Origin of the sequence: Streptomyces sp. NBC_01635, assembly GCF_045209715.1 — a bacterium.
Taxonomy (GTDB): Bacteria; Actinomycetota; Actinomycetes; order Streptomycetales; family Streptomycetaceae; genus Streptomyces; species Streptomyces hirsutus.
Window position 1 is genome coordinate 5464717 of sequence record NZ_CP109277.1, and the last position, 230686, is coordinate 5695402.

Genomic DNA, 230686 nt, shown 5'->3' on the forward strand with positions numbered 1-230686 from the left:
CTTCGCCAAGGCCCGGGCGAAGGCCCTCAAGGACATCACGGACCGTCTGCCGCTCGGGCGGCGGGCGGGTCTGCCGAAGCATAAAAGGAAGCGTGTGTCGCGGCCGACGCTGAACTACACGCGGCGTGGTTTCCGGCTCAAGGGCGGGCGCCTGCACCTCGCGGGCGGCATCGTGGTGGGGGTGGTGTGGTCGCGTGCGCTGCCGGACGAGCCGTCGAGCGTGCGGGTCCATCGCGACAGCCTCGGCCACTGGTACGCCTCCTTCGTCGTCCCCGCCGCGGTGCAGCCGCTCCCTTCGGCCGGTGCGGTGATCGGGATCGACTGGGGCGTCACGGAGACGGCGACCACCACCAGCGACGCCCACGATCTCCCGCACGCCCGGCACGGCCACAACGCCAAGGAGAAGCTGACCCATTACGACCGGATGATGGCCCGCCGTGAACCCGCCAGGGGGCAGGCCGCCTCGCGGGGCTACCGGGAGGCGAAGCGGCTGCGGGCGAAGGCGTACACGAGGATCGCCCGGCAGCGGCAGGACGCCGCCCGCAAGTGGGCCAAGAGGGTTGTGCGCGAGCATGACGTGATCGCGGTGGAGGACTTCCGCCCGAAGTTTCTCGCCCGCACATCCATGGCCCGCAAGGCCGCGGACGCGGCGATCGGCGCCACCAAGCGGGCCCTGCTCGAGATGGGCCGCAAGCACGGGCGCGACGTGCGCCTGGTGCATCCCGCGCACACCACCATGGACTGCGCCCGGTGCGGAGCGAGAGCCAAGCACGCACTGCCGCTGTCGGAACGTACTTACACCTGCACCGCGTGCGGAGCCGTCTCCCCCCGGGACAAGAACTCCGCCCGCGTGATGCTTCTCCGGGCAGGTCTGGACCCGGCTGGTGTTGATCGCGTAAGACTCGATCGCTCGCCGAGCGAACAAGCAGCGTGAGCCAGGAATCTCCCTCGTTCACGAGGGAGAGCATTCAAGTTGTAGCAGTTCTCGACGGACGCGCGGGCTTCGACAGCTTTCGACCGGCTTCCGGGCTGCGGGACGGCCTCCGGCGAGCGGCGGTCGGGCCGTTCCGTGCGGGACACTCGGACGTATGCGGACTGCGTACGGCGTGGAGACGGTCAGGGCGGCGGAGCGGGACCTGATGGCGCGGCTGCCGGAGGGGGCGCTGATGCAGCGCGCCGCCGCCGGGCTCGCCGCGGCCTGTGCGGACCTGCTCGGGCGGGGCGACGGCCGGAGCCGCGGCCGGGTCTACGGCAGCAGGGTCGTCCTGCTGGTCGGCAGCGGGGACAACGGCGGCGACGCCCTCTACGCTGGCGCCCGGCTGGCCCGGCGCGGCGCGGGCGTCACGGCGGTGCTGCTCGCGCCGGAGCGCGCCCATGCCGCCGGGCTCGCGGCACTGCGCCGGGCGGGCGGCCGGACCGTGGAGATCACCGGTGCCGACGCCGACGCCGATGCCGGCACGGGGACCGCTGCCGTCGCGGCGGTCCGGCGGGCCGATCTCGTTGTGGACGGCATCGTCGGAATCGGCGGCACGGGCGGACTGCGCCCGGAGGCGGTCCCGCTCGCCGAGGCCGCCGAACGCTCCGGTGCCACGGTCGTCGCCGTCGACCTGCCGAGCGGCGTCGACGCGGACACCGGCGAGGTGCGCGGCACCGCGCTGCGGGCCGACCTCACGGTGACCTTCGGGACGCACAAGCCGGGGCTGCTCGTCGACCCGGCGCGGGAGTACGCGGGGTCGGTGCGGCTCGTCGGCATCGGTCTCGACCTGCCCGCCGAGCCGGAACTCGAGGCGCTCCAGCACGCCGACGTGGCCCGGCTGCTGCCGGTGCCGGGCGCGGAGAGCGACAAGTACCGGCGCGGTGTCGTCGGGGTCGCCGCGGGGTCGGCCCGCTACCCCGGAGCCGCCGTGCTCGCGGTCGCCGGTGCGCTGCGGGGTGGTGCCGGGGCCGTACGGTACGCCGGTCCCGCCGCGCGGGACGTGATCGCCCGCTTCCCCGAGACGCTGGTGTCCGACCGGGGGCCGAAGCACGCCGGGCGGGTGCAGGCGTGGGTCGTCGGGCCGGGGGCCGGGGACGACGCAGGCCCGGTGGCGGAGGTGCTGGCGGCGGACGTCCCGGTGCTGATCGACGCGGACGGCCTGCGGCTGGCCGACGCCTCGGCCGTACGGGCCCGCTCCGCACCGACGCTGCTGACCCCGCACGCCGGAGAGGCCGCCGCGCTGCTCGGCGTGGAGCGCGAGGAGGTCGAGGCCGGCCGGCTGGCCGCGGCGCGTGAACTGGCCGCACGGTACGGGGCGACCGTGCTGCTCAAGGGCTCCACGACGCTGGTCGCCGACCCGGGGAACGGGAGCGCGGACGGAAAAGGTACCGCGGTACGGGTGAACCCGACCGGGACGTCCTGGCTGGCCACGGCCGGGAGCGGGGACGTCCTGTCCGGCCTGGCGGGCTCGCTGCTGGCGGCGGGCCTGCCGGCCCGGGACGCCGGCAGCGCGGCGGCCTACCTGCACGGGCTCGCGGGACGTCGCGCGGCGGACGGCGCGCCGGTGGGGGCGCACGACGTGGCGGAGGCGATCCCGGGGGCGTGGCGGGACGTCACGCGCGGGTGAGACCGCCGGATTCCGCACCCGGGCAGCGCGTGGGGTCCGGGCCGGGCGCCGGCCGCGGGCGGCGTCGTATCATCCGACCGCGGCGGTCCTGGTCGTACCACTCCCGGTGAGGCGTCGTACCGCTTTGAGAGACTGAGGCACCATGAACGAGAACGATGCTGCGCGCAAGGCGACCCTCAGGGCCCGTGCCGAGATCGATCTGGGCGCGCTGCGCGCCAATGTGCGGAGCCTGCGCGCCCACGCGTCCGGGGCCGCCCTCATGACCGTGGTCAAGGCGGACGCCTACGGGCACGGCGCCCTCGCCTGCGCGCGGGCGGCCGTCGAGGCCGGGGCGTCCTGGCTCGGCACGGCCACCCCGCAGGAGGCGCTGGCGCTGCGCGCGCCCGGCGCCGGGATCCCCGCCGACGTGCGCGTCATGTGCTGGCTGTGGACGCCCGGCGGGCCGTGGCGGGAGGCGATCGAGGCCGACCTCGACGTCGGCGTCAGCGGCATGTGGGCGCTGGAGGAGGTCACCGCGGCCGCGCGTGACGCCGGACGGCCCGCACGGGTCCACCTCAAGGCCGACACCGGCCTCGGGCGGGGCGGCTGCGTGCCCGGGGACTGGGCCGAGCTGATCGCCGGGGCGCTGCGCGCCGAGGCCGACGGGCTGCTGCGCGTCGTCGGCCTGTGGTCGCACCTCGCCGCCGCCGACGAGCCGGGGCACCCCTCCGTCGACGCCCAGCTCACCCGGTTCCGGGAGATGGTGGCGCAGGCCGAGGCGCAGGGCGTCGACCCCGAGGTCCGGCACATCGCCAACTCGGCCGCCACCCTCACCCTCCCCGAGAGCCACTTCGACCTCGTCCGGTGCGGCATCGCGCTCTACGGCGTCTCGCCCAGCCCCGAGATCGGCACCCCCGCCGACTTCGGACTGCGCCAGGTGATGACCCTGACCGCCTCCCTCGCCCTGGTGAAGCACGTCCCGGGGGGAGAGGGCGTCGGGTACGGCCACCACTACGTCACCCCGGGCGCCACCACCCTCGGCCTGGTCCCGCTCGGCTACGCGGACGGCATCCCGCGGCACGCCTCCTCCGCCGGACCGGTGCTGATCGAGGGCAAGTGGCGCACGGTCGCGGGGCGGATCGCGATGGACCAGTTCACCGTCGACCTGGGCGGGGACGAACCCGGGGAGGGCGCCGAAGTGGTCCTCTTCGGCCCCGGCGACCGCGGCGAGCCCACCGTCGAGGACTGGGCGCAGGCTGCGGGCACCATCGGGTACGAGATCGTCACCCGGATCGGAACCCGCGTCCCGCGCGTTTATGTGAACGACGTGAACGACGTGAACGGCGTGAGATACGTGAGTGCGTGACGGCACGGCGATGCGATGGCGCGACGGCACGGCGACATGACGAAGCGGTACGCCGGAACGTTCGTACGTCCGTACGCTCGTCCGACCGCACCCGCATGAGGAACGGCAGAGGAGCCAGTACGTGAGCGAGAGCAGAGTGGAGGCCGTCAACACCGCCGTCACGACGGCTGCCGCCTCCGTCGCCGAAGCGTCCAACGGCTGGCGCCGGGCGACCGGCATCGCCGGCGTCGCGATAGGCGTGCTCGCCACGGGTGCCGCCGCCGGGGTCGCCATGGAGCGGATGACCGTCGGCCGGGGCATACGCAAGAAGGCCAGGCTCGCCCTCGACTCCACCGGACCGTACGGCTCGCTGCGCGGCACCCCCGGCAAGGCGTACGCCGAGGACGGCACCGAGCTGTACTACGAGGTCGACGACCCGGACCCGGACGCCGAACCCGCGCGCCGCCGCCGGCTGTTCGGCCGCAAGCCGCCCGCCCCCGTCACCGTCGTCTTCAGCCACGGTTACTGCCTCGGCCAGGACTCCTGGCACTTCCAGCGGGCCGCGCTCAGGGGCGTCGTACGGGCCGTGTACTGGGACCAGCGCAGCCACGGCCGTTCCGGGCGGGGCGCGGCCCAGGCCGAGCGGGGCGAGCCGGTCACCATCGGCCAGCTGGGGCAGGACCTCAAGGCCGTCATCGACGCCGCCGCGCCCGAGGGGCCGATCGTGCTGGTCGGGCACTCCATGGGCGGGATGACGGTGATGGCCCTCGCCGACCGGTACCCCGAGCTGATCCGCGAACGGGTCGTCGGCGTCGCCCTCGTCGGTACGTCGCCGGGACGGCTGGGCGAGGTCAATTTCGGGCTGCCCGTGGCCGGGGTCAACGCGGTGCGGCGGGTGCTGCCGGGGGTGCTGAAGGCGCTGGGGCAGCGGGCCGAGCTGGTGGAGAAGGGGCGCCGGGCCACTGCGGACCTGTTCGCCGGGATCATCAAGCGGTACTCGTTCGCGGCCCGGGACGTCGACCCGGCCGTCGCCCGGTTCGCCGAGCGGATGATCGAGTCCACCCCGATCGACGTCGTCGCCGAGTACTACCCGGCGTTCAACGAGCACGACAAGACCGAGGCCCTCGCCCACTTCGCCGGTCTCCCGGTGCTCGTGCTGGCCGGGGTGAAGGACCTGATCACGCCCAGCGAGCACAGCGAGGCCATCGCCGGGCTGCTGCCGGACGCCGAACTGGTGCTGGTGCCGGACGCCGGGCACCTGGTCATCCTGGAGCATCCGGAGGTGGTCACCGACCGTCTCGCCGATCTGCTCGCCCGCACCGGGGCGGTGCCCGCCACGACTACCGTGGGTGGCTGTGACCCCGCCTCCTCCTGACGGAGACGGATGCCGGCCCTTCTCGGCCGGGGTCCCGCCCGAACCGCCCCCTCGCGGGGTGCGGCCCATGTACTACTGCGAGTGAGTGATGATGGAAGAAGTCGCAGCGTCCCTCCCGTCCGTCCGGCTGGTCGTCGGTTCCCCCGACCGGATGCGGGACCTGGGCCGTGCCCTCGCCAAGCTGCTGCGCGCCGGCGACCTCGTGATGCTCACCGGCGAGCTGGGGGCGGGCAAGACCACGCTGACCCGTGGGCTCGGCGAGGGGCTCGGGGTGCGGGGCGCCGTCACCTCCCCGACCTTCGTGATCGCCCGTGTGCACCCGTCCCTGGGGGACGGGCCGCCGCTGGTCCACGTCGACGCGTACCGGCTGTCGGGCGGACTGGACGAGATGGAGGACCTCGATCTCGACGTCTCGCTGCCCGAGTCGGTGATCGTCGTGGAGTGGGGCGAGGGCAGGCTCGAGGAGCTGACCGACGACCGGCTCCAGATCGTCATCCACCGCGCGGTCGGCGACACCACGGACGAGGTCCGGCACGTGACGCTGACCGGTCTGGGCGACCGCTGGGCGGGCACGGACCTGAGCGCACTGTCGGCCTGAGCGCGTCGTCCCGGCCTGAGCGGGGTGGGCGGCGCCCTGGGCCCGTGGTGTCCGTTCTCCCTGCGTTCCGACAAGGTGTCGGTAAAATCTTGCATTTGGTGTCCCGGGCGTGGTCACATGGTATCCAGCTCGTAGTTAGGTCTACCTAACTACGTCCGCCCCCGGCCCCAGGAGGCGTCCATGCCGCCCACCGAGAGCTCTCGCAGGACCGAGGCGCGGCCGCAGTCGTTCGCCGGGGTGTCGATGCGCGACCTGCTGGCGGCCGGCGCGGCCGCCGCCGCGATCTCCACCCCGCCCCGCGCTCCCGAACCGCGCCCGCGGCCCCGGCTCGCCGAGCCGAGCAACGGCCATCGCGAGGCCGCCTGATCCGGGCCCGCCGCCGTGGTCGTGCGTCATGCGCCCATGGGCCGTGGAGCGGGGGCGCGGCCGCGGTCGGCAGGTCGCGGGCGACGTCGCGGCTACCGTACGACGACGACCTTGCGGCCGATGGTGGCGAACCTCCACATGGCCTCGCCGTCCGCCCGGGTTTCGCGGATGCCGCCGGTGTGGAGCTCCGGGTCCGGTGCCGGTGTCAGGGCCGATCCGTCGACCGCCGCGCTGAAACCGATCGCCGTGCCGTCGTTGATCGCGAAGCGGACGACGTTTTCGACGGGGATGCCGTCCGATCCCATGATGTTCTTCGAGCGGGAGGTGACCCGGTAGGTGCCCGGTTCCGGGTTTACCGTGCTGGGGTCGACCGAGAAGGTGCGACGGACCTTGCCGTCCTTCTCGACCAGCCACACCCGGTCGACGCCCAGGGCGTAGACGACCCGGGAGCCCTGGCCGGAGCCCTCGGGCGGAGCGCCGGGGGAGTCCTTGTCCCGGTCCGCCTGCAGGGCGGTCCGCGCGGTGTCCGTGCGGGCGGTGTGCGCAGCGGCCGGTGCCTTCGCCGACGCCTGGTAGCCGAGGACGCCGACCGTCAGGAGGGCCGCCGCGGTCAGTCCCGCCACGATCGCCGAGCTGTTGCCCGCCACCGCTGTCACCCCTCTGTCCCGTCCCGGCCCGCCGTGTCCCGTCGCACCCGCTCCCGCGTCGTCACCGCCGTCACCGCCGTCGCCACCGCCCCGGTGGCGATCGTTCGGGATCGTCCGGAATCGTCCGGAGTGTGCACGCGTCGACGTGACGGTAGCAGTACGTGAGCGTTCGACCGGGCCGTCCGACACGGGGTGCGGGGAGCCGTAGGCTGTTTGTGTGCTCCTGCTCGCTCTGGATACCGCCACCCCTGCCGTCACCGTCGCGCTGCACGACGGCGACGACGTCGTCGCCTCGTCGAGCCAGGTGGACGCCCGCCGCCACGGCGAGTTGCTGCTCCCGGCGATCGACCGGGTGCTCGCCGAGGCCGGTCTGAAGGTGGACGCCCTTACCGGGATCGTCGTCGGCATCGGCCCCGGACCGTACACCGGGCTGAGGGTCGGCCTGATGACCGCGGACGCCTTCGGGCTCGCGCTCGGCGTCCCCGTGCACGGGGTGTGCACGCTGGACGGCCTCGCGTACGCCGCCGATCTGGAGGGCCCCTTCGTCGTGGCGACCGACGCCCGCCGCAAGGAGGTCTACTGGGCGCGGTACGCCGACTCCCGTACCCGCCTCACCGACCCCGCCGTCGACCGGCCCGCCGACATCGCCGGTCGGGTCGCGGGGCTGCCCGCCGTCGGCGCCGGTGCGCTGCTGTACCCCGAGACCTTCCCCCGGGCCCACGAGCCCGAGTACGTGACCGCCGCCGCCCTCGCCCGGCTGGCCGCCGAGCGGCTGGCGGCCGGCGTGGAACTGCCCGCGCCCCGGCCGCTGTACCTGCGCCGGCCCGATGCCCAGGTCCCCAAGAACTACAAGGTGGTCACCCCCAAGTGACACAAGTGACAGGGTCCGAGAAGGTCACGCTGCGCGAGATGCGCTGGTGGGATATCGAACGAGTGTTCCAGCTCGAGCGTGAGCTGTTCCCCGAGGACGCCTGGTCACGGGGGATGTTCTGGTCCGAGCTGGCCCATGCGCGCGGTCCCGCGGCGACCCGCCGTTACGTGGTCGCCGAGGAGGACGGCCGTCTCGTCGGATACGCGGGCCTCACCTCCGCCGGTACGGCGGCCGACGGCGAGGAGGGAACGGGCGAGGCGACCGGAGTGGCCGACGTCCAGACGATCGCCGTCAGCCGGGGCCACTGGGGCACCGGCCTCGGCTCGCGGCTGCTGACGGAGCTGCTGCGGGCGGCGACCGCGTTCGAGTGCGCCGAGGTGCTGCTGGAGTGCCGGATCGACAACGTCCGGGCCCAGAGGCTGTACGAGCGCTTCGGCTTCGAGACCATCGGCGTCAGGAAGGGCTACTACCAGCCGGGGAACGTGGACGCCCTGGTGATGCGGCTGACCGACCCGTCCACCTCCGTCGATCCGGCGATCCGGCGAACCCCGGAGACCCCGTGAACCCCGGAAGCCCCGTGAACCCCGCGATCCCAGTGAACGGCGTAGAAGGAACCGAGACCCATGGCTGACGAACCCCTGGTACTGGGGATCGAGACCTCCTGCGACGAGACCGGTGTCGGCGTCGTCCGGGGGACCACCCTGCTGGCGGACGCCGTCGCCTCCAGCGTCGACGAGCACGCCCGCTTCGGCGGTGTCGTCCCCGAGGTCGCCTCGCGCGCCCACCTGGAGGCGATGGTCCCCACCATCGGCCGCGCGCTGAAGGAGGCGGGGGTGAGCGCCCGGGACCTGGACGGCATCGCCGTCACCGCCGGTCCGGGTCTCGCCGGTGCGCTGCTGGTCGGCGTCTCGGCGGCGAAGGCGTACGCCTACGCCCTCGGTAAGCCCCTGTACGGCGTCAACCACCTCGCCTCGCACATCTGCGTCGACCAGCTGGAGCACGGGCCGCTCCCCGAGCCGACGATGGCGCTGCTGGTCTCCGGCGGCCACTCCTCGCTGCTGCTCTCCTCGGACATCACCTCCGACGTCCGTCCGATGGGCGCCACCATCGACGACGCGGCCGGCGAGGCCTTCGACAAGATCGCGCGCGTGCTGAACCTCGGTTTCCCCGGCGGTCCGGTCATCGACCGGTACGCGCGCGAGGGCGACCCGTCCGCGATCGCGTTCCCGCGCGGACTGACCGGGCCGCGCGACCCCGCGTACGACTTCTCCTTCTCCGGTCTGAAGACGGCTGTGGCCCGCTGGATCGAGGCCAAGCGGGCGGCGGGGGAGGAGGTCCCGGTGCGTGACGTGTCGGCCTCCTTCCAGGAGGCGGTCGTGGACGTGCTCACCCGCAAGGCCGTACGTGCCTGCAAGGACGAGGGCGTCGACCATCTGATGATCGGCGGCGGAGTGGCCGCCAACACGCGGCTGCGGGCGCTGGCCCGGGAACGCTGCGAGGCGGCGGGCATCCGGCTGCGCGTGCCGCGCCCCAAGCTGTGCACGGACAACGGTGCGATGGTGGCCGCCCTGGGCGCCGAGATGGTCGCCCGCAACCGGGCGGCTTCCGACTGGGACCTGTCCGCGGACTCGTCCCTCCCGGTGACGGAACCGCACGTGCCGGGCCACTCGCACGCCCACACCCATGACCACGATCACGTGCACGAGGTCAGCAAGGAGAACCTGTACTCGTGACCGTCGCGTTGATGTGGGAGGCGCGGGCCGTGTCCGGCCGGGGCGAGGAGCTGCTCGCCTGGGCCGGGGAGCAGGTGCGGGGACTGCCCGCCGATCCCGCCCCCGTGCGCCGGGAGACCTTCCGCGCCCCGCAGGACCGGGTCCTCGTCATCACCTGGTGGGACGCTCCGTACGACGCCGACCTGCCCGAACTCCCCGAGCCGGACGGGGATCTGGTCACTCGCGCGGTGCATCGGTGGCGCTTCGAGTCGGTGGCGACGGGCTGACGGTCCCTCGCCGCCCCTGCCCCTGTCCGTCGCCACCCGTCACAGCTCCTCCGGCACCTCCGACATCTCCGTCCCGCACACCAGCCGCCGGTCGGGACCGAGTTCGCGGAGGGGCCGGTGAGGGTGAGGCGGGCCGTGTGGCGTACGTCCGTGGTGGAGGCCGCCAACCGCAGTTCCAGGGCGCCGGGTTCGACCACGCGCCGGCCCGAGCGGTCGGTGAACGCCGAGAGGTCCGGGTGGAAGCGGAAGGTCACCCGGGCCGCCGCACCCGGCGTCAGCTCCACGCGCCGCGATCCGGCGCTGGGCGCGGGCCGGCGCCTGCGTGCCGAGACCCGGGTCGACGGGGCCGTGCCGAAGGGGCGGGTGAGCCGGCCGAGGCCGAGGGCGATCAGCTCGTCCCAGTCTTAGTCGGAGGTCATGTCGTGCTGGTGGAGGGAGGGGGGCGAAGCCCTCGCCGTCCGTGTCCGCGCCCACCCGTACCCCGTACAGCTGGGCGGTCTTCTCCTCCAGGGTCGTCCGGGCGAGCAGGTCGTCGACACGGGCTGCGGCGGGCAGGGCGGGGTCACGCCAGGGCGCGGTGACCATGAAGCTCCTGTCGGGTGGACGGCGGGCCCTCTCGCAAAGGTTCTCGACGCGGTGACGGAAGTGAGGCCGGGTCTGCGGCCGGGAGTTCCGAATGTTTCGGAATATATATCGAATGTTCCGGGAACTTGTGGCGCAAGGAATACTTCGTCAAGGGGTCCCGCAGGGATACGATCGCGGCCATGACTTCCTCGCAGCCCGCCGAAACCCGGACGCGAGGGCGCAGCGCGCAGACTGCGACCCTTGCCGAGATCGCCCGCGAGGCCGGTGTCTCGGCACCGACTGTTTCGAAGGTCCTCAACGGCCGTGCCGATGTCGCCCCCGCCACCCGCAGCCGGGTCGAGGACCTGCTGCGGGCCCACGGTTACCGGCGACGGCGCGCCGAGGCCACCCGTTCCCCCCTGATCGACCTGGTCTTCCACGAACTCGAGAGCGCCTGGGCGATGGAGGTCATCCGGGGCGTGGAGAACGTGGCGAGGGACGCGGGGCTGAGCGTGGTGCTCTCCGAGAGCGCGGGGCGGCTCACCCCGGGGCGGACCTGGGCCGACCAGGTCGCCGCCCGCCGCCCGCACGGGGTGATCCTCGTCCTGTCCGGCCTCGACGAGTCCGGGCGGGCGCTGCTCACCAGTCGCTCCATCCCGTTCGTGGTGATGGACCCGGCCGGTGACCCCGGTACCGACGTGCCCTCCATCGGTGCGACCAACTGGCAGGGCGGACTCGCCGCCACCCGGCATCTGGTCGAGCTGGGGCACACCAGGATCGGGGCGATCAGCGGGCCCTCGCAGATGATGTGCAGCCGCGCCCGCATCGGCGGTTACCGGGCCGCGCTGGAGACCGGCGGGCTTCCGGTGGACCCCGGACTGATCATGACCGGCGACTTCCACCACGAGACCGGTTACCGCCAGGGCCTCGCCCTGCTGCGCCGTCCCGACCGGCCCACCGCGGTCTTCACCGGCAACGACCTCCAGGCGCTCGGGCTCTACGAGGCCGCGCGTGAGCTGGGTCTGCGGATTCCCGAGGACCTGAGCGTGGTCGGATTCGACGACCTGCCGGTGGCCCGTTGGGTGGGGCCGCCGCTGACGACCGTACGGCAGCCGCTGACGGAGATGGCGGAGGCGGCGGCCAGGCTGGTGCTCGACCTCGGCAAGGGGGAGAACGCCGCGGCGGTCGCGTCCCGGGTGGAACTGGCGACGAGCCTGGTGGTGCGCAGCAGCACGGCGCCGCCGCCGGCCGGAGGCTGACGGTTCGCGGGCTTCCGGGCGCCGGTCGGGCCGTGCCCGAAGGGAGTCGCCGAAGGTTCGAAAGTTTTGACCCGGTGCTGCTTGCGCGGTGCCCGCTGCCTGGCCGTCGATTCGGCGGTTCTCGGGGTGAGTCCGGGCTGTGAAGTCTGAGAACTTCACGAGAAAACGGTCTGGGAGGAGCCAGTTGTCATAATTCGGACTTACGTTCCTGTCTGTGACGGGACACAAGGGCCGAGACGCAGGCCATGGTGAAGGGCACGACGGGGCCGGACGCGACGCGTCTTCGGACTCGTCCGAAGACGCGGACATACGGCCGGAGACGGAACCGGAGACGGAACCGGAGACAGAGCCGGAGACAGAGCCGGATACAGAACCGGACGCAGAACCTGGCACGCGGCCGACCCCGGAGACCGGCGTGTCGGCGAGGTGGCGGCGCCCGGACCGCCGGGCGCGGGCGCTGAAGATCGCCGGCCTCGCTCTGGCGGGCGCGCTGGTACTGGGCGCCGGGGCGGCCGGCTGGGCGTACTGGCAGCTCGGCGACAACATCACGAGCGTCGACATCGACAGCGCCCTGGGCGACGACCGTCCGGCCAGGGGAACCGCCTTTGACCAGGGTGCTTCGGCGTCCGCCTCGGCCTCGCCCCTGCCGACGGGGTCCCTCAACATCCTGGTGCTGGGTTCGGACTCGCGCAGTGGCGGGGAGAACCGGGCACTCGGCGGGGGCGACAGCGGCGGGGCCCGTTCCGACACGGCCATGGTCGTCCACCTCGACGCCGGCCGGACCGCCGCGACCGTGGTCAGCATCCCGCGCGACACCCTGGTCGACCGTCCGGCCTGCCCGCTGCCGGACGGCGGGTCGACGCGACCGGCGTCCCACGCGATGTTCAACAGCGCGTACGAGGTGGGCGGGCCGGTGTGCGCGGTGAAGACGGCCGAGCTGCTCACGGACGTCCGCATGGACCACTACGTCGAGATCGACTTCACCGGCTTCGCCCGTCTGGTCGACGCGCTCGGCGGCGTCACCGTCACCACGGACGAGGACATCGACGACGACCGGAGCCGGCTGAACCTCGAAGCGGGCACCCACCACCTGGACGGCACCGAGGCCCTCGCGCTGGCCCGCACGAGGTACGGCATCGGGGACAGCAGCGACCTCGGCCGCATAGGACTCCAGCACACGCTGGTGAAGGCGCTGCTGGATCGGATCGGGAAGCAGAGCCTGCTGACCGACCCCGTGAAGCTGTACGAGGTCGCCGACGCGCTCACCAGCAGCCTCACGACCGACACCGGCCTGGACTCGCTGACCGAGCTGACTCGCTTCGCCCAGAGCCTGCAGGGCCTGTCGTCGTCCGCGGTCACCACCCTCACGATGCCGGTGCTCCCGGCTCCCTGGGACTCCAACCGGGTGGTGGCGGACCAGCCGGAGGCGGAGGAGTTGTGGGCGTCGCTGCGGTGACCCGCCGGCGGGTCACCGCCGTGCGCCGGAAGAAAGTCCGGGGAAATCCGGGGAGCGTGTCGATTCCGGCGTCGCCCGTTCGACGCAGGGGTGAGAGGCCGGGAAGGACCCGGCCCGTACGGCGAACGCCGCAACGCACCACGCCACGAGGAGTCACCATGCCGCGCTTTCTCTCCCTGATCCGGATCGACGAGTCCAACGCGCCCGCGGAGGGGCCCAGCCCCGAACTGATGCAGCGGATGGGCGAGCTGATCGAGGAGATGACGAAGGCCGGGGTCCTGCTGGACACCGCCGGGCTGACCCCGACGGCCCAGGGCACCCGCGTGCACTATGAGGGCGGACGGCTGTCGACGACCGACGGGCCGTTCACCGAGTCCAAGGAGGTCATCGGGGGCTACGCGCTGATGCAGGCCAAGGACTCGGCCGAGGCGATCGAGTGGGCCGAGCGGTTCCTGAAGGTGCACGAGGAGCACTGGACGGTGACCTGCGAGGTGCGCGAGATCGCGGAGGGCTGACCGGCGACGGAGCGAACCGGCGGCCGGGCCGCTGCTTGGCACCGGTGCCGCACGGGTGTCTGATGGTGGGCTGTGACATCGCAGCCCACCCCCGCCCGGACGCACCGGTCCGTCGAGACCGTCTTCCGCCTGGAGTACCCGCGGGTGATCGCCGGCGTGGCCCGCCTCGTCCGGGACGTCGGTATCGCGGAGGAGCTGGCGCAGGACGCCCTCGTCGCCGCGCTGGAGCAGTGGCCGAGGGACGGCGTGCCCGACAACCCGGGCGCCTGGCTCATGACCACCGCCAGGAACCGTGCCGTCGACCTGATCCGGCGCCGCGAGAACTACGCCCGCAAGCTCGCCGAGATCGGCCGGGACCCCTCGGCCGTCGCCCCGCCGGAGGATCCCGCGGACCTCGCCGACCCCGACGGCATCGACGACGACCTGCTCCGGCTCGTCTTCACCGCCTGCCACCCGGCCCTGTCCGCCGAGGCCCGTATCGCCCTCACCCTGCGCCTGCTCGGCGGTCTGACCACGGCCGAGATCGCCCGCGCGTTCCTGGTCCCGGAACCGACGGTGGCCCAGCGCATCGTGCGCGCGAAGCGGACCCTCGCGACGAGGAACGTCGCCTTCGAGGTGCCCTACGGCCCCGACCGCGAGGCCCGCCTCGGCTCGGTCCTCGACGTCATCTACCTGATCTTCAACGAGGGGTACGCGGCCACCGCGGGCGACGACTGGCTGCGCCCCGGCCTGTGCGAGGACGCCCTGCGCCTGGCCCGCGTGCTGTCCGGGCTGATGCCCGAGGAACCCGAGGTCCACGGCCTCACCGCACTGCTGGAGTTCCAGACGTCCCGGGCCGCCGCCCGCACCGGCCCGGCCGGCGAAGCGGTGCTGCTCAAGGACCAGAACCGGGCCCGCTGGAACCGCCTGCTCATCGCCCGCGGCATCACCGCCCTCACCCGCGCCGACGCGGCGTCGAGCGGCGCCCCGGGCCCGTACACCCTTCAGGCCGCCATCGCCGCCTGTCACGCACACGCGTACCGCTACGAGGACACCGACTGGCGCCGCATCGCCGCCCTCTACGGTCTCCTCGCCGCCCGCGCCCCGTCCCCGGTCGTCGAACTCAACCGCGCGGTCGCCGTCTCCATGGCCGACGGCCCCGCCGCCGCCCTCCCCCTCGTCGACGCCCTGACCGGCGTACCGGCACTCCGGGACTACCACCTCCTGCCGAGCGTCCGAGGAGACCTGCTGGCCCGCCTCGGCCGCACCGAGGAGGCCTGCGCCGAGTTCACCCGGGCGGCGTCCCTGACCGGGAACGAGCGGGAACGGGAGATGCTGCTGCGACGGGCGGGGGCCCCGGGAGCCTGAGGGGCTCTCCGCGGGAGGCGCCTTCCGGTCCGAAGGTCAGCGCACCGGATGGCCCAGCAGCATCGTCGGGGCGCCGGCGACGCGGGTGAGGAAGACGGTGACGGATGCGGGGCCGTTCGGTTTGGGGAGGGCCTTGCGGCGGAGTTCCTCCGGTTCCACCGCCGAGCCGCGCTTCTTGACGGTCAGGATGCCGACCTGACGCTCACGCAGCAGCGCCTTCAGCTTCTTGACGTTGAAGGGGAGCCGGTCGGTGATCTCGTAGGCGGTGGCGTAGGGCGTCCGGCGGTGCTCGTCGGCGGTGATGTACGCGATGGTCGCGTCGATCAGCCCCCCGTCGAGGTCCTGCGCGACCTCGGCGACGAGATGCGCGCGGATGACGGCGCCGTCGGGCTCGTACAGGTACCGGCCGGGCGGACGCACCGCCGGGTCGGGCAGGCCGCGGGAGAGCAGTGTGCGGGGGCCGGGCAGCAGGGTCGCGCGTACCGCGCCGGGGCCCGGTTCAGGACCCGGTTCGGGGCTCGACCGCGCGGGGGCGGCCGCGCGCCGGGCGCCGAACCACAGCACCGCCTCCTTCACGTCCCCGCCGTCCGAGATCCACTCGGCCTCCGCGTCATCGGGGACGGCCTCGTGCGGGATGCCCGGCGCGACCTTCAGGGCAGCGGCGAGGGGCGCCCCGCGGGCCGCCTCGATCGCCCAGGACAACGGGGGCGAGTAGGCCTCGGGGTCGAAGATGCGGCCCCGGCCGCCGCGCCGGGCCGGGTCGACGAAGACGGCGTCGTAACCGGTCGTGTCCACCTTCGTGACATCGGCCTCCCGTACCTCGATCAGCGCGGCCAGGCCCAGCGCGTCCGCGTTCGCACGGGCCGCCGCCGCGGTCAGCGGGTCCCGGTCCACCGCGAGCACCCGGATTCCGGCGCGGGCCAGCGCGATCGCGTCCCCGCCGATCCCGCAGCACAGGTCGGCCACCGAGGTCACCCCCAGCTCCTTCAGCCGCTCCGCCCGGTACTCTGCCACGCTCGCCCGGGTCGACTGCTCGACCCCGTTCGGTGTGAAGAACATCCGCCCGGCGTCCTCGGCCCCGAACTTCGCCGCCGCCCGCTGCCGCAGCCGGGCCTGGCCGAGCGCCGCGGACACCAGCTCCGCCGGATGCTCACGGCGCAGCCGGGTGGCGACGGCGAGTTCCCGGGCCGGGTCGGTGTCGCGCACCTCGTCGAGGAGGGCGCGGCCCTCGGGGGTGAGGAGCAGGGCGAGGGGCGAGGCGTCGAAGGGCTGCGAGGAGGGCTGGGCGGGGGGCGCGGTGCGGTCGTTCACCGGCTCATTGTGGGCCAGGCGCGGGTCCGGTGTCGGCCAGTCGGTGGACGGTGTGCCGCCGACCGCGGTGTCGGGCCGGGACCGGGGCGGAGGACTGCCATGATCCGACCCCATGCGAGTAGTAGGACAAAACGATAAAAGGTGGTCGCTGGGTGGCGTGCGGGCCGGTGTCGCCGTACTCGCCCTCGCGACCCTCGCCCCTCTCGCCGCGGGCTGCGGCCAGGAGGGGAAGGGCGGCCCCAACGCCGTCCCGCCCGCGGGCGGGCAGCAGCCCTTCCAGTCGACCTCGGCCCGCGCACTCGACTCCCACACCCCCGAACTGCGCGCCGCGCACGCCGCGCGCGCGGCCGTCGCGAAGCGCTGGGGGCTCAAGCAGGTACCCCTGACCGCCCCGCCCGCGCCGGAGAAGAAACCCGGGATCACCACCCGTAAGGGCTTCGAGGTCGACGGCCACCGGAGACTGGGCCTCCCCCCGGTCTTCACCACCGTCCCCACCGAGGAGAAGGTCGTCTTCCTCACCATCGACGACGGTGCCGAGAAGGACCCCGCCTTCCTGCGCATGATGGACGAGCTGAAGATCCCGTACACCGCGTTCCTCAGCGACTACGTCATCAAGGACGACTACGGCTACTTCGGGGAGATGCAGGACCGGGGCGTCGGCCTGAACAACCACACCCTGAGCCACCCGTACCTGCCGGGCCTGTCCTACGCCGGCCAGAAGCGCGAGATCTGCGGCATGCAGGACGTCATCGAGGAGCGGTACGGCGAGCGCCCCGTCCTCTTCCGCCCGCCGTTCGGCAACTACAACAAGGACACCCTGCGCGCGGCGAAGGCCTGCGGCATCGAGTACGCCCTGCTGTGGAACGAAGAGGTCTTCGTCGACCGCTGGGAGTACCGCGAGTGGGACAGGAAGTTGCGCCCCGGCGACATCGTCCTCTCCCACTTCCGGGGCCGCGGCGCATGGGAGGGCACCATGCCCGACATGATCCGCCGCTTCCTGGACAAGGTCACGGCCGAGGGATACGCGGTGGGGCGCCTGGAGGACTACTTGTGATCCGGTGGGTCCGGTGGGTCCGGTGGGTCCGGCGGGTCCGGCGGGGGGCGGCCACGGCGGTTCTCCTGGTGGCGGGTCTCGCCCTTCCGGCGGCGCTGGCCGGCTGCGGACCGTCGGGCGGGCGGCCGGTCGCGGGCCCGACGGCTCAAGAGGCCGAGGCGGGGGAGAGGGAGGGGGAGGGTGCTGGGGACGGCACCGGCCGGTCGCCCGGCCGCCCGGATCAGGGCGGCTCTGATCAGAGCCGCCGTGGCCCCGGCGGTCCGCCCGTCGTCGACCGCGTCCCGACCCGGGACAAGGTCGTCTTCCTGACCTACGACGACGGCGCCGAACGCGACCCCCGCCTCATCGACCTCGTACGCCGGCGCCGCCTCCCCGTCAGCATGTTCCTCACGGACAGCGTGGTGGGACCCGGCTACGGCCACTTCGCCCGGCTGCGCTCGGTCGGCGCGAGCCTGCAGAACCACACCCTCGACCACCCCGCCCTGCGCGGCCTGCCCTACGCCGGTCAACGCGCCGAGATCTGCGGCCAGCAGCGCAAGCTCACGTCCCGCTTCGGCATCCGCCCCCACCTGTTCCGCCCGCCCTACGGCGCGTACGACGCCACGACCCTCCGGGCCGCCGCCGACTGCGGCATCGCGGCGGTCGTGCTCTGGCGGGTCACCCTGGAGGGCGACGGCACCCTCACGTATGTCCGCGGCGCCCACCGCCTGGCTCCCGGTGACATCATCTCCGTCCCCGCGGGCGAGACCCCGCCGCTGACCCTTGCGGAACGGACGACGCGTTTGCTGCGCGAACTGGAGGAGCAGGGGCTGAGGGTCGGGAGGCTGGAGGACTACGTCCGGTGAACGGACCCGTCACCACGTCCGGCGAACGGGCCCGTCCGGGGGTGCCCCTGCGCGTGGAGCTCGGGGAGATCGAGGGCGAGACCGTTCGGGCCGGAAGGGGGGTCCGGGGACGGCGACTCCCAGGGGACGAGCACTCGAACACAGGCCGACTTCTCGGACTGGCGTACCCGGAAACCTCGGCGACGCCACGCAGTGAATTGGCACTCCGCTTGACCGAGTGCTAATCGCGGTCATAGTCTCGGTTCTGGCACTCCCCCCTGGAGAGTGCCAACACAGCGACGGGCAGGTCCGGCACCCGCGACGACGGATCCACCTGGTCGCCACCTCAGACAGTTAACCCCGTGAGATCTCCGAAGGGGGAGGTCGGATCGTGACGACCGCCAGCTCCAAGGTTGCCATCAAGCCGCTCGAGGACCGCATTGTGGTCCAGCCGCTCGACGCCGAGCAGACCACGGCTTCGGGCCTGGTCATTCCGGACACGGCCAAGGAGAAGCCCCAGGAGGGCGTTGTCCTGGCCACCGGTCCCGGCCGGATCGAGGACGGCAAGCGCGTCGAACTCGACGTGAACGTCGGCGACATCGTGCTGTACAGCAAGTACGGCGGCACCGAGGTGAAGTACAACGGCGAGGAGTACCTCGTCCTCTCGGCTCGCGACGTTCTCGCGATCATCGAGAAGTAAGTCACCTCGTAGCAGATTTGCTCCGAACTGCGCCCCTGGTCCCGACACGCTTACTGAGCCGGGCGCCCGGGGCGCAGTGTTTTCTCACCCCAGATTTCCGAGAGGGCTCCCGCAGCCATGGCGAAGATCCTGAAGTTCGACGAGGACGCCCGTCGCGCCCTTGAGCGCGGCGTCAACAAGCTTGCCGACACGGTGAAGGTGACGATCGGCCCCCGGGGCCGCAACGTCGTCATCGACAAGAAGTTCGGCGCCCCCACCATCACCAACGACGGTGTCACGATCGCCCGCGAGGTCGAGGTCGAGGACCCGTTCGAGAACCTCGGTGCCCAGCTGGTCAAGGAGGTGGCGACCAAGACCAACGACATCGCGGGTGACGGTACGACCACCGCGACCGTGCTGGCCCAGGCCCTGGTCCGCGAGGGCCTGCGCAACGTCGCCGCCGGCGCCTCCCCGGCCGCCCTCAAGAAGGGCATCGACGCCGCCGTCGCCGCCGTCTCCGAGGACCTGCTCGCCTCGGCCCGGCCGATCGACGAGAAGTCCGACATCGCCGCCGTCGCCGGGCTGTCCGCCCAGGACCAGCAGGTCGGCGAGCTCATCGCCGAGGCGATGGACAAGGTCGGCAAGGACGGTGTCATCACCGTCGAGGAGTCCAACACCTTCGGTCTGGAGCTGGACTTCACCGAGGGCATGGCCTTCGACAAGGGCTACCTGTCGCCGTACTTCGTGACGGACCAGGAGCGCATGGAAGCCGTCCTGGACGACCCGTACATCCTCATCACGCAGGGCAAGGTCGGCTCCATCGCCGAGCTGCTGCCGCTGCTGGAGAAGGTCATCCAGGCCAACTCCTCCAAGCCGCTGCTGATCATCGCCGAGGACGTCGAGGGCGAGGCCCTGTCGACCCTGGTCGTCAACAAGATCCGCGGCACGTTCAACGCCGTCGCGGTCAAGGCCCCCGGCTTCGGTGACCGCCGCAAGGCGATGCTGCAGGACATGGCCGCCCTCACCGGCGCCACGGTCGTCTCCGAGGAGGTCGGCCTCAAGCTCGACCAGGTCGGCCTGGACGTGCTGGGCTCCGCCCGCCGCGTCACCGTCACCAAGGACGACACCACGATCGTCGACGGCGGCGGCAAGAAGGAGGACGTGACCGGTCGCATCGGCCAGATCAAGGCCGAGATCGAGTCCACGGACTCCGACTGGGACCGCGAGAAGCTCCAGGAGCGCCTCGCGAAGCTCGCCGGCGGCGTGTGCGTCATCAAGGTCGGCGCCGCCACCGAGGTGGAGCTGAAGGAGAAGAAGCACCGTCTGGAGGACGCCATCTCCGCGACCCGCGCCGCGGTCGAGGAGGGCATCGTCTCCGGTGGTGGCTCCGCGCTCGTCCACGCCGTCAAGGTCCTCGAGGGCAACCTCGGCAAGACCGGCGACGAGGCCACCGGTGTCGCGGTCGTCCGCCGCGCCGCCGTCGAGCCGCTGCGCTGGATCGCCGAGAACGCCGGCCTCGAGGGCTACGTCATCGTCTCCAAGGTCGCCGAGCTCGAGAAGGGCAACGGCTACAACGCCGCCACCGGCGAGTACGGCGACCTGGTCAAGTCCGGCGTCATCGACCCGGTCAAGGTCACCCGCTCCGCCCTGGAGAACGCCGCCTCCATCGCCTCCCTCCTCCTGACGACCGAGACCCTGGTCGTCGAGAAGAAGGAAGAGGAGGAGCCGGCCGCCGGTGGGCACGGTCACGCCCACTGAGTGACCCGCTCGTAGGGAACCCGAAGGGTCCGGCACCGTACGGTGCCGGACCCTTCGCCGTCGTCCGGCCCGTCAGCCGCTCCGCCGCAGCAGGAACCGGACCCGCTCCGCCGGACCTCGCACGCCCTCCTCTGCCGACCGGGCCGCGAGGACGGCGGCTGACGCACCCGGGCCCCCGCCTCGGCCGGCGGGGGCCCGGACGCGGGGTGCGCGAGCGCGGGTCAGGCGCGGGTCAGGCGGACCGCCGTCGTCTCCGTGACCGTCACCGGCTTGTCGTAGTCCGGGTCCGTGCCCGTCGCCCGCGCCTCGACCTCCACGTTGCCGCTCTGGAACGGTACGGATCCGGTGGGCGTGGCCGTCGCGGTCCAGGCGACCGGTGCGCCCGGAACGCAGGACACCGACGTGGAGTACGAGCCGCGGATGAGGTTCTGCCTCTTCACCTGGGTGACGTCCCCGGCCACGTTCACCTGGACGGGCTTGTTGCAGCTCACCGTGCCGTGGAGGGTGGCTTTGCCGTTGAGGGTGCTCGCGGTGCCGTTCAGCGCGACGGCGAGACCGAGGCCGAGCTCGGCCGGCGGGGGCGGGTTGTCGATGTGCACCTCACCGCGGGCGGCGGTGGAGCCTCCCTCGCAGTGTTGTACGAAGGTGGCGTCGAGCTTCTTCACGTATCCCTGCGGACCGAACTCCACTGCGTCGACGGTGAATTCGCCGGTGAGGGTGTTGCAGCCGCGGCCGTTGCCGCTGAGGGAGAGGCCGGGTTCGGTCGGCTCGTTGAAGGGGTGGCGGGTGGCTCCGGTGTACGTGCCCGGCGCGAGGGCCGTGCCGGAGGGGGCGGCGAGGTTGAGGTACCACCAGTCGCCGTTGGCTCCGTCCACGGAGAGGGAGACGGTGTTGTTCGCGGTGTCGGCGGAAACGTTCAGGCGGTCCTGGGACGAGGTCGAGTAGGCGTAGGACCGGCCGCCACTGACCCAGTCGTCCTCGTCGCCGCTGAAGCCGAAGGAGCCCTCGGCGGCCGGCTGCGCGTGCGCCTCGGTCCCGGGCAGCAGGCCGGTGGAGCCGGTGGCGAGGCCCAGGGCCAGTGCGAGGACGGCGGTGGCACGGCCGAGGACGCGTCTGGGCGCGGTGAGTTTCATGAATGTACCCCCTGCAGAGACGGAGTTCCCCTGTGCCGACATGATCCGCTCGTCGGCGGGGCGAGTCTGTCAAGCACCCGGGAGAGCCACAACTGGGTTTCCTCAGGCTTCAGTTGGTGTTCAGGCCGCACTTGGACGGGGGAGCCGGCGGTGTCGGGCGGGTGCCTCGGGTGCTGTCAGTCGTCCTGCCGGAGCAGGAACCGGATCCGCTCCGCCAGCACCGCACGCGCGCTCTTCTCGTCCGCCAGCCGGGTCGCGAGGGTGGCCTCGGCCAGCCGCGCGGGCAGCGCCTCCGCGAACTTCAGCCCGCGCACGGCGTGCGGGTCCACCTCGGGCAGGGTCAGACCCGTCCCGGCGTCCTCCACCGCCGCCCGCCACGACTGCGGGGTCACGTCCTCGCGCAGCCGGACGAAGCGGTCGTCGACCATCCGGTGCCGCAGGACGACGGAGGGAAGCGAGGCGGCCAGGGTGGCGTTCGCCCGGTGCCCGGCCCAGGTCCACCAGCGCACATCACTGGCACCCCGGCGGGTGATGACCGTGCCCGCGGGATGCACCACGTCCAGGTACGTCTCCCGGGCCGCCGCGAGTTTCGCCTCCGCCCGACGGGTCAGCAGCACGGGCGGACTGCCCCCGAGCAGCACGTCACGTACGGCACGGGCCAGGGTGAACGACCGGACGCGATGCGCCCCGAAGCCGCTCCACTTGGCGCGCCCGCCCTCGTCCACGGGCTCCACGAAGCAGCGCCTGCGCCGCCAGTCGATGTACGTCACCAGCCAGCTGCGGCCCGCCAGGAGCAGCTTGCGCGGGCCGTCGGTCTCCTCGGTGAGCAGGTCCGGGTCCGTACGGCCGATCTCCGTCCGCCCGCTGAGCACGGTGAACTCGGGCGGTGCGGTGAACGAGGCCGTCAGGTTCATGAAGTGCCGGTGTCCGAAGCGGCGTTCTGCCTCGGGCCCGATGAACAGGGTGCCCGAGTCCCGTTCCAGATAGCCCTGTTCCACGAGGTGTCGTACGACGGGTTCGGCGGCGGCACCGAACACACCGAGACCGCCCCACCATTCCGGCCACAGGTTCTCCCCGACCCGGTGCTCCTGGAGGCACAGCGCGAGCAGTTGCTGGGCCACGAGGTGTCGCGGCTCGGGAGGTGGGATCACCGGCTCCACCCAGCCGCGCGACCAGGCCAGCAGCAGGGCCGCGGCGGCCAGGAAACCCTCGTCGTCCAGGGCGAGGAAGAGGCAGTTGCGGTGGGTGCCGGGGCGGCGTCCGGTACGGCCGAGGCGTTGCAGGAACGAGGCGACCGTGGTGGGTGCGTCGAGCTGGACGACCCGGTCCAGGTCGCCGACGTCGATGCCGAGTTCCAGGGTGCTGGTCGAGACGATCACACAGTCGCGGGCCTCGGCGAACGCCTCCTCCGCGCGGTGATCCGTTCGGGGTGGCGGGCCGTGGCCTCGTACACATCGCGTACCTTGCGGTCCAGCTGTCCGAGGGAGGCCAGCTCGAAGCCGGTCAGGCGCAGTTGGACGGCGCGCGGGGAGTCGAAGCGCGGGTCGGTCGTGAAGTCGGTCGCCAGCCGCTGGGCGAGCGGTGCGAGGCGCTGCACGCCCTGCTGCCCGTCGTAGAAGGCGGGGTGCCGGTGATGACGAGGAACAGGCCGGGGAAGCGGCCCGCGTCGATCTCGTCGAGGAGCTGGCGCAGCGCGTTCAGCGCCTTCTCCCGTACGTCGCCGCGCGCCCGCTGGAGGGTCTTCACCTCGTCGAGGACCAGGAGGAGGCCGGGGTGTCCGCAGTCCCGCAGCACGGTCAGCAGGCCCTGGAGGAAGCCGAGCGCGGCGAAGTGGTCGAGGCCGCCGCGCACTCCGGCGGCGCGCTTGGCGGCGGCGACGGACTTCTGCCCGCCGAGCCAGGCGATCAGCGCCTCGGCCCGCGCGCTGGACGAGCTGGCCGAACTCCTCTGAGCAGGGGAAGGGGAACCCTCCATGCGAGCCGAATCTTGGCTGATATACCCTGCGCCTAAATTATTCGAACAGTTCGGCGAATCCGTGTCACCGGATACGCCCTGCCCGGGGGGGCATTCCATCACTTCACAGTTCCGTGCGGTGCTCGGCATCGCGCTCACTCCCGTCCTCACCCTGGCGGCCGTTGCTCCGGCCGCCGCCGCCCAGACCACCGCCACAGCCGCGGCCACCGGCACCACCACGACCAAGACCACCGTCGAGAAGCGTGCGCCGGGCGCGTGGGGCACCCGCACCGCGCACGCACCGGGTAGCTTGAGGGCCCTGGTGTCGGCCCGGAACGGCACCCTCGTCTCCTTCGCCGATGGCACCCGGATCCGGCCCGCCGGCAGCACCCGCTGGCTCGCCCCGCAGGCCTGGCCGGACGCCGGCGGGTACAACACCGAGCTGGTCTCGCTCAGCGACGGCTCGGTGCGCCTGGTCTGGCGGGCCGCCGACGAACACAACGACTACTGGCTGAAGATGGCCACCCTCGCGCCCGGCGCGACCGCCTTCTCCGAGCCCGAGGACATCGCCGAGGTCCCCAGGAGTGGCTACCACCACCTGGCGGCGACCCCCGACGGCCGGGTGACCGTCGCGTGGGCGGACGGGGGCGTCGTGATGACCGCCGAGAAGGCCGGCCCGAAGGCCGCGTGGACCGCTCCGGTCGGCCTCAACGCGCAGCCGCCGACCGGCAGCCGGAACATCTCCGGCATGGAGCTGGCGGTCGCCGAGGACGGCACCGCCCTGCTGGTGTGGCAGGGGTCGACGACCAAGGTCGTCACCGCCATGGAGAAGGCCCCCGGCGCGTCCGGCTGGACCACGGTCAAGAACTTCCCGCTCCCGAGTGTGGACCGGGCGCAGCCGAAGGTGTTCGCCAATCCGCAGGGCGGCTTCGAGCTGTTCTACAACGACGCCGGGCACGTCATGCACACGCGCCGGTCCGCCGGCGCCACGAAGTGGAGCACCCCGCGGTCCTCTTCGGCCTCCGGCAGCACCAGCGGGATGACGGCGCCCGTCTACCTGCCCAACGGCGACCTCTTCGTCGCCGGCGGGGGGCCCGGCTCGACCAGCTCCTGGTACGCGGTGCGCTCGGCGGCCACCGGCGCCTGGCTGCCGTACAAGCAGCCGTTCTCCACGACCCGGGCGCAGGCGGTCGGCGCGGTCGCCACCTCGGGCGGCACGGTCACGGTGACGTGGCGGGCGGGCTCCTCGGGTCATGAGTACGTGATGGCCGCCGTCTTCAAGGGCGGCACCTGGTCCGCGGCGCGGCGGCTGAGCGCGGCGAGCGCCACGGCCACCGGCGCGCCCCGGGCGGCCTCCGACGCGCTCGGGCGCCCCGTGGTGCTGTGGGACGAGTACACGGTGGCCCAGTCCGCCTATATTCTGGGCGGGACCTACCAGACCACCACCGCCGGCCGGGCGCTGCCCAAGTGGCGGGACTACACGGACGACGGCAAGGCCGACCTCTTCGGCCGGAGCAGCAGCGGGCTGAAGGTGTACGCGGGCGGCGCGACGAAGCTGTCCGCCCAGAAGCGCGCGAGCAGCTGGCCGACGGGCACGCTGGTGCTGCCGTTCGGCGACCTCGACGGCGACCGCTGCAACGACGTGTTCGTCCGCTACCCGAAGGGCGAGGCCCGCATCTACAAGCCGGTCTGCGGCGGGCTGCCGGACCAGCAGACGTCCTCCGTGAAGGTCTCCTCCAACTGGAGCGGGTACAACGCGGTCCTCTCGCCCGGCGATGTGACCGGCGACGGCCGGGCCGACCTGCTGGCCCGGTCCGCCTCGACCGGGAAGCTGTACCTGTACGCGAACAGCGGCAAGGGCGGCTTCAAGGCCCGGAAGCTCGCCGGGTCCGGCTTCGGCGGCTACAAGAAGCTGATCGCCGCCGGCGACCTCAACCGCGACGGCAAGAACGACCTGCTGGCCCTCGACAAGTCGGACCGGCTGTGGCGGTTCAACGGGACCGGCAAGGGCACCTTCAAGCCCCGGGCGCTGGTCTTCAAGAACTGGGGCACGTCCTACAAGGACGTGGTCGGCGGGCTCGACCTGTCCGGGGACGGTCGGGCCGACCTGATCTCGCTCGACAAGAACGGCCGCGCCTGGCTGAACCGGGGCGACGGCCACGGCGGCTTCGGCAAGCGGTCGCAGGTCGGCAAGGCCACGAACTGGTCGGGCATCCGCATCTCCTGACGGCGCGGGCCCGGGACCCCTCGGAGACACGGGGGGTCCCATCCGGCGCCGACCGCCCCCGCCCGCACCTGCTGTTCGGCACCCGCTACAGCCCGCACGACAACCCAGTCGAGCGCATCTGGGCCGCGCTGAAGGCCCACCTCGCCAACACCACCGTCACCTGGCCGGGCCGCCGGCGCCAGGTCCACGCCTTCTTCCGTCAACGCTCACCCACCCAGATGCTGACCACCGCCGCCCCCTGGTCCTCGCCCTGGCTGCCGAAGGATTACGCGCAGAACTTCAGGCCATCCGCTGAGCAGTCCTGGGCCGGCAGCGGACGTACCCCGTTTTCGTCCGTCACCTCGTACACCTCGATGCGTAGCAGGGCCCGGACATGGGCCGGGACGCGTTCGACGGCGTTCACGGACGAGGACGGCACGACGAGTGCGTACCGTATCCGGGCGTCCTGGCTCGTCATTTGCCGCAACAGCTGCCCGTAGGCGATGTCGGCGTTGATGACCCGGCCTTCGGCCTTCGTTCGACCGTCCTCGCCGCTGGTACTCCTGAAGGTCGATCACTGTCCTCCGACGATGAACCTGGACCGTTTGCCACCGGAGGTGGATCAAAGGCTCAGTGGGGTGTGTGCCCGGTGCGCTCTCCGCTCCGGCAGCCGGCGCCGCCGATGTAGTACGCGTTGAGATAGTTCGGACCTGCGCCCGGCAACTGGGTGGGGCCGGGGCTGACGCAGAGGTGGTAGTCATTCGTGCTGCCGCCCCCTCTGACGTCGACGTGTACCCGCACCGTCGTCTCGCCGCAGTGGTTGTATCCGGCGAACTGGGACTCGCGGACGTTGTACCGGAAGAAGCCGCACGGGGCGAGAGGGCTCGCACCCGTCTGACGCACTTCCGGACCGCGCTCGGGCCCGGCGTGCGCCGGACCCGGGAACGCCATCAGGGCCAGCGCGGCACTTGACGCTGCCGCCAGGACGGTTCGAAGAGGGCGGGGGGAGAGCTTCACGAACACTCCTTGGGGGGTGAGCCATGGCGATGATGACCAGCTGATCGGCTCTGCCTGACACCACGACACCTCTTACGCGTCGCACTGGTACCGAAATCGTAACTCTGTGCACTCTGTCCATGGCTTTATGTCACCGAATTGAGTGATGGGTGAGATGGAAACGGGAATGAGGAAGCGGATCTCAGGAGGCCGACAATGCGGCGTCCCACGGCCGGCGTCAGGACCCGTCGATCAGTTTCCGTATCTCCGGGGGGAGCTTGTCGCCCAAGTGGGCGGCCACGAAGATGACATCGCCGGGAGCGTCCCCGACTGCGACGGCCACCTCGGGAGAGATGCCGTCCACCTTGTAGGCGGTCGTTGTCTCCCCGGCTTGCTTGCCCTCGTTCTGGCCACCGGTGTCGTCACACGGCGGGACGGTGGCGGGACCGAGCTTCTCGCCCGCCCTGAACTCCACGTTCGCGACGTCCCGGTACGTGCGGTCCTGGTAGATGACACGGTAGGCGCAGGATGCCACCCGTTCGCCTCCGTCGCTGCTGCTTTCCGATGTGCAGGCCACAGCCGGCATCACCATGGCTGCCACCAGAAGCGTGTGTGTGATTCGTCCCGACCGGCTCATGGTGTCCTCCTGGGAGATGCTGCGGAGGGCCAGGGCGTGTCCCTGCCCACGTGTCCCGGCCCGAAGCCGCGTTCGGCCTCATGAGTACCGACGGAGCAGAGGCCTTGTTCGTTCGAGCGTCGAGCCGATGTCCCGGTTTTGGCCCGGACGGTGCGACTCACTTCGGCGGTACGGAGCGGGCCGTGCAGTCCCGGCACAGGGCTTCGTCGGTGATCGGCCGGAAGAGGGTGGGCTGGATGTGGTCGCCCGCGCACTCGCGTGCGCCTGCCAGGCGGGGGGACAGGCGGGGTTCGAGGGGCTGCTCGGGGGAGGCTCCTCTGGGAGGTGGGGTTGCTTCCGGCGCGGAACCCGTCCCCGTCGGTACAGGCGGTACGGGTGGTACGTCGCGTAGGAGGTAGCGCAGCAGGCCGCCGGGGCGGTGGACGGTGCTGCCGTCGTCGGGGAGGCCGCGCAGGATGTGCAGGCGGACGGCGGTGGGCGGGTGCCCGGCGGCGAGCCAACGGGCTGTGAGGTCGGCCAGTTCGGCGTGCATGGCGCGGGGGATGTGGCGCAGGGCGGGGGAGAGCCCGGGGAACGTGGAGACGAGGGCACGGGCCTCTTCGAGGAGGGGCGGGGCGGTCGTCGTCTCCGGCTGCGGTTCCGTCTCCGGTGCTGCCGACGCCGACGCCGACGCCGACGCCGTTGCCGTCTCTGTCTCCGACTCCGTTGCCGGGCTGGGGGGTTCGGGGGGTCGGTGGGAGGTGTTCTCCCATGAGTCTTTCTTTGGATGACCGTCGGTGGGCGGGGTGGTCGGCTCACCGACGGCCGGAATCCGGGCACCCGGTGCGAGCTGCGGCGACACCCGCTCGGTGATGGTTCCTCCGGCCGGGCCCACGGGCATCCGCGCGAGGAGCTTGGCGGCCTCGGCCGCGCTCAACGGGGTGCTGGAGACGAGCTGTTGGGTGGCCCAGCGGCCGCCGGGCCCCTGGACACGCCGCTCGTGCACGAAGCCCTCGTCCTTGAGTTGACGCTTGGCCCGGGTGAAGGCGCTCCCGCCGATACGGGCGCGTTCGGCGGTGCGCGACAGGGGCTCGCGCGCTCCCTGCGGAAGGGACAGTTGCCAGGTCAGGAGACGGACGGCGTCGGAGGTCAGACGCGGGTGCCGGATGATCTCGTGAGAGAGCTGGGTGAAGGCGCGCGGGGGCGCGATATGGTGCCGGTAAATCACGGGTGGAGGCTCGATTCCACTGGTGGTTCAGGCCCTCGCGAACGGTTGCACCCGTTGCGGGGGCCGCCTTCGTTCGCGCCCGGTGCGGCACGCGGAAGACGAGTTGTCGAGGCGACGCTACCGCACGCAGCGTGCACGGATGGACGCGTTGAGTGAAGAAATCTTTGGTGAAGGGCGGATCGGCCTGTCAGTGGGCTCCCTTACCTTCGGGCCATGTCGATCACCGCACAACTGCGCGACTCGGTGAGGCTGCCGGGTGGACGCGCGCTGGTCAACGGCTTCGCGCTCGAAAGCCGTAGGGACGGTTCGTGCCGTGCCCTCCTCCGGAACGGGCACGAGTTGGAGGTCTACGACCTCCGCGAGGTGTTCGCGGGAGAGAGCGCGCCGACGGTCGTCTTCCCTCTTCCCTGGCCTCGGTGGGACCACGGCGTTCACTCGATGAGCCCCGACGGCACGTTCGCGGTGTTCTCGGGGCAGCGCGCGGTACGGGCCATGGGCGCGGGCGGAGAGACACTGTGGGAGTACCGGCACGGCTGCTGGGGTCCCGAGCTCGGTCACCCGCACACGGGGGATGAGCAGGAGGTGTGCCGTGGCAGGGAGCACGGCTCCTGCCGGATCTCGGACGACGGCCGGCTCGTGTGGGCGCATGTCGTGGCAGAGTCGGAGCCGGGCGGCTGGGAGGAGCGCTGGGTCGTCCTCGACGCGCGGAACGGACGGGAGTTGGCGTGGTTGCCCCTGGAGAGCGCGGCGGCCGGTTCGAACCACCTCTCCCACCCGGACGGTGTCCACATGGGACTGAGTATCGGCATGGGCCAGGACGGCATCCTGCTGTACTGGGCGCGCTGGGACGGCGAGAAGCTGACGAGCTGGGACGTGAACGAGGGCCTGGACCGCATCCTGGTGGACGTCCACGCGGGGCATCCGGGCTTCCTGACGGTCGAGCACTACGGAGCGGACCTGCGGCTGCACGCCCTGGACGGCGCCGTGATCACCGAGCGGGAGCCGGAGTCGGCCGACGAGGAGGACGAGGGCGAGGGCGAGGCCTACTGGGACTACGGCTGCGGTTTCGTCGACGCCGACACCGTCATCGCCTCGACGGCCGACTCCGACGAGTGTCCGGAGCGGGCCCGCCACTGGCTGCTCGACGCCCGCACCCTGCGGATACACGGGGCGGTCACGTACCCGACGGGTCCCGTGGACAGTGACGTACGCCCACTCGGCGACGGCACCTGGCTCACCTACGACGACAAGAGCGAGACGCTCGACCGCTGGACCCGGTCGGAGCCGGGCACGAGGTGACGAACCGCGTCGGACGCTCGGCCGCTCCGTCGGGTTGTCCCCTCTTGTGTGGCGAGGGGAACAATGAACCGTTGATGCATCCGGGCACAGGGGGCTCCGCGTGGACGCGGGAGAACTTGCGGGCTTAGCCGTAGGAGTGGTGGCCGCGGTGGCGACGGGGGCGGCCACCGGCGTCGGGGAAGGGGCGGGCGCGGCGGTCACCGAGGTGGTTCGCGCCCGCCTTACGTCGACGGAGCGGGGCAGCGGGCCCTGGAAGGCCTCGACGCGGATGCGAACGCCGCGCCGGCCCGGTCCGATGCCGCGGGCGTTCTGCGGGAGGAGGTCGAAGCCGATCCCGAACTCCGGAACCGCCTGGAACACCACCTGTCCGGGATCACGGCGCACTCCTCCGTGGTGATCACGGGCGGCCGGGTCTCCCGCAGTCCGATCGCGGTCGGCCCGCTGACGATCAACAACACCCGTCAGGCACGGGGGTGGTTCGTCGCTGCGGCGGCTCTGCTCGTGGCACTCGTCGTCCTTGCCGTCTACGGCGGAGTCCAGGTGTTCGGAGCCGACGACTCTCCGGGAGCAACGCCACAGGGGCCGGCTCGGAGCGGCCCCCGAGCGGCTGAGGACGGTGAGGGCCCGCCCGACCGGGGCGGTGACACAGCGGGGGACACGAGCGGCTTCCTGTCGGCTGGCGAGACCGCGAAGATCCTGCCCACCCTGCAGGACATGCCGCCGAACTGGACTCAGTACCGACGCGCGCAGGTCGCCTCGGCCTCGGAGTCCGGGGAGTGCCACAAGGGCCGAGTCGAGTACAAATCGACGGAGCCGGACGTCGGGCACCTGGTCGCGGAATTCGACGTCTACGCCTGCCCCAGTGCTGACACAGCCGGTACCGGGTACAAGGAGCTGATCCGCCGTCAGCAGGGGTGCGACGAGACGACCCCGATCTCCATGCCGCGCTTCGGCGACGAGAGCACTGCGCTGGTCTACTACAAGTCCGCCGAGGACAACAGCACCGCGGTCACGGTGGTGCGCACCGGAACCGTTCTCCTCATGCTGAAGTACGCGCACGTGGACGACCAACCCGACTACTCGGCGCACGTGCAGGAGCTGACCGCGATATTCGCCGGCCTGGCCACGGGCTGACGAGCCGTTGGCACCGAATCGCCCCCTGCCGTAGCGGTGTCCGTGGGTTCGGTCGGCGGCCGGTACGCGGTCAGATCTCGGCGTGCTCGCCGTGCTCGCCGTGCTCACTGTGACGGCCAGTGCGGAGGGCGTTCACTCGTGCGACGTAACGTGTGCGGTTTTCGGTGTGTTTTGGGTGGGGGTGTCCTGCGGTGCGAGCACGGGTGACCGGTGGACGGATGTGCTGAGGGGACGAGCGCGATGGAGTCGGGAGCGGATGCGGGCGCGGGTGCGGAGGGCACGGGCACGGACTCGAACGGGGAGTTCCTGCGCTGCTTCGGGCGCCAGATGAAGCTGCTGCGCGAGGTCGCCGGGCTGACGCAGGCGCAGTTGGGGGGCCAGGTCGGTTACGGCGAGGCGCAGATCGCGGCGGTGGAGCAGGGGCGGCGCATTCCCAAACCCGAACTGATCGACGGCGTGGACCGGGCGGTGGGGGCGCGGGGCGTGCTGAGCCGACGCCTGGGCGAGGGCGTCGAGCTCGCTGCCCAGCTTAAGAGGCCATCTCATGTGGCGAGTCTGCGGGAGCAGATGAGGGTACAGGCGGCGATGTGGGGCGCACCCGCTCAGCCGGCCGAAGGGTTCTGTGTCGCCGCGCGTGCTTCGGTGAGGGCTCGCTGCCTGAGGGTGCCGCCGAACAACTGCATCGTGGTGGCGGCCAGGATGTCGTCCCTGCCGATGGTCCGCCGGTCCCCCCTGCGGGTGGACAGGGTCAGGAGGGGGTCCTTGAGGAGCGGGGGTGGGGCCGGTTCGCCCGGCATCACCAGGGTGACCGTACCGAAACGTCTGACCCCGCCCTCGCGGACGACCATGGCCGCGTCCCGGGCGAGGTCCGTCAGGAACACGCTCGCGATTCCGTCCAGGTCGCGGACCATCGCCGGGACGGCCGTCACCCCCTGGCTCCGCAGCAGCCTCTTGACCCCGGCCTCGAACCTGTGGGCGCCGACCACAGCACTCGGCCTGCGCGACCTGCCGCGCTGACGAGAAGGCACGATGACCCCCTCGGCGTCGTACAGGACACCGGTCAGGCCTCGAAACGTCGGACTGTGGTCGTACCACCTGCTCCCCACCTCGAGCTCGACGTTCCGGTCGATCGCCGAGAGAAGGTCCCCGGGAATCAGCTTCCTCCGGGCCTCCGCCGACGCCGCTCTCCTCGCGCCGTCGATGATCTCCGTCAGCACTGTCCGCGTCACCGACGCGGCCGCCCACGCGGCCGACCGAGAGACGTGCATCGGGGTCACGTCCCTGAACACCGCTTTGACGAGAGAAGGCTTGAACGGCGGGACATCCATGACCGAGGCGGTCTCAGGACCGCTGCGCTCAGGGCGTGCGGGCTGTGCGGGCATCGGAAGAAACGCTCCCTGCTGTCGGAGTCATCAGAGGCCCACACTTCACCACGCAGACCCGCTCTCTTCCCCCATCCTCCGTCGAAGCGGCACCCGGTCAAGGGCCCGACGGGCACATCCCGACGGCCGGGCCGATGATCAGCCACCTCCCGCACGCCCTCGTACCGTGGCACCTGCATCCCCCGTCCGGCTGCACCCCGTTCTCCCTGGCCCCTGCCACCGAGGAGGAGCGGCCGGTGAAGCGCACGCAGGACGACAAGTGGGCGGCCAACCTGCGGGGCGGCGAAGGCGTTCCACGCCCGTGGGGGGCAGGCGACGAGGTTGTTCTCGGACACACTCGACGGCTCCCGCCCCGCGCACGAGGGGGGGAGCCGTCCAGAGGCGCCATCAGGGGATCAGGCGTGACGGTGTGAACGCCGGTTGCCGGTGATGAGGCGGTACAGAGCGAGCAGGATGAGGGAGCCGACGATCGCGGCGAGCCAGGTGGAGAGTTCGAAGAACCCGTCGATGGAGTCGACGCCGAAGATCACCTTGCCGAGCCAGCCGCCGAGCAGACCGCCGGCGATGCCGATCAGCATGGTGATGATGATGCCACCGGGGTCCTTGCCCGGCATGATGGCCTTGGCGATGATGCCGGCGAGCAGGCCGATGACGATCCACGCGATGATGCCCATTGTTGTCTCCGTCCTGTCATAAAGACCGTGTCAGTTCCTCGTCTGTACCGTCCGCGCCCGAACAAACCCGTTCTTCGGATCGCATCCCCGACCGCCCCCGAGCCAAGTGAATTGGGGCAGCGTCGAATCGGGCCCGCACCGCGCTGCGGGCCGGCGGTGAACATCCCTCGTGCAAGGAGCAGCATGACCAAGCGGCCCGTCGGCACCGCCCTGACAGTCGTAGGAGCACTGCTGTCCCTGACCGGGGCCGTGCTGTACGTCCTGCCCGGACCCGGCCTCCCCGTCCTCGTCACCGGTCTGGCCGTGCTCACCGCCGGCCTCTTCACGTCCGCCACGACCCGCCGTGACCGACCACGCCCACGTCCCCGACAGGATCCCCGGTACCGATGACTTGGCAATGGATCGGCCTCGCCGTCTTCTCCCTCACCTTGCTGCCGGCGGGCGTCGCCCTGCTCACCGGCCACGTGCCCCAGCGGCTGCGCCCCCGCCTCGCCCCGATGCGCCCCCGCGGCCTTTTCCTCCTCGCCGTTTACACCGTCGCGCCGCTCAACGCCGTTCCCCGCCTGGCCGGTGCCTCGCCTTCGATCATCCTGGCCGCCACCTGCCTGGGAGCGCTGGTGATGCTCGCGGGGTGCATCACGGCGATCGTTACTGCTCAGCGGGCCAGGGAGACGATCCGATGACCGGCCGCGCACGCTGGTGGCGGCATGCCGGGTCGCTCACGGCCTGGTGGCTGCTGCTCACCCTGACGCTGTGGCTTCTCGGGCAGGCTGTCGACCAGACTGCCTCTCTTGCGGCGTGCGCCTCTTCCTCGGCGTTGCTGGTCGGCGTCGGGGAGACCGGTGACTGGGTGCGTCGACGCTGGACGGCACACCGTGGGCAGGCAGGGGCGGACCGATGGCCCCGCCGGCGACTGCCCCGGAACGTACCGGAGGGGAACGGGCCCGATTACCGGCGCGGAAAGCCCAGTTCGCGGACATAGATGTCCCGGTAGGGCGGTGCGACGCCGGCCGGAGGGCCCTTCCGGCCGGCCTTCCTCCACCCCCAGTGCCGGTAGACGCTCTGCGTGGCGAGGGCGGTGGGCTGCACCGAGAGGATTGCGCGCTGCTCCTCGCGGTCGCGCAGGAGTTCCTCCGACAGGCGCCTCCCCGTGCCCCGACCGCGCCGTTCGGGGAGGACCGCGTGAAGCCCGGCGACGGCCCGGCGTGCCGCCGCGCATGTCCGCCGCGGTGGGGGGTACGACCCCTCCCGTACGGGGCAGTCGCGGAAGCGGCCGAAGAGCGAGGGGTGTCGGAAGTGATTCGAAAGCTGCAGGCGGTCGCGTTGGACTGCGCTGATCCGGTACGGCTTGCGGAGTTCTACGCGGAGCTGCTCGGTGGCCGGGTGGTCGCGGACCCGGAGGATCTCGACTGGGTCGAGGTGCACGGGTTCGAGGGAATCCCGCTGGCCTGCCAGCGGGTGGACGGCTACCGACCGCCCGAATGGCCCGGCCAGGAGCGCCCGCAGCAGCTCCACCTGGACTTCGACGTGGACGATCTCGACGGAGAGGAGAAGCGGGCGCTCGCCCTCGGTGCGACCGTGCTGGAGCGGACGGACCAACTCCGCCCGGAGGCCAACTGGCGGATCTACGCGGACCCGGCCGGCCATCCGTTCTGCTTCTGCCTCCACTGAGTCCCATCGGGCCCACTGCCCTGGCCCGATGGCTGTCGCCGCCTGCACAGGCGCCACGAGCGCAAAGCCGAGCGCTTCCTGGCCTTCGTCGGCATCGCCGACTCCCTCATCTGCTACCGCCGCTACCCCAAGTGAGCCGGCCTTCTATTCGTTTGCCTCAGGCCGGCCCGGTCATATAGGAAGCCTGCATGTTAAGGGGCAGCAAGGTCGGGCTGAGGGCCCGGCACGAGGACGACATCCCGATCCTGCGGACTGAACTCTACGACGACGTGGCCAACGCATCGAGGGCCGATGGCCGACCGTGGCGGCCGATCACGCCCGGTGCGGAGGACCCGCGGCTCGTGGTGGACGACGAGGAGCAAGGGCGCGTCCCGTTCTCCGTGGTGGAGCTGGGCGGCGGCACACTGATCGGCACCGCGACGCTTTGGGGCATCGACAACCACAACCGGTCCGCGCACATCGGCCTTGGACTGCTGCCGTCCTCCCGCGGCAAGGGCTACGGCACCGACGTGGTCGCGACCCTGTGCCACTACGGTTTCGTCGTGCGGGGCCTGCAGCGGCTGCAGATCGAGACGCTGTCGGACAACGCCGCGATGCTGCGCTCCGCCGAGCGCAACGGGTTCGTCCGTGAGGGCGTGCTGCGCTCCTCGGCCTGGGTGATGGGCGAGTTCCTGGACGAGGTGCTGCTCGGGCTCCTCGTCCAGGAATGGAAGCCGGACTCGAAGGGCTAGGCCGCCGTCCGACGGTCAAGGGCGGGTGTGGCACGCGGGTCCTCCACCGGCAGCAGCAGCCACAGGCCGGGCGGGACGTCGGCGGGCCACCTGGCCGCCTGCTGGAGAGCGGCCGGCAGCTCGCGGCCGCCCGCCTCCCAGGAGCGGGCGATCGGATCGGCCTCGTGGGAGAGCAGGACCGCCATGACGCCCAGGCTGTGACGGCCCGGGCGGGCATGGCGGTCCGATCGGCCGTGGTGGTCCGCTACTGCGGTCCGTACTTACGGCCCGTCCGCGAGGAGAAGCCGCCCAGAACATTGCGCGGCACCAGCTTCGCCGCTCCCATCAGGGTCTTGTAGCGCGCGTCCGGGATCGACAGCGTCTTGCCGCGGGCCAGGTCCGTGAGAGCCTCCTCGGCCACCTTGTCCGCATCCAGCCACATCCAGTTCGGGATGTTGTCCGTCCTCATCCCCGCCCGCTCGTGGAACTCGGTGCGTACGAAGCCGGGGCACAACGCCATCAGCCGTACGCCGTTGCCCGCCAGGTCCTGCGCCGCGCCCTGGGTGAACTGCACGACCCACGCCTTGGACGCCCCGTAGGTGCCGCGCGGTACGAACGCCGCGGTCGAGGCGACGTTCACGACGCCTCCGCGCCCGCGCTCCCGCATCGCCTCCGCCGCCGCCGTCGTCAGCCGGAGCACCGCCTCGCAGTGCACCTTGAGCATCCTCAGCTCGTCCGCCATGGAGACGTCGAGGTACCGGCCCTTGTTGCCGAAGCCCGCGTTGTTGATCAGCAGGTCGACGGGGTTCTTGCGATCGCCCAGCCGCTCGGCCACCGTCTCGATGCCCTTGTCCTCGGACAGGTCGGCCGTCAGCACCTCTGCCTCGACGCCGTGACGGTCGTGGAGCTCGGTCGCCTGCTCCCGAAGTCTGCCGATGTCGCGGGCCACCAGCACCAGGTCATGCCCGTCGGCCGCCAGCCGCCGCGCGAACGCGGCACCGATCCCGGCCGTCGATCCCGTAATCAGAGCGGTTGTCATGGCGCAAGACTAGTTACCCGGAGTCGGGGCGTCCGGTCGGCATCACCGTCTTGGCCGGTGCACTGAAGCCCGGTCGGATCAGTCGCTCCCGCGCCCGCCCCTCCACCCGCCCCGCCCCTCTATCCGTTTCCGTCTCCGTCCCCATGTCCGGCATGACCCGGCGGGGTACCGGCCGACTGACCTTTCTCGACCACCACGAACTGGCCCATCATCCCCTCGTCCTCGTGGTACAGCAGATGGCAGTGGTACATGTACGGAACGTCCGGGTCGGCCGGACCGGTGAAGCGCAGTGCCAGCTTCATCGTCGTGCCGTGCGGGACGAACACCGTGTCCTTCGGCCCGCGCAGGGCCGCCGGCGGAGCTGACCCGTTGACCTCCAGCACGCGGAACTGCACGTCGTGCACATGGAAGTTGTGCGGCATGCCGTTCGTGTTGCGTACCGTCCACACCTCCGTCGTCCCGCGGGTGACGGTGTCGTCGACGCGCCCCATGTCCATCGACCGGCCGTTTATCCCGGACAGCTTCAGATCGAAGTGCCGACCCCGTACCGCCTCGTCGCCGTCGGGCAGTTCCGGCTCGGCGAGCGCGGTCGGCACCTCCGGGGACGCCCGCAGCTGCCGGGCGGCCCGCAGCTCCAGTACGTCGAAGGAATCGTCGCCGCCGCCGAACCGCTGCTGCCAGAAGCCGCCGTAGTTCTCCTGAGGGAAGCTCCGGAGCATCACCCGTTCACCCGCCTCGACCCGCACGACGATCTCGGCGCGCTCGCCCGGCGACAACTGCACCCGGTCCATCACCGCGGGCCTCTCCAGCAGTCCGCCGTCCGTCCCGATCAGCGAGAAGTCACGGTCGTCCGGGAAACCGAAGGCGTAGGTACGGGCGGTGGACGCGTTGACCAGCCGCAGTCGTATCAGCTCGTCGCGCACCTCCCGATAGGGGTCCAGCGTGCCGTTGACCATGGTCCGGTCACCCAGGAAGCCCGCGTTCTGCAGCATCCCGCGGTCCCCGGCCAGCCGAGCGCCGTCGAAGCGGACGTCCTGCACGACGACCGGCAGATCGTCGACGCCGTACCGCTTCGGCAGGGACAGGCGAGCGGACTTCTCGTCGTCGAGGAGGAACAGGCCGGCGAGACCACGCCGGACGTGCTCCTCGGTCCTGCCGTGCGGGTGAGGGTGGTACCAGAGCGTCGCCGCCGGCTGGTCCACGGTCCAGTGCGGTGTCCAGGTGGCACCCGGAGCGATCATCTGGTGCGGTCCGCCGTCCATGCGCGCCGGCAGATGCATTCCGTGCCAGTGCACGGAGGACGCCTCGTCCAGACGGTTGCCGACCCGCACCCGCACCTTCTCGCCACGCTCCGCCCGTAGCGTCGGGCCGAGGTAGGAGCCGTTGAACCCCCAGGTCGCGGTCCTCTTCCCGTCGCGGAACTCCGTCTCACCCGCCTGCATGCGCAGGTCGAAGACCCGTGTGCCGTCCTTCTCCACGGTCGAATCGGCCAACGGCGGTATCGCCAGGGTGTTGTCGAACGGTGTCCTGCCCACCGTGCTGACCTCGGCGCCGGTCCACAGCCAGGCGAACAGGCCGCCGACGGCCACGGCGAACACGGTGACCAGTGAGCCGAGTACGGCGACAAGGCGCTTCCAGCGGAATGCGCGGCGGGGGGCGCCGGGCGGGCTTCCCCCGTCCGGCGCCGCGCTCTTGGACATGTGACGAGACATGCTTCGAGCGTCCTGGATCACGGCCCGCCGGACATCGGGACCTTCCCGGAGCCATCCCTGACCCAACCCTCTTACGAGATCAGGGATTTACCCCGACGCAGGGGGCTCAGCAGCCTTCCGTCCTCCGCCGTCCGTCCGGCCGTCCCCCGTCCTCCGCCGTCCGTCCCCCGTCCTCCGCCGTCCGGCCGGCCGGACAGGAGCAGGTGCTCGGTGCTCTGCGCTCAGGGGCGGCCCGGCAGTCCATGGCCGGTGAGCGGTGACCGCCGGTCAGGAGCCCTGGACCGTGGCGGACTTCGCTCCGAGGTTCTCCTCGTACTTCTCCTTGTACTTCCGTGCCCTCGCCAGTGCCTCCGGGTGGAGAGCGTCGCCCGCCGCCAGCAGCAGTGGCAGCAGAGTCTGCTCGGTCGTCACCGCCCGGAACTGCAGGGCGACCGTCACCTCATGATCCGGCCGGTGCACGATCCGTATCGCGTCGCCCGCCCGGACCTCACCGAGCCGGACCACCCGCAGATAGGCGCCCGGCGCACCCCGCTGCGTGAACCGCTTCACCCAGCCCTTCTCACCCAGATGGCCCTGGAAGGTGCGGCAAGGAATGCGACCGGAGGTGACCTCCAGCACCACTTCGGATCCGATGGCCCACCGTTCACCGATCCGGGCGCCGGACAGGTCGATCCCCTCCGTGGTGAGGTTCTCCCCGAACGAGCCGTTCGGCAGCGTGCGCCCCAGCACGCCTTCCCACTCGTCGAGGTCCTCGCGGGCCATCGCGTACACCGCCTGGTCGTTTCCCCCGTGGTGCCGCGTCTCGCACACCGCGTCCCCGGCCAGTCCACTCGCGCCGAACCCCTTCGGCCCCGGCGCCGCCACCCGCACCGACCCGTCCACCGGCTGCTTGTCGATGCCGGTCAGGCCCTCGGGTTGGTCCGTGTACGGCACGGCTTTGGGGCGACCCAGGTTCACAGACAGAAGCTTCATGAGGCGCACCGTAAGCGATGCAGAATCAAAGCGGCGAAGCGATATTCAGTGCAGCATCAAAGGGCGGCTTATCCTTGGGGCGTGATCGAGGCCCGTCATCTCCGAGTACTGCGCGCCGTGGCCACCACCGGTTCGTTCTCCGCGGCGGCCAGGGAACTGGGCTGCACCCAGCCTGCCGTCAGTCAGCAGATGAAGGTGCTGGAGGCGTCCGTCGGCACACCCCTGCTCGTCCGCACCGGACGAGAGATGCGCATGACGCAGGCCGGGGACGCGTTGGTGCGCCATGCCGTCGGCATCCTCGCCGGACTGACCGCCGCCGAGGAGGAGGTCGCCGCGATCGCCGGGCTGAGGGCGGGGCGGGTACGGCTCGTGTCCTTTCCCAGCGGCAGCTCGACACTCGTTCCGACAGCCCTCGCCGCGCTCCGCGACGCTCACCCGGGCACCCGTGTCTCCCTGGAGGAGGCCGAGCCGCCCCGGTCCGTCGAGATGCTGCGGGAGGGCGACTGCGATGTGGCCCTCGCCTTCCGCTACGAAGGGGCGGCGGGTGCGGAGGAGTGGGACGACCTCGTCGTGCGGCCGCTCCTCACGGACCGGCTCGTGGGGCTCCTGCCCGAGCGGCACCCGCTGGCGCACGCGGAGTCCCTGGCCATAGGGGAACTCACCGAGGAGCCGTGGATCGCCGGCTGTCCGCGCTGCCGGGGGCAGCTGGTGGAGGTGTGCGAGGCGGCCGGTTTCACCCCCCGCATCGACTTCGCGACCGACGACTATCCCGCTGTGGCCGGCCTGGTCGGCGCGGGGCTCGGGGTGGCCATTCTGCCCCAGCTGGCCATCGATTCCGTACGGCCCAGGGGTGTGCGCACTGTCGCTCTGGAGCCCGCGGTGCGGCGGGAGATCGTCGCCCTGACCCTCCCCGACCTCGCCCAGGTGCCCGCGGTGGGCGCGACACTCGACCAGCTGGCGCGCGCGGGCGGCCGTTAGCCGGGGCCCGCCGGGACCCGGTGCTCAGGAGAGGCCGGCCCTCTCCCGTTCCGTCCTGTTGTGCGTCTTCTCGTGCCCGGTCCGGTCGCCGTCTTCTCCCCGCCGTCGCTCGGGCGGGACGGGGAGGGCCGGGCCTCCCCGCGAAAAGAAAAGGGCACACGTGTGCGCCCGAGATGAAGAAACGTTCCTTCAGTTGTTCGAAGCGGCGTGCTCGCCGATCGACGTCGGCACCGGGTTCACCGACGCCGACACCGCCGATGCCGTCGGTGAATCCGGTGCCGACGTCGTCGATGTTGATGCGGGTGCCGACACCAGCCGGTGACGCGCCCGGCCCATCAGTTCTTCGCGCTCGTCCTCGGTCAGTCCGCCCCACACGCCGTACGGCTCGCGTACGGCCAGGGCGTGGGCGGCGCACTCGGCGCGTACCGGGCACCTCATGCAGACCTCTTTGGCCGAGTTCTCGCGAGCACTTCGTGCCGCCCCGCGCTCGCCCTCGGGGTGGAAGAAGAGCGAGCTGTCCACCCCGCGGCACGCGGCCAGGAGCTGCCAGTCCCACAGGTCCGCGTTCGGTCCTGGAAGGCGGGAGAAATCTGCCATTACGTGACCCCTTGTAGCCGTTCTGGGCGGATCCGGTGTCCACGACCGTACAACTACGATCCAAGGAGATGAAAATATGACTCATTGCGAATCTAGCCGCAGACACCAGTAAATGGGAAGAAAAGGGGCCGAACGGGGCACGGGTTGTGATGAAAGTTCGAGGGTCTCCCGCGCGTGTCTGCACCGTGTTCGTCCCCTCACGTAGAGTGCCGAAGACGGCAGACGGCCCCGTAACTCTTTTGAGTGACCGTCGTTGAGAGTGCGAGGCGGTTGAAGGAACAAGCGCTCGGGCAAGTGTCCGAAGCGGTCGACCGCACGGGTGACGATTTCGTACCAGCCTGGAGGCTCAAGGTGACGCGCATCAGCTGCGGAGGGCGGTCATGACTTCCGTCCTCGTCTGCGACGACTCCCCGCTTGCCCGAGAAGCGCTTCGCCGCGCGGTCGCGACCGTGCCCGGCGTCGAGCGCGTGACGACGGCTGCCAACGGCGAGGAAGTTCTCCGCCGCTGGGGAGCCGACCGCTCGGACCTGATTCTGATGGACGTGCGCATGCCCGGCCTGGGGGGTGTCGAGACCGTCCGGCGGCTGCTGTCCGCAGACCCCGGTGCGCGGATCATCATGCTCACCGTCGCCGAGGACCTCGACGGTGTGGCGCTCGCGGTGGCCGCCGGCGCCCGTGGCTATCTGCACAAGGACGCCTCCCGCGCGGAGCTGCGTGCGACGGTCACCCAGGCTCTCGCCGACCCGACCTGGCGGCTCGCCCCGCGGCGGCTGCGCTCGGCGGAGATGGGCGCCGCGCCCACGCTCACCGCGCGTGAGATCCAGGTCCTCGAAGGCATGAGCCACGGCCGTTCCAACGCCGAGATCGGTCGCGAGCTGTTCCTCTCCGAGGACACCGTCAAGACGCATGCCCGGCGGCTCTTCAAGAAGCTCGGAGCGTCGGACCGGGCCCACGCGGTGGCGCTCGGATTCCGGTGGGGTCTGGTCCGCTAGGGCCTGTCCTCCGGATCGGACCGGTTTCGGTGTGCGGCATCGAGCGGTGGCCGGCGGGTGGGGGTGCGCGGATGAACCCGCCCGGACCGCACCCGCCTCGACCGCACCTGCCCGGCTCCCGCCCTTGCGGGAGCGCGTCGGAGACGGGCGACGTCTCCGACGCGGGCTGCCGTCGCCCTGCCGGACGCAGCCCGTGGTCCGGCAGGGCGCCCGTCCCGCTGGACGGCCTCGGATCGATCCGGACGACAGGACCTGCGGTCGCCCGCGCGCACCTCGTCGGCAGGGATGCGAAATGCCCAGTTCGTCCGGGTGTCGAAAGTGGTGGCCGAGTGCCCTGTGCCTGTTTCGCCGCGGATGGCGCATCCTTGAGGTGTGGAGTTCCTCGGGGACAAGTCGGTCGAGCGGAAGAGGAGGGCGCAGGGGATGAGTTCCGGCGCACCTGCTCATAACGCTTCGGTGCACAACAACGGACGGGGTGCCGCGGAGTCGACGCCCGCAGGGCACCATGGACCGATGCGCGACGACGAGGCGGGCACTGGCCAAGGGGCGATCGGTGCGCTCGTCCACCGCGCCGTCGACGGGGACGAGCAGGCCACCCATGATCTGCTCGCCCATGTTCACCCCCTGGCGCTGCGGTACTGCCGCACCCGGCTGTCCCGGCTCCCGGGCGATGCCCGGCACTTCGTCGAGGACCTCGCCCAGGAGGTCTGCGTGGCGGTGCTCCTCGCACTGCCCCGCTACAAGGACACCGGCCGCCCCTTCGAGGCGTTCGTCTTCGCCATCGCCGCACACAAGGTCGCCGACCTGCAGCGCGCCGCGATGCGTCACCCCGGTCTGACGGCCGTGCCCTCCGACGAGATGCCCGAGCGTCCCGACGACTCCCTCGGTCCGGAGGAGCGCGCCCTGCTCAGCAGCGACGCCGAATGGGCCAAGAAGCTGATGGCCAACCTGCCCGAGAACCAGCGCGAGCTGCTTCTGCTGCGGATCGCCGTGGGCCTCACGGCGGAGGAGACCGGCCAGATGTTGGGAATGTCACCCGGCGCCGTCCGGGTCGCCCAGCACCGCGCCCTGAGCCGGCTGCGCGCCCTGGCGGAGCAGTAGCCGCCGCTGCGGAAACCATCCGCCGCCCTGCCGCCCCTTGGGGGAATGAACGGACGCTCGGCCGATTCCGTACGAACATACGAATACCGGAGCCTTGCGGAACGGTGGAATGAGACACCTCTGCTTCCCGTTAGCATGGACATCCGCACCGATCAAGGCCATTTGGGGAAGGTGTCATGACTGCGAACGTCGACGGAGTGCCCGGTAAATTCGCGACACTCGGGCTGACCTACGACGACGTGCTGCTGTTGCCGGGCCCGTCGGACATGGCACCCGACGAGATCGACACCGCCTCGCACGTCTCCAGGAACGTGCGGGTCAACATCCCGCTGCTGTCCGCCGCCATGGACAAGGTGACCGAATCGCGCATGGCGATCGCGATGGCCCGCCAGGGCGGTGTCGGCGTCCTGCACCGCAACCTGTCCATCGAGGACCAGGCGAACCAGGTCGACCTGGTGAAGCGCTCCGAGTCCGGCATGGTCACCGACCCCATCACCATCCACCCGGACGCCACCCTTGCCGAGGCCGACGCCCTGTGCGCCAAGTTCCGCATCAGCGGCGTCCCGGTCACCGACGGCAACAAGAAGCTCCTCGGCATAGTCACCAACCGTGACATGGCCTTCGAGACCGACCGCTCCCAGCAGGTGCGCGAGGTCATGACGCCGATGCCGCTGGTCACCGGCAAGGTCGGCGTCTCCGGCGCGGACGCCATGCAGCTGCTGCGCCGCCACAAGATCGAGAAGCTTCCGCTGGTCGACGACCACGGCGTCCTCAAGGGCCTGATCACGGTCAAGGACTTCGTCAAGGCCGAGCAGTACCCGAACGCCGCCAAGGACGGCGAGGGCCGACTGCTGGTCGGCGCCGCGGTCGGCGTCGCCGGCGACGCCTTCGAGCGGGCCCAGGCCCTGATCGAGGCGGGCGCCGACTTCATCGTCGTCGACACCGCGCACGGCCACTCCCGCCTCGTCGGCGACATGGTCGCCAAGATCAAATCGAACTCCACCGGTGTCGACGTCATCGGCGGCAACGTCGCCACGCGCGACGGCGCGAAGGCACTGGTCGACGCGGGCTGCGACGGCATCAAGGTCGGCGTCGGCCCCGGCTCCATCTGCACCACGCGCGTCGTCGCCGGTGTGGGAGTGCCGCAGGTCACCGCGATCTACGAAGCCGCGCTCGCCGCCAAGGAAGCCGGCGTCCCGGTCATCGGCGACGGCGGCCTGCAGTACTCCGGCGACATCGCCAAGGCCCTGGTCGCGGGCGCCGACACGGTGATGCTGGGATCGCTGCTCGCGGGCTGCGAGGAGTCTCCGGGCGAGCTGATGTTCATCAACGGCAAGCAGTTCAAGTCGTACCGCGGCATGGGGTCGCTCGGCGCGATGCAGACCCGCGGCGACCGCAAGTCGTTCTCCAAGGACCGTTACTTCCAGGAGGGCGTCGCCTCCGACGAGCAGCTCGTCCCCGAGGGCATCGAGGGCCAGGTGCCCTATCGCGGCCCGCTCTCCTCCGTGGTCCACCAGCTGGTCGGAGGCCTGCGGCAGTCGATGTTCTACGTCGGCGGCCAGACCGTGCCCGACCTGCAGGCGAACGGCCGCTTCGTGCGGATCACCTCCGCGGGACTCAAGGAGAGTCACCCGCACGACATCCAGATGACCGTGGAAGCACCCAACTACAGCAACAAGCGGTGACAGCCTGACAGCCCGCGCCCGCGCGAGACGGCCGTCCGACAGTGACGGCCCACGTGCCTCGCGCGTGCCCCACGCACACACGCGTGCAGACCGTACGACGGGGTGCACGGGCGCGTGACAGTCGTCCGAGGGCGGCCCGGGAGAGGCCCGGGCCGCCCTCGCCGTCCGTCCGGGGCGAGGCGAAGCGGGACTGTCGGGGATACTGGAAAGCGCTGCAACGCATCAGGGAAAGGCCACAGACGTGACTGAGATCGAGATCGGGCGAGGCAAGCGCGGCCGCAGGGCGTACGCCTTCGACGACATCGCCGTCGTCCCCAGCCGCCGTACGCGGGACCCGAAGGAGGTCTCGATCGCCTGGCAGATCGACGCCTACCGCTTTGAGCTGCCCTTCCTGGCCGCCCCCATGGACTCGGTCGTCTCCCCGGCCACGGCGATCCGCATCGGTGAGCTCGGCGGCCTCGGCGTACTGAACCTCGAAGGACTGTGGACGCGGTACGAGGACCCGCAGCCGCTGCTCGACGAGATCGCCGAGCTGGACGCCGAGACGGCCACGCGCCGCTTCCAGGAGATCTACGCCGCTCCCATCAAGGAGGAACTGATCGGGCAGCGCATCAAGGAGGTGCGCGACTCGGGTGTGGTCACCGCGGCCGCGCTCTCCCCGCAGCGCACCGCGCAGTTCTCCAAGGCCGTCGTCGACGCCGGCGTGGACATCTTCGTGATCCGCGGCACGACCGTCTCCGCGGAGCACGTCTCCGGCTCGCACGAGCCGCTCAACCTGAAGCAGTTCATCTACGAACTCGACGTCCCGGTGATCGTCGGCGGCTGCGCCACCTACACCGCGGCCCTGCACCTGATGCGTACCGGTGCGGCCGGTGTCCTGGTGGGCTTCGGCGGCGGCGCCGCGCACACCACCCGCAATGTGCTCGGCATCCAGGTCCCCATGGCCACCGCGGTCGCGGACGTGGCCGCCGCCCGCCGTGACTACATGGACGAGTCCGGCGGCCGGTACGTGCACGTGATCGCCGACGGCGGCGTGGGCTGGTCGGGCGACCTGCCCAAGGCGATCGCCTGCGGCGCCGACGCGGTGATGATGGGCTCCCCGCTCGCGCGCGCCACCGACGGTCCAGGCAAGGGCAACCACTGGGGCATGGAGGCGGTGAACGAGGAGCTGCCGCGCGGCAAGAAGGTCGACCTCGGCACCGTCGGCACCATCGAGGAGATCCTCACCGGCCCGTCGCACACGCCCGACGGCTCGATGAACCTCTTCGGTGCCCTGCGCCGCGCCATGGCCACCACCGGCTACAGCGAGCTGAAGGAGTTCCAGCGCGTCGAGGTGACGGTGGCGGACTCGCAGCACCGGCGATGACGTGACGCCGTGCTCACCCGGAGCACGACGCCCTTGAGGCGATGACGACGACGGGGCCCGGCCATCCGTGTGGATGGCCGGGCCCCGTCGTGTGTCCGTGAGGGCGGTGCGGTGGTGTGGAGGGCGCGCGGGGCGGCGCGGGGCGCGCGGTTGCCTCCGGCCTGAATGCCGGGAGACGGGCCGATTCGGGGCGGTGGCGTCCGTCTTTGGCTGCGGGACGCCGCCCGCCGCCAACCCCTGGAGCGCGGTGAGCCGCGGGCGCTCCCCTCTCACAACCGGTGCGCCGCCCCCGTCGGTGTGGCCCCGCGCGTGTCCAGCAGCAGCTGGGCCTTCACGGACAGGCCCTGGAGGTCGTACGTGCGGTGCTGCTGGAGCAGGATCGTCAGGTCGGCGTCGGCGGCGGCCTCGTACAAGGAGTCCGCGCGGGGGAGGGGGCGGTCGAGCACGCTCCAGGACGGAACGTGCGGGTCGTGGTAACTGACGGAGGCCCCCAGCTCCATCAGCCGCATCGCGATCTCCCGTGCGGGACTGCCCTGCTGGTCGGCGAGGTCGGCCTTGTAGGTGACGCCGAGGAGCAGCACGCGTGCGCCGCGGGCCGACTTGCCGTGCTCGTTGAGGAGCGCGGCGGCGCGCTGGACGACGTAGTGGGGCATACGGCCGTTGACCTGCTGGGCGAGTTCCGCCATCCGCAGGGTGCGGCCCGTGTGGGCGGTCAGGTCCTGGGCGACGGCGTGGCCGCCGACACCGGGGCCGGGACGGAAGGAGTGGAAGCCGAAGGGCTTGGTCTCCGCACAGCGGATGACGTCCCACAGGTCGACGCCCAGGTCGTGGCAGAGCACGGCCATCTCGTTGACGAGGGCGGTGTTGACGTGGCGGAAATTGGTCTCCAGCAACTGCACGGTCTCCGCTTCCCGGGGGCCGCGCGCGCGGACGATCTTGTCGCTGAGCCTCCCGTAGAACGCGGCGGCCGACTCGGTGCAGGCCGGGGTGAGCCCGCCGATGACCTTCGGCGTGTTGGCGGGGGTGAAGTCGCGGTTGCCGGGGTCGACGCGACTGGGGGAGTAGGCGAGGTGGAAGTCACGGCCCGCACGGAGGCCGGATCCGGATTCGAGCAGGGGGCGGAGGAACTCCTCGGTCGTCCCGGGGGGCACCGGGGACTCGAGGATCACCGTGGTGTGCGGGCGCAGCCGCGCGGCCAGGGTATGGGCTGCCGCTTCCACCTGGCCGAGATCCAGCCCGCCTTCCGCGCCGCGCGGAACCGGCGCGCAGATGACCGCGGTGCGTACCCGGCCGAGCTCGGCCGGGCCGGTGAGCGAGCGGAACCCCTGCGCGACCATGCGGCGCAGCTCGGCGGGGCTGAGGGAGGAGGCTTCCGGGCCGGTCCGGTAGCCGATGGTGGGGATGCCGGCGGCGACGGCGGCCTGGGCCAGGGGGAGACCGTACGGGCCGAGTCCGATGACGGCGAGATCTGCGGGCATGGCGTGGGCCGTCCTTCCCAGTAACCGAAGCGGGACAGGTGCGCAAGCCCTGTGGACAGAACGAGCGAGCGCAATGTCAGACTAGGAGTAAATATGACCGATTTGCTGTATTGATCGGCCGAGTTTCGCCGAGTCGAGGCAGGAGTTGTCCACAGGCTGGGGTGCGTGGTGGCTGAAGTTGGACAACGCGGCGAGAATTTGGGCATGAGGGAGGGGCCGGGCTTCGCCCGACGGGTGCGGCCGATGCGACCGATGAGCGGGAGGCAGCGGTGAGGACAGCGACACTGGGACCGGCGGAGCGCGCCGAGTCACTCGCATCCATGGCGGAGCGTGAACTGGACGTGCTGGTGGTGGGCAGCGGCGTGGTCGGCGCGGGCACCGCGCTGGACGCCGTGACACGCGGCCTGTCCACAGGACTGGTCGAGGCACGTGACTGGGCCTCGGGCACGTCCAGTCGATCCAGCAAACTGATACACGGAGGTCTGCGCTACCTGGAGATGCTCGACTTCGCCCTCGTGCGGGAGGCGCTGAAGGAACGCGGTCTGCTGCTGGAGAAGCTCGCCCCGCACCTGGTGAAACCGGTGCCGTTCCTCTACCCGCTGCAGCACAAGGGCTGGGAGCGGCTGTACGCCGGCGCGGGCGTCGCACTCTACGACGCCATGTCGATGGCTCCCGGACACGGACGGGGACTGCCCGTGCACCGGCACCTGAGCCGCCGTCACGCGCTGCGCGTGGCACCGTGCCTGAAGAAGGGCGCCCTGGTCGGGGCGTTGCAGTACTACGACGCTCAAATGGACGACGCGCGGTTCGTGGCGACGCTGGTGCGCACCGCGGCGGCATACGGCGCGAAGGTCGCCAACCGTGCGCGGGTGACCGGATTCCTGCGCGAGGGCGAACGGGTCGTCGGCGCCCGGGTACAGGACGTCGAGAGCGGCGGGGAATACGAAGTCCGCGCCAAACAGATCGTCAACGCCACCGGAGTGTGGACCGACGACACCCAGGCGATGGTGGGCGAGCGGGGCCGGTTCCACGTACGGGCCTCCAAGGGCATCCACCTGGTCGTCCCCAAGGACCGCATCCACTCCACCACCGGGCTCATCCTGCGCACGGAGAAGTCCGTCCTGTTCGTCATCCCGTGGGGCCGGCACTGGATCGTCGGGACCACGGACACCGACTGGGACCTCGACAAGGCGCACCCGGCCGCGTCCAGCGCGGACATCGACTATCTGCTCGAGCACGTGAACTCGGTGCTCGCGGTCCCGCTCACGAGGGACGACGTCCAGGGCGTGTACGCCGGCCTGAGGCCGCTGCTCGCCGGTGAGTCCGACGCGACCAGCAAGCTGTCGCGGGAGCACACCGTGGCGCATCCGGTACCCGGACTCGTGGTGGTCGCGGGCGGCAAGTACACGACGTACCGCGTGATGGCCAAGGACGCGGTGGACGAGGCCGTGCACGGGCTCGATGTACGGGTCGCCGCCTGTGTCACCGAGGACACGCCGCTGGTCGGGGCCGAAGGGTACCGGGCGCTGTGGAATGCGCGGGCGCGGATCGCCGCACGCACCGGACTGCACGTGGTGCGGGTCGAGCACCTGCTGAACCGCTACGGGTCGCTGGCCGAAGAGGTCCTGGAACTCGTCGCCGAAGACCCCTCGCTGGGCCAACCGCTGCAGGCGGCCGACGACTACCTGCGCGCCGAGATCACCTATGCCGCCTCGCACGAGGGAGCGCGGCATCTGGACGACGTGCTGACCCGGCGCACCCGCATCTCGATCGAGACGTTCGACCGGGGGACGCGCAGCGCCCGGGAGGCAGCCGAGCTGATGGCGCCGGTGCTGGGCTGGGACAAGGACCGGATCGAACGCGAGGTGCAGCACTACGAGAAGCGGGTGGAGGCCGAACGGGAGTCGCAGCGGCAGCCGGACGACCTGACGGCGGACGCGGCCCGGCTGGGGGCTCCGGACATCACTCCGTTGTAGGGCGGTGCCGCCGACGTATCGGCGCAGAGGGAATCCAAAGCGGTTTGGGTCGGTTCGGGCAGGTTCGGAGCTGCTCGGGTCGGTCCGGAGCGTACCGGGGTGCCGGGGTGGTCCGGCGGGCGCCGGGGCAGGCCGGGCTGGTCGGGCCTGCCCCGGGGAATCCGCGTTCACGTTCACTCGAACGAGTGTCGTGAACCGGGATCTCCGTTCGGGACCCGGCCGTTCTACGGGGTGCGAGGGCAGAACTCGGCCGCGAGTACCGCGGGTTCGAGACCGGGGTCCGCTATCGCGTCCGTGTTCACCCGGAAGGTGAGGACATGCCGGCCGTCGACGGTGGCTGCGCTGCGCACGTAGCTCCCGGAAATGCGTCCGTTGTGCCCCCACACCGTGGTGCCGCACGGAAGTTTCACGGGGAACAGTCCCATGCCGTACGAGCCGTGTGTGGCAAGGGTGTCGAGCATCTCGCGCAGCCGGCGCGGGGGCAGCAGTTCACCGCCGAGCAGTGCCGCGTAGAAGCGGTCCAGGTCGGCGAGCGTGGTCACCAGCTCACCCGCGGCACCGGCCACCCGCGGGTCGAGTTCGGTGACATCGGTTCCGTCGGTGGCGTAGGCGCGGCCGTGCGGAGAGGGCAGGGAGGAGCGGGCGCCGGGGAAGGAGGTTCCTGTCAGCCGCAGCGGAGCGATGATGCGCCGCTCGGCCTCGGCGGCGTACGAGTGACCGGTGACTTGTGCGACGACCAGGCCGAGCAGGACGTAGTTGGTGTTCGAGTAGGAGAAACGGCCGGGGGCGGCCGGAGAGTGGGTGAGTGCGATACGCAGTGCCTGATGGGGAGTGACGGGGACCGTGCCACGGGTGTCCGTGACGAAGTCGTAGAGGCCGCTGGTGTGGTTGAGCAGAGAACGCAGGGTCAGCGCGCGGCCGTCGTTGCCCTCTCCTCGTACCAGTTTCGGCAGATGTTTTTCCACGGTGTCGGACAGTGACAGGCGGTGCTCGTCCGCCAGTTGCAGTACGAGCGTCGCGATGAACGTCTTCGTGATGCTGCCGGCACGGAAGTGGTCGGCCCGGCTCAGGCCCTCGCCGGCGAGGGCCTGACGCGGGCCGGATTCGTCCACGGCCAGCAGGGCTGCCGCCGGGGCTCCACCCTGTGTGACCAGCAGCGGAAGGAGCGTGTCCGGGGGAGGGGCCGACAGAGCCGAGGAAACCGGCGGCGCCATGGAGAGCAGGACCATGGACGCGGCGATGGTCAAGAGCGTCCTGGGCGGCGGCATCCGGTTCCCCCTCTTGTCGCAGGGACATCATGCAGGGCCGCGGAGCGCTTCCTCCACCCGGGTTTCGGGTGCGCCGGGTATGGGGAACGGCCAGGGGCACCCTGGGCGCTGAGCACTTGTCGGGTGAGGGACAATGAAGGCTCTGTCAGGCCGGGTTGCATGAGGGGACGCATGTCGGAGCCGGAGCGGGCGGGGACAACCCGTCAGGACGAGAGCGCACGTCTGCTCGCCGGGCGGTACCGGCTGGGGGATGTGCTCGGCCGTGGCGGTATGGGGACGGTGTGGCGCGCCGAGGACGAAACCCTGGGACGGACCGTCGCCGTCAAGGAGCTTCGCTTCCCGTCGAGCATCGACGAGGAGGAGAAACGGCGGCTGATCACACGGACGCTGCGCGAGGCCAAAGCGATCGCGCGGATCCGTAACAACAGTGCCGTGACGGTCTTCGACGTGGTCCAGGAGGACGACCGGCCCTGGATCGTGATGGAGCTCGTCGAGGGCAAGTCGCTCGCCGAGGCCATCCGGGAGGACGGCCTGCTGGAGCCCCGGCGGGCTGCCGAGGTCGGGCTCGCGGTGCTCGACGTGCTGCGTTCCGCGCACCGCGAGGGCATCCTGCACCGTGATGTGAAGCCGTCGAACGTGCTGATCGCCGAGGACGGCCGGGTCGTGCTCACCGACTTCGGCATCGCCCAGATCGAGGGCGACCCGTCCGTCACCTCGACCGGCATGCTGGTCGGTGCCCCCTCGTACATCTCCCCGGAGCGGGCCCGCGGGCACAAGCCGGGGCCGGCGGCCGACCTGTGGTCGCTCGGCGGCCTGCTGTACGCGGCGGTGGAGGGCACACCGCCGTACGACAAGGGGTCCGCGATCGCGACGCTCACGGCGGTGATGACCGAGCCGCTCGAGGAGCCCAAGAACGCGGGACCGCTCAGGGACGTCATCTACGGGCTGCTCGCCAAGGACCCGGCCCAGCGGCTCGACGACGCCGGTTCGCGGGCCATGCTGAACGCGGTGATCAACGCGCCCGAGACCAAGGGCGCCGAGTCGGAACCGATGGACGCGACGAAGGTCGTGCCCCTGCCCGAGCAGCCCGGTGGGCGGGGCAGGGGCAGGCGGGGCGGCGAGGAGCCCGGGGAGAAACTGCGCGGCGCGATGCGTTCCGTGCGGAAGGCCGCAGGGGCGGCGGGGGCGGCCGGCTCCGCGGCAGCGACGCGCGCCAAGTCCGGCAGCGGTGCCGCCGGTTCGACGGCAGGCAGGGCCACCTCGGCGACCTCGTCCACCGCGCCGACGACGGCTCGGGCCGGAACGGGAGCCGGAAGCGGGGCACGGTCGGGCGGCCCGGTCACGGCCCGTGGCTCCGGTGCGGTGCCTGGCCCGGCGTCGGGCACCCGGGATGCGGGGTGGCCCGTGATGACGCCGCCGGACCTGCCGGCGCGGCCCGCGCCGAAGGCGTCGCTCACCGATGTGGTACCGCGGCGGACGTTGGTCGTCATCGCGGTGGTCGTGGTGCTCGCGGTACTCGGTACCGTGCTCGCCCTGACACTCGGCGACGACGACGAGGGTGGCGCGGGAGCGAAGGGCGGTGCGGAGCGGGTGGCCTCCGGCCAGGCGCCCAGCGTCGACACCAAGAAGGCCGATGGCTCCGAGGCCGGTGAGGACGACGGCACCCGAACCGACGGTGAGGCGACCGAACCGAAGGGCGACGACACGGAAGCGGGATCCGGCGAGACCGACACCGACGCCGGAGCGGGCGACAGCGGGTCGGACGACTCGGCCGAGACCGACGGGGACGCCCCGGTGGCGGATACGTACGAAGGGAACCAGGGCTACACGATCGGGCTGCCCGAGGGCTGGAAGTACGAATCGACGGGGACGGCAGGAGACCGGTTCACCGGACCCGACGCACAGAAGCTGCTCGTCGCCTGGACGTCCACGCCGAAGGGCGACCCGGTGGCCGACTGGAAGAACCAGGAGCGCTACATGGTGCGTTCGCAGTACGAGAGGGTCCGAATAGAGGCGGTGGACTACCGGGGGTGGAACACCGCCGACTGGGAGTTCACCTACGTGGACGGCGGTACGAAGTACCGGACCATCGACCGGGGATTCGTCGTGGACGGCCGGGTCGGGTATGCGCTGATGTACACGGCGAAGGCCGACGGTTGGGACGGTGAGCAGCGCAAGAAGACCTGGCAGGCGCTGACGCAGTCCTTTGAACCCAAGTCCTGAGCATGAGTGGCCGCTTGATTGGGGAGTGAGATGTGGCATCCCCTCTCTTCGGGTTGCCTCCGGCACGTATCGTGAGTGTTTGCAGACCGTACACAGCCGGAACAGGCGGCTGGGCGAGCGGACCTGACCGACCGTAATGCCGGGGGAGGCGCAGTGGACGAATACGCGGGGCGGGTTCTCGCTGACCGCTACCGCCTGCCGTTGCCGCCCTCCGACGAGTACGAACTGACCGAGACCCGCGCCTTCGACACCTACAGCGGGCAGGAAGTCCTCGTCAGGCAGATCCCGTTGCCGGAGGTCGTCGAGGCCGAGGTGCTCGACGCGGAAGGGCTGCCCGACGGTTTCACGGCGCGTGACGGAAGCGCCCGCCGGGCCGGCGGGCGTACGGCCGACCGTGCGGGCACGCGGCGGCCCACCGACCCCGTGGTGCGGCGGGCGGTCGAGGCCGCGCAGGCCGCGGCGGCCATTCCCGACCATCCACGGCTGGACCAGGTCTTCGACGTGTTCGCGGAGGGCGGTTCCCTCTGGATCGTCAGCGAGCTGGTGTCCGCCCGGCCGCTGGCGGCGCTGCTGGCCGAGCGGCCGCTGACCCCGTACCGGGCGGCCGAGGTCGCCGCCGACGTTCTCATGGCCGTGCGGGTCCTGCACGGCCACGGCTGGGTGCACCGGAACATCACCCCGCGCACGGTGCTGGTCTGCGACGACGGCCGTGTGATGCTGACCGGTCTCGCGGTCGGCGCGGCGGAAGAGGCGTTGTGCGGGTACGACCCGGTGCCTGCTCCTGACACGTTCCTTCCGGAAGCCGCCTCTCCGGGTGCGGCTGTTCCGGGTACGGCTGTTCCGAATCCGGCGGGGGCGGGCGCGGGTTCGGCGGCCGAAGCCCTGGGACCCGTGGCACCCACGGGAACCGGTATTCCGGCACAGGCGCCGGGGCGCACTCCGTCGTGGCCTCCCGGCTTCACCGCCGACCCCGCGCCCGGCCCCGCACACGGTTCTGGTCCCGCACCCCGTTTCGGTACCGGTCCCGCCCATGGTCCCGGCCCCGAATCGAATCCTGATGCCGTGCGACGGGCCGCCATCGAGGCGCGGGCCGGTCGGCTGCCCGGGGGCGGGGCGGTGGACCCGGGCAGTGGGGCCTCCGCCACGGAGGCCTCGCAGGCCATCGACAGCGCCGGGGACGTAAGGGCCGCCCGCGCGGGGGCGATCGCCGCGTACCGGGCGGGTGCCCGTGCCGCTGCCCGGGTGCAGGAGGCTCAGCGGTTGGGCCGAACCGCCCTGCCCGGTGCCGCTTCCGCCACCGGGGACGGCGGTCCGGCCGCCCTGGTACCGCACACCCGTGGTTCGTCGGGCGCCCCGGGCGGGAGTGGGACCGGTGCGGTCCCACCGGGGCTGATAGCCGACCCGTACGGGGTGGAGGCCACCGGCTGGCACGGCGCCACGCCCCGCAGCGCCCCGGCCGCCGAACCGGTGACCGACAGCCCACAGTTGCCCAGTGGCAGTGGCAGTGGCAGTGGCAGTGGCAGGGAAAGCGGGGACGGGGGCGGCAGCGGCTTCGGCGGGGCCGACGGGCACGGGCGTACCGCCCTGCCGCCCGGTGGGTTGGTACCGGCACCCGCGCTCGGTCCCGCGACCGGCGTGACAGGCCCGGCCGGGGCCGCGCCCCCCGGCGGAGCCGCCCCGGCCGCTCGTTGGGACGAGCCGACGGCCCACGCACCCGCGCGCCGGGGCCCCACCACCGCGTTGGCCGCCGAGCGGGCACGCCAGGCGCGGATGGCCGTCGTCGGCCCCGTGACGGAGCGGTGGGCACCGGAGCAGGCCGGGCCCGTGCACGAGAACTGGCAGCTGGCCGCACCCATCGGCCCCGCGACCGACCTGTGGGCGCTGGGCGCGCTTCTGTTCCGGGCCGTACAGGGACACGCGCCCTACCCGGAGGAGTCGACGGCCGAGCTGGTGCAGATGGTGTGCGCCGAACCCGCCGCGTTCGCCGAGGAGTGCGGGCCGCTCAGGCCGGTCGTGGAGTCGCTCCTGCGCCAGGACCCCACCGAGCGGCTCGACTTCGAGGAGCTGCGCGGCTGGCTGCGTTCGCTGGTGCGGTCGGCGCCCGAGCCGGAAGCCGGCGTGCACGTCATAGCGGCACCGCCGGTCGACACCAGCCGGCTGCCGATCGTGCGCCGCCGGGGCGAGCTGGTGCGCAGGCGCCGCGCCGGACTGCCCGCGCACCACGGACGGCACAAGCGCGCCAAGCAGGAGTCGGGATCCCCGCGTCGGCTGGGCCGCACCCTGCTCCTGCTGGTGCTGCTCGCCATGGCCGCGGCGATCGCGTACGCCGTGATGTTCATGCCGAAGGCCGGTGAGGAGACCGGGGGCGCGGGGGCGGCCCGGGCGACCGGTGAGGCGTCTCCGTCGCAGGAGGCGGGCGGCGCGCCGGGATCCGGTGACTCCTCGGCGGAGCCGCAGGATCCGAAGAGCCCGAAGGGCGGTACCGGGGAGTCCGGTACGGCCGACGAGACGCAGACCACCGGCCCCGACGATCCCGACGTCCCCAAGGGCTTCACCCTGCGCGAGGACCCGGAGGGCTTCCGTGTCGCCGTGGCGAAGGGCTGGCAGCGCACCGGGAAGAACGGAAGCGGTCAGGTCCTCTACTCCAGTGGCGACTTCGAGCTGATCGTCGTACCCGGCCGGGACAGCGCCGCGCAGTACGGAGACGACCCGATGGCTTATCAGCGGGACGACGAGCGCGAACTCCAGCCGTACCGCGACTCCAGCTGGGCCACCTCCACCGGCCTGAAGACCATCGAGGTGGGCGGGCGAACCATGGCGGAGGGCCAGTTCACCTGGACCGGCGACAGCGGCGAGCTGTACATCCGCAACCTCGCGGCGCTGATCGAAGGCCGGTACCACGTGCTGCAGGTGCGCGGCCCTGAGGGGGAACGCGACGAGGTGACCCGGCTGTTCGAGCAGGCCTCGGAGACCTACCGGTTCACCGGCTGACCCGGCTCCGTACGCCTCAGCAGTCGCCGCTGTCGCATCCGTCGCCGCGGGATCCCCGCAGTGGCAACCATCACAGTGCGGTTTCCATGGCCCGCCCGCTGTTCCCAGGCCGGGCCCCGGAAACCTAACCTGGCCTTGTCAAGACCATTGCGGGGCAAGGTGAATCAGATGCAGGGCCTGCTCGTCGCGGGTCGCTACCGGCTGGGTGATGCCATCGGCAGCGGTGGCATGGGCCGGGTGTGGCGCGCGCATGATGAGGTGCTGCACCGGACCGTGGCCGTCAAGGAGTTGACCGCCGCGCTCTACGTCTCCGACGGGGACCAGGCCATGATGCTGGCGCGTACCCGCGCCGAGGCACGCGCGGCGGCACGGATCAACCACTCCGCGGTCGTCACCGTGCACGACGTGCTGGAGCACGACGGCCGGCCGTGGATCGTCATGGAACTGGTCGAAGGCCATTCGCTCGCCGACGCCGTCAAGGAGCGGGAGCGCGTCGAGCCCCGCGAGGCGGCCCGTATCGGCCTGTGGGTGCTGCGCGCGCTGCGCGCCGCGCACGCCGCCGGGGTGGTGCACCGCGACGTCAAGCCGGGCAACGTGCTCCTCGGCGGCGACGGACGCGTGCTGCTCACCGACTTCGGCATCGCGCAGATCGAGGGCGACACGGGGATCACCCGTACCGGAGAGGTCGTCGGCTCGGTCGACTACCTGGCACCCGAGCGGATCCGCGGCCTGGATCCCGGCCCCGCCTCGGACCTCTGGGCGCTCGGCGCGACGCTGTACACGGCGGTGGAGGGCAGATCGCCGTTCCGCCGCACGTCTCCGCTGACCACCATGCAGGCGGTCGTGGAGGAGGAGGCCGACGAGCCGCCGTACGCCGGCCCGCTCGCGCCCGTCATCAGCGCGCTCCTGCGCAAGGATCCGGCCACACGGCCCGACGCGGAGGCGGTCGAGCAGATGCTCGCCGAAGCGGCGGAGGGGCGGCGGCCCGCCTCGGCGCAGAGATACGTGATGACGCAGGCCGACGGCACCCGGATGCCGTCGGCGTCGACGTCGCCGTCGCCATGGCCATCGGGATCGACGGCGTACGGGCCGGGGGCGGGTGCCGGTACGGGTGCCGTGCCGCCGCCGTCTTACTTTCCACCGGCGGCCGGCACAGAGGCCGAACCTGAGCCCGGTGCGTCTGGCGCCCTTCCTGGCGCCCCTGTTACGCCCGGTGCGCCCGGTGCACCCGGTGCGACCTCTGGGCTGTCGGGCGGCGAGGGCTCCGGTGTCACGGCCGTCCAGTCGCCTTCCGGGGGCGTCACCCCCGCCGGGCCGCGGCTCGGGCGAGTGGGTCTGATCGCCCTGGTCGTGGTCCTGGCCGCGCTCGTCGGCGGAGGGACCGCGATGCTGCTCGTACAAAGGGGCGACGGCAGGACACAGGACAGCAGCAGCTCGGCGTCGCCCTTCGACAAGCCGAAGCCGACGCCCACGCCCGCGCCCGCGAAGACCGGTGCGGACGACAGCACGCAGACGGGCGGGCTTCCGGCGGGCTGGGTGCGCCGTGACGACCCGTTCGGCTTCAGCATCGTCCTGCCCGGCGACGACTGGGAGCGGGTCGTCTTCGACGAGGAGACGCGTCAGGTCGACTACACGCCCGACGGAGGCAGGAGCTTCATCCGTATCGCCGCCGACTACTCCCCCGACTTCGACGACCCGTACGAGCACCTGAGCGATCTGGACCAGCAGATAGGGCAGCGGCTGGTCGACTACCGGCAGACGGGTCTGGAGCGCCGCGTCTACCGTGACCGCGAGAGCGCGCGGCTGGAGTACACCTGGACCGCGCTGGCGAAGGACACGGAGTTCCCGGGGCCGTACCGGGCCGTCGACCAGATGTACCTCTCCCGTGACGGAGTCGAGTACGCGATCTACATGGCGTCCCCGGCCGAGGACTGGGCCACCACGAGCAAGCAGTTCGAAACGGTCCTGCAGGGGTGGCGGGAACCCCGCTAGGACAGGCCCCGGTCCCCGGAGGAATCCGGCTGTCCGGTTCCGCGCCGGTTCCGTGGCGGTGGCGCTTGGCCGAATAGGCCTACCGGAGGGATGACATCCGGTGGGGCATGATGAGCCCATGGTGACCGAGGGGGAGCCCGGAAGCGGGCCCGCGCGGCACAATGCCCGTGTCATCGCGGGCCGTTATCGCCTGGAGGCGAGGCTCGGGCGCGGCGGCATGAGTGTGGTGTGGCGGGCGACGGACCAACTGCTCGGGCGTGGCGTCGCGGTCAAGGAACTCGCCTTGGACGAAACGCTTTCCGCGGCGGCGGCACGGCGGCAGCGGGACCGCACCCTGCGGGAGGCGCGGGCGCTCGCCCAGTTGAGTCATCCGCACATCATCGTCGTCCACGACGTCGTCGAGGACGGCGAACGCCCGTACATCGTGCTGGAGCTGATCGACGGCGGTTCGCTCGCCGACCGTATCGCCACTCGGGGACCGGTCGACGCGGTGGAGGCCGCGCGCATCGGCGTCGACCTGCTCGGCGCGCTGCGCGCCGCCCACGCGGCGGGCGTCCTGCACCGCGATCTCAAACCCGCGAACGTGCTGCTCGAGTGCGGCACCGACCGGGTCGTCCTCACCGACTTCGGTATCGCCCAGGTCGCGGGCGCCACCACGCTCACCGAGTCCGGATCCTTCGTCGGCTCGCCCGAGTACACCGCCCCCGAGCGGATGTCCGGGGCCAGGACCGGACCCGAGTCCGATCTGTGGTCGCTGGGCGCGCTGCTGTGCACGGCGCTCAGCGGCGAGTCGCCGTTCCGCCGGGACTCGATCGGCGGGATCGTGCACGCGGTCGTGGTCGACGAGATCCGGCCGCCCTTGCAGGCCGGGCCGATTCTGCCCGTTGTACGCGGCCTGCTGGAGCGGGACCCCGACCGGCGGCTGGACGCGGACCGTGCCGAGGGGATGCTGCGGTTCTTCCTCGAGACGGGCCGCACGCCGGAGTCTCCGCCGCTCGGATACCTGCCGTCCGGATACCCGGCGCGCGGGCGGGGCCGGACGCGTCGGCCGCTCCCGGAGCGGGGAGGGGCGGCCGAGTGGGGGCGCACCCCCGACGGCCTTGCCGTCACCGTGGTGCGCTCGCCGGGGCGGCCCACGAGGAGTGTGCTCGTTGCCGCGCTGGCCGTTGCCGCGCTGGTGGGCGCCGGGGTGTCCGCGACGGTCCTGCTTCTGGAGCGCGACGGTGACGGGAGCGGCGGCGGGGGCGGTACGCCCGCGAGCACCGGGCCGCTGACTCCCGAGCCTCGGCCACCGGAGTCCCGCCCGTCCCGTACCGACGGTACGGACGGTCCGTTCCTCACGGCCGACCCCTCCCGTACGGCGGGTCCGTCCGCCTCTCCCGCCTCTTCCGCCTCTGCGGCTTCTGCGGCTTCTGCGGCTTCTCCGTTTCCTCCGGCTTCCTCCGCCGTGGTGCCGCTTCCGAGGTCTGTGGCGTCCGGCACGACTTCGTCCGGCGTGTAGCCGCATAAAAGGTAGATAAGCCGCGGACGGAGTCACGGGTCTGTGACCGGAGGGCACCCGCTGTGGCTCCGCGAGGGGCCGGCGCGATATGGATGGAGCATGAGCAGCAACGGGGGAGCCCGCCACGGCGCGGCCGACGAGCCAACGAGTTTTGGTCTGCAACCGCCGAACCCGAACCCGAACCCGCCCGCGTCCGTGCCGCATCCGGGCAACCCGTACGCGGCGCCCACCCAGGTGGTTCCGCAGCAGCCGCAGCCGCAGGCGCCGCTCCGGTCGTCGGCGCCTTCGCCGACACCGTCGCAGCCGTCCCGCGATGAGCCGTCGCGGCCCCAGTCGTCGCAGGACGAGCCCGGCGTCGGCCGGCTCATCGCCGGTCGTTACCGACTGCTTTCCAAGCTCGGGCACGGCGGTATGGGCACGGTGTGGCGGGCGGCGGACGAGACGGTGGACCGCGAGGTCGCCGTCAAGGAGCCCCGCGTCCCGGACCACCTTCCCGAACGCGAACGCGCCAACGCGTTCGAGCGCATGCGCCGCGAGGCCCGGGCGGCCGCCCGGCTCGATCACCCCGCGGTGGTCAACGTCCATGACGTCGCGGTCGTGGACGGGCAGCCGTGGATCGTGATGGAACTGGTCCAGGGCCGTTCCCTGGGCGCCGTGCTGCAGGAGGAGGGCACCCTCTCCGCGCGCGAGGCGGCCAGGGTCGGCCTGGAGGTGCTCGGTGCGCTGGAGGCCGCGCACGCGGCCGGCATCCTGCACCGGGACGTGAAACCGGACAACGTACTGCTCGGCCGGTACGACCGGGTCGTCCTCACCGACTTCGGCATCGCCCAGATCGAGGGCGAGACCAACCTGACCGACACCGGCGGCTTCGTGGGCTCGCCCGAGTACATCGCGCCCGAGCGGGTGCTGGGCCAGCGTCCCGGACCCGCCTCCGACCTGTGGTCCCTCGGTGTCGTGCTGTACGCGGCCACGGAGGGCGTCTCGCCGTTCCGGCGCAGCAACACGCCCGCGACACTCCAGTCCGTCCTCAACGCCGTGCCCGCGCCGCCCGCCGTTGCGCAGGGTCCGCTGGCCGAGGTCATCACGGGCCTGCTGCAGAAGGACCCGGCGCACCGTCCGAACGCCGCCCGGGTGCGCGCGCTGCTGGACGCCGTCGCGAACCCGCCCGCGCCCCAGCCCACGCAGATCGTCCACGCCCCGGGCCTCGGCACCGGCACCGGTACCGGTTCCGGTACTGGATCCGGAGGCAAGGGCATCCGGATCGGCTACAAGACGCTGGGCGGACTGGGCGCGGCGGTCGTCGCCGGAGCGGTGGCCGCGTACCTGGTGATCGCGGACCCGTTCGCGGGACCACTGCCGGACGACTGGAAGACCCACAAGGAGAAGGACGTCGCGGCGTCCGTGTCGGTGCCGAAGGACTACCAGCGCACCGTTCCCGACCCGGAGAAGTCCTTGGGCGGCAGCGATGAGCACTGGGTCAGATACACGGACCACAGCGGCAGCATCTGGATCGGTCTGACGCTGTACCGGAAGGCCGAGGACACCAGCAACGAAATCGAGGCCTCCGCCGATGCCGAGATGTACGACGACAACAAGAGCTTCAAGGAGAGCGGCAGTTACGTTCTCGACATGCCGGAGGGACCGGTGACGGAGCCGAAGCCGGACCTCACATACCAGGGGAAGAAGGCGGCGGAGAACACCGTCGTCTACAAGACGAACGACAGCCAGAACCCCCGTCCCCGCGAAATGCGGATCTTCTACTACATGACGTCCGACGAGGACATGTACAAGCTCACCGTCAGCTACCCGGGCAAGGGTGACTTCACGGAGCGCGGGCGCGAAGTGGCGGAGACCGTGATCGCCAACCTGGACGTCGACAAGCTCTGATCCGGGCGGGACGGGCCTGTGCCGCGCCCGGTACGGGCACCGCGTCGACAACGCGGCGCCTCGCACGGTACTGATGGGGGATGAGCAACGACGGTGGCGCGACGGGTGCCCGGGGTCGCCTGGTCGGCGGTCGCTACCGACTGATCGAGCGGATCGGGTCCGGCGGCACGGGCACCGTCTGGCGGGCGCTCGACGAACTCGTCCAGTGTGAAGTCGCCGTGAAGCAGCTGCGGTTACCGGGCCACCCGGGGGACGAGAGGCATCGGCGGGCCGCCCACCGGCTGCACCACGAAGCCCGTGCCGCCGCCCGCGTCGACCATCCCGCCGCGGTCGTCCTCCACGACGTCGTGATGGAGGACGACGGGGTCAAGGAGCCGGAGGGACGGGACGGCACCAACGGACTTCCCTGGATCGTCACGGAGTTGGTCCGCGGCGAGTCGCTGCACGAGCTGCTCGACCGCGGTCCGCTGCCGCCCGCCGAGGCTGCCCGGATCGGCCTCGCCGTCCTTGGTGCGCTGCGAGCCGCCCACGCCGTCGGCATCGTGCACCGCGATGTGAAGCCCGCCAACATCCTGCTCGGACCGCACCGGCGCGTCGTCCTCACGGACTTCGGCATCGCCCACGTCCAGGGCGAGGAATCCCACACGGGCAGCGGGGAGTTCGTCGGATCACCGGAGTTCACCGCCCCCGAGCGGACGTCCGGCAGCATCGCGGGCCCCGCCTCCGACCTGTGGTCCCTCGGCGTTCTGCTGTACGCCGCGGTCGAGGGCCGGTCCCCGTTCCGCCGTACGACGCCGGAGTCCACGCTCGCCGCGATCACCGCCGAGGACACGCCCGAGCCGAAGCAGGCCGGTGCGCTCGGTCCTTTGATCGTACGGTTGTTGGCGAAGGACCCCGAGGAGCGGCCGGACGCCGAAGAGGTCGCAGGGGTACTGGAGGCGGCGACGAAGGGGCGGCCCGCACCCGAACCCGCGGCACCCGCGGACAGGAGTCAGGACACCTCACAGGACACCTCCGGAACACCGGAGCCGACAGCGGCCGCCGGAACGGTGCGGCCGGGCCGCTCCGTCCCCGCGGCCACCCCCGTACCCGTACGCGACGACCGCCCACGCGCACCGAGACCGGAACCGGGACCGAGACCGGCCCCGGAACCGGGATCCGAGCCGATTCACGAGCCCGAGCCCGAGCCGGTTCCGGAGTCCGAGCGTGAGGCGGTTCTGGAGCGCGGGCCCGAAGCGGAGTCCTTCACGCGCCACCTCTTCCGTCCCGCCCCCGTAGTGGCCCTCGGCGCTCTGCTCGCAGGTGGTGTCTGGGCGGCCACCACCCTCGCGTCGGACACCGGATCGGCAGCCGAGCACACCGGCCGTGTCACGGCTTCCACAACCGCCACGACCTCGGCATCCGCCCCCGCCCCTGCCGGTCCCGCCCTGGCCCCCTGGACGGCTCACCGCGAGACCGCCTTGGCCGCCGTCCTCCACCTCCCCCGCGGCTATCGGGAGCTCGCCGGTGAAACCGGCGCGGGCGACCGGCCCGGCACCGTCCTCTACGCGTCCGACGACGACGGATCCCGCGGCCTCGCGCGGGTCCGCCTCACCCGGTGGGACCGCGCTCCCCGGTCCCCGATGGCGCAGGCGCAGCACGAGCACGTGGACTGGGGAACGTACGACAGGGAGGTGCGTACGCGGTACACCCGTACCAGCTTCCAGGGCCACGAAGCCGTCCTCGCCGAGACGACCGGCGGCATGGAGGAGCCTCCCAGCCGGCTCGTGCGGCTGCTGATCCGCACCGATGACGGCCCCCTGTACGAACTCAGTGTCCACATGCCCGAGGGCGGCGTCGGGGAGAAGTACGGGACGGCGGTGTTCGAGGGCGCCCGCGACCGGCTCGAGATCGGGACGGTCCGATCAACAACGCCCTGATCAGCGGGTTTGTTGCCAGCGTTCACTGGCGTGGTGGCTGAGTGGTCCGTGAATCTGTTACTGACGGGTACACAAAGTGTTCGCGCGGGCATACCCTGCGGCTCATGACGGACGCGCAGACCCGGCACACGACCGGTACCAATCCCCTCGCCCCCACCCCGGCGGGCGCCCGGACCGCGGTCGACGTGGTCACGCCCGAACTGGTCGCCCAGCTCACCAAGGGCGTCGTCGGGTCCGGGCGGACCGCCAACCACACGCCGTTCACCGGGCAGAAGCTGGCCGACCTGCCCGAGTCGACCCCCGAGGACGTGCAGCGGGCCTTCGAGGCGGCCCGCGCCGCCCAGGCCGTGTGGGAGCGGACCCCGGTACGTCAGCGGGCCGCTGTGCTGCTCCGCTTCCACGACCTGGTCCTGGAACGTCAGGCCGAGGTGCTCGACCTGATCCAGTTGGAGACCGGCAAGGCCCGCCTGCACGCCCACGAGGAGGTCCAGGGCGTCGCCGTCGCCGCCCGTCACTACGGCCGCCGGGCGGCCGCGTACCTCCGGCCCAAGCGGCACGCGGGCGCCATGCCGGCCCTCACGAAGGTCACCGAACGGCGCCACCCGCGCGGCGTCGTCGGTCAGATCGCCCCCTGGAACTACCCGCTCGAACTCTCCGTCGGCGACGCGCTCCCGGCGTTCGTGGCGGGCAACGCGGTCGTGATGAAACCCGACACGGAGACCTGTCTCACCGCCCTGTGGGCCCGTGACCTGCTGATCGAGGCCGGACTGCCCGCCGACCTCTTCCAGGTCGTCCTCGGAGAGGGGCCGGTCGTCGGTCCGGAGGTCGTCGAGCGCGCCGACTACGTCTCCTTCACCGGCTCCACCCGCACCGGCCGCGAGGTCGCCCGGATCGCCGCCTCCCGGCTCGTCGGCGTCTCCCTCGAGCTGGGAGGAAAGAACGCCATGCTGGTCCTGGAGGACGCCGACCTGGACAAGGCGGCCGCGGGCGCCGTCCGGGCCTGCTTCTCCTCCGCGGGTCAGCTCTGCATCTCCATCGAACGGCTGTACGTCCATGAGGCGGTCGCCGACGCCTTCCTGGAGCGCTTCGCCGCCCGGACCCGGGCGATCCGCCTCGGCACCTCCCTGGCCTACGGCGCCGACATGGGCTCCCTGGTCGGCGAGCGCCAGCTGGACGCGGTCACCCGGCACGTGGACGATGCCGTCGCCAAGGGCGCCAAGGTGATCACGGGCGGCACGGCACGCCCGGACATCGGCCCGTACTTCTACGAGCCGACCATCCTCGACGGCGTCGAGGAGTCCATGGGCGTCTGCGCGGAGGAGACCTTCGGCCCGGTCGTCTCCGTCTACCGCTTCGGCTCCGACGACGAGGCCGTCGAACGCGCCAACGCCACCTCGTACGGCCTGAACTCCGCGGTCTGGACGAAGGACGCCCGGCGCGGCGGTGAGGTGGCCGCCCGGCTGCGTACCGGCACGGTCAACATCAACGAGGGGTATGCGCCCGCCTACGGCAGCGTTCAGTCGCCGATGGGCGGCATGAAGGACTCCGGCCTCGGCCGCCGGCACGGCTCCGAGGGCATCCTCAAGTTCACGGAGGCCCAGACCGTCGCCCACCAGCGGCTGCTGCCGATGGGGCCGGCCCTCGGCATGGACGACGAGCAGTACGCGATGCTCATCAGCCGGAGCCTGCGCCTGATGAAGGCATTCCGCTTCCGTTAGCCGGTTCGGTTCCGCAGACAGCCGCAGACAGCCGCAGACAGCCGCAGACAGCCGCAGACAGCCGCGCACGGTCGGCGGCAGTCGGCAGCGTCCCGCCCGACGGGCAGCCCCGTTCCGCAGCTTTCGACGAGGAGAGCACGTGTCACAGGAGAACTCCGTCCCGGAACAGGACGACGACGGTCACGGCGGCGAGCCCGTCACCGGTCACGACACCGTACCGGCCACCGGTCACGACACCGAGCCCGTGCCCGGCACCGGTGTCGACCCGGCGTACGGCCACGGCCACGACTACGACTATGACGTCCTCGTCGTCGGTTCGGGCTTCGGCGGCTCGGTCACGGCCCTTCGCCTGACCGAGAAGGGGTATCGCGTCGGCGTCCTGGAAGCGGGCCGCCGCTTCACCCGCGCGTCCCTCCCGAGGAACTCCTGGGACCTGAAGAACTACCTGTGGGCTCCCCGGCTCGGTATGTACGGTCTCCAGCGGATCCACCTCCTCGGCAGCGTCATGGTCCTGGCCGGCGCGGGCGTCGGCGGCGGCTCCCTCAACTACGCCAACACCCTCTACGTACCGCCCAAGGCCTTCTTCGACGACCCGCAGTGGCGGGACATCACCGACTGGCGGGAGGAGCTGAAGCCGTATTACGACCAGGCGCAGCGCATGCTGGGCGTACGGCTCAACCCGACGACGACCACGACCGACGTGCACCTGAAGGCGGCGGCCGAGCGGATGGGCGTGGGAGACACCTTCCACATGGCCCCGGTCGGCGTCTTCTTCGGCGACGGCGAGGACGCCGACGGGAAGGCGAAGGCGAAGCCGGGACAGGAGGTGCCCGACCCGTACTTCGGCGGGGCGGGGCCGTCGCGCCGGGCCTGCGCCGAGTGCGGCGAGTGCATGACGGGATGCCGGCACGGTGCGAAGAACACCCTCAACGAGAACTACCTGCACCTCGCGGAGAAGGCGGGCGCGGTCGTCCACCCCATGACGACGGCCGTGTCGGTGACGGAGGACTCGCAGGGCGGCTTCGCCGTCGCCACGCTCCCCACCGACAACCGCCGCAAGGGCAGCGGCAGGACCTTCCGGGCCCGCCGGGTCGTGCTGGCCGCCGGCACCTACGGCACCCAGACACTGCTGCACCGCATGAAGGCGAACGGACAGCTGCCGTACCTCTCGGACAGGCTGGGCGAACTGACCCGCACCAACTCCGAGGCCCTCGTCGGCGCGCAGACCGACAACCGCCACTACCGCAAGGTGTCGGCCTCGCCCAAGGCCGACTTCACCCGTGGCGTGGCCATCACGTCGTCGATCCACCCCGACGAGAACACCCACATCGAGCCGGTCCGTTACGGTCGCGGCTCCAACTCGATGGGCGCCCTCTCGATCCTCCAGGTCCCGTACGCAGGCAGCGAATCGGGCCCGGCCAGGGTCCTGGGCTGGCTGGGCAACGCGGTGAAACACCCCTTGCTGACGGCGCGTTCGCTCTCCAACCGGCGCTGGTCGGAACGGACCATCATCGCCCTGGTGATGCAGTCGCTGGACAACTCCCTGACGACGTACCTGAAGCCGTCCGGTCCGGGCCGCGGGCTGCTCACCGCCCGCCAGGGCCACGGCTCCCCCAACCCCAAGCAGATCAGGGCGGCCACGGAGGGCGCGTCCGCCCTGGCCGCCGAGATCAACGGCTTCGCCGGCTCCAACATCGGCGAGCTGACGGGCATGCCGCTGACGGCCCATTTCCTGGGCGGCTGCGTCATCGGCGCCACCCCGGAGACCGGCGTGATCGACCCGTACCACCGGCTCCACGGCCACCCCGGCATCTCGGTCGTGGACGGAGCGGCGGTCTCCGCGAACCTGGGGGTGAACCCGTCCCTGACGATCACGGCGCAGGCCGAACGGGCGATGTCGTACTGGCCCAACAAGGGCGAGCCCGACCGGCGACCGGAGCAGGGCGCGGCATACGAGCGGCTCCAGCCGGTCGAGCCGAAGTCCCCGGCGGTTCCGGCGGACGCCTTCGGCGCCCTGAAGCTGCCGTTCCTGGGGATGCCGGCGATGCCGCCGAAGAAGTAGCCGCGGCAGCCGGGCGAGCCGGGACGCGGCAGCCGGGCGAGCCGGCAAAGGAAAGGGGACCTGCGCCCCCCTCCGAGCGCAGGTCCCCTTTCCTTGTCTGCGGCGTGCTTACGCCACCGCACCGGCCTTGCGGCGACGCACCACGAACACCGCACCCGCACCGGCCACGACGGCGGCACCGCCGAGGAGTCCGATCATCGGAAGCGCGGAGCCGGCACCGGTCTCGGCGAGGCTGCCCGTGGCCTTGACCGTCTTGACCTGGCTGATCGGCTTCGTACCACCGGTCTGCGGCTTGGCGTCCGGCGTCTCGCCCGGCTCGGCACCGGCGGCCAGGATGTCGAAGAAGTAGATCCAGCCGTTCGGGTCGTTGGCGATCCAGCAGCCGCCCTCGTCCGAGTACTGGGCGAAGCCGCCCGTCACGCCGATCGAGTCGGGCACGTCGCCGCTGACCCGCAGCCGCAGCTCGTACGAGGTCGACTTGTGGGCGCCCAGCGAGAACGAGGTGAACGTGCCGCCCTCACCGGCGGCGCCGGCGACCTCGCGCCAGGTGCCGCTCGACTTGTCGAGGACCTGCATGCTGATCTCGCCGGAGTAGTCCTCCATGTCGTCCCAGCCGACGGCCGCCACGCCGATCAGCGGAGCGATGTCCGCGATGTCACGGTCGCTCGTGTTGGAGACGTTGAACCGGAAGTTGGTCCAGCCGCTGCCCGCGACGATCGTCTCGGGCAGGCCCGACAGACCGCTCGTCAGGTCGTCGCTCAGCTCGACGACCTCGTTGCCGTCCTCGTCGACGCACAGCTGGGCGTCGTCCTCGGGAGCTTCCTCGCCCTCGTCCTCGCTCTCGCTCGGTGAGGCGGCAGGGCTGCTCTCGTCGGTGACCGGGTCGCCCTCCTCGCCGTCCGTCACGGTTTCGTCGGCGGCGGGGCTGCTCTCCTCGGTGTTCCCCGGGGTGGTCTCCTCCGGGGAGGATTCGCTTTGTTCGTCGTCCGTCGCGGTTTCGTCGGCGGCGGGGCTGCTCTCCTCGGTGTTCCCCGGGGCGGTCTCCTCCGGAGAGGAGTCGCTTCCGTCCGTGGAGGGGCTGCTGGTCGAGGTGCTCGGCTGCTCGTCCGTCGCGAACGCGACGGGAGCGGAGAGCAGGGCGAGCGGGGATATGACAGCCGTCGCGGCCGCGGTGATCATGGCACGGCGGAGCTTCATGAAGACCTCGGGAAGTCAGGTGCACCGCCGGTTGCGGTACGTGTCAGAGGGAGAAGCCTCCGCGGTGGGGCGCGGAAGTGTCCGGTGGTTCCAGTGGTTTGATCTACGAACCCTGTGAATGGTTGTCCCGGCCCTGACATATTCTTTATGTGAGGTGGATCACTCCGGGGCGGTGATCCGTTTCGGCGTACGCTCCCCTTCGATTCCCCTTGGCGGGATCCGGTGTCCCCCGACAGGAAGCGCGTCACCCAGGGCCCGAGCAGCCCTCCGAAGAGCCCGCAGGACCGGAGCTCTCCTCCCTGCCCGACGATGTGTGGGACAGATTCGGCGAGGACGGTGAGCGGGGCATCCGCGCCTCCGCTCCGAAGGAGCCGTCCGCGCGGGCACGGATGGTGACCGAGCGGCTGCGTGCCATGGACGAGGCGCAGGCCGGTGCGGACGGCGGCGGGAAACGCCGTCGGGGTCGGAACAGGTACGCCGCCCCGCCCGCCAGGCCCGAGGGATGGCGTACCGGGCCCGCCTGGCAGGACATGAACGGCCGTGCCCCGCGCCGGCGCAGGGGCTGGAGCATCGTCGGCGTGCTGGCGGCCGCGGCCGTGGCCGTGGTCGCCGTCACCCCGTCCGGCGCGCTCTCCTGGCTGCCCGGCGGTCTCGGTGAGGGCTTTGACGCTTCGGACGATGCGAACGCGGCGAGCGCCGACTCCGCCGTCCCGCTGACCCCGAGACCACCCGTCCCGGCGGTGCCCCCTCTGCCGCTCCGGCCGAGGTCCCCACCCGGGAGCGGCCGTTCGCCGGTTCGCCCGCCGCGCGGTGGGCATCGGGAGCGGATGCCGTCCGGCTGCCGAAGGTGGAGGCGAAGGGGGAGGGGAGGACCGTCAACGGTGTCCCCGTCGTTGAGGTCGAGGCGGCGCTGGAAGGGGCGAAGGAGTTCCTGGTCGCCTCGAACCTCGACCGTGCGGTGCTCATGGGGGCCGAGCCGAGGAAGGCCCTGGCCCTCGTTGACCTGCTGGCGGTGGATTACCTCTCCGAGGTGCGCGCCGGACTGCGCAAGCCCACCGAGGAGAACGACCCGGCGTGGACGTTCTCCCGGTTCGATCCCGACGAGGTCGAACTGGTGGGCGATGTGAGGGTCCGCGGCCGCCTGACCTTCGAGCCCGTACGGAGAACCGCCGGGAAGGTCGTGGTCAAGGCCGACTACACCTTCGTGTACGCGGTGGCCCCTGCCGACGGCGACGACGAGGTGACCCGTTCGATCGTGCGCCGGATGCTCGAGGTGGACGTGGCGGATCCCGCCAGGTTCCAGATGACCGACGGCCGCATCTGGCCCCTGGCCGTGGAGAGCGAGATCTTCGACGACGACTGCCGTAACGGCGACGGGGTGATCCGCCCGCAGTTCTTCACCGACCGGCCCGACCGCCCCACGCCGACGGGGGAGGCCCGGGACCCGTACGACCGGAGCCAGGGGGTACGCGGAGCCGATCAGGGCTGCGGCACCGTCTCCCGCACCTGACGCGAACCTCGTGCAGGGCGTCAGGACCCGCCCGTGGAGGACCGGGCCGTGCAGCAGGGCGGGAGGGCGGCCCCCGCCCTGCTGCGGTCGCACCGTTCGTTGCGGTTCGGGCCGGACCGGACATGTCCCGCCGGCCGGCCCCGGGCGTCCCCGGAGCCGACCGTTCTCTTGGGTGACCGGGCTGCTGTCCCCTGCCGTCCGGCCACTCGTCCGGAGCGAGGTCCCACGACGCACGGCACGATCCGCACATCGCATCGCTCCGGCGAGCCACGCGTGGTTCTTTCGGGCCCGCCCCTGGCTGACACGGACACCGGTACCAACGGCGCGATCCCGGTTCCGGTCACGCGCCGTACGGGTGAGAAAAAATGCGTACGTCTGTCCCTGTGACGGGGTCGGTACCGGAGGGATCCGGTACCGGAGAAGGGCCGGTACCGGAGGGCGGGTGCACGGGCGGGCCGGTGGGTGGACGTACGGGCCGGCGGGCGGACGGGGTGGTCCGTCGCTCGGATTCAGATCCTGCCGCGGCAGAGCTCCAGCAGGGTCATCGCGAGCGCGGTGCCCGGCTTGCCCAGGGCGTCCCTGTAGTGACCGAGGATCTCCATCTCGCGGGAGAGATTCACGCGTCGGCCGCCGGAAGCGATCCGTTCCTGCTGGATGACGGCCGACACGGCCATCCGTTCCTGGACCAGGCCGATGATCCGATCGTCGAGCGCGTCGATCCGCTCGCGCGCGCCGGTGATCACATCGGCGGCCTCGGCGGTGCGGGCGCCGGTCTTCTCGGTGCTGGTGGCTTCGGCGGTGGTGGTCATGTCGAGGGCTCCTCGTCGGACGGTGCGGAGTGCCCGGGGTGCCATGGTCCGAAAACGCCAGGCGCCCCGGACCTTGTCGGCCCGGGGCGCCTGGGAAGTTGCTTGTCAGTGGCTCAAGCAGCACGACCATGGCAGCCGGTGGGCCGGTTGCCATAGGTAAAGAGGAAGGTCGGGTGCGTGAGCATGGGTCCCAGTATGCCGCGCGGTTCCCGGCCGTCCAACACGGGCCGCATGCTGAGACGAATCCGGTCGCGCGGTGCGGTCGCGCGAGCTTCACACGTGCGGGGGAGGGCAGGCGCGCGCCTCCCGGTAGAATCGGGAGGCACCAGACTCCGCCCCACCGCCGGAAGGCACCTCGTGTCATCAGCGACTTCCGCTGCCCACGCGTCCGACACCGTCCTGGTCGTCGATTTCGGCGCGCAGTACGCCCAGCTCATCGCCCGTCGGGTCCGTGAGGCCCGGGTCTACAGCGAGATCGTGCCGAGCACCATGCCGGTCGCGGAGATCCTCGCCAAGAACCCGGCGGCGATCATCCTCTCCGGCGGCCCCTCGTCCGTGTACGCCGAGGGCGCTCCCACCGTCGACCGCGCACTTTTCGAGGCCGGCGTCCCGGTCTTCGGCATGTGCTACGGCTTCCAGCTCATGGCTCAGAGCCTCGGCGGCCAGGTGGACAACACCGGCTCCCGTGAGTACGGCCGTACCGGACTGCACGTCTCCAAGCCGGCCTCCACCCTCTTCGAAGGCACCCCGGAGGAGCAGGAGGTGTGGATGTCGCACGGCGACGCCTGCTCCGCCGCGCCCGAGGGCTTCGCCGTCACGGCGTCCACGGACATCGTCCCGGTCGCCGCCTTCGAGAACGACGCCAAGAAGCTCTACGGCGTCCAGTACCACCCCGAGGTCATGCACTCCACGTACGGGCAGCAGGTGCTGGAGCACTTCCTGTACCGGGGGGCCGGCCTGAGCCCGGACTGGACCACGGGCAACGTCATCGAGGAGCAGGTCGCCGCCATCCGCGAGCAGGTCGGTGACCGGCGCGCCATCTGCGGTCTCTCCGGCGGGGTGGACTCCGCCGTCGCCGCGGCCCTCGTCCAGAAGGCCATCGGGTCCCAGCTGACCTGCGTGTACGTCGACCACGGTCTGATGCGCAAGGGCGAGACCGAGCAGGTCGAGAAGGACTTCGTGGCCGCGACCGGCGTCCAGCTGAAGGTCGTCGACGCGGCTGAGCGGTTCCAGACGGCGCTCAAGGGCGTCTCGGACCCCGAGGAGAAGCGGAAGATCATCGGCCGCGAGTTCATCCGGGTCTTCGAACAGGCCCAGGCCGAGATCATCGCGGACGCGGGCCCGGCTGTGGAGTTCCTGGTCCAGGGCACCCTCTACCCGGACGTCGTCGAGTCCGGCGGCGGTACCGGCACCGCCAACATCAAGTCGCACCACAACGTCGGCGGGCTCCCCGAGGACCTCGAGTTCCAGCTGATCGAGCCGCTGCGCCAGCTGTTCAAGGACGAGGTCCGGCGGGTCGGCCAGGAGCTCGGCCTGCCCGACGAGATCGTCCAGCGCCAGCCGTTCCCCGGCCCCGGGCTCGGCATCCGCATCGTCGGCGAGGTGACCAAGGAGCGGCTCGACCTGCTGCGCGAGGCCGACGCCATCGCCCGCGAGGAACTGACCGCGGCCGGCCTCGACCGGGACATCTGGCAGTGCCCGGTGGTCCTGCTCGCGGACGTGCGCTCCGTCGGCGTCCAGGGCGACGGCCGGACCTACGGCCACCCGATCGTCCTGCGCCCGGTGTCCTCCGAGGACGCCATGACCGCAGACTGGTCGCGGCTGCCGTACGACGTCCTCGCGAAGATCTCGACCCGCATCACCAACGAGGTGCGGGACGTCAACCGCGTCGTCCTCGACGTGACGTCCAAGCCGCCGGGGACCATCGAGTGGGAGTAGTGCCCGGCGGGGAGCACTCCCCGCCAGGCACTGTCAGCCCTGCCCGTCCTTGTCAGGCCCGCTTGAGCGTGCGCACCGGCTCACCGGGCCTCCAGACCTGGAGGACGAGATACGTCTCGTCCTCCACGTAGGTTCGTACGACCTCCGTCAACTCGGTGCGGAAGAGGTGGAACGGCTCCGGCGGTTCCACCTCTTCGGTGTATCTGCGCCGGGTCTCCTCGTCCTCGACCTCGATCGCCCGCCCACTGATCCGGACGTCCCCGCCGCCCATGCCCGTGCCCGGGCCGGGGTTCGCCTGGAGCGCGAAGCGCGGGTCGCGGCGCAGGTCGAGCGCCTTGAGCGAGTCCGGCATCATGCCGAGCCACAGCTCGCCGTCCAGGAAACGCACCTCCAGGCCGGTGGTGCGCGGCGACCCGTCCTTGCGCAGGGTGGCGAGGACGTGGTGGGTGTACGTGGCGAAGCGCTCCTCCACGGTCTTCGCGAGTTCGGGTTCGGCGGTGGTGAAGGCCCCCCAGTTCGTGTTCATGGGCCGAGTGTGGCGCGCATACCGGACGTCTTGTGTCGGGTATCCGCCGACTCCACCGGACGGGGTACTCCGGAAGGCGGTTTCCGGAAAGCGGCTCCGAAAGCCTCGGGAAAGGGGCCTTCGGCCGGTACGGCGGGCACCGTACGGAGCAGGGGTGTCGCCTTTGTCACGTCACACCGGATCTTTACGGAATCGATCTGTCGTCCATGGCTGCACGACGGTAACTTCCGCACCATGCGACCCCCCTTGCAGGAGGACTTATGCCCGGGCAGACCCCGCCCCCGTTTCTGCCGTTGCCCACCGACCGGCTGCGGTTCGCCATGCCGCCCATGCACGAGTCGGTCGAGGACGAGCGCCGGCACCGCAAGGAGCGGCTCGCGGGCGCGCTGCGGCTGTTCGGGCGGCTCGGTTTCGAGGACGGGGTCTCCGGGCACATCACCGCACGCGATCCCGAGTTCTCGGACTGTTTCTGGGTCAATCCGTTCGGGATGCCCTTCCGGCACGTCACCGTGAGCGACCTGGTGCTGGCCAACCGGGAGGGGCGGGTCGTCCAGGGCGGCCACCACGTCAACCAGGCGGCGTTCACCGTGCACGCGCAGGTGCACACGGCGCGGCCCGACGTCGTCGCGGTCGCCCACTGCCACTCGGTCCACGGGCGAGCGCTCGCCGCCCTCGGCGACCTGCTCGACCCGATCACCCAGGAGAGCTGCGCGTTCTACGAGGACCACGCCCTCTACGACACCTACAGCGGTGTCACCGTCGACGCGGACGAGGGCAGGCGCATCGCGGCCGCGCTCGGCTCCCGCAAGGCGTTGGTGCTGCGCAATCACGGGCTGCTCACCGTGGGCGACTCGGTGGACGCGGCGGCCTGGTGGTTCGTGTCCATGGAGCGCTCCTGCCAGGTGCAGCTCAGCGCGAAGGCGGCGGGCCGGCCCGTTCTGATCGACCACCGGCAGGCGGCGGCGACACGGGAGCAACTGGGCGGGGACCTGGTGGCGTGGATCAACTACCAGCCGATGTGGCAGGACATCAGCCGAAGCGAGCCCGACCTGCTGAGCTGACCGGAGCGACCAGGGCCGGGCTTGGGGAAACCCGCCCCGCTGGACGATATCGGCCATAAGGTAATTCTTGCCGCCGGGTCAACACGGTGCCTGGGGCGTCACCCCCGCTGACCGGACCTGCCGGGTGGAGAGGGGTGGACGTAGGGCACAATTCGCTTTCATTGCAGGGGAGTTGCGTGCACCGGCGCGGGTGGCCGGGAACGTGGCCGGGATCGTGAACGTGAACGTGGATGAGGGAAAGGCGGGCTTCGGGCGTGGCGGTGCAGGAGGCGAGACAGGGCGGCGCGGACGGGGGCGCCCACGAGGGCGGCTGCGCCTGCGGGGACTGTCCGCACGGAGTGCGTGAGGGGCATCGGCGCGCGGTCGCCGCGTTCCTGCTGAAACGCGAGGAGTTCGCGGCCGGGCACGGGCTGCCCGCGGCGGTGGCCCACTCGGCCTCCGCCTCCCGCCAGTGGGTCTCGGAGGAACTGGCGCAGGCCGCCGAACTCGTCGCCCGGCGCGGCCGGGCCGAGGGTGCGGCCTGGCTGGTACGCCTGTGGCGCCGGACGGCGGTGGTGGTGTGGTCGGCGGTCGTCCTGCTGCTCCTGGGCCAGGCGCTCACGGCGATCGGCCCGGGGTGGAGCGCCGCCCGCACGGCCGGGCTGCTGGCCGCGCTGGTGGTCGCCGGTTCGCTGACCGCGGCCTCGTGGTTCCATCGGGCGCGCGGCGGGATCCTGGCCCCGGTGATCGGGGAGGACAACCGCCTCTCCACGTCCCGCGCGGTGGCGGCCGCCTGGGTGCTCTTCCTCGCCTACGCGGTCCTGGTTCTGGTCGGACAACTGGCTGTCGCCTCCGATCACCGGGAGCGTGACGCGCTGATCGCGGGGCTGGAACTCGCCCGCGGCGCGGGGGTGGTGACGGTCCTCGCCGTGGTGTGCGGAATCGCCGTGGTGGTACGGCGGGTGGTCGGCCTCCGGGTGCAGGGACAGCGGCTGCAGAAGGTCCGTGCGGACCGGCCCCGGGCAGCCGACCTGCTGACCGACGACGCGGGCCGGGGAGGCTTCGCCGACATCCAGTACGTCGTGATCAGCGGCGTCGCGCTGGCGTTCGCGGCGGTGCGGCTGGCGCGGCGGCCGGACCAACTGCCGGACCTGCCCTGGGGGCTGGCCGTGGTGGTGCTGGTGTCGGCGGCGACCTATCTCGCCGGGAAGTACGCGGAGGGCGGCCGGCCGGTGATCCTTTCGGTGGTGCGGGCGCGGGAGGCCGGCGACCTGGACGCGCCGATCCGGACCGGCGACGACATCGAGATCCGCGGGGCCGGCTTCGTCCCGCTGGGCGCCCAGGGGGCCGATCGGCTGGCCCGGATGGTCGTCCGGGTGGGAGCCGTGCACGTCCACGTGCCGCTGGTGCCGGTGGCCGGCGGCTTCGACAACCCTACGGACGCCCTGCTGACGGTTCCGGTCCCGGCGGACGTGGAACCGGGACGGGTCGAGGTGCAGGTCGTCACGGCAGCCGGGGTGGAGACGAACCGGTACGCGATCGACGTGACGGACTAGAGGCATCCTTCCGCCGCTGTCCGGTGAACGTCCGAAAAAATCCGAGCGGTCTTGGATTGATCCGGTGCTGATTGTCGTACGTATGGACTGTTGAGGGGGGTCTCGATACGGCGGCGAGAGGCGACAGACGGCGATGGCTCACGGTGTGCGAACAGATGCGTACAGTCCTCACCTCGATGGCGACAGAGACTGGCGGGACACCGCCACTCGGTACGCCCTCCTTCCTCTGCGGATCTTTCTGGGCGTCACCTTCATCTATGCGGGAATCGACAAACTCACCGACAGCGCGTTCATGAAGGACGCCGGGGCCGGGTCGATCGGCGACATGATGCGGGCCGTCCGCGATTCCTCGGCCATTCCCGCACTGGTCGACATGTCCCTGGAGAATCCCGTCGCCTTCGGTTACGCCATTGCCTTCGGTGAGTTGGCCGTCGGGATCGGAATCCTGATCGGTCTGCTCACCCGGGTGGCCGCCCTCGGCGGTGCGCTGATCTCCCTCAGCCTGTGGCTGACCGTGAGCTGGGCCGCCGAGCCCTACTACTACGGCAACGATCTCCCCTACCTCATGGCCTGGACTCCGCTGCTGCTCGCAGGCGCCCCCCTCCTCTCCGCGGACGCCGCCCTACGGTCGCGACGGCGCCGGCGGGTGGGGGACTACCGGTAGGGACCCGCTCCTCGAACGAGCGGATCCGCCTCTTCACCCCGCCGGGCCCACGGCCCGGACCCGGTGCCTCCGCCCGCCCGCCCCGACGGGGCGGGCCACCCGCTTCGGGCCCGGCCCGCCTTCCCGCCCGCCCCACCGGCCAGGTCGCCTCGCCGGCCGGCCTCGCCAGGTCACCCCATCAGCCACCCCGCCAAGTCGGGTTCTCAGGTCGACGACTCGGTTCGGGGCTCCCGAGCGGCGGAGCGTTTATGCCGCCGTATCAGCCCCGTCACCGCGGACACCGATCCGGCCAGGCACAGCCCGCCCGTGACGACGGGGATCATGACGAACCACGGTGTCTCCCAGGCACCGCCCGCGTCGCCCGCGTAGAGCACGGCGGCGAGGCTCAGGAAGAGACCGGCGATCAGCCTGCCGGGCTGGAACTCATGACGTAGCACGACTCACCTCCGCCTGCCCCGCACCGACGTGGATGTCCAGGTCGAGCGTCCCCGACTTCCGGGCGCCCGCGGCAGGCCGCAGGGTCACCTCCTTGTGCTTGCCCGGTGCCACGTCCACGTCCTTCTGCTTGTCGCCGGGCAGCTGGATGTCTCCCACTCCCACGTCGATGCTGAGCTTCACGGTCACACCCTCGGGCACGATCACGTGGACGCGGCCCATGCCGACCTCCGCCCGGGTCGACACGGTCTTTCCCTCGGGTATCCGTACCTCGGACAGATCCAGGGTGCCGGTCCCGGAACCCAAGTCGTAGACCGGGCGTATCTGGGCGACCGAGGCGGGCTCCCAGGTGGTGCGCATCCACTCGGTGCCGATGTCCTTGGGCACGGCCGAGGAGGCGGCGAGCAGCCCCGCGGTGATGACCGCCAGGAGGATCGACCCCGCTCCGGTGCGGCCCAGGAAAGCACTGACCGCCAGGCCGATGCCGAAAACGGCGAGCGCACACGCGAGACCGGTCTGCAGGCTGGTGCCGAGCGGCTGCTCCTGCCAGGTCAGGCCTGTACCCAGGCCGGCCGCGAGCAGGGCGAGCAGGAAGATCCAGCCGCCGATCCAGTGGGGACCGCGCGGCTTCACCGCCCGGTGCCGGGTGGACGAGTCGTCGCGGGCGGAGAAGTGGGGGTCGAGTCTGACGTTGATCCTGGAGGCGATGTCCGGATCCCGGGGGTCCCGGGGTCCCCACAGATAGCCCGTGCCGCCGATGTGCGTACCGTCCTTGACGATGGGGTCGCGCCACCAGGAGGAGAAGGCGGCGGGAACGGGCGGGGCCTGGGGCTCCGGCGGGGCGTCGGCGACGGCCTGGGCGGCGAGGGGGTCGGGGCTGGGGGTACCGCGCTGCCGCGACCAGTACCCGGCACCGGCGAGCAGCAGGGAGAGCATCACGGCGAAGCTCAGCACCCCGCCGTTGTTCAGCATGGTGAGGAAGACACCGCAGCCGACCAGCGCGAAGAGTATGGCTGCCAGCGTGTGGCCGTCGACCCGGCCGGTGAGCAGCCTGCGGATCTCGTTCTCCTCCTCGTCCTCGTACGGGACGAGGAGCCAGGCGAAGCCGTAGAAGATGAGGCCGACGCCACCGGTGGCGGAGAGCACCGCCAGCGTGATGCGGAAGATCACCGGGTCCATGTCGCACTGCCGGCCGAGCCCGGAGCACACTCCGCCGAGCATCTGGTGCCGGCGGTCGCGCCGGAAACGGTGCGGCGGCTCGGGCACGGGTGCCTCGCCGGGAGGACGCGGAGCTCCGGCGGCTGTCTCCCCGGCCGCCGTACCGCCTGCCGCGCCCGTGGCAGACGCGGCATCCCGCGGCCCGGCGCCCTCGGGAGGGAGCGGGCCGGAGCCGGGTCCCGGACCCGTCGCGGCGTGCTGGTGATCTGTCATGAGTCCATGGTGACGGGCGAGCCGCCGCGACGGCAGTCGGGACGACCCTGGCCGGACCCTGATATCGGCCCTGAGGGGTGGCCGGGGAGCGTTCGGGGGGGAGGGGGGCCGGACCCCCGGAGATCAGGGGAGTCTCCGGGACCAACCCTGATGCCGCGGAACCAGGGAGCGTGTGACCATCATTGGCATGTCGGAAGCCGCAGCAGCGCCACTCGCAGAGCCGCGGCCGCCGCGCAAGCTCTACCGCAGCAGTGACGGACGCTGGCTCGGTGGTGTGGCGCGGGGGCTCGCCGGACACCTCGGGCTGCCCGTGATCTGGGTACGGCTCGTCTTCGTCGGCCTGTTCATGGCCGACGGCCTGGGCGCACTGCTGTACGCCGCCTTCTGGTTCTTCGTACCGCTCGGGGTCGGCGGAGTGGACGCGCAGAAGCCGCCCACACTGGTCGCGACCGAGAGTGCGCCGGACGGCCGGCGCAGACTCGTCACCCGCAGACCGGACAAGGGTCAGATCGTCGCCCTGCTCCTCATGGTCGTGGTGGCCATGGTCTTCGTCGGCAATGTGAACCTGTCCAACGGCGCCAGGGCCTACCTCTGGCCGACCGTGCTCGTCGGCGCGGGCGTCGCCCTGGTCTGGAGGCAGGCGGACAACGCGCGCCGGGCCCGCTGGGTCGAGGTCGGCAGCCGGCGCCGCACGGTCACCCTGCTGCGGGCCGGCGCCGGCGTACTGCTGGTCACGGCCGGTGTGTCGGGCATCTTCGTCCTCCGGGGCTCCGGCGCCCACCTCGCGTCGGTGCTCCAGGCGGCTCTCGCGGTCCTCGTCGGGATCACGCTCCTCGCCGGTCCTTACCTCGTGCGCATGACCCAGGACCTCTCCGAGGAACGGCTGATGCGCATCCGTGCCCAGGAGCGCGCCGAGGTCGCCGCCCACGTCCACGACTCGGTGCTGCACACCCTCACCCTGATCCAGCGCAACGCCGACAGTCCGGGCGAGGTGCGCCGGCTCGCCCGCGCCCAGGAGCGGGACCTGCGCACCTGGCTCTACAAGCCCGAGGGCACCGGCAAGGACGAGGCCGACGAGCCCACCACCCTCGCCGACGCCGTACGGCACAATGCCGCGGAGGTGGAGGACAAGCACGGCGTCCCCATCGAGGTGGTCGTCGTCGGCGACTGCCCGCTGGACGAGAAGATCGGCCCGCAGATGCAGGCCGCGCGCGAAGCGATGGTGAACGCGGCCAAGTACGGTGGCGAGGGGGGTGCCGTACAGGTCTACGCCGAAGTCGAGGGAAGGACGGTCTTCGTGTCCGTCCGGGACCGCGGCCCCGGCTTCGACCTCGACTCGATACCCGCCGACCGCATGGGTGTCAGAGAATCGATCATCGGCCGCATGGAGCGCAACGGCGGCACGGCGCGGCTGCGCGCGGTGCCGGACGGCGGCACGGAGGTCGAGCTGGAGATGGAGAGGGCGGAGAACACGTCATGAGCGAGCCGAACGAGCCGACCGACCTGAACGGGACGGCGGGACCGGCGGCCCGGGCCGCAGAGTCCGCGCAGCCCACCGGTGGCGCCGGACGCCATGTGCGTGTCGTCCTCGTCGACGACCACCGCATGTTCCGCACGGGCGTCCAGGCCGAGATCGGACAGACCGAACAGACCGGCGTCGAAGTGGTCGGCGAGGCCGCGGACGTCGACCAGGCGGTCACGGTCATCACCGCGACCCGGCCCGAAGTCGTCCTCCTCGACGTGCACCTGCCCGGCGGCGGCGGCGTGGAAGTGCTCCGGCGCTGCGCCCCGCTGATGGGCGACGCCGAGCAGCCGGTCCGTTTCCTCGCCCTGTCCGTCTCGGACGCGGCGGAGGACGTGATCGGCGTGATCAGGGGCGGCGCCCGCGGATACGTGACCAAGACGATCACCGGGACCGACCTGGTCGACTCGGTGTTCCGGGTCCAGGAGGGCGACGCCGTCTTCTCCCCCCGCCTGGCCGGCTTCGTCCTCGACGCCTTCGCCTCGACCGACGCCCCGCCGGTCGACGAGGACCTCGACCGCCTCACCCAGCGCGAGCGCGAGGTGCTGCGGCTGATCGCCCGGGGATACGCGTACAAGGAGATCGCCAAGCAGCTCTTCATCTCGGTGAAGACGGTCGAGTCCCATGTCTCGGCCGTCCTCAGAAAGCTCCAGCTCTCCAACCGCCACGAACTGACCCGCTGGGCGACGGCGCGTCGTCTGGTATGACGATCTGCTGGGCGCGTACGCGATCACCCCATTAGGGTGGACCCGACGGGAGGAGGGGCTGCATGCTGCTGCGTTTCCGTACGGCGAACGTACGGTCACTGCGCGATGAGCAGGAGTTGTCCTTCGTCGTCCCGCCGGACGAGGAGTCCGACGCGGCGCGGACCGTCCAGCTGTCCGACGGCAAACAGATGGGGATCTACCCGGTCGTCGGGATCTTCGGGCCCAATGCCTCAGGAAAGTCCAATGTCATCACCGCGTTGAAGAAGATGAAAAGCGCGGTCCTGGACTCGTACGGGTTGTGGACGTCCTACACCGGCGTACCCGAGCGTGAGCCCTTCGCCCTGGATGGCGAGTCCGCGGACGAGAGCACTTTCTACGAGGTGGACTTCGTCCTGGACGACGGAGTGCGCTGGACCTACGGGTTCGAACTGGGCGACCGGCGAGTCGAGGCGGAGTGGCTGCACGCCTATCCGAAAGGCCGACGGCAGGTCTGGCTGGACAGGGACGCCTCCCGGGACGTCCCCTTCGATTTTCCGGGAGAACGCATCCAGGACCGGGCCCGGCTGGCCCGATCCACCCGTACCAACGCTCTGCTGCTCAGCCGCGCCGCCAGCGACAACCATCCGCAACTGTTCCGCATCTACGACTGGTTCCGGTCGAATCTGTGGGACATCACTCCCGAGACCGAGCTCCGGGACCGTGAGAGATACACGGCGGAGCAACTTCTCGACGACCGGAACAGAGAACGGGTCCGGGAACTGCTGCGAGTCGCGGACCTGGGTATCCAGGATGCCGAGGTGGACCGAGCACCCGGTGGCAGGGCTCCCACGGTGAGACTGCTGCACGGCAGTGACCGCGACAGCGCGGTGGCGCTCGACTGGGTGAAGGAATCGTTCGGCACCCGATCCTGGTTCGCTCTGATCGGTCCGCTCCTGCTGGCTCTCGACCGTGGCGCCGTCCTTCTTATCGACGAGTTGGACGCGAGTCTGCACCCTCGGTTCGCATCCGAAGTGGTGCGGCTGTTCCAGGCGCCCTGGTCCAACACGACCAACGCCCAACTGCTCTTCACCTCGCACGACGCCTCGCTTTTGAAGAGTCCCAGAGGCGGCAGGCCACTCGAACCGGGTCAGATCTGGCTGACGGAGAAGGACAAGCGAGGAGCCACCGAGCTCTATCCGCTGAGCGACTTCGACCCGACGCCCGAAGAGGACCTCGAGGACTCGTACCTGGCCGGGGCATACGGCGCCGTGCCGAATGTCGACCAGGGCCAGATCGGACGCATGGTGCTCACAGCACTGGCAGGGGAGGCAGAGCGTTCCTGATGGTGAGGGACAGGGGGCGGGACAATCCGGCACGCGCCAAGAAGCGGCAGAAGCTGCGCCGGGAGGTGTATGTCTTCACCGAGGGTGAGGTCACGGAACCGGGCTTCATCACGTTCGTGACGAAGAACGGCACCCGCAAGGAGCCTCGGCACGAGGTCGTCTGCAAGGTGGAGAACCGTAGCGCGCCCAGCAAGCGCCGCAAGCCGCTGCCCCTCGTGGAAGAGGCCATCACCAAGTGGCATGAGGTCCAGCGTGCCGCCAAGAAGGCCGGGATCAAGCCCGACGACTGGAACTGGCCGCAGGTGTGGTGCCTCTTCGACCGGGACCGGCACGAGGACATCCCGACCGCCTTCTCCAGAGCCAAGCGGGAGAAGGTGCACGTCGCCTACTCCCACCCCTGCTTCGAGCTGTGGCGACTGCTGCACTACCAGAACTACACGAGTACGTTCGGCGGCGTCTGTGACAGCGCGGCGGACCGCCTGAAGCAGCAGGACGGCTTTGCCCGGACCTACGGTCCCACCCTCCGCTCCGTTTCTCCCGAACGGGCCAAGCAGGTCATGCCCGGCCAGTTGAGCGGCCGCTACAAGACGGCACAGCGCTACGCGCAAGACCTTGCCCGCCGCCAAGCGAACCGCCCGGACCAGAACGGCTGGGACCCGTACACGGACGTCTGGACGTTCGTGGAGCAGGGCATGGACGTCTCCGACTACTGAGACCGGTGGCCGGATGAGACGGATCATGCGCGGGCTCTTCATGCGTGCGGCCGGACGGCTCCCCGGAAGACCGTAGGCTTCCGGTTGCCGCCGGTGCACCGCAATGACGGCAGCCGAAGTCGCAGAACGTCATCAGGGGAGAGCAGTACGTGGCCAAGCTCACGCTCGCGCAGTTGGAACGCCATCTCTTCGCGGCAGCCGACATCCTGCGCGGCACGATGGACGCCGCGGAGTACCGCGACTTCATCTTCGTGCTGCTGTTCCTCAAGCGGGTCAACGACGAGTTCGAGGTGGCCCGCGAGGCGATCATCAAGGAGCGCCTGGCGGAGGGCGACACCCAGGAGGAGGCCGAGGAAGAAGCCGAGGCCTATCAGTGGTACGACGAGCACGGAGCGATCTTCGTGCCGAAGGCCGCCCGCTGGGACCGACTGGCCGGCGCGGTCGACAACGTCGCCACCGAGTACCTTCAGCCCGCCCTCGACGCCCTCGAGCGACAGTCGGGCAACAGCGAACTGCGCGGCCTGTTCGCACACGTCAACTTCAACCGCATCGGAGGCGGCGGCAGTGCCCGCAAGTCGGCCGCCGAACTGGCGGACAAGCGCCTCTCCGACCTGATCGACCACTTCGGCGGCATCCGGCTGCGCGGCGAGGACTTCGAGTTCCCCGACATGATCGGTGCCGCCTACGAGTACCTGATCAAGGACTTCGCGGACTCGGCCGGGAGCAAGGGCGGAGAGTTCTACACCCCGCGCGCCGTGGTCCGCATGATGGTGGAACTGGCCCGGCCCGACGGCGCCATGAAGGTGTACGACCCGTGTGTGGGATCGGGCGGCATGCTCATCCACGCCATGGAGTACGTCGAGGAGCACGGCGGCGACTCCCGCAACCTGGGTCTGGCCGGTCAGGACGCCAACAGCGGTTCCTGGGTCATGGCCACGATGAACATGCTGTTCCACGGCGCGAAGAAGTTCTCCCTGCGCACCGGCGACACCCTCACCAACCCCCTCCACCCCGAGGGCGGTTACGACCTGGTCCTCAGCAACCCGCCCTTCTCCATGGACTACAACAAGGACGCGGTCCCGCGCCTGAAGGCGCGCATGCCGTACGGGGAGACCTCCGAGCGCGGCAAAGCGGACCTGATGTTCATGCAGCACATGCTGGACATGGTCAAGCTGCGGTCGGGCGCGGTCTTCACCGTCATGCCGCACGGCGTGCTGTTCCGCGGGGGCGAGGAACAGAAGATCCGCGCGAAGCTCCTGATGGAACACGACCTGATCGAGGCCGTCATCGGCCTGGCGCCCAACCTCTTCTACGGCACCGGAATCCCCGCTTGCGTCCTGGTCCTGCGCCCGCCGAGCCGACGCCGCCCCGACCGGCGAGGCCGGGTCCTGTTCATCAACGCCGACCGCGAGTTCCACGCCGAACGAGCCCAGAACATTCTGCTCCCCGAGCACATCGAGAAGATCGTCTCCACGTTCCACTCCTGGCAGGACGACGAGATCTTCGCGGACGTGCCCGGCTTCGCCCGCGCGGTGACCCGCGAGGAACTGGCCGCCAACGCCTTCAACTTCAACATCCGCCGCTACGTCGACAACACCCCGCCGCCGGAACCGCAGGACGTGCGGGCCCATCTGGTGGGTGGCGTGCCGGTGGCGGAGGTCGAGGCGAAGAAGAAACTGCTCGACGCTTACGGCATCCAGCTGACCGACCTCTTCGACGTACGGGCCGACGACCCCGTCTACGTCGACTTCCCCGCCCCGGAGCGCCGCCCGGACGCCGCCCGCCTCGCGGAACTGGCACGCGGCAGGGAACAGGAACTCTGGGACGCCTTCGGGGAGTGGTGGGCCACCGAGGCGGGCCAGATCGCGGAGCTCGAGCCCGTCGACGGCGATGACCGTACCGAGCAGGAGCGCAAGGCCCAGCTGGCGCGGCTGAGGAAGGACCTGATCGGCTCCTTCCGGAACCGGCTGCTGGCCGTCGGCCTCCTGGACCGGTACGCGCTGGCGGGGGCGGTGGCCGGCTGGTGGCACGACGGCAAGAACGAGCTGAAGGCACTGTCCGTGACCGGGTTCGACGGTGTGGTCGACGGCTGGGTCGAATCGGTCAAGACCATGCTCGCCCCCGAACCGGACCCGCGCACGGGCGGCCGGCGGGAGCGTACGGCGGCGGAACGGCGGCAGGCCTACGACCACAAGGTCGTCGCCGCGATCGCGCCCGGGTTCCTGGCGGACCTCGCCTCGGCGGAGCGCACCCACGCCGAACTGGACGCGAAGGCGAAGGCCGCGCAGGAGGCGGAGGCGGCTCTCGCCGAGGCGCAGCAGGCCGCGCTGGACGGCGACGACGGGGCAGAGATCGATCCGGCGCTCGCCGAAGCGGTGCTGAGCAAGACCGAGATGCGGGACCTCATGAAGCAGCGCTCGGATGCGAAGCGGCTGGTCGAGGACCTGGAGGACGGCTTCTGGATGGTGCCGGCGATCCGAAGGAAGCGGGACGCCGAGCGCGAGCGGGCCGAGAAGGCGAAGAAGAAGGCTGCGTCGGCCTCCGGCAAGGGCAAGAGGGCGGTCCCGGCGGAGGAAGCGGCCGGGCAGGGGGCTCTGTTGGAGCTTCCGGTCACTGAGGAGCTGGAGGAGCAGGCACCGCCTGCGCCGTCGCCGGAAGCAGGACTCGCCAAGGCACGCCGGGAGTTGGCGGAGCGGTCCGGGGAACAGGACGTGGTCCTCGACATCCTCCGCGCCGACCTGTCGACCAAGCTCGACGGCCATGTGGTGCGGCGCCGACGGGAGCTGGCGGAGACGTATCGGGTGTGGGAGCAGAAGTACGGGGTCTCGCTGCGAGAGATCGAGGAGCGGCGGGAAGCGGCTGCGGCGGCGCTGGAGGGATTTTTGAAGGAGCTTGGGTATGTCGGCTGACGAGTGGGACGAAGCCCCGCTGGGTTCTCGCTTGCTACGCATCGAGACCGGTCGTAGCCCGAGCCTGAGTGATATTCCCGCTGCGCCTGGCCATTGGGGGGTGCTCAAGGTCAGCGCCATCAACTCTGCGGGCTTCCGTCCAGCGGAGAATAAAGCGGTTGATGATATCTCTCTGATTGACGAGCGATATGAGGTTAGTGCAGGGGATCTGTTGTTTTCGCGCGCTAACACGCCTGAATTGGTGGGGGCGGCCTGTATTGCAACGCCAACTCAAGAGCGTCTGATGATGTCGGACAAGACGCTTCGGCTTGTAGTGGATCGTCGGCTAGCTGAGCCTGAGTTCGTCAGACTCATCCTTTCAAGCCCGGCGGTGCGGAAACAGATCTCTGTTTCGGCATCTGGTAGCAGCCTTAGTATGCAGAACATTTCACAGGCAGCGGTTGAGGCGCTCAGGGTGGCGTGGCCGCGCTTGGATGAGCAGCGTCGCATTGTAGAAGTACTTGCGGCTCTGCGGGAGCAGGAACTTGCCACCGAGGCGGCGATCGCCAAGTTGCGAACCATCCAGCGGGGCACCCTGGTCAAAGCGATCGGTGGCTTGTGTCTTTCCCTTGATGGGCAAGAAAGTGGCTGCCCCACTGTTCGCGATGTAGGGCAGGTCCGCATGGGGAAGCAGCTCTCCCCCAGCAGTCGCGAATTCGGTGAGCAAGTGCCGTACTTGCGTGTTGCCAACGTCTTGGATGGTCGGATTGATTACTCGGACGTCAATACCATGGCTTTCTCTGAGGCTGAGCGGGCGATCTACCGTCTGTCACCCGGAGACATCCTTCTGAACGAGGGGCAGAGCCTGGAGCTCGTCGGGAGGAGTGCGATCTTCCGCGGATACCCTGAAGATATTTACTTCCAAAACACGCTGGTGCGCTTTCGCTCAGGTGAGGGTCTCATTCCTGAGTACGCGCAGTGCGTATTCTCCTACTGGCTAATGGTTGGTGTATTCGCCAGAATCGCGAAGCAGACCACGAGTATCGCTCACTTGGGAGGGGAGCGATTTGCTGGGCTTCCGTTTCCCATGGTTGACGCGGAAGAGCAGCGAAAAATCGTAGAAATCATGCACGCATGGGGCGAGAAGATCTCGGGCGAGCAATCAGCCCTGTTGAAATTGCGGACCCTCAGGGCGGGGTTGGTCGACGATCTACTTGCTGGAAAGGGCATCCGAACGGCTCTGGCATAACAAGTTAGGGGTGGGCGGGTACGGCGAGCTCGAACCAAACCGTTTTGCCGATACCGCACTCTCTTCTCTCCACACCCCAGTCGTCTGCCAGCGCCGCTACCAGTTCCAGGCCCCTCCCTGACTCGTCATCCAGGGATGCCGTCCCTGGTGTCGGCAGTGCGTCGTTCGCGTCGGCTACCGTGATGCGGAGGCGATCGTCTGTGAGTTCGCAGCGGGCCCGGATCTCGCGGCCGGCCGGGGTCTTCGCGTGGCGGTAGGCGTTGGTCATCAGTTCGCTCAGGAGGAGTTCCGCTGTGTCCGTCACGGCCTGGGGCAGTTCCCAGGATGCCGCCTGTGCGCGGACCAGCGCGCGGGCCCTGCCCACGCTTCTCGCGTGACGCGGGAAGTGCCACTCGATGTCCCTCGGGGCGGTCACGGGCAGCGGGAGTCGGGGGGTCTGCATGCGCTGTTCATCCCTTGCGTCGAACTTCTGACGTTTCGTGGGATCACGGTCGCGGCTCGCGCATAGCCTCGCGAGGAGCGACGTGGGTACAGCGTGTGGTTGTCCCCACCGTGGACCCGGCGGAGGTGCGTGTGACGACCGAAGTGAACTCCCAGCCGCCCGTGGCCTGGCGGTACTGTGGCAGCCAGATCAAGATGTGGCGTGCGGAGGCCGGTGTCGGCCGGGACGCGCTGGCCAAGGAGGCCGGCTACGACTACGAGTACGTCAAGTCCATGGAGAACGGACGCCGTCGGCCCACGCTGCGGTTCCTGCAGATCGCGGATCAGGTGTGCGGGGCGGGTGGGAAGTTGGTGGCGGCGCAGGAGTACCTGAAGCCGGAGCCGTTTCCGGTGCGGTCGCAGGAGTTCATGGCCCTTGAGGCCGAGGCAATCGCCGTCTCTTGGTATGAGCCGCTACTCATCCCGGGGCTACTGCAAACCGAGGCCTATGCCCAAGTGCTGATCGGCGCCAGCTCGCCTCCCTTGGACGATGAGACGGTCAATGAGCGTGTGGCGGCTCGCCTTCGGAGGGCTGATGCACTGCGGCGCAGGGTGGGCGTGATGTATGGGTTCGTGATCTACGAAGCTGCTCTGCGTACCCGAGTCGGTGGCAGGCAGGTGATGGGAGAACAGTTCCAGCACCTTTTGGAGGTAAGCCTCCTCCGTAATGTGTCAGTTCAAGTACTTCCCTATGGCCGCTGTAGTGGGGTTGCCTTGAACGGCAGCATCGTGCTTCTTGAGACGCCGGAGCACGATCACTACGGCTACGTCGAAGCGCCGGAGGTCAGCGTCTTGCATGCCAGTCCGGAGAAGGTAAGTGCACTCACACAAACCCATGCGATGATCCGCATGCACTGCCTTAGCGGGAGGAGTCGGCCACGTTCATCAGAAGGGTGTCAGAGGAGCTATGAGTGAACGCCTCACCTGGTACAAGTCCAGCTATAGCGATAGCCAGGGCGGCGCCTGTCTAGAAGTAGCCCTCGACTGGCGCAAGTCCAGCCACAGCGATGATCAGGGCAGTAACTGCTTAGAAATCGCCCCCTGCCCCCACACCATCCGCGTCCGAGACTCGAAGCTCGGCCCCCAGAGTCCTCGGTTCGCCGTCGCCGGAGGCACTTGGGTCGCGTTCGTCGCGTACGCCCGTACCGGAGCCTGAGCTTCGAGGGACAGACTTCGAGGTCCGAGCGGCGTTTGTAAGGACTGGGTGGTGGGGTTCAACCCACCACCCACCCTCCCGGCTACGGCAAGCGCACCGCCCCGGCTGAGCCCGGTGCCGCGTTCCGGCCCGTCGACTTCACGCACCTCCCCGCCCGCGAGGCCTACATCGCGGCCTTCGTCGACCGGCTCCCCTACGGTGCCGCCATGGACGTGAAGAGCCTGGCCAAGGCGCTTCCCCTCTACGGTCAGCAGGCCGTCCGCAGCGCGCTCAACGCGCTCTCACGCGCCGGACATCTGCACCGGGTCCGTGGCCTGGCCACCACCGCCGACGGCGTAACACGCTGGGTGTTCCGTACGTTCTGGTCCAGCACCGCACGCGACAACGCCTGGTGGGCCTGCTTCCTGGGAGATGGTGAAGCGGTGGACATCGCGGGGGCGGTCGAACAGATCACCTCTCCCGCCGCCGCCTCCGCGCTCGAACCCGTCCCCACCGCCCCCGGCAAACCTCGCGCCAGCGCCTACCGCACCCTCGCCCGGCTCGGTCGTGGCGAACCCCGTCTCGCCCTGTCCGACGCCGACCGCAACGCTCTCGCCGACCTGGTCCTCCTCTGGCTGGAGCGCGGCGCGACTTCCGTCTCCGTCTGCAGGCCCTCACCGCCGGCCTGCCCGATACCGTCCACGTGCCGCGCGGGCTGGTCGCTCGCCGACTGCGGGACAAGCTGCCGCCCATGCCCATGTCCCACCCCATGCCCTCCACGGGTCCTGAACCGACACCGGACGCCTCCGAACCCCGTCTCCTCGGCCGTCTCATGCCGGAGTGCACCGAGTGCGGCGTCCCCGGGCGTCCCGCCGCCTTCGTCGGCGGTCTGTGCCAGGGCTGCCGGACGGTCACGTCGCGCGGCGGTACCCGGGACGTCGCGCCGAACGCTCCGTCGGCAACCGCGCACCGCGCCGCCGCCCTCGCCCGCGAAGCCGCCCTCGCCGCCCGCTACCGTCGACAACCGGCCAAATCCTGGCCTGAGTCGGTGCTCCGCCCGTAGGGGCCGTGCGGACTCGTGTCACTCCTGCACCCTTCGTCGCAGAATGGGAAACGGCCGATCGCCTTGCGGCAGTTGGCAGGACGGCAGTGCGACGTACAACAGAGGGGTACGGAGTTCATGGCGCGGGGTACGGCCGAGCGGGACGAGACGGAACAGCCGATCATCGACCAGCTGAAGGCGATGGGGTGGCGGCACGTTCACGGACCCGATCTCAGCACGGCCGGACCGGACGGGGATGAGCGCGCGTACGGCGGTCTGCTGCTCCTGAAGCGGCTCCGTTCCGCTGTCCGGCGCGTCAACCGCCTGCCCGACGGCGGTGGTCCGTGGATGACGGACGCGGATGCGGATGCCGCCATCGACGAGCTGCGCCGCACCGCGCGGAACGTGGCGACGACTTCGCTCCTCGCCGCCAACGGCGAAGTGACCAGCCGGCTGATCAAGGGCACGCCGGTCACCGGGGACGAGGAACACCACCACGGGGCGACGGTCAACGCGCAGTTCGTCGACTGGGACCTGGAAGGCCTCAGCGACGCCGAGATCCTGAAGAGGAACGATTTCCTCGTCGTCGACCAACTGCTGGTGCGGACTCCCGACGGGGCCGAGATCATTCCCGATCTCGTGCTGTTCGTGAACGGCGTTCCCGTCGCCGTCGTCGAATGCAAGAGCCCGTACGTCAAGGACCCGATCGGCGAGGCCATCCGAGACCTGCGCGGCTACGCGGGCGTACCGCTCGACGACGACGAGGAGCGTGACCGCCGCGACCCGCGTGCGCAGGTCCCCGAGTTCTTCGCGCCCGTGCAACTGCTCGTGGCCGCCGCCGGGGAGCAGGCGGCGCTCGGCACCATCACCTCCGACGAGAGCCATTTCGCGCCCTGGCGCAGTGTGACCCCGGACTACACGGACGACAAGGAACTCGGCCGTGCGTTGCAGGAGGTGCGGCGGAAGGACGGGGCGCGGTTGCTGGAGCCGGGTGCCACGCCCACGGACCTGCACCGTCTCGTCGCCGTCGTGCTCAAGCCGCGCAACCTGCTGAACATCGTGCGGCACTACGTCTTCGAGATGCCGGTGAAGACCAAGCCGGGTGAGCCGCCGGTCACGGTCAAGGCGGTCTGCCGGCATCAGCAGTACCGGGCTGTCGAGAAGATCGTCCGCAAGTTGCGCAGTGGGCGGACCGTCGACGATCCGGCGGCCGGGCAGGACGAGCGCGGCGGCGTCATCTGGCACACCCAGGGCTCGGGCAAGAGCCTGACCATGGCCTTCCTCGCCCGCAGGCTCCAGACCAGCCGGGACCCCGAACTCAACCGTTTCACCCTGCTCGTCGTCACCGACCGCAAGCAGCTGGAGCGGCAACTGGCCGCCGCCGTCCGGGGCGGCGGGGTCGACGTACGGGTCGCACGGTCGCGTTCCGACGTGGAAGGGATGCTGGAGCGGGCGGGTGAGCGCGGTGGACGCGCCGTCATCTTCACGATGATCCAGAAATACCTCGGACGTGTCCCCGGAGTCGTCGGCACCGGCGAGGAGTCCGGGGACGACCGGGACCCGGTGGCCGAGTTCGAGGCGACGCAGGACCGGATCGCCGAAGGCGCCTCGGCCGAGGAGGTGTCGGACCCCACGCCCGCCGAGGGGACCGTCGAGGAGGTGCGCCGGCAGTTCACCGAGTGCAGCTCCTCGCCGTACGTTCTCGTCCTGGTGGACGAGGCGCACCGCTCGCACACCTCCGTCCTGCACGCCTGCCTGCGCGATTCCGTGCCCAAGGCGGCCCGGATAGGCTTCACGGGTACGCCGATCATGAAGGGGCGGCTCTCGGACACCGGCCGGATCTTCGGTATCGAGCCGGGCGGAACGTTCCTCGACTCGTACCTCATGGACGAGGCCGAGCGGGACAAGGTCGTCGTGCCGGTCCGCTACGAGGGACGCACCGGGCCGGCCGGGGTACGGGACAAGGACGGGCTGAACGCGAAGTTCGAGGACCTGATCGCCCGGCTGCAGGAGGAGCACCAGGCCAGGACGCGCAAGCTGCTCAAGCCGACCAGCCGCACCGTCGCCGAGTCACTGCCCGTGATCCGGGCCAAGGCCGTCGACATGCTGGAGCACTACGTCACCGGACCGCTGACCGGCGGGTTCAAGGCCCAGGTCGCGGCGGTGAGCCGCAGTGCCGCCGTGCTGTACGGGCACATGCTCAACGAGGCCAGGGCTCACCTGCTGGACCGGGTCCGGACCTTCGACCCGGAGACCCTGCGGCACAAGAACCTCGCCGAGTACGAGTGGGACGACCTCGTGATGCTGCGTGCCTGGCAGTACCAGGCGATCCTGCGCCGAATCGACTTCGTGCCCGTGATCTCCGCGGGGAAGGAGAAGAAGCGCGGGCAGTGGCGTGAGTGGACCGACCCCATCGCCCAGGAGGAACACGTCGAGCGGTTCCTGGAGCCGTTCCCGCAGTTGCCGCCGGACAACCCGTGGGTGACGCACCATGTGCCCGAGTACGACCCGCCTCCGGCGGGCACCGTCTCCCGGAATCCCTGGAGCGGGCTCGCCGACCCGCGGGTCGAGGAACCCCGGCCCATCGCGTTCCTCATCGTGAAGTCCATGCTTCTCACGGGTTTCGACGCTCCCATCGAGCAGGCGCTGTACCTCGACCGGCCCATTCAGGACGCCGAGCTGCTCCAGGCCATCGCCCGTGTGAACCGGCCTCGGCGCGGAAAGTTCGAAGGCCGGGTCGTGGACTACTACGGAGTGCTGAGCGACCTGGCCGTCACCCTGCCCGCGTACAAGGGCGACGGGAAGACGCTCCGATCGGTGCGCGGCCTCACCGAGGACATTCCGGAGCTGCGGCGGACCGCCACCGAACTGCGGGACTTCCTCGCCGGCCTGGGGATCACCGGACTCGACAGCGCGGGCAGTATCGCCAAGGGCATGTTCACTCTCGGAGACGAGACCGCGCGGGCCGGGTTCGACGCCCGCATGGGCCACTTCCTGGACGCCCTGGAACGCGTACTGCCCCACGAGGACGCGCTGAAGGTCATCCCCGAGGCCCGTAACTGGACCTTGCTGCAGAAGCGGGTGCGCAGGCACTACCGGGACGCCGAGAACGGGGACTTCTCCGTCCGCGCGTACGGACGCAAGGCGCGCGCCATGGTGGCGGATCACCTCGAGCTCTCCGAGATCGCACAGGTCATCGCGCCGGTCTCCATCCTGGCACCGGACTTCGACGCCGTGATCGAGCGCATTCCCGACGTGCGCGAGTCGGCGGCGGAACAGGTCCAGGCACTCCGCTACCACCTGGAGGAGGTACGCCGGTCCGAGGAACGCCCGGTCCTGCGGAAGATCTCCGAGGAGCTGGAGGAAGTCCTGGAACAGTTCGCCGGCCGGTGGGACGAGATCAAGGCGCGTATCGGCCCGTTGATCGAGCGCGCCCGGCAGGCCGAGGAAGCCGATCCCGAGGTCGCCGACCTGACCCCCGCCGAACAGCGGCTCTACACGAAGCTCGCCGACCGGATGACGGAGGACCCGGCCTTCGACCTGCCGGAACCGGAGGTGCTCAAGGGCTTGACGGTCGAACTGGCGGGGACCATCGAGCGGCACGTGTCGAGTGCGGCATGGTCGGACAGCGAAGCCAGTCTGGACTCCCTGGAGAACGACATATGGCGCAGACTGCGCAGAGCCGGCGTCAAGCCACGGGAACGTGCTCCGGAGCCCCTGCGCAACCTCTCGGAGGCACTGACCGGGCATGCCCAGCGGCACGCGGCGGCGTTCCGGGCGGCTGCTCGGGGACAATAGGCCGCGTGCCGACACCACCCGATCTCCGCGACGCCCGCGACGCTCCCGGGCCTGTCCTGGAGGACGGCCAGACGGTCGCCGTGGGGAGCAGGAAGTTCCGAGTGGTGGTCAGCACATGCCGACGGCGCATCGGACTCACGGTAGAACGTGACGGTTCCCTGGTCCTACGTGTGCCGGAGAACTGCGCAGCGGAACGAGCGGAGACGTTTCTCCGGAAGAGTGATGCCTGGCTGGCCGACAAACTCGGGCGACGTGAGGAACACCCTCCGGCCCACCCCGTCCGTGAGATCCGCGAGGGTGAGACGTTCGGCTACCTCGGGCGTACCTACAGACTCCAGGCCGGGGACGGCGGCAAGGAGCAGGCCCCGGTCCGGCTCGTCGCAGGACGGCTGGTCGTGGACGAGACGGTGCTGCGGGACCCGGTCGGCGCCCGTCGCGCCCTCATCGGCTGGTACCGGACATCGGGCCGACGCTGGGCCCGGGGCAGGCTCCAACCGTGGGCCGGACGCATGGAAGTCCGGGAACCCGATGTGGTCGTCCGTGACGTCGGCAACCGGTGGGGCACCTACCGGCCGGGGGAGGACGGGCACGGCACCATGGCGTTGCACTGGGCCCTGTTCCAGCTTCCCGCCCACCTGGTCGACTACGTCATCGCCCACGAGCTCGCCCACATCAGGATCTCCGGGCACGAGGCCGACTACTGGGCGCTCCTGCGGCAGGCCATGCCCGAGTGCGGGGAACGCAAGGAAGAACTGGACGACCTCGGACGTCGGCTGTGGCTCGGGCACGTGGGCGAGCGGGAGTGACTCCGCTTTCGACGCCGCCCGGCTCTCAGGTCACCCGGGTGGCTCCCGCGAAGGGCATCTCGGTGAGCGGGGCGACGCGGACCGAGGAACCGGAGTTCGGGGCGTGGATCATCTGCCCGTTGCCGATGTAGAGGCCGACGTGGGTGATGCCGGAGTAGAAGAAGACCAGGTCACCGGGGCGGAGTTCGGAGCGTGCGACGCGGTGGCCGGCGTTGATCTGGGCGTAGGTCGTGCGGGGCAGGGCCACGCCCGCCGAGCGGTACGCGGCCTGGACGAGGCCCGAGCAGTCGAAGGCGTCCGGGCCGGTGGCGCCCCAGACATAGGGGCTGCCGAGTTTCTGGTGGGCATAGGAGACGGCGTCGGCAGCTCGGGGGCCGGTTGTCCGGGAAGGCGCCTGGGAAGTGACCGGGCCCGGGGCGGAGCCGGGGCCGGCCGGGCCGGTGCGGTGCGTGCCGCCGTCGGTGAGTTCCGTGCGCTGCTCGGATGTCAGCCGGGACAGCAGACGGCGTGCGGCGTCCAGCTTGCCGGTGACCGTCTTCTTGTGCCGCCTCAGCTCCGCCTGGCGGGACGTCAGTGAGGTGAGTTCGAGGCGTGCGGCACCGCGCAGTCGCTCGATCTCGCGGAGTTGCTCGCGTACGCGTCCCACGGCCGCGTTCTGGCGGCTGCCCGCCCGTTCGGCGAACGCGGCGCCGTCCAGGTAGCCGTCGGGATCGTCCGAGAGGACGAGTTGCAGGGCGGGGTCGAGGCCGCCACTGCGGTACTGCGCCGCCGCGACCGACCCCAGCGCCGCCCGTGCGGAGTTGAGCCGGTCCTCCTCGCGGGCGGCCTGGTCCTGCAGGTCGTGCAGTCGCCGCCCGGCCGACTCCGCCTTCTCCTTCGCACCGTTGTACTTCTCGGTGGCGGCCTCCGCCTCCTGGAACAGCTTGTCGGCCTCGGCCTTGACCTGTCCCGGTGCCAGTTGGGGCTCGGCGTGCCCCGTCCCGCCGAATCCGGTCGCGGTGGCCGCGCCGGCGAGGGCGAGAGTGACGGCCCTGCGGGTCCTGCCGCCGCCCATCAGAAGCTGTCTGGGCTTGCGGTGTGCTGCCACGTGGACTCCACGTCCTTTCCAGACGACCGCCCGGTCCGTGCACACGGTCGGCCGGAGGGCTCGGCCGCCGCGCCTTCCGGGCGGTGGTGTCCGGCTGCCGCCCCTGGTCCGGGCGGCGGTGGGGAGCCGGCCACCTGGGGGAGGACGCTATTCCGGGCCCGGACGGCCTGGTGACGGGTTGACCGGAAATGACGGGAGCGGATCGTTGGGTGAGCGCGAGAGAGCGAAGGTGCGGGTCGCGGCCGTCGCCTTCCGGCAGCACGATGATCAAACCGCCGAATGAGGGGCGGGGCGGTGGGCCCGGGTGCTATACGGCGCGTCGGGCCGAGAGGCCGGCGGACCGGGGCGGTGTCGGGTGGAGAACGGGGGCCTCGTTAGGCTCCGGCCTCATGGACGTACTCATCCACCTCTTCGTCGGCCTGCACATCATCGGCATCGCGTCGCTCCTCGGTGGCTTCCTCACCCAGATGAAGGCGATGGGCCAGGGCACCGCACGCTTCGTTCCCGCGATGCTGCACGGTGCGCTGACGATGCTGGTCACCGGTGTGGTCCTGGTCGGGCTGAACCAGGCACAGGACTATTCCGTCGACAACATCAAGATCGGTGTCAAGCTGGCCCTGCTGATCGTGATCCTCGGCCTGGTCTATGTGAAGCGGGACGACGAGAAGGTGGACAAGAGCCTGTTCGGCCTCGTCGGCCTGCTGACCACGGCGAACATCTTCATCGCCGTGCTGTGGACCTGACGGGTCCCCGCACGGGTCCGGACGTGATCGCGGCCCGCGCCGAGGTCACCGCACCGACGGCGACCATCAGCCAGACGGCCACCGCGACCCACAACAGCACACGCCCCAGGCCCCCGAGCCACGGGACACCGACGGCGGCGGACGCGGACAGCGTCGCCGCCGCCGTCATGCCCAGGGGGAACACGGTCGCCCAGCGCCGAGTGTCGTACCGCGGCCGCGGCCGGACGGCCTCGCCCACCAGCAGCACGCCGTACCAGGCCAGGTCGAGCACCAGCAGGCCGACGGTCATCACGCGCAGGACACCGAGGTCGTCGTCGTTCCACAGATACAGCCGGGCGCTGTCGGCGGCGAGCAGCTCCGCCCCGGCGAGCGCCGAGATGGCGATGGCACCGCTCGCGACCCAGTGGTCCCCGGCCCCCTCGGTCACCTGCCGCAGGTCGAAGAGGAACAGGGCGAGGACGTAGAGCACCAATCCGAACCAGAACAGCACCAGCGCCACCCGCGCCAGCCAGGCCGCCGACTCGGCCGCGGCGAGCGTCGCGGCCAGGACGGCGAGCCCCTGCGTGGCCACGCAGCACAGGAACACCGATCCGGGCATGCGCGGGCGCCGGCGTCGTACGACCAGGACGAGCAGCACAGGCCAGAGCCCCGTGGCCAGTGCGAGCAGTGCCCCGGCGAGCGCGTCATGGCCCAGCGCGGCCACCCGGGTGCCGAGCACGGCCGTCGCGGCGACCGCGGTGAGCGCACCCGGAGTCTCCGCCTCCGACACCCACCGCTCCCGGTCCCGCAGCAGCCGCAGGGTGAACTCCGCCGCCAGGCCCAGCCAGGCGGCGCAGGCGAGCACGAGGAAGATCAGCGAGAGGATCTCCCACCCCGCCAGATGCAGGGCCACCGACACGACGCCGGTCGCCATCACAGCGGCGCCGGCCGCCGGGGAACGCTGCGCCCACCAGGCGCGGAAGGGGGAGGCGGGGAGGACGGGAGGGGCGGGCATGGGCCGATGCTAGAAGAGTCCGCCGCGCCGGAAAGGTTCACCGCGCGGTGACCGGCCGGTCACCGCACGTGCGGCGGCGGCACATGGAGCAGGGCACCGCACCGGGCCGCAGCACACCTCACCGCGTCCACCCTCGCGCCAGGCCGTATCCCGGCCGTGCCCGGCGCCCTCAGGCCGGGCGGACCACGCTGTGGATCGACGACTCGCCGTCGTAGAAGACCGACTCCTCGCGGACGTAGGTACCGGGCTTCGGCGCGTGGATCATCATGCCGTTGCCGATGTAGACGCCCACGTGAGTGATGTCGTCGTAGAAGAAGACGAGGTCACCGGGCTGGGCCTGGGACACCGCGACCGTGGTGCCGGCCTCGACCTGGTCGTAGGTGGTGCGGGGGAGGGAGACGCCGGCGGCCTTCCAGGCGCCCTGGGTCAGGCCCGAGCAGTCGTAGGAGCCGGGACCGGTGGCACCCCAGACGTAGGGCTTGCCGATCTGCGCGCGGGCGAAGGCCAGGGCCTTCTCGGCCTTGGCCGCGTACGAGGAGTCCGCCGAGGTCGACGGCGTGGTCGACGTGGAGCCGGAGGCGCCTGAGGAGTCGGAAGTGCCGGAGGAGTCGCTCTCCGCCTGCCGCTGCTGCCGCGCCTCCTCCTCGGCCTCCTGCTGCTCCGCCTGCTGCCGGGCGAGCTCGGTGGCCTTGCGGGCGGCCTCTTCCTGCTTCTTCTCCTCGGCTGCCGCGAGCCGCGCCTTCTCCTCGGCGGTCAGCTTCGACATCAGCTCACGCGCGGTGCTGAGCTTCTTCTGGACCGTGGCCTTGGCGGTCTTCAGGTCGTCCTGCGACTCGGTGAGCGTCGCGAGGCTCTCGGTGGCCTCCTTGCGCTTCTCCATCGTCTCGGACTGCTGGGTGACGTAGTCGTCGACCGCTGCCTTCTGGCGGCCGGTCATCCGGTCCATCAGCTGGTCCCGGTCGAAGAAGTCCTGCGGGGAGTCCGCGAGCAGGAAGGTCGCCGTGTCGGGGACGCCGGCACCGGTCCGGTACTGGGCGGCGGCGAAGGAACCCAGTTCCTCCCGTGCCTCGTTGAGCGTCTGGGTGCGCTTGGCCACGTCGTCGAGGAGGGTGTCGACGCGCTTGCTCTGCTTGGTGGTCTTCTCCTTGACCGCGTTGTACTTCTCGGTCGCCGACTCCGCCTGGCGGTACAGGTCGTCGACCTTCTTCTCCACCTCCTCCAGGCTCGGCCGGTCGTCGTCCGAGGGTGCGGCGTCGGCCGTCTGGGAGAGGAGGGCGACGGAGGTGAGGGCCGCCGTGGCGAGAGCGGGGGTCCGTATGCCGGTCACGCGCGTACCCGGGGTGCGCGACTTGCGGTGCGACGCCAAGGGAGGCGACTCCTTCCAACGTTCCGCCGCCGCGGGGGAGCGGCAGGGGCTCCCGGCCGTCCTGGCTCCAGGGGGATTCGGGAGGGGTGCGAGTGGGTAGGCCGGAAGGGCTGCCCTACGGCCGCCCCGGGGAGGGAGCGGGCCGATTCACCCCGGGTTCCCGGCGGGTCCCCGGCTCCGGCTGCCGCAGCGGCAGCGACGGACTCGGCGGAGGCCGCTCGTCCGGCGAGGTTCGCCGGTGGGGGTCGCACGGCCCGCCCGAACCGTAGCCAACTCATGTGCCTCGTGTGAAGGTTGATGGGTGATATGCCCGATACGTTTTCGTGACCTTCTTCGTCACGTCACCCAGGGTGAGGGCGTGGTCCTCGAGGGTGGACGCGCGTCCGGTCACCGGACGCGGGGCGGCGGCGGTCGCCGGAATGCGGGGATGTTCTCGGGGTGGCCGCGGGTTGTCGGTGGGGCGTCCTAGACTCGGAGGGCGATGAGCAGCCTCTTTGACGACAGTTTCCTGGCGGACCTCCAGGCCCGGCGCGGCCCTGCGGACGAACCTCCGCCGCCCCCCGAGGACGATCATGTACCGGAGCAGGTTCCGGACGATCTGTTCGACGGGAAGTTCGACGTGCCACCCGACCGGGACACCCACTACCGCGACGGCGCCCCGCGCCCGGTGCTGGACCCCGCGGCCCTCCTGGAAGGGCTGAACGACAACCAGCGCGCCGCCGTCGCGCACTCCGGCTCCCCCCTGCTCATCGTGGCCGGCGCCGGCTCCGGGAAGACCCGTGTGCTCACGCACCGCATCGCGTACCTGCTCGCCGCGCGGAGCGTCCACCCGGGCCAGATCCTCGCGATCACCTTCACCAACAAGGCCGCCGGCGAGATGAGGGAGCGCGTCGAGCAGCTCGTCGGCCCGCGCGCGGGCGCGATGTGGGTGATGACGTTCCACAGTGCCTGTGTGCGCATCCTGCGCCGCGAGAGCAAGAAGCTCGGCTTCACGTCGTCGTTCTCCATCTACGACGCCGCCGACTCCAAGCGCCTGATGGCCCTGGTCTGCCGCGACCTGGACCTCGACCCGAAGCGCTTCCCGCCCAAGTCCTTCAGCGCCAAGATCAGCAACCTGAAGAACGAGCTGATCGACGAGGAGGACTTCGCCGCGCAGGCGGGCGACGGCTTCGAGAAGACCCTCGCCCAGGCCTACGCGCTCTACCAGTCGCGGCTGCGCGAGGCCAACGCGCTCGACTTCGACGACCTGATCATGACCACGGTCAACCTGCTCCGGGCCTTCCCGGACGTCGCCGAGCACTACCGCCGCCGGTTCCGGCACGTCCTCGTGGACGAGTACCAGGACACCAACCACGCCCAGTACGCCCTTGTGCGCGAACTCGTCGGCACCGCCGAGCACTCCGCCGGACACCCCGCCGACGTACCGCCGGGCGCGGACCACCTGCCGCCCGCCGAACTGTGCGTGGTGGGCGACGCCGACCAGTCGATCTACGCCTTCCGCGGGGCGACCATCCGCAACATCCTCCAGTTCGAGGAGGACTACCCGAGCGCGACGACGATCCTGCTGGAGCAGAACTACCGCTCCACGCAGACGATCCTCAGCGCCGCCAACGCCGTCATCGAACGCAACGAGTCCCGCCGCCCCAAGAACCTGTGGACCAACGCGGGCACCGGCGCGCAGATCACCGGATACGTCGCCGACACCGAGCACGACGAGGCCCAGTTCGTCTCCGACGAGATAGACCGCCTCACGGACGCGGGCAAGGCCAAGGCCGGAGACGTGGCCGTCTTCTACCGCACCAACGCCCAGTCCCGTGTCTTCGAAGAGGTCTTCATCCGGGTGGGCCTGCCCTACAAGGTCGTCGGCGGTGTCCGCTTCTACGAGCGCAAGGAGGTCCGGGACGTCCTGGCCTACCTGCGGGTGCTCGCCAACCCCGAGGACTCGGTGCCGCTGCGCCGCATCCTCAATGTCCCCAAGCGGGGCATCGGCGACCGCGCGGAGGCCATGATCGACGCCCTCTCCCAGCGGGAGAAGATCAGTTTCTCCCAGGCTCTGAAACGCGTCGACGAGGCGTACGGCATGGCCGCGCGCTCCACGAACGCGGTCAAGCGGTTCAACACGCTGATGGAGGACCTCCGTACGATCGTCGAGTCCGGCGCGGGTCCGGCGACCGTCCTGGAGGCGGTTCTGGAACGTACGGGTTACCTCGCCGAGTTGCAGGCGTCCACCGACCCGCAGGACGAGACCCGGATCGAGAACCTCCAGGAACTCGCCGCCGTCGCCCTGGAGTTCGAGCAGGAGCGCGGCGAGGGCGCAGCGACATCAGGGGCTACCGCCCCGGGGGGCACCCTGTCCGACTTCCTGGAGCGGGTCGCCCTGGTCGCCGACTCCGACCAGATCCCCGACGAGGACGAGGACGGTTCCGGCGTCATCACCCTGATGACCCTGCACACCGCCAAGGGCCTGGAGTTCCCGGTCGTCTTCCTGACCGGCATGGAGGACGGTGTCTTCCCGCACATGCGCGCCCTGGGGGAGACCAAGGAGCTGGAGGAGGAGCGGCGCCTGGCGTACGTCGGCATCACGCGTGCGCGCGAGCGGCTGTATCTCACCCGGTCCACGCTGCGCAGCGCCTGGGGGCAGCCGTCGTACAACCCGCCTTCGCGTTTCCTGGAGGAGATCCCGGCCACCCATCTGGAGTGGAAGCGGACGGGTGCGACCGCGCCCGTGTCCTCCGGACCGGTGTCCGGGGTGGCGGCCTCGCTGTCGTCGTCCCGGTCCCGCTCGTCGGCGTCGGGCGCGTCCGGCTTCGCCACGCGCCGGGCCGCCGAGAAGCCGGTGGTGTCACTGACGGTCGGGGACCGGGTCACGCACGACCAGTTCGGGCTCGGCACCGTCGTCGCGATGAAGGGCACGGGCGGCAACGCCGAGGCGACGGTCGACTTCGGGGACACCAAGCCGAAGCGGCTGCTGCTGCGGTACGCGCCGGTCGAGAAGCTCTGACCGGGAGTCCGGCACGCCCGGAGCCCTCGCCGCCACGGAGCGGCGAGGGCTCCGGGCGATGCACGGGGTGAGGCGGGAAACGGCGTCTGTCCCGGGACGGGGCCGACGGCCGGACGGTTCTACGACGGCTCGAGGCCGTGGCTGCGGAACCACGCCAGGGGGTCGATCGCCGATCCGCCGGCCGGGCGGACCTCGAAGTGGAGGTGCGGACCGGTCGAGTTGCCCGAGTTGCCCGAGAACGCGATCGGCTGGCCGGCCTTCACCGTCGTGCCGGAGGGGACCTGGTAGCTGGAGAGGTGGCAGTACCAGGTCTCCGTGCCGTCCATCGCCGTCACGATCGCCATGTTGCCGTAGGCGCTGTTGTACTGGGTGCGGACCGTGCCGTCGGTCGCGGCCATCACCGTCGCGCCGTAGGAGACGGGGAAGTCGATACCGGTGTGCATGGACATCCAGTTGATGCCGGACTGGCCGTAGTAGGCGCTGAGGCCGTGCTGCGCGACGGGGATCGCGAACTTCGGACGCAGCCGCTCCTGGCGTGCAGCCTCCTCGGCCGCCGCCTTGCGGTCGGCCGCCTGCTGCGCCTTCAGGTCGATGCGTTCCTGGGTACGGCTGGCCCGGTCGGCGAAGTCGCCCGCCCCGGCGGAAAGGCTCTCGAGCTGGGCGTCGAGCTGGTTGTTGGCCACGGCGGGCTGTACCGGCTGCGTGTCCGCGGCGGCCTTGGTGGTCTCCTGACCGCCGCCTTCTTCCGTGAGGTCGCCGACCGAGGCCGCCGCGATACCGGCGACACCCATGACGCACGCCGAGGGCACGGCCACCGTGAGCAGCGCGGAGCGCTTGGCGGGCGAACGGCGGCGGGAACGGGACCCGCCACGCGACGCCGCGCGCGGCGAGGGAACGGGGACCGGGACCGACTCCTCCTGCTCGTCGAGCAGAGGGGTCATCGCGGGCAGTTCACCGGTGTCGCCCGAAGCGTCCTGAGGGGGCCTGTACGGATCGTCGTGGACGTTCTCGTAGGAGCCCGGCTCGTGCGACTCCTGTCCGGGGGCTTCCTGCCCGTAGGTCTCCTGGTCGTAGGAGTCACGGTCGTAGGAGTCAGGGTCGGAGTCACCGGATTCCTGCGCGGAGGCCTGGGAATCGAAGGTGGAGGAGTCGGGAGCCTGCGGATCAAGACCCGGGGCGGCGAAGACGGCGGTCGCCGGTGGAGCGGGATGCTGCTCGAACGTGGCCGTGGCCTGCTGGTCGAAGGGCACGGCCTGGTGTTCGTAGGGGTCCGCGTAGGCGTCCGGGACCGGGGCGACCGCACTGCCGTCGGAGTTCCACTGCGCGGCGTCATAGGCGCCGGTGTCGAAGGTCTGGGTGCCCCAGTACCACTGCTGGGCCGGATCGGCGGCGTTCTGGGCCTGGTCGGTTCGGAGCCACGTGCCGGAGTCCCACTGGCCGCTCGCATCGGGCGCCGCGGCCTGGTGCGGCACCTCCGGTGCCTGCTGTTGCCCGGTGGTCCAGGCGGTCGCGTCGTAGCCGCCGGTGTCGTAGCCGACCTGCTGCTGGGCCGCGTACGCGTCGTAGTGCGCGGTGTCGTGGCCTGCGGTGGACCAGGTCCCGGTGGTGTACGCCCCTTGGTCGTGGCCGTTGCCGGGAAGGTCGGCGAAGAGGGGGTCGGCGGAGAAGGCCGTGGTGGCGTGGGCGCCGGTTTCCTGGCCCGTGGGGGCGAAGCCGTTGGCGTCGTAGCCGCCGTACATGGTGAAGTCGCCGTACTGGGCTTCCGGGGTGCCGTACGACGCGTAGTGCGCCGACGAGGCGTCGGAAGCCGGGGCCGGGGCCATGGTCCCCGACGGGTGACGGTCGTTCACCAACTTCTCTTTCGCCTCGACAACAGGGGCTGCCAGAGCAGTGCGGCGACTGTACCCGGCGGTATGCGGGCGCGACAATCTTCTGCAGGTTTCACGCGCGCAGGAAACGGGCATTCGGTTGCGTTTTGGCGGCGGTCAAACACGCTCTTGGTTTTGTGTTCGAAAACTGTTCGAGATTTGTTGGGGCTCACGCCCCCAAGTCGTCCGGGTGGGGCTGTCGTTGTTCGGGTGGGCCCGTGATGTCGCCGTAGTTGCCAAGGGCGGACGAGTCGGGCGTGTCGGGCGGGGAGGAGGGGTGGAGGCAGGTCGCGTCAGGCCGTCCGCGCGCGACCGGTGGTCGGTTCCCCGGGATGCGCCGTGTCCAGTGCCTGCCGTATGCCGGAGGCCACCGCGGGGTGCACGGGCAGGGCGAGGTGGCCGACACCGCTCACCTGCACGTTCTGCGCGATGAGGTCCTGGTGCTCGATGCGGGCCGCTTCCAGCGGGTCCATGATGTGGTCGAGGTCGCTCCAGAAGGCGACGAAGTGCGTGCGGCAGCCGGGCGCGGGGCGGGTGAGCTCCTCGATCACAGGTGAACCGGGGCGCATCTGGCGCACGATCGGGTGCGCGTTGGCCAGCGGCGCGACGCGGGTGCCGGAATGCGGGGTGCCCAGCGTCACCAGGGTCCGTACGCGGCTGTCACCGCCCAGGCGCTGCACGTAGTACCGCCCGATCAGCCCTCCGAGGCTGTGCCCGACGACATCGACCCGGCTGCTGCCGGTGCGCTCGCACACTTCCTCGATGTGCCGCCCCAGCAGTTCGGCCGCCACGCGGATGTCGCACGTCAGCGGAGAGTAGTTGAGCGACTCGATCCGCTGCCTGCCGTGCTGGGCGAGGCTGCGGCGCAGCAGCAGGAAAACCGAGCGGTTGTCGATGAATCCGTGCAGCAGCACGACCGGGGGCCGGGCCTCCGCCGGCAGCTTCGCGGTGCCCTCCGGCGCGGGGGGTTCGGGGATCGTGTCCCGCCGCTCCTGAGCCATGCCGACGGGGTAGAGGAGGGCGTGGCCTGCGAGGATCGCGAGCTCCAGGGCGGTGGCCTTCAGCAGGGCGGCGGAGAGAACCGCCGGCCGGTTCGGTGCCAGACGCCGGCAGAGCGGCAGGAAAGGAAGTGCTGCCTCCGTGACCTTCATGGGCCGACCTCCTGTCGGCACGCGGAGGGACGGCTCCGTCCCCCGTGTGCCCTCATGGGGCCTCGCGGCGAAAACGGTCGCCGCCGCGCGCGGCGGGCGCTCGGTGCGGCCGCGGTGTACGGCGGCCTCGTCGCGAAATCCCTTATGCGCATGTTCCCACTGATGCCCGTGTGGCGCATGGGCGCGATGCTCGGGTCCTGAGGCCCGGAACGGTGCGCAGTGAACGTGTCTCTCCGTGTGATTTCCCCCTCGGTCCGCACCGTGAAACCGCCGGTTGCGGGATGCTGGCGATAACGTTCGTTCACTTCCCCGGCCGGCTCGGGCGGGGGTGCCCGTACCGCGGTGGCGCAGCCGGCGCAGTGGGCGACGGCGTGTGCGGTACCCGTGAGGGGTACCGGACGACTGATGTGTGCGGTATCTGTCGGTACGGATGGATGGAGGCGCTTCATGGAGGCAGTGATGGGTGTGGCAGCCGGTCCGATCCGCGTGGTGGTGGCCAAGCCGGGGCTCGACGGCCACGATCGCGGGGCCAAAGTGATCGCGCGCGCCCTGCGCGACGCCGGTATGGAGGTCATCTACACCGGGCTCCACCAAACCCCCGAGCAGGTCGTCGACACCGCGATCCAGGAGGACGCCGACGCGATCGGCCTGTCCATCCTCTCCGGCGCGCACAACACGCTCTTCGCGGCGGTGATCGACCTGCTCAAGGAGCGGGACGCGGCGGACATCCTGGTCTTCGGCGGCGGGATCATCCCCGAGGCGGACATCGCACCGCTGAAGGAGAAGGGCGTCGCGGCGATCTTCACTCCAGGAGCGACGACCGCGTCGATCGTGGACTGGGTCCGCGCGACCGTACGGCATCCCGCGGAGGCGTAGGGCCTGCCGTCCGGACCAGGCCGGGCTCGCGGGGCCCGGCACCGCGCTTCGGCGCGTTGCCGTCGGCCCCCCCCCGAGGCTCCCGCCCTGTGAGGGGTGCGCGGTCCCGGTCCGGGGTTCGGAGGGTGGTGTCGGGGAAGCGTGTCAGGGCTGGGCGGCCGGATTCAGTTCCGCCAGCATCGCGGCGCGCAGGCGCAGCGTGGTGACCAGACGCTGGAACGCCTCCGACCAGTAGCCACCGGCACCCGGCGAGGCGTCCTCCGCCTCGTCCGGTACGGCCAGGAGCGCATCGAGGTGGCCCGCCTCCAAGGGCTCGAGGCAACGCTCGGCCAGGCCCATGACACCGCTGAAACTCCAGGGGTAATTCCCCGCGTCCCGTGCGATGTCGAGCGCGTCCACCACGGCCCGCCCGAGCGGCGGCGCCCACGGCACCGCACACACGCCGAGCAGTTGGAACGCGTCCGGCAGTCCGTGTGTCCCGATGAACCCGGCCACCCACTCCGCCCGTTCGGCGGCGGCCAGCGTGCCGAGGAGCTTGGCGCGCTCGGCCAGGGACACCGCTCCCGGGCCACCCGCCTCCGCGGCGGAGGGCTCGCCGAGGAGGGCCTGTGCCCACCCGGCGTCCCGCTGGCGCACCGCCGCGCGGCACCAGGCCGCGTGCAGCTCGCTCCGCCAGTCGTCCCCGACCGGCAGGGCCACGATCTGCTGCGGCGTACGCCCGCCGAGCCGGCGCGACCACGTGTCCAGAGGCGCCGCCTCCACCAACTGCCCCAGCCACCAGGACCGTTCACCCCGCCCTGCGGGAGCCTTGGCCACCACACCGTCCCGCTCCATGCCCGCGTCGCACTCGTGCGGCGCCTCGACCGTGAGCACGGGCGCGTCCCCCGTGTGGTCCACGGCCACGCATGCCCTCGCCCGGACCGCCATACGGTGCGCGAGGGCCGAGCCGGGCAACGCCGAGAGCAACTCGGCGGCCGTCGCCCGTACATTGCGGCTGCGGTCGGCGAGCGACTGCTCCAGGAACGGCTCGTCGTCCGGGCCGAGGCGGGTGCGCAGCGAGTCGAGGAACATCAGCCGGTCCTCGGCCCGCTCCGTCGCCCAGGTCGTCGCGAGCAGTTCGCGTGCGGCGGCGGGCTCGCGGGAGCGCAGCGAGGAGAGCAGGGCGACCCGCTCCGCGAAGAGGCCCTCCTGCCAGAGCCGCAGGACTCTCTCCGTGTCCCCGGGTCCCGGCAGCGACGTGCCACCGCCCGGCGCCGAGCGCAGGGCGAAGCGCCAGTCCGGGTTGAGGCGGGCCAGCCACAGGCCTCGCGGTCCCGCGAACCGCAGGACCGCCGGCCGTAGATCCGTACGCCCCCGCGCGGCGTCGAGCAGGGCGGGCAGCGCCGGCGGGGGCGCCGCGAAACCGTGGGCGTTCGCTGCCGCGAGCCATTGGGGCAGCAGCTCCAGCAGGTCCGGGGCCGCGCCCCGGCGGCCACCGCCGGAGGCGCCGGAGCGGTCGGTGAGCAGCATCGTCAGCCGGCGGGCGGCGGCGGGCGGCAGCTCGGGACGCGGGTCCTCGGGCGCCGGCCGCGGATGCTCGGCCGCCCTGGCAGGGCGCAGCCCGGCCCGCCGCCGCAGGGTCGCCACGGCCGCTGCGTCCAGCAGGGCCGCCGGGGCGTTCGCGCCGGATGCGGAGCCCGCCGGAGTGCGGCGATCCGTCCCCAGCAGGGCGGCGGTCACGAGGTCCTCCCAGACGTCCGGGAGGGACGAGTCCGACGAGCCCGACGCGTTCGATGCGCCCGAGGCGCCCACCGGGCCCGCGGTGTGCGAGGCCGGGCCGGAGGGAGCGGTGCCGTGCGGGCCGGGCGATGCCGCGGCGGTGACGGTCCTGTTCATGAGATTCCTTTCCGGCGGGTGTCCGCGAGCGGCCGAGGGGTCTCGCGCACCGGATGTGCGGCGATGCCCGAGGAGCGGCCGGGGAGGGGCCCGGAGAGGCGGCTCAGCACAGCGGCACCGCCTCTCCGGGCCCCTCCGGCCAGGCCGCCAGCGGGGTGAACCCCCGGTGACCGCACCCGCCGAAGACCTTGACCGGTGCGCCACCCGAGAGAGCGACGAGACGCCACAGGCCGGGTCGAGAACGCGCGGCCGGGGTGAGCGGCAGGGCCGCGTCCTCGTCCGCGTCCGCGAGCTGCCAGGAGTCGCCGTCCGGGACCGGTATCACCCGGTCCAGGGTCACCGGCACCGAATCCAGCCAGGGATCGTCGCGCAGCGCGTCGCCGTACCGGGCGGTGGCCAGGGTCGTCGTCGTTCCCGGTGGCCGCTCGGCAGTGGGGGCGGGCGGCGCGAACCGCTCGCCCAGCGCCGCCCGCGCCTGCCCCGCGCCCGGATAGGCGGACAGCTCCGCGTCCAGGGCCAGCCCCACCGGCAGCGCCGGTTCGGGGGCACGCCCCGCGGCGCCGTAGGAGAGGAGCAGCGAGGTGTGCCGCGACCGTGTGCCGTACAGCCAGATCCGGCGGGTCGTCAGACGCGCGTCCGCCGTGTCGTACTGGGCGAGGACCAGCCAGCGGTCGCGCACCGGCGGACCGTCCGCCGGGGCCGGCAGGCCGATGCGGGAGCGGACCGTCGCGGCCAGGCCCTCCGGCAGCCGCTCGCGACGCAGCCAGCCCTGATCGAGGAGGTGGAGCAGCGCGCACTCCTCCAGCAACCTGGACGGCCATCCCGGGCCCGTGCCCGGGACCGCCCCCAACTCGCGCACCCTGGCGGCCAGTCCCTGAGCCTGGGCGTCGACCATCCGGGCCGCCGTCTCCTCCCACAGGCCGTACCCGGACTGCTCCGCCGCGGCCAGCCCGCCACGGAGCAGGTCCGCCAGCCGCTGTTCCAGCTCCGACGCGCCCGCCGTGACCCGCTCGGCGCGCCGCTCCGCCCTGCGCCGGGCCGCCTCCGGATCGGCGGGCCCGGACGAGGGAGCCGAGGGAGAGGCCGTGGCCTTCTTCCGCTCCGTGCGCCCGCGTCTGCCCTCGATCCACGGACCGGCCCACTCCGGCACCTCCGCCCGCGGCACCGCCCCCTCCTCACCCGCCCAGAGCAGCAGCAGACCGAGCGCGTGCTTGCACGGGAACTTACGACTCGGGCAGCTGCACTTGTACGCGGGCCCGGAGACGTCCGCGAGGTCGACCACCGTCCGGTACGGCTTGCTGCCGCTGCCCTTGCACAGCCCCCACATCGCCCCCTCGCCCGAACTGCCGGCCCCGGACCACGGACCGGCCGCGCCGAGTCTGCTTCCCGCCCTGCGTGACGCGGTGTCGGGCGCCAAGGCCAGCACCTGGTCCGCGGTCCAGCGCACCCCCTGCACAGTCATGACACCGAAGGTAGATCCCGCCACTGACAATCACCCCAGCGATTGCGTCTTCCCAGGTCACAACGATTGTCAGTGGCCTGGTGCAGGGTGGTCGCCAGATACGAACCGGCTGAGCTGGAGGGGGACTCCGCCATGACTGTCTCCGTTGAACCGACATCCGTCGACCCGCGTCGGAACGGCTCCGAGGCCGAGGTCCTGCGGGCGCACGCCGAGGACGCCTTCGCTGCCGAACTCGCCGCACTGGCCGTGCAGGACGACCGTCCGCGGCCCGCCCGGTGGAAGCTGTCCCCGTGGGCCGTCGCGACCTACCTGCTCGGCGGCACGCTGGCGGACGGCACCGTGATCACACCCAAGTACGTGGGCCCGCGCCGCATCGTCGAGGTCGCCGTCACCACGCTGGCCACCGATCGTGCGCTGCTCCTGCTCGGCGTGCCCGGCACCGCGAAGACCTGGGTGTCCGAGCACCTCGCCGCCGCGGTCAGCGGCGACTCCACCCTGCTGGTCCAGGGGACCGCCGGCACCCCGGAGGAGGCCATCCGCTACGGCTGGAACTACGCCCGGCTGCTCGCCCACGGGCCCAGCCGCGACGCCCTCGTGCCCAGCCCCGTCATGCGGGCGATGGCGGACGGGACGACGGTCCGCGTCGAGGAACTGACCCGTGTCCCGGCCGATGTGCAGGACACGCTCATCACGATCCTGTCGGAGAAGACACTGCCGATTCCCGAACTGGGCCAGGAGGTACAGGCGGTCCGCGGCTTCAATCTGATCGCCACCGCCAACGACCGCGACCGCGGGGTCAACGACCTGTCCAGCGCCCTGCGCCGCCGTTTCAACACCGTGGTGCTGCCGTTGCCGGAGACCCCCGAGGCGGAGGTCGACATCGTCTCCCGCCGCGTGGACCAGATCGGCCGCTCCCTCGACCTGCCGGCCGCGCCCGACGGCATCGACGAGATCCGCCGGGTCGTCACCGTCTTCCGCGAGCTGCGCGACGGGGTCACCGCCGACGGCCGGACGAAGCTGAAGTCGCCCAGCGGCACGCTGTCCACCGCCGAGGCGATCTCCGTCGTCACCAACGGGCTGGCGCTGGCAGCCCATTTCGGCGACGGCGTGCTGCGGGCCGGGGACATCGCGGCCGGCATGCACGGCGCGGTCGTCCGTGACCCGGCGGCGGACCGCGTCATCTGGCAGGAGTACCTGGAGACCGTCGTCCGCGAGCGCGACGGCTGGACGGACTTCTACCGGGCCTGCCGGGAGGCCGGCGCGTGAACGGCCGGGGGAGGAGGACACGTCGGGAGCCGATGTGCCCGCCCGGTGCGGCTTCGAGGGGGACGGGGACGGCATGGGCGGCATGAGCGACGTGGACCGGCCCGGCGGCGGCCGGGGAACGGGACCGCTGCTGCTCGGGGTGCGCCACCACGGGCCGGGGTCGGCGCGGGCGGTGCGGGCCGCCTTGGAGGAGACCGGGCCGAAGATCGTCCTGATCGAGGGCCCGCCCGAGGCGAACGATCTGATTCCGCTCGCCGCGGACGAGGCCATGCGTCCGCCGGTCGCCCTGCTCGCCCATGCCGTGGACGAGCCCGGCCGCTCGGCGTTCTGGCCGCTCGCCGAGTTCTCCCCCGAGTGGGTCGCGATCCGCTGGGCGCTCGAACACGGCGTCCCGGCCCGCTTCATCGACCTGCCGGCCACCCACAGCCTGGCCTGGGGCAGGGGAGGGGAGACGGACGGGGTGAACAAGGAAGGCACGGCGGACGAGGGCGACGACGGGGAGCGGGCGACCGGCGCCGGGGCGGACGGCGAGGTGCGGATCGATCCGCTCGGGGTGCTGGCCGAGGCCGCCGGGTACGACGACGCCGAACGGTGGTGGGAGGACGTCGTCGAGCACCGGGGCGTGGGCGAGAGGGACGACGCGCTCGCACCGTTCACTGCCCTGGAGGAGGCCATGACGGCGCTGAGGGAGGACCACGGGAGCGGGGGACGGGACCCGGCCCCGGATCCTGTCCCGGGTTCTCCCGTGGCGCCGGGACGGGACCTTGTGCGCGAGGCGTACATGCGGCTCCGGATCCGGGAGGCACAGCGCGAGTCCGGGGGCGGCGTGGCCGTCGTCTGCGGTGCCTGGCACGTACCCGCGTTGCGGCGGAGGATCACCGTCGCCGCCGACCGGGCACTGCTGAAGGGGCTGCCGAAGGTCAAGGCGGACATGACCTGGGTGCCGTGGACGCACCGCAGGCTGTCCCGCTTCAGCGGATACGGCGCGGGCATCGACTCGCCCGGCTGGTACGGGCATCTGTTCGGCGCGGTGGACCGGCCCGTCGAGCGGTGGATGACCAAGGTGGCGGGGCTGCTGCGGGCCGAGGACCGGATCGTGTCCTCCGCCCATGTCATCGAGGCGGTACGGCTGGCGGACACGCTCGCCGCGATGCGCGGCCGGCCCCTGCCCGGACTCGGCGAGACGACCGACGCGGTACGGGCGGTGATGTGCGAGGGCTCCGACGTGCCGTTGGCGCTGGTGCACGACCGGCTCGTCGTCGGCGACGTGCTCGGGGAGGTCCCGGCGGCGGCGCCCGCGGTGCCCCTCCAGCGGGACCTCGCACGGACCCAGCGCAGGCTGCGGCTGAAGCCCGAGGCCGCGGAGCGCGAGCTGGAACTCGACCTGCGCAAGGAGACCGACGGGGAGCGCAGCAGGCTGCTGCACCGGCTGCGACTGCTCGCCGTGCACTGGGGGCGGCCGACGGCCTCGTACGGGAGCACGGGGACCTTCCGGGAGACCTGGCGGCTGCACTGGGAACCGGAACTGTCCGTGCGGGTCGCCGAGGCCGGGATATGGGGGACGACCGTACGCGCCGCCGCGACCGCCAAAGCAGAGGCGGACGCCGTCGCCGCGCAGGGCCTGGCCGACGTCACCGAACTCGCCGAACGCTGTCTCCTGGCCGCACTGCCCGAGGCCCTGCCGGCGGTGATGCGGATACTCGCCGACCGCGCGGCCCTCGACTCGGACGTCGGCCATCTCGCCCAAGCCTTGCCGGCCCTGGTCCGCTCGCTGCGCTACGGCGATGTGCGCGGCACCGGCACCGCGGCGCTCGCGGAGGTCGCCGCCGGGCTGGCGGAGCGGATCCTGGTCGGCCTGCCACCGGCGTGTGCCGGACTGGACGCGGATGCGGCCGAGGCGATGCGGCGTCATCTCGACGCGGTGCACGGGGCGGTCGGCCTCCTCGGCGACGTGCCCGCACCGGGCCACGGGGACCTGCGTGCCCGTTGGGCGGCGGTGCTGCGCACGCTGGCGACGCGGGACACCGTGCCCGGGGTGATACGGGGGCGGTCCGTTCGCCTGCTGCTGGACGACGGGGAGCTGGCGCGGAACGAGGCGGCCCGGCAGATGGGGCTGGTGTTGTCGTCACCGGGTACGGCACCGGCGGACGCGGCGGCGTGGATCGAGGGCTTCGTCGGCGGCTCGGGCGGCGGTCTGCTCCTCGTCCACGACGAGCGGCTCCTCGGACTGGTCGACGCCTGGCTGACGGGCGTTCCGGCGGAGACGTTCACGGATGTACTGCCCCTGCTGCGGCGGACGTTCTCGGTGTACGAGTCCGGGGTGCGGCGCACGCTGGGTGAGCTGGTCCGGCGCGGACCGGGGGCACCGAACGGCTCGGCGGCCACCGGTTTCGGGGCGCCCGGGTTCGCGCCCGGCCTCGACGCCGGACGCGCGGACGCGGTCCTGCCCGTGGTGCGGCTGCTGCTCGGTCTGGACGAGGACACCCGGAGCGGTGAAGGTGACGGCGGGGACACGCGCGCCGGCCTGGTCGGGACAGCGCGATGACCGACGCACGGCAGCAAGGCGCACCATCCCGGAACCCACGCGCACAGGTACAGGACACACGAGCACAGGACGAAGCCCCCGGCACACAGGGCGACGGCACGAAGGGCCACGGCACGAAGGACCATGGCACGAGGGGGGACACATGTCGGCTGCGGTGACGGACGCGGAGCAGGAGCGGCTGCGGCGGTGGCGGCTGGTGCTGGGCGGGGGCGCGGCGGACGGCACCGGATGCGGTCTGTCCGGGCAGGACGCAGCCATGGACGGAGCGCTCACCGCGCTCTACGGCAAGGAGGACGGGCCGCGGAAGGGAAGCAGGCCGCAGGCGGGGCAGCAGCGTTCGGCGGGGCTGGGGGCGTCCGCGCCGTCGGTGGCGCGCTGGCTCGGGGACATCCGGACCTACTTCCCGTCCTCCGTCGTCCAGATCATGCAGCGCGACGCCATCGACCGGCTGGGGCTCGCCACGCTCCTCCTGGAACCGGAGATGCTGGAGGCGGTCGAGGCCGACGTCCACCTCGTGGGCACCCTGATGTCGCTCAACAAGGCGATGCCGGAGACGACGAGGGAGACCGCACGGGCCGTCGTCCGCAAGGTCGTCGACGAACTGGAGGAGCGGCTCGCCACCCGCACCCGGGCCACCCTCACCGGGGCCCTCGACCGGAGCGCCCGTGTCGACCGGCCCCGCCACCACGACATCGACTGGAACCGCACCATCGCGGCCAACCTCAAGCACTACCTCCCCGAGTACCGGACGGTCGTGCCCGAGCGGCTCATCGGCTACGGGCGTGCCGCACGGTCGGTGAAGAAGGAGGTCGTCCTCTGCATCGACCAGTCCGGGTCGATGGCGGCCTCCGTCGTGTACGCGTCGGTGTTCGGGGCGGTCCTCGCGTCCATGCGGGCGATCGACATGCGGCTCGTCGTGTTCGACACGGCGGTCGTCGACCTCACGGACCAGCTCGACGACCCCGTCGACGTGATCTTCGGGACCCAGCTCGGCGGGGGTACGGACATCAACCGGGCGCTGGCGTACTGCCAGTCGCAGATCACCCGGCCGGCGGAGACGGTGGTCGTACTCGTCAGCGACCTCTACGAAGGGGGCATCCGCGACGAGATGCTCAAGCGGGTCGCGGCGATGAAGGCGTCCGGAGTGCAGTTCGTGACGCTGCTGGCGCTGTCCGACGAGGGTGCGCCCGCCTACGACCGGGGGCACGCGGCCGCCCTTGCCGCACTGGGCGCGCCGGCGTTCGCCTGTACGCCCGACCTGTTCCCGGAGGTGATGGCTGCGGCGATCGAGAAACGGCCGCTGCCGGTACCGGACCCCGTGTGAAGAGGTGTGAGGAGGTGTGAGGAACGAGGAGGGAGGAGCGGCGGTACGGCGCCCCCCCGCGCCGCACACCGGCCAGAGCCCGCCTCCCCCGCGCCCCCGGGCGGGAACCTGGACGGCACGACGGGCAGCCGCACCGCCGCCGACCACGGCCCCGCGTCACGGGGACGCCCCATGCGTCACCACGCGCCCCCCGCTTCCTGCTCGTCCCGTTCCTCCCGCCTGGGCAGACCCGCCACGAGCGGGCCGCGCTCCCTCGGCCGGCCGGCCGTGTCCGTCCGGGATCCTTCACGGTGCCGGGGGCCCGCCTGCCGGATCGACCCGGTCCCCTCCGCGCGCGGACACCCGAGCCCTGAATCTCCCCGCAGCCGGATTCCGCTCGTACTGCCCGTACATCCCGTACATCCCGTACGTCCTGCATACCCCGCACGTTCCATGCGTCACATACATCACATATGCCATGAATGCCGCGTCGTGTCGCACGCTCGTGCCGCACCCCGTGCGCCGCGTTCCGCTCTGCGCGTACGGAATCCGACTTACGAGCAAGGGGAACTTCAGGGGCGTCCCGGCGTGGACGGTCGAAGGTCACCGGCCTGTCCGGCCGTGAACCCGTGGAGGGGGTGAGCCGGTTTCCACTGGGGTGGGGGCCGGACCTCAAGCGTCCCGGAGAGCGGGAACATCCCTGCCCCTCCGGGGGTGAGGCCGCTCATCGGCGGCACTCTGTGTCACCAATCCGGGCATCATGTGACAGGTATCACCGCTCAGGTGTGACCCCGCGATTTCGGGAGGCCCCGCTACCGGCGATAGCCTGCGAGGTGGACATGCCGCGCGCTCGGTCACCGTGTGCGCTTCCCTTGTGACACAGCGGACGTCGTCACGTTGCCCTCGCGGCACGCCCACGCATCCAACAAACCGCGAGATCACTGATAGGGACGGAAGCGCGTGGACCTGTTCGAGTATCAGGCGAGGGACCTCTTCGCCAAGCACGATGTACCGGTGCTGGCCGGTGAAGTCATCGACACGCCTGAGGCGGCGCGCGAGATCACCGAGCGTCTTGGCGGCAAGTCCGTCGTCAAGGCGCAGGTGAAGGTCGGTGGCCGCGGCAAGGCCGGTGGCGTGAAGCTGGCGGCAACCCCGGACGAGGCCGTCGCGCGTGCGACGGACATTCTCGGCATGGACATCAAGGGCCACACGGTCCACAAGGTGATGATCGCCGAGACCGCTCCGGAGATCGTCGAGGAGTACTACGTCTCCTTCCTCCTCGACCGTGCCAACCGCACCTTCCTCTCCATCGCGTCCGTCGAGGGCGGCATGGACATCGAGGAGGTGGCGGCCACCCGTCCGGAGGCCGTCGCCAAGACGCCGATCGACGCCAACGAGGGCGTGACCCCCGAGAAGGCGCGCGAGATCGTCGAGGCCGCGAACTTCCCGGCCGAGGTGGCCGACAAGGTCGCCGACGTCCTCGTCACCCTGTGGAAGACCTTCATCGCCGAGGACGCGCTCCTCGTCGAGGTCAACCCGCTGGCCAAGGTCGCCTCCGGTGACGTCCTCGCCCTCGACGGCAAGGTCACCCTGGACGACAACGCCGAGTTCCGTCACCCCGACCACGAGGCCCTCCAGGACAAGGCCGCGGCGAACCCGCTCGAGGCCGCCGCCAAGGAGAAGAACCTCAACTACGTCAAGCTCGACGGCGAGGTCGGCATCATCGGCAACGGCGCGGGGCTCGTGATGAGCACCCTGGACGTCGTCGCCTACGCCGGTGAGGCGCACGGCGGCGTGAAGCCCGCCAACTTCCTCGACATCGGCGGTGGCGCCTCCGCCGCCGTCATGGCGAACGGCCTGGAGATCATTCTCGGCGACCCGGACGTCAAGTCCGTGTTCGTCAACGTCTTCGGCGGCATCACCGCCTGCGACGAGGTCGCCAACGGCATCGTGCAGGCGCTGCAGCTGCTCGCGGACAGGGGTGAGGAAGTCACCAAGCCGCTGGTCGTGCGTCTGGACGGCAACAACGCCGAACTGGGTCGCAGGATCCTCTCCGACGCCAACCACCCGCTGGTGCAGCGCGTGGACACCATGGACGGCGCGGCCGACAAGGCCGCCGAGCTCGCGGCTGCGAAGTAAGGGACGAGGGACTAAACAGCCATGGCTATTTTCCTCAACAAGGATTCCAAGGTCATCGTCCAGGGCATGACCGGTGCCACGGGCATGAAGCACACCAAGCTCATGCTGGCCGACGGCACGAACATCGTCGGCGGTGTGAACCCGCGCAAGGCGGGCACCTCCGTCGACATCGACGGCAACGACATCCCGGTCTTCGGCACGGTCGCCGAGGCGATCGAGAAGACGGGCGCGAACGTATCCGTCCTGTTCGTACCGCCGGCCTTCGCGAAGTCCGCCGTCGTCGAGGCGATCGACGCCGAGATTCCGCTCGCGGTCGTCATCACCGAGGGCATCGCGGTCCACGACTCGGCCGCGTTCTACGCGTACGCCGTGTCGCAGGGCAACAAGACCCGGATCATCGGCCCGAACTGCCCCGGTCTGATCAGCCCGGGCCAGTCGAACGCCGGCATCATCCCGGGCGACATCACGAAGCCGGGCCGCATCGGCCTGGTCTCGAAGTCCGGCACGCTGACGTACCAGATGATGTACGAGCTGCGTGACATCGGCTTCTCCTCGGCCGTCGGCATCGGTGGCGACCCGGTCATCGGCACGACCCACATCGACGCGCTGGCCGCGTTCGAGGCCGACCCCGACACCGACCTGATCGTGATGATCGGCGAGATCGGCGGCGACGCCGAGGAGCGGGCCGCGGCGTACATCAAGGAGAACGTGAAGAAGCCGGTCGTCGGCTACGTCGCGGGCTTCACCGCGCCCGAGGGCAAGACCATGGGCCACGCCGGCGCCATCGTCTCCGGTTCGTCCGGCACCGCCCAGGCGAAGCAGGAGGCCCTCGAGGCCGCGGGCGTCAAGGTCGGCAAGACGCCGACCGAGACGGCCAAGCTGGCGCGCGAGATCCTCGCGGGCTGATCGGCCGCAGCATACGGATGGGCCCGTTCCCCTCGAGGGGAACGGGCCCATCCGTTGTTCCGGACCCGGACCCGGACCCTGAACCGCGTCCGGTTCCGGGACCGGGTCCGTCACCATGGCTGCGGTGCCAGCCGCTCCGGGCCGTGCAGCAGTTCCTTGCGGAGCTTGGTGCGCAGCTTCCGCTCCCTGTCCGAGAGGGGGCCCGGCGCCACGCGCGGCGGCACCCCTTGGACCGTCTCGCCGGGCGGCACCGGCGGGTCGTAGCGGGTGGGAGCCGTGTACAGAGTGAGCGCGGTGGCGCCGATCAGGGTGAGCGTGAGGGCGATCGCGGCCCGGGTCCAGAAGCGGGCCCTGCGCTCGCCGCCCTCGCGTACTTCCGGCGGTGCGGCCGACCGGAGGTGTTCGATGGAGGCCAGTTCGGCCAGCCGTCGGTGCAGTACGAGCGGGTCCGAGAGTTCCGGCAGCCGGGCCGCGAGGGTCTCGTGTGCGTGCAGCAGGCGGCTCGCGGTCGCGGGCGTGCTCGCCTCCGTCTCCGCCGCGGTCTCCGGCAGGTCGAGGCCGACCCCGTCGTAGAGCACGACCGTGCGGCGGTGCGGCGGTGGCAGGTGCAGCAGGACGTCCAGCAGCGCGCGGTCGGAGGGCGGCTGTGAGGGTGGTGGTTCCGGGCGCCGGTAGCGGGGCCGGAACCGGTGCCATGGGGAGAGTGCCCACTCGTACGCCGCCGCGCGCACCCAGCCGGCCGGGTCGCGGTCGCGGGCCACCTCGGGCCAGCGGTCCCAGGCCAGTTGGAAGGCCCGCTCGACCGCTTCGCGCGCCAGGTCGCGACGACCGGACAGGAGATACGTCTGTCGTACGAGCGCCGGGGCGCAGAAGGAGTACAGGGCGTCGAATGCCTGAGCGGGCGTCAGGGGGGTGGGACCGGCCTCCTCATGGACGGACCGGATGGATCGCATGGGCCGGGCGGGCCGGACGGGCGGCAGCAGGGCGCTCCGCCAGACAGGATGCTCGGGGGAAGGATCGGCCGAACGCGCCGATGATTTGGGCGACTTGGCGAGCTCGGAGAGGTCGGAGCGTTCGGAGGGCCAAGAGGGATCGGAGCGTTCGGAGGACCCGGCGGATCCGGAGGACCCGGCGGATCCGGAGGACCCGGTGGGCCCGGCGGACTCGGAGGGTTCGGAGAACGCCGGGAGTCCCTGCTGCCCGGTGGGCTCGGGTTTCGTCGGGGTGGTGGTCAGCAGTTTCCTGTATGCCTCCCCCTTCCGGCTGCGCGGTGCGGCACGGCCGGACTCCCACGCACGCGCCGTCTCGCGGCTGACGCCGACCCGCCGGGCGAGCTGATCCCGGGTCAGCGAGTGAAACTCGCGCAGGCGTCGGCGCTTCTCGGGCGGGGGGAGGGGGGTGGCAGGGCTCCGTGTCATAGGACGCCCCTTCGTGCGAAAAAGTACATAACCGCATATTGAGCGACACGGCGGTGCTTCGCCTGTTACGCAGGGAAAGCGCGTGTCGTTGGGAGCATGGCGGATGTGATCCAGACGACCGCCCGCCGAACGAGGCCGGCCCTCCTGTTCACCCGGATGCGCGACCGCTCGCCCGGGCTGGACTCCGCCCTCCTCGGCGGCGCCCTCGCGGCGGGGCTCGGGCTCGCCGCGTTCGCCATGCTCGTGATCCTGCTGTGGATCAGCTCGCCGTACCCGGACAGCGGACTCGACGGCGCGCTGAGCACGGCGGCGGCGCTGTGGCTGCTGGCGCACGGTGCCGAACTGATCCGCACCGACACGCTCTCCGGTGTGGCGGCCCCACTCGGCGTCCGGCCTTTGCTGCTGCTCGCGCTCCCGGTGTGGCTGCTGCACCGGGCGGCCCGCGACGCCACCGATGGGGGCGTGTCGGACGAGCCGGGCGTGTCGGACGACGCCCCGCTCGTGGGCGGCCCGACGGCCTGGACGGGCGTCGTCCTCGGCTACCTGGCCGTCGGCGCGCCCGCCGCGCTCTACGCCGCGAGTGGTGGGCTGCGGCCGGCATGGGCGTCGGCGGGCGTGTGCGTGCCGCTGGTCGCGGTGACGGCCACGGGCGTGGGAGTGTGGCGGGCGTACGGCTGCCCGCGAGGGCCGCTGGAACGGACTGTGGGGGCGCTGCTGCCGAGGGGCGTACGCCATCTGCTCCTCGGCCCGGACGGACGCCTCGGCGTCGCGGCGCGCGCGGCGGTGGCCGGGACGGCGGTGCTCGTCGGCGGCGGGGCGCTGCTGCTGACGGTGTCGCTGCTGTGGCACGGCGGCGAGGCCCAGGGGGCCTTCCTGCGGCTGACGGAGGGGTGGTCGGGACGGCTCGCGGTGCTGCTGCTCGGCGTCATCCTGCTGCCGAACGCGGCGGTGTGGGCGGCGTCGTACGCCCTGGGCCCCGGGTTCCTCCTCGGCGTCGGGCATGCCGTGACACCGCTCTCCGCCTCGCCGGGCCCGCTGCTGCCCGCGTTCCCGCTCCTTGCGGCGGTGCCGGACGCGGGGGCGGGGACGCCGGTGAACTGGGCGGCCGGGGCAGTGCCGTTGGCGGCCGGAGCGGTGGCGGGGTGGTACGTCGCGAAGGGCGCCACCACGGCCCGACACCCGGTGGAGCCCGGAGGCGAGCGGTCGGGGCAGGAGCCGGACGCGTTCTGGTCACCGGGCCGGACGGCCGGTGTCGCCGGATTGTCGGCGGCGCTGTGTGCGGCCCTGCTGGCGATGTTCGCCGCGTTGGCGGGCGGGCCGATGGGGGTTGCCGCGCTCTCCCGGTTCGGGCCGGTGTGGTGGCAGAGCGGGGGTGCGACGCTGGTGTGGATCGGGCTGGTGGCCACGGTGACGGCCCTGGCGGTACGGGCCTGGCGCCGCCGCACACCCCGGAGCGAACGGGCGGAGCGGACACCGGCGGGCGCGGACGGGGAGAGGGGGGCGGGAGCGTGGGCGGGCGCGCGGGCGCGGATCCCGAGGATCGGCGGCCCGCGCCGGGAGTCACCGGAGGGCGACCCTGGCGCGACGGCGGGCGGACCACGGCTCGAGGGCGCCGCCGCCCCCTACGACCTCCTTCCGGCGGACGCCGCTCCCGACCGGGATCTCCCCAGCCGTGATCTTCTCAGCCGTGAACCCCTCAGCCGTGACCTCCCCGGCCCTGGCCTCCCCGACGGTGGCCACCCCGCCGTTCCCGAAACGCCGAAGCCGCCCCCCGCCCAGTAGGGCGGGGGGCGGCTTCGGGAAGCGGGGGCGGGGAGCGGCGGCCGGCCGTCAGTCCGCCGTCCCGAGCAGGTTCCGGAGCTCGTCCGGCAGGAGGTTGTTGCAGGAGTCCGTGGACTGCTGGGTGAGGGCGTCACTCGTGCACGTGTAGTAATCCTGGTAGACCATCTGCGCCGTGAAACTGGCGGCGACCAGGATGAGAGCCAGGGAGGCCGTGACCAGCCCGCTCACCGCCGCCGTGGTCTGCGGGCGGCCCTTCTGCTCGGGCGGCGCCGGGGTGTCGGGGTCGGAGGCCGCGCGGGGCTTGGCCCGCAGGGCGCTGACGGACCAGTGCACGGAGAGCGCACCCAGCAGCAGCGCGACGTACGGCCAGCCGAACAGGGCGAAGAAGAAGGCCCACATGCCGGACAGCAGGGAGTAACGCGCCCGGCGCTGGGCCGGATCCGTGGGATCCCAGCGTGGGCCCGGGCGCTGAGGACCGCCGGTCCCACCGCCGCCCTGTCCCTCCGGACCGTGCGGACGCTCGCCGAAGCCTCCGGAGGAACGGCCGGGCTGCCGGTCGCTCCACCGCCCGCCCCAGAGGGGGCGGCCGCCGCTGTCCCCCCGGCCGCCACCGCCCTCGTCGCCGGACGGGTGCCGGGGCTGCCAGGGCTGGTCGGGAGACCCCTCCGGTGGCGGGGCGAACGGATTGTTCTCCTCGGAGCCACGGCGCCTGTCGCCGTCACCACCCTCGCCCTGGGGCGTCTCGGGCGGCGAGGAGGGGCGCTCCCGCAGCAGCACGGCGCCACGCTCCCCTCCCTGCGCCGACGGCTGGGGGAACGTGAGGAATCGCAGGCTGCGGTCCGGCATCAAGTGAGCGTCTTCCCCTTAATCAAGTCCATCGAATGACGACTGTGACGACTAATGCTCGATCACTGCTTCTACGGCTACTGCTTCTACGGCTACCGCTCGACGGGCTGGACATGCACGGCCGAGCCGGAGCATTTCCGTCCGTCCCCGGTCTCGGCACCCAGTCCTGTGAACGCTTGGTGCACAGGTGGCGTTCCCGGGTGACCGGGCGTTCCGGGGCGTTCCCGAACCGGCTCTTCCCAGACGCTACCTTCCGGCCACGCCCCCGTCCCGTGGGGGCCGCCCGCTGTGCCGGTATCGTTGCTGGCGGTCGGCCGCTTCGTAGGCTTCCCCGTATCCGAGGACCCGAAGCATTCGTACGAATGTACAAAGTGCTGGTCTCCGACCGCACCAGCGCTCCCCGAGAAAGGGCCCCACCGTGGCCGCCAAGCCCGTGGCCGAGCGCGCCAGGCGTCTCGTCGTGCTGGTCTCCGGATCCGGCACCAACCTTCAGGCGCTCCTCGACGAGATCGCCGCCGCCGGCGCCGAGGCGTACGGAGCGGAGGTCGTGGCCGTCGGCGCCGACCGCGGGGACATCGAAGGTCTCGCCCGCGCCGAGCGCGCCGGACTGCCGACCTTCGTGTGCCGGGTCGGGGACTTCGCCACCCGCCAGGAGTGGGACGCGGCGCTCGCCGAGGCCGTCGCCGCCCATGAGCCCGACCTCGTGGTCTCCGCCGGGTTCATGAAGATCGTGGGCAAGGAGTTCCTCGCGCGCTTCGGCGGGCGGTTCGTCAACACCCACCCGGCCCTGCTGCCCAGTTTCCCCGGGGCCCACGGCGTACGGGACGCGCTCGCGTACGGCGCCAGGGTCACCGGCTGCACCGTCCACTTCGTCGACGACGGCGTCGACACCGGGCCGATCATCGCGCAGGGCGTGGTGGAGGTCCGGGACGAGGACGACGAGAGCGCGCTGCACGAGCGCATCAAGGAAGTCGAGCGAAGGCTGCTCGTCGAGGTCGTGGGGCGGCTCGCCCGCAACGGCTATCGCATCGAGGGACGAAAGGTAGTTATCCAGTGACCGCCGAGAGCAACAAGCGGGCCATCCGACGGGCGCTCGTCAGCGTCTACGACAAGACCGGCCTCGAGGACCTCGCGCGCGGCCTGCACGAGGCCGGCGTGGAGCTCGTCTCCACCGGGTCCACGGCCGGCCGCATCTCCGCCGCCGGCGTCCCCGTCACCAAGGTCGAGGAGCTCACCGGCTTCCCCGAGTGCCTGGACGGCCGGGTCAAGACCCTGCACCCGAAGGTCCACGCCGGAATCCTCGCCGACCTGCGTCTCGACAGCCACCGGCAGCAGCTCGGCGAGCTGGGCGTGGAGCCGTTCGACCTGGTCGTGGTGAACCTCTACCCGTTCCGCGAGACCGTCGCCTCGGGCGCGACGCCCGACGAGTGCGTCGAGCAGATCGACATCGGCGGACCGTCGATGGTGCGCGCCGCGGCGAAGAACCACCCCTCGGTCGCCGTGGTGACCAGCCCCGCCCGCTACGCGGACGTCCTGGCGGCGCTGCAGGACGGCGGCTTCGACCTCGCCACCCGCAAGCGGCTCGCCGCCGAGGCCTTCCGGCACACCGCCGCGTACGACGTGGCGGTCGCCTCCTGGTTCGCCTCCGAGTACGCCCCGGTCGACGAGTCGCACTTCCCCGACTTCCTCGGCGCCACGTACGACCGCGCCCACACCCTGCGCTACGGCGAGAACCCGCACCAGCCCGCCGCCCTCTACACGTCGACCGCATTCATCGGCGGCTCCGCCGCGGGGGGCGGCCTGGCCGAGGCCGAACAGCTGCACGGCAAGGAGATGTCGTACAACAACTACACGGACACGGACGCCGCCCGCCGTGCCGCGTACGACCACAGCGAGCCGTGCGTGGCGATCATCAAGCACGCCAACCCGTGCGGCATCGCGGTCGGCGCGGACGTCGCCGAGGCGCACCGCAAGGCGCACGCCTGTGACCCGCTGTCCGCGTTCGGCGGTGTGATCGCGGTCAACCGCCCGGTGTCCAGGGAGATGGCCGAGCAGGTCGCCGAGATCTTCACCGAGGTCGTCGTCGCGCCGGACTACGAGGAGGGCGCCCTCGAGGCCCTCACCAAGAAGAAGAACATCCGCGTGCTGCGCGCCCCCGAGGCCCCCGCCGCCCCGGTCGAGGTCAAGCCGATCGACGGCGGCGCCCTCCTCCAGGTCGCCGACCGTCTCCAGGCCGACGGCGACGACCCGGCGAACTGGACCCTGGCGAGCGGCGAGGCGCTGTCCGGGGCGGAGCTGGCGGAGCTGGCCTTCGCGTGGAAGGCGTGCCGGGCCGTGAAGTCCAACGCCATCCTGCTCGCCAAGGACGGTGCCTCGGTCGGCGTCGGCATGGGCCAGGTCAACCGGGTCGACTCGGCGAAGCTCGCGGTGGAGCGGGCGGGCGCCGAGCGCGCGGCCGGTTCCTTCGCCGCGTCCGACGCCTTCTTCCCCTTCCCGGACGGCCTGGAGATCCTCACCGGGGCCGGCGTCAGGGCCGTGGTCCAGCCGGGCGGTTCGGTCCGCGACGAGCAGGTCGTCGAGGCAGCGAACAAGGCCGGTGTGACGATGTACTTCACGGGGACGCGGCACTTCTTCCACTGAGCGCCACACCGTCCGGTGACGCGACATGCCCGTGCCCCGGGCGGCCCGACGGCCGCCCGGGGCACGGGCATGTCGCGTCCCGCGTTCACGACCGGCCTCATCATCCGGTTCCGGGCCGGCGAGCGGATCAGCAGGAGTGCAGGGAGCCGTAGGAGTGCAGGGGCCGGCAGAGGCGCAGGGACCGGATCGGGTCCCGGCCGGCACCTGTTCGGACGCCTGCTCGAGAGCGGTCGCCCGGGTACCCGCCCGGTTCGGCGGCCGCGTCCGTGGAGCCGGCGGCCGGGCCGATGACCGCGAGGAGCAGCGCGGCGGGCTTGATGACGTCCACTGTTGTCCCCCCCCCATGAACGTCGGTGTCGTACCGTCGCAGGGGTGTGCTCGTACCGTGCCCGGGGCGCCCGCCGCGCGGTACCTCGGATGTCCCGGGGTCACTTCCCGGCCGGAGGCGTGTACTCCTTGAGGTAGCGGGCGACGCGGTCGGCGTACGCGCGGTGGTTCGGGGGGACTCCGCCCGCGTCGTTCACCTTCCGGTACGACGTGCGATAGGCGGCGGCGAGCAGGAGCCGGGGATCGGTGGGCAGTCCGGGTTCCAGCCGGGGCGCGATCCAGCACAGGTAGCGGCCCATCGCCGGAATGGACTCGGCGGGCGGGAAGGGTGGTTCGGGGACGGTCTCGCCCGGGGTGCCGTCCGCGTTCATCCACCAGCGCAGCACCGACGGTGTCCAACGGGCGATGCCGTACTCGTCCTTGACCGGATCGGAGAGGTCCGGGTCGAAGTCGCTCTCGACCTTCAGCATGGCGGCGAGCAGCACCGGAGTGACGTCCTTCCGCCCGCAGTCGTGTGCCGTCTCCACGATCAGCAGCCGGTACGCGGGCGGAATACCCCGGTCGGTGCGGAGTTCGTCGGCGCCGTACGAGGAGGCGCCGACGTTCGCGGTGCCGGCGGTGCCCTGGGCGCCGCCGTCGGACGAGCCGCCGGCCCAGGGGCCGACACCGTACCCGAGAGCGCCCAGGACGGCGAGGACGACCAGTGCAGCTACGGCGGCGCCGGCCGCGACGACCGAGGCGAGGACACCGCGGCGCGACCGGCGGAGTCCGGGAAGCGACCGGAGCCGCCGGGACAGCGGGGACGGCCGGGGCCACCGGCGGTGCGGGGGACGGTCCGTGTCGGCCGCCGTCCGTACCCGGCGCAGCAGCGTCTCCCCGGTGATGCGGTCCTCGTGGGTCCGGGCCAGGCAGGCGTGGACGACGTCCCGCCAGGCGTCCGGCAGCGCGGGGGAGAGCCGCAGTTCGTCGGTGCCGCGCGCGTAGGCGGCGGCCGCGTCCCGGCGGACCATCGGGGTGGCGCCGGGCAGCGGGAACGTACCGGTGAGCACGAGGTGGGCGAGGACGCCGAAGGCCCACACGTCGGCGGACGGGCGGATCCGGCGGCCCCGTTCACCGATCTCGGACCGGAGGAGCTCGGGCGGGGTGTAGTCGGGGGTGGCGAAGGCGGAGGTGTAGGCGTGGGTGCCTTCGAGCTCGGCGGCCATGTTGAAGTCGGCGAGCCGAGCCGAACCGTCGGCCATCAGCAGGACGTTGGCCGGTTTCAGGTCGCCGTGCACCCAGCCCGCCCGGTGCAGCTGGACCAGCCCCTCGCAGATCTGCGCGAGCAGCGCCGGTCCGGTCCCGGGCCGGGGTGAGGCGGCGAGCAGGGCGGACAGGGAGCCCTCCGCCCTCTCCAGGACGAGGACGGTGGCGCCGTCCAGCGCGGGGCGGCCGGGGTCGTCGACGGTGAGCGTCTCGTACATCCGGATCAGCCGAGGTCTGCTGATCCGCCGCAACAGCTCGACCTCGCGCTCGACCAGTTCGCGCAGATGGCTCAACTGGCGGGGCGTACCCGTGCCGGTGGGCAGGAACTTCAGCGCGACCGATCTGGGCAGTGCTTCCTCATACCCGCTCCGGTCCCGGGTGCCCGTGCCCGCGCACCCGGTGGGCGCCTTCCCGGTCCCACCGCCCGGATCTCCGGCCCCGGGACCCCTCGGTGTCTTTCCGTCCCCGTCACCGCCCCCGGTGCCCTCGCCGGTGCGCCGCGCGGCGTAGACACTGCCGAAGGCGCCCGTGGCGATCGGTTCGCGCACCTCCCACACGCCGACCCGGTAGCCCTTGGGCACCGTGACGGCGTAGGGCTCGGTCACCGGGCCGTCCGGCGGCAGGGCGCCGCGGCCAGGACCGTCAGGTCCTCCTCCCGGACCGGATCGAGGCGGAGTGCCGGGGACACCAGCGACTCCTTCTCGCCGTTCAGCCGCGGGCCGGGACCGGCGGTCCCGGGGCCGGGTTCGAGGCGTGGTTTCCCGGCGGGAAAGTCGATGTTCCCCTGCACCGAAGCGCGCGAGGCGGTCGGCCGGTCGGGCCGCAGCCGCTCCACGGCCTGGTCCACGGTGGGCAGCGGGGCGTGCGGTGCGCCGCGCAGCCGGGGTTCGCAGAGGGCGGCCGGCACCGTGAAGCAACGCGTGGAACGGCCCACCGAGAACGCGGGGGCGGTGACCGCGTCGTCCTGGACGCCGGCCGCCCCGGGCCCGCCCCCGGCGCGCGCGTGGTCGCCGTGGGTGCGCAGACAGTCGTGGCGCGGTGCCCACATGTCGAAGGCGAGGCGTTCGCGCGGGGCGAGCCGGAGTCGTGCGCTGCGGTGTCCTGCGTCCCCCGGGGTCGGCGGAGGTACGACGATGATGCTGTACAAGGTGCGTCTCCCCGTGCCTGACGGCTACTCCGTCAGACTAGGGCGACGCACCAGGGCCGTGTCTCCCCCCATACGGGTGAGACACGGCCCTGGTGCGTGGATTGGCCGGAAGTGGTGCCCGGCGGACCCGGAACAGCGACGGAACCGGTTCGGTGGCGGAACCGGTTCAGTACCGGGGCCGGTTGAACCAGTAGCTTCCGTTCCGGTTGGCGCAGAACACGATGATCAGGATGCCGAGCATCAGGCTGATCAGCGCGAAGACGTTGGCGGTGAACAGGCTGATCACGCTGAACAGGGTGACCACCGAGGCGTAGATGATCGCGGAGACGCGCACCCCGCCGCGTCCCGTGGCCATTTTCACGGCGGTGAGGATCGCCCAGAACGCGAACCCCAGGACGATCACTCCGAGCACGATCATGATGCCCGCGCCGATGGCGCCCACATCGTCCGACGAGAGGTTCGGGTCCGAGGAGAGGTTCGGGTCGGAGGAGACCATCTCCTCGAAGTAGTCGGCGAACCAGCCGCTGGCCACGATCATCAGCAGACCACTGAGGGCCTGGAGGCCCCCCAGCACGAACAACATCACACGTGCGGCCGTCACACTGCCGGGCATGACCGCCACGGGACCCGGCTGCCCGTGGGGGTGCGGGAACGCGGGCGGCGAGGGGTAGCCGTAACCGGGCTGACCGGGGGGCTGCTGCTGGGGGTAGCCGTAGCCGGGTTGGCCGGGCTGCTGGGGCGGCTGTCCGTAGGGGTTGTTCGGGTCGCCGAAACTCATGGCGGTTCTTCCTCCGTCGTCGCTTCAGGTGCGGGGACACGCGGAGCGCGGTTCGGAGGAAGCTCTACAGATGCGGTCCGTCCCCCCGGTACTGCCCGCGGCACTGTGCGTTCATCGTTCTCGACGGATCCGTCGGTTGTCCAGCCGCAGGCGGATTGTGTTGTGCAAGTGCAACATTGCTGATCTTGGCCGGATACTGGTGGAACACGACCGGTCCGGGGGCGGACCGGGGCCGGTGTGTGGGATCGCGAACCTCGCGGCCGCCCGGCGCACGCCCGCGGTGAGCATCGGGTACGACCCCGGTGCGCGGCGCCCGGAATGCGGGCGGATTGGAACCCGGGCCCGGTCATCCGCGAGGATGGGGACATGACCGCCCAGATTCTCGATGGCAAGGCCACCGCAGCAGCGATCAAGTCCGATCTGACCGTCCGCGTGGCGGCGCTGAAGGAGAAGGGCGTCACGCCCGGCCTCGGCACGATCCTCGTCGGGAACGATCCCGGCAGCCAGAAGTACGTCGCCGGCAAGCACCGGGACTGCGCCCAGGTCGGTATCGCCTCCATCCAGCGGGAGCTGCCCGAAACGGCCACGCAGGAAGAGATCGAGGCGGTCGTCCGCGACCTGAACGAGGACCCGGCCTGCACCGGGTACATCGTCCAGCTGCCGCTGCCCAAAGGCATCGACGAGAACCGCATCCTCGAACTCATGGACCCGGACAAGGACGCCGACGGCCTCCACCCGATGAACCTAGGCCGCCTGGTCCTGAACGAGCCGGCCCCGCTGCCCTGCACCCCCAACGGTGTCCTCACCCTGCTGCGCCGCTACGGCGTCGAGATCAAGGGTGCGGAGGTCGTGGTCGTCGGCCGCGGGGTGACCATCGGCCGCCCGATGCCGCTGCTGCTGACCCGGCGCAGCGAGAACGCCACCGTGACCCAGTGCCACACCGGCACCCGCGACCTGTCGGCGCACCTCAAGCGCGCGGACATCATCGTCGCCGCCGCCGGCTCCGCCCATCTCGTCCGCCCCGAGGACGTCAAGCCCGGCGCGGCCGTCCTGGACGTCGGTGTCTCCCGCAGCGCCGAGGGCAAGATCGTGGGCGACGTGCACCCGGGCGTGGCCGAGGTGGCCGGCTGGATCTCCCCGAACCCCGGCGGTGTCGGCCCGATGACCCGGGCCCAGCTGCTGGTCAACGTGGTCGAGGCGGCGGAGCGCAGTGCCGGCTGACCGCAGCGTCCGAGAGACGGAGACCGGGGCCCGCGGGACCGGGACGAACCCCGCCGGGACACACGAGCAGGGACAGGCCCGGGAGCAGGAACGGGAGCCGGTCGAGGATGTCGCCCTCGAGGACATCACCGTCACCGACCCCGTCAGCGCGCCCGACACCGATGGGCGGCCGCGGCGCGCCACCCGCCGCTTCCCGCTGTTCACCAGGGACACCGCGCGCCCGGAGGGCGGCGGCCGGGCCGCACCCGGTGACGCCCCCGCGCCCGCCCGGCAGTGGCCGATCCTCGCGGTGCTGCTCATGGCCGGACTCGGCCTGCTGCTGACGGCGTTCGACCTGTTCCGGGTCGGCACGCTGCTGATCGGCGTGGCGCTACTGGCGGGCGGGGTGCTGCGCTGGGCGGTGCCGGACGTCGGCATGCTCGCCGTGCGCTCCCGCTTCACCGACATCGTCACGTACGGCGGGCTGGGCCTCGCGATCGTGCTGCTGGCACTGATGGTGCAGCCCGAGCCATGGCTGGAGATCCCGTTCCTGAAGGACACCCTGCACTTCACCGTCAGCAACAGCTGACGCCGCCGCTGCCTCGTGCCGTCCGGTGAACGGCGGCCCGTCCTCACCCCCGTGAAAGGACGGGCCGCCGCCGGAAACAACCTTCCTGCACCGCGAACCGGCTGTTCAACGGCTCTCCGGGCGCTGTGGCACGGAAGTGACCATTCCGCTACGTCCCCCGGATGGCTCCCGAACTTCCCGACGTGCCCTCGAAGCGCCCTCGGAGCGCAACCGGCGTGATAATCATGACAATCCCGGACAATCGTGATGTCCCACGCGTTGTGATGGTTCCGTACGGCCGAAGGGAGTGCCGGTGGGAGACTGGGGACACGAGCGGGTGAGCGTGCGACGCCGCGTGCCCGCGGCCCTGACGCTCCTGTGCGCCCCCACCCTGGGAACTGAGATCCTGGCTGACGGCATCCATGTGGGTAGCCAGACCGGGGACTCGGCAGAGGCACCACGCGCGAGGGAAAAACCAGCACGACCGGGGGGAAGGTAGGGAAGCGATGCCTCGTTGGAAGGCCTTGCCGGATGAACTCGATCCGCAGATCAGGGAGTTCACGAGCCAGCTCAGGCGGGTGGTGGACCGTAGCGGCATGAGCGTCGCGTCGGTCTCGGACCGCACGGGCTACAGCAAGACGTCCTGGGAGCGTTATCTGAACGGCAGGCTGCTCGCGCCCAAGGGCGCGATCGTGGCCCTGGCCGAGGTCACCGGGACCAATCCGGTGCACCTGACCACGATGTGGGAGCTGGCCGAGCGGGCCTGGAGCCGCTCGGAGATGCGCCACGACATGACGATGGAGGCGATCAGGATCTCGCAGGCGCGCTCCGCGCTGAGCGAGATCGCCGGGCCGTCGTCGGCCGGCGCGGGCGGCAGGAGGCGCAAGGACGGGGGCGCCGCGGTCCGGCCGGGCGTCGCCGGACCGGCCGAGGGCTCACCGTCCGTGCCCCCGCAGCCCACCGCCTCGGACGTCCGTGACGCGTCGGGAGCGAACTCCTGGGGCATGGCCGGGTACGCCGGACCGTCCCCTTCGGGTCACCGGGGAGGCCCGGCGTACCCGGCCGCGCAGCCCGCCGGGGGCGGGCACACGCCGGGCACGCAGGGCGCACCGCCCCGGGGAGCGGCGGGCCGCGGCGGCTCCGGGGGCAAGCGGCGGACGGGGACGTTCGTCGCGGGCGCTGTCGGCGTGCTGGTGGTGATCGCCTCCGCGTTCTACGTCACCGGGCTCGACAGCGACAAGAAGGGCGAGGCCGGGAAGTCCCCCTCGCCCACGGCCTCCGCCCCCGCGAATCTGCCCGCCGGAGTGGAGTGCAGCGGTGACAGCTGCGACGGCAAGGACGCGGAGAGCATGGGCTGCAGCGGTGACCTCGTGACCACGACGCAGACGGCGACCATCGGCACCACCCTGGTCGAGGTCCGCTACAGCAAGGTCTGCGGCGCCGCTTGGGGCCGGATCACCCAGGCCGCCCAGGGCGACAAGGTCGAGATCACCGGCGGGAAGACGAAGCAGAGCGCCGGCATCACCGAGGTCGGCGACACGGTCACGTACACCCCGATGACGGCGGTCGCGAAGGCGACGGACGCCCGGGCCTGCGTGGTGCTGGCCTCCGGCGAGGAAGGGTGCACGGAGGAGACGGAGGCGGGGGTCGCGGAGTAGGGCCGCCCGGTACGCCCGCCGAGCCGAGGGATGCGCGCGGCGGGCGCCGACGGGTGCGGGACGGCCTCCGGAGCACGTCGGCCGGCCTCCGGTGCAGGCCCGAGGAGACGTCCCGGAAATTTTGTGGCGCGGGATCGGCATGGGACGGCGGATACCGGGCACGTGAAAGTCACCCCCACGGGAGTCCGGAAGGATCGGTCACCCGAACGGCGGCCGTCTCCGTCCCTCTCTCCCGGACGGGCGGCCGCCTTCTCTTTCCCCTGGGTACGCTCGTGTACCCCTCGGTCACGCTGTGGGACGGGCCACAGGGAGCCCGGCCGTCCACGATCGTGGATGCGCGATAGCCTGACCGCTGGATCTCTCTTGACGCCAAGATATCGATCATCCAGCGGCGGTCCCTCCGTACCGGTGATCGACCATCACGGCGGGCACCGGTCACGAGCCGGACGGGATCCCGCACCCCGGGGCAGGGACGCCCCACCGCCAGCTGTCATACGGAGAACGCCATGACCCGCACTCCCGTGAACGTCACCGTCACCGGCGCGGCCGGCCAGATCGGTTACGCCCTGCTCTTCCGCATCGCCTCCGGCCAGCTGCTCGGCGCGGACGTGCCGGTCAAGCTGCGCCTGCTGGAGATCACTCCCGCGCTCAAGGCGGCCGAGGGCACGGCCATGGAGCTGGACGACTGCGCGTTCCCGCTGCTCCAGGGCATCGACATCTCGGACGACCCGAACGTGGCCTTCGACGGGGCCAACGTCGCCCTTCTCGTGGGCGCCCGCCCGCGCACCAAGGGCATGGAGCGCGGTGACCTCCTGGAGGCCAACGGCGGCATCTTCAAGCCGCAGGGCCAGGCCATCAACGCCCACGCCGCGGACGACATCCGGGTGCTCGTGGTCGGCAACCCGGCCAACACCAACGCGCTCATCGCCCAGGCCGCCGCTCCGGACGTACCGGCCGAGCGCTTCACCGCGATGACCCGCCTGGACCACAACCGCGCGCTGACCCAGTTGGCGAAGAAGACGGGTTCGACGGTCGCCGACATCAAGCGCCTGACCATCTGGGGCAACCACTCCGCCACCCAGTACCCGGACATCTTCCACGCCACGGTCGCCGGCAAGAACGCCGCCGAGGTCGTGAACGACGAGAAGTGGCTGGCCGAGGACTTCATCCCGACCGTCGCCAAGCGCGGCGCCGCGATCATCGAGGCCCGTGGCGCCTCGTCGGCCGCCTCCGCCGCCAACGCGGCCATCGACCACGTCCACACCTGGGTCAACGGCACCGCGGACGGCGACTGGGTCTCCATGGGCATCCCGTCGGACGGCTCCTACGGCGTCCCGGAGGGCCTGATCTCCTCCTTCCCGGTCACCGTGAAGGACGGCGCGTACGAGATCGTCCAGGGCCTGGAGATCAACGACTTCTCCCGCGCCCGCATCGACGCCTCCGTCAAGGAGCTCGAGGAGGAGCGCGAGGCGGTCCGCGGTCTCGGCCTCATCTGATCATCTCGTCCGACTGCGGACTGCGGACTGCGGACTGCGGACCACACGGGCCCCGCACCGGTACTGACCGGTGCGGGGCCCGTCCGCGTACGGGGATCAAAGCTCTGGCCAGAGCTTGACGCGTGTCACATGATCGCACTCTTGACAATCCGATTCCTTTTGGCGTAAGGCCTCCCCTATGCTGATGGCTCGTCAACTCATCCGTCGCCGAAGACGCGCGCAGCATCGGGGGGACCGCCGTGAGCACTGTCCACGTGCCGCAGCAACCGCACCACCCGGACGGCCCGGCCCCGCCGGAGGTCGCGTCCGTCCCGCCGCACGCCAGCGAGGCGACCCGGCTGCTGTGCGGGGGCGTCTACGTGGACACCGACTACCGCGACCGCGTCATCGACGAGCTGTATCTCCACGAACAGCGGATCGTGGCCCCGTCGCTCGGCTTCGACGCCGCCCGGGTCCTGGCACACGCGCTGCGCGCCCGCCGGCAGGAGTTGCTCTGGGCCGCCGGGGTCATCGGGCTCTGGACGGTGGGCGTCCCGGTGACCGGCGGTCTGCTGACCGGTCTGCTGCTGTCCAGCCTGCTGCTCGGCCTCGTGCCCTGGGTCAGGGGTGATGCCCAGGAACCGCCCCCGTACCGGATGCTTGCCGCCTCCGTGCTGCGCTGGACCGGGGTCGCCCTCTTCGCGCTGTACACGGCGAACGTCGTGGCCATGGCCTTCGGCTCCGGTTCCGGCGGCTCCGGTTCCTCGTCCGGCGTGTACGGGTCCAGTGATCCCTACGGCACGGGCGGGTCCGGCGGTGCCGGTGACCTGGACCTGCCCTTCATGGGGGCGGCCGAGCCCTGGCAGGCCTGGCTGGCCATCGGCGTCGTCGCGCTGATCGCGTGGTGCGTGGCGGCCCAGCGCGACGGGCTGGCCCGCGCGTTCGGCGCCGAACTGTCCCCGCAGTGCTTCCCGGACGTGGCGAACGACCCCGCGGAGAGCCGTGAGGGGGAGCGGTTCGCCCGGCTGACGGGGCGCATCCGGCGGGAGCAGCACGCGCCGCTGATCATGTACGACGAGGAGCGTCCGTTCTGCGGAGCGGGAGCCGCGCACGACACCTGGGCGCTGGCCGTCGAGCTCCGGCCGGACAAGGAGCGGGACAACCGGCGGCCACTCGGCAACCGCGTGATCCTGGACCGGATCCGGCCCCTCATCGAGCAGTTGCGTGAACCGGCCGAGCACGCGGGCACGCCCGTGCGCGACCGGCTGCGGGAACTGGAGATCGACGAGTGCGTGTTCCTCCCCGTCGAGGGGCTGACCGAGCGCGACCAGGCCCCCTACACGCCGGAGGCGTTCGAGCGGCACCTGCTGCGGGCGGTTGAGGAGGGCGGCGAGAAGCGGCGCCACTTCCTGCGGATCCGGGTCGGCGCCTGGGGGGAGGAACTGGGCGTCACGGTGTACGTGCGGGTCCACACCCAGGGCCGCATGCTCATGCTGGAGATCGCCCCGCACGTCATGCCCCCGGTGCGCCGGGAGTTCAAGCGCGCCGACCACGTCGCGCACGGGGTCCGCACCGGCCCGGCGCTGAGCAGGGTCGCCGCGGCCGCCTCCCTGATGCCGGGTTCCCTGGGGCGTGCCCTGGTCTCCGTGTTCCGTGACGTGGTCCTCGCCTGGCGGCTGCTCACCGGGGGACACCGGAGCGAACTGCCCGAGGGCCCCGCCCTGTCGGTGCGCGAGCTGGCCGCGACGGACGCGAAGTCCACGTTCCAGGAGATGGACGTGGCCCGTTACCTGCGCAGCATCCAGGACCGTGTCGGCCACGGAGTCCGACTGGCGCTCGCCGAAGCCGGCTACGAGACCGGCGAGTTCGTCCAGAAGATCGTGAACATCAGCAACGGCGCGGTCAGCATCAACCGGGTCGAGGGCTCCACCTTCGCCATCGGTGAGAACTCCAGCGCCGTCAACGGCGGCCCCGGGCCGCAGAGGGGAGCCTCCGGCGATGACGGCACGTGAGGAGGGCGGCGTCCACATCGGGGACGTCCACGGCAGCACCTTCGCCATCGGCAGCAACGCACACGCGGAGAGCCACCACGGCGTTCCGGCACCGCGCGACGCCGCCGACGAGGAACTGCTCGCCGCGGTACGGGAACTGCGGGCCGATCTGGCCCGGCTGCGGCGGAACGAGCAGACCGCGCAGCTGGACGAGGCGCTGGCGGACACCGAGGAGGAGATCGACCGGACCGGTACGGCCGGCGAGAACCGCCGCCGGCGGCTGCGTGATCTGCTCGCGGGCGCCGAGACTCTCACGGCGCTGCTCGCCTCGGCCGGAACCGTGGCGGGTCTGCTCGGGATGTGACGCCGGTGGGGAAAGGCCGAAGGGGCGAGGGGAACGAAGGGGGAAGCGATGAGCGGGGCACCGCGGTACTGGAACGAGGAGACCCAGCGCTGGGAGGAGAGGGGCCCGGAGGAGCAGAGGGGGACGGGGGGTGAGGCCACGGCCTCACCGACGGTGACGCCGCCTCCGGCAGCCCCGCCACCCCCGGATGCCCCGCCACCCCCGGATGCCCCGCCACCCCCGGATGCTTCGTCCTCCGTTCCCACCCTCACGGGCATCCGATGGCCGGGCGGCGGCACTCCGCCTGCGGCCGAGCCGCCCCCGCCGGCCCCCTGGTCGTCCCCCGAACTGCCCCACGGCCCCGCCGGCCCGCCCGCGTCCCCGGCACCGGCTCGGCGCGGGCTCGACCGGAGACGGGTGTGGTCCGTGGTGGGCGGGGCCGCCGTGGTCGGGGTGGTCGTGGGACTGGTGCTGACCCAGACCCTGGGAAGCGACAAGGAGGCGGACGGCCAGGGGGACGACAAGGCCGCCTCGGCGAGCGTGTCGCAGCCGGCCGGCTCCGGGGCGCCCGGAACGCAGGAGGCCCCGGCCCCGGGGCAGTCGACGTCCGCCGCCGAGGAGCCCACCTCGCCCGCCCCCGACCCGCACAGCACCGTCCCCGACGGTTACGACCGGTACGCCGATTCCGAGGGTTTCACCATCGCCCGGCCCACGGGGTGGACCCGTAGCAGCGTGTCCTCCCAGTACGGCATGGAGGTGGTCACCTACCGCAGTCCCGACCGCGGCATGCGGCTCCAGGTGTTCGAGGTGGCGGAGCCCTCGCCCGACGCGTCGTACGAACTGTTCCTCTCCGACGCCACCCCGAAGGCCCCCGGGTTCGAGCAGCTCTCCCTCGAAACACTGGACGACGGCGACTTCACCGGCTCCCGGCTGGAGTATCTGGCGGACTCCATCAGGGGGGAGCCCGACGTCGGGACCTGGCATGTCGTCGACCTGCGCTTCCAGGCCGCCGACGGCAAGCTGTACGCGCTCGCCGCCTACGGGGCCGACTCCGACGGTCGCGAGGACGAGCGGGAACTGATCCGCACCGCCCTCGAACACTTCTGCCCGCCGGCGACCACCTGCGGGACCGCCACGGACCTCGACTGAACCGACCCCGACCGAAGTTTTGTGATGCTTTCCCCGCTGTGATCACATGTTGTGTGATGCGGCACACCTTCCGCGATGAATCGCGCATGCATTCGGGGTTCGGGGGAAGGAGCCACCCCGTTCCGTGGGTGACGCCCGTGTGACTCGACCTGGTCATTCGACCTGTGTCACTCATGGGCGCCGAACAGGAACGGAAGGCAGCAAGCGATCATGGCGGACAGTACGGAACTTCAGGTGCGCACCTCCATCCACGCGGGAGGCGAGTGGCGGGCAGCCGTCTCGGGGGCCACGCGCGAGATCCTCGACCCCGCGGACGCCCTGCCGTTCGCCGTCGTCGCGGAGGGCGACGAGAAGGACGCCGATCTCGCGGTGGCCGCCGCCCGGCGCGCGTTCGACGAGGGCCCGTGGCCGCACACCCCGGTCGCCGAGCGGGCCGCGCTGCTGCGCCGCGTCGCCGGTCTCCTCGTCCGGGACCGGGAGGAACTCGGCCTGCTGGAGAGCCGGGACGCGGGCAAGACCGTCGAGGAGGGGCGCGTCGACATCGACTGTGTCGCCGACGCCTTCCGCTACTTCGCCGACCTGGTCGCCGGGGAGGCCCCCGGCCGGGTCGTCGACGCGGGCTCCCCCGACGTCCACAGCGTCGTCGTGCACGAGCCCGTCGGCGTCTGCGCCATGATCACGCCCTGGAACTATCCACTGCTCCAGGCCAGCTGGAAGATCGCCCCGGCGCTCGCGGCCGGCAACACCTTCGTCGTCAAGCCCAGTGAGATCACCCCGCTGACCACCGTCGCGCTCATCGCTCTGCTGACCGAGGCGGGACTGCCCGCCGGTGTCGCCAACATCGTCACCGGCCCCGGCCACACCGTCGGCGCCCGGCTCGCCGAGCATCCCGACGTCGACCTGGTCTCCTTCACCGGCGGACTGGCCAGTGGCACCAAGGTCGCCCAGGCCGCCGCGCCGGGCGTGAAGAAGGTCGCCCTCGAACTCGGCGGCAAGAACCCCAACGTGGTCTTCGCCGACGCCTGCGCCACCGAGGAGGGCTTCGACACCGCCGTCGACCAGGCGCTCAACGCGGCCTTCATCCACAGCGGCCAGGTCTGCTCGGCGGGTGCGCGGCTCATCGTCGAGGAGTCCGTCCGCGACCGCTTCGTCACCGAACTCGCCCGCCGCGCCGAGGGGATCAGGCTCGGCCGGGGCACCGCGGACGGCGTCGAGTGCGGACCGCTGGTCTCCGGGCAGCAGCGGGACAAGATCGAGGCGTACGTCGCCTCCGCGCTGAAGGAGGGCGCGGTGCTGCGCTCCGGCGGCAAGCGGCCCGAGCCGTCCGCCGAGCGGCCCGAGGCCGGTTACTTCTACGAGCCGACCGTCCTCGACCGCTGCCACCGCGAGATGCGGGTGGTGCGCGAGGAGGTGTTCGGGCCGGTCCTCACCGTCGAGACCTTCCGCACCGAGGACGAGGCCGTCGGCCTCGCCAACGACACCGAGTACGGGCTGGCCGGCGCCGTCTGGACCGCCGACGCGGGCCGCGCCCGGCGGGTGGCCGGACGGCTGCGCCACGGCACCGTGTGGATCAACGACTTCCACCCCTACCTCCCGCAGGCGGAGTGGGGCGGCTTCGGCAAGAGCGGAGTGGGCCGCGAACTCGGCCCGGCGGGCCTCGCCGAGTACCGCGAGACCAAGCACATCTACCAGAACCTCGCGCCGAAGCCGGTGCGTTGGTTCGCGGGCTGAGCCGCCGCCACCGAGCGGCACCCGTGGCGGGTCCGGCACCCGCGCCCCGCGGGAGGCACCCGGCGTGCACGGTGCACGCGCCTCCCGCGTGCGGTCGCGGCCGCCGGGCGGCACACCGGGGGCACCCTTCCCCGGGCCGCCCGCCCCGGAGCCCTTCACCCGCCGCGCGTCCCGCGCGTCCCGCGCATCCCGCGCATCCCGAGTGACGACGTACCACTTCGAGCAGCCCCCTGCCCAGGAATCCACCCGTGGTTCCGCCGACAACCCTCGTCCCCCAGTCCCCGTAGGAGTCATCCCATGCCGGATCCCACCCACGAACACACGTACGACTACGTCGTCATCGGCGGCGGCACCGCAGGGTCCGTCATCGCCTCCCGGCTGACCGAGAACCCCGAGGTCACCGTCGCGGTCATCGAGGGCGGCCCCAGCGACGTCGGCCGTGACGACGTGCTGACCCTGCGCCGCTGGATGGGCCTGCTCGGCGGCGAGCTGGACTACGACTACCTCACCACCGAGCAGCCGCGCGGCAACTCGCACATCCGGCACAGCCGGGCCCGCGTGCTCGGCGGATGCTCCTCGCACAACACCCTCATCGCGTTCAAGCCGCTCCCGTCCGACTGGGACGAGTGGGAGCAGGCCGGCGCCCAGGGGTGGGGCGCGGTGCAGATGGAGGCGTACTACGCCCGGCTCAGGAACAACATCGTCCCGGTCGACGAGAAGGACCGCAACGCCATCGCCCGTGACTTCGTCGACGCCGCGCAGGCCGCGCTCGGCGTGCCGCGCGTCGAGGGCTTCAACAAGAAGCCGTTCCACGAGGGCGTCGGCTTCTTCGACCTCGCCTACCACCCGGAGAACAACAAGCGTTCCTCGGCGTCGGTCGCGTATCTGCACCCGGTGATGGACGAACGCCCCAACCTGACGATCCTGCTGGAGACGTGGGCGTACCGGCTGGAGCTGAACGGCACCCGCGCCGAGGGCGTCCACGTCCGCACCAAGGACGGCGAGGAGATCCTCGTCCGGGCCCGCGGCGAGGTCCTGCTGTGCGCCGGCGCGGTCGACTCGCCCCGGCTCCTGCTGCACTCCGGCATCGGTCCGAAGGCCGACCTGGAGGCGCTCGGCATACCCGTGGCGCACGACCTTCCCGGTGTCGGCGAGAACCTGCTCGACCACCCCGAGTCGGTGATCGTCTGGGAGACGGACGGACCCATCCCGGACAACTCCGCGATGGACTCCGACGCCGGCCTGTTCGTGCGCCGGGACCCCGGACACGCGGGTCCCGACCTGATGTTCCACTTCTACCAGATCCCGTTCACGGACAATCCGGAGCGCCTCGGCTACCAGCGGCCGGAGTTCGGCGTCTCGATGACCCCGAACATCCCCAAGCCGAAGAGCCGCGGCCGGCTCTACCTGACCAGCGCCGACCCCGAGGTCAAACCCGCGCTGGACTTCCGCTACTTCACCGACGAGGACGACTACGACGGCCGCACCCTCGTCGACGGCATCCGCATCGCCCGCGAGATCGCGAAGACCGAACCGCTGGCCCACTGGCTCAAGCGCGAGGTGGCCCCCGGCCCCGACATCACGGGCGACGAGGAGCTGAGCGAGTACGCCCGTAAGGTCGCGCACACCGTCTACCACCCGGCGGGCACCTGCAGGATGGGCGCCGCCACCGACGAACTGGCCGTGGTGGACCCCGAGCTGCGGATCCGCGGACTGCAGGGCATCCGGATCGCGGACGCCTCCGTCTTCCCGACCATGACCGCCGTGAACCCGATGATCGGCGTGCTGATGGTCGGCGAGCGGGCCGTCGACCTGATCGGAGGCGGTGTGTGATGAGTACCGCGACCTCTGCGACTCCCCAGCCCTCCGGTACCACCGCCGATCCGGAGGGCAGCCCGCCCGTCTTCTCCGTCGACGGACTGTGGAAGGTCTTCGGCCCGAAGGCCGACCGCGTCCCCGCCGACCCCGGGCTCACCGCGCTCGACCCGGCCGAGCTGCGCAGCCGCACCGGCTGCACGGTCGCCGTCCGGGACGTGAGCTTCGACGTCCGCAAGGGCGAGGTCTTCGTCGTCATGGGCCTGTCCGGCTCCGGCAAGTCCACGCTGGTGCGCTGCCTGACCCGGCTGATCGAGCCGACCGCGGGCTCCATCTCCATCGACGGCGAGGACGTGCGCGCGATGGACAAGGCGCGGCTGCGCGAACTGCGCCGGCACCGGGCCGCCATGGTCTTCCAGCACTTCGGCCTGCTGCCGCACCGCACGGTCCTGGACAACGTGGCCTACGGTCTCGAGATCCAGGGCATGGGCCGGGCGGAGCGGCGCGCGAAGGCCGCCGAGGTCGTCGCCAAGGTGGGCCTGGAAGGCATGGAGCAGCGCAGACCCGCCCAGCTCTCCGGCGGTCAGCGCCAGCGCGTCGGGCTCGCCCGCGCGCTCGCCGTCGACCCCCAGGTGCTGCTGTTCGACGAGCCGTTCAGCGCGCTCGACCCCCTCATCCGGCGCGACATGCAGGAGGAGGTGATCCGGCTGCACCACGAGGAGGGCCGCACGATGGTCTTCATCACCCACGACCTCAGCGAGGCGCTGAGGCTGGGCGACCGCATCGCCCTGATGCGCGACGGACGGGTGGTCCAGCTGGGAACCCCCGAGGAGATCGTGGGCTCGCCCGCCGACGACTACGTCCGCGACTTCGTCCGGGACGTCCCGCGCGAACAGGTCCTCACCGTCCGTACGGCCATGCGCCCCGCCTCTTCGGCGGACGAGGCCGGCAGCGGACCCGCCGTCCGCCCCGACGCCACGGTGTCGGAGGCCATCGAGGCCGTCGCCCGCGCGGGCTCCCCGGCCCGGGTCCTCGACCAGGGCCGCTGCGTGGGAATCGTCGATTCCGCAGCCCTGCTGTCGGTCGTCGCGGGGACGGGGACGCCTACCGCTACGGGACCTTCCACCGTCACGGGACCGTTCGCCGGACCTGAGCCCTCGACCATCCCCGTGCCCTCACCCGCCCCCGAGCCCTCCGCCGGGACGGAGCGCCCCGAGGGGGCCGTCTGATGGCGACCGTCACCGCCGTCGCCCCCCGGGCCGGCGAGCGGCCGGGGCTGCTCGGACGTGCCGCCGTACGCAAGCTTCTGCTGCTTGCCGTGGCCGCCGCGGTCCTCGTCCCGTTCGCCGCGGCCCGCTGGGCGAGCGGCAGCTGGCCCGAGGCGCTGACCGTCGACGTCTCCGGACCGCTGGCCGGCGCCAGCGACTGGATCATCGACAACCGGGACTCCCACCCCCTCTTCCTCTACTTCTTCGGCCACGTCAGCAACGTCGTCGTCATCGCCGTACGAGCCGTCTACCTCGCCCTCCTCGCCGTCGGATGGGCGGGAGTGACCGCCGTCGCCGGGCTGGTCGCCTGGCGGGTCGCGGGCCTGCGGCTCGCACTCGGCACCGCTGTCGCGTTCCTCGCCTGCGGTCTGCTCGGCATGTGGGTGCCCACCATGCAGACGCTCGCCCTGATGGTGGTCGCGGTCGCCGCATCCGTCGTCCTCGGCGCGCTGCTGGGACTCGCCGCCGGACTCTCCGACCGCATGGATCGCGTCCTGCGCCCGGTGCTGGACACCATGCAGGTGTTCCCCGCCTTCGCCTACCTCCTGCCGGTCGTGCTGGTGTTCGGTATCGGTGTTCCCGCCGCGGTCCTGGCCACCGTGATCTACGCCGCGCCACCCATGGCCCGGCTGACCTCGCTCGGCCTGCGCGGCGCCGACAAGGAGGTGCTGGAGGCCGTCGAGTCGCTCGGCGCCGGTGCCCGGCAGCGCCTGCTGACCGCCCGCATCCCGCTGGCCCGCAAGGAACTCCTCCTCGGCCTCAACCAGACGATCATGATGGCGCTGTCCATGGCCGTCATCGCCTCGGTGATCGGTGCGGGCGGCCTCGGTGACCGGGTCTACCAGGCGCTGGCCTCGGTCGACGTCGGCGCGGCCCTCGCCGCCGGCATTCCGATCGTGCTCCTCGCCGTCGTCCTCGACCGCGTCACCGCCGCGGCCGGGGCGAACACCGACGGGACGCCCCGGCCCCGTACGCACTGGCTGTACGTCGTGGTCGGCGCCGCGGCCGTCGCGGTCGCCGGGCGTCTGGCGGACCGGCTGGAGTGGCCGGACGGGTGGGTCGTCGTGATCGCCGAACCGGTCAACCGGGCCGTCGACTGGATGACCGACCACCTCTACTCGGGTGTCCCCGTCATCGGCGGCACCGCCGACTGGGCCGCCCGCTTCATCACCTGGGTGCTCGACCCGGTGCGGGACGGACTGCAGTGGCTGCCCTGGTGGTCGGTGCTGCTCGTCGTCGCCGCCCTGGCCTGGCTGATCGGCACCTGGCGCACCGCGCTCACCGCCGTCCTCGCCATGGCCGGCATCGGGGTACTCGGGGTGTGGAACCCGTCCCTCGACACGCTCTCCCAGGTCCTCGCGGCCGTCGCCGTCACCCTCGTCATCGGCTTCGCGATCGGTCTCGCCGCATCCCGCAGCGACCGTGTCGAGCGGCTGCTGCGGCCGGTCCTGGACGTCTTCCAGACGATGCCGCAGTTCGTGTACCTGATCCCGGTCGTCGCCCTGTTCGGCGTCGGCCGTGCCCCGGCCGTCGCCGCCGCCATCGTCTACGCGCTGCCGGCCGTCGTCCGCATCACCACCCAGGGACTGCGCCAGGTCGACCCGGCGGCGATGGAGTCGGCCCGCTCGCTCGGCGCGACCAGCGGCCAGCAACTGCGCCAGGTCCAGCTCCCGCTGGCCCGTCGGGCGCTGCTCCTCGCCGTCAACCAGGGCGTGGTCCTGGTCCTCGCCGTCGTCATCATCGGCGGCCTGGTCGGCGGTGGCGCGCTCGGCTACGACGTCGTCTTCGGCCTCGCGCAGGGAGACCTGGCGACCGGCCTGGTCGCGGGAGCCGCGATCGTCTGCCTGGGCCTGATGCTCGACCGGGTGACCCAGCCCACCGAACGCCGCGCGAAGAAGGGAGCCTGACATGCGACTTCGTACGACGTCGGCCATGGCCGGGGTGTCCGCGCTCGTCCTGCTGACCGGCTGCGGTGCCGCCGACATGACCAAGCAGGCCTCGCCGTTCGCCAACGCCGAGGGCGCGCGGACGGTCACCCTGTCCGTGCAGTCCTGGGTGGGCGCCCAGGCCAACGTGGCCGTCGCCGAGTACCTGCTGGAGCAGGAACTCGGCTACCGCGTCGACACCGTGCAGGTCGACGAGGTACCCGCCTGGGACGCGCTCAGCCAGGGCCGGGTCGACGCCATCCTGGAGGACTGGGGCCACCCGGATCAGGAGCAGCGGTACGTCGAGGACAAGAAGACGATCGCGCCCGGCGGTGATCTCGGGGTCACCGGGCACATCGGCTGGTTCGTGCCGACGTACTTCGCGGAGAAGCACCCCGACATCACCGACTGGAAGAACCTCGACAAGTACGCCGATCGGTTCCGCACCGCGGAGAGCGGCGGCAAGGGCCAACTGCTCGACGGTTCACCTGCCTACCTCACCAATGACAAGGCGCTGGTGAAGAACCTGAAGCTGGACTTCAAGGTGGTGTTCGCCGGGTCGGAGGCCGCGCAGATCACCCAGATCCAGCAGTTCGCCAAGGAGAAGAAGCCCTTCCTCAGCTACTGGTACACACCCCAGTGGCTGTCCGAGAAGGTGCCGATGACCGAGGTGAAGCTGCCCGAGTACGAGGAGGGCTGCGACGCCGACCCGGCGAAGGTCGCCTGCGCCTACCCGCACACCCCGCTCCAGAAGTACCTCAACGCGGACTTCGCGAAGGACGGCGGCGACGCGGCGGACTTCCTGAAGAAGTTCCGGTGGACGACCGAGGACCAGAATGAGGTCTCCCTGATGATCGCCGAGCAGCGGATGGCGCCCCAGGAGGCGGCGAAGAAGTGGGTGGACGGCAACGAGTCCACCTGGAAGGCATGGCTGTCCTGAGGGCCGGTCCGATCCGGTCCGCCTGACGGTCGGTCCGGCCCGGGCGTGACGCGCGGCCCCGGGTGCACCGAGCGAGGTGAACCCGGGGCCGCGTGTCACGCGATACGTGCGGTCACGCGGCGGGTGCCGGGCGCGGGTCAGGCGTGCGCCCCCGGCCGGTAGTGGCCCGGGGTGAGGCGGCAGGTCACGCCGAACCGGTTCCAGGCGTTGATCACCGTGATGGAGGCGATCAGATGCGCCAGCTCGGCCTCCTCGAAGTGCCCGGCAACCCGCCCGTACACCTCGTCCGGCACAAACCCTCCCCCAGACTTCGTCTGGGAGGTGCCCCCAGTCAGGACCGTCACCGCCTCGGTCAGCTCGATCGCCGCGAGCTCCCTGTCGGTGTAGAAGTGCCGCGACTCCTCCCAGGCGGCGAGCTGCACGATCCGCTCCACGCTCTCGCCCGCCGCGAGCGCGTCCTTGCTGTGCATGTCCAGGCAGAAGGCACAGTGGTTGAGCTGCGAGGCCCGGATCTTCACCAGCTCGAGCAGCTTCGGGTCGATCCCCTTACGGGCCGCCGCGTCGAGGCGCACCATCGCCTTGAAGACGTCCGGGGCGAGCGCGGACCAGTCCAGCCTGGGGGCCTGCTCGGGCGCGTACTCCCCGGCCGTCGCTCCGCTGTCGTTCGGGGACGCCGTCGTGGTCGTCGTCCCGGTCGCCGTCGTGCTGTCGTTCGTGGTCGTCGTCATGTCCTCGAGCGTAGGAGCGAGGCAGCCCAGGAGTATGGTCCACTCGCATGGCGAAACCTTGGGCCACTTTCGGCATCGACCTCCACCTGGAACCGGCCGGTCCCGGTCTGCGCCGCAGCCTGACCGACGCCCTGCGCGAAGCGGTCCGCAGCGGCCGGCTGGCACCCGGAACCCGGCTGCCCTCCTCCCGCGCCCTCGCCGCCGACCTGGGCATCGCCCGCAACACGGTCGCCGAGGCCTACGCCGATCTGGTCGCCGAGGGCCGGCTGACCGCACGGCAGGGCTCCGGGACCCGGGTCGCCGACCACGCGGTACCCCGGCCGCCCGCCCGGCGGCCCACTCCGCGACGCCCGTCCGGGCAGCTTCGGTACGACCTCACCCCCGGCACCCCCGACCTCGCCTCCTTCCCGCGCGCCGAGTGGCTCAGAGCCTCCCGCCGGGCCCTGGCGTCCGCCCCCCACGACGCCCTCGGCTACGGCGACGCGAGAGGCCGCCCCGAACTGCGTGTTGCCCTCGCCGACTACCTGGCGCGGGTACGGGGCGTGCGCGCCGACCCCGAACGCGTCGTCGTCTGCTCCGGGTTCGCCCACGGCCTCCGTCTGCTGTGCGACATCCTGCGCACCGCCCGCGGCGCCCGCACGCTCGCCGTGGAGCCCTACGGCCTCCCCGAACACCGGAACCTGGTCGAACGCACCGGACTGCGCACCACCCCGATCCCCTCCGACGACGCCGACCCCGGCGACGCCGCCGCGGTGCTGCTCAACCCCGCCCACCAGTTCCCCCTGGGCGGTGTGCTGCGCCCCGAACGCCGGGCGGCCGTCATCGACTGGGCCCGGCGCACCGGCGGCCTGATCCTGGAGGATGACTACGACAGCGAGTTCCGGTACGACCGCCAACCCGTCGGGGCGCTCCAGGACCTGGACCCCGACCATGTGGTCCACCTCGGCACGGTCAGCAAGTCCCTCGCCCCCGGTCTCCGTCTGGGCTGGATGGTGCTTCCCCCGTCCCTCCTGCCGGAGGCCGTCGAGCACGGGGCCGCCCGGACCGTCAGTGTCCTCGAACAGCTCACCTTCGCCGAGTTCCTCACTTCCGGAGCCCACGACCGGCATGTGCGTGCCGCCCGGCTGCGCTACCGGCGCCGCCGCGACGCCCTGGCCGAGGCCCTCGCCGAACGGGCGCCCGGGGTACACGTCACGGGCATCGCGGCCGGACTGCACGCCGTGCTCCGACTGCCGCCGGGCACCGAGCAGTCGGTCGTCCGGGCGGCCGCCTGGCAGGGACTCTCGGTCGTGGGCCTGGCGTACTTCCGGCACCCCGCCGCCGAAGTCGCTTCCCCGGACGCCCTGGTCGTCGGTTACGGGACCCCGCCGGACCACGCCTGGGCGGCGACCCTGGACGCCTTGTGCCGGGCGCTTCCCTGAGGGACGTCCCGCAACCCCCGCCCGACAGGCCGCCGCGACAAGCGCGCACACCACCCCAAAAGCCCCCCGACCATGCTCGATCGGGGCCGCGTTCAAGGGCCCCCTGCCCCTTCCCGCCGACCGGCGCCTAGGCTGTCCGCCGCGAGCCGGGGAGCATGGCGGACCGCGGCGGCGAGGCGGCACACACGGGGGAGCGGAGAACATGGCGCAGAAAACGACGGCCCGGGAGACGGCGGCCCAGGAGGCGATACCCGCGGCGCGGCCACGGCGGCGGATGCGGTCCGGCACGGTGATGCTCGGTGGCGCGGGGCTCCTCGCGGCGGCCCTGTCCGCGTGCAGTTCGGAGCCGGACCGCCGCTGCGTGGACCGGGACAGTTACGACTACCTCAACGGCTACAGGATCGTCGCCGACGAGAACTGCACGACGACCTCCGGTTCCCTCGGCAAGGGAGCCGACACCGACTGGTACTACGACGCCGACGTCAGCGGCGGCTGGGCCGACGACGGCACCTTCAGCCGGAGCCAGGCCGTCGACCGGGGCGGCTTCGGCTCGTCCTCCGGCAGCGGCGGCTGACCACCCCGTCGAGCGAAGGAACGAAGGACCCGTCCGTGGAACGCCGCACCATCGAGCCCCGCCCCGGCTGGCAGCAGACCGTCGAGGAACAGGGGCTCATCTATCCCCTCACCCTGCCCGAGTCGCTCGAGGCCGACCGGGCGGCGGGCATCCCCGTCCCCGACGACGCCTGGGTCCCGTACTGGGACGAGAGCGCGTACTACGTCTTCGGCCTCGACGAAGTGGAGGCGCTGGAGAAGGTCGTCGAGGAACTGCACCGCATGTGCCTCGCGGCCGCCGACCACATCGTCACCGCCGACCGCTTCGCCGACCTCGGCATCACCGATCCGCGGGTCGCCCGAGCAGTCGCCGAAGCCTGGCACCGGCGGGCCGAACTCCCCTCCGTCTACGGCCGTTTCGACCTCCGCTACGACGGCACCGGTCCCGCGAAGCTGCTGGAGTACAACGCCGACACCCCCACCTCCCTGGTGGAGGCCGCCTCGCCCCAGTGGTTCTGGATGGAGGAACGGTTCCCCGGCGCCGACCAGTGGAACTCCCTGCACGAACGCCTCGTCGACGCCTGGCGCCGGCAGGCCGCGCTCCTCCCGCCGGGCAGCCCGCTGTACTTCGCCCACTCCTCGGCCGACGTACTCGGCGAGGACCTCATGACCGTCGCCTACCTCAAGGAGACCGCCGAACAGGCGGGCCTCGCCACCGAGTGGCTCACCGTGGAGGAGATCGGCTGGGACCGGCTCTCCGGCCGCTTCGTCGACAACGGCCTCCGGTTCATCCGCAGCATCTTCAAGCTGTACCCCTGGGAGTGGCTCACCACCGACCGCTTCGCCGGCCACGTCCTCGACACCCTCGACAACGGCGGCGGCACCGGCAGCACCCTGTGGATCGAGCCCGCCTGGAAGATGCTGCTCAGCAACAAGGCCCTGCTGGCGATCCTCTGGGAACTCTTCCCGGACCACCCCAACCTCCTCCCGGCCCACCTCGACGGCCCCCGCGACCTGGCGTCGTCCACCGGCTACGTGGCCAAGCCGCTGCTCGGCCGCGAGGGCGCCGGGGTGACGATCCACCCGCCGGGCAGCACCCCCGCGGTCCGCGACGAACCCTGCTGCTACCAGCAGCTCGCCCCGCTGCCGGACTTCGACGGCAACCATGTCGTCCTCGGCGCCTGGACCGTCGGGGACGAGTCCGCCGGCCTCGGCATCCGCGAGTCGTCGGGCCTGATCACCGACGAGTACGCCCGCTTCCTCCCGCACGTGATCCTCTAGGCCCGTGCACCGCACCGGGCCCGCGCACCGGCCACGCTCTCGTACGAACGCCCGGACCCCGGTGGATTCCCCCGACCGGATGATGGACGCCCCGCCCCGCCCTCCGCGCCGCCCGGTAGGCTGACGGCGGGCCGTGACTGGCGTGCTGGGATGGGACCGACCATCGGGGAGCGGCCCCCGGGCCGCACCGCGGGCCGGTACGAGTGCCGTGCGCCTGGGCCATGCCGTGAACGCCGAACGCCACGTCCGGAGGTCCCTCATGCCCGCCGAGCCCCTCTCCACCGCTTCCACCGCCTTCCGCGCCGCCCTCGACGTGATCCGCGCCGTCGAGCCGCGCGTCGCCGACGCCATCGGCCAGGAGCTCGCCGACCAGCGCGAGATGCTCAAGCTGATCGCCTCCGAGAACTACGCCTCCCCGGCCACGCTCCTGGCGATGGGCAACTGGTTCAGCGACAAGTACGCCGAGGGCACCGTCGGCCGCCGCTTCTACGCGGGCTGCCGCAACGTCGACACCGTCGAGTCGCTGGCCGCCGAGCACGCCAAGGAGCTCTTCGGGGCCCGCCACGCCTACGTCCAGCCGCACTCCGGCATCGACGCCAACCTGGTCGCCTTCTGGTCCGTGCTCGCCCAGCGCGTCGAGGTCCCCGCCCTGGAGAAGGCCGGCGTCCGCCAGGTCAACGACCTCTCCGACGCCGACTGGGCCGAGCTGCGCCGCGCCTTCGGCAACCAGCGCATGCTCGGCATGTCCCTGGACGCCGGCGGCCACCTCACCCACGGCTTCCGCCCGAACATCTCCGGCAAGATGTTCGACCAGCGCTCCTACGGCACCGACCCGGCCACCGGCCTCATCGACTACGAGGCCCTGCGCACCTCCGCCCGCGAGTTCAAGCCGCTGATCATCGTCGCCGGGTACTCCGCGTACCCCCGCCTGGTGAACTTCCGGATCATGCGCGAGATCGCCGACGAGGTCGGCGCCACGCTCATGGTCGACATGGCGCACTTCGCCGGCCTCGTCGCCGGCAAGGTCCTCACCGGTGACTTCGACCCGGTCCCGCACGCCCAGATCGTCACCACCACCACCCACAAGTCGCTGCGCGGCCCGCGCGGCGGCATGGTCCTGTGCGACGACTCCCTCAAGGCCCAGGTCGACCGCGGCTGCCCGATGGTCCTGGGCGGCCCGCTCCCGCACGTCATGGCCGCCAAGGCGGTCGCCCTGGCGGAGGCCCGGCAGCCCGCCTTCCAGGACTACGCCCAGCGCATCGTGGACAACTCCCGCGCCCTCGCCGAGGGCCTGATGCGCCGCGGCGCCACCCTGGTCACCGGCGGCAGCGACAACCACCTCAACCTGATCGACGTCGCCGCCTCCTACGGCCTCACCGGCCGGCAGGCCGAGGCCGCCCTGCTCGAGTCGGGCATCGTCACCAACCGCAACGCCATCCCGGCCGACCCGAACGGCGCCTGGTACACCTCCGGCATCCGCATCGGCACCCCCGCGCTGACCACGCGCGGCCTGGGCACCGCCGAGATGGACGAGGTCGCCGCCCTCATCGACCGCGTGCTGACCACCACGGAGCCCGGCACCACCAGCAAGGGCGCCCCCTCCAAGGCCCAGCACATCCTCGACGCGAAGATCGCGGACGAGATCTCCCGACGCGCCACCGACCTCGTCGCCGGTTTCCCGCTCTACCCGGAGATCGACCTCGGCTGACGCCTCCGGGGCTTCCAAGGGGTTCTGCGCCGCCGGGGCCGACCGGCACCAGCGGTGCCCCGCCCCGTGCCTTCCCACCCCGCGGCGGCCGGCCACGCGCCGGCCGCCGCTGTGGGTCTCACCCGTCGAGCAGTTCCTGCCTCGGCCCCGGCTCCCGCCGCCGGCCGCTCAGGGTCCATCGCGTGACATACGGGCGCAGGAGCAGGGCCAGCGTCGCACCGGCCACCGCTCCCGGTATCACCCACCACCGGCCGCTGCCGCCGGCCCCCGACGCCCCGGCGCCGCCCTCCCGGACCGCCCCCACGTCCTGCTCCGGCCCGGCGTCAGCGGTGCCGGAGCCGCTGGTGTCGGTCCCGCCGGAGCCGGTCTCCTCCGTCTCCCAGGGCACCGGGTAGGTGCCGGACGACAACACAGGTCCCGCATCCGACGTCCTGCCCAGCACGCCCAGTTCCTTCAGCAGACCGCGCAGTTCGGCCGGGCGCTCGGCGCGGTGCCAGAGGCCGTTCGGCGATTCGGAGGAGTCGGCCGACGTGTGTATCCACACGTCCTTGTCCCCCTTGTCCTCGTCGCCCGAGACGGTAGGGAAGACACGGTCCACGCGCCAGGGCGCCACATCGTGCACCAGCCATGTCACGGTGAGCAGCCGGGACGAGGCCGGAACGGCCTTTGGGGGCCGCTCCCGCATGCCCGTGCCGACCGGGCCGAGCAGCTTCTCCAACTCGCCGTACTCGTCATCGGCGGCGTACAGCGACGCCGTCTCCTCGCTCTCCGGAGAGACCAGCAGCACGCTCGTCGGCCCTCCGGCCGAGGCCGGCGACGCTCCCCACACCGTCAGGGCCAGCACCGCAGCCACCGCCGCCACGCTCGCCGCAAGGTGCCGCACCCTTCCCGTCCATCCGTGCATCCGGACCCCCACTCGGCCGGTCGATTCCCCGTGCGGCCCGGCCACGAGCCGCCTGTCACTTCTGGTACACCGCCCGACCCGGTGAGGTTCCCCACCAGCGGCCCCCATGCGAGAACCCACCGGAGGACCCCGCCCCACGGATTCCAGGGGGTGCCGGCCTCACGGCTTCCACGGTCCCACCGACTCCGCGATCTCCAGCGCCCGCGCCTTGGACGCCTCCCCCTCCAGCCGCAGCGTCACCTCACTGGCGTCCCCCGCGCCGACCCTGCCGCCGTCCATCCACAGCAGCGTGGGACCGGCCGTGCGCTCTTTTCGGGTGAAGCGGTGACCGTCCGCGTCCACCAGCCAGAAACCCAGGAGATGCGGCCGCGGGAACCACAGCGCCGGATCCGTCACACCGCCGCCGTCGGCACGCTCCTCGCCCAGGGACAGCCACTCGAACTGCTCCCGCACGCTCTTGGTGAACGTGACGTCCAGCCGGGCCGGGAACTGGTCCAGCCGGATCGTGCGCCCCCGCTCCCGCCAGCACAGGCTCACCAGGAACCGGCCGCGCGGCAGACCGCTCACCGTCACCGCGTCCGGAGCGCCCAGCGCCTCCGGCACCAGCGGCGCGAACCCCGCCCGGCGCTCCGCCCGGCCGAGCGACACCGACGGCCCGCAGCCCGGCACCTCGGCGCCCTCGGACGGCACCGCCGAGGGGTCGTACCGCACCTCCACCCCGCCGAAGCCGAACCAGTCGGACACCGCCGCCCGCACCGGCGGCGTCAACGCGAGCACCGTCAGCAGCCCGCACAGCACGGCGGCCAGCGACCGCCACCGCGCTCGTGCCCGCGCCCAGCTCCGCACCACCCGCAGCCGCTCCACGGCACCCGGCGGGCCGGCCACCGGAACGGGCACGTCCTCGGCGAGTATCCGCTCCAGCACCCGCTCGACCATCGACTCGGGCCCGCCCGCACCCCCCGGCCCGTCCATGGACCGGCCGAGCGCCCGCAGTTCCTCTCGCAGCCGGGCGGTCTCGGCGCGCCCGCCCCCGGTGGCACCGTCGTCGTACGACTCACTCATGCTCGGTTGTCACCCACTTTCCGGGGCCGGAAGTCCGGCAGCAGACGCTCCAGCTTCCGCAGGGCGCGGTTCAGCCGAGACTTCACCGTGCCCCGGGGCCAGCCCAGGGCCTGGGCGGTTTCCTGCTCGTTCATCTCCAGCAGATAGCGGTAGGTGACGACCAGACGATGCTCCTCGCTCAGCTTCTCCAGGGCGGCCGTCAGTGCGGCGCGGCGCTCCGTCTCCAGCGTCACCACCGCCGGATCCGCCGATTTCGGTATCACCGGCTCCGCCTCCGCGAACGCCGCCTCACGGCCGGCGAGGCTGTACCGGCGGGCCGCCGCGCGCACGGTGTTCTTCGTCTCATTGGCCACGATCGACAGCAGCCACGGCCGGAACGCCATGTCGTCCCGGAACCTGCCCAGCGCGCAGTACGCCTTGACGAAGGCCTGCTGCACCACGTCCTCCGCGTCCGCACCCGCCCCGAGCGCGGTGGCCGCCCTGAGCGCGATGCGCGTATGGGCCCGCACCAGCTCCGCGTACGCCTCCGGCTCTCCGGCGCGTACCCGCGCGATCACCGCGGTCTCCTCGACGATGCGGCCCCCCTCCCGCGTCCTCACACTTTTGTTACACCGCCGGAGGCGGATCGGTTCCCACCTGTTTCCGGTCGGTTCCGGACCGCCCTAGGGAACCTGAGAGAATAAGGGCCATGGCCTCTGAAAGTCCTCGCGTGCTCTCCGGAATCCAGCCCACCGCAGGCTCGTTCCACCTCGGCAACTACCTCGGCGCCGTCCGCCAGTGGGTGGCCCTGCAGGAGACGCACGACGCGTTCTACATGCTCGCCGACCTGCACGCGATCACGGTCACGCAGGATCCGGCCGAGCTGCGGGCCAACACCCGGCTCGCCGCCGCCCAGCTGCTGGCCTCCGGGCTCGACCCGGACCGCTGCACCCTCTTCGTCCAGAGCCACGTCCCCGAGCACGCCCAGCTCGCCTGGGTCATGAACTGCCTCACCGGCTTCGGCGAGGCCTCCCGCATGACCCAGTTCAAGGACAAGTCCGCCAGGCAGGGCGCCGACCGCGCCTCCGTCGGCCTGTTCACGTACCCGGTCCTCCAGGTCGCCGACATCCTGCTCTACCAGGCGAACGAGGTGCCGGTGGGCGAGGACCAGCGCCAGCACGTCGAGCTCACCCGCGATCTTGCCGACCGCTTCAACGGCCGGTTCGGCCCGACCTTCACCGTCCCGAAGCCGCACATCCTCAAGGAGACGGCGAAGATCTACGACTTCCAGGACCCGACGGTCAAGATGAGCAAGTCGGCGTCCACGCCGAAGGGCCTCATCAACCTCCTCGACGACCCGAAGGCCACCGCCAAGAAGGTGAAGAGCGCGGTCACCGACACCGACACCGTGATCCGCTACGACGCCGAGAACAAGCCGGGTGTGAGCAACCTCCTCACGGTCCACTCGACCCTCACCGGCGCGAGCATCGCCGAGCTGGAGGAGCGTTACGCCGGCAAGGGCTACGGCGCGCTGAAGACGGACCTCGCCGAGATCATGGTTGAGTTCGTGACCCCGTTCAAGGAGCGTACCCAGCAGTACCTGGACGACCCCGAGACGCTCGACTCGATCCTGGCCAAGGGCGCCGAGAAGGCCCGCGCCGTCGCCGCGGAGACCCTCGCCCTGGCCTACGAGCGGGTGGGTTTCCTGCCCGCCAAGCACTGACCCGGCCCCGGCTCCGGCCATCACGGATCTGAACGCCGGCCCGGCACCGATTCGTACCACCGGGTGAGCGCCGTACATCACTCCGGCTGCGCCTGCCCGGGAGCGGGCTGTGGTCGTACAGTCGGTACGAGGGCGGCCGCTTCGGCGGCCACCCGCTGTGTGCCGGACCGGCACCACCGCAACGACGGAAACGACGGCAACGACGGAACGAAGGAGACGACGTGGGGACCGTAACGATCGGTGTGTCGATCGCGGTTCCGGAGCCTCACGGCAGCCGGCTTCAGCAGCTGCGCGCGGGCTTCGGTGACGCCGCTGCTCACGGTATCCCCACGCATGTCACCCTGTTGCCGCCGACGGAGGTCGACGAGGGCGACCTGCCGGCCATCGAGACGCATCTGAGCGAGGTCGCCGCGACCGGCCGCCCGTTCCCCCTGCGGCTCTCCGGCACCGGTACCTTCCGGCCCCTGTCACCGGTCGTGTTCGTCCGGATCGCGGAGGGCGCCGAGGCCTGCACCTGGCTGCAGAAGCAGGTCCGCGACGCGTCCGGTCCCGTCGCGCGGGAGCTGCAGTTCCCGTACCACCCGCACGTCACCGTGGCGCACGGCATCGAGGAGGCGGCGATGGACCGCGCCTTCGAGGAACTCGCCGACTACGAGGCCCGGTGGCCCTGCACCGGATTCGCGCTGTACGAACAGGGTGCCGACGGGGTGTGGCGCAAGCTGCGGGAGTTCCCGTTCGGCTCGCTGGTGGTGCCCCCGCAGTCCGGCCGCGCCGACCTCGGCTCCGTCACCGCGTACTGACCTGCGGGCCGTAGGGCCTCAGACCGGAAGCCGCCGGAACACCGCCCGGGGCAGGTGCCGCAGCACCGACATCACCACGCGCAGCCTGCCCGGCACCCACACCGTCTCCGCGCGGCGGCGCAGCCCCAGTTCGACCGCCGTCGCGACCGCCTCCGGGGTGGTGGCGAGCCGCGCCCCGGGCGGGGCGGAGGCCGTCCGGGTACGGACGAAGCCGGGGCGTACGACCATGACGTGCGCGCCCGTGCCGTACAGCGCGTCGCCGAGGCCCTGGGCGAAGGTGTCCAGGCCGGCCTTGCTGGAGCCGTAGAGGAAGTCCGTGCGGCGGGCCCGCTCGCCGGCGACGGACGACAGCACCACCAGGCAGCCGTGCCCCTGGTTCTGGAGGGCGCCCGCGCACACGAGGCCCGAGGAGACCGCGCCGGTGTAGTTGGTCTGCGCGACCCGGACGGCGTCCTGGGGCGACCGCTCGTCGTGGGCCTGGTCGCCGAGGGTGCCGAAGGCGAGCAGCACCATGTCGATGTCACCGTCCGTGAAGACCGTGCCGAGGACGCTCTGGTGGGAGGCGGGGTCGAGGGCGTCGAAGGCGATGACGCGCACCTGGGCGCCCAGGCCGCGCAACTGCTCCGCGGCCCGGTCCAGCGCGGGGGAGGGCCGGCCCGCCAGCCACACCGTGCGGGTGCGGCGGGCGATCAGCCGGCGCGCCGTGGCCAGCGCGATCTCGGACGTACCGCCGAGGACGAGCAGGGACCGGGGCAGCCGGGCCGCGGCGGGAGCGATGCGGCCCCATCCCGTGGGGGAGACGGTGTCATCAGGCATGACGGTGACCGTATCGCCCCTATATGGGCGATTAGTTTTGAAACCTTGCGCCACTCCCCGGAACGGGTGATTAATGGGATGTCGCTCCGGACATGGGATTTCCCCCGCAGGGGCAAAGACGGTTCATGGACTGGCTGAAGAAACTCCCGGTCGTCGGCCCATGGGTCACGCGGCTGATGCTCACGCACGCGTGGCGGTCCTACGAGCGGATGGAGCGGGTGCACTGGACCCGGCTGGCCGCCGCGATGACGTTCACCAGCTTCGTCGCACTGTTCCCGCTGCTCACCGTCACCGCCGCGATCGGCGCCGCCATGCTCAGCCAGGAGCAGCAGGACACCCTCCAGGACAAGATCACCGAGCAGGTGCCCGGCATCTCCGACCAGCTGGACATCGGGAGCCTGGTGGAGAACGCCGGCGCCATCGGCCTCATCGCCGGTGCCGCCCTGCTGTTCACCGGCATCAGCTGGGCCGGATCGATGCGGGAATGCCTGCGCGCGGTGTGGGAGCTGTCCGACCCGGAGGAGAACCCCGCCCTGCGCAAGGCCAAGGACGCGGGCATCCTCGTCGGGCTCGGCGGCGCGGTCCTGGTCACCCTGGTCGCCTCCACCGTCGCCTCGACGGCGGTCGGCTGGATCAGTGACGCCATCGGGCTGGAGAAGGGCGGCTGGGGCGGGATCGTGCTGCGGATCGCGGCCTTCGCCGTCGCCGTGGGCGCCGACTTCCTGCTCCTGCTGTACGTCCTGTCGCCGCTGCCCGGCGTCGAACCCGCCCGCCGCCGTCTGGTCGTGGCCGCGCTCATCGGCGCGGTCGGCTTCGAACTGTTGAAACTGCTGCTCAGCGGCTATATGCAGGGCGTGGCCGCGAAGAGCATGTACGGCGCGTTCGGTGTCCCGGTCGCCCTGCTGCTGTGGATCAACTTCACCATGAAACTGGTCGTGTTCTGCGCCGCCTGGACGGCGACGCAGAGTCAGGAGACCGAACGGGTCACGGACGCGGACGGCGGCGCACCAGATCCGGCAGCGGCCAGCGACGGTTGACCAGGAAAGCCCCGCCCGCGAGCAGCACCAGCACCCCGCCCGTGACGGCCAGCGCGGTCCCGATGCCGCCGGCCCCGCCCCCGGCCGCGGCACTCGCCACCGGCTTGCCGCCCACGACGCCGGGCGCGCCCTCGCCCGCGCCGCCCGCCTCGCCGGGGGAGGCGCCGGCACCCGGCCGGGCACCGGCCTGCGCGGCGCTCCTGGGCGGCACCAGCTCACCCACCGGATCGACCTTGCCGGCCGCCTTGAACCCCCAGTCGAGCAACTTCGCGGTCTCCTTGTAGACCCCGTTGCTCTCCTTCTTCTCCGGGTTCATCACGGTGACGAGCAGGACCCTGCCGTCCTGCTCGGCGACCCCGGTGAAGGTGGCGCCCGCGTTGGTGGTGTTGCCGTTCTTCACCCCCGCGATGCCCTGGTAGACGGGCACGTCGTAGTCGCCGGACAGCAGCCGGTTGGTGTTCTGGATCTCGAAGGAATCGCGGACCTTCTTGCCCTTCTTGTTCTTCTTCGTCTCACCGGGGAAGTCCGCGCGGACCGTCGAGGCGTACTCCCGGAAGTCCTTCTTCTGCAGTCCGGAACGGGCTATCAGGGTCAGGTCGTACGCGGACGACACCTGCCCCTCGGCGTCGTAGCCGTCCGGGCTCACCACGACCGTGTCGAAGGCCTGGAGCTCCTCGGCGTGCTCGTTCATCTCCTCGACGGTGCTCTCGACGCCCCCGTTCTTGGCGGCCAGCACCCGCACGGCGTCGTTGCCCGAGCGGAGGAAGACCCCGAGCCACAGGTCGTGGACGGTGTACGTCTCGTCCTCCTTGATCCCGACCATGCTGGAACCGGAGCCGATGCCGGCCAGGTCGGAGGACTCGACCTTGTGCTCCGTCGAGCTGGGCCACTTCGGCAGCAGGGTGTCGGCGAACAGCATCTTCAGGGTGCTCGCCGGGGCCAGCCGCCAGTGCGCGTTGTGCGCGGCGAGCACCTTGCCCGACTCGGCGTCGGCGACGATCCAGGACCGGGCCGACAGGCCCTTCGGCAGCACCGGCACGCCGCTCGCGAGGTTGACCTGGGTCCCCGCCTGCCCGAGCCGGGTGCCGCCCACCGTCGACATCTTCGCGGGGGGAGCGGCCTTGGAGCCCTTCGACCCCTTCGACTCCTTCGCCCCCTTGGAGTCCTTCGACTTCTTCGACGGGCTCTTCGACGGCCTCTTCGACGGGTCGGCCGTGGCCGAGGAGCCGGCCGATGGCTTGGACGAAGGGCTCGGGGCCGCGAGGGCGACGGGAGCGGTCAGCACGGTGGACAGCACTATGGTGGAAATGACCAGTAGTGAGCGCCGGATGGAGTTTTTGGGTGCGGGCACGGTCGGAAACGTACATGCAGTGCTTGAGGAAGTCCCCCCTCCCTCCCCACCCCGCGAACGGAACCGGACACCGTCCGGTGATACTGGAACCATGCCGTGCCCGCCCGGGGGGCCGCCCCCGGAGCCCCGGCCGAATCCGGGCGCCCGGCGTTGCGATGAAAGGTCAGATCTGGTGAAACTCAGCCGCCCCGTCTCCTGGTTCCTGCTCGCCTTCGGGGTATGGAGCTGGATCATCTGGATCACTTTCGTCAAGAACCTGGTCAAGGACGGCAGCGGACTCGCCTTCGACGACGGCGAGCCGACGGCGTATTTCTGGGTCCATCTGCTGCTGGCCGTCGTCTCCTTCGTATTGGGGACGGTCGTCGGAGGCATCGGGTTGCGTGGTCTGCGCGCACTGAGCCGGACGTCACGGACGTCGTAACGGAAATCTGGGGAACACCGCACCGTGGTCATCGTCTTCGTACTCGTCGCACTGCTGGTCCTGTCCGTCCTGGTGACGGGCAACTGGTACCTGTGGCGCCGGTTGTTCCGCGACACGACCCGGGCTCCGGGCGCCGTGCGCCGCGTCGGCGTGGTGGTGATCGCCGGAGGCTGGGCGCTGACCTTCGCGGCGTTCTTCGCCACGCGCAGCGGTCTCCCGTTCTGGCTCAAGCAGGTTCTGGCCTGGCCCGGCTACCTCTGGCTGGCCCTGTGCCTCTACCTGCTCCTCGCGGTGCTCGCGGGCGAGGCCGTCCGCCCGGTGCTGCGCCGGGTTCTGGAGCGCCGGGCACGGCGCACCGAAACGCCGTCCGACCAGGAGCCGGTACCGATACCGGCGGGCGCGACGGCCGCCGCGACCGCCACGACCGTCCCGGCCGCACCCGGAACGTCACAGCCGACGGACGCGGACGCCCCCGCGCCGACCGGCACCACGCCCCCCGCGTCCGCCGCCGACGCCCCCGGTGACCGCACCGCCCCGGAGGCCCCCGCCGGTCCCTCCCGGCGGCTGTTCGTCTCCCGGGTGGTCGCCGGGGCCGCCGCCGCGGCGGCCGTCGGGACGGTCGGGTACGGCACGTACGGTACGGTGCGCGGGCCGCAGGTGAAGCGGGTCACCGTGCCGCTCGCCAAGCTGCCGCGCGCGGCGCACGGTTACCGGATCGCGGTCGTCAGCGACATCCACCTGGGACCGATCCTCGGACGGGGCTTCGCGCAGAAGGTCGTCGACACGATCAACTCCACCCAGCCCGACCTGATCGCGGTCGTCGGCGACCTGGTGGACGGCACGGTCAAGGAACTCGGCCCGGCCGCGGCCCCGCTCGCACAGCTGAGGGCACGTCACGGCTCCTTCTTCGTCACGGGGAACCACGAGTACTTCTCCGGCGCCGAGGAGTGGGTCGACGAGGTGCGCCGACTCGGCCTGAACCCGCTGGAGAACGCGCGTACGGAACTCCCGCACTTCGACCTCGCCGGGGTGAACGACCTGGCCGGCGAGAACGAGGGCCAGGGACCCGATTACGCGCGGGCGCTCGGCGACCGGGACCGGGCCCGCGCGTGCGTGCTCCTCGCCCACCAGCCGGTGATGGTCCACGAGGCCGTCGAGCACGGCGTCGACCTCCAGCTCTCCGGCCACACCCACGGCGGCCAGCTCTGGCCCGCCAGCTACCTCGCCGCCGCCGCCAACCCGACCCTCGCGGGCCTGGACCGCTACGGCGACACCCAGCTGTACGTCAGCCGCGGCGCCGGCGCCTGGGGCCCGCCGACCCGGATCGGCGCGCCGTCGGACATCACGGTGATCGAACTGGCGTCGAAGCAGACCTGACGCCGGCACCGCGGGCCCGGGTGCCCCCTCCCGGGCCTGCGGTGCGGCTCCGGGACCCCGGCTCCGGGACCCCGGCCCCGGGCTCCCGGAGCAGGGAAACCCGTACCCGGACCACCGCATCGGCGCTCCTTCCGACGTGCCGGCGGGACGCACCGGCCCACCGCGGGACGCACGGGCCGCGCTCATCCGCACCGGACGGGCCCTAACCGGGACCGTGTTCCTCCCGGCGGGCCACGGAGACCGCCCCGGTACCGTCCCCGGCGGTGGTCGGGACGGGCTCCAGGGGGCTCCCCGAACCCGGTCGCGTCTCCCCGGCGCCGCCGAGGGCGCTGTGCGTCCCGTCCGGCCTCTCCTTCGCCGGCACCGCCGCCGCTTCCTCCCCCGCTTCCTCCCTCGCCGACACCGCCGCCTCCGCCCGTGCCGGGAGCGTCACCGTCACCGCCAGGCCCTCGCCCGGGGCCGTCCGTACCGTCACCTCGCCGCCGTGTGCGTGGACCACGCCCTGCACGATCGCCATGCCCAGCCCGCTGCCCGCCCCGCCGCCGGTCCGGAAGAAGCGGTCGAAGAGGCGCGCCGCGTCCTGCGCGCCGAGTCCCGGTCCGTCGTCCGCCACGCACAGCCGCACGACGCCGTCGGCGCGGGCCACCCCGAGCCGTACCGGCACCTCGGCGGGCGTGTGCGTCCGTACGTTGCCCAGCAGGTTGCCCAGCACCTGCCGCAGCCCGGACTCGTCGGCCCGTACCAGCACCGCGCCGTCGGCGTCGACCGTCACCGGCCGCTCGGGCTGCTGCACCCGCAGGTCCTCGGCGGCATCCCGTACCAGCCGGCACACGTCCACGTTCCGCAGCCGCAGTTCGGGCCGCTGGTCGAGGCGGGCCAGCACGAGCAGTTCGTCCACGAGCCGCGCCATGCGGTCGGACTCCGCCAGCATCCTGTCCCAGGCCCGGCGCCGCTCCGCCGGCTCGCGCAGCATCCCCCGGTCGTACAACTGGAGGTAGCCGCGGATCGCGGCCAGCGGGGTGCGCAGTTCGTGCGAGGCGTCGGCCACGAACCGGCGCAGCTGGGCCGCGCTGCGCTCGCGCGTGCGGTACGCCGACTCGACCTGCTGGAGCATCGTGTTCAGGGCGAGCCGCAGCTGCTCCACCTCCAGGATGGGATCCCGGCTGGAGGGCACGCGCCGGGTCAGATCGCCCTCGGCGATCGCCGACGAGGTCTCCACCATGTCCTCCAGCGGCCGCATCCGGCGGCGGACGCTGACCATCGTCAGGCAGGCCAGCAGTGCGAGCAGCAGTGTCCCGATGGCCGCGTCGAGCCTGATCGCCTTGGCGACCCCCGCGTGGAGCGACTCGGTGGAGGTGGCGAGCAGGATGTACGTGCCGTCCCCGAGCCGCGTGGCCGTCGCGCGGTAGGCGGTGCCCCGGACGGTGAGGTCGTGCGGCTCGGGGTCCCGGACCAGGGGGCGCGGATCGCCGACCTCGTCGGCCAGGGCGCGCTGGGCGGCGGTCGGTTCGAAGCCGAGGACGCCCACGGCCTCGCCCCCGGGGCCGACGGCGGCGAAGATCGAGTCGGGGCGGTTCTGCCCGTTCCACTCCGGGTGCACCCGCTCGGTGAAGAAGCTCAGTACGCTCAGCGAGTCGATCTGCCGCAGCGTCAGCTGCGAGCCGCCGAGCGAGTCGCGGTTCTGGGTCAGCTCGGTGTCGATCTGGTCGAGCAGGTAGTACCGCATGACCAGCACGCTCACCAGGGTCGCCGCCGTGATGCCGATGGCGAGCAGCACCAGGTTCGCCAGCGTCAGCCGGCCGCGCAGGGAGTGGACGCCCCGCTCGCAGCACACCAGGTGGCGCAGCCGGGAGAGTGGGGGACGCCGGCGCGGCCGCGGCTTCGGCACCCTCACGTCAGGCCGTATCCGACCCCGCGCCGGGTGGTGATCACCGGCGGACCCAGGGCGTCGAGTTTGCGGCGCAGGTAGCTGATGTAGGTCTCGACGACGGTCGACTCCGGCGGGGTGTGCTCGTACTGCCAGACATGGCGCAGCAGTTGGTCCTTGGGCACGATCCGGCCGCCGTTGCGCACCAGGAAGCGCAGCAGGGCGTACTCGGTGGGGGTCAGTTCGACCGAACGGCCCGCGCGGCGCACCGAGTACGTCGTCTCGTCCAGCTCCAGGTCGCCGTGGCGCAGCGGTGCCCGCTGCGGGAGGACGTCGGCGGGCCGGGTGCGGCGCAGTACCGCGGTGACCCGCGCGACGACCTCGTCGATGTTGAACGGCTTGGTGATGTAGTCGTCGCCGAAGCCGAGCGCGCCGACGATCTCTGCCGGGGCGTCCCGGGCGGTGAGGAACACCACCGCCAACTCCGGCCGACGGAGCCGAAGTTCACGGCCCAGTCCGCGGCCGTCGCCGTCCGGCAGCATGACGTCGAGCAGGGCCGCGTCGGGCCTGGTGTGCTCGGCCAGCGCGAGCGCCTCGCGGACGGTGCCGGCCGTCATGACCTCGAAGCGGTGGTAGCGCAGGGCGATGGTGAGGACATCGGCGATGCTCTCCTCGTCCTCCACGACCAGCACGGTGCCTGGAGCCGTCGTCATGCTCCCAGTATCGGTGCGAGCGCCCGCGGCCGTACCGCTTCCCGCTTTGGAGTTCCTTGAGAGTCCCGGGCGAGCCGTGTCCCCGCGCGGGGCCCGTCGTCGACTCTGCTGCGAGGACCTGGGGGACCTCGGAGCGACGAAGGAGCTTGAACGTGGCGGTACTGGCACGCTGGTGCTATCGGCATCGGCTGGTGGTCGTGTTGCTGTGGGTGGGGGCGCTGCTCGGACTGGGGACGGCGGCGAGCGGCGCGGGCACGAACTACGCGAATGTCTTCTCCCTGCCGGACACGGACTCCAAGCGGGCGTACGACCTGATGGAGAAGGCGTTCCCGGAACGCGCCGGCGACACCGACACCGTGGTGTGGAAGGTCGAGGACGGTTCCGTGCGGGACGCGTCCGTGCGGTCCCGGATGGAGCCCGCGCTGGCGGCGATCGGGCGCATGGAGGGCGTCGGTGAGGTCGCCGGCCCCTACGGGCCGCAGGGCGCGGCCCAGGTCAGCCGGGACGGGCGGACCGCGTACGCGCAGGTCACCTTCGCCGAACAGGCGGACGCCGTGCCGAAGGAAATCGTCGAGGACGTCGTCGGCACGGCGCAGGACGCCGCGGGCGACGGACTCCAGGTGGAGCTGGGCGGCCAGGCCATCACGCGGGTCCAGGAGCCGCCCACCGGCACGGCGGAGCTGGTCGGCGTCCTCGCCGCCGCCGTGGTGCTGTTCGTGGCGTTCGGCTCGCTGCTCGCGATGCTGCTGCCGATCGTGATCGCCGTGTTCGGCGTCGGCACCGGCCTGTTCGGCACCCAGTTGATCAGCCATGTCACGAACGTGCCCGAACTCGCCTCACTGCTGTCGACGTTGATCGGTCTCGGCGTGGGCATCGACTACGCCCTGTTCATCGTCACCCGGCACCGGCGCGGCATCCTGCGCGGCGACGATCCGGAGGAGGCCGCCGTCACCGCGCTCAACACCTCGGGGCGGGCGGTGCTCTTCGCGGGCGGCACGGTGTGCATCGCGCTGGCCGGCATGCTGGTGACGAACCTGCGTTTCCTGGACGGCGTCGTCATCGGCACGTCGCTGACCGTGGTGCTGAGCGTGCTCGCGGCCGTCACCCTGCTGCCGGCGCTGCTGGGTCTGCTCGGCCACCGGGTGCTCAGCCGCCGCCAGCGCCGCGCGCTCGCCGCACGCGGTCCGGAGAAGGACCGGCCCACCGGACTCGCGGCCCGCTGGGCCGCCGGCGTCGAACGCCGCCCGCGGTCCACCGCCGTCCTCGCCGTGGTCCTGATGGCCGCGCTCGCCGTCCCGCTGCTGTCGCTGCGCCTGGGCACCGTGGACCAGGGCAACGACGAGGCGTCCACGACCACCAGGAAGGCCTACGACCTGCTCGCCGAGGGCTTCGGGCCCGGCTTCAACGGCCCGCTCCAGGTGGTCGTGGACGGTGAGGCGTCGAACAGCCTGGTGACGGCCGTCGAGCGGACCGAGGGCGTCGCCCGGGTCGCCTCGCTGCCGCCCGCGAACGGCGTCACCGTCCTCCAGGTCGTCCCCGCGACCTCACCGCAGGACGAGCGGACGGACCGGCTCATCGACGTCCTGCGCGAGGACGTGATCCCCGAGGCAGGAGCCCGGGCGCACGTCGGCGGTGTCACGGCGGTGTCGAAGGACTTCGCGTCCGTGACGGGGGACCGGCTGCCGCTTTTCATCGGCACGATCATCGGCCTGGGCTTCCTGCTCCTGCTGCTCGCGTTCCGCTCCCTGGTGGTGCCGCTGACGGCCGCCGTGATGAACCTGCTCGCGGCGGCGGCCTCCTTCGGCGTCCTGGTGGCGATCTTCCAGTGGGGCTGGGGCCTGGACCTGCTCGGTTTCGGCAGGGAGGGCCCCATCGCGGCCTTCCTGCCGATCATCATGCTGTCGCTGCTCTTCGGGCTCTCCATGGACTACCAGGTGTTCCTGGTGAGCCGGATGCACGAGGAATGGGTGCACACCCGGGACAACGCCCGCGCGGTACGCGTGGGCCTTGCGGAGACCAGCCGCGTCATCAACTCCGCGGCCCTGATCATGGTGTGCGTCTTCCTCGCCTTCGTGCTCAGCGGCGACTACGCGGCCGGCATGGCGGGCGTGGGGCTCGCCGCGGCCGTCGCCCTGGACGCGTTCATCCTGCGCACGGCGCTGGTCCCGGCCGTGATGCATCTGATCGGCAAGGCCAACTGGTGGCTGCCGGCAGGGCTGGAGAAGCGGCTGCCGCATCTCGCGGTCGAGCCGAAGGAGGACGGCACGGGCGCGCTCCCGGCCCCCCGGGCCCCGGACGAGGGGGACGCCCCGGCCGCCTCGGCCGTGCACGGCTTCGTGCGCACCGTCGACGGCGACCCCGTGGACGGCGCGGCCGTCACCCTGCTGACCTCGGGCGGGCGGCAGGTGGACCGGGTCGTCTCCCTCGCCGACGGCTCGTACATCGTCTCCGTCCCGTCCCCCGGCACGTACCTGCTGTCGGTGAGGGCGGCCCCGTACGGCTCCCGCGCGGGGCAGGTGACGGTGCTCGGCGGCCCGCTGGTGCACGACGTGGAACTCGCCCCCGGTGAGGTGGACGCCGTCAGCTGACCGGACCGGGGCGCCCGTCACCGCCGGCGGGCGCCCCGTGGGGCTCTTCGCCGTTGCCGGCGGGCGCCCCCCGGTCCTTCGCCGGGTCCGGCAGCATCTTGGTCATTCCCGGCAGGAACTCCGTGAACATGTCGTGGACCTCGCGGACCAGCGGGCGCAGGACCCGGAACCGGGCCAGGGAGACGCCCCGCGCGGTGATGCGGGCACCGCGCTCGGCGAGGCGGTAACTGCGTTCACGGTTCTCGGTACGGTCGAAGATCCAGTACAGGACGAGGCCCATCTGCGCCAGCCACATCAGCTCCGGCAGCGCCTCCCGCAGCTCCGGGGGCACCTTGGCCCTGGAACCGGCCAGCACCTCCCGGTGGACGCTGATCGCCTCCGCGCGCGCGTGCTCCGACTCGGGCGAGAAGGGGCTGAGCGGGCTGTCGGGGTCGGCGGCGTTCTTGAAGAACTGCACCGCGAACTCGTGGTACGGGGTGGCGATGTCCAGCCACGCCTTCAGCACGCCCGCGAACCGGGCCTCCAGGTCGGTCTCCCGCTCCAGGGTCTCCCGGGCCGCCCGCTGGTGCTCGGCGGCGATCCGGTCGTAGAACCCCTGGATCAGGTGTTCCTTGCCCTCGAAGTAGTAGTACGCGTTGCCGACGGAGACCCCGGCCTCCGTGGCGATGGCCCGCATGGTCGTCCTGTCGTACCCGCGTTCCTGGAACAGCCGCATGGCCGTCTCCAGGATCAGGGCGCGGGTCTGCTCGGACTTGCTGAGTGCGGCACCGTCACCGGGACCGTCGTTCTTCACGGACACGGACAGAGCTTAGGGCCTGCCGTTCGGACCCGTCGGGCGCGCGGGTCCCCCCGAGGCCGCGGGGTCCGCGGCCTCGGGGGGTGTGACGCCCGCCCGGAGGGGAGGGGCGGACACGGCCTACGGCCGCCGGCCCAGTTGCGGGCGCTTGGTGTAGTCGGTCAGGCCCACCACGTTCCCCCAGGGGTCGGCGAACTCGACGGTCCAGCCGGTGGCGCCCGGGAACGGCCCGTCGAGCAGACCGATCCCGGCGCTCTCCAGCGCCTCGGCGGCGACGCGGGCGTCCGGCACCTCCAGCCACGTCCGGGCGGAGGGCAGGGCCGGTGGCCGGCGGCCCAGACCCTCCTCGTGCCGCAGCAGCACCCCGGGCGTCTCGCCGCCCACCTTCAGCAGGACGATCCCGGCCTCGTCCAGCCGGAAGCCGACCGGGAACCCGGCCCGTCCGTAGAATCCGACGGCCTCGTCGAGGTCCCCGACGGGCAGCAGCACATGGTCGAACCCGAGCAGTTCGCAGGACTCATCGTCTGACATGGCGTCACATTAGGCGTTACCGGCACATAGTGGGCAGAGGTGGTGACCGGGAGGCGGAGGGTCACTCGTCCGGGCGGACGGCCTAGGAACCCGGCCGGCGGATCGTGCCGGAAAGTCCCTGCCTGGGTTCCGACTTCTCATTGCCGCCCGAGTCCTGCAAGATGACCGACAGTTATCCGTATCTTTCAGGAGAGACCCACTGTGAGCGAGCAGCCGCAGCAGCCGTCCACGCCACCCGGCTTCGGCCCCCCGAACTCCGGCGGAGCCGGCCCATCCGGCCCCTACGGCTACCCGCAGCCCGGATCCCAGCAGCCCGCCGGCGGGTACCCCCCGCCGCCCGGCGGCTACCCGCCCCCGCACGGCTTCCAGCAGCCCCCGCCCCCCGGGTTCTTCCCCGGTGCTCCCGACCCCGGCGCGCCCTACGGGTACGACCCCTACGGGCGTCCCCTTTCCGACAAGTCGAAGATCGTCGCCGGTATCCTCCAGCTCTTCCTCGGCTCGTTCGGCATCGGCCGCTTCTACACCGGTTCGGTCGGCATCGGCATCGCCCAGCTGCTCACCTGCGGCGGGCTCGGTTTCTGGGCGCTGATCGACGGCATCATGTACCTGGTCAGCAACGACCGCACGGACGCCCAGGGGCGGATCCTGCGTGGCTGACGCGGCCTCGCCCGCCCCGTCCCGGGGGCGGCCGCGGTGGCATCCCGCGGTGGCCCCCGTCGCCGTGCTGGCCGCGGGCGTGGCGGGCGCCGCCTACCTGTGGGGCACCGACCCGCACGAGCCGGGTCACCTTCTGCCCCAGTGCCCGCTGCGGGCCGTCACCGGTCTGCTGTGCCCGGCCTGCGGGGGCACGCGCATGGTGTACGACCTGATGCACGGCCAGTTCGCCGCCGCCTGGCTGGACAACAGGGCCCTGCTGATCGCCGCACCGTTCGCACTGGCACTGTGGGGGCGCTGGATGAGGGAAGGGCTGCGCGGCCGCGCCTGGGCGCCCCGGATCGCGCCCCGGGTCCAGGCAGTGATCCTCATGGCGGCGGTGGCCTGGACGGTGGCCCGCAACATCGTCTGAAATAGGCGAGAACCGGCCCGAGCTGATCACGGAACGAAAACATTCGGCCTTATGCTTTCCCGTTCGATCGCTGGTCCCCTTACGCTCCTCTGGCGCAGGGGGGACGGTTTGCGAACCGTGGGTTACAGCGCAGTAGTTGCGCGGGATCCGTATGCGTGTTTCCGCCGGCTCCTCCTGGGTCGTCCGGGCAACCCGCCCGGCGCGTCACACTCTTCTCCCCAGGAGCAGCGCCATGACCGTCCCCGCCGGCCCTCAGGCCCCTTACGGCCACGACCCGCAGGGCCGCCCCTACTCCGACAAGTCGAAGATCGTCGCCGGTATCCTCCAGATCTTCCTGGGGACCCTGGGTATCGGCCGCTTCTACGTCGGCTCCGTCGGCATCGGCATCGCCCAGCTGCTCACCTGCGGTGGCCTCGGCTTCTGGGCGCTGATCGACGGCGTCCTGTTCCTCGTGAGCAACGACCGCACCGACAAGCAGGGCCGCGTCCTGCGCGGCTGACACGGCGGCGGCCGCCCGAGGCGGCCGATCACGGCGCCCGGCACGGCTGAGGCCCCGATCCGCAGGATCGGGGCCTCAGCCGTGTACCGGAAAAGGTGTCAGAAGCGGCGCGTGATGAGCGCCCGCTTCACCTCGGCGATCGCCTTGGTGACCTCGATGCCGCGCGGGCACGCGTCCGTGCAGTTGAAGGTCGTACGGCAACGCCACACGCCGTCACGGTCGTTGAGGATCTCCAGGCGCTGCTCGCCGGCCTCGTCGCGCGAGTCGAAGATGAACCGGTGCGCGTTGACGATGGCGGCCGGACCGAAGTACTGGCCGTCGTTCCAGAACACCGGGCACGAGGACGTGCAGGCGGCGCACAGAATGCACTTCGTCGTGTCGTCGAAGCGCTCGCGGTCCTCGGCGGACTGCAGCCGCTCGCGCGTCGGCTCGTTGGTCTCCTTCGTGATCAGGAAGGGCATCACGTCCCGGTACGCCTGGAAGAACGGCTCCATGTCCACGATCAGGTCCTTGAGGACCGTCAGGCCCTTTATGGCCTCGACCGTGATCGGCTTCTCGGGATTGAGATCCTTGATCAGCGTCTTGCACGCCAGGCGGTTCTTGCCGTTGATCCGCATGGCGTCGGAGCCGCAGATGCCGTGGGCGCAGGAACGGCGGAAGGTCAGCGTGCCGTCCTGGTCCCACTTGATCTTGTGCAGCGCGTCGAGGACACGCTCCTTGGGGTCGATCTCCAGCTGGAAGTCTTCCCAGACCACCTCGTCGGAGACCTCCGGGTTGAACCGGCGGATCCGGAAGGTCGCGGTGATGTACGGGGAGTCGCCGAAGCCGGGCTCGGGCGATCCGGCCGCGTCCGCCTTGTCCATAACAGGGGTAGCCATCAGTACTTACGCTCCATCGGCTGGTAGCGGGTCTGGACGACCGGCTTGTAGTCGAGCCGGATCGACTCGGAGCCGTCGTCGCCCACCTCGCGGTACGCCATGGTGTGGCGCATGAAGTTGACGTCGTCCCGGTTCGGGTAGTCCTCGCGGTAGTGACCGCCGCGGGACTCCTTGCGGGCGAGCGCGGACGTGGCCATGACCTCGGCCAGATCGAGCAGGTTGCCCAGCTCGATCGCCTCCAGCAGGTCGGTGTTGAACCGCTTGCCCTTGTCCTGGATGGAGACGTTCAGGTAGCGCTCGCGTAGCTCCGCGATCTTCTCCACCGCCGTCTTGATCGTCTGCTCGGTGCGGAACACCATGACGTTGGCGTCCATGGTGTCCTGCAGTTCGCGGCGGATCTCGGCCACCCGCTCGGTGCCGGTGGAGGTCCGCAGCCGCTCGATCTGCCCGACGACGAAGGACTCCGGGTTCTCCGGCAGCTCGACGAAGTCGGTGGTGTGCGCGTACGCGGCGGCCGCGATGCCGGCCCGCTTGCCGAACACGTTGATGTCCAGCAGCGAGTTGGTGCCCAGCCGGTTGGCGCCGTGCACCGACACGCAGGCCACCTCACCCGCCGCGTACAGGCCGGGGACGACGGTGGTGTTGTCCGCCAGCACCTCGCCCTGGACGTTCGTCGGGATGCCGCCCATGGCGTAGTGCGCGGTCGGCTGGATCGGGATCGGGTCCGTGTACGGCTCGATGCCCAGGTAGGTCCGCGCGAACTCCGTGATGTCGGGCAGCTTGGCGTCCAGCTGCTCCGGCGGGAGGTGGGTGAGGTCCAGGAAGACGTGGTCGCCCTCGGGACCGCAGCCGCGGCCCTCACGGATCTCCGTGTAGATGGACCGGGACACGACGTCGCGGGAGGCGAGGTCCTTCATGACCGGCGCGTACTTCTCCATGAAGCGCTCGCCGTCCTTGTTGCGCAGGATGCCGCCCTCACCGCGGGCGCCCTCCGTCAGCAGGATGCCCATGCGCCAGATGCCGGTCGGGTGGAACTGGAAGAACTCCATGTCCTCCAGCGGAAGCCCGCGCCGGTACACGGCCGCCTGGCCGTCACCGGTCAGGGTGTGCGCGTTGGACGTCACCCGGAAGAACTTGCCGGTGCCTCCGGAGGCGTAGATCACGGACTTCGCCTGGAAGACGTGGATCTCGCCGGTGGCCAGCTCGTACGCCACCACACCGGCCGACTTCTTGACGCCGTCGACCTCGGTGATCAGCTGGTCCAGGACGTAGAACTCGTTGAAGAACTCCACGCCCTCCTTGACGCAGTTCTGGTACAGCGTCTGGAGGATCATGTGACCGGTGCGGTCGGCCGCGTAGCAGGAGCGGCGGACCGGGGCCTCGCCGTGGTTGCGGCTGTGGCCGCCGAAGCGGCGCTGGTCGATGGTGCCGTCCGGGGTGCGGTTGAACGGCAGGCCCATCTTCTCCAGGTCGAGGACGGAGTCGATGGCCTCCTTCGCCAGGATCTCGGCGGCGTCCTGGTCGACCAGGTAGTCACCGCCCTTGACCGTGTCGAAGGTGTGCCACTCCCAGTTGTCCTCCTCCACGTTGGCCAGCGCGGCGGCCATGCCGCCCTGCGCGGCGCCCGTGTGGGAGCGGGTGGGGTAGAGCTTGGTCAGGACGGCGGTACGGCTGCGCTTCGTCGACTCGATGGCCGCGCGCATGCCCGCGCCACCGGCGCCGACGATGACGGTGTCGTACTTGTGGATCTTCATGATTCTCGCAGCCCCGTGCCTAGCGGATGTTCGGGTCGAAGGTGAAGATCACCAGCGTGCCCAGCAGGATGGTGAACACCGTGGCGGTGTAGAGCAGGCCCTTGAGCCACAGCCGGGTGTTCGCGCGCTCCGCGTAGTCGTTGATGACCGTGCGCAGCCCGTTCGCGCCGTGCAGCATCGCGAGCCAGAGCATCAGCAGGTCCCAGACCTGCCAGAACGGCGAGGCCCAGCGGCCCGCCACGAAGGCGAAACCGATCTTGGAGACGCCGCCGTCCAGCACGAGCTGGATCAGCAGGTGCCCGATGACCAGGACGACCAGGACGACGCCGGACAGGCGCATGAACAGCCAGGCGGCCATCTCGAAGTTGCCCCGGGTGGTCTTCGGGGACTTCTTGGTCCGCTTGCGCGGGGGCTCGATGACCGGTGCGGGGTTGTCGACCGAGTAGAGCGACGCGCCCTCGACGGGGCCGATGCCCGAAGCGGTGGATTCAGTCGTGGACATGGGCGTCAGCTCCCGAACAGTTCACGAACGGCGTGGCCGAGCACGGGGTAGAGCGCCCCGATCATCAGCACGGCCCACACGGCGACGACGGTCCAGAGCATCTGCTTCTGGTACCGGGCGCCCTGGAGCCAGAAGTCGACGGCGATGACACGCAGGCCGTTGAGCGCGTGGAAGAGGATGGCGGCGACGAGGCCGTACTCCAGCAGCGCGACGATCGGCGTCTTGTACGTGGCCACGACGGTGTCGTAGGCCTCAGGGGACACTCGCACGAGGGCGGTGTCCAGCACGTGGACGAACAGGAAGAAGAAGATGAGGACGCCGGTGACTCGATGAGCCACCCAGGACCACATTCCTTCCCGGCCGCGGTACAGCGTTCCAGCCGGCACGGAATTTTCCTCCGGGAGCGGGGGTTGGGGCCGCGCCGGCTTTCTCCGTGTCGGTCGGGCCCGGCCGGGTACGGTCCACCGGCCCTCTGCATCGTAGCCACGTATGGACGCGGGGCGGACAGGGGCCCTGCCGCTGTGATCGAACTGGCACGCTTACGGGCTAGAGGGGCGGGCTGCGGGACGGGCGCCGCGACGGGCGCCGGGAGGGGTTCCGAAGCGCCGCCGAGGGGGCTTTTGGGTGGCTTGATGCGGCTTGGTGGGGGCTTTGGGGGCAGCTCCGGGCGGGTGTCGCGGCCCGTCAGCGGTCCGTCGGCGGCCCGTCGTGCGCGAGGAGGGCGGTCAGGCGGCCCCGGGCCAGGCGCCGGAGTTCCTCCGCTGCCACCAGGCGTTCCTCCTCGGGATCGTTGGCCAATCGTGACCGGATGCCTTCGAGTACGCGGTCCAGGACCTCGTCCGGCTTCAGACCGTCGACGCAGATGACGAACGGATGTCCGAAACGGCTCTCGTAGGCCGCATTGGCCGCGTTCAGGGCCGTATGGGCGGCGGAGTAGGCGTCCGCCGGGAGGTCGGGGAGGGCTTCCGCGACCAGCGCGTCGGCGCGGTCCGTGCGGGGCAGGTCGTAGGTCGCCTCGTCCGCCGCCGCCAGGAGGGCTTCCAGGTCCGGGTACGGGCGATGGGCCGCGACGCGTACGGCCCAGCGGTGGCTGTGCAGGCAGGCCAGCAGGGTGCGCTCGGCGTCCTCGGTGGCCGCGGCGTTGAAGTGGTCCAGTGCGGACGGGGTGCCGGGCGCGTCGGGCGCCCCGGGTGCTCCGGGGGTGCCGCGCGACTGTTCGGGTATGGCGACCCGGTCGGCGAGGTGCGGGAGGCGGTGCGCAGGCAGCGTGGGTCCTCGGGGCGTCACGTCTGTGTCGGCGTGGGGGAAGGGATGGGGGGTGGGTGGCAGATGGTGGGAGAGTTGTGCCGACACGCTATCGAGTGAGTCCGTGACATGTCCGATCGATAGTCGAGATTCACCCGGACGGGAGAGTTTCGGAACGGCCCGTCGACGTCCGTCGTCCGGAAGGGCCGTAGGTTGGGTGTGTGAGTCAGCACAGGCAGCACAGGCGTCGGCCGTCCGCGCACCAGGTGAGACAGCGGCGGATGCTGGTCGTGGCCCTCGCGGCGTCCTCGGTGATCGTGGCGTCCGGCGTGGGGGTCGGTCTCTGGGCGGCGTCGGACGACGACGGCCCGGCCGCTTCCCGCTCCGGGGGCACGGCGGGTTCGCCGCCGTCCGGGGAGTCCGAGCCGAGCCCCACCCGTTCCTACCCCTTGTCCCAGGCGCCCCGGACCATCCCCGCCGTCCGTGACCACAGTGCCGAGCGCGGCCCCGGCTGGCGGCCCGAGCGCGGTCACCGGGTGGTCGTCGGCGATCCGGCCCTGGCGGACGAGGGCCGCCTCGTGGCCGGCGAGCTGGGCCTGGCGTACGCGGGGGAGAAGAACGACGAGCGCGCCGGGGACCTGCGCCTGGAGCTGAACAAGGGAAAGGGCGCGAACCCCGAGTCGTACACGATGACCGTGCGGGGCGGGCGGGTGACCGTCAGTGCTCCCGCCGAGGCGGGCGTCTTCTACGGCACCCGCACCCTCAAGCAGCAGATCCACGGCGCCGGGACCGCCCCCGAGGGGGTCGTGCGCGACGAGCCCGCCAAGCAGCGGCGCGGGATGATGCTGGACATCGCGCGCAAGCACTTCACCGCCGACTGGATCGAGGACCGGGTCCGTGAACTCGGCGACCTGAAGTTCAACGAACTGGGTCTGCACTTCTCCGACGACCAGAGCTTCCGTATCGAGTCCGACTCGCACCCGGAGGTCGTGGCCGACCAGCATCTGACCAAGGCGCAGGTCAAGCGGATCGTCGACCTCGCCGCGAGCCGGCACATCACCGTCGTGCCCGAGATCGACTCTCCCGGACACCTCGGCGCCGTTCTCGCCGCCCACCCCGGCCTCCAGCTGCGCAACGCGGGCGGCGGGGCCGTGCGCGGGGCGATCGACATCTCCGATCCCGAGTCCGCGGAGATCGTCGACGAGCTGCTGAACGAGTACGCGGGGCTGTTCCCCGGCTCGCAGTGGCACCTCGGCGCCGACGAGTACCAGGCGCTGGTGGTGCCCGATCCCGAGGCGTCGTTCCCGGGACTCGCCGCCGCCGCGCGGAAGGAGCACGGCTCCGGCGCCACCGTCGAGGACCTGGCCACGAGCTGGCTCAACGACCGCGCCGACACCGTCCGCGCCCACGGACGCACGCTCCGCGCCTGGAACGACGGCTTCTTCGAGGGCAGTTCGGTGCGGGCCGCGAAGGACATCCAGATCGCCTACTGGACCGGAAAGGAGATCGGCGCCCGGCAGCCGGCGGACTATCTGAGCGAGGGCCGCGAGGTCCTCAACTACAACGACGAGTTCCTCTACTACGTGCTGGGCGAGCCGAACGACTTCGTCTACCCGACGGGGGAGCGGATCTACGAGCAGTGGACGCCGCGCGTCCTGCGCGGCGCCACCGCCGTGCCCTCCCGGTACGACGGCCAGATCCTCGGCGGGTCCTTCGCCATCTGGTGCGACCTGTCCGGTTCGCAGAATGAGGACCAGGTCGCGGCCGGGATCAGGATGCCGCTGCGGGCGACCGTGCAGAAGCTCTGGGACCCGGCCGAACCGGCGCTGTCCTGGACGGAGTTCCGGAGCCTGGCGGACGAGGTGGACTGAGCCGGACCGGATGCGGCGGTTTCGGTGGACTTCGGTGGGTTCCGGAGGGGTTTCGTGGGATGGATCACGCCATATTCCTGCGAACCCCCGTACGACTGTGGTGGTCTTCTGACGAGCCGAAACCGATACACCGGGGGGAATGCCGGCACATGGGTTACTGGGGGTATTTCGTCGTGGGCCGTGACGAGCGGCCGCTTGCCGAACGGGACGCGCTGGCCGGCGCCCGGGGGATGACCCTGCGCACGTCGGCCCCGGGCGGATGGCAGGTCTGGGAGTACCCGAGCGGCGACGGCGGCATAGGGAACATGAACGACCTCGCCAGGGAGACCGGCGCACCCGCGCTGTTCGGCTACGTGATGGACAGCGCCTGCGTGGTGGTGGAGGCGGCGGCACCGGAGAGCGGTGCCTGGACGACCTGCCTGGCGCGGTCCGCGATGGCCGGCTACCTCGGCGCCCCGGCGGCGGACGGCGCCGACGGGGCGGACGGCGTCGAGGGCGCGGAGGGCGTGGTGCGGAACGGGCTCACGCTGGAGGACTACTTCCTGGAGCCCCGGGACGCCGCCGACCGGGCCGTCGAGTGGGCCGCCGAGGCCGGACAGGCCGTGTCCGCGGCGGAACTGGTCGAAGTACTGACCGCCGACCCCGATCCTCCCCCACTCTCGGCTCCGCTCGAGCGGGGGCACCCCCTGGCTGAAAACTTACTCTTCAGACTGCTCGACCGGCTCGGCGTCGTCCCCCTGTGACACTCCTGGCCCGTCGCACGCAGTAAGGGAAAGTGCGGCCTCCGTATCGGTGAGGTCCGTGAAGGGCCTCTTCAGAGGCCTGCGAAGCCCCGCTGAGGAGACGTGGATGAGCTTGGTGGAACTGATCGCGCAGGCCGACGAGCGAGGGCTGGCCGCGAGCGGGATGGCTTGTTTGGATCGCTGCGTACCGTTGCTGGGCGGTGACGACGAGACGCTGCGCCCCCTGTGGGGGAGCCTCGCCGAGGGCGCCGCCGCCGAGGAGTGGGCCGAGCGGTTGGAGCAGATCCGCGGCAAGCTCGACGCGGTGCACGGCGCGGACGGCACGCGCGGTGCCGAGGTGGCGGCGGAGCTCGCGTACCGGATGCTCACCACGGCCCCGGCGGAGCGATCCACCGCCGTACTGCGCGAGTGGGCCCAGGCCTGCTCGGTCACCGCACTGCGGGTCCACCGCATCCTGGACGGCGGCGACCCCGCCGAGGACGCGACGGACGCGGTCGAGGCGGCCCGCGAGGGCCGGACGGAGGGTCTGCCGCTGTCGCCGCTCTGCAGCGCCGAACTGCGCCGCCAGATCACCGTCCTGGAGGTTCTGGCCGGTCACGGCCCGGCCGGGCTGCGGCGCGCGCTGGAGGTCTCCACGGAGGGCCGGCGCGTCCTGGTCGCGGCCCTCTCCCGCCGCAACCGCAGGGACGGCTGACAGGGCGGGACACGTGACCGGGGCGGGACGAGGGGACGGGCCGGGACGGCTGCCGCCGGTTCAGCCGGTTCAGAGGAGCAACCACTTCACCACCGCCTCGCGCTGCTGCGCCGCGCGCGTGTAGAACGCGGTCAGGTCGCGGTGGGCCGCCGCGAAGACGCCGCGTATCTGCGGCTCCATGTCCGGGTCGCCTTGGGGCGGGACGATCCGGTCACGGGCCCGCCGCCACAGCGCGTCGAAGTCGGCGGTCCTCAGGAAGCCGGCGACCCGGCCGGCCTGCGCCGCGGTGAGCAACAGGAACGGCGGCCGGTCGGGACCGGGCGGGGAGACCGGCCGGCCACCGAGCACGACGTGCGCGGGCGGTCCGTCCGGCGTGTGCCGCGGGAGAGCGCCCGCGTAGAGGAACTCGTGGTCGAGGTAGCCCTTGTCGAGGACCTCCTCGCGGTGTCGGCCGATGCGTGCGCGCACGGTGTCCCAGTCGTCCTCGAACAACCGCAGCAGCCAGGCAGGGCTGTTGCGCAGGGCCGGGGACGGCACGGCGCGGAAGTGGAAGTACGTACTCATCGAAGACATGAGCGCGGCCGGGACCCGATCCGTCACCCCGACGCCGCCCGGCCCGCCGCCCGGCGGGCCGAGCGCCCGCCCCACGGCCGCTCCTGTGACCGTGCTGCGGCGGATCCGGGGCGGTTCTGCGTCGGTTGCCCGCGACCGCGCACATCCGGGTGACAGAACCGCGGGCCGGAGCGCTCCATCGACTGTGACGACTGTGACGACTGTGACAACTGTGATGGCTGAGACTGCGACGACGGGGACTGCGGCGACCCGGCAGGAGCCCCGTCCCCCGGCCGCGACGAAGCCCGTGCGGTGGGCGGCGGACACCGTGACGGCGATGCGCGAAGGGGCGCGGCTGCGCCTCGACTACTCGGCGCGCAGTCTGTGGAGCGCCGACCGCGCCATCGAGGACATACGCCGGGAGGCGGCCCCGTACGCCGCCGTGGAGACGGTGCTGCGCGGGTTCGGCGCCTACGCCGGCGAGGTGATCGTGCGTCGGACCGGCGGCGAGTGGTGGGCCTCCGGCGGTGAGCACTGGGTCCGTACTCCCGACGGCCGTCTCTGGGACCCGATGGAGGAGGCCCGCCGCTGCTACACGGCCGATGGATCCCTGCGCCTGCTGTGCCGGGACGCGTCGAGCGGAGACCACTGAGGTGACGGGAGGCGCCCGGGCCCGGTCGGACGGCACCCACGGAGCAACTGACGAACTGTGACACTTTCGTGGCGCCGGACGCTGATGACCTTGGGGCCGTGGGCACGACCCGACGTGGCGCGCCGGACGGCTGCGCCACGGACCGGTACGGACGAGGACAGTTCTTGGGCAAGGGAGGGCAACCCCGCCGCGCACAGGCGCACGACGGGGAACTGGGCGCGGCCGTCGCGCGGGCCCAGGACGGTGACGAGGCCGCCTTCGCCGTGGCCTACCGGCTCGTGCAGCCCCGGCTTCTCGGCTACGTACGCGGACTGGTCGGCGACGACGCGGAGGACGTGACCTCGGACGCCTGGCTGGAGATAGCCCGCGACCTCGGCCGGTTCAAGGGCGACGGAGCGGGGTTCCGGGGCTGGACGGCGACCATCGCCCGGCACCGGGCACTGGACCACCTGCGCCGGCAACGGGCGCGGCCACGGCCCTCGACGCTGGAACAGGACGTGCTGGACCTCCCCGGCCCGCAGAGCACGCACGACCAGGCGCTGGAGGCCATCTCCACCGAGTGCGCCCTGGAACTGGTCGCCGGGCTGCCCCGGGACCAGGCCGAGGCCGTACTGCTGCGGGTGGTCGTCGGCCTCGACGGCCCCGCCGCCGCCCGCGTTCTCGGCAAGCGGCCGGGCGCGGTCCGGACGGCCGCGTACCGGGGGCTGAAACGCCTGGCCAGGCAGCTGAACGCCGAAAGTGTGACGGATGCGGCCTCCCGGACGCTGGGTGAGTCGAAGTGACCGGTGACCGGGACGGCGCGTGACGGCAGGCGGGGCCGCCCGGCGACGCACGGCCGGCCCGGCGGTCTGAACAGACCGGACGTACGGAACGTATGCGTCGGTCGGGCGAGGGTGCCCGGCCGGGCACACGGACCGGGTGGATCGAACGGATTGAACGGCTCGAGCGGGGACGGATACGGGCATGGGTGAACGGAGGGACGACGGCGGGACACCCGGCCGTCGGCGTGTGCACCCCGAGGCCGCGTCGCAGGGCCACCGCGCGGACCTGCGGGGCCGCCCCGGGTCCGGTTCCGCCGCTGCCTCCGCCTCCGTCGGTGCACCCGCCTCCGATCGGCATCCTGCCCGTGACGTCGTCGGCCCCGCCGCCGTCGGCCTCGAGGCCCTGCTCGCCGAAGCCCTGGTCGAGGACGGTGTCGACGCCGGGGCGGAACAGCGGGCCGTGGCCGCGTTCCGGGAGGCGCGGGAGACGGGCGCGCACCGCGCCCGCACCCGGCGCCGCGACGACTGGCGCCCCCGGGAACCGCGTCTCGGCCGCTTCTCGGTGAAGGCCACCCTCTCCGTCCTGGTCGCCGGCCTCAGCCTGGGCGGGGTCGCCGTCGCGGGGATGGGGGCGAGCGGGACGGCGACGGACGGTTCCCGGGAGGGAGGGGCCCGTCCGCCGGTCCCGGCCGTCACCTCCACCCCGGCCGTCACCTCCACCCCGTCCGAGGACCTGCTCGGAAACCCGTCCGCCGGCCGGCCCCCCGCCGCCGGTCCGGACGCGGGCTCCCGCCCCGCCGCCCCGGAGGGCGCGCTCCGGGGCGAGGACACCGCGGCCCACTGCCGCGCGTACGAGAAGGCCGAGGGGCGGGGCAAGGGGCTCGAACCGGCTGCCCGGAAGCGGCTCGTCGAGGCGGCGGGCGGCGCGGCGCACGTCGAGGCCCACTGCGCCGGGCAGGTGCGGACGGCGACGGGCGGGGCGGAGCCCGGTGGCACCGGTGCGCCGGGGAACCGGCCCGGTGACGCGGGCGACTCCGGCAACGGCTCCGGCAACGGCTCCGGCGGTCCGGACAACGGCGTGAGCGGTCGTCAGGGTGCGTCCGCCCGGCCGGGTGGCGAAAAGAAGCCGTAGTCCACGCCTGCCAAGGCAACGGCCGGGGCCGCCACCCCCCACAGGAGAGGCCCCGGCCGTCGCGCGGCACGGACCGCGCGGCGGCCCGTAATTCCTACAGCGCCATGAGTGCGTTTTCTGTCACACCGCGCGGTCACAAGTTCGTTGAATCATGCACGGGATCGTGGAGGGACATGGACGGGGAGAGGTTTGAGGTCGTAACGTGCCTTTCGCGCCAGGCTGCGACGGACACATGACCACGACCCGCCCGCAGCCAGAGACCGCAACCATCAATTGAGGAACCACGACGGCGAGAACCCGGTCCGCGAGAGCGGCGCCGGCTTAGGCGCAAAGAGGGTGCGCGGTGCTGGGGGACGACGCGGAGCTGACGGCCGCGGTGGGGGCGGCGCAGGACGGGGACGAGAGCGCGTTCCGGACGGTGTACCGGGCCGTGCACCCGCGGCTGCTGGGGTACGTACGCACGCTGGTGGGCGAACTCGACGCCGAGGACGTGACGTCCGAGGCGTGGCTGCAGATAGCCCGGGACCTGCAGCGGTTCAGCGGTGACGCGGACCGGTTCCGCGGCTGGGCCGCCCGGATCGCCCGCAACCGGGCCCTCGACCACATCCGCATGCGCGGGCGCCGCCCCGCGATCGGCGGCGACGAGACCGAACTGACCGGGCGGCCCGCCGAGTCCGACACCGCCGACCAGGCCATCGAGGCGATGGCCACCGACGGCGCCTTCGCCCTCATCTCGCGGCTGCCGCAGGACCAGGCCGAGGCCGTCGTCCTGCGGGTGGTCGTGGGCCTCGACGCGAGGACCGCCGCCGAGACGCTGGGCAAGCGGCCGGGTGCCGTACGCACGGCCGCGCACCGGGGCCTGAGACGGCTGGCTGAGATACTCGACGGTGATCCGGAAGCGCATCCGGAATCCGCAGGGGTGCTCGACGCCCTCCCGCCCCAGAGAGAACCACGCCGCTCTGCGGTGACGTCCGCGAGTGTGACGCATATGCGAGCGCGGACGCAGAAGGACATGTGATGGCCGACGAGCAGTACAGGTGGCTGAACCGCGAAACGGCGGAGCGACTGCTGAACGGAGAGTCACCCGAAGCTGTCGGTCCGGCCGACCGTGATCAGGCCGAACGGCTCTCGAGCGCACTCGGCGCGCTGTCCGCCCCACCTCCGCCGGCCGGCGGGGAACTCCCCGGTGAGGCCGCCGCGCTGGCCGCTTTCCGCAAGGTCCGCGAGGAGCGGACGGGCCGGGCCGCCGGGGCCGTGTCCGCCGTACCCGTCGCGCCCCGGGCCGGGGCCGCCCAGGGCACCGACGTCGGACTGGTCAGGATCGGCGCTCCGTCCGCGGACCGATCCGGAACCGGACGGGCACCCCGCTGGGCGCGCCCCGTGCGCTTCGGACTGGCCGTCGCGCTGACCGTGGGCATGGTCGGCGGTGCCGCGGTCCTGGCCGGTACCGGAGTGCTGCCGACACCGTCCGGAGTCTCCGGCCCCGCCGCCACCGCCACCGCCACCGGCCCACCCGAACGCCCCCTGCCGCCACACCCGTCGAAGAAGGACGCGCCGGGCGGCGTCGCACCCGGGGAGGAGCAGGGCGAGCCGTCCGGGGACGCCGACGGTGACACCGGGTGGCAGGACGGACCGGGCACCGGCGCCGACGAGGACGGCGGTCTGGCGGAGACCGGCGTGAAGACCGGCGACCTCGGGCCCGGGAACGGCCGCGGGAAACAGATCGCCTCGGCCTGCCGTGCCTTACACGACGGACGCAAGCTCCCGGGCAACCGCAGGCGCCTGCTGGAGGGCGCGGCGGGCGGCTCCGCCCATGTCGGGCCGTACTGCGAGAACGTCCTGGCCCACCACGGCGCCGGAGCCGACACGGGCACGGGGTCCGGCCCCGATTCCGGCCCCACGACGAAGCGGGACGGCGGCAACGACACCGGCAACGGCCGGAGCGGCAACGGGAACGGCAACGGGAACGGCAACGGCAACGACAACGGCAGTAACGAGGGCGCGGCGAACGGGAACGGCAGCAACGGGAACGCCGGGAACGGGAACGCCGGGAACGGGAACGCCGGGAACGGGAAAGGGAACGGGAAAGGGAACGCCAACGGCAACAAGGGCGACAGCGGCCAGGGCAACGGCCAGGGCAACGGTCAGGATGGCCAGGGCAACGGCCAGGGCAACGGTCAGGATGGCCAGGGCAACGGCGGCAAACACGGCAAGGGTGCCGACGCGTCCGGCTGACCTGCGACTTTACGAGGGCTTGGCGTTTCCTTCCCGTCGGGTGTGACGTTTTCGGTCACCGGGGCGCAGTACTGAGTGAGCCGACTGGTCATCGGCTTTTGCACGGAGCCGGGTTCCCCCCGTACCTGTGGCTCGTGCATTCGGCGCGGGCGGGACACGTTCCCCCGGTCCCGCCCGCGCCCTTCCCACCCACCCCCTGACGTCGCCGGCGCCCGCGCGGCGCTCACCAGTGGACGACGACCTTGTCGCCGTTGCGCACCTGCTCGTACAGCCGGGCGATGGCCGCCTCGTCCCGCACATTGACACAGCCGTGCGAGGAACCGGCATAGCCCCGCGCGGCGAAGTCGGCAGAGAAGTGCACGGCCTGGCCGCCGCTGAAGAACAGGGCGTAGGGCATCGGCGAGTCGTAGAGCGTGGACACGTGGTCGCGGGACTTCCAGTAGACCTGGAAGACGCCGTCGCGCGTCGGTGTGGGGTCGGAGCCGAAGCGGACGGGCAGCGTCGTCAGGGTCCGTCCGTCGACCATCCAGCGCAGGGTGCGGCTGGACTTGCTGATGCACAGCACCCGGCCCGTCCGGCAGCGTGCGTCGGGGGCGGCGGCCGGCTGGCCGCCCATCAGGTACAGCTCCCACCGGCCCGGTTCGCGTGTCATGCCGAGCAGCCGCTGCCAGGTGACGGTGTCGGTCCGCCCGGTCCGCGGCAGCCCGCGCTTGCCCTGGAACCCCTCGACGGCCTCCCGCGTGGGCCCGTCGTACGTTCCGGTGGGGCCGTCGAACAGCCAGGCGGCCTGCCGCAGCCGGGCCTGGAGCTCACGGATGTCACGGCCCGAGTCACCGGGGGACCACAGCACCCGCGCCGGCGCGCTCTCCGGGCGGCCACCGGCGTCGGCGTCCTTGCCCCTCCCGCCGCCGTCGGTCCCGGATCCGGAATCGGAACCCGTACCGGAGGGCGTATCGGAGGGCGGCCGGTACGCCGACGGCGTCCGGCTCGGCAGCTCGATGCGCACCGGAGACCGCCCGTTGCCGTCCGCGTCGACGGGCTGCACGGTGCAGCCCACCGCACCCCCGGCCAGCGCGGCCAGCGCCACGCCCGCGGCAACGGCCCTCGTCGCCGTACCCGTACCCGACCGCGACCGGGTCCGCGCCGGTGTCCGTGCCCTCGTCCCCGTGCCCGTAGTACGCACGCGAGCCCCCCTCGCTTCACCGGTCCCTGCGTGCCGTCACTGGAGATGCTCCCCGAGGTGACCGCTCCCGAACCAGGGGGCATGGTGGTGAGTGACAGGCGGACGACGGCGGAGACGAGCGCTGTGAGCGGGGTCCCGGCGACCCTGTGAGGAAGGTCCCAGCGCACGTCCCTGCACCGGGTCGCACCCCGGGACTACAGTCCGTCGAAAAGCGGTCCGTACCGGCGGGTGGACGGTCCGACCGGTGAGCGACTGACGGTAAACGGGCGAGCAGGCCGAGCAGCGCTGCTCGGCGGGAGGCAACACACCATGGCACGCGAGTCGGGAAGTGCTCGGTCCACCGAGAGCGGACTGCCCATCGAACCGGTCTACGGACCGGAGTCCCTCGAGGGCTGGGACCCGGCCGAGCAGCTGGGCGAGCCGGGGACGTACCCGTTCACCCGGGGCGTGTACCCGACGATGTACACCGGCCGCCCCTGGACGATGCGCCAGTACGCCGGTTTCGGCACGGCGACCGAGTCCAACGCCCGGTACAAGCAGCTGATCGCCAACGGCACGATGGGCCTGTCGGTCGCCTTCGACCTGCCCACCCAGATGGGCCACGACTCCGACGCCCCGATCGCCTCGGGCGAGGTCGGCAAGGTGGGCGTCGCCATCGACTCGATCGACGACATGCGGGTGCTGTTCGGCGGGATCCCCCTGGACAAGGTCTCCACGTCGATGACGATCAACGCGCCCGCCTCCCTCCTGCTGCTGCTGTACCAACTCGTCGCCGAGGAGCAGGGCGTCCCGGCCGACAAGCTCACCGGCACGATCCAGAACGACGTGCTCAAGGAGTACATCGCGCGCGGCACGTACATCTTCCCGCCCAAGCCGTCGCTGCGGCTGATCGCGGACATCTTCAAGTACTGCCGGGCCGAGATCCCCAAGTGGAACACGATCTCGATCTCCGGCTACCACATGGCCGAGGCGGGGGCCTCCCCGGCGCAGGAGATCGCGTTCACCCTGGCCGACGGCATCGAGTACGTCCGTACGGCGGTCGCGGCCGGCATGGACGTCGACGACTTCGCGCCCCGCCTGTCGTTCTTCTTCGTCGCCCGGACGACGATCCTGGAGGAGGTCGCCAAGTTCCGCGCGGCCCGCCGGATCTGGGCCCGGCTCATGAAGGAGGAGTTCGGCGCGAAGAACCCCAAGTCGCTGATGCTGCGCTTCCACACGCAGACGGCCGGTGTCCAGCTGACCGCCCAGCAGCCCGAGGTCAACCTGGTCCGCGTCGCCGTGCAGGGCCTGGCCGCGGTCCTCGGCGGCACGCAGTCGCTGCACACCAACTCCTTCGACGAGGCCATCGCGCTGCCCACCGACAAGAGCGCCCGCCTGGCCCTGCGCACCCAGCAGGTCCTCGCCTACGAGACGGACGTGACGGCGACCGTCGACCCGTTCGCGGGTTCCTACGTCGTGGAGAGGATGACCGACGAGGTGGAGGCCGCGGCGCTGGAGTTGATGGAGCGGGTCGAGGACCTCGGCGGCGCGGTCGACGCCATCGAACACGGCTTCCAGAAGAGTGAGATCGAGCGCTCCGCCTACCGCATCGCCCAGGAGACCGACTCCGGTGAGCGGGTCGTGGTCGGCGTCAACCGCTACCAGCTCGACGCCGAGGAGCCCTACGAGCCGCTGCGCGTCGACCCGGCGATCGAGGCCCAGCAGGCCGAACGCCTGGCGAAGCTGCGCGCGGAGCGCGACCAGCAGGCGGTGGACACCGCCCTGGCCGCGCTGAAGAAGGCCGCGGAGGGCGAGGACAACGTCCTGTACCCGATGAAGGACGCCCTGCGCGCGCGGGCGACGGTGGGCGAGGTGTGCAACGCGCTGCGGGAGGTGTGGGGGGCTTACGTGCCTTCGGACGCCTTCTGACCTGGTCGGTTACCTCGTATGAGTGACCGCGGGCGGAAGCCGTCCGTCCCCGGTTACTCTCGTGGAGAGTGGGCCCCGAAAAGGAGGACGCCATGGCCGTACTGCAGCAGGAGCTGACCCTGGGCGAGGCTGCCGACCAGCTCGCCCGTGCACTGCCTGGCCACCGCGTGGAGATTCTCCAGGGGAGGCTCACTGTGACACCGCCGCCGGACGGCTCGCACGGGTTGTCGTTGACGAAATTCTGCAGGGCGCTCGAGCGTGCGGGTATCGCGGACAGCGGGGCCGAATGGATCCAAGGCGTTGGTCTGTGGCTCCCCACGTTGCCGGCGGACTTCGCGATCCCCGACCTGTCCGTCGTCGACGACGACTTCCGCGACGCCTACGTCACCAAGAACTACTACGCGCCGAACGTCTTCCGTCTGGTCGTCGAGATCACGTCGTCCAACTGGTCCGACGACCTCGGCCCCAAGGTCGAGTGCTACGCCCAGGCGGGCATTCCGGCCTACCTGATCGTGGACCGCAAGCACGATGAGATCCTGCTCTACACGGAACCGGCCGATGGCAAGTACCCCGACCCCCAGCGCTTCAAGCGGGGGCAGGACGTGGCCGTGCCGGAATCGATCGGCGTGCGCGTAGAGCTCTCCGTGGACACGCTTCTCGACGGCTGAAACACCGGTACGGAATGTCGCACCCCCGTGCGACACTCCCTCCATGTTCGGCGTCATCGACCTCCCCACCTACCTGGCCGGCCTGATCCTCATCGTGCTGCTGCCCGGCCCCAACTCCCTGTACGTCCTGTCCGTCGCCGCCCGGCGCGGGGCGCGGGTCGGCTACCGGGCGGCGGCCGGAGTCTGGTGCGGGGACGCCGTGCTGATGACGCTGTCCGCGGCGGGCGTCGCCTCGCTGCTCCAGGGGAACGCCGTGCTGTTCGGCATCGTGAAGTACGCGGGCGCCGGCTATCTGACCTGGCTCGCGATCGGCATGCTGCGCGCGGCCTGGGGCATGTGGCGGACCCGGCGCGAGCAGAGCGCCCTCGAGAACGCCTCCGAGGCGGTCGCGGCCGACACGGCCCCGATGGAGCGGCCGTACCGCAGGGCGCTGGTCATCAGTCTGCTCAACCCCAAGGCGATCCTGTTCTTCATCTCCTTCTTCGTGCAGTTCGTCGACCCGGCGTACGCCTACCCGGCGCTGTCCTTCGTCGTCCTCGGCGCCTTCGCGCAGATCGCCAGCGTGCTCTACCTGAGCGCGCTCATCTTCGGCGGCACCAGGCTCGCCGCCGCCTTCCGCCGCCGCCGGGCCCTGTCGGCGGGCGCCACCTCGGCGGCGGGCGCCCTGTTCCTGGGCTTCGCGGCGAAGCTGTCGCTCGCGAGCGCCTAGAGCCTCTCGTCCGGGTCAGGCCGGCGGCCGGCGAGGGCCGAACCGGGTCAGGTACTCCGGAAGTCCGGCCGCCGCCGTGTCCCCGGCCCAGCCGACGTACCCGTCGGGCCGGACGAGGAACAGCCCCGTTCCGTAGGACTCGTGCGCCGGTCCGCGCACCACCCGCACGGGCACTTCGGTGCCGGGCGCCGGCACCCCCAGTGCCAGCAGGGTCCAGTGCGGCCCCCGGAACGCATCGAAGAGGCGCACGCCGTCCACCGTGGCATCGGGGGCGCGGTCGCCCGCCCGCAGCGGGCCGGGAGCCGTACGCGTCTCGCGCGTGAGGGACGAGGCCGGGTAGCCCAGGCCCAGTTGGCGCGTGGCCGCTCCGCGCCTGGTCTCGCCCCGGTGGACGCTGGTGGACAGACTGAGCATCTGCGCGGCGATCGGGCGCCGCTCCTCCTCGTAGGTGTCCAGCAGGGACGCGACCGCCCCGTCGCGCAGCACCGCGCCCAGCTTCCAGCCCAGGTTGTGGGCGTCCTGGACGCTGGTGTTGAGGCCCTGCCCGCCCGCCGGGGAGTGCACGTGCGCCGCGTCACCGGCGAGGAACACCCGGCCCGCCCGGAAGCGGTCGGCCAGCGCGGCCCGCGGGCGGAAGTCCGAGGCCCAGCGGACCTCGGTGACGTCGTCGGGGGCGAGGTGGGAGCAGGCGGCGACGACCCGCCGTATGCCGTCGAGGGAAAGGTCCACCTCCGTACCGTGCGCGAACCGGGTGGTCAGCTGGAAGTCCTCCGTCCCGGCCAGCGGACAGATCGCGAGGAGGTCGCCGCCCGCCCCGTCTCCGCCGCCGCCGTCGCGGGGCGGGAAGATGTGCCAGTTGTCGCGGTCGAGGCCGGTGATCCGCACGTCCGCCACGAGCATGGGGCCCGGGTCCAGTTCCTCCCCGGTCATGGCGACGCCGACCGCGCGGCGCACCGCCGAGCGGCCGCCGTCCGCGGCGACGGCGTACCGGGCGCGCACCGTGTCGCCGGAGGTGAGGCGCGCCGTCACGCCCTCTTCGTCCTGGGTCAGGCCGGTGACCTTCCGGCCGAAGGCGACCTTGCCGCCGAGTTCCTCCAGCCGCTCCAGCAGGATCCGTTGCGTGCGCCACTGCGGAATCATGCAGGGCTCGGTGTACGGCGAGTCCTCGTCCGCCCCGACCGGGTCGAACATCCGGTGCTCGCCGGCCCGCTCGCCGTCCCGCCAGATCATCCCGGCCGGGTAGGTTCCGCCCGCCGCGCGGATCGCGTCGTACACGCCGAGGTCGTCGAAGATCTCCATGGTGCGCGGCTGGAGCCCTTTGCCGCGCGAGCCGGGGAACAGCCCGTCCCCCTGTTCCACGACCTGGGCGGGGACCCCGCGCCGGGCCAGGTCGATACCGAGAGCGAGGCCGGTGGGGCCGGCGCCCACGATCAGGACATCGGTGTTGCTCACGATCCGCTCCTTAACGTTGTTAAGTGGCCGTCGCTGCCGAGCGTGGCCTTAACGGTGTTAAGTTGTCAAGTGTGAGTACGGAACGACGCGCGCCCCTGGACCGCGAACGGGTCGCCGACACGGCGCTGAGGCTGCTGAACGAAGTGGGCCTGGACGGCCTGACGCTGCGCGCCATCGCCAGGGAACTGGACGTCAAGGCGCCCGCCCTGTACTGGCACTTCAAGGACAAGCAGGCGCTGCTCGACGAGATGGCGACCGAGATGTACCGGCGGATGACGGCCGGTGCCGCGCTCGACGCCGGTGACACCTGGCGGGAGCGATTGCTGAAGGCCAACCGGGGACTGCGCGCGGCGCTGCTCGGCTATCGCGACGGCGCGAAGGTGTTCAGCGGCTCACGCTTCACCGGTCTCGTGCACGCGGAGCAGATGGAGGACAGCCTGCGCCTGCTCACGGCCGCCGGCCTCACCCTGCCCCAGGCGGCCCGCGCGCTGAACACGACGTACCTCTACACGCTCGGTTTCGTCACCGAGGAGCAGGGCGTCGAGCCGCTGCCCGGAGAGCGCCGAGAGGGCTTCGATCTCGTCGAGCGCGCCCGCCTCATGGCCGGCTTCCCGCTGGCGGCCGAGGCGGGTAGGGAGATCTTCGAGGACTACGACCGGCATTTCGAGGAAGGGCTGGCGCTGCTGATCGCGGGGATCGCGGCGCGGTACGGCATGGACTGAAGGACGCTCAGCGCACCCTGGACAGCGCCGCCCGGATCTTCGGCGTCAGCGTCTCCTCCACGTACCGGTTCAGCAGCCAGGCCAGCAGCAGCATCGCGGCGACGGTGAGGGCGAAGGTCCCCGCCGAGCCGATGCCGAGGCCGCGGTGCAGGCCGTGGATGACCACCCATCCCAGGTGCTCGTGGACCAGGTAGAACGGGTAGGTGAGGGCGCCCGCGACGGTCAGCCAGCGCCAGTTCGCCCGGTCCAGCAGGCCCAGCGCGATGGCGGTGACCGCGGCGAAGCCGAGCGTCACGACCAGGATGATGCCGAACGAGGTCCTGTGGGAGAAGGCGTCCGCGCTCGGCGCGTGCCACAGGTCCTGGACCGAGTAGTGCTGGCCGATCAGCCAGCTCACCCCGACGATGCCCCAGGCGTACACGTCCTTGCGGTCGCGGTGGACGAGGTACAGGCCGACACCGCCGACGAAGAACGGCGCGTACTGCGGCATCAGGACGAGGTCGAGCAGCGGCTCGTTCGCGCCCTCGGCGATCGCCGCCCCCAGGGTCCACAGCGCGCAGAAGAGGATCACCCGCTGCCGGCTCGCCCCGGGCATCACCACGAACAGGGCGAACAGCGCGTAGAAGCGGACCTCCGCCCACAGCGTCCAGCACACCCCCAGCACCCGGTCCACGCCGAGCGGCTGCTGGAGCATCGTCAGGTTCACCAGGGCGTCGCTCGGCGAGACGGCCTCGTGGACGACCACCGGCAGGGCGAACACCGCCGTCACGAGGAGGACCGCCGCCCAGTAGGCGGGCAGCAGCCGGGAGGTGCGGGAGGCGAAGAACGACCGCAGCGGCCTGCCCCAGCCGCTCATGCAGATGACGAATCCGCTGATCACGAAGAAGATCTGGACGCCGAGGCAGCCGTAGGCGAAGTACTCGTGAAGGGTGGGGAACTGGTCCTTCGGGGAGCTTCCCCAGGCAGTGGTGACATCGCCGCCGCGCCCGCCGTAGTGATAGGCCGCCACCATCAGCGCGGCGACCAGCCGCAGTCCGTCCAGGGCGCGCAACCGGGGACGCCCGTGCGGCTTTCCCGTCTCCGCCGGCCGGGTCGCTCCGGGCACCGGACGAGCGAGCGTGCTGGTCAAGGAAAACCCCTGGGTTTCATGATTCCGGCCGGATTCGGCCGCGGGTACGCCAGCACGCTAGTCCGATGGACGGAGAGCAACCGAACGCCGGACCAACGATTCCCTGGCCGGTAGAGATGAGTTCACCTGGATGTCGTTTTGGCTTTCTAAATTCTCCGAACATCCCCCTTGCGTGGAAGAAAACGCAACCAATGTTGTCGCGGAGCGCGCGCAGATGGTTCGGCAAAACAGGAGTGCCATGACGACGGTTCAGAACAGACGGGCACGTGTGCGCGGAGGGGAGCTGGACGACTGCCTGCGTGCCTGCGCGGTGCACAGCGGAAAACTCGTCGGCAGTGTGGACCGCCGCCGCATCGAACTCGCCGAGCAGCTCCGCAAGCTGCTCGTCGTGGTCACCACCGGTGACGCCCCCACCGCCGCACCGGCCGCGCCGAGCGGTGCCGCCGCCCGCCTCAAGCGGGTCGTCAAGGGCGCGTCGGTCCCCGCCGCCGGCATCCCCAACGACGTGCTGGACGCCCTGCTCGCCGTCGCCAACAAGGCCCTGGAGTGCGGCTACGACGACGAGCTGGACCTCGCCCTGGTCATCAGCGACACCGTCCTGGCCCAGCGCAAGAACTCCCGCGCCGGCTGGCGGCTGCGCGCCCGGCTGATGGAGGCCCTCGGCGACGAGACCGAGGCCGTACCCGCCTACGAGCGGTACCTGGGCCTCACCGACAGCGACGGATTCGGCGTCTCCGCGAAGATCGCCGGACTGCGGGTCGCCGGGGAGAAGGACCGGGAACTGCTGGCCCTGCTGCGGCGCCAGTGCCCGCGCGCCGAGCGGTTCGCCGACGGTCCCGCCACCGACGTGTGGGCCGAGGGCCTGGCCGCGCACGCCGCGGGGGACTGGTCCGAGGCCGAGCCGCGCATGGTGGGAGCGCTCCTCGCACTGGCCGCCGGGCAGGCGCCGGTCGCCGACCGGCAGGAACTGCTCGGCCAGTACCTGGAGCTGCGCTCCGCGCGCGGCGACGCCGACCTGCCCGCGCTCACCGAGGTCCTGGCCCTCTACGCCGAGCAGCGCCGCAACCGGATGCGCGGCCCCGTCGCCGACCCCACCATCGGCGGCGTGCAGTGGGTCAGCCTCGGCGAGTTCCGCAACCTGATCGCCGGCAAGTCCATCTGCCTCATCGCCAACTCCGGGCGAGTGGGCGCCAGTTCGATTGGCGCCGAGATCGACGCCTACGACCTGGTGGTCCGTTTCAACTCGTACCGCATCGACGAGAAGCACACCGGCGGGCGTACCGACATCCACGCCACCATCCACAAGCACGGCTTCAACTGGGACCAGCCGGTCACCACCCGGCTCGTGTTCGGCGGCGTCTCCGGCGACTGGAAGCACTCCCTGCGCAACCGCCTGGTGCCCGGCGCCCAGCGACACCTCGGCGACGAGTCGCTGCGCTGGCCCGTGCGCACCATCGGCAAGCTCGGCTCCGACGTCTGGTCGGGCATTCCGACCACCGGCTTCAACATGCTGTTCCTGCTGGACTTCCTGGACGTCAGCCCCACGCTCGACCTGATCGGCTTCGACTTCTACGAGAGCGGCGCCTACCGCGTGCCCGAAGCCATGAAGATGCCGATCACCTCCGTGCACGAGTACACCAGCGAGAAGGAATGGGTCATGCAGCGGGCCCAGCGAGTGACCGACATGAGGATATCCCTGCGATGACCATCACCCCCGGGGCCGCGACCACGGCCTCCCCGGCACCGGCCCTCTCGTCGGACGCGCTCACCGGCAAGCGCCGCGTCGCCTTCGCCGCCTACGTCGACGAGAACTACCTGCCCGGCTTCCTCGCCCTGCTGCGCAGCCTCGCGCTGTCCAACCCGGGCGTGTGCGAGGACTTCGTCGTGCTCCACGACGACCTGCGGCCCGGCTCCATCGCCAGGATCCGCGCCCTGCACCCGAGGATCGTGCTGCGCCGGGTGAACACCGGGCACTACGACACGTACAAGAAGGGCGACCAGGACAACTACCTGGTCCGCAAGGCGTACTTCATCCTCGACGTCTTCCGGCTGCGCGAGTACGACACCATCATCACGCTCGACACCGACATGGTCGTCCTCGGCGACCTCGGTGAACTGCTGCGGCTGCGCGAGGGCCTGGCGGCCGTCCCGCAGTTCTTCTACGGGCAGCACAAGCTGAACTCCGGGCTGCTGGTCATCCAGCGCGAGTACCTCAGCGACGCGTTCTGCGCCGAGCTGGACGCGACCGGACGCAGCGGCGACTACGAGCTCGACAAGCACGACCAGGGCATCCTCAACGCCGTTCTGGACGGCGACTTCGTCCGCCTCGACGCCCGCTACAACTTCGTCAAGCGGCGCCTGTCCGGCGACCTGCCGGTCCCCGACGACACCGCGATCCTGCACTTCACCGGCCGCCACAAGCCCTGGCAGGGCGGCGAGGCCGGATACGGGCAGGCGGAGGACCGCTGGCGCGAGTTCGAGCTGTCCGACGCCGAGTTCCAGGCCGCCTACCTGGCCCGGTCCGGCACCCTCCACCACGACCTGCTGGTGCACCTCGGGACCCCGCACGTCGCACGCACCGGTGACGTCGAGAGCGCCCGCAAGGTGGCCGCCGCGCACATCGCGGCCGGCGACTACCAGGACGCCGTCGACATCCTGAGCGGTGTGCACATCCCGCTCGACGAGGCATGGCCGCACGAGGTGCTCGGGCACGCCCTGATGAGCGTCTCGCGCTACGAGGAGGCCAAGGCCCGGCTGCTGCTCGCCGCCGCCGCCCCCAACCGGGCCGCGACCGCCTACGCCCGGCTCGCCCAGACGGCCTGGGTGCACGGAGACGACGCCGAGTCGCTGCGGCACGCCACCGCCGGCATCTCCGTCGACCCCACCCACCGCTCGAGCCGGCTGTGGGCCCAGCGCGCCGCCTCCGTACCCGAGCAGGAGCTGGGCGGCGCCGAGGACCAGCTGGCGCACGTCGCCTTCTACATGGACCGCCAGGGCAACGCCGGCGACAAGCTGCTGCCGGAGACCGTCCGCCTGGGCTTCGGCCCGGACACCACCTCCCGCCGCTGGCACTCCGTGCACGCCCACCGGCTGTTCGACGAGGCCGCCCTGGAGCGGGTCAACGCCCGGCGCGGCCTGGTCATCGGCGGCGGCGGACTGTTCATCCCGGACACCATGCCCAACGGCAACAGCGCCTGGCAGTGGAACGTGCCCGACGCACACCTGCGCGCCGTCGACGTGCCGATCATGGTGTACGCGGTCGGCTTCAACGCCTTCGACGGCCAGTCGTACCGGGCCGGGCGGTTCCGCGAGAGCCTGCGCCTGCTGGTGGAGAAGTCCTCGTTCTTCGGGCTGCGCAACCACGGCTCCATCGCCAAGGTGCGGGCCATGCTCCCGGACCACCTGCACGACAAGGTCCGCTTCCAGCCCTGCCCCACCACGGTCAGCCGCCAGTTGGTGCAAGGCTGGACGGACCCGGCCGAGCGCGAGGACACCGTCCTGCTGAACGCCGCCTACGACCGGGCGGGCCTGCGCTTCGGACACGACTACGGGCACTTCCTCGCGGAGATCGCCAAGGCCGTGCGCGGCATCGGCGCGCACACCGAGGTCCGCTGCGTGGCGCACTCGCTGGACGACGAGCGGATCGCCTTCGACCTGCGCCGCGAGCACGGCATCTCGCTGCCGGTGATCCCGATGTACGACTTCGACAACGACGGGATCCGGGACCTGTACGCGAGGACCCGCCTCGTCATCGGCATGCGCGGGCACGCCGGGATGATCCCGTTCGGCGTGGGCACGCCGATCATCAGCCTGATCTCGCACCCGAAGATGGCGTACTTCCTGGCCGACATCGAGCGCCCCGAGTGGGGCGTCTCCGTGCACGACAGGAACCTGGGCGCCGTGCTCACCGAGCGGGCGACCGGCATCCTGGACCGTCACGCGGCGACCGTCGCCGACGTCCACGAGCGTCAGCAGTCGCTGTGGAAGGTCACCGAGGCCAACGCCGCCGACCTGAGGGCGATCCTCGGCGAGTGAGACGGGGGGAGCCCCCGCGGCCGGTCCCAGGACGCTGGGGGACGGGCCGCGGGGGCTCACGCGTGCCGCGTGCCGCGCGCTTCACGCCGGGCCCGCGGACTCAGCGGCCCAGGGCCTTCCCCACCAGCCGGGACAGCCGCGAACCGCCGCCGCCGTTCTTCGCCCGGTCCTCGTCGTACGCCGTGCGCAGCTGCTCGAAGTGGTCGGCGCGGGTACGGCTCAGGTACGCGTCGTCGATCAGCGGCTCGGCCAGCGACCACGCCCGCCGGTGGTCGCCGGCGTAGTGGGCGACGTAGGCCTTGGAGAACTCCAGGACCGACTTGAACGGGATGCCGCCGGTGTGGTCGCGGTCGATCCGTTCCTGGACGGCGGAGATGAGCGCCAGCTTCTCGTCGACGGAGCAGGTGTCCTCCGCGAGGGACTTCAGCACGTCCTCGGGGATCGGCCGGACCACCTCGAAGGCGAGCGTGGAGCGGATCGGCGGTCCGGCGATCTCGATGTACGGCAGCAGCGCGCCCGTGCTGTGGTGCAGCCACGGCAGCCGGGGCCCGGCGAAGTCCTGGTGCAGGACGACCGAACCGGGGCGCAGCCGGGACAGGAAGCGCTCGGTCACGCAGCGGAACACCCGGGGGGTCTTGGCGATGTCGATGTGCAGGAACTCGACGGGGCTGGTGTCCCCGGGGTCGGAGGTCTTCCAGAGGTCGCCCGCGTGGATCTCCAGGAACGGCAGGAACGGTTCGAGGCGTCCGCGGAAGTCGTCCAGGAAGGAATCGTCCTCGGCCGGTTTGCTGCCGGAGGTGAAGAACTTCTCCGTCGCGAAGGTGCCCTTGCCGACGCGGAAGAAGTCGTACGCGTGCAGCCGCCCCCGGCGCTCGTCGAAGACGGGGCTCTCGCGCAGCCCGAGCGCGAGGGCATAGGTGGAACCACCGCCACCGGACCCCAGTTCGACCAGCCGGTCCTCGCCCGTGAGGTGATGGCGTCCCAGCAGATAGAGGAACCGCAGTTCCCAGGTGCTGACCTGGGAGTAGGGGAGGGCGTCCGGCAGGCGGACATCGTCGAGGAGCGAGTAGAGCCGTCCGATGTTCGTCATGGATGCCTCACGGGTTGGGTGACGCCGGAGAAGGGCGGCAAGCGTGATGATCCTATGAGTCTGACCGTCAGTTCACCATGGAATCCATGGAGTTGACTGACTGTCGCTCGAACTTTCCATGGCCTTCGCTCGCCGTTCATTCAGGGAGGCGCCCCGCCCGTCCGCCCCGCCGAGGGGCGGGGCGGACGCGTGCTCAGCGGCGGGCCATCGCCCGGCGCAGCCTGCGCGCCCTGCGCGCGACCTTCCGGACCGTGGCGTTGCGCGGCAGGAACCCCAGCTGGGGCGGCACCCCGCCGGGCAGCCCGAGGGACGTCAGCCGCTTCTTCTTGAAGTAGCGCCGGGTGTCGTCGTCCAGTCGCGTCGACAGGTAGTGCTCGGCCTCGGACCGCAGGGCCGGCAGGATCTTCGGCTGCATCGTGAACCCGACGGCCCGTACGAGGTCGCCGAGCGCCTCGGCGGCCATGCGTCCGCGCCCCTCGGCGACCGCCGCCCCGTCCGTCGGCTCCGGCAGCAGCGCGTCGACGAGGGTGACCGGGACGCGGTTGCTGTTCTCGAACGGCGTCAGCCGGTCCAGCAGAGTCCCGGTGCCGACCCGGGCGACCGGCAGCCCGTACAGGGTGGACGCGGTCAGCAGGGCGGTGGAGAAGCAGCCGACGACCAGGGCCGGACGCATCCGCTGGTACAGCACCTCGGCCAGGACCGGGGTGTCCACCACCGTGAGACCGACGCCGAGCCGCTCGGCCTCCTCCTCCAGGGTGCGGGTGAAACGCGCCGGAGCCGTGGGGTGCGGCTTGAACACCACGCGGCTGTGCCCCAGCTTCACCGCGCCCTTCAGCATCCGCACATGAAGGTTCTCCTCCTCCTCGGCGGAGAGGATGTTCAGCGCGGACAGGTACTGGCCCAGCAGCAGCGCGGGTCCCGTCACGTCCGGCAGCTCGTCGCCGGTGTCGACCAGTTCGGCCAGCACCTTGGTGAACGCGGGGGTCGCCACCACCTCCGGCACCACCCCGAACTCGGTGAGCAGCAGCGGCTCGAGCCCCGGCACCAGGTCGAGGTGGAGCAGCCGCTCCACCCGGGTGCCGACCAGCGGGTCGAGCTTGTTGCGGGTGGGGCCGTAGCTCATCAGGCCGTCCGCGTAGACGGTGACGGGCGCGTCGGTGAAGATCTGCGTCACTCCGAGGGCCGGGTTGACCTGGATGGACTCCACGGCGAGGGCCAGGTCGTCGTCGCCCAGGTCCCAGAGCAGCCGCAGATACCGCTCCCACAGGGGGGCGTCCTCCAGGCGCGGCGCCCAACCGCCGGGGTGGAACGGGAAGACGGCTTCGTTCCAGGACAGCACGTCGTCGAACCGGGACCGCAGCCGCTCGAACCCGGGCATCTCGTCGACGGCGGGCGTGGTCTCGGGCGTCGTCGCGTTGTTGGAGACCAGCAGGATCCGCCGGTCGGCGGGCGCGAAGCAGCCGGAGTCCAGGGCGGCGGCGAGCGTGGCCGTGCCGTACAGGGTCGACGCCATGAAGATCTGCGTGGTCACGCGGCGACCTCCGCGGCCGGCACGGGGCGGCGACGCAGCCTCCGCAGCCGGCCGGCGCGCTCGGTGTCCATCGAGCCGAGCGCGTCGTCGAGTACGTCCTGCGGCATGCGCCGCAGTGCGGCGGTGCTCATCGCCTTCAGCTGTCGCGCCACGGGGGGCTCGAACCTTTCGATGGTTCCCAGGTGGTGGGAAATGATGGCGCAATACGTGCGCACGGCCTTCGGCAGCAGGGTCGCCGCATCGGCGTCCCGCGCGGTCTCCTCGATCACCTGGTCGAACGCGCGAATGAAGTCGAGCTGCCGGGCGTCACCGATCTGGGTGAGCGACGAGGAGACCCCGCGCCGGTAGAAGACACCGAGGAGGCCGGTCACCGCGAAGGACTCCGCCTCCCGGTGCAGCTTCCAGATCCAGGGCCGGTCCTCGGCGGTGCGCAGCCCGTCGGTGAAGTGCAGCACGCCGCGCTCGACGAGCCTGCGGTGGTAGATGCCCGCCCAGGCGTAGGCGTAGTCGACGGAGGTGGTCCGGTGGGAGGGGAGGATCGCGTCGCGCGGGTTCAGCGCCACATTGCGCCGGCCGTGCGGGACGCGGTGCACGGTGCGGGCCCGCGCGGTGCACTGCACATGGTCGGTGCGGACGAAGTCGCAGTCCAGCTTCTCGATCGCGGAGACCAGCCGGGCGTAGTGGCCGGGCGCCAGCCAGTCGTCACCGTCGAGGAAGGTCAGGTACTCGCCGCGGGCCCGGTCGATGCCGGTGTTGCGGGCGGTCGCCAGGCCGCCGTTCTTCTCGTGGCCGACCAGCACCGCCCCCGGCAGTTCGCGTTCGGCACGCGCGAGGAGGTCCGCGGTCCCGTCGGTCGAGCAGTCGTCGACGAGAATGAATTCGAAGTCGTCCCGCGCGTTGGCGCGCAGACTTCGCAGGGCATCGGGGACGTATGGGCGCACGTTGTAGAACGGCACGATGACGGAGAGCTTGGGCACGTCTTCGACGTTAGGGGGCGGCCCGTCATTCGTCTTTACCCGAACCTTGATACGGGGTGAACGACGCGTGGCGAAGCAGTGAAGCGAACATTTTTCCGGAGAGCGGGCGGGTCGATCCCCCATTCGGCGATCTGCTGTTAACCATTTGTTGGATTCGGGTTGGGCCGCTCCTGGGAATTACTTCCTAACGTCTTCGTTGTGCCAGCAAGTGCAACGAAGTCCCTGCGAGCAGCCGTTCTCGCGGATTCCGACACCCGGTGGAAATGGGGCGCGCTCACCGCGAACCGCATTGCCCCGGAGCATTCGGACATCCGTCTGGACGGTTATCTCCTGCGGGGCCGTGCGACTCCCACCGCCCGTCAGCTCGACGAGGTCGGCGTCCGGGCGGACGCCCTCCACGAGGTGACCGCGGTCCAGTTCCTGCACGCCATGCGCGAGGAGTCGTACGACATCCTGGTCCTCGCGCTGGTCGGCGGCGGGGTGCAGGCGATGCTGCACGGACTCGGGCGCGTCTGGGAGGACGCCGCGGCCGACCGGGCGAAGCGGCCCGTCGTCGTCACCGGATATGTCGGCGTCGTCTACGAGAAGCTCGCCGACGGCCTGCTGCTGCGCCACGGGGCCGACCTCGTCCTCGCCAACTCCCGTCAGGACGCGGACCGTTTCCGCGCCGTGTACGAAGGCGTGGGCGCCGACGCCGGCTCGGTGACGGAGGTCGCGCTGCCGTTCCTCGGCGGGGCCGCCTACACCGGCGAGCACGACCCCCGCACGGTCGTCTTCGCCGCCCAGCCCTCCGTACCGGAGAACCGCCGGGACCGTACCTACCTGCTGAACCGGCTGGTCGAGCACGCCCGCCGGCACCCCGAGCGCGAGGTACTGCTCAAGCTGCGCTCCAAGCCGGGCGAACACACCACGCACATCGAGGAACTGCCGTACCAGAAACTGGTCCAGCGGCTCGACCCGCCGGCCAACTTCCGCCTGGTGTACGGGCACATGGGCGAAGTCCTGGACCGCACCGACCTGCTGGTCACGGTGAGCTCCACGGCCGCCCTGGAGTCCCTGCACCGCCGGATCCCGACCGCGGTCCTCACCGACCTCGGCGTACGCGAGGCGCTCGGCAACCACCACTTCGTCGGCTCCGGCTGCCTCGCCTCCTGGGACCAGCTCGACGCCGGCCACCGGCCCGTGCCGGACGAGGAGTGGGTGTCCCGGCAGGGCGTGGCCGCCGGGGGAGGGGCGTACGGCAGGGCCTTCGACACCGCCCGCGCCCGCATCGCCGAGCTGCTCGGCCGCCCCGGCGGCCTGCCCCCGCTGGCCCCGTACTACACGCCCGTCACCGCGCCCGGCTACCTGCCCGGCCTGCTCGCCCGCCATCACCTCGGCCCGGACGGCACCCCGCTGCCCGGCACCCCCGCCGCCGGCAAGGAACCCGGACCGGTCCGGCAGATCGTGCGCCGCGCGGCGCGCGGCGCCTACCGCCACGGCGTCCAGCGGGTGGCCCCGGTGATCCGTCGGATGGGCGAGCTGTGAGCGCCTCCCTTCCTGCTCAAGGAGCTGATCCCATGTCCCGACCGCAAGAGGGCCAGGGCACCCCGGTACGCCGGGTGCTCGCCGTGATCCCCGCGCGCGGCGGCTCCAAGGGCGTGCCCGCGAAGAACCTCGCGCCGGTCGGCGGCGCGCCCCTGGTGACCCGCGCCGTCCGCGAATGCCGCGCGGCGCGCCATGTCACGGACGTCGTGGTCTCCACCGACGACCAGGCCATCGCGGCCGCCGCCCGGCAGGCCGGCGCCGAGATCGTGATGCGCCCCGCCGCCATCGCGGGCGACCTCGCCACCTCGGAGGCGGCCGTCCTGCACGCCATGGACGCCCACGAGGCGCTGCACGGCGACCGGGTGGACGTCGTCCTGCTGGTCCAGTGCACCAGCCCCTTCCTGATCCGCGAGGACATCGACGGCGTGGCCGGCGCGGTCGCCGCGCAGGGCGCCGACACGGCCGTGACCGTCGCCCCGTTCCACGGCTTCGTCTGGCGGGACGCGGCCGGCGAGGAGCCGGCCGGCTCCCAGGGGGACGGCGGCAGCGGCGGCTTCGGCGTCAACCACGACAAGTCCTTCCGCCCCCGCCGCCAGGACCGCCCCCAGGACCTCCTGGAGACCGGCGCCGCCTACGCCATGGACGCGGCCGGCTTCCGCGAGCACCAGCACCGTTTCTTCGGCCGCACCGAACTCGTGCGCACCGACCCCGCCCGCGTGCTGGAGATCGACGACCCGCACGACCTCGCCCGCGCCCGCGCCCTCGCCCCGCTCTTCGACGCGAACAGGCCCGGCGCCCTTGCGGCGGATCCCCCCGCCCGCCTCCCCGAAGCCGACGACATCGACGCGGTCGTCCTCGACTTCGACGGCACCCAGACCGACGACAGGGTGCTGATCGACGCCGCCGGACAGGAATTCGTCTCCGTGCACCGCGGCGACGGACTCGGCATCGCCGCTCTGCGCAGGAGCGGACTGAGGATGCTCGTCCTGTCCACGGAACAGAACCCGGTCGTCGCCGCCCGCGCACGCAAACTCAAGATCCCCGTGCTGCACGGCATCGACCGCAAGGACCTCGCCCTGAAGCAGTGGTGCGAGGAACAGGGCATCGCGCCCGAGCGCGTGCTCTACGTCGGCAACGACGTCAATGACCTCCCGTGCTTCGCCCTCGTGGGCTGGCCCGTGGCGGTCGCGAGCGCCCACGACGTCGTACGCGGCGCCGCGCGCGCGGTCACCACCGTCCCCGGTGGCGACGGCGCGATCCGGGAGATCGCCAGCTGGATCCTCGGCCCCTCTCTCGATTCCCTCCCCAAGTAAGGAAGCACCGGTCATGAGCACCAACTCCCGCATCCGCACCCTCGGTTCCCGCGAAGCCGGCCCCGGCCGCCCGGTGTACGTCACCGGTGAGATCGGCATCAACCACAACGGCGACATCGAGAACGCGTTCAAGCTGATCGACGCCGCCGCCGAAGCCGGCTGCGACGCCGTCAAGTTCCAGAAGCGCACCCCCGAGATCTGCACCCCGCGCGACCAGTGGGACATCGAGCGCGACACCCCCTGGGGCCGGATGACGTACATCGACTACCGCCACCGCGTGGAGTTCGGCGAGGAGGAGTACCGCCAGATCGACGCCTACTGCAAGAAGAGGGGCATCGACTGGTTCGCCTCCCCGTGGGACACCGAGGCCGTCGCCTTCCTGGAGAAGTTCGACGTCCCCGCCCACAAGGTGGCCTCCGCCTCCCTCACGGACGACGAGCTGCTGCGCTCGCTGCGCGCCACCGGCCGCACGATCATCCTCTCCACCGGCATGTCCACCCCGAAGCAGATCCGCCACGCGGTCGAGGTGCTCGGCAGCGAGAACATCCTGCTCTGCCACGCGACGTCCACCTACCCGGCCAAGGCCGGGGAGCTGAACCTCCGCGTGATCAACACCCTCCAGCAGGAGTACCCGAACGTCCCGATCGGCTACTCCGGCCACGAGACCGGCCTGCAGACCACGCTCGCCGCCGTCGCCCTCGGCGCCGCGTTCGTCGAGCGCCACATCACCCTGGACCGCGCCATGTGGGGCTCCGACCAGGCCGCCTCCGTCGAGCCGCAGGGTCTGACCCGCCTGGTCCGCGACATCCGCACCATCGAGGATTCCCTCGGCGACGGCGTCAAGAAGGTCTACGAGTCCGAGCTGGGCCCGATGAAGAAGCTGCGCCGGGTCCCCGGTGCCGTCGCCGAGGCGGAGATCGCCGCGGCCGCCGGCGAGCCGCTGACCGTCTGACCCTCCCTCACCCACCCTCCCCTGACGACGGGAACGGTCGTACGTCGATGAGCCCCCGCGCCGGGACCGCCGGCTCCCACACTCTCGCCTTCGTCGAGAGCCCGGTACAGCTGCTGAACGTGCTGGAGTGGGCGCACGCGCATGCGCCCGGCGTGGGGCTCACCCTCGTGGTGCTGTCCCCCGTCGACCCCATGACACGCGGTCAGTTGCGCCGCATGTCCGAACTCGCCCGCGAAGAGGGCCATGAAGTCCGCTGGGAGGAGGCGCGCGGCGGAGCCACCGCACCCTTCCAGACCGTCGCCGGCCTGGCCGGCCTGCTGCGCCGCGCCTCCCGGGTCGTCCTCGGCGACCCCTTCTCGCGGTACGTGCAGCTCATGCTGACGATCACCCGTGCCCGCGACCTCGTCGTCGTCGACGACGGCACGGCGACCATGGAGTTCGTCGGCCAGCTCGCGCGCGGCGAACGCCTGGTCCGCTGGCACCGCAAGGGCGGCCGCCGCGGCCCCCGCGACCTGCTCCTCGCCCCGGTCTCCGGCCTCGCCCGGCGCAGGCTCACCCCGGGCGGCCGGCGCCGGGTGGAGGTCTTCTCCTCGATGCCGGTCGACGACATCCCGGCCGGAGTCACCGTCAGCACCAACTCCTTCGCCTGGACCCGGCAGCGGTTCGGCCCGCCCCGCATCACCAGGACCGCCGACATGGTGGGCACGTCCCTGGTGGAGACCGGTGTGGTGGACGCCGACGCCTACGTCGAGGCCGTCCGCTCCCTCACCAAGGCCCACGGCGCGACCCGCTACTTCGCCCACCGCCGCGAGAGCACCGAGAAACTCCACCGGCTCGCGGTCGAGACGGGCCTGGAGATCGTCCGCCCCGAACTCCCCCTGGAGCTGATCGCCCGCCGGGGCCCCATCGGCCGCACGGTCCTCAGCTTCCCGTCGACCGTCGTCCACACCCTCCCCCTGGCCCTGTCCGGCACGGAGGTCCGCATCGCGGTCTGCGACATCGACCCGGCCTGGCTCGCCGAGAACGCCTCCCCGCGAGCCCAGGGCTTCCTGTCCAACGTGACCGGCACGGCACGGGACGCGCACCGGCTGGCGGCGGTGTCGGTGGCGCCGGCGGTCTGAAGGGAGGGGCGCCGGGACTCACGCGGCGCGCCGGACTGCGACGGGAGCGGTGATCCCCTCGGCGCCCTCGGGGCAGGTGCGTCCTCGAAGGACGGCTCCAGGGCCTCGCGGAAGCTCTCCGGGGACTCCTCGACGGTCCCGCCCCGCCGGGTGCCCCCGGACCGGAGGCAGCGTGCCGCGCACCGGGCGCCTCCGCGGGTGAGCGCGGCGGTCGGGTGCAGTGCCCCGGCGGTCGTGTCGCCGGTCCGGCGCGCACGGCCCCGCACCCCATCGGCGCAACCCGGAACGCCGGAGGTGCTTTCACCCGTGTGCGTGGACGACGACCGCGCGCCCGTGGACGGCGGGTCGCCGTGTCCGCCAGGCGAACCGGTCCGCGTGGCTCGGGCGATGCGTGGTACACCGAGGAGAGGTGGAGTTACGGCGCCGGAAGCGGCCGCTGCGAGCGGCGTGCCTTCCGGCGGTCTGTGTGGGCTCGTCCGCATACAAGGGCGGCGAGTTTACCCATCGCAGAGCACGACTAAGCGTGGGACTGCCGGATTTTCTTCCGCTGACAGGCTGATTTTTCTTGATCAGGGGTCGGTCGGGGGCTTCGGCGTCCTACCCTTCAAAGGGTGAAGCAACTGATGTCACTGGAGTCCGAGGAGTCCGAGGTCGATCTGGTCGGAGGGGCGGTGCTTCCGGGTACGCTCCCCGAGGCCCTGCGCGCCGAGCTCGTCGCCTTCCGACGCGACCTGCACATGCACCCCGAGCTGGGCCACCAGGAGTTCCGTACGACCGCCGCGATCAAGGAGCGGCTGGAGCGGGCCGGCCTCGCCCCACGCGTACTCTCCGGCGGGACCGGCGTCATCTGTGACATCGGGGTGATGGACGGCACACCGGCCGGCACCGGCCCGGACACCGGCACCGGAGCGGCCCCCGGCACCGGCATACTCGCCCTGCGGGCCGACATCGACGGGCTGCCCATCCCCGACATGAAGAGCGAGTGCCCCTATCGCTCCACCGTGCCCGACCGGGCGCACGCCTGCGGCCACGACGTGCACACCACCGTCGTGCTGGGCACCGGGCTCGTCCTCGCCGAACTGCACCGCCAGGGCCGGCTGCCCCGGCCGGTGCGGCTGATCTTCCAGCCCGCCGAGGAGGTGCTGCCCGGCGGGGCCGCCGACGCCCTCCTGGACGGCGCGCTCGACGGGGTCGGGCGGATCGTCGCCGTGCACTGCGACCCCCGGGTCGACGCCGGGAGGATCGGGCTGCGCGAAGGCCCCATCACCTCCGCCTGCGACCGTCTCGAGATCGCCCTCGACGGGCCCGGCGGCCACACCGCCCGCCCGCATCTGACCACCGACCTGGTCACCGCCGCCGCCCGGGTCGTCACCGACGTGCCCGCTCTGGTGGGCCGGCGGGTCGACAGCCGCAGCGGGCTCGCCATCACCTGGGGCAGGATCGAGTCCGGCCACGCGCCCAACGTCATCCCGCAGCACGCCGAGCTCTCCGGCACCGTGCGCTGCCTGGACCTGGAGACCTGGCGGCTGGCCCCGGACACCGTGGTCGCCGCCATCGACGAGGTGGCCAACCTGCACCGTGCCAAGTCGGAGATCAACTACGTGCGCGGAGTCCCGCCGGTCGTCAACGAGGCCGGCGTCACCGAACTCCTGCGGGACGCCATGATCGCCCGGCGCGGCGCGGAGTCCGTGGAGAACACCGAACAGAGCCTCGGCGGCGAGGACTTCTCCTGGTACCTGGAGCACGTCCCCGGCGCCATGGCCCGCCTCGGGGTCCGTCCTCCGGGCGAGCGCACCATCCGCGACCTGCACCAGGGCGACTTCGACGTCGACGAGCACGCCATCACCGTGGGCGTCGAACTCTTCACCGCCGCCGCCCTCCTGGACGCCCTGCGCTGAGCGGGCGGGGCCGGCCGGTCGCCTCCTCGACCATCGGCCCCTTCGCCCCGCCCACCCCCGTCGCTCCCCTTGCGCCCCGGGCGGGGGAGGGGGTGCGTGGCGCCCGTCACGCACCGTTCCGGCCGCCCCTTTCCGCCCCCTTGGACCCTCTATGGCCCGCTGCTTTACCAGGGTGTAACCGGCCATCGGCACGAATGGATAACAGCCACGCTGTACCCCGTTCCCAGGAGTGTCTACGCGCGTTAATGTCGCCGAACCGAGCGCCCGCCGCGGGGCTTTGGAGAATGGGGAGCGTCAGATGCGTCGGATATCCAGACTGACTCGCGTCGCAGTGGGGGTCGCGTCGCTCGCACTCGCCGCCACGGCCTGCGGCGGTACCAGCAGCGAGGGCGGGGACGGCGGAAAGAGCTCCGCGAAGGGCGACCTCGGTCTCGCCATCGCCTACGACATCGGCGGCAAGGGCGACCAGTCCTTCAACGACGCCGCGTACGCGGGGCTCCAGAAGGCGGAGAAGGAGTTCGGCTACAAGACCGCCGACATCGAGCCCACCGAGGGCGAGACCGACGCGGACAAGGAGCAGCGCCTCTCGACGCTCGCCAGGCAGGGCTACAACCCCGTGATCGGTGTCGGCTTCGCCTACGGCCCGGCGATGACGGCCGTGGCCGAGAAGTACCCGGACACCACCTTCGGCATCGTCGACTCCGTGGTCGAGGGCAAGAACGTCGCCTCCCTGGTCTTCGCCGAGGAGCAGGCGTCCTACCTCGCCGGCGTCGCCGCGGCCAAGGCCACCAAGACCGATGTGGTGGGCTTCATCGGCGGTGTGGACATCCCGCTGATCCACAAGTTCCGGGCCGGCTTCGAGCAGGGCGTGAAGGCGACCGACTCCAAGGTCAAGGTCGTCTCGCAGTTCCTGACGCAGACGGCGGAGGAGGGCGGCTTCTCCAGCCCGGACAAGGGCAAGGCCGCCGCCGAGGGCCAGATCGAGAAGAAGGCCGACGTCGTCTACCAGGCGGCCGGTCTCTCGGGCCAGGGCGTGATCGAGGCCGCCGCCAAGGCGAAGGTCTGGGCGATCGGCGTCGACTCCGACCAGTACCAGCAGGAAGCCCTCGCCGGCTACAAGGACTTCATCCTCACCTCCGCCACCAAGGAGGTCGGCGGTTCGGTGTACGCCCTGGCCAAGTCCGTCAAGGACGGCAAGGCGCTGACCGGCACCCAGGTCTTCGACCTCAAGGTGGAGGGCGTCGGCCTCTCCGACAGCAACCCGAAGATGGCCGAGATCAAGGGCCTGACGGACGCCGTGGCCAAGGCCAAGGAAGGCATCATCGACGGCTCCATCACCGTCAAGACGGAGTAGTGCGACAGCGCGGCAGCGCGACAGGGGAGCAGCGCGGTACCGCGGTACCGCAGTGACGAAGCCGGGCGGGCACCTCAGGGTGCCCGCCCGGCTCGTGTGCCCCCGGGGGCGCCGTTTTGCCGGACCGGCAACAGGAGTGGCGTGTCCGGGACACGTCGGGCGACGGTGGGCCGATGAACGACGACATCGCAGCGGGACCGCCCGCGTCCGACACCTCCTTCCCTGCCGACGGATACGTCGGAGACCCCGTGGTGAGGGCGGAGTGGGACACCCTGTACGCCGACCGACAGCAGCTGTGGAGCGGCCGGCCCAACGGTGCGCTGGTGGCCGAGGCCGCCGGGCTCACACCCGGGCGGGTGCTCGACGTCGGTTGCGGCGAGGGCGCGGACGCCCTCTGGCTCGCACGCCGCGGCTGGGACGTGACCGCGCTCGAGGTCTCGGGCGTGGCGCTGGAACGGGCGGCCGGGCACGCACGGGACGCCGGCCTCGCCGTTCGCTGGGTGCACGCCTCACTGACGGAGGCGGCCCTCCCGCCGGCCTCCTTCGACCTGGTCTCCGCGCAGTACCCCGCCCTGGTGCGCACCCCCGACGCCGCAGCCGAGCGAGCGCTGCTCGCGGCCGTCGTGCCCGGCGGAGTGCTGCTGCTCGTCCACCACGCGGGGGTGCACACCCGGCAGGAGGACGAGAGCGGCTTCGACCCGGCCGACTACGTCTGGCCCTCGATGGTCGCCGCTCTGCTCGACGAGGACTGGAAGGTGGAGGTGGACGAGCAGCGGCCCCGCGTGGCACCCGGCGGCGGCGCAGGCGCGCACCACACCGACGACCTGGTGCTGCGCGCGCGCCGGCTGCGCTGAGCCCCTCCGGCCGCAGCGGACCCGGCGACCCGGGCCGATGTCCGGCGTGCGCCGGCCGGCGAGCACCGTGTCGGATGTCACGGTGCTTTTCACCTCACACCGCACATCGCCTGAATGTCACCCTGTGCCACGATCTGTTTGCGACAGGCAATGGTTTACTCGCGGTAGGAGGCGGGTAGGGCACGGCCGCATAACAAGGTGGACAGAAAGGGTTTCCAGGGAGGTCTACGCGCGTTAATCTGCGGCGAAGCCAGCGCCGCCCCCCGACTTCCGGCGCTTGTACGAAGGAGCACCACACATGCGCCGGATTTCCCGGATCACGGTCGCAGGCGCAGCGACCGCCTCTCTGGCCCTCGCGCTCTCCGCCTGCGGCGGCACCTCGACCTCTTCCGGCTCGTCGGAGTCGAAGGGCGACAAGGGCATCGCCATCGCCTACGACGTCGGCGGCAGGGGCGACCAGTCCTTCAACGACGCCGCGTACGCGGGCCTGAAGCAGGCGGAGAAGGAGTTCGGCTACAAGACCGCCGACGTCGAGCCCACCGACGGCGAGACCGACGCGGACAAGGAGCAGCGCCTGGGCTCGCTGGCGAAGCAGGGCTACGACCCGGTCGTCGGCGTCGGCTACGCCTACGCCACCGCCGTGAAGGCCGCCGCCGAGAAGTACCCGGACACCACCTTCGGCATCGTCGACGACTCCACGGTCGAGCTGGACAACGTGGCCGACCTGGTCTTCTCCGAGGAGCAGGCCTCCTACCTGGCCGGCGTCGCCGCCGCCGAGACCACCAAGACCGATGTGGTGGGCTTCATCGGCGGTGTGGACATCCCGCTGATCCACAAGTTCCGGGCCGGCTTCGAGCAGGGCGTCAAGGACACCGACCCGAACGTCAAGGTCGTCTCGCAGTTCCTGACGCAGACGGCGGAGGAGGGCGGCTTCTCCAGCCCCGACAAGGGCAAGGCCGCCGCCGAGGGCCAGATCGAGAAGAAGGCCGACGTCATCTACACGGCGGCCGGTCTGTCCGGTCAGGGTGCCATCGAGGCCGCGGCCGCCAACAAGGTCTGGGCGATCGGCGTGGACTCCGACCAGTACGCGCAGGAAGCCCTGGCGAAGTACAAGGGCTCGATCCTGACCTCCGCGACGAAGGACGTCGCCAAGTCGGTGTACAAGCTGGCTCAGTCGGTCGAGGACAAGGCTCCCCGCACCGGTATCCTCAGGGGCGATCTGGCGTCGGGTGAGGTCGGCCTCGCGCAGTCCAACCCCGTGTTCGCGGACAACGCGAAGCTTCAGGACGTCATCGAGACGGCCAAGAAGAAGATCATCAGCGGCGACATCAAGGTCCAGTCGAGCTGACCCCGGCGGGGCCTTTCGTTCGCATCGGGCCGGGTCCGCGGGCCCGGCGCGATCCGCGTGAAAGGCCCTGTGCCCGAACAGCGTGTAATCCATGGGGTCGTGACCGCTCGACGGGGTGCGGGGAGTAGGCTCCCCGCACCCCGTCGAGCCGGGTGTGCGACCCCGTTCGATGCCGTAGGGGCGCTACGCGCGTAGACGACCCCCGTCCCCAGGAGTGCGCCATCAACGCGTCCAGCAGCCCTCCGGCCGGAGCGGCGGTCAACGAGTCGGTGACCGCCGTCGAGCTCGCCGGGATCACGAAGCGTTTTCCCGGTGTCGTGGCCAACCACGACATCCACCTCACGGTCCGCAAGGGCACCGTGCACGCCCTCGTCGGTGAGAACGGCGCCGGCAAGTCGACGCTGATGAAGATCCTCTACGGCATGCAGAAGCCGGACGAGGGCACCATCGCGATCCACGGCGAGACGGTCTCCTTCTCCTCGCCGGCCGACGCCATCGTCCGCGGCATCGGCATGGTCCACCAGCACTTCATGCTCGCCGACAACCTCACGGTCCTCGAGAACGTGGTGCTCGGCAGCGAGAAGCTGTACGGCATCGGCGCGAAGGCCCGCCGCAAGATCAAGGAACTCTCCGACCGCTACGGCCTCGGCGTACGTCCCGACCTGCTGGTCGAGGAACTCGGCGTCGCCGCCCGCCAGCGCGTGGAGATCCTCAAGGTCCTCTACCGCGGCGCCACCACGCTGATCCTCGACGAGCCCACCGCCGTCCTCGTCCCGCAGGAGGTCGACGCGCTCTTCGACAACCTGCGCGAGCTCAAGGCGGAGGGCCTGTCGGTCATCTTCATCTCCCACAAGCTGGGCGAGGTCCTCTCGGTCGCCGACGACATCACCGTCATCCGCCGGGGCACCACCGTGGGCACCGCCGTTCCCGCCGAGACCACCCCGCGCCGGCTCGCCGAGATGATGGTCGGCAGCGAACTGCCCACCCCGGAGACCGCCGAGTCCACGGTCACCGACCGCGCGGTCCTCACCGTCGACAAGCTGCGCCTGGCGGCCCCCGGCGGCAAGGCCCTGCTCGACGACATCAGCTTCACCATCCACGCGGGCGAGGTCCTGGGCATCGCCGGCGTCGAGGGCAACGGCCAGACCGAACTGGTCGACGCCCTCATCGGCCTGCGGCACGCCGACTCCGGCGTGATCCGGCTGGCCGACGAGGAGATCACCGGCTGGGCCACCCGCAAACGCCGCGAGGAGGGCATCGGGTACATCCCCGAGGACCGCCACCGCCACGGCCTGCTCCTGGAAGCACCCCTCTGGGAGAACCGCATCCTCGGCCACGTCACCGAGAAGCCCAACGCCAAGGGCTTCTGGCTGGACCCGAAGGCGGCCCAGGAGGACACCCGGCGCATCGTCCGGGAGTACGACGTGCGCACCCCCGGCATCGACGTCACCGCCGCCTCCCTGTCCGGAGGCAACCAGCAGAAGCTGATCGTCGGCCGTGAGATGAGCCACCGGCCACGCTTCCTGATCGCCTCCCACCCCACCCGCGGTGTGGACGTCGGCGCGCAGGCCGCGATCTGGGACCACATCCGTCAGGCGCGCCGCGAGGGCCTCGCCGTCCTGCTGATCTCCGCCGACCTGGACGAGCTGATCGGCCTGTCCGACACCCTCCGGGTGATCTACGACGGCAGGCTCGTCGCGGACGCCGACCCCGCCACCGTCACCCCGGAGGAGCTCGGTACCGCCATGACCGGTGCCGCCACCGGACACCTCGAACACGAAGAGACCCCCGAGACCCCGGCCGGCGCAGGGAAGACCGGGGCCGACGCCCCCGGCTCCGCGGCCGACGCCCCCGAGTCTCCGGAAGACGAGGCCCGCTGATGAAGAAGTTCGACAAGGAGCGCGTGCTCCTCGCAGTGGCCGGACCGGTCATCGCGCTCGCCGTGGCCTTCGCCCTGAGCGCGATCGTGCTGCTCGCCTCGGGCAAGAACCCCGTCGAGCCGTTCGCCCTGATGTTCGAGCAGGCGACGTTCTCCGACGTCCAGGTCCTGATCATCAACCAGGCCTCGATGTACTACATCGCCGCCCTCGCGGTGGCCATCGGCTTCCGGATGAACCTCTTCAACATCGGGGTCGACGGCCAGTACCAGCTCGGCGCCATCATGGCCGCCGTCGTCGGCGCCCACATGAACCTGCCGGCCGTGCTGCAGCTTCCGCTGCTGCTCCTCACCGCCGTGTTCACCGGCGCCTTCTGGGCCGGCATCGCCGGAGTCCTCAAGGTCACCCGCGGGGTCAGCGAGGTCGTCGCCACGATCATGCTCAACGCGATCGCCACGTCCCTCATCGTCTACCTGTGGAAGCCGGACGTCTTCGGCGTCAAGATCGGCAACAACAGCACCACCGGCGAGATGTACGAGTCCGGCTGGGTCCCCGGCATCGACATGGGCGAAGCCGGCGAGATCTACGGCCTGGTCGTCCTCGCGGCACTGCTCGGCATCGGCTACTGGATCGTCCTCAACCGCACCCGCTTCGGCTTCGACCTGCGCGCCTCCGGCGCCTCCACGACCGCCGCCGCGGCCAGCGGGGTCAACCCCAAGCGCATGGTGCTCACCGCCATGCTGCTCTCCGGCGGTCTCGCCGGTCTCGCGGGCCTGCCGATCCTGCTCGGCGACTCCCACACCTACAACCTGAACTTCCCCACCGGCATCGGCTTCCTCGGCATCGGCATCGCCCTGCTCGGCCGCAACAGCCCCGTCGGCATCGCCTTCGCCGCCCTGCTGTGGGCCTGGCTCGACAAGGCCTCGCCCGAGCTGGACTTCCACGGCTACGACAAGGAGATCGCGGTCATCATGCAGGGCCTGATCGTCCTCTCGGTCGTCGTCTCCTACGAGGCCGTCCGCGAGTGGGGCCTGCGCCGTCAGCAGCGCCGGGTCGGCGCGGAACTCGCCGCGGGTCACGTCCTCGGCGCCGACAACAACACCACGAAGGAGGTGGCTGGCCGATGACCGCCCCGACCACAGCGACCGACGTCAACCAGCCCTCGCTGCAGCCTGCGGCGCCCACCGGCCGCCGCATGTCGTGGCCCGTGCTGCTGCTGGTCATCGCCGGCGCCCTGGCCCTGGTCTCGATCGTCCGCATCGTCACCGGCGCGGACGGCATCACCAACGTCAGCCAGATGTCCACCGCCCTCCAGCTCGCCGTCCCCATCGGCCTGGCCGGACTCGGCGGCCTGTGGGCCGAGCGCGCGGGCGTCGTCAACATCGGCCTCGAGGGCATGCTGATCCTCGGCACCTGGTTCGGCGCCTGGGCCGGATTCCAGTGGGGCCCGTGGACCGGCGTCCTGGTCGGCATCATCGGCGGCTGCCTCGGCGGCCTGCTGCACGCCGTCGTCACCGTCACCTTCCGCGTCAACCACATCGTCTCCGGTGTGGCCATCAACATCCTCGCCCTCGGCGTCACCCGCTACCTCGCCCCGCTCGCCTTCGAAGGCCACCAGGGCGGCTCCGCCAAGCAGTCCCCGGCGGTCGAACCGCTCGGTCACTTCACCGTGCCGGGGCTGTCCGACGCGCTGCGGGACCTCAACGCCAAGGGCTGGTTCTTCGTCTCCGACATCGCGGGCCTGCTCGGCGGCCTGGTCACCAACGTCTCCTGGCTGACCCTCATCGCCGTCGCGCTCATCCCCGCCACCTGGTGGATCCTCTGGCGCACCGCCTTCGGCCTGCGCCTGCGCTCCTGCGGCGAGAACCCCGTCGCCGCCGAGTCCCTCGGCGTCAACGTCTACAAGTACAAGTACCTCGCCGTGATCATCTCCGGCGGTCTGGCCGGCCTCGGCGGCGCCTTCCTCTCCATCGTCGCCAACCCCTTCTACCTGGAGGGCCAGGTCAGCGGGCGCGGCTACATCGGCCTCGCCGCGATGATCTTCGGCAACTGGATGCCGGGCGGCCTCGCCATCGGCGCCGGACTCTTCGGCTACACCGACAGCCTCAACCTGCGCGGCGGCTCCACCAACGTGCACGCCCTGCTGCTGCTCGGCGCGCTGCTGCTGCTCGTCGGCGCGATCTGGCTGGCGATCCGCAAGAAGTACCTGCACGCGGTCATCACCCTGGTCATCGGCGCGCTCGTCTTCGCCTGGTACGCCGGCACCAACGAGGTCCCCAACCAGGTCGTCGCCGCTACGCCGTACGTCATCACCCTGGTGGTCCTGGCCCTGTCCGCGCAGCGGCTGCGCATGCCGAAGGCGGACGGACTCCCGTACCGGAAGGGACAGGGCGGATGACGCCCGCCCCGGCCCCCGCGGCGGACACCGACTGGGAGGCGCTGCGCGCGGTGGCACGGGAGGCCATGTCCCACGCGTACGCCCCCTACTCGGGATACCCGGTCGGTGCCGCCGCCCTGGTCGACGACGGACGCACCGTCTCCGGCTGCAACGTCGAGAACGCCAGCTACGGCCTCGGCCTGTGCGCCGAGTGCGGACTGGTCTCGGAGCTGCAGCGCACCGGAGGCGGCCGGCTCACGCACTTCACCTGCGTGGACGGCACGGGCGCGATCCTCGTCCCGTGCGGCCGCTGCCGGCAGCTGCTGTACGAGTTCGGCGGCCCCGGACTGCTCCTCGAAACCCCGTCGGGCGTCCTGCCGCTGTCGGCGATGCTGCCCCAGGCCTTCGGCCCGGAGTACCTCGCCGGGTGACCCCGTAACACCTCCGACCCGCAGCACCTCGTACCCCGTAGCTCCACCGCGGCCCCTCCGCGCGACTCACTCCCGACCGGAGGGGCCGCGCCCCGAGGGGCCGCGCTCTTCGCACTCCGGAAGGAATGCCACCCATGGCCATGGACGTCATCTCCGTCATCCGCACCAAGCGGGACCGCGGTGAACTCAGCGACGAGCAGATCGACTGGGTCATCGACGCGTACACCCGCGGGGAGGTCGCCGACGAGCAGATGTCGGCCCTCGCGATGGCGATCCTCCTCAACGGCATGAACCGGAGCGAGATCGCCCGCTGGACCGCCGCGATGATCGCCTCCGGCGAGCGCATGGACTTCTCCTCGCTGTCACGCCCCACCGCCGACAAGCACTCCACGGGCGGCGTCGGCGACAAGATCACCCTGCCGCTCGCCCCGCTGGTCGCGGCCTGCGGGGCGGCCGTCCCGCAGCTCTCCGGCAGGGGCCTGGGCCACACCGGCGGCACCCTCGACAAGCTGGAGTCGATCCCCGGCTGGCGCGCGCTGCTGTCCAACGACGAGATGCTCTCCGTCCTGAACGGCGCGGGCGCCGTGATCTGCGCGGCCGGCGACGGCCTGGCCCCCGCGGACAAGAAGCTCTACGCCCTGCGCGACGTGACCGGCACCGTCGAGGCGATCCCGCTGATCGCCTCCTCGATCATGTCGAAGAAGATCGCCGAGGGCACCGGCTCGCTCGTCCTGGACGTGAAGGTCGGCAGCGGCGCCTTCATGAAGACGATCGAGGACGCCCGCGAACTGGCGTCCACCATGGTCGGCCTCGGCACCGACCACGGCGTGAAGACCGTCGCCCTGCTCACCGACATGTCGACACCGCTCGGCCTCACCGCCGGCAACGCGCTCGAGGTCCGCGAGTCGGTGGAGGTCCTGGCGGGCGGCGGCCCGGCGGACGTCGTCGAGCTCACCCTCGCCCTGGCCCGCGAGATGCTCGACGCCGCCGGACTGAAGGACGCCGACCCGGCGAAGGCACTGGCCGACGGCTCCGCGATGGACGTCTGGCGCCGCATGATCGCGGCCCAGGGCGGCGACCCGGACGCCCCCCTGCCCACGGCACGGGAACAGCACGTGGTGACGGCGTCCGCCTCCGGCGTCCTGACCCGCCTGGACGCCTACGACATCGGCGTCGCCGCCTGGCGCCTCGGCGCGGGCCGCGCCCGCAAGGAGGACCCGGTGCAGGCGGGCGCGGGCGTCGAACTGCACGCCAAGCCCGGCGACACCGTCACCGAGGGCCAGCCCCTCCTGACCCTGCACACGGACACCCCGGACCGCTTCGCGTACGCCCTCGACGCGGTGGCCGACTCCTACGACATCGCGGCCCCCGGCACGCCCTTCACGGCGGCGCCGGTGGTGCGGGAACGTATCGCCTGACCTGCGCGCGGGCCGGAGGCGGGGGTGGGACACGCCCCATACGGGGGAACGGGACCGGTGGACCGCCACCGGTCCCGTTCGGCGTGCTGGGATCGGTGTGGCACCGAGGGGAGTACCGCCATGACCGTAGTCGCCGTGAGCGAGGACCCCGGCCAGAGGTGGGACGACCTGGTCCGCTTCTGGGAGGAGATGGAATGGCCCGAGGGCAGCAAGGTGGAGATCATCGAGGGGATCGTCACCGTGTCACCCGCTCCTGGGCTTCACCACAATGCGATCGCGGCAAGCATGCAGCGTCCCCTGTACGCCGTGATTCCGCGGAACTGGTCAATCTTCCAGACCCAGGCCATCGCCGTGCCCTCACGTCGGGCGATGTTCATTCCTGACCTTCTGGTGTACCCGGACCGGGAGAACCCGGAGTCGGACACCCACCTTCCCGCCGCCCTCGCCGAACTCGTCGTCGAGGTGACCTCGGCGTACAACGCCCGCCACGACCGCGTGACCAAGCCGGCCGCCTACGCCACCGCCGGCATCCCCTTGTACCTCCTGGCCGACCGCTGGAACCCCGACGGCCCGACCCTGACGCTCTACGGAGAACCCGAGGGGGACGTCTACCGCCCCTTGAGCACCGCGAAGTTCGGTGAGCCGGTCGCCCTGCCCGCGCCCTTCGACCTCGAGCTGGACACCTGCGAGTTTCCCGACACCTGAGTCACCCCAGCACCGTCGCCACCACCACGAGCACCGGTACCGACAGCAGGGTCGACACCAGGATCGCCTCCCGCGCCAGGGTCTCGCCGACGCGGTAGCTGCTCGCGTACGTGAAGAGGTTCTGCGCGGCCGGCAGCGCCGAGGTCACCACCACGTCCAGCAGTTGCTCCCCGCGCAGCCCGAACACCCCCACCGCCAGCCCCCAGGCGACCACCGGCTGTCCCAGCGACTTCAGCGCCACGGCCAGCAGCACCGCCCCGCGCTCACCGCCCCGCAGGGGCAGGGAGCTGCCGCGCAGCGAGATGCCGAACGCGAGCAGGACGGCCGGAACCGCCATGTTGCCGATCAGGGTCACCGGGTCCATGACCGGGCCCGGGATCTCGACGCCGCTCGCCGACGCCGCCACCCCCGCCAGTGAGCCCAGCGCGACCGGGTTCCGCAGCGGTGTGAGCAGCCGTCGCCACCAGGGCTGCTTCTCCCCGGCGGTCGCCAGATCGAGGATCGTCAGCGCGACCGGTGTGACCCCGACCAGCTGGAACAACAGCACCGGTGCCACCAGCGAGGCGTCACCGAGGACGTACACCGCGATCGGGATGCCGAGGTTGCCGGAGTTGACGTAGCTGGAGCACAGGGCGCCGATGGTGGTGCGGCCCACGCCCCAGCGGCGTACGACGCCCACCGCCACGAAGACGCCGGCCACCGCGGCCGTACTCAGCGCCGTGACCAGGAGCCGGCCGGAGAAGACCAGGGACAGGTCGGCCTCGGCGAGGACGGTGAACAGCAGGGCCGGCGAGGCCACGTGGAACGCCAGCTTCGTCAGCACGTCGCGGGCCTGCCCGCCGAGATACCCCCGGCGGCCGATCACATAGCCGACGCCGATGACGACCGCGATCACCGCGAACCCGCTCAGCACCCCCTGCACGACGGCTCCTCGCCGGGGTGGCGAGCACCGGGGGGCGTGGGCGGGGACGATCTGTGGCGCATACAGCCAACCCTCGGGGGAGGGCCGTGCCCGGGTCAATGTGATCTCCGCGGCGCCCGCCCCGCTCCGCGTCACGTGTCCGTGAGCGGCGGCGAGGGCGGACACGGGCCCGCGATGAGTTACACGCTCGCGCCCGGTCTACCGATCGTGGACGCCATGACACCCCCTGTACTCGTCCTGCTCGGCCCCGTCACCCCGGACGGGGTGAGCGGACCGAGCGACGCGCTGCGGGCACTCCTCGACGGCGGCGGGGCCGGCGGGGTGGTCGTCTGCGACGTGGGAGGGCTGGGGCCGCCGGGGCTCGCCGCCGTGAACCTGCTGGCGCGCCTCCAGCTCCTGGCCCGCCGGACCGGGGGCCGGATACGGCTGCGCGACCCCGACCCCGCCCTATGCTCCCTGCTCGACCTCGTCGGTCTCGGCTTCGAGGTGGAGGGGCAGCCCGCACAGCGGGAACCAGCGCCGGGTGTCGAGGAAGCAGTGGAACCCGGTGATCCGGCCGTCTGAGATCTCCAGTACCTGGACCGCCCACGGCGTGAAACCGCCGGCCTCCGGGTCCGGCTTGTAGTGGGCGAACCCGGGCAGGCCGTTGACCTGGACCGGCAGCAGGCGCGACCCCGCACAGGAGGCGCCCAGCGTCGTCATGAAGCCCGTGATGTCGCCGGGGCCGGTCAGCCACAGGTCGAACGGCGGCATCGTCATGATGGCGTCCTCGTGCAGCAACGCCGTCAGCGCCGCCATGTCGTACCCCTCGAACGCCGCCACATAGCGCTCCAGGAGCTTCTGCTGCTCCTCGTCCAGCGGGTCCGAGACGGACGCTTCGGCGCCCGGCTGCCGCCGCTCCGCGAGCGTCGCCCGCGCCCGCTGCAACGCGCTGTTGACCGACGCGACCGAGGTGCCGAGCAGCTCCGCCACCTCGCTCGCCTTCCAGGCCAGCACCTCGCGCAGCAGCAGCACCGCCCGCTGCTTGGGCGGCAGCTGCTGGAGCGCGGCCATGAAGGCGAGCCGCACGGACTCCTTGGCGACCGCCGCCTCGGCGGGGTCGGCGGTCTCGGGCAGCACCCGGGAATCCGGCATCGGCTCCAGCCAGGTGTGGTCCGGCCGGGGCGAGAGGGCCGCGCGGGCCAGCGGGGTCGATTCCGTCAGGTCCATCGGACGAGCCCGCTTGTTGCCGGCCGTCAGCATGTCCAGGCAGACGTTGGTCGCGATGCGGTACAGCCAGGAGCGGAGACTGGAACGGCCCTCGAACGTGTCGAAGCCGCGCCAGGCACGGACCATCGTGTCCTGCACCGCGTCCTCCGCCTCGAAGGAGGAGCCGAGCATGCGGTAGCAGTACCCGGTCAGCTCGACGCGGTGCGCCTCGAGCCTGGCGTCGATACCGGTCGTCGTCGCCGTGCCGTTCGTCATCGTCCACCCACCCCTGTGGCTTGTCTGCGACGCGCCTTCGCGCCCAGCACCTCGGAAGCTACCGCAGCCCACTGACAACGGCCCCCCGAGTCGACGAACGCGCAGTTCGGGGACGCCGGTTCAGCGGACGGAACGAAAGCTTCCGCCCGCTTCCCGGCCGCCCGGCCCGGTGGGCCGCCTCACGCCGGGACGAGCCCGCGCCGCTCCACCCGGGCCGCCCGGGTGCCCAGCACCGTGATGGTCACGACGCCGGCCACCGCCACCAGACCGACCCCCACCGTCCCGGCCCAGCCGCCCGAGTGGAAGGCGAGCGCACCGACCGTGCTGCCCACGCTGGAGCCGACGTAGTAGGCGGACTGGTACAGCGCCGACGCCTGGGCGCGGCCCCGGGTGGCCGTCCGTCCGACCGCCGAGGACGCGACCGCGTGGCCCGCGAAGAAGCCGCCGGTGATCAGTACCAGACCCAGCAGGATCAGGGGCAGGGAGCCGGCCAGGGACAGCAGCAGGCCCGCCGCGGTGGTGCCGCCCGCCGCGTACAGCGCGCCCCGGCGGCCGAGTCGGCTCACCAGCCGGCCCGCCGCCGACGCCGCCACCGTGCCGACCAGGTACACCAGGAAGATCGAGCCGACGATGCCCTGGGGGAGGGAGAAGGGCGCCTCGGCCAGCCGGTAGCCGATCACGGTGTAGACCCCGCCGAACACCGTCATGAACAGGGCGCCGATGGCGTACAGGCGTCGCAGCAGCGGGTTCGCGAGATGGGTGCGGACCGTGCCGAGCAGCACCCGCGGACGCAGCGAGCCCGGACGGAAGTGCTTCGGCGCCGGCAGCAGCAGCCGGAACGCCACCGCGCACGCCACCGCGAGCACCCCGATCACGCCGACGGCGACCCGCCAGCCCCACTCCTGCGCCACCCAGCCGGTGATGACCCGGCCGCTCATCCCGCCGACGCTGTTGCCCGCGACGAACAGTCCGATCGCGGTCACCAGGGCCTTCGGCCTGACCTCCTCCGCCAGGTACGCGGTCGCTGAGGCGGGCACCCCGGCCAGGGCCGCCCCCTGGAGCGCCCGCAGTGCCACCAGGGCGCCCAGCGACGGGGCGAAGGGAACCAGCAGCCCGACGGTCACCGCGACGGCCAGGGAGGCCGTCATGACCGTACGGCGTCCGTACCGCTCCGACAGCGCGCTCATCGGCAGTACGAACACCGCCAGACCGCCGGTGGCCGCCGCCACCGTCCAGCTCGCGTCGCCCGCGCTCACCCCGAGGTCGCCGGAGATCAGCGGCAGCAGGGCCTGCGTGGAATACAGCAGCGCGAAGGTCGCCACCCCCGCCAGGAACAGGGCGAAGCTCATCCGGCGGAAACCGGGGCCGCCCGGGGAGATGCGGGAGTCGGCGCCGCCCGGCGCGCTCGGGACGTCCGGGGCGTCGGGGGCGTCGGGCGCGCTCGGGGGAGGGGAGGAGGGAGAGACCGTGGACGTGACGGATGTGCGGGCGTCCACAGCGGTGGACGCCTTGGTACTGGCGGGAGACATGCTTCGACGCTACGGACGGCTCCGCTCATCCGTCCAATGCATGGAATCGTCATAATCGTTCCCATGCAGCATCAGCAGAGGTCGCAGGGTCGGCTGTCACCGTCCAGTGACACAGAAGACATCGTCGCGCTGCTCGCGCCGCGTCTCGTCCACTTCGCCGGCGTCGCCCGCACGGAGCATGTCACCCGTGCCGCCCAGGAGATGCAGGTCCCGCAGTCCACGCTCTCCCGGTCCGTCGTCCGCCTCGAACAGGACCTGGGCGTCGACCTGTTCGCCCGTCACGGCCGTACGCTCTCCCTCACTCCCGCCGGCCGCACCTTCCTCGTCTCCGTGGACCGGGCCCTCGCCGAGATCGAGCGGGCCGCCGAGGAGGTGCGCGCCGACGCCGACCCGGCCACCGGCAAGGTCGCCTTCGGGTTCCTGCACACCATGGGCGCCGAGACCGTGCCCGGGCTGCTGCACACCTTCCGCGCCGACCATCCGCGCATCCGCTTCAGCCTCGTCCAGAACCACGGTGACGCCATGCTGGAAGGCCTCCGCGCGGGCGAGCTCGACCTGTGCCTGACCTCCCCGGTCCCGGACGCCCCCGACCTCGTCGCCCGTCGCCTGGACGAGCAGAAGCTGCGCCTGGTCGTCCCCGCCGACCACCGGCTCGCCGGCCGCCGACGGATCCGCCTCGCCGAGGCCGCCGACGAGACCTTCGTGACCCTGGAACCCGGTTACGGCCTGCGCCGCATCACCGACGCCCTCTGCGACCTGGCCGGGTTCCGGCCCCGGGTCGCCTTCGAGGGCGAGGAGGCGGAGACCCTGCGGGGCCTGGTCGCGGCCGGGCTCGGCGTCGCCCTGCTGCCGCCGCCGGCCGTGCCCCGCCCCGAAGTGGTCGAACTGACCGTGGCCTCCCCGCGGGCGGCCCGCGAGATCGGCGTCGCCTGGCTGGCCGGGCGGCCGGACACCCCGCCGGTGACGGCCTTCAAGAAGTTCCTGCTGTCGCGCCGCGGCCGCCTGCTCCCGGACTGACCGGCACCCCGGGGCACCCGGCTGCCCGCCGCCGCAACGCCGTACGCCGGTCGCCGGTCGTGGTGCGACGGCCGTCGCACTCCGGTCGCCTATCGCCGTAACGACGCACCGAACCCCGAGGCCAGCGGCATCCGCAGCCCCAGAGGCGGAGGCGCCGCCAGGGCGTCCCGCAGCGGACGTGAGAGCGCCCGTCCGAAGAGCGCCCCCATCACGAAGTCCTCGCACAGGGCGAGGACTTCGTCCCGGTACTGGCGCAACCCGTGCCCGTCGGTGTGCACTTCGAAGCGGCAGACGTCCCGGTTCGCCTTCTTCGCCCGCGCCGCCAGCCGGAAGGACAGTTCGGGGTCGGTCCGCGTGTCGTGCGTGCCGTGCACGATCAGCACCTGTCGCCCGGTCAGCTGCTTCACCGGTTCGGGTGGCCCGGGCCCGTCCTCCCCGGGCAGCCAGGGGGCCAGCGCCAGCACGGAGGTGACGGCCTCGTGGCCGCCCGCGCGCAGGGCCGCCCGGCCACCCATGCCGAGGCCGGCCAGGCACACGGGAACGTCCCCGTAGCGCCGCACGGTCTCGTCGACGGCCCAGGCGGCGTCCCGGGCGGGATGCGCCTCGCCGCCGTTCCAGCCCCGGTAGCGGTAGTGGACGACATGGACGGCGATCCCCTCGGTCCGGCCCGCGCGGCCGAGGCGGCGTCCCAGCGCGCGTACGGAGGCGGTCGCCACCAGGGGGGACGGCCTGCGGCTGGAGACCGGATCGCCGCCGGGCAGCAGCAGCACCACGCCGCCTGCCGCCCTCGGCTCCGGGCCGAGCGCCCTCCCCAGCCGTGCCCCGTGAACCGGCGTCGCTTGCTGTGCCATGGCAGAACAGTGTCAGAAGCAACGGTGTACGCCACCCTGCCGTGCGGTCACTGTTGGATATCGGCGTATGCGTGCGCCAGGTGATCTACGCGCGTAGGAGTTAGAGTGCGCAGATGACGAGCCAGAGCACTGCGAACACCCCGACCGCGGACCAGATCCGCCGGGCGCCCAAGGTTCTGCTGCACGACCATCTCGACGGCGGCCTGCGCCCCGGTACCGTCGTCGACCTGGCCCGCGAGGCCGGATACACGCAACTCCCCGAGACCGACCCGGACAAGCTCGGTCTCTGGTTCCGGGAGGCCGCCGACTCCGGTTCCCTGGAACGCTATCTGGAGACGTTCTCGCACACCGTCGGCGTCATGCAGACCCGGGACGCCCTGGTGCGGGTCGCCGCCGAGTGCGCCGAGGACCTGGCCGCGGACGGTGTCGTCTACGCCGAGGTGCGCTATGCGCCCGAGCAGCACCTCGAGGGCGGGCTGACCCTCGAGGAGGTCGTCGAGGCGGTCGACGAGGGCTTCCGCCAAGGGGAGCGGCGGGCCCGGGAGGACGGCCACCGCATCCGCGTCGGCGCGCTGCTCACCGCCATGCGGCACGCGGCCCGCGCGCTGGAGATCGCCGAACTCGCCAACCGCTACCGGGACCTGGGCGTCGTCGGCTTCGACATCGCGGGCGCCGAGGCGGGTTACCCCCCCACCCGGCACCTCGACGCCTTCGAGTACCTCAAGCGCGAGAACAACCACTTCACGATCCACGCCGGTGAGGCCTTCGGGCTGCCGTCCATCTGGCAGGCCCTCCAGTGGTGCGGTGCCGACCGGCTCGGGCACGGGGTGCGCATCATCGATGACATCCAGGTGCGCGACGACGGCACCGTCGAGCTCGGCCGGCTCGCCTCCTACGTCCGGGACAAGCGCATCCCGCTGGAGCTGTGCCCCAGCTCCAACCTCCAGACCGGGGCGGCGGCCTCGTACGCCGAGCACCCCATCGGCCTGCTGCGCCGGCTGCACTTCCGGGCCACGGTGAACACGGACAACCGGCTCATGTCGCACACGAGCATGAGCCAGGAATTCGAGCACCTGGTCGAGGCGTTCGGCTACACGCTCGACGACATGCAGTGGTTCTCCGTCAATGCGATGAAATCGGCGTTCATTCCTTTCGATGAAAGACTCGCCATGATCAATGACGTGGTCAAGCCCGGTTATGCCGAGCTGAAATCCGAATGGCTGTTCCGGCAGACCGCTTCCACCAGCGGTTCTGTCACCTCGGAGGAGTGAACCGGAGAACCTCGGGCATTCGGGAATGCGGGCTGCGTTCACCATTCCTCCGCATTCCGGTGTTTGCGGCCGGTGGTTCCGTCTGATTACGGTCACCGGACCGCTCACATCCCCGCATCCCATTTCGAGGAAACACCTTCATGAAGCAGTCTGCCGCCAAGACCCTCGGTGTCGCCGCGCTCGGTGCCGCCTTCGCCGCCGCAGGTGCGGGTGCCGCCACCGCCGCCCCGGCCGTCCCGGCCGCCCTTCCGGCGCTGGACACCGCCACCCAGGCCCTTCCGGCGGAGAACCTCTCCGGCGCGCTGCCGGAGACGGGGCAGGCGCTGGAGACCGGACAGCAGCTCGCCGGCGGCCCGCCGCAGCCGGTCGCCGGCCTGCTCGGCGGCATGCCGCTGCAGGGCTCCGTCAACGGCCTCCCCATCGGCTGACGTCCACAGGAGCGTCCCGCCCCGGGCTTGTCCCCGGCGGACCCGCGACCCATGGGGCGCCCCCGGACCGGGGGCGCCCCACAGGCGTGCTCACGGGGAGGGCGCGGGCCTCACCAGGCGCTCGTCCGGACCTTGTGCTCTGAAGGGAGCAGGATCCACAGCGCTATGTAGAGCAGGAACTGCGGACCGGGCAGCAGGCACGAGGCCAGGAAGACGACCCGCATCGTGGTCGCGGAGGTGCCGAAACGGCGGGCCAGCGCGGCGCACACGCCGCCGATCACGCGGTTGTCGATGGGGCGGGCGAGGCGGGACATCGTGAACTCCTTCGTGGTCGTGCTGCCGAGTGGCCCACGGGTGCCGGGGGTCCGGGAACGGCTCCGGGACTGATGCCGGGCCCGGGTTCGGGTCCGGGTCCGGGCCTGTTCCGGCCGGCTTCCGTACGGCTGTTCCTGTGCACTCCACGTTACGGAGACGAAGGGGGCAAAGCGTCACTCCAGGGGGCGATCCCGACCCTGGCAATCGTCGGGGTCCGACCCTGAGCCGGCTCCTCCCGGTGGCTCTCCGCCCCCGTACGGTGCAGGTCCCGCCGGCGCAGCCACGCGCGGCCCGCCGGCACCAGGGCGGCATGCGCGAGGGCCGCGCCCAGGGTGTTCAGCATCAGCGCGTCGACGTCCACGACCCGGCCCGGCACCCCGGTCTGCAGCATCTCGATGCCCAGCGACAGCAGCGCCGCCGCGGTCATGGTGCGGATCAGCGAACCCACCGGTGAGACGGTCAGTCGGCCCCCCGTCATCGGCAGCAGCACACCGAGCGGCGCGAACAGCGCCAGTCCCTCGGCGACCCGGTGGGCCCCCGTCGCCCAGCCCAGCGCGAAGTCCGCCCGGATGCCGTGAAAGGGACGCAGATTGGAGGGCACCACCCAGGGGACGTTCAGCGGGCGCAGCGTGCACCAGGCGACGAACACGAGATACGCGGCCAGGAGGAGACCTCCTGTCACACGGATACGGAACGCGGCGGTGCCGCCGACGGGGCCTTGACGCTGCACGAACCCCTAGACGCGGCCCTCGGCGGGATCGGTTCCGCGTGGGGCCCCGCCGGTCGGGTGAGGCGTGCGCCACAGTGCCGCACGCAGGCCGGGTACGGGCCGCGTACGCGGCCGGAGCGCGCGACGCACCGCGGGAGCCTCACCCGCCGGTGACCGCCGTGGACGGGGGTTCCGCGCTGCCCGGACGGGCCCGGACCTCGTCCGTGCACCGGTAGCGGCGCGCCCGCTCGTCGTCCTGGCCGCCCAGGACCACCGAGCCGTCGCCCTCGGCCGCCGCCGAGTCGGAGAACGTGCAGACGATCTGCGCGAGGGCGTAGGACGTCAGGCTTCCCGGCGGGGTGCTCAGGCGCAGCGTGTCCTGGGGGTCGCCGGGCCGCGGACCGCTCACGGTCATCCCGCCCCGTACGTTCGTGGCGTACCCGGCCTCCTTCTCGGCGGACGTCGGCGACGCCGAGAGCTGGTCCAGCAGTCCTTGCGCCACCTGGGCGCGCCGTTGCCCGGAGTCCGCCGCCCCCTCCGGCATCCGTACCGTCCGGTCGACGGCCACCAGGGACGAGCCGCAGCGCAGGAACACCTGGGCCGGCAGGCCCTGCGCGGGCGGTGAGGCCCCGTCCGTCTCGGTCTGCGAGCAGCGCACCCGGGAGGGCGCCGGACCGAAGTCGGTCGGCACCTCGGTGGCCCGGATCCCGCACCCCGCGAGCAGCACGCCGAGCGCGGTGACGCCGAGCAGCCCGGGGAAGCGGCCTACGCGCCTCGGCCGTCCGTTCATCGGTCGTCCCCCTCGGCGTTCTCACGCCGGGTGCCGCCCTTGCCGCCGGCCTTCCCGGAGGTGCCGCCCGTGCGCTTCCGCGCGTCCTCGGTGTTCTCTGCGTTCTCTGCGTTCTCTGCGTTCTCTGTGCTCTCGGGGTTTTCCTCCATCAGCGCGGAGATGTCGCGCGGCAGCCGCAGGGTGAACACCGCGCCGCCCCCGGGAGCGTTGGCAGCGGTGATCTCACCGCCGTGGGCATGGGCGTTCTCCATCGCGATGGACAGGCCGAGCCCGCTGCCCTCGGAACGCGGCCGGGAGGCACTGGCCTTGTAGAAGCGGTCGAAGACATGCGGCAGGACGTCCTCGGGGATGCCCGGCCCCTGGTCCCGCACCTCGATGATCACCGTTCCCCCGCCTTCGGTGCCGGTCCCGGGTTCCGCCCCGTCGTCCGCGACTTCGCCCGCCACTGCCTCGGCGCCGCCGGTCGCGCTTCCGGCCCCCGAGGGGTCGCCTCCGCTCCCGTCCCCGGCCCCGTCCCCGTCCTCGGCCCCGCTCTCCTCCCGCACCGACACCCGCACCGGCGAGCCGCCGTGCTTGAGCGCGTTGCCGATGAGGTTGGCGAGGATCACGTCCAGCCGGCGCGGGTCGATCCGGGCGTGGATGCCGCGCTCCGCGTCCAGTTCGACCGCGTCCAGCCAGGCACGGGCGTCGATGCAGGCGGTGATCTGGTCGGCGATGTCGACGTCGTCGAGAACGAGACGGGCGGTGCCCGCGTCGAAGCGGGTGACCTCCATCAGGTTCTCGACCAGGGTGTTGAGCCGCCGCGTCTCACTGACCACGATCCGTACGGCGGGCTCGACCATCGGGTCGATACCGCCGCCCTCGAACTCCAGCTCCTCCTCGAGGACTTCCGTCACGGCCGTGATCGCGGTCAGCGGGGTGCGCAGCTCGTGGCTCATGTCCGCGACGAACCGGCGGGACGCCTCGTCCCGGGCGGCCATGTCGGCCACCCGTTTCTCCAGTGCCTCGGCCGCCTTGTTGAACGTCCGTGACAGGTCGGCCAGTTCGTCTGTTCCCGACACCCGCAGCCGGGTGTCCAGCTTGCCCTCGCCGAGCCGCCGGGCGGCTGTCCCGAGCCGCTGCACCGGCTTCAGCACGGTCGTCGCCAGGGCCTGCGCCAGCAGCGCGGAGCCGATCAGCGCGAGTCCGGTGGCGATCCCCAGCGACCAGGCGAGCGAGTTGAGGTCCTTGGCCTCCGGCTCCAGCGACTTGAGCATGAAGCCGGTCGGCCCGCCGCCGATCGTCCGGGTGCCCGCCACCAGATAGGGGGTGCCGCCGGCGACGATCCGCTGCCAGTACAGGTGGTACGCGTACTTGTTGGTCGAGGTGATCTTCTGCCGCTCGTCCACCGCCTCGCGCAGCGAGACCGGCACGTCCTGCAGCGAGAAGCCGCTCAGCCCGCCCGAACTGCCGTACACGGTACGGCCGTGGGGGTCCTCGGCGATCAGCAGCACCGAGAACCGCTGGCTGCTGTTGGCCATCTGACCCGCGGTGTACTGCAGTTCCTCCTGCGTCGGCCGTTCGGGCAGCGCGCCCGCCCGGTTCTGCATCTCCTGCTCGAAGTCGCCCAGGACCGCGTCCTGGGTGCGGGTGAGCACCGCCTCGCGGTTGAGCCAGTACGCGATGCCCGACGCGGACACCGCGGCGGTGAGCGCGACCAGCCCGAAGACGACGACGAGCCGCAGCCGCAGGCTGGTGAAGCGCAGCCGGGACCAGACGCCCTTGCGCGCCGCGGACCAGCCGCGGGACCCGCCGTGGTGTTCCTGGTGCTCTTGTTGCTTCTGTGTCACTGAGGCGGATCCAGCCGGTAGCCCACACCCCGGACCGTACGGATCAGCGTCGGGGACGACGGCACGTCCTCGACCTTCGCGCGCAGCCGCTGGACGCAGGCGTCCACGAGCCGCGAGTCGCCCAGGTAGTCGTGCTCCCACACCAGCCGCAGCAACTGCTGCCGGGACAGCGCCTGGCCCGGACGCCGGCTCAGTTCGAGCAGCAGGCGCAGCTCGGTCGGCGTCAGCTGCAGGTCCTCACCGTTCTTCGTCACGGTCATCGCCGACCGGTCGATGACCAGGCTGCCGAAGCTCGCCGAGTCGCTGGACTCCCGCTCCCCGCGGCGCAGCACCGCCCGGATCCGGGCGTCCAGCACCCTGCCCTGCACGGGTTTGACCACGTAGTCGTCGGCACCGGACTCCAGGCCGACCACGACGTCGATGTCGTCGTTGCGCGCGGTCAGCAGAATGATCGGCAACTGGTCGGTGCGCCGGATGCGCCGGCACACCTCGAATCCGTCGATGCCGGGCAGCATCACGTCCAGCACGATCAGATCCGGCCGCTGCTCGCGCAGCAGCTTCAGACCGTCCTCACCGCTGGCAGCGGTCGCCACGCGGTGACCCTGGCGCGTCAGTGAGAGCTCCAGGGCCGTGCGGATGGCGTCGTCGTCCTCGATCAGCAACAGGGAAGGCACAGCCTCATTCTGGCGCATGGAGGCCCCCTGTACGACCCGTGGGGGCAGATGCCCGTTGGGACCGGATAAGGGCGGCTACGTGCACCGACGCCTGTGGAGAAGGTGTGTGCGACGGCGGCTCCGCGCCCCGGACGGCTCCTGTGACAGGCCTGTGACAGTCGGCGGACACGGCGATGAAGTCACCCCGGCAAGATTTTCGTCATCAGCAGGACGGCAAGCGGCACCGCAAGGCGAACACACCGGAAGTCCACGACGGGGGGCGCGAGATGAACACACTGCACGGCACCAGCAACAGCGCAGTTGTCACGCGTCTGCACGACGTGCACCGAGGTGGCGAGAAGGCCGGTGCCGCGACCAAGCGGGGGTGCGGTCGCGGCGCCGGGCGTCACACCGGCTTCATGACGGTGATCGACGCGCCCACGGGGGGCACGGGGAACACGGGGGAAACGCACGGGGGAAGCGCGTACGGGGAGGAGCAGGGGGAGCGCCGTTCACTGTCGGAGGTGGAGTTCACCGCCTACGTCCAGGAGCGACGTGCCTCCCTGTACGCGACCGCCTATCACCTGACCGGCGACCGCTTCGAGGCCGAGGACCTGCTGCAGAGCGCCCTGTTCTCGACCTACCGGGCGTGGGACCGGATCAGTGACAAGGCCGCGGTCGGCGGATACCTCCGCCGCACCATGACCAACCTGCACATCAGCGCGTGGCGCCGCCGCAAGCTGAACGAATACCCGACCGAGGAACTGCCGGAGACGGTGGGCGACACGGACGCGATGCGCGGCACCGAGCTGCGCGCGGTCCTGTGGCAGGCGCTGGCGCGGCTGCCCGAGCTCCAGCGCACCATGCTGGTCCTGCGCTACTACGAGGGCCGTACGGACCCGGAGATCGCGGACATCCTCGGCATCAGCGTCGGCACGGTGAAGTCGAGCATCTGGCGGTCGCTCCGCCGGCTGCGCGACGACGAGGTCCTCAGCTTCGGCCGTGACGAGGAGGACGCCTTCGGCGAGTTGGTCGCCTGAAGGTACGGGGGGAAGCACGGGGGATCGGGGGATCCCAGGGGAACCGGGGATCGGGGGATCCCAGGGGGAACCAAGGGGGGGACCCAAGGGGGAACCAAGGGGGGGACCCAAGGGGGGAACAAGTAACGGGGGACGCGGAGATGTCGGGGGACGTCGCCGCGGAGCGGGGGAGCCACAAGGGAGCGGGACGGGAAGGCCGGGGGGCCTTCCCGTCCCGCTCCCTTGTGTGCGACGTGTGCCGTGTGTGCGTCGGCGCGGTGCCGGTGTTGGTGCCGGCTACGACCGGGCGGACGTACGCGTCGTGAGTGTCCCGGCGCCGGCCGGAACGCTGCCGCCCCGTGCGGTCGCCAGGCGGGTCAGTGCCTCGTCGCGGTCGCAGGCGTGCGCGCCGAGCGCGGTCTGGCGGGCGACGATCGATCGCTCCAGCCGCATCAGCCGCCAGCCGCGGCGCAGCAGGAACGGCACGGACTTGCGGCCTTCCCTGAGGTCCCGCAGGAAGCGGCGGCGGAAGGTCTTCACCGGGCCCCGGCTCAGGCACAGCGCGTCGGCCAGGAGGCCCAGTTCGCCGCAGCGGGCGACGATCTCCGCGGCGAAGATGCCCTCCGCGATGAACAGCGGCGCGGCGCCGAAGTCCACGTGCGACGCGCCCGTACGGGCACTCAGGCCGATGTCGTAGACGGGCACATCCGTGCGGCCCGTACGGCACAGCCGGTCGATCGCGGCGACGGCGGCGTCCGCGTCCCAGGAGCCGGGGTGGTCCCAGTCGATGTCGGAACCGCCCGCCACGAGGGGCAGGGACGGGTCGTCGCCCTCCTTGTAGAAGTCGTCGAGACGCAGTACGGGCAGGCCGGAGCGGGCCGAGAGGAGGGACTTGCCGGAGCCGGAGGGGCCGCAGAGCAGCACGACACGCGCGGAGAAGGGCGACTGGGAACTCACGGGACACCAGTCTGAGGCATCGAACGGGTGGTGCACGACCGTGCGGGTCCGCTTTGAGGCGCGTACCACATCTCCACTACGCTGCGCGTCGTTCCGATCACTCAGCGGGAGGGTCGGCGAAGGCAAGAGGTGGCAGCAGCGATGGCCCGACACGCAGCACCCAAGAAGCCGGCCGCCCGGCGCACCCTGGTCGCCCTGGCGACCGCGGGAGTGGCCCTGGGGGCGGGCGCGACGACGGCGGCGGCGGACTCGGAGGCGCCCCAGGGCCCGCGCACCACGCGTCCCGCATCGCTCGGAGCCGTCGATCCGCAGACCGGTGCCCAGCCCCTGACGGGCACGGTCGGTCATGTCGCGGGCCCGGTCTCCGGCCTGAAGCCCAACCCGCTGGCCGGCACGGGCGTCGACCCGCTCGACAACGGGGTGGGCACCCAGGTCGCCGACTTCAAGCCGGTGGACTCCCGCACGGTGACCCGCCCGGTGGCCCAGGCGCAGTCGGTCGACGGCGTTCCGGTGGTCGGCCGGGCGACGGGAATGCTGGGCGGCTGATCCGCGGGGCATCCGCAGGACGCCCCGCGGACCGGCCGGACATCGAGGCGTCCGCCGGACGTACGGAGAGCCGCGCCCCTCCCGGACGGGGGGCGCGGCTCTCCGGGCTGCGGCGCCTCCGTCAGTAGGCGGAGCCCGAGGCGCCCAGCGAACCCGTCGGGTGCCAGACCGTCTTGGTCTCCAGGAACGCCGTCATGCGGTCGGTGCCCGGCGTCGCCGCCCAGTTGTCCACAGGCTGTGGACGCAGGACGCGCTTGAGGTTGTCGGCCGCGGCGATCTCCAGTTCCTTCGCGAGCGCCTCGTCGGCGCCCGCGAGGTCGATCGCGTTGACGTCCTGGTGCGCGGCCAGGGGCGCGGCGATCTCCGCCGTACGGCCGGACAGGATGTTGACGACACCGCCGGGCACGTCGGAGGTGGCCAGGACCTCGCCGAGCGAGAGCGCCGGGAGCGGGGCCTTCTCCGAGGCGATGACGACCGCGGTGTTGCCGGTCGCGATCACCGGGGCGAGAACCGAGACCAGGCCGAGGAAGGACGACTCCTGGGGTGCCAGGACGGCGACCACGCCGGTCGGCTCGGGGGAGGACAGGTTGAAGAACGGGCCCGCGACCGGGTTTCCGCCGCCGACGATCTGGGCGATCTTGTCCGTCCAGCCCGCGTACCAGACCCAGCGGTCGACCGCCGCGTCCACCTGCGCCGCGGCCTGCGCCTGCGTCAGGCCCTCCGCGTCGGCGACCTCCCGGACGAACTGCTCCCGGCGGCCCTCCAGCATCTCCGCGACGCGGTAGAGGACCTGACCGCGGTTGTACGCCGTCGCCCCGGCCCAGCCGCCGAACGCCTTGCGGGCGGCGACCACCGCGTCACGGGCGTCCTTGCGGGACGACAGCGGGGCGTTCGCCAGCCAGTTTCCCCCTGAATCGGTCACCTCGAACACCCGGCCGCTCTCGGAACGCGGGAACTTCCCGCCGACGTACAGCTTGTAGGTCTTGAAGACGCTCAGCCGCCGCTGCCCGGTCCCGCCGGCAGTGTCGGCGGTCGCGGCCTTGCCGGCCTGCACGTTCTTGTCGGTCTTCTCAGACATCGAGGTACGCCTCCAGGCCGTGGCGGCCGCCCTCGCGGCCGAATCCCGACTCCTTGTAGCCGCCGAACGGCGAGGTGGGGTCGAACTTGTTGAACGTGTTGGACCAGACGACACCCGCACGGAGCTTGTTCGCCACGGCCAGGATGCGGGAGCCCTTCTCCGTCCAGATGCCCGCCGACAGGCCGTACGGCGTGTTGTTGGCCTTGGCGACGGCCTCGTCCGGCGTCCGGAAGGTGAGCACCGACAGCACCGGGCCGAAGATCTCGTCCCGCGCGACGGTGTGCGCCTGGGTGACGCCGGTGAACAGCGTCGGCGCGAACCAGTAGCCGCTCTCCGGGAGTTCGCAGGGCGCCGACCAGCGCTCGGCGCCCTCCGCCTCACCCTGTTCGACGAGCGAGGTGATCCGCGCGAGCTGCTCCGCGGAGTTGATCGCGCCGATGTCGGTGTTCTTGTCCAGCGGGTCGCCCAGGCGCAGGGTGGAGAGCCTGCGCTTGAGGGAGTCGAGCAGCTCGTCGTGGATCGACTCCTGGACCAGCAGGCGCGAGCCCGCGCAGCAGACCTGGCCCTGGTTGAAGAAGATGCCGTTCACGATGCCCTCGACGGCCTGGTCGATCGGGGCGTCGTCGAAGACGATGTTGGCGCCCTTGCCGCCGAGTTCGAGCGTGACCTTCTTGCGGGTCCCGGCGACGGTCCGCGCGATCTGCTTGCCGACCGCCGTGGAGCCGGTGAAGGCGACCTTGTTCACGTCCGGGTGGGCGACCAGCGCGGCGCCCGCGTCGCCGTATCCGGGAAGGATGTTGACGACGCCCCGGGGCAGGCCCGCCTGGCGGCAGACGTCCGCGAAGAAGAGGGCGGAGAGGGGGGTGGTCTCGGCCGGCTTGAGGACGACCGTGTTGCCGGTCGCGAGCGCCGGGGCGATCTTCCACGCGAGCATGAGCAGCGGGAAGTTCCAGGGGATGACCTGGCCGGCCACGCCGAGGGGGCGCGGGCTCGTCCCGTAGCCGGCGTGCTCGAGCTTGTCGGCCCAGCCCGCGTAGTAGAAGAAGTGCGCGGCGACCAGGGGCAGGTCGGCGTCCCGCGTCTCCTTGATCGGCTTGCCGTTGTCCAGCGTCTCCAGGACGGCCAGCTCGCGGCTGCGCTCCTGGATGATCCGGGCGATGCGGAACAGGTACTTGGCCCGCTCGGCGCCGGGCAGCGCCGACCAGCTCGCGAAGGCCTTCCCGGCCGCCTTCACCGCGCGGTCCACGTCCGCCTCACCGGCCCGCGCGACCTCGGAGAGGACCTCCTCGGTGGCGGGGCTGACGGTCTTGAAGACCCGGCCGTCGGCCGCCTCGGTGAACTCGCCGTCGATGAACAGGCCGTAGGACGGGGCGATGTCGACGACCGCGCGGGACTCGGGCGCGGGGGCGTACTCGAAGGCGGACGAGCGCGCGGGGGCGGCCTGGGCGGTGGTGGCCGCGGTGACCGTGGTGGCCCCGACGGCCTCGGCGGCCGACACGGCCGCGGTCTTGTTCTTCTTGTTCTTCTTGGTCATGGTGATCAGTCCACCGTCACGTAGTCGGGGCCGGAGTAGCGGCCGGTGGCCAGCTTCTGGCGCTGCATCAGCAGGTCGTTCAGAAGCGAGGAGGCGCCGAAGCGGAACCAGTGGTTGTCCAGCCAGTCCTCACCGACGGTCTCGTTGACCAGGACGAGGAACTTGATCGCGTCCTTGGTGGTGCGGATGCCGCCGGCGGGCTTCACACCGACCTGGACCCCGGTCTGCGCACGGAAGTCGCGGACCGCCTCCAGCATCAGGAGCGTGTTCGCGGGCGTGGCGTTCACCGCCACCTTGCCGGTCGAGGTCTTGATGAAGTCCGCGCCGGCCAGCATGCCGAGCCAGCTCGCCCGGCGGATGTTGTCGTACGTCGACAGCTCGCCCGTCTCGAAGATGACCTTCAGCCGGGCGCTCGCCCCGCAGGCCTCCTTCACGGCGGTGATCTCGTCGAACACCTTCCGGTAGTTCCCCGCGAGGAACGCGCCGCGGTCGATGACCATGTCGATCTCGTCGGCACCGGCGGCGACGGCCTCCCGGACGTCGGCCAGCTTGACGGCGAGCGGGGCGCGGCCGGCCGGGAAGGCGGTCGCGACGGAGGCGACCTTGACCGTGGAGCCGGCGACGGCCTCCTTGGCCGTGGCCACCATGTCGGGGTAGACGCAGACCGCGGCCGTGGCGGGCGCCGTACGGTCGGACGGGTCGGGGCGGACCGCCTTCGCGCCGAGCGCCCGGACCTTGCCCGGGGTGTCCGCGCCTTCCAGCGTCGTCAGGTCGACCATCGAGATGGCGAGGTCGATGGCGTACGCCTTCGCGGTCGTCTTGATCGAGCGGGTGCCGAGCGAGGCGGCACGCGCCTCCAGACCGACCGCGTCGACGCCGGGCAGCCCGTGCAGGAAGCGGCGCAGCGTGCTGTCGGACGCGGTGACGTCGCTCAGCGCGGCGGGAGCACCGCCTCGCTCGGGCGCCGGCGAGGGCTGGGGGGAGGTGGGTGCAGGGGAGGACATGGTCACCAGCCGAGCATATCTACGCGCGTAGCGGCTGTACAGCCCTCCGACCCGTTCAGGAACGGGGGCGGGGCCCGTCCGGTTCCCGTCCTGCTCCCGCCCTGTTCCGCCCGGCCCCGCCCACCGCCTGCCCGTGCGAACGCGGGTGCGGGCGTCGGGCAGAATCGGGAGCATGACGACCCCCGAGCCTCAGCCGTCCGACCGGGAGCCCGCAGAGCCTGCCCAGTCCACCGAGCCCGCCGACTCCGCCGCCTCCTCCGAACTGTCGGAGCCTTCGGCGGCGTCGGAGTCCCCGGCGACTCCGGAGCCCGCGGACTCTTTGGCGGCGGCTTCAGCGGCGTCGGAGGGATCGGCGGCGGCCTCGGCGGGCCCGGCGGCCTCGGGGCCCAAGTACGCCGACCGGATCTACCGGTCGACCTCGGGGTTCGTCGGCGGCGCGCTGATCCTCGCCCTCGCCTGCTGGCTCGGTATCGACGCCGTGGCCGTCGGCGAGGGCGACACCCCGTGGCTGGCGCTCGCCGCGCTGCTGTTCCTCGTCCCCCTGGTGGCCGCGTACACCCTGGTCCCTGCGGTGTACGCCAACGAGGACCGGCTGCGCGTCCGCAACCCCTTCCGCACGATCACGCTGCCCTGGGGGCGGGTGGTCTCGCTGCGCTCCGGCTACACCAACGAGGTCTTCTCGGACGACGGCGGCAAGTACCAGCTGTGGGCCCTGCCCGTCTCGCTGCGGGCCCGCAAACGGGCGACGCGGCGGGACCCGCGGGTCACGGGCGACCGGGCGCCGGGCACCGGGGCCTCCCGGCGCGGGGGCGTCGCCCCGGGCGCCCCGGACCGGTCGGCCGGAGTCGATCGGGCGCCGACGGACCGCTCGATGGACGAACTGCGTGAGCTGCACGAGCACCGCGGGGGCGAGGCGAGCGCGCAGGGCGAGGTGAGCGTGCGGTGGTCCTACGAGATCCTCGCCCCGTCGCTGGCCGGCGCCGTGCTGCTGGCGGTCCTGCTGGGGCTCGGCTGAGGGATCTCGCCCCCCTGAGGGGCGGTACGTCGGGAGGGGCTGCCGATCCGGCAGCCCCTCCCGACGTTTTTCCCCGTGGGTTTCCCCGTGCTTTTCCGCGAGTGCTCCGGTGCGGGATCCCCGCACCGGTCGCTCAGATGCCGGCCGCCGCCTTCAGGTCCCGCTTGATCGCGGTCAGCAGGGCCGCCGCCTCGGTGCGGGCCGCGGGAAGGTCGTCCCGCGCGGTGACCGGGACGACGACCTCCAGGTAGCACTTCAGCTTGGGCTCCGTACCGCTCGGGCGGACGATGACGCGGGCACCCCGGAGGGTGTAGCGCAGGCCGTCGGTGGGC

197 protein-coding genes and 7 pseudogenes (2 of these 204 running past the window's edge) are annotated in these 230686 nt (G+C 71.6%); 128 read left to right on the forward strand and 76 right to left on the reverse strand.

Annotated elements, in window-relative coordinates:
• From OHB56_RS25610 to OHB56_RS25635, 6 genes are all read left to right on the forward strand, one after another.
• Positions 1–934, forward strand: the 3' portion of a protein-coding gene (locus OHB56_RS25610) for an RNA-guided endonuclease InsQ/TnpB family protein (protein ID WP_406355822.1). It extends 269 nt beyond the left edge of the window; only the last 934 of its 1203 coding nucleotides appear in the window; the start codon falls outside the window, past its left edge; it ends in the stop codon at positions 932–934.
• Positions 935–1088: 154 nt separating this feature from the next.
• Positions 1089–2603, forward strand: a complete 1515-nt coding sequence (locus tag OHB56_RS25615; protein ID WP_326754290.1) for an NAD(P)H-hydrate dehydratase — start codon at positions 1089–1091, stop codon at positions 2601–2603.
• 142 nt (positions 2604–2745) lie between these two features.
• Positions 2746–3948: an alanine racemase gene (alr, locus tag OHB56_RS25620; protein ID WP_406355823.1), complete on the forward strand. Its 1203-nt coding sequence runs from the start codon at positions 2746–2748 to the stop codon at positions 3946–3948.
• A 121-nt stretch (positions 3949–4069) separates the two neighbouring features.
• On the forward strand, positions 4070–5302 hold the full coding sequence (locus OHB56_RS25625) for an alpha/beta fold hydrolase (protein WP_406355824.1): 1233 nt from the start codon (positions 4070–4072) through the stop codon (positions 5300–5302).
• An 88-nt stretch (positions 5303–5390) separates the two neighbouring features.
• On the forward strand, positions 5391–5900 hold the full coding sequence (gene tsaE, locus OHB56_RS25630; protein ID WP_107098498.1) for a tRNA (adenosine(37)-N6)-threonylcarbamoyltransferase complex ATPase subunit type 1 TsaE: 510 nt from the start codon (positions 5391–5393) through the stop codon (positions 5898–5900).
• A gap of 180 nt (positions 5901–6080) precedes the next feature.
• A complete protein-coding gene (locus OHB56_RS25635; RefSeq protein ID WP_406355826.1) occupies positions 6081–6266 on the forward strand; it encodes a hypothetical protein in 186 nt (61 codons plus the stop codon).
• A 92-nt stretch (positions 6267–6358) separates the two neighbouring features.
• On the opposite strand, the gene OHB56_RS25640 is transcribed toward OHB56_RS25635, so the two are convergent.
• Complete coding sequence (locus OHB56_RS25640) at positions 6359–6913, reverse strand: hypothetical protein (RefSeq protein ID WP_406359214.1); 555 nt, start codon at positions 6911–6913, stop codon at positions 6359–6361.
• Between the two features lie 217 nt (positions 6914–7130).
• On the opposite strand from OHB56_RS25640, the gene tsaB reads away from it, so the two are divergent.
• From tsaB to OHB56_RS25660, 4 genes are read left to right on the forward strand one after another with little or no spacing between them, the layout of a single operon-like run.
• A complete protein-coding gene (gene tsaB, locus OHB56_RS25645; RefSeq protein WP_406355828.1) occupies positions 7131–7784 on the forward strand; it encodes a tRNA (adenosine(37)-N6)-threonylcarbamoyltransferase complex dimerization subunit type 1 TsaB in 654 nt (217 codons plus the stop codon).
• Between the two features lie 38 nt (positions 7785–7822).
• A complete protein-coding gene (rimI, locus tag OHB56_RS25650) occupies positions 7823–8347 on the forward strand; it encodes a ribosomal protein S18-alanine N-acetyltransferase (protein WP_406359215.1) in 525 nt (174 codons plus the stop codon).
• 60 nt (positions 8348–8407) lie between these two features.
• Positions 8408–9517 (forward strand): tRNA (adenosine(37)-N6)-threonylcarbamoyltransferase complex transferase subunit TsaD, encoded by a 1110-nt coding sequence (tsaD, locus tag OHB56_RS25655; RefSeq protein ID WP_326754296.1) that lies wholly within the window; start codon positions 8408–8410, stop codon positions 9515–9517.
• A complete protein-coding gene (locus tag OHB56_RS25660; protein WP_055627602.1) occupies positions 9514–9783 on the forward strand; it encodes a hypothetical protein in 270 nt (89 codons plus the stop codon). Before tsaD ends, OHB56_RS25660 begins: the two co-directional genes overlap by 4 nt.
• Positions 9784–9998: 215 nt before the next feature.
• Here the strand turns inward: OHB56_RS25660 and OHB56_RS25665 are convergent.
• A pseudogene (locus OHB56_RS25665) lies at positions 9999–10067 on the reverse strand (hypothetical protein); the annotation flags it as partial.
• Positions 10063–10368: pseudogene (locus OHB56_RS25670) on the reverse strand (glycosyl hydrolase); the annotation flags it as partial. The pseudogenes OHB56_RS25665 and OHB56_RS25670, both read right to left, overlap by 5 nt.
• A gap of 179 nt (positions 10369–10547) precedes the next feature.
• Between OHB56_RS25670 and OHB56_RS25675 the strand changes: the two are divergent.
• The 4 genes from OHB56_RS25675 (at position 10548) to OHB56_RS25690 (ending at position 14924) form a co-directional block, all read left to right on the forward strand.
• Positions 10548–11606 (forward strand): LacI family DNA-binding transcriptional regulator, encoded by a 1059-nt coding sequence (locus OHB56_RS25675; RefSeq protein ID WP_326754297.1) that lies wholly within the window; start codon positions 10548–10550, stop codon positions 11604–11606.
• A 415-nt stretch (positions 11607–12021) separates the two neighbouring features.
• Positions 12022–13062: an LCP family protein gene (locus OHB56_RS25680; protein WP_406355830.1), complete on the forward strand. Its 1041-nt coding sequence runs from the start codon at positions 12022–12024 to the stop codon at positions 13060–13062.
• A gap of 158 nt (positions 13063–13220) precedes the next feature.
• On the forward strand, positions 13221–13577 hold the full coding sequence (locus OHB56_RS25685) for a YciI family protein (protein ID WP_055627598.1): 357 nt from the start codon (positions 13221–13223) through the stop codon (positions 13575–13577).
• A gap of 72 nt (positions 13578–13649) precedes the next feature.
• Positions 13650–14924 carry an RNA polymerase sigma factor gene (locus OHB56_RS25690; RefSeq protein ID WP_326754299.1) on the forward strand — a complete coding sequence of 425 codons (1275 nt, stop codon included), beginning with the start codon at positions 13650–13652 and terminating at the stop codon, positions 14922–14924.
• A 36-nt stretch (positions 14925–14960) separates the two neighbouring features.
• On the opposite strand, the gene OHB56_RS25695 is transcribed toward OHB56_RS25690, so the two are convergent.
• The gene (locus tag OHB56_RS25695) at positions 14961–16235 is read right to left on the reverse strand and encodes a THUMP-like domain-containing protein (protein WP_406355832.1); all 1275 of its coding nucleotides are present in this window, start codon (positions 16233–16235) and stop codon (positions 14961–14963) included.
• A 157-nt stretch (positions 16236–16392) separates the two neighbouring features.
• Between OHB56_RS25695 and OHB56_RS25700 the strand changes: the two genes are divergently transcribed.
• From OHB56_RS25700 to groL, 4 genes are all read left to right on the forward strand, one after another.
• Positions 16393–17289, forward strand: coding sequence for a polysaccharide deacetylase family protein (locus tag OHB56_RS25700; RefSeq protein WP_326754300.1), 897 nt, complete (start codon positions 16393–16395; stop codon positions 17287–17289).
• Positions 17289–18134 carry a polysaccharide deacetylase family protein gene (locus tag OHB56_RS25705; protein WP_406359216.1) on the forward strand — a complete coding sequence of 282 codons (846 nt, stop codon included), beginning with the start codon at positions 17289–17291 and terminating at the stop codon, positions 18132–18134. The genes OHB56_RS25700 and OHB56_RS25705 overlap by 1 nt, the downstream gene beginning before the upstream one ends.
• Before the next feature lie 370 nt (positions 18135–18504).
• A complete protein-coding gene (gene groES / locus OHB56_RS25710) occupies positions 18505–18813 on the forward strand; it encodes a co-chaperone GroES (protein WP_055572073.1) in 309 nt (102 codons plus the stop codon).
• Positions 18814–18930: 117 nt separating this feature from the next.
• Positions 18931–20550 (forward strand): chaperonin GroEL, encoded by a 1620-nt coding sequence (groL, locus tag OHB56_RS25715; RefSeq protein ID WP_326754302.1) that lies wholly within the window; start codon positions 18931–18933, stop codon positions 20548–20550.
• Between the two features lie 221 nt (positions 20551–20771).
• On the opposite strand, the gene OHB56_RS25720 is transcribed toward groL, so the two are convergent.
• The 3 genes and pseudogenes from OHB56_RS25720 to OHB56_RS25730 all read right to left on the reverse strand — a co-directional run.
• Positions 20772–21683 (reverse strand): hypothetical protein, encoded by a 912-nt coding sequence (locus OHB56_RS25720; protein WP_326754303.1) that lies wholly within the window; start codon positions 21681–21683, stop codon positions 20772–20774.
• 176 nt (positions 21684–21859) lie between these two features.
• Positions 21860–23098, reverse strand: a pseudogene (locus OHB56_RS25725) (helicase-related protein); the annotation flags it as partial.
• A gap of 2 nt (positions 23099–23100) precedes the next feature.
• Positions 23101–23606: pseudogene (locus tag OHB56_RS25730) on the reverse strand (BREX system ATP-binding domain-containing protein); the annotation flags it as partial.
• Between the two features lie 169 nt (positions 23607–23775).
• Here OHB56_RS25730 and OHB56_RS25735 point away from each other — a divergent pair.
• Both OHB56_RS25735 and OHB56_RS25740 read left to right on the forward strand, forming a co-directional pair.
• The gene (locus OHB56_RS25735) at positions 23776–25863 is read left to right on the forward strand and encodes an FG-GAP repeat domain-containing protein (RefSeq protein ID WP_406355835.1); all 2088 of its coding nucleotides are present in this window, start codon (positions 23776–23778) and stop codon (positions 25861–25863) included.
• A 47-nt stretch (positions 25864–25910) separates the two neighbouring features.
• Positions 25911–26156 (forward strand): annotated as a pseudogene (locus OHB56_RS25740) (IS630 family transposase); the annotation flags it as partial.
• Here OHB56_RS25740 and OHB56_RS25745 read toward each other — a convergent pair.
• From OHB56_RS25745 to OHB56_RS25760, 4 genes are all read right to left on the reverse strand, one after another.
• Positions 26129–26320: a hypothetical protein gene (locus OHB56_RS25745; protein ID WP_326757301.1), complete on the reverse strand. Its 192-nt coding sequence runs from the start codon at positions 26318–26320 to the stop codon at positions 26129–26131. The pseudogene OHB56_RS25740 and the gene OHB56_RS25745 overlap by 28 nt on opposite strands.
• Before the next feature lie 152 nt (positions 26321–26472).
• Positions 26473–26859 (reverse strand): DUF6355 family natural product biosynthesis protein, encoded by a 387-nt coding sequence (locus tag OHB56_RS25750; protein WP_406355837.1) that lies wholly within the window; start codon positions 26857–26859, stop codon positions 26473–26475.
• A gap of 217 nt (positions 26860–27076) precedes the next feature.
• Positions 27077–27475, reverse strand: coding sequence for a DUF6281 family protein (locus tag OHB56_RS25755; protein ID WP_406355839.1), 399 nt, complete (start codon positions 27473–27475; stop codon positions 27077–27079).
• A gap of 157 nt (positions 27476–27632) precedes the next feature.
• Entirely contained in the window at positions 27633–28682 is a 1050-nt protein-coding gene (locus OHB56_RS25760) for a hypothetical protein (protein ID WP_406355841.1), read from the reverse strand.
• Positions 28683–28895: 213 nt separating this feature from the next.
• Here OHB56_RS25760 and OHB56_RS25765 point away from each other — a divergent pair, with 213 nt between their 5' ends.
• From OHB56_RS25765 to OHB56_RS25775, 3 genes and pseudogenes are all read left to right on the forward strand, one after another.
• Complete coding sequence (locus OHB56_RS25765) at positions 28896–29981, forward strand: hypothetical protein (RefSeq protein WP_326754308.1); 1086 nt, start codon at positions 28896–28898, stop codon at positions 29979–29981.
• 390 nt (positions 29982–30371) lie between these two features.
• Entirely contained in the window at positions 30372–31115 is a 744-nt protein-coding gene (locus OHB56_RS25770) for a hypothetical protein (protein ID WP_406355843.1), read from the forward strand.
• A gap of 327 nt (positions 31116–31442) precedes the next feature.
• A pseudogene (locus tag OHB56_RS25775) lies at positions 31443–31604 on the forward strand (multiprotein-bridging factor 1 family protein); the annotation flags it as partial.
• 113 nt (positions 31605–31717) lie between these two features.
• On the opposite strand, the gene OHB56_RS25780 reads toward OHB56_RS25775, so the two are convergent.
• Together OHB56_RS25780 and OHB56_RS25785 are read right to left on the reverse strand one after the other, a co-directional pair.
• Entirely contained in the window at positions 31718–32497 is a 780-nt protein-coding gene (locus tag OHB56_RS25780; RefSeq protein ID WP_406355845.1) for a hypothetical protein, read from the reverse strand.
• A gap of 395 nt (positions 32498–32892) precedes the next feature.
• A complete protein-coding gene (locus tag OHB56_RS25785) occupies positions 32893–33171 on the reverse strand; it encodes a GlsB/YeaQ/YmgE family stress response membrane protein (RefSeq protein WP_406355846.1) in 279 nt (92 codons plus the stop codon).
• Between the two features lie 183 nt (positions 33172–33354).
• Between OHB56_RS25785 and OHB56_RS25790 the strand changes: the two genes are divergently transcribed.
• On the forward strand, positions 33355–33561 hold the full coding sequence (locus tag OHB56_RS25790; protein WP_326754313.1) for a PGPGW domain-containing protein: 207 nt from the start codon (positions 33355–33357) through the stop codon (positions 33559–33561).
• On the forward strand, positions 33558–33854 hold the full coding sequence (locus tag OHB56_RS25795; protein ID WP_406355848.1) for a hypothetical protein: 297 nt from the start codon (positions 33558–33560) through the stop codon (positions 33852–33854). Before OHB56_RS25790 ends, OHB56_RS25795 begins: the two co-directional genes overlap by 4 nt.
• Before the next feature lie 265 nt (positions 33855–34119).
• On the opposite strand, the gene OHB56_RS25800 is transcribed toward OHB56_RS25795, so the two are convergent.
• Positions 34120–34260 carry a hypothetical protein gene (locus tag OHB56_RS25800; RefSeq protein ID WP_406355850.1) on the reverse strand — a complete coding sequence of 47 codons (141 nt, stop codon included), beginning with the start codon at positions 34258–34260 and terminating at the stop codon, positions 34120–34122.
• A 207-nt stretch (positions 34261–34467) separates the two neighbouring features.
• Here OHB56_RS25800 and OHB56_RS25805 point away from each other — a divergent pair, with 207 nt between their 5' ends.
• Both OHB56_RS25805 and OHB56_RS25810 read left to right on the forward strand, forming a co-directional pair.
• Entirely contained in the window at positions 34468–34842 is a 375-nt protein-coding gene (locus OHB56_RS25805) for a VOC family protein (RefSeq protein WP_055596602.1), read from the forward strand.
• 188 nt (positions 34843–35030) lie between these two features.
• Positions 35031–35573, forward strand: a complete 543-nt coding sequence (locus OHB56_RS25810) for a GNAT family N-acetyltransferase (protein ID WP_381177001.1) — start codon at positions 35031–35033, stop codon at positions 35571–35573.
• Here OHB56_RS25810 and OHB56_RS25815 read toward each other — a convergent pair.
• The 4 genes from OHB56_RS25815 to OHB56_RS25830 all read right to left on the reverse strand — a co-directional run bounded on the left by OHB56_RS25815 (position 35570) and on the right by OHB56_RS25830 (position 39275).
• Entirely contained in the window at positions 35570–35758 is a 189-nt protein-coding gene (locus OHB56_RS25815; RefSeq protein ID WP_406355852.1) for a hypothetical protein, read from the reverse strand. The two genes, OHB56_RS25810 and OHB56_RS25815, sit on opposite strands and share 4 nt — an antisense overlap.
• A 59-nt stretch (positions 35759–35817) precedes the next feature.
• Positions 35818–36591, reverse strand: coding sequence for an SDR family oxidoreductase (locus tag OHB56_RS25820; RefSeq protein WP_326754317.1), 774 nt, complete (start codon positions 36589–36591; stop codon positions 35818–35820).
• Between the two features lie 119 nt (positions 36592–36710).
• The gene (locus tag OHB56_RS25825; RefSeq protein WP_406355854.1) at positions 36711–38303 is read right to left on the reverse strand and encodes a multicopper oxidase family protein; all 1593 of its coding nucleotides are present in this window, start codon (positions 38301–38303) and stop codon (positions 36711–36713) included.
• Between the two features lie 267 nt (positions 38304–38570).
• Complete coding sequence (locus OHB56_RS25830) at positions 38571–39275, reverse strand: MOSC domain-containing protein (protein WP_406355856.1); 705 nt, start codon at positions 39273–39275, stop codon at positions 38571–38573.
• A gap of 81 nt (positions 39276–39356) precedes the next feature.
• On the opposite strand from OHB56_RS25830, the gene OHB56_RS25835 reads away from it, so the two are divergent.
• Entirely contained in the window at positions 39357–40253 is an 897-nt protein-coding gene (locus tag OHB56_RS25835; protein ID WP_406355858.1) for a LysR family transcriptional regulator, read from the forward strand.
• A 189-nt stretch (positions 40254–40442) separates the two neighbouring features.
• Here OHB56_RS25835 and OHB56_RS25840 read toward each other — a convergent pair whose 3' ends face one another.
• Positions 40443–40850, reverse strand: a complete 408-nt coding sequence (locus OHB56_RS25840; RefSeq protein WP_326754321.1) for a WhiB family transcriptional regulator — start codon at positions 40848–40850, stop codon at positions 40443–40445.
• Between the two features lie 380 nt (positions 40851–41230).
• Between OHB56_RS25840 and OHB56_RS25845 the strand changes: the two genes are divergently transcribed.
• From OHB56_RS25845 to OHB56_RS25860, 4 genes are all read left to right on the forward strand, one after another.
• Positions 41231–41842: a response regulator transcription factor gene (locus OHB56_RS25845; RefSeq protein WP_003948568.1), complete on the forward strand. Its 612-nt coding sequence runs from the start codon at positions 41231–41233 to the stop codon at positions 41840–41842.
• Positions 41843–42355: 513 nt separating this feature from the next.
• Positions 42356–42943 (forward strand): sigma-70 family RNA polymerase sigma factor, encoded by a 588-nt coding sequence (locus tag OHB56_RS25850; RefSeq protein ID WP_406355860.1) that lies wholly within the window; start codon positions 42356–42358, stop codon positions 42941–42943.
• 176 nt (positions 42944–43119) lie between these two features.
• Positions 43120–44628, forward strand: a complete 1509-nt coding sequence (guaB, locus tag OHB56_RS25855) for an IMP dehydrogenase (protein ID WP_055630762.1) — start codon at positions 43120–43122, stop codon at positions 44626–44628.
• A gap of 241 nt (positions 44629–44869) precedes the next feature.
• A complete protein-coding gene (locus OHB56_RS25860; RefSeq protein WP_055591954.1) occupies positions 44870–45994 on the forward strand; it encodes a GuaB3 family IMP dehydrogenase-related protein in 1125 nt (374 codons plus the stop codon).
• A gap of 269 nt (positions 45995–46263) precedes the next feature.
• Here OHB56_RS25860 and OHB56_RS25865 read toward each other — a convergent pair whose 3' ends face one another.
• Positions 46264–47472, reverse strand: a complete 1209-nt coding sequence (locus tag OHB56_RS25865; protein WP_326754322.1) for a nucleotide sugar dehydrogenase — start codon at positions 47470–47472, stop codon at positions 46264–46266.
• A gap of 269 nt (positions 47473–47741) precedes the next feature.
• Here OHB56_RS25865 and OHB56_RS25870 point away from each other — a divergent pair, with 269 nt between their 5' ends.
• Positions 47742–49448: a glycerol-3-phosphate dehydrogenase/oxidase gene (locus OHB56_RS25870; protein WP_326754323.1), complete on the forward strand. Its 1707-nt coding sequence runs from the start codon at positions 47742–47744 to the stop codon at positions 49446–49448.
• Positions 49449–49672: 224 nt separating this feature from the next.
• Here OHB56_RS25870 and OHB56_RS25875 read toward each other — a convergent pair whose 3' ends face one another.
• Positions 49673–50716: a serine hydrolase domain-containing protein gene (locus OHB56_RS25875; protein ID WP_406355863.1), complete on the reverse strand. Its 1044-nt coding sequence runs from the start codon at positions 50714–50716 to the stop codon at positions 49673–49675.
• Between the two features lie 171 nt (positions 50717–50887).
• Here OHB56_RS25875 and OHB56_RS25880 point away from each other — a divergent pair, with 171 nt between their 5' ends.
• The 8 genes from OHB56_RS25880 (at position 50888) to OHB56_RS25915 (ending at position 67009) form a co-directional block, all read left to right on the forward strand.
• A complete protein-coding gene (locus OHB56_RS25880) occupies positions 50888–52939 on the forward strand; it encodes a serine/threonine-protein kinase (protein ID WP_406355865.1) in 2052 nt (683 codons plus the stop codon).
• 153 nt (positions 52940–53092) lie between these two features.
• Complete coding sequence (locus OHB56_RS25885) at positions 53093–55930, forward strand: protein kinase (RefSeq protein WP_406355867.1); 2838 nt, start codon at positions 53093–53095, stop codon at positions 55928–55930.
• 168 nt (positions 55931–56098) lie between these two features.
• Entirely contained in the window at positions 56099–57922 is a 1824-nt protein-coding gene (locus tag OHB56_RS25890) for a protein kinase domain-containing protein (RefSeq protein ID WP_406355869.1), read from the forward strand.
• Between the two features lie 118 nt (positions 57923–58040).
• Positions 58041–59423 (forward strand): serine/threonine-protein kinase, encoded by a 1383-nt coding sequence (locus tag OHB56_RS25895; protein WP_406355871.1) that lies wholly within the window; start codon positions 58041–58043, stop codon positions 59421–59423.
• Positions 59424–59522: 99 nt separating this feature from the next.
• Entirely contained in the window at positions 59523–61310 is a 1788-nt protein-coding gene (locus OHB56_RS25900; RefSeq protein WP_406355873.1) for a serine/threonine-protein kinase, read from the forward strand.
• Between the two features lie 80 nt (positions 61311–61390).
• Positions 61391–63229, forward strand: a complete 1839-nt coding sequence (locus OHB56_RS25905; protein ID WP_406355874.1) for a serine/threonine-protein kinase — start codon at positions 61391–61393, stop codon at positions 63227–63229.
• Positions 63230–63333: 104 nt separating this feature from the next.
• Positions 63334–64947 (forward strand): succinic semialdehyde dehydrogenase, encoded by a 1614-nt coding sequence (locus OHB56_RS25910; protein ID WP_406355876.1) that lies wholly within the window; start codon positions 63334–63336, stop codon positions 64945–64947.
• A 244-nt stretch (positions 64948–65191) separates the two neighbouring features.
• Positions 65192–67009 carry a GMC oxidoreductase gene (locus OHB56_RS25915; protein ID WP_406359217.1) on the forward strand — a complete coding sequence of 606 codons (1818 nt, stop codon included), beginning with the start codon at positions 65192–65194 and terminating at the stop codon, positions 67007–67009.
• A 108-nt stretch (positions 67010–67117) separates the two neighbouring features.
• Here OHB56_RS25915 and OHB56_RS25920 read toward each other — a convergent pair whose 3' ends face one another.
• Entirely contained in the window at positions 67118–68206 is a 1089-nt protein-coding gene (locus OHB56_RS25920; protein ID WP_406355877.1) for an LPXTG cell wall anchor domain-containing protein, read from the reverse strand.
• A gap of 847 nt (positions 68207–69053) precedes the next feature.
• Here OHB56_RS25920 and OHB56_RS25925 point away from each other — a divergent pair.
• Positions 69054–69716 carry a hypothetical protein gene (locus OHB56_RS25925; RefSeq protein WP_406355879.1) on the forward strand — a complete coding sequence of 221 codons (663 nt, stop codon included), beginning with the start codon at positions 69054–69056 and terminating at the stop codon, positions 69714–69716.
• 509 nt (positions 69717–70225) lie between these two features.
• Here OHB56_RS25925 and OHB56_RS25930 read toward each other — a convergent pair.
• A complete protein-coding gene (locus OHB56_RS25930) occupies positions 70226–70525 on the reverse strand; it encodes a chorismate mutase (protein ID WP_406355881.1) in 300 nt (99 codons plus the stop codon).
• Positions 70526–70882: 357 nt separating this feature from the next.
• Here OHB56_RS25930 and guaA point away from each other — a divergent pair, with 357 nt between their 5' ends.
• Positions 70883–72463 carry a glutamine-hydrolyzing GMP synthase gene (guaA, locus tag OHB56_RS25935; protein ID WP_406355883.1) on the forward strand — a complete coding sequence of 527 codons (1581 nt, stop codon included), beginning with the start codon at positions 70883–70885 and terminating at the stop codon, positions 72461–72463.
• Positions 72464–72515: 52 nt separating this feature from the next.
• On the opposite strand, the gene OHB56_RS25940 is transcribed toward guaA, so the two are convergent.
• Entirely contained in the window at positions 72516–72989 is a 474-nt protein-coding gene (locus OHB56_RS25940; RefSeq protein WP_406355885.1) for a pyridoxamine 5'-phosphate oxidase family protein, read from the reverse strand.
• Between the two features lie 260 nt (positions 72990–73249).
• Between OHB56_RS25940 and OHB56_RS25945 the strand changes: the two genes are divergently transcribed.
• The 3 genes from OHB56_RS25945 to OHB56_RS25955 all read left to right on the forward strand — a co-directional run bounded on the left by OHB56_RS25945 (position 73250) and on the right by OHB56_RS25955 (position 76249).
• Positions 73250–74050 (forward strand): class II aldolase/adducin family protein, encoded by an 801-nt coding sequence (locus tag OHB56_RS25945; protein ID WP_326754336.1) that lies wholly within the window; start codon positions 73250–73252, stop codon positions 74048–74050.
• A 254-nt stretch (positions 74051–74304) separates the two neighbouring features.
• Positions 74305–75585 carry a hypothetical protein gene (locus OHB56_RS25950; RefSeq protein WP_406355887.1) on the forward strand — a complete coding sequence of 427 codons (1281 nt, stop codon included), beginning with the start codon at positions 74305–74307 and terminating at the stop codon, positions 75583–75585.
• A 133-nt stretch (positions 75586–75718) separates the two neighbouring features.
• On the forward strand, positions 75719–76249 hold the full coding sequence (locus OHB56_RS25955; protein ID WP_406355889.1) for a DoxX family protein: 531 nt from the start codon (positions 75719–75721) through the stop codon (positions 76247–76249).
• Positions 76250–76452: 203 nt separating this feature from the next.
• Here the strand turns inward: OHB56_RS25955 and OHB56_RS25960 are convergent, their stop codons facing one another.
• A complete protein-coding gene (locus OHB56_RS25960; RefSeq protein WP_406355890.1) occupies positions 76453–76686 on the reverse strand; it encodes a hypothetical protein in 234 nt (77 codons plus the stop codon).
• Complete coding sequence (locus OHB56_RS25965; RefSeq protein ID WP_406355892.1) at positions 76673–78115, reverse strand: PspC domain-containing protein; 1443 nt, start codon at positions 78113–78115, stop codon at positions 76673–76675. The genes OHB56_RS25960 and OHB56_RS25965 overlap by 14 nt, the downstream gene beginning before the upstream one ends.
• A 187-nt stretch (positions 78116–78302) precedes the next feature.
• On the opposite strand from OHB56_RS25965, the gene OHB56_RS25970 reads away from it, so the two are divergent.
• The 6 genes from OHB56_RS25970 (at position 78303) to OHB56_RS25995 (ending at position 86516) form a co-directional block, all read left to right on the forward strand.
• Entirely contained in the window at positions 78303–79595 is a 1293-nt protein-coding gene (locus OHB56_RS25970; RefSeq protein WP_406355894.1) for a PspC domain-containing protein, read from the forward strand.
• The gene (locus OHB56_RS25975; RefSeq protein ID WP_326754342.1) at positions 79592–80344 is read left to right on the forward strand and encodes a response regulator transcription factor; all 753 of its coding nucleotides are present in this window, start codon (positions 79592–79594) and stop codon (positions 80342–80344) included. The genes OHB56_RS25970 and OHB56_RS25975 overlap by 4 nt, the downstream gene beginning before the upstream one ends.
• Positions 80345–80406: 62 nt before the next feature.
• Complete coding sequence (locus tag OHB56_RS25980; protein WP_406355895.1) at positions 80407–81666, forward strand: ATP/GTP-binding protein; 1260 nt, start codon at positions 80407–80409, stop codon at positions 81664–81666.
• Positions 81666–82379: an RloB family protein gene (locus OHB56_RS25985; RefSeq protein WP_406355896.1), complete on the forward strand. Its 714-nt coding sequence runs from the start codon at positions 81666–81668 to the stop codon at positions 82377–82379. Before OHB56_RS25980 ends, OHB56_RS25985 begins: the two co-directional genes overlap by 1 nt.
• A gap of 149 nt (positions 82380–82528) precedes the next feature.
• On the forward strand, positions 82529–85288 hold the full coding sequence (locus tag OHB56_RS25990) for an N-6 DNA methylase (protein WP_406355898.1): 2760 nt from the start codon (positions 82529–82531) through the stop codon (positions 85286–85288).
• Positions 85278–86516, forward strand: a complete 1239-nt coding sequence (locus OHB56_RS25995) for a restriction endonuclease subunit S (RefSeq protein ID WP_406355900.1) — start codon at positions 85278–85280, stop codon at positions 86514–86516. Before OHB56_RS25990 ends, OHB56_RS25995 begins: the two co-directional genes overlap by 11 nt.
• Before the next feature lie 4 nt (positions 86517–86520).
• Here the strand turns inward: OHB56_RS25995 and OHB56_RS26000 are convergent, their stop codons facing one another.
• Positions 86521–86958, reverse strand: a complete 438-nt coding sequence (locus OHB56_RS26000) for an ATP-binding protein (RefSeq protein ID WP_406355902.1) — start codon at positions 86956–86958, stop codon at positions 86521–86523.
• Between the two features lie 131 nt (positions 86959–87089).
• On the opposite strand from OHB56_RS26000, the gene OHB56_RS26005 reads away from it, so the two are divergent.
• The 5 genes from OHB56_RS26005 (at position 87090) to OHB56_RS26025 (ending at position 93777) form a co-directional block, all read left to right on the forward strand.
• Entirely contained in the window at positions 87090–87911 is an 822-nt protein-coding gene (locus OHB56_RS26005) for a helix-turn-helix domain-containing protein (protein ID WP_406355904.1), read from the forward strand.
• The gene (locus tag OHB56_RS26010) at positions 87904–88152 is read left to right on the forward strand and encodes a DUF397 domain-containing protein (protein ID WP_406355906.1); all 249 of its coding nucleotides are present in this window, start codon (positions 87904–87906) and stop codon (positions 88150–88152) included. Before OHB56_RS26005 ends, OHB56_RS26010 begins: the two co-directional genes overlap by 8 nt.
• A gap of 730 nt (positions 88153–88882) precedes the next feature.
• Positions 88883–89194 carry a hypothetical protein gene (locus OHB56_RS26015; RefSeq protein ID WP_406355908.1) on the forward strand — a complete coding sequence of 104 codons (312 nt, stop codon included), beginning with the start codon at positions 88883–88885 and terminating at the stop codon, positions 89192–89194.
• Between the two features lie 117 nt (positions 89195–89311).
• Positions 89312–92971, forward strand: a complete 3660-nt coding sequence (locus tag OHB56_RS26020; protein WP_406355910.1) for a type I restriction endonuclease subunit R — start codon at positions 89312–89314, stop codon at positions 92969–92971.
• Between the two features lie 5 nt (positions 92972–92976).
• Positions 92977–93777 carry a M48 family metallopeptidase gene (locus OHB56_RS26025; protein WP_406355912.1) on the forward strand — a complete coding sequence of 267 codons (801 nt, stop codon included), beginning with the start codon at positions 92977–92979 and terminating at the stop codon, positions 93775–93777.
• Between the two features lie 25 nt (positions 93778–93802).
• On the opposite strand, the gene OHB56_RS26030 is transcribed toward OHB56_RS26025, so the two are convergent.
• Complete coding sequence (locus OHB56_RS26030; protein WP_406355913.1) at positions 93803–94864, reverse strand: NlpC/P60 family protein; 1062 nt, start codon at positions 94862–94864, stop codon at positions 93803–93805.
• Positions 94865–95253: 389 nt separating this feature from the next.
• Here OHB56_RS26030 and OHB56_RS26035 point away from each other — a divergent pair, with 389 nt between their 5' ends.
• Positions 95254–95607, forward strand: a complete 354-nt coding sequence (locus tag OHB56_RS26035; RefSeq protein ID WP_055609795.1) for a hypothetical protein — start codon at positions 95254–95256, stop codon at positions 95605–95607.
• Here the strand turns inward: OHB56_RS26035 and OHB56_RS26040 are convergent.
• Together OHB56_RS26040 and OHB56_RS26045 are read right to left on the reverse strand one after the other, a co-directional pair.
• On the reverse strand, positions 95585–96601 hold the full coding sequence (locus OHB56_RS26040) for a tellurite resistance/C4-dicarboxylate transporter family protein (protein ID WP_406355915.1): 1017 nt from the start codon (positions 96599–96601) through the stop codon (positions 95585–95587). The genes OHB56_RS26035 and OHB56_RS26040 overlap by 23 nt on opposite strands.
• 169 nt (positions 96602–96770) lie before the next feature.
• A complete protein-coding gene (locus OHB56_RS26045; protein WP_406355916.1) occupies positions 96771–97967 on the reverse strand; it encodes an NlpC/P60 family protein in 1197 nt (398 codons plus the stop codon).
• Between the two features lie 481 nt (positions 97968–98448).
• On the opposite strand from OHB56_RS26045, the gene pcrA reads away from it, so the two are divergent.
• Positions 98449–100968 carry a DNA helicase PcrA gene (pcrA, locus tag OHB56_RS26050; RefSeq protein ID WP_406355918.1) on the forward strand — a complete coding sequence of 840 codons (2520 nt, stop codon included), beginning with the start codon at positions 98449–98451 and terminating at the stop codon, positions 100966–100968.
• Positions 100969–101087: 119 nt separating this feature from the next.
• On the opposite strand, the gene OHB56_RS26055 is transcribed toward pcrA, so the two are convergent.
• A complete protein-coding gene (locus OHB56_RS26055; RefSeq protein ID WP_406355920.1) occupies positions 101088–102932 on the reverse strand; it encodes a peptidoglycan DD-metalloendopeptidase family protein in 1845 nt (614 codons plus the stop codon).
• A gap of 197 nt (positions 102933–103129) precedes the next feature.
• Positions 103130–103987 (reverse strand): alpha/beta fold hydrolase, encoded by an 858-nt coding sequence (locus OHB56_RS26060; RefSeq protein ID WP_326754347.1) that lies wholly within the window; start codon positions 103985–103987, stop codon positions 103130–103132.
• A gap of 459 nt (positions 103988–104446) precedes the next feature.
• Between OHB56_RS26060 and OHB56_RS26065 the strand changes: the two genes are divergently transcribed.
• Complete coding sequence (locus OHB56_RS26065) at positions 104447–104863, forward strand: cobalamin B12-binding domain-containing protein (RefSeq protein ID WP_055592933.1); 417 nt, start codon at positions 104447–104449, stop codon at positions 104861–104863.
• 144 nt (positions 104864–105007) lie between these two features.
• Here the strand turns inward: OHB56_RS26065 and OHB56_RS26070 are convergent, their stop codons facing one another.
• Both OHB56_RS26070 and OHB56_RS26075 read right to left on the reverse strand, forming a co-directional pair.
• Positions 105008–106738 carry a DUF5691 domain-containing protein gene (locus tag OHB56_RS26070; RefSeq protein ID WP_406355921.1) on the reverse strand — a complete coding sequence of 577 codons (1731 nt, stop codon included), beginning with the start codon at positions 106736–106738 and terminating at the stop codon, positions 105008–105010.
• Positions 106739–106841: 103 nt separating this feature from the next.
• The gene (locus OHB56_RS26075) at positions 106842–108200 is read right to left on the reverse strand and encodes an SWIM zinc finger family protein (RefSeq protein ID WP_406355923.1); all 1359 of its coding nucleotides are present in this window, start codon (positions 108198–108200) and stop codon (positions 106842–106844) included.
• A gap of 132 nt (positions 108201–108332) precedes the next feature.
• Between OHB56_RS26075 and OHB56_RS26080 the strand changes: the two genes are divergently transcribed.
• From OHB56_RS26080 to sucD, 5 genes are all read left to right on the forward strand, one after another.
• A complete protein-coding gene (locus tag OHB56_RS26080) occupies positions 108333–109466 on the forward strand; it encodes an AAA family ATPase (RefSeq protein ID WP_326754349.1) in 1134 nt (377 codons plus the stop codon).
• Positions 109467–109548: 82 nt separating this feature from the next.
• Positions 109549–112011 carry a DUF5682 family protein gene (locus tag OHB56_RS26085; protein WP_406359218.1) on the forward strand — a complete coding sequence of 821 codons (2463 nt, stop codon included), beginning with the start codon at positions 109549–109551 and terminating at the stop codon, positions 112009–112011.
• Positions 112012–112153: 142 nt separating this feature from the next.
• Complete coding sequence (locus tag OHB56_RS26090; RefSeq protein WP_406355925.1) at positions 112154–113335, forward strand: VWA domain-containing protein; 1182 nt, start codon at positions 112154–112156, stop codon at positions 113333–113335.
• A 939-nt stretch (positions 113336–114274) separates the two neighbouring features.
• On the forward strand, positions 114275–115453 hold the full coding sequence (gene sucC, locus OHB56_RS26095) for an ADP-forming succinate--CoA ligase subunit beta (protein WP_055592281.1): 1179 nt from the start codon (positions 114275–114277) through the stop codon (positions 115451–115453).
• Between the two features lie 21 nt (positions 115454–115474).
• Positions 115475–116359, forward strand: coding sequence for a succinate--CoA ligase subunit alpha (gene sucD / locus OHB56_RS26100; RefSeq protein WP_055592282.1), 885 nt, complete (start codon positions 115475–115477; stop codon positions 116357–116359).
• A 110-nt stretch (positions 116360–116469) separates the two neighbouring features.
• Here the strand turns inward: sucD and OHB56_RS26105 are convergent, their stop codons facing one another.
• Entirely contained in the window at positions 116470–117777 is a 1308-nt protein-coding gene (locus tag OHB56_RS26105) for a helix-turn-helix domain-containing protein (RefSeq protein ID WP_406355927.1), read from the reverse strand.
• Between the two features lie 96 nt (positions 117778–117873).
• On the opposite strand from OHB56_RS26105, the gene OHB56_RS26110 reads away from it, so the two are divergent.
• A complete protein-coding gene (locus OHB56_RS26110) occupies positions 117874–119559 on the forward strand; it encodes a DUF6350 family protein (protein WP_406355929.1) in 1686 nt (561 codons plus the stop codon).
• 48 nt (positions 119560–119607) lie between these two features.
• Here the strand turns inward: OHB56_RS26110 and OHB56_RS26115 are convergent, their stop codons facing one another.
• A complete protein-coding gene (locus OHB56_RS26115) occupies positions 119608–120405 on the reverse strand; it encodes a hypothetical protein (protein ID WP_406355931.1) in 798 nt (265 codons plus the stop codon).
• Positions 120406–120823: 418 nt separating this feature from the next.
• Between OHB56_RS26115 and purN the strand changes: the two genes are divergently transcribed.
• On the forward strand, positions 120824–121462 hold the full coding sequence (purN, locus tag OHB56_RS26120; protein ID WP_326754355.1) for a phosphoribosylglycinamide formyltransferase: 639 nt from the start codon (positions 120824–120826) through the stop codon (positions 121460–121462).
• On the forward strand, positions 121459–123045 hold the full coding sequence (gene purH, locus OHB56_RS26125; RefSeq protein WP_406355933.1) for a bifunctional phosphoribosylaminoimidazolecarboxamide formyltransferase/IMP cyclohydrolase: 1587 nt from the start codon (positions 121459–121461) through the stop codon (positions 123043–123045). Before purN ends, purH begins: the two co-directional genes overlap by 4 nt.
• Positions 123046–123172: 127 nt before the next feature.
• Here purH and OHB56_RS26130 read toward each other — a convergent pair whose 3' ends face one another.
• The 4 genes and pseudogenes from OHB56_RS26130 to OHB56_RS26145 all read right to left on the reverse strand — a co-directional run bounded on the left by OHB56_RS26130 (position 123173) and on the right by OHB56_RS26145 (position 126542).
• Complete coding sequence (locus tag OHB56_RS26130; RefSeq protein WP_406355935.1) at positions 123173–123373, reverse strand: hypothetical protein; 201 nt, start codon at positions 123371–123373, stop codon at positions 123173–123175.
• 100 nt (positions 123374–123473) lie between these two features.
• Positions 123474–125222, reverse strand: coding sequence for a protein kinase domain-containing protein (locus tag OHB56_RS26135; protein WP_406355937.1), 1749 nt, complete (start codon positions 125220–125222; stop codon positions 123474–123476).
• A pseudogene (locus OHB56_RS26140) lies at positions 125219–125692 on the reverse strand (FHA domain-containing protein); the annotation flags it as partial. The pseudogene OHB56_RS26140 and the gene OHB56_RS26135, both read right to left, overlap by 4 nt.
• A gap of 238 nt (positions 125693–125930) precedes the next feature.
• Positions 125931–126542, reverse strand: coding sequence for a hypothetical protein (locus tag OHB56_RS26145; protein ID WP_055595611.1), 612 nt, complete (start codon positions 126540–126542; stop codon positions 125931–125933).
• Positions 126543–126908: 366 nt separating this feature from the next.
• Here OHB56_RS26145 and OHB56_RS26150 point away from each other — a divergent pair, with 366 nt between their 5' ends.
• From OHB56_RS26150 to OHB56_RS26205, 12 genes are all read left to right on the forward strand, one after another.
• A complete protein-coding gene (locus tag OHB56_RS26150; RefSeq protein ID WP_326754360.1) occupies positions 126909–127763 on the forward strand; it encodes a bifunctional methylenetetrahydrofolate dehydrogenase/methenyltetrahydrofolate cyclohydrolase in 855 nt (284 codons plus the stop codon).
• 124 nt (positions 127764–127887) lie between these two features.
• A complete protein-coding gene (locus OHB56_RS26155) occupies positions 127888–128331 on the forward strand; it encodes a DUF3017 domain-containing protein (RefSeq protein WP_406359219.1) in 444 nt (147 codons plus the stop codon).
• A 485-nt stretch (positions 128332–128816) separates the two neighbouring features.
• Positions 128817–129968 (forward strand): DUF2690 domain-containing protein, encoded by a 1152-nt coding sequence (locus OHB56_RS26160; protein ID WP_406355939.1) that lies wholly within the window; start codon positions 128817–128819, stop codon positions 129966–129968.
• A gap of 506 nt (positions 129969–130474) precedes the next feature.
• Positions 130475–131464 carry a malate dehydrogenase gene (locus tag OHB56_RS26165; protein WP_055595608.1) on the forward strand — a complete coding sequence of 330 codons (990 nt, stop codon included), beginning with the start codon at positions 130475–130477 and terminating at the stop codon, positions 131462–131464.
• A 239-nt stretch (positions 131465–131703) separates the two neighbouring features.
• Positions 131704–133455: a hypothetical protein gene (locus OHB56_RS26170; RefSeq protein ID WP_406355941.1), complete on the forward strand. Its 1752-nt coding sequence runs from the start codon at positions 131704–131706 to the stop codon at positions 133453–133455.
• Complete coding sequence (locus tag OHB56_RS26175; protein ID WP_055628029.1) at positions 133442–133798, forward strand: hypothetical protein; 357 nt, start codon at positions 133442–133444, stop codon at positions 133796–133798. The genes OHB56_RS26170 and OHB56_RS26175 overlap by 14 nt, the downstream gene beginning before the upstream one ends.
• A gap of 405 nt (positions 133799–134203) precedes the next feature.
• A complete protein-coding gene (locus OHB56_RS26180) occupies positions 134204–134926 on the forward strand; it encodes a hypothetical protein (RefSeq protein ID WP_406355943.1) in 723 nt (240 codons plus the stop codon).
• A 210-nt stretch (positions 134927–135136) separates the two neighbouring features.
• Positions 135137–136657 (forward strand): aldehyde dehydrogenase family protein, encoded by a 1521-nt coding sequence (locus OHB56_RS26185; protein ID WP_406355945.1) that lies wholly within the window; start codon positions 135137–135139, stop codon positions 136655–136657.
• A 297-nt stretch (positions 136658–136954) separates the two neighbouring features.
• A complete protein-coding gene (locus OHB56_RS26190; RefSeq protein ID WP_326754366.1) occupies positions 136955–138490 on the forward strand; it encodes a GMC oxidoreductase in 1536 nt (511 codons plus the stop codon).
• Positions 138490–139701, forward strand: coding sequence for a glycine betaine/L-proline ABC transporter ATP-binding protein (locus tag OHB56_RS26195; protein WP_406355947.1), 1212 nt, complete (start codon positions 138490–138492; stop codon positions 139699–139701). The genes OHB56_RS26190 and OHB56_RS26195 overlap by 1 nt, the downstream gene beginning before the upstream one ends.
• Positions 139701–141647, forward strand: a complete 1947-nt coding sequence (locus OHB56_RS26200) for an ABC transporter permease (RefSeq protein ID WP_406355949.1) — start codon at positions 139701–139703, stop codon at positions 141645–141647. Before OHB56_RS26195 ends, OHB56_RS26200 begins: the two co-directional genes overlap by 1 nt.
• A 1-nt stretch (position 141648) precedes the next feature.
• Positions 141649–142605, forward strand: a complete 957-nt coding sequence (locus tag OHB56_RS26205) for an ABC transporter substrate-binding protein (RefSeq protein ID WP_406355951.1) — start codon at positions 141649–141651, stop codon at positions 142603–142605.
• A 137-nt stretch (positions 142606–142742) separates the two neighbouring features.
• Here the strand turns inward: OHB56_RS26205 and OHB56_RS26210 are convergent, their stop codons facing one another.
• The gene (locus tag OHB56_RS26210; protein ID WP_406355953.1) at positions 142743–143333 is read right to left on the reverse strand and encodes a carboxymuconolactone decarboxylase family protein; all 591 of its coding nucleotides are present in this window, start codon (positions 143331–143333) and stop codon (positions 142743–142745) included.
• Positions 143334–143380: 47 nt separating this feature from the next.
• Here OHB56_RS26210 and OHB56_RS26215 point away from each other — a divergent pair, with 47 nt between their 5' ends.
• The 4 genes from OHB56_RS26215 to OHB56_RS26230 all read left to right on the forward strand — a co-directional run bounded on the left by OHB56_RS26215 (position 143381) and on the right by OHB56_RS26230 (position 148295).
• Complete coding sequence (locus tag OHB56_RS26215) at positions 143381–144754, forward strand: PLP-dependent aminotransferase family protein (RefSeq protein ID WP_326754371.1); 1374 nt, start codon at positions 143381–143383, stop codon at positions 144752–144754.
• A 274-nt stretch (positions 144755–145028) separates the two neighbouring features.
• The gene (locus OHB56_RS26220; RefSeq protein WP_326757138.1) at positions 145029–145328 is read left to right on the forward strand and encodes a hypothetical protein; all 300 of its coding nucleotides are present in this window, start codon (positions 145029–145031) and stop codon (positions 145326–145328) included.
• Positions 145329–145363: 35 nt separating this feature from the next.
• Positions 145364–146587, forward strand: coding sequence for a glutathionylspermidine synthase family protein (locus OHB56_RS26225; RefSeq protein ID WP_326754372.1), 1224 nt, complete (start codon positions 145364–145366; stop codon positions 146585–146587).
• A gap of 259 nt (positions 146588–146846) precedes the next feature.
• Complete coding sequence (locus tag OHB56_RS26230; protein ID WP_326754373.1) at positions 146847–148295, forward strand: glycine hydroxymethyltransferase; 1449 nt, start codon at positions 146847–146849, stop codon at positions 148293–148295.
• 118 nt (positions 148296–148413) lie between these two features.
• On the opposite strand, the gene OHB56_RS26235 is transcribed toward OHB56_RS26230, so the two are convergent.
• The 3 genes from OHB56_RS26235 to OHB56_RS26245 all read right to left on the reverse strand — a co-directional run bounded on the left by OHB56_RS26235 (position 148414) and on the right by OHB56_RS26245 (position 150860).
• Positions 148414–149148, reverse strand: a complete 735-nt coding sequence (locus tag OHB56_RS26235; RefSeq protein WP_406355956.1) for a hypothetical protein — start codon at positions 149146–149148, stop codon at positions 148414–148416.
• Between the two features lie 210 nt (positions 149149–149358).
• Entirely contained in the window at positions 149359–150261 is a 903-nt protein-coding gene (locus OHB56_RS26240; protein ID WP_406355958.1) for a hypothetical protein, read from the reverse strand.
• The gene (locus OHB56_RS26245; protein WP_406355959.1) at positions 150258–150860 is read right to left on the reverse strand and encodes an RNA polymerase sigma factor; all 603 of its coding nucleotides are present in this window, start codon (positions 150858–150860) and stop codon (positions 150258–150260) included. Before OHB56_RS26245 ends, OHB56_RS26240 begins: the two co-directional genes overlap by 4 nt.
• Before the next feature lie 89 nt (positions 150861–150949).
• Here OHB56_RS26245 and trpS point away from each other — a divergent pair, with 89 nt between their 5' ends.
• Both trpS and OHB56_RS26255 read left to right on the forward strand, forming a co-directional pair.
• Positions 150950–151963 carry a tryptophan--tRNA ligase gene (trpS, locus tag OHB56_RS26250; RefSeq protein ID WP_326754377.1) on the forward strand — a complete coding sequence of 338 codons (1014 nt, stop codon included), beginning with the start codon at positions 150950–150952 and terminating at the stop codon, positions 151961–151963.
• 221 nt (positions 151964–152184) lie between these two features.
• Entirely contained in the window at positions 152185–152763 is a 579-nt protein-coding gene (locus OHB56_RS26255) for a 2'-5' RNA ligase family protein (RefSeq protein ID WP_326754378.1), read from the forward strand.
• An 18-nt stretch (positions 152764–152781) separates the two neighbouring features.
• On the opposite strand, the gene OHB56_RS26260 is transcribed toward OHB56_RS26255, so the two are convergent.
• Positions 152782–153579 (reverse strand): decaprenylphospho-beta-D-erythro-pentofuranosid-2-ulose 2-reductase, encoded by a 798-nt coding sequence (locus OHB56_RS26260; protein ID WP_326754379.1) that lies wholly within the window; start codon positions 153577–153579, stop codon positions 152782–152784.
• A 125-nt stretch (positions 153580–153704) separates the two neighbouring features.
• On the opposite strand from OHB56_RS26260, the gene OHB56_RS26265 reads away from it, so the two are divergent.
• Entirely contained in the window at positions 153705–154616 is a 912-nt protein-coding gene (locus OHB56_RS26265) for a YihY/virulence factor BrkB family protein (protein ID WP_326754380.1), read from the forward strand.
• Here the strand turns inward: OHB56_RS26265 and OHB56_RS26270 are convergent.
• Complete coding sequence (locus tag OHB56_RS26270; RefSeq protein WP_406355962.1) at positions 154564–155967, reverse strand: D-alanyl-D-alanine carboxypeptidase family protein; 1404 nt, start codon at positions 155965–155967, stop codon at positions 154564–154566. The two genes, OHB56_RS26265 and OHB56_RS26270, sit on opposite strands and share 53 nt — an antisense overlap.
• Before the next feature lie 172 nt (positions 155968–156139).
• Here OHB56_RS26270 and OHB56_RS26275 point away from each other — a divergent pair, with 172 nt between their 5' ends.
• A complete protein-coding gene (locus tag OHB56_RS26275) occupies positions 156140–156388 on the forward strand; it encodes an SCO4848 family membrane protein (RefSeq protein WP_055606233.1) in 249 nt (82 codons plus the stop codon).
• Between the two features lie 24 nt (positions 156389–156412).
• Entirely contained in the window at positions 156413–157765 is a 1353-nt protein-coding gene (locus tag OHB56_RS26280) for a metallophosphoesterase (protein ID WP_406355964.1), read from the forward strand.
• A gap of 202 nt (positions 157766–157967) precedes the next feature.
• On the opposite strand, the gene OHB56_RS26285 is transcribed toward OHB56_RS26280, so the two are convergent.
• Positions 157968–159611 carry a sensor histidine kinase gene (locus OHB56_RS26285; RefSeq protein WP_406359220.1) on the reverse strand — a complete coding sequence of 548 codons (1644 nt, stop codon included), beginning with the start codon at positions 159609–159611 and terminating at the stop codon, positions 157968–157970.
• A gap of 44 nt (positions 159612–159655) precedes the next feature.
• Positions 159656–160345, reverse strand: coding sequence for a response regulator transcription factor (locus tag OHB56_RS26290; protein WP_406355966.1), 690 nt, complete (start codon positions 160343–160345; stop codon positions 159656–159658).
• A gap of 161 nt (positions 160346–160506) precedes the next feature.
• Here OHB56_RS26290 and OHB56_RS26295 point away from each other — a divergent pair, with 161 nt between their 5' ends.
• Positions 160507–162933 (forward strand): MMPL family transporter, encoded by a 2427-nt coding sequence (locus tag OHB56_RS26295; RefSeq protein ID WP_406359221.1) that lies wholly within the window; start codon positions 160507–160509, stop codon positions 162931–162933.
• Here the strand turns inward: OHB56_RS26295 and OHB56_RS26300 are convergent.
• Positions 162926–163732, reverse strand: a complete 807-nt coding sequence (locus OHB56_RS26300) for a TetR family transcriptional regulator (RefSeq protein ID WP_326754385.1) — start codon at positions 163730–163732, stop codon at positions 162926–162928. The two genes, OHB56_RS26295 and OHB56_RS26300, sit on opposite strands and share 8 nt — an antisense overlap.
• A 117-nt stretch (positions 163733–163849) precedes the next feature.
• Positions 163850–164260: a VOC family protein gene (locus OHB56_RS26305; RefSeq protein WP_326754386.1), complete on the reverse strand. Its 411-nt coding sequence runs from the start codon at positions 164258–164260 to the stop codon at positions 163850–163852.
• A 201-nt stretch (positions 164261–164461) separates the two neighbouring features.
• On the opposite strand from OHB56_RS26305, the gene OHB56_RS26310 reads away from it, so the two are divergent.
• The 3 genes from OHB56_RS26310 (at position 164462) to OHB56_RS26320 (ending at position 165825) form a co-directional block, all read left to right on the forward strand.
• Positions 164462–164917: a TM2 domain-containing protein gene (locus OHB56_RS26310; RefSeq protein ID WP_326754387.1), complete on the forward strand. Its 456-nt coding sequence runs from the start codon at positions 164462–164464 to the stop codon at positions 164915–164917.
• Positions 164910–165326 (forward strand): DUF2752 domain-containing protein, encoded by a 417-nt coding sequence (locus tag OHB56_RS26315; protein WP_406355969.1) that lies wholly within the window; start codon positions 164910–164912, stop codon positions 165324–165326. Before OHB56_RS26310 ends, OHB56_RS26315 begins: the two co-directional genes overlap by 8 nt.
• Before the next feature lie 232 nt (positions 165327–165558).
• A complete protein-coding gene (locus OHB56_RS26320) occupies positions 165559–165825 on the forward strand; it encodes a TM2 domain-containing protein (RefSeq protein ID WP_055597733.1) in 267 nt (88 codons plus the stop codon).
• Positions 165826–165923: 98 nt separating this feature from the next.
• Here OHB56_RS26320 and OHB56_RS26325 read toward each other — a convergent pair whose 3' ends face one another.
• From OHB56_RS26325 to OHB56_RS26345, 5 genes are all read right to left on the reverse strand, one after another.
• Positions 165924–166703, reverse strand: a complete 780-nt coding sequence (locus OHB56_RS26325; RefSeq protein WP_332430216.1) for a succinate dehydrogenase iron-sulfur subunit — start codon at positions 166701–166703, stop codon at positions 165924–165926.
• Positions 166703–168457 carry a succinate dehydrogenase flavoprotein subunit gene (gene sdhA / locus OHB56_RS26330; protein ID WP_055597735.1) on the reverse strand — a complete coding sequence of 585 codons (1755 nt, stop codon included), beginning with the start codon at positions 168455–168457 and terminating at the stop codon, positions 166703–166705. The genes OHB56_RS26325 and sdhA overlap by 1 nt, the downstream gene beginning before the upstream one ends.
• A gap of 19 nt (positions 168458–168476) precedes the next feature.
• Positions 168477–168959 carry a succinate dehydrogenase hydrophobic membrane anchor subunit gene (locus tag OHB56_RS26335; protein ID WP_055597736.1) on the reverse strand — a complete coding sequence of 161 codons (483 nt, stop codon included), beginning with the start codon at positions 168957–168959 and terminating at the stop codon, positions 168477–168479.
• A 5-nt stretch (positions 168960–168964) separates the two neighbouring features.
• Positions 168965–169345: a succinate dehydrogenase, cytochrome b556 subunit gene (gene sdhC / locus OHB56_RS26340; RefSeq protein ID WP_326754390.1), complete on the reverse strand. Its 381-nt coding sequence runs from the start codon at positions 169343–169345 to the stop codon at positions 168965–168967.
• Between the two features lie 298 nt (positions 169346–169643).
• Entirely contained in the window at positions 169644–170246 is a 603-nt protein-coding gene (locus OHB56_RS26345; protein WP_406355972.1) for a 2-oxo-4-hydroxy-4-carboxy-5-ureidoimidazoline decarboxylase, read from the reverse strand.
• Positions 170247–170485: 239 nt separating this feature from the next.
• On the opposite strand from OHB56_RS26345, the gene OHB56_RS26350 reads away from it, so the two are divergent.
• The 3 genes from OHB56_RS26350 to OHB56_RS26360 all read left to right on the forward strand — a co-directional run bounded on the left by OHB56_RS26350 (position 170486) and on the right by OHB56_RS26360 (position 173512).
• Positions 170486–172075, forward strand: a complete 1590-nt coding sequence (locus OHB56_RS26350; RefSeq protein WP_326757142.1) for a glycoside hydrolase family 20 protein — start codon at positions 170486–170488, stop codon at positions 172073–172075.
• Positions 172076–172224: 149 nt separating this feature from the next.
• Positions 172225–172818 (forward strand): hypothetical protein, encoded by a 594-nt coding sequence (locus tag OHB56_RS26355; protein WP_406355974.1) that lies wholly within the window; start codon positions 172225–172227, stop codon positions 172816–172818.
• A gap of 106 nt (positions 172819–172924) precedes the next feature.
• Positions 172925–173512, forward strand: a complete 588-nt coding sequence (locus OHB56_RS26360; RefSeq protein ID WP_326754392.1) for a hypothetical protein — start codon at positions 172925–172927, stop codon at positions 173510–173512.
• A 69-nt stretch (positions 173513–173581) separates the two neighbouring features.
• On the opposite strand, the gene OHB56_RS26365 is transcribed toward OHB56_RS26360, so the two are convergent.
• Entirely contained in the window at positions 173582–174076 is a 495-nt protein-coding gene (locus OHB56_RS26365) for a DUF1877 family protein (protein WP_326754393.1), read from the reverse strand.
• A 223-nt stretch (positions 174077–174299) separates the two neighbouring features.
• On the opposite strand from OHB56_RS26365, the gene OHB56_RS26370 reads away from it, so the two are divergent.
• From OHB56_RS26370 to OHB56_RS26390, 5 genes are all read left to right on the forward strand, one after another.
• Positions 174300–174716, forward strand: coding sequence for a hypothetical protein (locus tag OHB56_RS26370; RefSeq protein ID WP_326754394.1), 417 nt, complete (start codon positions 174300–174302; stop codon positions 174714–174716).
• Between the two features lie 164 nt (positions 174717–174880).
• Positions 174881–175498, forward strand: coding sequence for an RNA polymerase sigma factor (locus OHB56_RS26375; protein ID WP_406355976.1), 618 nt, complete (start codon positions 174881–174883; stop codon positions 175496–175498).
• Between the two features lie 181 nt (positions 175499–175679).
• Positions 175680–176609: a hypothetical protein gene (locus OHB56_RS26380; protein ID WP_406355978.1), complete on the forward strand. Its 930-nt coding sequence runs from the start codon at positions 175680–175682 to the stop codon at positions 176607–176609.
• 343 nt (positions 176610–176952) lie between these two features.
• The gene (locus OHB56_RS26385) at positions 176953–177627 is read left to right on the forward strand and encodes an RNA polymerase sigma factor (RefSeq protein ID WP_406355979.1); all 675 of its coding nucleotides are present in this window, start codon (positions 176953–176955) and stop codon (positions 177625–177627) included.
• On the forward strand, positions 177627–178844 hold the full coding sequence (locus OHB56_RS26390; protein ID WP_406355981.1) for a hypothetical protein: 1218 nt from the start codon (positions 177627–177629) through the stop codon (positions 178842–178844). Before OHB56_RS26385 ends, OHB56_RS26390 begins: the two co-directional genes overlap by 1 nt.
• Before the next feature lie 223 nt (positions 178845–179067).
• Here the strand turns inward: OHB56_RS26390 and OHB56_RS26395 are convergent, their stop codons facing one another.
• Positions 179068–179925, reverse strand: a complete 858-nt coding sequence (locus OHB56_RS26395) for a L,D-transpeptidase family protein (protein WP_326757144.1) — start codon at positions 179923–179925, stop codon at positions 179068–179070.
• 411 nt (positions 179926–180336) lie between these two features.
• Between OHB56_RS26395 and OHB56_RS26400 the strand changes: the two genes are divergently transcribed.
• The 3 genes from OHB56_RS26400 to leuE all read left to right on the forward strand — a co-directional run bounded on the left by OHB56_RS26400 (position 180337) and on the right by leuE (position 183312).
• Entirely contained in the window at positions 180337–181935 is a 1599-nt protein-coding gene (locus OHB56_RS26400; RefSeq protein ID WP_406355982.1) for a methylmalonyl-CoA mutase, read from the forward strand.
• Positions 181936–182027: 92 nt separating this feature from the next.
• A complete protein-coding gene (locus OHB56_RS26405; protein ID WP_326754399.1) occupies positions 182028–182603 on the forward strand; it encodes a Uma2 family endonuclease in 576 nt (191 codons plus the stop codon).
• 43 nt (positions 182604–182646) lie between these two features.
• Positions 182647–183312 carry a leucine efflux protein LeuE gene (leuE, locus tag OHB56_RS26410; protein WP_406355984.1) on the forward strand — a complete coding sequence of 222 codons (666 nt, stop codon included), beginning with the start codon at positions 182647–182649 and terminating at the stop codon, positions 183310–183312.
• Between the two features lie 15 nt (positions 183313–183327).
• Here the strand turns inward: leuE and OHB56_RS26415 are convergent, their stop codons facing one another.
• Positions 183328–184764 (reverse strand): FAD-dependent oxidoreductase, encoded by a 1437-nt coding sequence (locus tag OHB56_RS26415; RefSeq protein WP_406355985.1) that lies wholly within the window; start codon positions 184762–184764, stop codon positions 183328–183330.
• A gap of 71 nt (positions 184765–184835) precedes the next feature.
• Here OHB56_RS26415 and OHB56_RS26420 point away from each other — a divergent pair, with 71 nt between their 5' ends.
• The gene (locus OHB56_RS26420) at positions 184836–185486 is read left to right on the forward strand and encodes a TetR/AcrR family transcriptional regulator (RefSeq protein WP_406355987.1); all 651 of its coding nucleotides are present in this window, start codon (positions 184836–184838) and stop codon (positions 185484–185486) included.
• A 7-nt stretch (positions 185487–185493) separates the two neighbouring features.
• Here OHB56_RS26420 and OHB56_RS26425 read toward each other — a convergent pair whose 3' ends face one another.
• Positions 185494–186615, reverse strand: coding sequence for an acyltransferase family protein (locus tag OHB56_RS26425; protein WP_406355989.1), 1122 nt, complete (start codon positions 186613–186615; stop codon positions 185494–185496).
• 238 nt (positions 186616–186853) lie between these two features.
• Between OHB56_RS26425 and OHB56_RS26430 the strand changes: the two genes are divergently transcribed.
• Together OHB56_RS26430 and OHB56_RS26435 are read left to right on the forward strand one after the other, a co-directional pair.
• Positions 186854–188320, forward strand: a complete 1467-nt coding sequence (locus tag OHB56_RS26430) for a glycosyltransferase family 29 protein (RefSeq protein ID WP_406355991.1) — start codon at positions 186854–186856, stop codon at positions 188318–188320.
• Positions 188317–190650 carry a glycosyltransferase gene (locus tag OHB56_RS26435; protein ID WP_406355992.1) on the forward strand — a complete coding sequence of 778 codons (2334 nt, stop codon included), beginning with the start codon at positions 188317–188319 and terminating at the stop codon, positions 190648–190650. The genes OHB56_RS26430 and OHB56_RS26435 overlap by 4 nt, the downstream gene beginning before the upstream one ends.
• Positions 190651–190750: 100 nt before the next feature.
• Here OHB56_RS26435 and OHB56_RS26440 read toward each other — a convergent pair whose 3' ends face one another.
• The 3 genes from OHB56_RS26440 to OHB56_RS26450 form a co-directional block, all read right to left on the reverse strand.
• The gene (locus tag OHB56_RS26440; protein ID WP_406355994.1) at positions 190751–191740 is read right to left on the reverse strand and encodes a hypothetical protein; all 990 of its coding nucleotides are present in this window, start codon (positions 191738–191740) and stop codon (positions 190751–190753) included.
• A 193-nt stretch (positions 191741–191933) separates the two neighbouring features.
• On the reverse strand, positions 191934–193271 hold the full coding sequence (locus tag OHB56_RS26445) for a polysialyltransferase family glycosyltransferase (protein ID WP_406355996.1): 1338 nt from the start codon (positions 193269–193271) through the stop codon (positions 191934–191936).
• Positions 193268–194248, reverse strand: a complete 981-nt coding sequence (locus OHB56_RS26450) for a glycosyltransferase family 2 protein (RefSeq protein WP_326754407.1) — start codon at positions 194246–194248, stop codon at positions 193268–193270. Before OHB56_RS26450 ends, OHB56_RS26445 begins: the two co-directional genes overlap by 4 nt.
• 198 nt (positions 194249–194446) lie before the next feature.
• Here OHB56_RS26450 and OHB56_RS26455 point away from each other — a divergent pair, with 198 nt between their 5' ends.
• From OHB56_RS26455 to OHB56_RS26520, 14 genes are all read left to right on the forward strand, one after another.
• Positions 194447–195775, forward strand: coding sequence for a DUF6716 putative glycosyltransferase (locus OHB56_RS26455; protein ID WP_406355997.1), 1329 nt, complete (start codon positions 194447–194449; stop codon positions 195773–195775).
• Positions 195776–195807: 32 nt separating this feature from the next.
• Complete coding sequence (locus tag OHB56_RS26460; RefSeq protein ID WP_406355998.1) at positions 195808–197088, forward strand: cytidylyltransferase domain-containing protein; 1281 nt, start codon at positions 195808–195810, stop codon at positions 197086–197088.
• A gap of 13 nt (positions 197089–197101) precedes the next feature.
• Positions 197102–198040, forward strand: coding sequence for an N-acetylneuraminate synthase family protein (locus OHB56_RS26465; RefSeq protein WP_055591896.1), 939 nt, complete (start codon positions 197102–197104; stop codon positions 198038–198040).
• Positions 198041–198087: 47 nt separating this feature from the next.
• Positions 198088–199161 carry a hypothetical protein gene (locus OHB56_RS26470; protein WP_406356000.1) on the forward strand — a complete coding sequence of 358 codons (1074 nt, stop codon included), beginning with the start codon at positions 198088–198090 and terminating at the stop codon, positions 199159–199161.
• Positions 199162–199784: 623 nt separating this feature from the next.
• Positions 199785–201059, forward strand: a complete 1275-nt coding sequence (locus OHB56_RS26475; RefSeq protein WP_326757146.1) for an amidohydrolase — start codon at positions 199785–199787, stop codon at positions 201057–201059.
• Positions 201060–201357: 298 nt separating this feature from the next.
• Positions 201358–202413 carry a BMP family protein gene (locus OHB56_RS26480; protein WP_406356002.1) on the forward strand — a complete coding sequence of 352 codons (1056 nt, stop codon included), beginning with the start codon at positions 201358–201360 and terminating at the stop codon, positions 202411–202413.
• Between the two features lie 173 nt (positions 202414–202586).
• Positions 202587–203267 (forward strand): class I SAM-dependent methyltransferase, encoded by a 681-nt coding sequence (locus OHB56_RS26485; protein WP_406356004.1) that lies wholly within the window; start codon positions 202587–202589, stop codon positions 203265–203267.
• A 298-nt stretch (positions 203268–203565) separates the two neighbouring features.
• A complete protein-coding gene (locus OHB56_RS26490) occupies positions 203566–204615 on the forward strand; it encodes a BMP family protein (protein ID WP_406356006.1) in 1050 nt (349 codons plus the stop codon).
• Positions 204616–204884: 269 nt separating this feature from the next.
• Positions 204885–206495: an ABC transporter ATP-binding protein gene (locus OHB56_RS26495; protein ID WP_406356008.1), complete on the forward strand. Its 1611-nt coding sequence runs from the start codon at positions 204885–204887 to the stop codon at positions 206493–206495.
• Positions 206495–207619, forward strand: a complete 1125-nt coding sequence (locus OHB56_RS26500) for an ABC transporter permease (RefSeq protein WP_326754415.1) — start codon at positions 206495–206497, stop codon at positions 207617–207619. The genes OHB56_RS26495 and OHB56_RS26500 overlap by 1 nt, the downstream gene beginning before the upstream one ends.
• On the forward strand, positions 207616–208890 hold the full coding sequence (locus OHB56_RS26505; RefSeq protein WP_406356009.1) for an ABC transporter permease: 1275 nt from the start codon (positions 207616–207618) through the stop codon (positions 208888–208890). The genes OHB56_RS26500 and OHB56_RS26505 overlap by 4 nt, the downstream gene beginning before the upstream one ends.
• Positions 208887–209300: a cytidine deaminase gene (locus OHB56_RS26510; protein ID WP_406356010.1), complete on the forward strand. Its 414-nt coding sequence runs from the start codon at positions 208887–208889 to the stop codon at positions 209298–209300. The genes OHB56_RS26505 and OHB56_RS26510 overlap by 4 nt, the downstream gene beginning before the upstream one ends.
• A gap of 140 nt (positions 209301–209440) precedes the next feature.
• Entirely contained in the window at positions 209441–210718 is a 1278-nt protein-coding gene (locus tag OHB56_RS26515; protein ID WP_326757147.1) for a thymidine phosphorylase, read from the forward strand.
• Positions 210719–210838: 120 nt separating this feature from the next.
• Positions 210839–211423, forward strand: a complete 585-nt coding sequence (locus OHB56_RS26520) for a Uma2 family endonuclease (protein WP_351120637.1) — start codon at positions 210839–210841, stop codon at positions 211421–211423.
• A gap of 1 nt (position 211424) precedes the next feature.
• Here OHB56_RS26520 and OHB56_RS26525 read toward each other — a convergent pair whose 3' ends face one another.
• Positions 211425–212345 carry an AEC family transporter gene (locus OHB56_RS26525; RefSeq protein WP_406356012.1) on the reverse strand — a complete coding sequence of 307 codons (921 nt, stop codon included), beginning with the start codon at positions 212343–212345 and terminating at the stop codon, positions 211425–211427.
• 174 nt (positions 212346–212519) lie between these two features.
• On the opposite strand from OHB56_RS26525, the gene OHB56_RS26530 reads away from it, so the two are divergent.
• Positions 212520–212909, forward strand: coding sequence for an STAS domain-containing protein (locus OHB56_RS26530; protein ID WP_326754419.1), 390 nt, complete (start codon positions 212520–212522; stop codon positions 212907–212909).
• On the opposite strand, the gene OHB56_RS26535 is transcribed toward OHB56_RS26530, so the two are convergent.
• Positions 212793–213809, reverse strand: coding sequence for a sigma-70 family RNA polymerase sigma factor (locus OHB56_RS26535; RefSeq protein ID WP_055629976.1), 1017 nt, complete (start codon positions 213807–213809; stop codon positions 212793–212795). The two genes, OHB56_RS26530 and OHB56_RS26535, sit on opposite strands and share 117 nt — an antisense overlap.
• A gap of 179 nt (positions 213810–213988) precedes the next feature.
• A complete protein-coding gene (locus tag OHB56_RS26540) occupies positions 213989–215338 on the reverse strand; it encodes an MFS transporter (protein WP_406356015.1) in 1350 nt (449 codons plus the stop codon).
• Between the two features lie 63 nt (positions 215339–215401).
• Here OHB56_RS26540 and OHB56_RS26545 point away from each other — a divergent pair, with 63 nt between their 5' ends.
• The gene (locus tag OHB56_RS26545; RefSeq protein WP_406356016.1) at positions 215402–216355 is read left to right on the forward strand and encodes a LysR family transcriptional regulator; all 954 of its coding nucleotides are present in this window, start codon (positions 215402–215404) and stop codon (positions 216353–216355) included.
• Positions 216356–216444: 89 nt separating this feature from the next.
• Here OHB56_RS26545 and OHB56_RS26550 read toward each other — a convergent pair whose 3' ends face one another.
• Complete coding sequence (locus OHB56_RS26550; protein ID WP_406356017.1) at positions 216445–217206, reverse strand: alpha/beta hydrolase; 762 nt, start codon at positions 217204–217206, stop codon at positions 216445–216447.
• A gap of 113 nt (positions 217207–217319) precedes the next feature.
• Here OHB56_RS26550 and OHB56_RS26555 point away from each other — a divergent pair, with 113 nt between their 5' ends.
• Positions 217320–218477, forward strand: coding sequence for an adenosine deaminase (locus tag OHB56_RS26555; RefSeq protein WP_406356018.1), 1158 nt, complete (start codon positions 217320–217322; stop codon positions 218475–218477).
• 140 nt (positions 218478–218617) lie between these two features.
• The gene (locus tag OHB56_RS26560) at positions 218618–218905 is read left to right on the forward strand and encodes an ATP-binding protein (protein WP_406356019.1); all 288 of its coding nucleotides are present in this window, start codon (positions 218618–218620) and stop codon (positions 218903–218905) included.
• 110 nt (positions 218906–219015) lie between these two features.
• Here OHB56_RS26560 and OHB56_RS26565 read toward each other — a convergent pair whose 3' ends face one another.
• From OHB56_RS26565 to afsQ1, 5 genes are all read right to left on the reverse strand, one after another.
• Entirely contained in the window at positions 219016–219219 is a 204-nt protein-coding gene (locus OHB56_RS26565; RefSeq protein ID WP_388437798.1) for a PspC domain-containing protein, read from the reverse strand.
• Between the two features lie 149 nt (positions 219220–219368).
• Positions 219369–219950, reverse strand: coding sequence for a VanZ family protein (locus tag OHB56_RS26570; RefSeq protein WP_406356021.1), 582 nt, complete (start codon positions 219948–219950; stop codon positions 219369–219371).
• Between the two features lie 139 nt (positions 219951–220089).
• Positions 220090–220719 carry a hypothetical protein gene (locus tag OHB56_RS26575; protein WP_406356023.1) on the reverse strand — a complete coding sequence of 210 codons (630 nt, stop codon included), beginning with the start codon at positions 220717–220719 and terminating at the stop codon, positions 220090–220092.
• Positions 220716–222548 carry an ATP-binding protein gene (locus tag OHB56_RS26580; RefSeq protein WP_326754428.1) on the reverse strand — a complete coding sequence of 611 codons (1833 nt, stop codon included), beginning with the start codon at positions 222546–222548 and terminating at the stop codon, positions 220716–220718. The genes OHB56_RS26575 and OHB56_RS26580 overlap by 4 nt, the downstream gene beginning before the upstream one ends.
• Positions 222545–223222, reverse strand: coding sequence for a two-component system response regulator AfsQ1 (afsQ1, locus tag OHB56_RS26585; RefSeq protein WP_029394402.1), 678 nt, complete (start codon positions 223220–223222; stop codon positions 222545–222547). The genes OHB56_RS26580 and afsQ1 overlap by 4 nt, the downstream gene beginning before the upstream one ends.
• A 266-nt stretch (positions 223223–223488) precedes the next feature.
• On the opposite strand from afsQ1, the gene OHB56_RS26590 reads away from it, so the two are divergent.
• Positions 223489–224241, forward strand: a complete 753-nt coding sequence (locus OHB56_RS26590) for a SigE family RNA polymerase sigma factor (RefSeq protein WP_326754429.1) — start codon at positions 223489–223491, stop codon at positions 224239–224241.
• Positions 224242–224517: 276 nt separating this feature from the next.
• Here OHB56_RS26590 and OHB56_RS26595 read toward each other — a convergent pair whose 3' ends face one another.
• Positions 224518–225177, reverse strand: coding sequence for a uridine kinase (locus OHB56_RS26595; protein ID WP_326754430.1), 660 nt, complete (start codon positions 225175–225177; stop codon positions 224518–224520).
• Between the two features lie 141 nt (positions 225178–225318).
• Between OHB56_RS26595 and OHB56_RS26600 the strand changes: the two genes are divergently transcribed.
• On the forward strand, positions 225319–225723 hold the full coding sequence (locus OHB56_RS26600; protein ID WP_326754431.1) for a hypothetical protein: 405 nt from the start codon (positions 225319–225321) through the stop codon (positions 225721–225723).
• Between the two features lie 121 nt (positions 225724–225844).
• Here the strand turns inward: OHB56_RS26600 and OHB56_RS26605 are convergent, their stop codons facing one another.
• Genes OHB56_RS26605 through deoC form a run of 3 tightly spaced genes read right to left on the reverse strand, consistent with a single transcriptional unit; the run spans position 225845 to position 229339 of the window.
• Positions 225845–226801, reverse strand: coding sequence for an aldehyde dehydrogenase family protein (locus OHB56_RS26605; RefSeq protein WP_406356026.1), 957 nt, complete (start codon positions 226799–226801; stop codon positions 225845–225847).
• Positions 226794–228335, reverse strand: coding sequence for an aldehyde dehydrogenase family protein (locus OHB56_RS26610; RefSeq protein ID WP_406356028.1), 1542 nt, complete (start codon positions 228333–228335; stop codon positions 226794–226796). Before OHB56_RS26610 ends, OHB56_RS26605 begins: the two co-directional genes overlap by 8 nt.
• Positions 228336–228340: 5 nt before the next feature.
• Positions 228341–229339 carry a deoxyribose-phosphate aldolase gene (gene deoC / locus OHB56_RS26615; protein WP_326757148.1) on the reverse strand — a complete coding sequence of 333 codons (999 nt, stop codon included), beginning with the start codon at positions 229337–229339 and terminating at the stop codon, positions 228341–228343.
• Between the two features lie 172 nt (positions 229340–229511).
• Between deoC and OHB56_RS26620 the strand changes: the two genes are divergently transcribed.
• Complete coding sequence (locus tag OHB56_RS26620; protein WP_406356030.1) at positions 229512–230354, forward strand: PH domain-containing protein; 843 nt, start codon at positions 229512–229514, stop codon at positions 230352–230354.
• Between the two features lie 133 nt (positions 230355–230487).
• On the opposite strand, the gene OHB56_RS26625 is transcribed toward OHB56_RS26620, so the two are convergent.
• On the reverse strand, positions 230488–230686 hold the 3' end of the coding sequence (locus OHB56_RS26625; protein ID WP_326754435.1) for a phospho-sugar mutase. The gene runs 1436 nt beyond the window's last position; the window shows 199 of its 1635 coding nt (coding positions 1437–1635); the start codon falls outside the window, past its right edge; its stop codon occupies positions 230488–230490.

Excerpts from the sequence above, each read along its gene's own strand:
- tsaE (WP_107098498.1), top strand. The coding sequence starts at position 5,391 with ATGATGGAAGAAGTCGCAGCGTCCCTCCCGTCCGTCCGGCTGGTCGTC.
- OHB56_RS25905 (WP_406355874.1), top strand. The coding sequence starts at position 61,391 with ATGAGCAACGACGGTGGCGCGACGGGTGCCCGGGGTCGCCTGGTCGGC.
- sdhA (WP_055597735.1), bottom strand. The coding sequence starts at position 168,457 with ATGAAGATCCACAAGTACGACACCGTCATCGTCGGCGCCGGTGGCGCG.
- OHB56_RS26440 (WP_406355994.1), bottom strand. The coding sequence starts at position 191,740 with ATGACGAACATCGGACGGCTCTACTCGCTCCTCGACGATGTCCGCCTG.
- OHB56_RS26115 (WP_406355931.1), bottom strand. The coding sequence starts at position 120,405 with ATGCCGGACCGCAGCCTGCGATTCCTCACGTTCCCCCAGCCGTCGGCG.
- OHB56_RS26465 (WP_055591896.1), top strand. The coding sequence starts at position 197,102 with ATGAGCACCAACTCCCGCATCCGCACCCTCGGTTCCCGCGAAGCCGGC.
- OHB56_RS26565 (WP_388437798.1), bottom strand. The coding sequence starts at position 219,219 with ATGTCCCGCCTCGCCCGCCCCATCGACAACCGCGTGATCGGCGGCGTG.
- OHB56_RS25865 (WP_326754322.1), bottom strand. The coding sequence starts at position 47,472 with ATGCCCGCAGATCTCGCCGTCATCGGACTCGGCCCGTACGGTCTCCCC.
- OHB56_RS26000 (WP_406355902.1), bottom strand. The coding sequence starts at position 86,958 with ATGCAGACCCCCCGACTCCCGCTGCCCGTGACCGCCCCGAGGGACATC.
- OHB56_RS26205 (WP_406355951.1), top strand. The coding sequence starts at position 141,649 with ATGCGACTTCGTACGACGTCGGCCATGGCCGGGGTGTCCGCGCTCGTC.
- OHB56_RS25685 (WP_055627598.1), top strand. The coding sequence starts at position 13,221 with ATGCCGCGCTTTCTCTCCCTGATCCGGATCGACGAGTCCAACGCGCCC.
- OHB56_RS26390 (WP_406355981.1), top strand. The coding sequence starts at position 177,627 with ATGGCCGACGAGCAGTACAGGTGGCTGAACCGCGAAACGGCGGAGCGA.
- OHB56_RS26400 (WP_406355982.1), top strand. The coding sequence starts at position 180,337 with ATGGCACGCGAGTCGGGAAGTGCTCGGTCCACCGAGAGCGGACTGCCC.
- OHB56_RS26590 (WP_326754429.1), top strand. The coding sequence starts at position 223,489 with ATGAACACACTGCACGGCACCAGCAACAGCGCAGTTGTCACGCGTCTG.
- OHB56_RS26165 (WP_055595608.1), top strand. The coding sequence starts at position 130,475 with ATGACCCGCACTCCCGTGAACGTCACCGTCACCGGCGCGGCCGGCCAG.
- tsaD (WP_326754296.1), top strand. The coding sequence starts at position 8,408 with ATGGCTGACGAACCCCTGGTACTGGGGATCGAGACCTCCTGCGACGAG.
- OHB56_RS25765 (WP_326754308.1), top strand. The coding sequence starts at position 28,896 with ATGTCGATCACCGCACAACTGCGCGACTCGGTGAGGCTGCCGGGTGGA.
- OHB56_RS26200 (WP_406355949.1), top strand. The coding sequence starts at position 139,701 with ATGGCGACCGTCACCGCCGTCGCCCCCCGGGCCGGCGAGCGGCCGGGG.
- OHB56_RS26015 (WP_406355908.1), top strand. The coding sequence starts at position 88,883 with ATGCCCATGTCCCACCCCATGCCCTCCACGGGTCCTGAACCGACACCG.
- OHB56_RS26010 (WP_406355906.1), top strand. The coding sequence starts at position 87,904 with ATGAGTGAACGCCTCACCTGGTACAAGTCCAGCTATAGCGATAGCCAG.
- OHB56_RS26075 (WP_406355923.1), bottom strand. The coding sequence starts at position 108,200 with ATGACTGTGCAGGGGGTGCGCTGGACCGCGGACCAGGTGCTGGCCTTG.
- OHB56_RS26190 (WP_326754366.1), top strand. The coding sequence starts at position 136,955 with ATGCCGGATCCCACCCACGAACACACGTACGACTACGTCGTCATCGGC.
- OHB56_RS26535 (WP_055629976.1), bottom strand. The coding sequence starts at position 213,809 with ATGACGAACGGCACGGCGACGACGACCGGTATCGACGCCAGGCTCGAG.
- OHB56_RS26290 (WP_406355966.1), bottom strand. The coding sequence starts at position 160,345 with ATGACGACGGCTCCAGGCACCGTGCTGGTCGTGGAGGACGAGGAGAGC.
- OHB56_RS26530 (WP_326754419.1), top strand. The coding sequence starts at position 212,520 with ATGAGTTACACGCTCGCGCCCGGTCTACCGATCGTGGACGCCATGACA.
- OHB56_RS26600 (WP_326754431.1), top strand. The coding sequence starts at position 225,319 with ATGGCCCGACACGCAGCACCCAAGAAGCCGGCCGCCCGGCGCACCCTG.
- OHB56_RS26220 (WP_326757138.1), top strand. The coding sequence starts at position 145,029 with ATGCGGTCCGGCACGGTGATGCTCGGTGGCGCGGGGCTCCTCGCGGCG.
- OHB56_RS26150 (WP_326754360.1), top strand. The coding sequence starts at position 126,909 with ATGACCGCCCAGATTCTCGATGGCAAGGCCACCGCAGCAGCGATCAAG.
- OHB56_RS26470 (WP_406356000.1), top strand. The coding sequence starts at position 198,088 with ATGAGCCCCCGCGCCGGGACCGCCGGCTCCCACACTCTCGCCTTCGTC.
- OHB56_RS26620 (WP_406356030.1), top strand. The coding sequence starts at position 229,512 with ATGACGACCCCCGAGCCTCAGCCGTCCGACCGGGAGCCCGCAGAGCCT.
- OHB56_RS26500 (WP_326754415.1), top strand. The coding sequence starts at position 206,495 with ATGAAGAAGTTCGACAAGGAGCGCGTGCTCCTCGCAGTGGCCGGACCG.
- OHB56_RS25675 (WP_326754297.1), top strand. The coding sequence starts at position 10,548 with ATGACTTCCTCGCAGCCCGCCGAAACCCGGACGCGAGGGCGCAGCGCG.
- OHB56_RS26090 (WP_406355925.1), top strand. The coding sequence starts at position 112,154 with ATGTCGGCTGCGGTGACGGACGCGGAGCAGGAGCGGCTGCGGCGGTGG.
- OHB56_RS25980 (WP_406355895.1), top strand. The coding sequence starts at position 80,407 with ATGCTGCTGCGTTTCCGTACGGCGAACGTACGGTCACTGCGCGATGAG.
- OHB56_RS25970 (WP_406355894.1), top strand. The coding sequence starts at position 78,303 with ATGTCGGAAGCCGCAGCAGCGCCACTCGCAGAGCCGCGGCCGCCGCGC.
- OHB56_RS25955 (WP_406355889.1), top strand. The coding sequence starts at position 75,719 with ATGGCTCACGGTGTGCGAACAGATGCGTACAGTCCTCACCTCGATGGC.
- OHB56_RS26370 (WP_326754394.1), top strand. The coding sequence starts at position 174,300 with ATGGCTGAGACTGCGACGACGGGGACTGCGGCGACCCGGCAGGAGCCC.
- OHB56_RS26475 (WP_326757146.1), top strand. The coding sequence starts at position 199,785 with ATGTCACTGGAGTCCGAGGAGTCCGAGGTCGATCTGGTCGGAGGGGCG.
- sucD (WP_055592282.1), top strand. The coding sequence starts at position 115,475 with ATGGCTATTTTCCTCAACAAGGATTCCAAGGTCATCGTCCAGGGCATG.
- OHB56_RS26260 (WP_326754379.1), bottom strand. The coding sequence starts at position 153,579 with ATGCCTGATGACACCGTCTCCCCCACGGGATGGGGCCGCATCGCTCCC.
- OHB56_RS26505 (WP_406356009.1), top strand. The coding sequence starts at position 207,616 with ATGACCGCCCCGACCACAGCGACCGACGTCAACCAGCCCTCGCTGCAG.
- OHB56_RS26555 (WP_406356018.1), top strand. The coding sequence starts at position 217,320 with ATGACGAGCCAGAGCACTGCGAACACCCCGACCGCGGACCAGATCCGC.
- OHB56_RS25900 (WP_406355873.1), top strand. The coding sequence starts at position 59,523 with ATGAGCAGCAACGGGGGAGCCCGCCACGGCGCGGCCGACGAGCCAACG.
- OHB56_RS26325 (WP_332430216.1), bottom strand. The coding sequence starts at position 166,703 with ATGGCTACCCCTGTTATGGACAAGGCGGACGCGGCCGGATCGCCCGAG.
- OHB56_RS25820 (WP_326754317.1), bottom strand. The coding sequence starts at position 36,591 with ATGACAACCGCTCTGATTACGGGATCGACGGCCGGGATCGGTGCCGCG.
- OHB56_RS25785 (WP_406355846.1), bottom strand. The coding sequence starts at position 33,171 with ATGGGCATCATCGCGTGGATCGTCATCGGCCTGCTCGCCGGCATCATC.
- OHB56_RS26080 (WP_326754349.1), top strand. The coding sequence starts at position 108,333 with ATGACTGTCTCCGTTGAACCGACATCCGTCGACCCGCGTCGGAACGGC.
- OHB56_RS25635 (WP_406355826.1), top strand. The coding sequence starts at position 6,081 with ATGCCGCCCACCGAGAGCTCTCGCAGGACCGAGGCGCGGCCGCAGTCG.
- OHB56_RS26490 (WP_406356006.1), top strand. The coding sequence starts at position 203,566 with ATGCGCCGGATTTCCCGGATCACGGTCGCAGGCGCAGCGACCGCCTCT.
- OHB56_RS26305 (WP_326754386.1), bottom strand. The coding sequence starts at position 164,260 with ATGTCAGACGATGAGTCCTGCGAACTGCTCGGGTTCGACCATGTGCTG.
- OHB56_RS26560 (WP_406356019.1), top strand. The coding sequence starts at position 218,618 with ATGAAGCAGTCTGCCGCCAAGACCCTCGGTGTCGCCGCGCTCGGTGCC.
- OHB56_RS25965 (WP_406355892.1), bottom strand. The coding sequence starts at position 78,115 with ATGACAGATCACCAGCACGCCGCGACGGGTCCGGGACCCGGCTCCGGC.
- OHB56_RS26265 (WP_326754380.1), top strand. The coding sequence starts at position 153,705 with ATGGACTGGCTGAAGAAACTCCCGGTCGTCGGCCCATGGGTCACGCGG.
- OHB56_RS26070 (WP_406355921.1), bottom strand. The coding sequence starts at position 106,738 with ATGAACAGGACCGTCACCGCCGCGGCATCGCCCGGCCCGCACGGCACC.
- OHB56_RS25875 (WP_406355863.1), bottom strand. The coding sequence starts at position 50,716 with ATGCCGCCGCCCAGGACGCTCTTGACCATCGCCGCGTCCATGGTCCTG.
- OHB56_RS25810 (WP_381177001.1), top strand. The coding sequence starts at position 35,031 with ATGTTAAGGGGCAGCAAGGTCGGGCTGAGGGCCCGGCACGAGGACGAC.
- groL (WP_326754302.1), top strand. The coding sequence starts at position 18,931 with ATGGCGAAGATCCTGAAGTTCGACGAGGACGCCCGTCGCGCCCTTGAG.
- OHB56_RS26035 (WP_055609795.1), top strand. The coding sequence starts at position 95,254 with ATGGACGTACTCATCCACCTCTTCGTCGGCCTGCACATCATCGGCATC.
- OHB56_RS25845 (WP_003948568.1), top strand. The coding sequence starts at position 41,231 with ATGACTTCCGTCCTCGTCTGCGACGACTCCCCGCTTGCCCGAGAAGCG.
- OHB56_RS26605 (WP_406356026.1), bottom strand. The coding sequence starts at position 226,801 with ATGTCTGAGAAGACCGACAAGAACGTGCAGGCCGGCAAGGCCGCGACC.
- OHB56_RS26215 (WP_326754371.1), top strand. The coding sequence starts at position 143,381 with ATGGCGAAACCTTGGGCCACTTTCGGCATCGACCTCCACCTGGAACCG.
- OHB56_RS25910 (WP_406355876.1), top strand. The coding sequence starts at position 63,334 with ATGACGGACGCGCAGACCCGGCACACGACCGGTACCAATCCCCTCGCC.
- OHB56_RS26430 (WP_406355991.1), top strand. The coding sequence starts at position 186,854 with ATGACGACGGTTCAGAACAGACGGGCACGTGTGCGCGGAGGGGAGCTG.
- trpS (WP_326754377.1), top strand. The coding sequence starts at position 150,950 with ATGGCCTCTGAAAGTCCTCGCGTGCTCTCCGGAATCCAGCCCACCGCA.
- OHB56_RS25930 (WP_406355881.1), bottom strand. The coding sequence starts at position 70,525 with ATGACCACCACCGCCGAAGCCACCAGCACCGAGAAGACCGGCGCCCGC.
- OHB56_RS26055 (WP_406355920.1), bottom strand. The coding sequence starts at position 102,932 with ATGCCCGTTTCCTGCGCGCGTGAAACCTGCAGAAGATTGTCGCGCCCG.
- OHB56_RS26365 (WP_326754393.1), bottom strand. The coding sequence starts at position 174,076 with ATGAGTACGTACTTCCACTTCCGCGCCGTGCCGTCCCCGGCCCTGCGC.
- pcrA (WP_406355918.1), top strand. The coding sequence starts at position 98,449 with ATGAGCAGCCTCTTTGACGACAGTTTCCTGGCGGACCTCCAGGCCCGG.
- OHB56_RS25975 (WP_326754342.1), top strand. The coding sequence starts at position 79,592 with ATGAGCGAGCCGAACGAGCCGACCGACCTGAACGGGACGGCGGGACCG.
- OHB56_RS26020 (WP_406355910.1), top strand. The coding sequence starts at position 89,312 with ATGGCGCGGGGTACGGCCGAGCGGGACGAGACGGAACAGCCGATCATC.
- OHB56_RS25720 (WP_326754303.1), bottom strand. The coding sequence starts at position 21,683 with ATGAAACTCACCGCGCCCAGACGCGTCCTCGGCCGTGCCACCGCCGTC.
- OHB56_RS26515 (WP_326757147.1), top strand. The coding sequence starts at position 209,441 with ATGGACGTCATCTCCGTCATCCGCACCAAGCGGGACCGCGGTGAACTC.
- OHB56_RS26065 (WP_055592933.1), top strand. The coding sequence starts at position 104,447 with ATGGGTGTGGCAGCCGGTCCGATCCGCGTGGTGGTGGCCAAGCCGGGG.
- OHB56_RS25890 (WP_406355869.1), top strand. The coding sequence starts at position 56,099 with ATGCAGGGCCTGCTCGTCGCGGGTCGCTACCGGCTGGGTGATGCCATC.
- OHB56_RS26480 (WP_406356002.1), top strand. The coding sequence starts at position 201,358 with ATGCGTCGGATATCCAGACTGACTCGCGTCGCAGTGGGGGTCGCGTCG.
- OHB56_RS25985 (WP_406355896.1), top strand. The coding sequence starts at position 81,666 with ATGGTGAGGGACAGGGGGCGGGACAATCCGGCACGCGCCAAGAAGCGG.
- OHB56_RS26550 (WP_406356017.1), bottom strand. The coding sequence starts at position 217,206 with ATGGCACAGCAAGCGACGCCGGTTCACGGGGCACGGCTGGGGAGGGCG.
- guaB (WP_055630762.1), top strand. The coding sequence starts at position 43,120 with ATGACTGCGAACGTCGACGGAGTGCCCGGTAAATTCGCGACACTCGGG.
- OHB56_RS26085 (WP_406359218.1), top strand. The coding sequence starts at position 109,549 with ATGAGCGACGTGGACCGGCCCGGCGGCGGCCGGGGAACGGGACCGCTG.
- OHB56_RS25940 (WP_406355885.1), bottom strand. The coding sequence starts at position 72,989 with ATGAACACGAACTGGGGGGCCTTCACCACCGCCGAACCCGAACTCGCG.
- OHB56_RS26485 (WP_406356004.1), top strand. The coding sequence starts at position 202,587 with ATGAACGACGACATCGCAGCGGGACCGCCCGCGTCCGACACCTCCTTC.
- OHB56_RS26175 (WP_055628029.1), top strand. The coding sequence starts at position 133,442 with ATGACGGCACGTGAGGAGGGCGGCGTCCACATCGGGGACGTCCACGGC.
- OHB56_RS26145 (WP_055595611.1), bottom strand. The coding sequence starts at position 126,542 with ATGAGTTTCGGCGACCCGAACAACCCCTACGGACAGCCGCCCCAGCAG.
- OHB56_RS26350 (WP_326757142.1), top strand. The coding sequence starts at position 170,486 with ATGCTGGTCGTGGCCCTCGCGGCGTCCTCGGTGATCGTGGCGTCCGGC.
- OHB56_RS25995 (WP_406355900.1), top strand. The coding sequence starts at position 85,278 with ATGTCGGCTGACGAGTGGGACGAAGCCCCGCTGGGTTCTCGCTTGCTA.
- OHB56_RS25755 (WP_406355839.1), bottom strand. The coding sequence starts at position 27,475 with ATGAGCCGGTCGGGACGAATCACACACACGCTTCTGGTGGCAGCCATG.
- OHB56_RS26540 (WP_406356015.1), bottom strand. The coding sequence starts at position 215,338 with ATGTCTCCCGCCAGTACCAAGGCGTCCACCGCTGTGGACGCCCGCACA.
- OHB56_RS26185 (WP_406355945.1), top strand. The coding sequence starts at position 135,137 with ATGGCGGACAGTACGGAACTTCAGGTGCGCACCTCCATCCACGCGGGA.
- OHB56_RS26335 (WP_055597736.1), bottom strand. The coding sequence starts at position 168,959 with ATGTCCACGACTGAATCCACCGCTTCGGGCATCGGCCCCGTCGAGGGC.
- OHB56_RS25880 (WP_406355865.1), top strand. The coding sequence starts at position 50,888 with ATGTCGGAGCCGGAGCGGGCGGGGACAACCCGTCAGGACGAGAGCGCA.
- rimI (WP_406359215.1), top strand. The coding sequence starts at position 7,823 with ATGCGCTGGTGGGATATCGAACGAGTGTTCCAGCTCGAGCGTGAGCTG.
- OHB56_RS26520 (WP_351120637.1), top strand. The coding sequence starts at position 210,839 with ATGACCGTAGTCGCCGTGAGCGAGGACCCCGGCCAGAGGTGGGACGAC.
- OHB56_RS26360 (WP_326754392.1), top strand. The coding sequence starts at position 172,925 with ATGAGCTTGGTGGAACTGATCGCGCAGGCCGACGAGCGAGGGCTGGCC.
- OHB56_RS26545 (WP_406356016.1), top strand. The coding sequence starts at position 215,402 with ATGCAGCATCAGCAGAGGTCGCAGGGTCGGCTGTCACCGTCCAGTGAC.
- OHB56_RS26060 (WP_326754347.1), bottom strand. The coding sequence starts at position 103,987 with ATGAAGGTCACGGAGGCAGCACTTCCTTTCCTGCCGCTCTGCCGGCGT.
- OHB56_RS25840 (WP_326754321.1), bottom strand. The coding sequence starts at position 40,850 with ATGGCAGATTTCTCCCGCCTTCCAGGACCGAACGCGGACCTGTGGGAC.
- OHB56_RS26510 (WP_406356010.1), top strand. The coding sequence starts at position 208,887 with ATGACGCCCGCCCCGGCCCCCGCGGCGGACACCGACTGGGAGGCGCTG.
- OHB56_RS26105 (WP_406355927.1), bottom strand. The coding sequence starts at position 117,777 with ATGACACGGAGCCCTGCCACCCCCCTCCCCCCGCCCGAGAAGCGCCGA.
- OHB56_RS25790 (WP_326754313.1), top strand. The coding sequence starts at position 33,355 with ATGACCAAGCGGCCCGTCGGCACCGCCCTGACAGTCGTAGGAGCACTG.
- OHB56_RS26195 (WP_406355947.1), top strand. The coding sequence starts at position 138,490 with ATGAGTACCGCGACCTCTGCGACTCCCCAGCCCTCCGGTACCACCGCC.
- OHB56_RS25780 (WP_406355845.1), bottom strand. The coding sequence starts at position 32,497 with ATGCCCGCACAGCCCGCACGCCCTGAGCGCAGCGGTCCTGAGACCGCC.
- OHB56_RS25945 (WP_326754336.1), top strand. The coding sequence starts at position 73,250 with ATGCCCGGGCAGACCCCGCCCCCGTTTCTGCCGTTGCCCACCGACCGG.
- OHB56_RS25815 (WP_406355852.1), bottom strand. The coding sequence starts at position 35,758 with ATGGCGGTCCTGCTCTCCCACGAGGCCGATCCGATCGCCCGCTCCTGG.
- OHB56_RS25830 (WP_406355856.1), bottom strand. The coding sequence starts at position 39,275 with ATGAAGCTTCTGTCTGTGAACCTGGGTCGCCCCAAAGCCGTGCCGTAC.
- OHB56_RS26240 (WP_406355958.1), bottom strand. The coding sequence starts at position 150,261 with ATGAGTGAGTCGTACGACGACGGTGCCACCGGGGGCGGGCGCGCCGAG.
- OHB56_RS25795 (WP_406355848.1), top strand. The coding sequence starts at position 33,558 with ATGACTTGGCAATGGATCGGCCTCGCCGTCTTCTCCCTCACCTTGCTG.
- OHB56_RS26210 (WP_406355953.1), bottom strand. The coding sequence starts at position 143,333 with ATGACGACGACCACGAACGACAGCACGACGGCGACCGGGACGACGACC.
- OHB56_RS25825 (WP_406355854.1), bottom strand. The coding sequence starts at position 38,303 with ATGTCTCGTCACATGTCCAAGAGCGCGGCGCCGGACGGGGGAAGCCCG.
- alr (WP_406355823.1), top strand. The coding sequence starts at position 2,746 with ATGAACGAGAACGATGCTGCGCGCAAGGCGACCCTCAGGGCCCGTGCC.
- OHB56_RS25895 (WP_406355871.1), top strand. The coding sequence starts at position 58,041 with ATGGTGACCGAGGGGGAGCCCGGAAGCGGGCCCGCGCGGCACAATGCC.
- OHB56_RS26405 (WP_326754399.1), top strand. The coding sequence starts at position 182,028 with ATGGCCGTACTGCAGCAGGAGCTGACCCTGGGCGAGGCTGCCGACCAG.
- OHB56_RS26380 (WP_406355978.1), top strand. The coding sequence starts at position 175,680 with ATGGGTGAACGGAGGGACGACGGCGGGACACCCGGCCGTCGGCGTGTG.
- OHB56_RS26355 (WP_406355974.1), top strand. The coding sequence starts at position 172,225 with ATGGGTTACTGGGGGTATTTCGTCGTGGGCCGTGACGAGCGGCCGCTT.
- OHB56_RS26110 (WP_406355929.1), top strand. The coding sequence starts at position 117,874 with ATGGCGGATGTGATCCAGACGACCGCCCGCCGAACGAGGCCGGCCCTC.
- OHB56_RS26435 (WP_406355992.1), top strand. The coding sequence starts at position 188,317 with ATGACCATCACCCCCGGGGCCGCGACCACGGCCTCCCCGGCACCGGCC.
- OHB56_RS26230 (WP_326754373.1), top strand. The coding sequence starts at position 146,847 with ATGCCCGCCGAGCCCCTCTCCACCGCTTCCACCGCCTTCCGCGCCGCC.
- OHB56_RS26040 (WP_406355915.1), bottom strand. The coding sequence starts at position 96,601 with ATGCCCGCCCCTCCCGTCCTCCCCGCCTCCCCCTTCCGCGCCTGGTGG.
- OHB56_RS26575 (WP_406356023.1), bottom strand. The coding sequence starts at position 220,719 with ATGAACGGACGGCCGAGGCGCGTAGGCCGCTTCCCCGGGCTGCTCGGC.
- deoC (WP_326757148.1), bottom strand. The coding sequence starts at position 229,339 with ATGTCCTCCCCTGCACCCACCTCCCCCCAGCCCTCGCCGGCGCCCGAG.
- OHB56_RS25920 (WP_406355877.1), bottom strand. The coding sequence starts at position 68,206 with ATGAAGCTCCGCCGTGCCATGATCACCGCGGCCGCGACGGCTGTCATA.
- OHB56_RS26320 (WP_055597733.1), top strand. The coding sequence starts at position 165,559 with ATGACCGTCCCCGCCGGCCCTCAGGCCCCTTACGGCCACGACCCGCAG.
- OHB56_RS25615 (WP_326754290.1), top strand. The coding sequence starts at position 1,089 with ATGCGGACTGCGTACGGCGTGGAGACGGTCAGGGCGGCGGAGCGGGAC.
- OHB56_RS26460 (WP_406355998.1), top strand. The coding sequence starts at position 195,808 with ATGTCCCGACCGCAAGAGGGCCAGGGCACCCCGGTACGCCGGGTGCTC.
- OHB56_RS26610 (WP_406356028.1), bottom strand. The coding sequence starts at position 228,335 with ATGACCAAGAAGAACAAGAAGAACAAGACCGCGGCCGTGTCGGCCGCC.
- OHB56_RS25745 (WP_326757301.1), bottom strand. The coding sequence starts at position 26,320 with ATGACGAGCCAGGACGCCCGGATACGGTACGCACTCGTCGTGCCGTCC.
- OHB56_RS26160 (WP_406355939.1), top strand. The coding sequence starts at position 128,817 with ATGCCTCGTTGGAAGGCCTTGCCGGATGAACTCGATCCGCAGATCAGG.
- leuE (WP_406355984.1), top strand. The coding sequence starts at position 182,647 with ATGTTCGGCGTCATCGACCTCCCCACCTACCTGGCCGGCCTGATCCTC.
- OHB56_RS25850 (WP_406355860.1), top strand. The coding sequence starts at position 42,356 with ATGCGCGACGACGAGGCGGGCACTGGCCAAGGGGCGATCGGTGCGCTC.